Genomic DNA, 186635 nt, shown 5'->3' on the forward strand with positions numbered 1-186635 from the left:
ATGCGCCGCAGGTCCATCTACAAGTGGCAGATTGCTCCGCCTTTCCCAATTCCCTCATGCGAGGAAATTGCGTATCCGGTATTAGCATTCGTTTCCGAATGTTATCCCAGTCTTGTAGGCAGGTTACCTACGTGTTACTCACCCGTCCGCCGCTAACTCCATTGAAAGCAAGCTTTCAATGAAATTCGCTCGACTTGCATGTATTAGGCACGCCGCCAGCGTTCGTCCTGAGCCAGGATCAAACTCTCCATAAAAGTGCGATCCGAAGACCGACTATATTGATAAGCTTGTTAGCTCATTACTTGTTAAATCTTTGCTTGACAGGTCGCTCATTGTTCAGTTTTCAAAGAACAAATACTCGTGAATTTCTTTCGTCATTCGCTGCGTTTTCTCTCAGCGGCGACTTTTATAATATATCATATCCACCCGTTTGAATGCAAGCACTTTTTTTAATTCTTTTTTGTTTCTTTCTTTGTGCAGCTTCATTTCCTTCGAGGCGGTAAGGACTAATCTAACACATCCCACTTGAATGCGTCAAGCGAAACATGAGAAAAACTTAGGCGAGGAGCACATTCGATAACGTATACCGCCTTAACATGCTTGCACTGTACCTAAACAACAAGAAACGCAGCCGCAGCTGCGTACTCCATCATACCCGAATCATAAAGCATCCCATGCTTGTTTATCGATGAACTATACCGTTTCGCAGCGGTAACGAAGCTCTAATGAATCCGTATCACCTGAGAACGGGATAACTGCTACTTCCTTCACGTAACCCCGCATGACCAGCTTCCTGATCAGAAGGGATAGATCAATCTGTAAATCAGCAAGAAGCGGATGAGACTGGAGATCCGCAATACTCCAAGGCTCTTCACGGCTAGTTAATATAGAGAAGAGAAATTCGCAGCATGATTTCATTTTGCTCATGAAGGAAAATTCGCATGCCAGCATGACAAGCTGCACGCGCTGTTCAAGCGTCTCGGTACTGATGGTTAGCTCCTCGTACAATTTATATATACCAGGATCAAACCGTCTCATTTGGCGCCATAATGCCAGTTCAGGATATACGCCCGCTTCAACGAGAACGATATTCGCCCAATGGTGAAGCGCATTAATCGTATTGCTGTATGCATCAAGCAGGTTGCCGTCTTGCAAATCTTGCTTGGCTTGCAAATAGGTCTGAACGAAGCAGCCAAATTCCTTGAGCTGTTTGCGCCCGCGTAATTCTTCCGGTAATGTTTCCATCCGCTGACGGAAATGGAGTAAATAATTGTCTCTGTCCAACAGGATTTCCCCCTGAACGAGCCATTGTACGCTGCTGCGGGTTTCGCCGCCAGATACCCAATGCTCCAGATTGGCCGGGGTTACCCGACGGATTTGTACTTGAACGCTTCCCATTCGCACATGCTCTAATGCTAGAGAATGCTCGAAATTTGACGAAACAACGATTAAAAGCAGGTCCATCCCATTAATTAATGGACTATACGGATGAGGATCGTTTACTGCCATCAAGCTGATGAGATCCTCGTCTTGCTTGAAAATTTCTAGAAAATGCGCCTTTATATGCTCCACATTGATCCCCCGTATGGCTTCGTCGTACAGTTTGAGCTATAATGATTTCGCAGTTTAATTCTTGTTCGACAAGCTCCGCCCGGTTTCCTGCCCATTCTTAAGAAATCGATGCAGATCTGTCAGAAAGGAACGACATCATGTTTTTTAGATCAAGCAAAATCAACGAATTCCGGCTCTGGGGACTTCTTTTTACACTTCTTGGCATGGGACTAATGATCCTCGGAACGTCTGGTATCGTCTTTTGGGGACAATCGGGAAAAATATTCGCTGGAATCTTCATGGTAATCGGGATGATCGCGATGCTCGTCAGCGTGGGGGTTTATTTCTGGGCTGGCATGATGTCTACTAGTGCCACCATATTAACTTGTCCCGAATGTGCCAGACCAACGAAGATGCTCGGCAAAACGGACCGCTGCATGTACTGCAAAACGATATTGACGCTTGACCCCAATCAAGCGACGCAAAAGCCGGTCGATTCGACTCAGGATGCTTAGACACTCTCTATACGATATGAAAGGCGCCTCCTCGATGGACATACCATCAAAGAGGCGCCTTTCATTACTGCAATTAAGGTCGTTTATTTAAAGAATTATCAATAATAGCCCAAATACTATCGGATTGGAACGTCCGCTGCCAGGTGGCAAGGCCCGCCAAATCGTATTTCATCACAAGCGCTACCCGGGCTTTCATCGAAACGGCATCTTCGATCCATATTCGCTGTAAAGCTCCGTTCTCCGTATATTCTACGTAATTCTGACCAGCCTTTGCGTCAAAGACAGGTTTCAGCTTTCGATCCTTAACAATTCCTGTTACTGTGTCCATCCCAAGCGCCTTCGAGCTTACCTTAATGGAACCCGTCTCATCCTTCTTCTCCGTCCATAGACGCGCATATAGCGGCGCCGCAAGCACCAGCTTCCCGGCAGGTACGTTATCTTCCTCCATAATCTTCACGAGTGCTTGCTCCACCCAAGGGAGCGAAGCGACTGATCCCGACTTGGGACTGGATGCCCAATGCTCGTCATAAGCCATGATCATCATATAGTCAACGATCTTGCCGAGGGCAGCCCGGTCTAGAAACTTAGACCACATTTCGCTGTTCGATTTCGGAGTCACATCGATGGAGACTACCAGCCCCTGCTCATGTAGAAGCGGAGTCAGCTCTTTGACGAATTGAACTAAATTGGCTTTATCGGATGTCACGACATTTTCGAAATCCACATTAATGCCCTGCAGCTTATACATCTGGGCATAAGCCAGAAGCTGCTGGATCATATAGAACCGCTTGTCCGCATCCGCGAGCACGCTCGTTGTCCGCTCCGGCTCAAATCCGTTACTGAACAGCGCCCATACCTGCATGCCTTTCTTATGTGCCCAATCGATATACGCTTTGTCCGCCTTACTGCGAATTTTGCCTGTGCCATCGATCAATTCAAACCAGGTCGGACTTACCACATTCACGCCGGTCAGCGGACCGATGTCCGCTATGTTGGGGTTCTTCGCATACACGGCTTCCCATGTCATATTGATTTTGCGTCCCATCACCTTCCAGGCCACGAACGGCTCTTCCTTCTCAGGTGCCGCGATCCGTTCCACTTGCGATAACTGAAGCTTGTCCTTTGCCGCGTATCCTACGTAGCCTTGCGGGCTTTGAACCCGATACCAGCCATCGTCCTCCCCCCAGATTCTCACTTCTTTCCCTGGAACGATTCGCTCTGCAATAGGAGACCGGATCGTAGGCTCGTGGCGGATTATGACTTCGTCGGTGTCTGCCTTCCCCCGCTGCACGGCATCACCGGCCGGTATAACGGTGACGATATGAGTCACTTCATCCAATTCGACCTTTAGGCCATATAGCTCTTCCAGCGGCGTAACCGGAATATAAACATTGTCTGCTTTCACTTCTGCGGCTACAGTCAAGTCATATTGCTTGCTGTTCATCGTCGCCGTTAATAAATTCGTCTTCAACCGCAGTACTTTATCTACATTCGTCAATATGATGTGTCCGCTCTTCTGCTCGTAATGGATCCAATCCTTTAGCCCCAGAGATGGCTGCTGCAGTACAGAAAGCGGCAGCTTCACCGTTGAATTCTCGGTTATCGCCCCTTCCTTCATTACTTTCCCCTGGACAATAATAGGGTACTCCAAACCATATTGAGGTTTTTCCTCCGTATTGTTTGGAACGTACCGGTTCCAGCCAATCCATATAACGACGAGCATTGAAATGAGTCCGCTTATCAGAACAAGCCACTTTAACCAGCCGCCTTGCCGGCGGTGGCGCGGACGAACACGAACCGTCTGCACGTTTATGTTAGCCTCCTATCAGTCGAGTCAATTACTTGTCCGCTGGACAAAAAAGCGTGCAGAAAGTCGGGTTGACCCCCTCTCCTGCACGCTGGTATTGCGCCATAATGTTACATACGGGCAAATAAAACGCCATGTTATCGTTAGGAATGAACCTTGGAGCAATCCCCGCAGTGCCCGTAAATTTCCATCCGGTGACCTTCCACTTTAAATCCCGTTTCGCGCGATGCCGCGTCCTCCACATCTGTGAGTGGCGGATAATCGAAATCGACGATTTTGCCGCAGGATTTGCAGATGGCATGATAATGCTCGGACAAGTCAGCATCGAACCGGCTAGAATCGTCGCCGTAGGTAAGTTCGCGAACGAGTCTGGCATCGACGAACAGCCGCAAATTATTATATATGGTCGCTACGCTCATGCTAGGAAATACAGGTGATAGCGCTTTGTATATTTCATCAGCCGTCGGATGGGTCATTGAATTCATCAAAAAACTCAGGATGGCATGACGCTGCGGGGTCATACGGACGCCGGTACTTTTCAATTGTTCTAAAGCTTGTTCAACGGTCGCACCCATGCCCTTCACGCCTTTCTGTTTCGTTAGCACCATTGTACGTGCTTACTTTTCATTTTGTCAATGAAAGCTGGTGCCCATTTCAATTGTTGTAACGATTTACCGATATGCTGCTGTTCGCATCGATATTAATTCGATAATCGCCTGAACCGATGTCGCCGCGGATCGTTTTCTTGCTTGCGGTTAAGGGAAGGTCTGTCGCGACATTGCCGAATGTGACAGAGCCGTTGACGGTGTAGCTCCCGTTCTCCGGGATAAACAGACGAATTTCGCCAATCGAGCTGTCGATATCCCAGTCTCCCCCGACAACGCTGCTGCTGATTTCAATATTTCCATTCAACGTATCCGCTTTGATGCTGGAGGAAGCTTCCCGAATCAAAATTTCACCGTTCTTCGTTTCGACCTCCGCAGCGCCTGCAAGCTGCTCAACCTCGATGCCGCCGCTTAACGTCGAGCCTGCTAAATCACCTTGAATCCGCGCTGCTTTCACAATGCCGTTGTAGGTCTCCAGCCGTGCGTTTCCATCGATGTCGGCAACCGTGATACTTCCGTTCTTCGTCTCCACACCGACAGAACCTCTGATTTCCCGAATCGCAATCTCGCCATTCGTGACTTTCACCTGAAGTCCACCCGGCACATTCAGACCCGATACGTCAACCGAGCCGTTCGTCACCTGAATGGTCAATACTACGGAACGTTCCTCATGGTCCATGGGGGATTCATTGTCCGCATTCCCTTCCCCTGACGATGCAGGTGGCTGCGTCATATCGGTACCTTGTGTGTTAGAGGCGGATTGGCCATCATCAAGTAAAACCCCGTCAGCATCTATCGCTCCACTTGAACCCGTATTCGCCGTATTTGCGGGTGCGCCGTTGTCTATAGATTCAGAAGACCCAGCATCTCCTAAAGTTTCACCGTTAATGCCCTCAGTCTGCTGAGATTCATCAGCCGGAAGCTGCACGAGATGAGAATCCGCCGGTACCGTTATCATCATATTCATACGCGGTTTACGGTTGCCATTAGTACCGTATGACTCTCCTTTTGCCTTGATGGTGAGTTTTTTTCCGCTGTCGACTTCTACCATTGAATTAGCGGCAACATCGTCCGCCTCTTGCTGATCTCCCGAATCCACCCACAAGACGGTCACGATTTCAATTTCACTGACATCGCCCTTCTTAAGGGTCACTTTCCCATTCGGATTATCGATCGCAATGGCCGCCAGCTCCTGTTCAACCGGCACCTTGATCAGCTCTTTATCATACCTGAATCCCTTTTCCTCACCGTATCCAGCCATCCCGGCCAAATTAACCTTCCATTCATCCAGCCAACGGAACGGCATCGCTGAATACTGCGTGACCCCGTATGCGGTAACTGCAATGACGACCGCCAGTAAACTCCCGACTAGATCAAACGATAGGCGCTTACTGCTGGTGCGGTAGACGAGACCGAAAATCACAACCTCCAGTCCCAGCAGCACGAATGCAGCCGGCCACCATTGCCCCAGCAGATTGATGTCGTTACGTCCCTTTATTTGATCCCACAGCAGCAAGCCGCCGACGGTCATAATGATGACAGCCGCGGTTAACCGCCCCATTTTGAACATCGTACTCCCCCTCTGTATTCCTATAAAAATAGCGACCGCTGCCAGCCCAATTCCGGGAGCATAGACTCCTGCGGTATCCAACCACGGTGTCAGTACCGTTGGCGCCCGCACAAGTACGAGCAGCACTAAACCCAGGGAGATGATGAGCGCGCCTTGGAGCGCTATAACGGCTGCCTTCGGTTGATCCCCAGCGAGGCGGCTATCTTGGACACCTCGAAGCCGGGCCGCCTCCTGCAGCGTATCGAATACACTGTAGAACCAAAAGAACGGGAGAGCAAGGCCTAAGTAAACGATCAGAAGAGCAAATTCCCCTCCGCCTTCATCCGCGAAGCGGATCATCGCCACAAGGTCCGTAAGCGTCACCGCGACCAGCAGCAGCCCTTTCATATGAAGGCCCAGCACCAAATGCCCTGCGCCAGGAACGAGAAAAGATAGCAATCGCGCCCAAATCCGGGTTGCCCGTTTATTCTCTCTCATGGCGCAAGCTGCCTCCCTTCGCTGTCTGTAATTGCCGACTTGCTGCGCTTCCGAGCTCCGGTAACTTTATATTTATTACTATATATTGTAGCACAACAAGCCGTCAGTCATCATTAACCAGGAGTCATTCCTCCAAAAACGAGCAAGCAGGCGAAGAACAAAAAGAGGCATGTCGACGAATGGAACAGTCGGACATGCCTCTTTCAACGAATTATTGATTCAATCGCTCCAACAGCAGCTTGTTTACAAGTGCCGGATTCGCTTTACCCTTCGTTTCTTTCATCACTTGCCCGACGAGGAAGCCAATTGCCTTCTCCTTGCCGGCTTTGAAATCCTCCACCGATTGCGGATTCTTACTTACGATCTGATCGACTACAGCCGCAATTGCGCCTTCATCGCTAATCTGAACGAGCCCCTGCTCCTCCACGATCTGCTGCGGACGCTTGCCGCTCTCCAGCATCGCTTTGAATACAGTCTTGGCGATCTTGCTGCTGATCGTCCCTTTCTCCATCAGACCAATCATCTCGCCGAGTCCTTGACCGGTAATCTTCACGTCGCCTAGCTCCTGGCCGTTCGCATTCAGATAGCCGAGCAAATCCCCCATGATCCAATTCGCAACCGACTTGGCATCCTTGGTGTACTGTAGGCTCTCCTCGAAAAAGTCAGCGAGCTTCATGGACGACGTAATGACGCCGGCATCATACGATGGCAAGCCAAATTCACTGGCATAACGCGCCTGACGGGCATCCGGCAGCTCTGGAATGCTGGCACGAACGCGTTCCTTCCATTCCTCGCTGATGTTCACCTTCACGAGATCCGGATCTGGGAAGTAACGATAGTCATGCGCTTCTTCCTTACTGCGCATTGAGAATGTCTTACCTTGCGCTTCATCCCAGCGGCGAGTCTCCTGGACAACCTTACCCCCGTTGTCCAGGACGTCCGCTTGACGAATCTGCTCATACTCCAGTCCGCGCTGCACGCCGCGGAACGAGTTCATGTTCTTCAGCTCTGCACGCGTCCCGAACTGCTCCTGATCGTAAGGACGAATGCTCACGTTGGCATCACAGCGCATAGAGCCTTCTTCCATCTTCACATCGGACACGTCACAGTAGAGCATGATTGCCCGAAGCTTCTCCAAATAAGCCCTTGCTTCCTCAGGTGAACGGAGATCCGGCTCCGACACGATCTCGACGAGCGGCGTTCCGACACGGTTGAAATCGACAAGCGATGCAAAACCGCCGTCCACGTGAGTCAACTTACCCGCATCCTCCTCAAGATGAAGACGGGTAATACCGATCCGTTTTGTCTTGCCATCCACTTCGATATCAATCCAGCCATTCTCGCCGATCGGCTGGTCGAACTGGGAGATTTGATATGCTTTAGGGGAATCGGGATAAAAATAATTTTTGCGATCGAATTTGCTTACATCCGCGATTTGGCAGTTGAGTGCCAGCGCTGCCTTCATCGCATATTCCACTGCCTGGCGGTTCAAGACCGGCAGCACGCCGGGATGCCCCAGACAGATTGGGCATGTATGGGTATTCGGCGGGGCACCGAAAGAGGTGGAGCAGCCGCAGAAGATTTTACTCTTCGTATGGAGCTCGACATGCACTTCCAGCCCTATTACCGTTTCGTATTGGGTTGCTTCAAACATCGTCTATTAGCCCTCCGCTTCCTTCACATCCGCCTTTAGCTCAGAGCTGCGGACGCTGTTTGTGATGCTCCGTATGCTGTTCGTACGCATGCGCCGCACGCAGCACCGTCGTCTCGTCGAACGCTTTGCCGATAATTTGCAGGCCGATCGGTAACCCGTCCGCAAAACCGCACGGAACACTGATCGCGGGTACTCCCGCCAAGCTGACAGGAATCGTACAAATATCATTCAGGTACATCGTCAGCGGATCACCCACTTGCTCGCCAATTCGGAAAGCCGGTGTTGGTGCCGTTGGGCCGATAATTAAATCGTAGTTTGCAAATACATTGTCGAAATCCTGCTTAATGAGCGTCCGGACTTTCTGTGCCTTCAAATAATACGCATCATAGTAGCCGGAGCTTAGTGCATAGGTGCCGAGCATGATCCGGCGCTTCACTTCAGGACCGAATCCTTGGCTGCGTGACTTCCTGTAAAGCTCGATCAAATTATCCGGGTTATCGGCACGTACGCCATAACGTACCCCGTCAAAGCGAGCGAGATTAGATGAAGCTTCAGACGAGGCGAGCAGGTAGTAGGTTGCCACCGCATATTCCGTATGCGGCATGGACACTTCCTCCCACGTAGCGCCAAGACTCTCGTATACTTTCAGTGCTTGGAGCACGGCTTCTTTCACTTTCGGATCGATACCTTGTCCAAGGTATTCCTTCGGCACACCGATGCGAAGGCCCTTGACGTCTCCGTTCAGCGCATTCACATAATCAGGAATATCTACCTTCGCCGAGGTTGAGTCCATCTCGTCATAACCGGCAAGTGCCTGCAGGACGTAAGCGGAATCCTCCACGTTCTTGGTCAGCGGTCCGATCTGATCGAGCGACGAGGCGAACGCGACGAGGCCAAACCGCGAGACAAGGCCATAAGTCGGCTTCAGACCGACGACGCCGCAGTAAGCAGCCGGCTGCCGGATCGATCCCCCCGTATCGGAGCCGAGCGAGAAATATACTTGGCCTGCTGCCACTGCTGCTGCAGAGCCGCCGCTGGAGCCGCCTGGCACGTAATCTGTATTCCAAGGGTTTCGCGTTGGATAAAAACTGGAATTTTCATTAGAGCCGCCCATCGCAAATTCATCCATATTCAGCTTGCCGATCGTGATCGATTGCGCGGCCATCAGTTTCTTAACCGTCGTCGCGTTATAGATCGGATCATGGTTACGCAGGAACTGACTTCCACAAGTCGTGAGCAGCCCTTCCGTAACGATATTATCCTTGATGCCTGCGGGCAGGCCGAACAGCAGGCCGCGTTCCCCGCCCTCTTGAAGCTGCTTGTCCAATTCAGAGGCAGCGGCGCGAGCGCCATCCTCATTTAATGTAAGAAACGCTTGAATGGAAGCGTCCGTCTCCGCAATCCGTTGATATGACTCATTGACCAGATCGGTGACGGAAAGCTCTTTGCTCGTCAGCTTGTTATGTACTTCCTGAAGGCGCAAATCAAATGGTGCCAACAATCCTTCCTCCCTTCAACTTCGCCGCGCACTGCAAGGTGCGGGCGCTTAACGGCCACAGAACCTCCTACTGGACAGGTTCCTTCGTTCTATTCTAATACAGCTGGTACTTTAAACTGGCCGTCTTCCTCATCCGGTGCGTTCTTCATGGCCGTTTCGACTGAAACGGATTCACGAACACGGTCGTCCCGCATGACATTCGTAACCGGCAGCACATGGCTTGTCGGCTCTACATGATCGGTATCCAGCTCGCCGAGCTTCTCCGCATATTTTAGAATCGCATTAAGCTGTCCGGTAAGCTGCTCTTTCTCCTGCTCCGAAAGCTCCAGCCGCGCTAAATTGGCGACATGTTCAACGTCCTTGACCGTAATGCTCATGGGCGCGTGGCCTCCCTTTCTATCCTTGTGTGCTCACATTCCTCCTATTATAGCGCAAGAAACGGGTTGAACTCAATGGATAATGGAGCTTCACTTCCAAGCCGGCATAAAGCTGATTTTCAGCAAACTTTCAACTGGCGCTTATCTTCCTTTCATTCCCTCTTAAGGTAGCATGGCCATAATGAAAGAGGTAAAGACCACATTCGCTACAAGAGGAGGATATCTATCATGAACAAGTACCTGAAAACCATGAGCATTACAGCCGCCTTGGCGGTCATGATTCCACTTAGTGCATATGCTGCCACTAGCGCAACAACATCTAATATCCCGGGCGACAGCAGTATAAAGACAAAAACCGCATCGGAGATGGGACATCGCGGAGGCGGACATGGTAAAACGGGCGGCATCGTAAGCCAAGAGGTGCTGGATCTACTCAAGCTGGATCAGGATGGATTGAATGAGAAGCTAGCCGCAGGGAAGACATTGGCTCAAGTAGCCGAGGCACAAAGCGTGACGCGCGAACAATTGAAGCAAGCCCTTACGACTGCCTTCGATAATCGTCAAAAAGAGAAAAAATCGCAATTCACATCGCGCTTGGACACAATGATCGACTCCACGAAGCCGCTTGAAGGAAAAGGCTCCAGAGGAAGGTTCGACTTCAATAAAGTAAATCTTGACGAAGTTGCCGGACTTCTGGGCCTGAGCGATTCCGAGTTGGAGACAGCGCTCACTTCCGGCAAGTCGCTGGCCGATCTGGCAAAAGATAAGGGCGTAGAGGTACAAAACGTGATCGACGCTTTGAAAGCTGCGATCGTGAATGAGATCAATCAAGCCGTGGAAGATGGGCAGTTGACGCAAGAGCAAGCCGGCAAGCAGACAGCAGGCGCCGCTGAGCGCGCAGAGAACATTGTTAACGGACAAGATCACGTACGCGGCGGCGGACATAGGGGCGGCTTCGAGGGAAAAGCGCCTTCGAAATCATCCACATCCTCAACCACCGAAGAGGATAGCGGATCAGAGACATAAGAAGCGGCAGTCGCCGCTTGCTGTACGTTCGCTAAATACAGAACAAGAAGCCTCCACTAATTCGGAGGCTTCTTGTTGTGTATCCGGGGTTTGGACGGGTTCGCTCTAACTGATAGGCAAGCGCCTAACCCCATGCTAACCAAGACAGCCGGTACCCTGCCCATAACTGGTCGCTTTGTCCAACTTAGCTATGTCCTCATAGGGGATGACGGAACGAAATATTCCGCTTTTTACTAAGAGCCCCTTGTCTTTCGATACGATAACTCGTACTAAAGAATAACCACCACACGAATGCTGTGAACGCTGCAATGGATAGCACAGTGACAGCTATGCCAACAGGACCGGTCTCTGAAGCCTTCACCAGCAGTCCTGTGATCATTAACCCGTCGAATTGGAGCACGATTCCAAGAAGAAGAACAACGTATTTGACGTCGACCTTTGATTTAAATACCTAGGGGGAAGTCTCCTTCAAGGAGGAGGTTAATCGTGGACACACGCTCAATAACTCGCCTGTCTTCTACCGTTACTCTGTGTCAGAACGGATATTGCACTCACGAGGAAATGTATGCACTAAATCCAAGCCTTCAGGTTCACCTGCCGGATGAAATCCTCGCGGCTCTGCACTTCGTTACTGTTTTCCTCCACCACTTCCTCCTCATCGCCGTTCATCACGCGCCGGAACAATTCCTCGTTATGCGTCGCAAGCGCAAAATCGATCAACGCTTCACGTTCGACACGCTCGGCTTCCAGCTGCAAGAGCACTTCCTCGAGCTCAATGTCCTCGGCCGGCACATAAAAGTTACGGCCCGCCTTAGGCACGCGAACGACGTAATCGAATGCGTTATCGGCATTGCGGTCGTATGCAATAATATATCCGTACTCCCCAACGGGGAGGTTCTGTTCGAAAAGGTCTGAAACCATTATCACTTTCTGCCCTAGCTTGAGCATGTTTACATCCCTGCCTCTGCTAACTTATCAATTATTCTATCCTACTAAAATATAATAACGAAGTCCAATTGATAGAGCAAGCGGATTAGGCGTAATTTATTCCAATGAATCCTTCCGTCTAGGCAGCATCCAGAGACGGGCGTTTCCTCAGCACTGCCGCACTGGCCGTCAGGGCAGCAGCCATTGCGCAAAACGTTACCAATACGACGAGCCATAACCCTTCCGCCGTATGATTCATTACGAAAGATGCAGCGAGTTTCGATAGATTGCCAGGACTCCAGGCAAAGGCATTCGGCAGCATAGAAGCGGATAACGATAGCAGCACGGATACGGCCAGAGCAGAGAACGCCGCAGCCGCCGCGCTTCTCAGCAGCGAGCTGAACAGGATGGTCAGCGTGCCTACAAAGCCAAGCCACAGGGCAAAGAGGAGCAAGCTTCCGCCGACTTCCCTCCAGCCAACGGCTTCGAACAAGGCCATGGTGTAATACCATGCTGCTCCGTAGCCCATGGCAAAAGAGATGGTGGAGAGGGTTAGCATCGCAGCCCATTTGGAAGTCACGAATGCCCCATATGAAACGGGCTTGACCAGTATCATTGAAGCTGTCCCGCTAACCCGTTCGCCGGATATTGCGCCCATGCTGGACAACGCAACCACTAGCACTCCAAGGGTGCCGAACTGCCCCAGCGTTTGCGCAAGAACCTCCACTGCTGTCGGGACAGGAAATTCAAACGTGGTTCCTTCAGGCAAATTACCCGCGCTTGCGAGTATTTCCGGTAAGAAATAGGTGGTAATCGGCTGCGAAGCACCAAGCAGAATGAAGACGATCGGTACCCAAATCAGCTTATAGCTTCGAACAAGCTCCAGCCATTCTCTACAATAGAGCACAAACCATTGCGTCATCTTGCCACCGCCTTTATAAATAAATCTTCGAGCGACGTGTGACCGAACTCAAGCTTCGTCACACGCACATCGGCTTCCGCAAGCTGGGCGAGCAACATGCGCCGTGCTGCCCCGACATCGTTCACGACCAGGCGTAAGCCGCTGCCTGTCACCTCCGCCGTCTGGACAAATGCAGGTTGATGCCGCATCCATTCCTCCACCCATCCTTGCGAACGTTCATCGCCTTCCGTCTCAAGGAGCAGAACCGGCTGCCTGTTAGAGGCGCGGATCTCATCGATCGCCCCATGAATCGCAATCCGTCCTTCACGCATGATTAGAACGTCGTCGCATAGCTCTTCGGCATCATGCAGCACATGCGTAGAGAAGAGAACGGTCGTCTCCCGCTTGAGCTCGGAGAGCAGGGCCATCACTTCGCGTCGGCCGATTGGATCAAGTGCGGATACCGGCTCGTCCAACACCAGCAGCTTTGGTTTATGGATAAGCGCCTGTGCCAGTCCAAGCCGCTGCTTCATCCCTCCGGAGTAACCGCCGATGCGCCGCTTGCCGGCGTCTGCGATCCCGACGCGTTCCAGAAGCTCCTTGCTGCTGGCTTCTGCTGCCCTGGCACTCATACCGCACAGCCTTCCTGCATAGACAAGAAACTCCTTGCCGCTCATCCAGCCATAGAAGGCAGGAATTTGCGGCAAATAACCGATTAGCTTGCGCCGATCCATGCCAGGCTCTTGATACCGGAAGGATATGCTTCCGGAAGTGGGCTCGAGAAGTCCGGTGATCATTCGGATCGTCGTTGTTTTGCCCGCTCCGTTCGGACCAAGCAGCGCCATACAGCGGCCCTCGCCGATTGTAAAATGAATGCCGTCTACCGCCTTGGAGCCTGCAAATGATTTGGCGAGCCCTTCAACCTTTAAAAGATGATTCATGACGCCAACTTCCTTCCAAAGATAAAGAATAGAATAGAGCCGATCAGATTGCCGAACAATATGATGAGCACCCACATCCAGCGGGGACCACGCGTCTCTTCGGTACGGATGCAAACAACCAGCGCAATGATCATAAGCAGCAGCTGGAGGGCGAGTACAGGGCCGAGAATGGTCCACAATTGTGTATTTGTTAATTGATCCATCATATAAACCCCCTTATATTTACTCCTATGACAACCTTGCAGATCTTTATCGTCCCTTGCTTCATAAGCATGAGGCGATATCCACTTTTACAAGCTTACGGCTTCCAGAGGTTACGCAATTTCTCGTATTGGGCTCGATCAACCCGGACCACAAGCCAATATAAGATGAGGGGCATGGGCACCTGTATAAGTCCCCACAGACCCCAAAACCAAGGGAACCGGCTGTGCTTTCTCGCATCGATAAACAACCAGGTGGACTGGCTGATGAGCGCAATCAGGAGCAGAACAAGAAGCCATACCGGAATTTGCTTTAGTTCGTCCATTTGCCCCGTCCCTCCCTGCGTACCACCGGACTGACAACGAATAGACAAGCGGCCATGAGGACAACGACCTGCACAATGATAAACAGCTTCAGGTCCCGCTGCACGAGCAGGACGAGCCCGGACAGGATCATTCCGCTAACGACCCAGAACAGCAGCAGGTCGCGCCACAGACGGCCGCGCAATCGATCACGCTGATCGCCCGCGAGCTGCTCCAGTGATTGGATGGACGGAATTTCCGGTGTCACCGAATCATCCCATTGCTTCAAATGGCGTCCGACCAGCTGTTCGAATTGCTCGGCTTCCCATTCCTCCGAACTGCTGCCTTCGATAGGGGATTCCGTCTCCATATCGCGTTTATTCTTCGGGCCGTCATGGTGATTCTTCCTTCTCATTGGCTCAACTCCTTTCGCAGATGCTTTAGGCCGTTATGCAGCCTTGACTTAACCGTGCCTATCGGGATGTCGAGCCACTTGGCAATCTCCTCGTAGGCGTAGCCGTAGTAATATTTCAGCAAAATAGGGACTCGGATCTCGTAAGGCATCTCGCCAAGCGCATCTAATGCTTCCGGCCATTCGTCCTGTCTCATGGCTGCATCGAAGCGAATGGACTGCATCGCCTGCTCCGCGTTACGCCATCTGCGTTCCCGCTCCTTCTTGCGCATCTCATCCATATAAAGTCTGGTTCCGATCGATATAAGCCATGTAGAAAATTTCGACCGAAGCTGGAACGTACCGATCCGCTCAATCGCCTTGAGCATGGTCTCCTGGACGAGATCCTCGGCCATCGCCTTGTTCATCGTCACCTTCAGCATGTACCGGTATAATAGGGAGTAATTATCCCGCAGCAGGATAGCCAGTGCTCGATCATCGCCGCGAACGGCCTGTTTCATCGTTGTTTCATCGTCCATTCGCCGTTCGGTGGTGACCATAGGCAGCCCCTTTCTTTACGATTCCTTAGCTTCTTTACTTTGTTGTCGGCAATATGACGCTTAGCCATACAGATTTGTTCACGGGCTCACAAAAAAAAGTTTAAAACTAGTGAACATGAGAAAAAAGCGTCCCCCGAGCCCGCGTATGAACGCAGGCTGGGAACGCCTTAAGATAAATCGGCCGGCGAAGTAACGAGCCGTCTGCGGTAAGCCTCCGGACTGCAGCCTACTGTCGCCTTGAACATCCGGCTGAAATGCGCCAGATGATGAAAGCCCACCGCGCGGCCCACATCCGAGACGGACCGGGCAGGCTCGAGCCGAAACAACATTTTCGCTTGATTGATCCGCCGGTTGTATAAGTATTTGAAGACCGTCGTGCCCGTCACCTCTTTGAACAGGTTAGATAAATAGGGCTTGGTCAGATGCAGCGCGCCTGCTATGGCGTCAAGCGTAACATCCTCTGCGTAATGCTCCTCCAAATACGAAACAACGCTCTGCACATGCCGCTCTTTGAGCGAACCATGCTGGTATTCATCGACTGGCTTCGTACACCATTCCCGAAGCAGCTCAAGCAAGTCCAGGAACCGGAACAGGAACCTGCCGCCAGCTGCCGAGGATAATGATTTCCGGCTATCGTACAACTCGTTCATTGTGTGCAGCAGCCTCTCTAGCTCCTGCTGCTCGTCAGCGCTGAGCGATAAGCGGATATTGCGAAGCTCCTCGAACGGCTTAAGCAGAGCGGAGGCAGGCTCCGGCTGCAGTACCTTATGGATATAAGCCGGGTCGAAATGAATAATGGTCCGGACATAAGGCTCATGAAGCGACGGATTGGGGCAGTGAAGTGTCATCCCATGCATGAGAATCAGGTCGCCTGGGCGAAGCGTCATCAGCTTGTCGCCGATTAAATAATTACATTCGCCCGATTGAAAGTAATAAATTTCATAAAAGGCATGCGAGTGAAACTGCGCGCCCGGCATGGGAGCCTGGTTGCGGTAGGTTAACTCGATCGGTGTCTGCCATTGCATTCGGAGCGGCAAGGAAGGTTCCTCCAACCTGAGCGCCTCAACCGGCGCATCTTGTTCATGAACCGATTGTACCACGCTTACCGGCGTTGGAACATCCGCCCGCTCCTTCTCCTGCGAATCGACAAAACCATTCTTCGCCGCTTCGATTGTTTATTCCACCCGAGCCGAGACATTCTGCGCAGTGACGCACAACTCGCCCGCCTTGAAGGCGTGCTCCTGAGTCATAGCATCCTCCGTCCGGTTCAAGCAATCCATAATAAGCTCTCCGAAGAAAGGAAACCCGACCTGGCCGCCTACTGCATAATGGTACTCACCCTCATGATTCGTGAAGTAGACGTGATCCCCCCGTTTATCGCGGGCAACATCGATATATTTGCGCAGCTCGATAAAACCATCGGTACCGAGAATGATGGTCCGCCCGTCGCCCCAGGTGCCAAGACCGTCCGGCGTGAGCCAGTCCACGCGGAAGTAGTTCGTCGCCCCATTGTCCCCAATGAGTGTCGCATCTCCGAAATCCTCAAGCTCCGGATAATCCGGATTATTGTAGTTCGCAACCTTGCTGTGCGCAACCTTGGCGTCCTTACAGCCGGCATAGAACAGAAACTGCTCGATCTGATGGCTTCCAATATCACACAGAATGCCGCCATATTGCGCTTTGCGGAAAAACCAATCCGGCCGCGAAGCTTTGTTCAAGCGGTGAGGCCCCGTGCCAATCACCTGAACGACCCGGCCAATCGCACCTTCGCGCACGAGGCGTCCGGCGTAGACCGCACTCTCGTTATGCAGCCGCTCACTGTAATAAACCATGTATTTGCGGCCGGTTTCGGCAGCCTTTCGTCGCGCGGCCGACACCTGTTCCAAGGTCGTGAAGGGCGTTTTGTCCGTAAAATAGTCTTTACCATGGTCCATAACCGTCAGGCCAAGCGCCGCACGCTCCGAGGGTACTGCGGCAGCAGCAACGAGCCTCACTTCCGCGTCCTGAAGAATAACCTCGGGCGAAGAAGCTGCCTGAACGCCCGGGTAAGCTTTTAAGAAGCTGGCCAGTTTCGCCGGATCCGGATCGTATACCCATTTGAGCGTGCCGCCCGCTTCAATTAGACCATTGCATTGTCCATAGATATGTCCGTGGTCAAGTGCCATGGCTGCAAAGGTAAACTCGCCAGGGCCGCATACCGGCGATGGCTTAACGACGGAAACCGGCGCATAGTTCATACCGTCGGTACGATTAAAGGAAGATGCCATATCTTTGAAACCCCACTTTCTTTTGGCCCAATGGCCGGTTGACGTTCAAGGTGTCTTTCATGCGGGAGGTATTCAATACTAGAACGTCCCCGTTAAATCCGCAGGCTTCGCATCTGTCTGTACCTGCGCTTTACGCGAAGACGATTCAGCAATACGCTTATTCAACTCGGCTTCGTGAAGCGCTTCGTCCAATGGCAGGTCTACCCAGCCGTCGATCCAGGTCGACAGATGGATCGCATTGGATATCGTCAGCCCATGAATGCCTTCTTCGCCGGGAGCGATTAGTGGCGTGCCGTTCAATACGGCGTCGGTAAAATTCTGGATAATGCCGACATGCTCCGTACTCCCGCCATGAATCGGCACCTCAACCTTCCAGCACTCCGGCGCGCCGAATGCTTCTTTGTTGCGTGCATTGAACGCCCGCTCCGACTCGCGCAATCGCCAGAATGTCAGCTTATCGTCTTCGATCACGATTTTGCCGCGGTCGCCTGTTACCTCAAAGCGGTTCGTACCAGGGGCTTCGCCGGTCGTCGTAATAAATACGCCCGTTGCGCCATTGGCATATTCCACGTAAGCCGTCACGTCATCCTCGACCTCAATGTTGCGATGCTTGCCGAACGCGCAGAACGCGCGGACTCTTACCGGCATCATGCCCGTCGTCCACTGCCACAAGTCCAAATTGTGGGGACATTGATTAATAAGAACGCCGCCGCCTTCTCCCGCCCATGTGGCCCTCCATGAGCCAGAGTCATAATAGGCTTGCGAACGATACCAATTCGTGATCAGCCAATTTGTCCGGCGGATTTCTCCCAGCTCCCCGGAAGCGATCAGCTCGCGCAACTTCCGGTACAGCGGATTCATCCGCTGGTTATATACGATGCCGAACGTCCTGCCGCTAGACGCAGCAGCCTCGTTCATCTCCCTCACCTGCTTCACGTAGACGCCCGCCGGCTTCTCAATCAATACATGCATCCCTTTATCGAAGGCTTGGATCGCTTCCGTAGGATGATCATAATGCGGTGTCGCAACGATAACCGCATCCACGAGGCCCGAGTCAATCATGGATGACGAATCCTCAAAGACGGCTGCGCCGTTTAGGTGGGTGCGCGCCCATTCGCGCTTTGACTCGAAGCCGTCGCATACGGCCGTCAATTCCGCCCCTCTCACCTTGCCCGAGAGTAGGCTGTATGCATGGCCTGAGCCCATATTTCCAATACCAATTACACCGAATCGCAACTTGCTCATGATTCCAATTCCTCCATCCAAGCTCGCATTTGTCTGCCATACGTTTGAAGCATCGTTACCGTATCGTAAGCGCCGCTGAAATCCTCTAGACCAAACCATCCTTCATAGCCGACTGCTTGCAAATCCGCCAGCACTTGTTTCCAAGGCACAATACCGCTTGCAATCGGCCGCCAGCCGCAAGAGAAAGCTACCGGATTGAGCGGATCCCCTTCGATGCCGCCAAGCCCAGCGGCTTGATCCGTATTGGGATGACCTGCAGCCGGTAACCAGCCAGCGTTCTTCACATGCACATGAGCTAAATAAGGCCCTAACAGCTCCATGCCCATCCGATAGTTTTCGAAGCCTTCATGCACCATGTTCCCAGGATCTAACAAGGCGCCGATCAGATCGGGATCGAAACGCGAGATAAGCCGGTGAGTAAGGGATGCGCTTGGGGCGATGGTTTGGTGATGAACCTCCACCAGTGCCTTCAAGCCATAGGTTCTGGCGAGCGCCTCCACCTCGGTCAAATAGCCGACCGCCTGTTCAAACAGCTCGTTGTAATGACGCGAGCGGTTATATGGAGGTACTCCGACGCGAACCATGGCCACACCCAGCTTCTTGGCCAAGCGGAATACTTGCTCCGTCCCTTCCATATCTCCGCATGCAAGGTATGGCGCAAGCGCAATCGGTTTACGACCATGACTTTTGGCCGCTTCGTCGAAGATTGCAATCTCAGCATCCGAAGCGTTTGGTGCGATCGTGCACCAATTATTTCCCCAGGGAGAAGGCTTCTCGGCGCGGAGGGCTTCTGGTGTTTCCTTGCAGCGCCACTCGATGCCCTCAATACCGGCAGCAGCAGCCTCCCTGCATAATTGATCCGGTGTCAGGTCAGGCGTTGCGACGGTAAATACAGATAATTTAACCACAACTACTGCTCCCTTCAGCCTTTCGTTTTGGAGATCGCTTCCCATATCCCATTCAAATAGGTAGCGCCAAGAGCCCGGTCATACAAGCCATAGCCCGGTCTGCCTTGCTCTCCCCATATCATCCGGCCGTGGTCTGGGCGAAGCGGTCCATCGAAATCAGTCTCCCAAAGTGCCTCCAGCACCCGCACCATGTCGATCGAGCCATCTGACGAAAGATGTGATGATTCTTGAAACGAACGTTCGCCCGTTCGCAAAATATTGCGCGTATGAGCAAAATGAAGCTTTTTTTGCGACCCGAAATGTCGGATAATGGCGATGAGATCATTGTCCGGATCGGCACCAAGCGAGCCCGAACAGAATGTGATACCATTAGCAGGGCTATCTACATGCTCGGTAATCCGGCGCAGCTGGGCCATGTCCCCGACGATGCGCGGCAATCCAAAGATCGGCCAAGGCGGATCGTCCGGATGGATCGACATTCGGATGCCAACCTCCTCGGCTACGGGAATAACCCGCTCAAGGAAATAGGCCAGATTGCTCCAGAGTGTTTCTTCGGTAATATCCTTATAGCTATCAATCAGCTGCTGCATGTTCTCTTTGGTGTAGCTTTCGTCCCACCCCGGCAGCGAAAGATCGCCTTTAACCGGGTCCATGCGGGAAATTGTCTCGTCCTCGAATGTCAGCGTCGTCGAACCATCCTTGAGACGGTACGCGAGCTGAGAGCGGGTCCAATCAAACACCGGCATGAAATTGTAGCATACGACCGGAATACCGGCTTCGCCCAGATGACGAATGGTTTGATTGTAGTTTTCAATAAAATGGTCACGCGTAGGACAGCCGAGCTTGATGTCTTCGTGAATGGGAACACTCTCGATTACCGCCAGCTCAAAGCCATGCGATTCCACCGTCCGCTTAAGCTCAGCGATGGATTCCTTCGGCCATATCTCGCCGACAGGAATATCGTATAAGGCGGTAACAATGCCGGAAACGCCGGGAATTTGACGAATGCTGCCGAGGCTGACGGGATCGTTTGAACCGAACCAACGGAAAGTCATTTTCATAGACTGCACCTCATTTGGATGTTTGGTTGGATAGTGCTGCTGGTATGCCTTACATTCGCTTCAGCATCATTGTAGCACAGGGCGATTAAGGGCGAGCCTGGTTTACAAAGGAGCTTAACCACAGTCAAATGAATCCATGAAAAGGCGCTTTAGAATCAAGTTGTTGCTCGATTGAGTATCCACGGTATGGTTTTTCCGTTACAAGCAAATCAATAGAAGCATAATGAGGAGGAATTAAGGTATGCGTCGCATGTCAGGAAACACGGTCGTGCTCGGCTTGTTCGCCATCGTTCTGGTCATCGGAGCAGCGATTGGATTTTATGTCTATAATCAAGCGGATTATTGGCACGAGTCGAAGGCCGATATCGGCCCATTGGAGAAGCGGTTGCACATCGTCATCGAAGAGGCCAAAAAGGGGAATCAATTCGATATTGTCCATTATGAGGATGTTGAAGGCGGCATGATGGTTTTCACCAAAAAGAATGATGAGGCTGACGCAGTCAATCTTAGCGTTAATTACATAAGAGTGAATGATGAAGACAAGCTGGAGTGGGCATGGGGCGGTGAATATGGCATAAGCTCCAATACGGACGATGCGGACCTGCTCTTTCAATATGTAGGCAAGAACGAGCAGGATGCAGACCAGCCATCGCCCTTTCCTATTCTATATGGGGACCTCTTCAATCCAGCCATTGCGAGTATTGTGATCTCCGATCCAAACGGACTTCGGCAATCTGCCAGAATTATAAATGTAGGAAAGAATAAGCGTATTTGGGCGGCGTATTTGCCGGATTCAGCATCCGGGCCTCTATTTACGATAGAGGGAATGAACCGTGACGGCAAGACAATCGCAATCGGTGAATTGAAGGATGGAACAATGGGGATGTCTAAGGCGATGCCTTAATGGGCAGTGCTGATACCGGAAAGGAACGATGCTATGCAATAAAAACTCCCTGCCGGTAAAGCCCGGAGGGAGTTATGTTCATGTTCTTGGAAGAACTAATAATCGCTTGATAGCTTCCTCACACCGCGGAACGGGGCAAGCGGCTGAATACGGTTCATCCATGTTCGGCTTGCGGAGCGTTCCTGCTCCATTCGTTCGTCCTGGGCAGGCAGCTGTTCGGTCGTCAGCAGGGAAGCAATACCCGCATAGGCGGATGCCAACTGGTGCTGCTGCTCACGGATCACGTCGTCAATCGTGAGATTCACCTGAGCATGCTTCGCTTGATCTCCCATATACTCTCCTCCTGCTGCTACAAAATAAAACGAACTAGATTCAGGATATCACCGTTGGCGCGAATTTTCAACAACCCCGCATACAGCTCGTCCATTCTTTCGTTGAATATTGCGTTGTCCACCGACTGTTCCTCGATTGGAAAATGAACCGTAAGAACGTAGTTCCCGAACACATGGCATAAATAGATGAGCCTGTCCGTATAAAACACCGAGGATGACGAAAGCTTCCCGTCTCCTGGCTGTGCAGATGCCAGCGCCTCCCCGTAAGCAAGCGTTACATATGAGTCCGAATCCTCCTGCGGAATTTGAATCTGCCGCGGATTCGCCAAACCCGACCTTGCAACGAGGTCAAAGAAGCCGCTGCCGTCATATAGATATAAAGAAGTGCCCTCGCTATTCCCTACTTTGACAAGCTCAGATATAATTCCCGCCCCTTCGTCGAAGTAAATCGTTCCGCCCTTCAAGCTCCCTTGAGCTTTACGGAGCAGATCGTCATACCGAACCATCTTGATCTCTTCAATTAAAGGAAAGAAATCATCCAGAAAGCGATTGTATAGCTGAAATCTCTCCGATGCCGAAATAACGCTGTCCAGCGACTGCAGCTGGCGATTATTGCGAAGCGTGATATGATCCTCGAGCGTCGCGCTCAGCTCCTTCTTCAAGACGTGGATGATATCGTCGGAGCTGTGGAATCCGAATATCCAAGGCACGACTTGATAGGCATCGTTCAGGATGGCGAGCACTTCCCTCTTCACTGATAAATTACCCATCTTGGCAATGATTTCATCAAATGTTGGCGCCTCTGTGCTTCCATCTTCCGATTCGCGCGTACGCAGCTGCCGGAAGATGCGCAAATATTCCTTGAAGTAAATATTTTTAATGTAGTCCTCTACAAAGACGTACAGCGTCTTGTTCGCCGCGATGGCTTTTTTCAATTCGAGATGCGTAACGCTTTTATTTTGCTCGGGAACGACATAACCTACTTCATAGCCGATAATAAGGATGTAGATGTGCGACTGCTCCACCGCCCTCAGGCAGGTGGTAAGCATTGATGCCGATTGATTCTTCGCGAAGGCATCGGCTTCGAACAGCACCGGCTGATGCCCCGCCTTCTCGATGAAGGTACCCACCTGCTGGCGAATCTCCTCGAGCCCGCTGGATACCGAGCTGACAAACAATTTAGTCGCCAATCACTCTCGCCTCCGATTTCATATAGGAAAGATGGGATTCCTGTTGAAAAAAGAAATCAAGCCCTCCCGTTCGCTCGACGATGTGCGCCGGGAACAGAGCCTCGCGCTCGAATCTGCTTATTACGCGCTAGTTCAGCTAAAGCGCAGTACTGCACACCGCCGTCCGTAGCTGCTGCTTTTCCTTAGCATGCATCTCGTACTTGGTATTCTGGATCGGCTAGTCTCCGCTGATGACTAAGTTACAATAATTAATTCCTCTGACGACTTGGTAAGCTGACGGGCTCCTTGAGCCGTGACCACATAGCTGTTCTCAATGCCGACGACGCCACGCCCGGGAAATGTAAACTTCGGCTCGACGGCAATGACCATGCCGGGCTCAAGCGGATCGGTGAAGCCGCGTGCTAGTACCGGCCATTCATCGACTTCCAGCCCGATACCGTGACCAAGAAACTTCACCTGATTCACGCCATATCCCATAAAGTGCTGGGATAATCCCGCATCCGCCGCTTGTGTAAGCGCTGCGGCATAGAGCGATTCGCTTGGCGTTCCGGGTAACATAAGCCGCTCGGTCTCGCGCATAATCGCTACTGACTGCTTGTAGGCGGCAGCCAGATCGTCCGGTAAGCTGCCAATTACAGCCATGCGGGTTTGGTCGATCACGTAGCCGTCGATGCAGCAGCCGATATCGATCAGAATCGGCTCGCCGCGGCCGATCACACGCCTGCTGACGCTCTGTGGTGCAGCCGGACCGAGTCCCCGGCCCCCGGCTGGACCGTCGAATGCGCTTGGTTCTGCAGCGGCGTCTCCCGCTCCCAGCATGCCGGTCATAATCTCCATGTTGTAGCTGCGCGTCCGCATCAGTCCGATGTGGCCGCGAATGCGAAGTCCATATTCGATACGGGCCATGAACGCGAGCTCGGTCATCCCTTCCTTCAGCTCGGCCACAGCTTCCGCCAGCGCTTCTGCAGCGGCAGCTGCGGCTGCTTCGATTCGGCCGATTTCAAAGGCCGACTTGACCATGCGCAGCCGTCTGAGCATAGCGGAACCATCCGTCAAGACGCTTCTGCTTCCGCTTTCGCCGGCTATCACTTGGGCGAGCTTCGTATACGTCTGAGCTGGAAGCACATCCATCTCGGTCAAGATGGTTATCTCCTGACCGGAAGCGAACAGCTGCGGATAATCCTGCTTAAGCAGCAGCCTGAATGCGCGCAGGGAGGGAAGCGGTTCCACACGAACGGCCGATTCGGCTTGCGCCCGGTCAATGCTTCTCCTCACATAGAATACGGCGTTCCCCTCCGCGGGGACGAACACGTACCCTGCTTGCATAGATCCGGTCAAATAATAAAGCGCAATATGCTGCGTCGCCAGAAATCCGTCCGATCCTTGTGCGCGCAAGGCTTGCTGGAGCCGGTTGATCCGCGAGAGAAATTCTTGCTTGTCAGGTGCCTGTAAGCTCACATGAGAATGGTCACCCACCTTCATCATTCACCCCCACAATTTACGTATTCTTCCTAATTAGAACAAAAGAGCAGCCCGCTCGTCAACTTTCAACGAGCTTTCGCCGTTCTTATTATTAGCCTAATTCTTCATCCGGGCAGGATAGATAGTTGCACGCTCAGAAATCCTTGGTGTATTTCAGAGATAAAGGATGCAAGGATCCTCAATGTAGTTTATGATCACCCTAGCGATTTCTTATTCTCCTGAATGATCATCACCTGACATCCGGACAAGGAGCTATCGTGATCCAAATGAACAAAAATAGAAGGTGACAAATGAAAAAACTCACTATTACATCATTCACGATCATTTTCGGGACGATTATTTCGTTTGTGCTATTTAGCTTTATTAGCAGTATGACCCCAACAGTAGATAATGTGGGTGGAAATGGAAATCTCGCTTTACTCTTCTGGGTCCCAGCTTTTTCTATTTGTCTTGCTGTATGCTTTAATATGTATCAACTTACTCTGTCGTTCGCTAGATCTCTAGACCGTCATATCATCGTTATTGCCGCTTATATTATGTCACTAGTATTCATTGTTGTTTTATATTGGGATGTACGATCGAATTGGATCTTAATCCATCATTTATCCCTCTATCCGCATATGTCGTCGCAGCTGTTTAATAATATCATTTTTAATTTGTGGAACCTGATTACGTTATTAATCTTTAGCTTGTACATTGCCATCATCAACGTTTGCTATACAGGTAGAACATAATCCCCCCTTAACCAACAAGAAAGCATATACACTTCTATATGTTTCAGTAAGAATAGAACACGGAGCAGCCAGCTCGTCAACTTGCAACGATCTCGGCCGCTCCTTTTATTTGCCATTCGATCGGTTCCAGGACGGTAAAGATCCGCGGATACGTCAGCTTGAGAATCAGGATGACTCCGGGACGCTGCAGGGTCACCTCATAATCATACCGGTCATTCCGGTATGTGAACGGAAATGATCTGTCATCGTTGACGACCTCGAAGACGGCCACCTCCGCACGATCCCGCCAATAAGTGCCTGGCAGAGGCTGTCCGGTCTCATCCAGCTGCAGGTTCGCTTGCAGGTAGAGAGAAGCTGCGCTTGCAGCCGCTGCTTCGTCAATGCGCAGCCTCCCGTCTGCAATCGCCTCCTTCTCCAGCTGCTGCGCCGCAGCATGTGCCGCCCGGTTAAGCGCGTGCTTGCCTTGAAATAACGCCGCCATCGCCATCTCCTCATCGGTCTGCAGCGCATGCAGGAGCATCCAGACCATCATCATCAATACCGCCAGCACAAGCTTGTACATCTTCCCATCGCCCTCTTTGCCGCATTCATGGATCGAAGTCATCCCATTCAAGCAATCTCTCATTGCATTTGCATTTGGTCTTTCGTTCAAACACACAATTCAATATTTTGCACTCTACTTGTCACGGCACGTACTCGCTCATCTTAAGCCCGGTCGCCCGCATCCGGCTATCGGCCGGAACGGGATCCACGCCGATCAGCCGGTCGATCTCGAACAGTCCTTCCACCGGATAACTGAGCGTCAATGAAAGCCCGACGCCTCGGGGCAGCGGCATTGCCGCATTCGTTGCGTCGGAGCCATTCGTCGACACCACTTCATACCCGACCTGCTCCGGCTTCATGCCCAGCCGGGCAAGCCGCTGCTTCGATTCCTCCAGCATATGCGTGTCTATATAACCATGATCGCCGTTCGCCGCAATTTCGAGCATGTAATCCACCTCCTGCTGAAGTACGGCTTGCCGGACGATCAGCACATGCTTGTAGATCGGCGAGAACATAAACCAGCACATCATCGCGGCGAACAAAATAAACACAAGCAGGCCTTTCACGGACTCATCCTCCGTATCGATTCACTCATATGTTTGCCCGATGTCTTCAACTGCTCCTTCGTTCCCTGCTCGCCACCCGTCACGTTGGAGTAAATGACGATGACGACCACAATCATTAATAACGACATTAATATGGCCCTCATACGCACCGCCTCATCTATTATGCAGCTCCTAGTTCAACGTCAATGTGCCGATCTTCGTGTTGGCTGAATTGCCTTGCGTCTCGATTTGAGCCTTCGTGCCTGTTGTATCCTTGGAAATAATCGCGTTAAACAACAGAACGACAACCACCAGCATCATAACTGTCATGAGAATGTTCCGCATCCTCTCACCTCCTTAGCCGGAAAATGTCGATCAACGAACGCAACCGTCTCATTAATTAAGCGATTCGAACAGCTTCTGCCCTTCCCTTACCCAGGGGTAGATAAAGATTTGAAACGTATATAAGATCGGTATCCCGGCCAGTACGAACAGGATATAGGAGGTCGATTCCTTCCGGCTTTCTTTGGCCAGCTCCAGCTTCTCCTTATAATCTTGGATTCGCTCGCGAAGCAGCTCGTAATAATGCTCACTCTCGTGAAGCCGAAGGGAATCAATCGTCTCCGCAAAGCTGAGCCCCTCCTCCGTTCCGAGCCGCAGCTTGAACCGGCGAAGCGCGCCCTCTGCATCGTGATACCACTCGCCGAGCAGCAGCTGCAAATCCGTACGCATCGCCTTGGTGAAGGACAAGCTTCTCATCAATTTCGTGTGGATATGCAGCGAGGAGCCCGCCAGATACAAGAGCTGATTGCTGACCATATATATTTCCTTCGTCATCCGTTCTGTCCGAACCCGTCGATACGCATCCAGCCATGGCCGATCCCACAGCAGCAGCATGACTAACACAGCCAAAGTCAGCGGAGCAGTCATGGGCGGAATCGGTCCGATGGTTACCTGTGTCAACCCGTAAGCCGCAACAGCCAGCATCGGCGAAGCGATGAAGATAAGCCGGCGGATCACTGCATACCATGCCGCATCCCAAGTAAATCCGCAGCCCGCGAGCAGACGCTCCCGCTCCTTGAACGAAGGATCGTTTCTCGTGAGCCTTACCAAACGAAGCCATGTATCCGGAGCCTCTCTGAAGCGCCATCTTCCTGCAATCAGGTGTGCAAAGCGCGGCCTTCGCTCAAGCACGGCACGCAGCAAATACACGGCAATAATAAAGCCCAACACATATTGGCCGGCCATTGCCGCCCATATGACGATACGTGCTGCGGAATTATCCATCCCGGCACACCTCCTGCTTTACATTTTTTTGCGCGATAGCCAGAGCCCCATAACAAAAGAAACGAAAATGAGCACGACCGCATTCAACAGCAAATCCCGTCCCTTAGGGTCTACCACGTAATACAGGTAAGCATTATCCGGGTTGTAGCGAAAATTAATGCCGATGAACAAGGCCAGGAATAAGACCGGGGAGAAGTTCGCCAGCCGGATTTCCAGCAGCTTGTTGCGCTCCTGCTGATTGGCCCTCCGCGCTTTCCGCATATCGGTAATGAGCTCCTTCAGGTTATCGTTAATCGGATGACCCTCGGAAAGCCCGGCGCGGACAATATTGACAAAATAATCAGCCCACACATGCCCAAGTGACGCTGCGAAGATCCGTAAGCTGGCATCATCGTCTCCGCGTACCGACAAGTTGCGATACAGCTGCTCGAAGACCGATTGCATCGGACCTAGCAGCCTCTTCTCCTCCGCGGTCCGCTGCAGCGCAGTACGAATTTGACGCCCGCCGCTGACAAGGCAGCACTGATAGAACAGCTCTACAGCAGGCAAAAAGTCAATACGCGTCTGCAGCTGCCGATGAAGCAGCAGCATGCGCAGCAGAGCATAGGGCAAGGAAGAGAATATGCCGCCGAGCAGCAGGGTCCCCTTGAAGCTCTGAAACAGCAGCGCCCCGATCGACATGCCTGACAGCAGCAGAATGGCCGTCGATACCACTACAGCTCCTGGACGAAATGGAATCTCCAGCGACTCCAACAGTTCAGACAGGTGGCGGTAAGGCCGTTCGTATCGCACAAGCAGCCGGGCGAGCCGGTTCGGCAGCCGATTATCCTGCCGGTAATCGAGCCGGCTGGCGAATTTCCGCCGTGACGACCATAGCTGCAGCAGCTGCCGGAAGGCAACGAACAGCGTTATAAACAGAGCCGCTGCGCATAGGAATATCGCGAGCTTCAGCATGAGCGGCGATTGCTCCCTTCTATAAAGAAGGGGATCACTGCATTCGCCGCTGACAATTTAGCCATGGCTTGTGCTGATGGAGGGTTCGGGTACGTCCAATCCGCTGCTTGCTCATTAAAGGAAGCCCAGTCACGGACCGTCACTCCCCCGCCCTGCCAGCCGATCTCGGCAATACGAAACAACCGCCTGCGGCCGGCGATATAACGCATCTCAATACCGATCTGTGTCACATACTCGGCAATCCGCTTCGTTAAACGTTCCGGATTCATGCCGCGGCCGTCCAGCATGCACATATCCGTAATCGCCTCCGGCACGTCCTCGAGCGCATTGGCATGCACGGTCGTCATACTTCCGGAATGTCCGCGCGTGCAAGCCCGCACGTAAACATTCGCATCCTCGTCACGAATTTCGGCATGCACGATTCGCTGCGGCGACTGCCTGAGCGCCAGCTTAAAGGCCTGAGTCGAGCGATGCAGTGCATCCTCTTCGTCCGTTTCGTATTCGATCGCATTCTTATGGGGAAAGTCGCGCGCCAGCATAAGCTCGTGCCGGCCTTCGATCGTGACAATCCGCTCCTCGTCCGGCAGTTCCCCGATGAGCGCCTTCATCAGATGCGTCTTGCCCGAGTTCGTCGGGCCGATCACGACCAGATTGAATCTGGCCGCAAGAACGGCCAGAAGCATGTCGCGGATTGTCTCGCTTATCGTCCTGTACTCCACGCTGCTCAGCGCATGGAGCTCGAAGCGCCTTACCGTATAGAACCGCAGCGTCAGCGTCGGCTGGGCCGTAAACCCGAAGCCCGTCATCGTCACGCGCGTCCCGTCGCTCAGCATGACCTCCGCCCACCGTTTACGAGGATTAATCCGGTCATTATTATAGAGCACCAGATTCTGCTGGATGCGCTCTACTTCACGCTCTGTTTCGAAGGCATAGGAGGAAGGCTTACAGCAGCCGTCCCGGACCTCGAATATGCGCGTTCCGACCACTTGTATTTCTTCGAGTCCTTCGCGCTCTTGGAGGACAAGCTCCAGGACACTCATCCCGATTACCTCTGCGAACAAGGCTTCGGCAAGAGAACCATAAGGATGCTTATATCCCGCAAGGTCGTGAATCCGCTGCCGCAGCAGCCGGTCCGAGATCACTGCGAGCAGATGCTCGCGGTCTTCTGTATATCCGAGAACCGCCCGGTTCAGGCGTTCATTATACGATCGCCGTTCCTCCTCTGTCGCTCCCCGCGGCATGGCCAGATACGTGCGGACATCCTCTGCGAGCCTACCGAAATCCCGCTGAGCTTCTTCCTCTATGCCTTCATCAGCTGCATGGCCATCCAGCGTGTCCATGACTCGCAGCTGAGCAGAGAAAGCGGCTGGCGAGAATTTACCCCCTGGCATTATGAAATCCTCCCGCCCCGGTGCGTCAGCAGCTTCTTATACCAAGGTTGAACCGCCATCACCGGTCGCTGCTTCAATCCGTAACGATTCATGATTTGCCGGGCTGGCACTGCCATCGCGTTCATCCCTTGCTCGTCATAAGCAAGCCATTCGTCGATCGTTCCGCTGTCCAGCTGGGACAACAGCGTTTCACTTAATCTCAACTCACCCATTAACGTCACATCCATTTCTTTGCATATGTCTTTCATCTGATAAACCCCTGTTCTCCTCGAAGGGTGGATGATGATCAGCTCGTAGGCATCGCTTGGAATTCCGAATAAGGGCGATAGTTGCTTCATCCAACGCCTTCCGTCTTCTTGAAAATGGGACAAGGCCGGCGTCGTGACGAGCATTCGCGTATCGGCTCTCCTCAATGCGCAAACCGTTGCAGCATTATCCCAATAAGCACCAACATCTGCGATGACGACATCGAATGCCCGCTGTGCCGTATCGAGCAGATGGTCCATCTCCTGAGGAGAAAAGTATTCCGCTTGATCGCGCATCACATTGCCGAAAAGCACCTTCAACGAGTCATTCCCTTCAACGGCTTGCATAGAGTGCAGCAGCTTGTCCGTGTTTAACGAACCGGTAGCAAGCTCCGGTCTAAGCGAATCCAGCATAGTCTCCGGGCTATCGTTGCCTAAGTAACGGTGCGTCTTTGCGCTTTTCAGGTTGAGACATAAGTATCCAACTGATCCGGTACCCAGCTTGGCAAGCCGATAGGCCAGCGCAAAGGCGGCTACGGTGGTGCCGATATTCGGCGTGGTGCCGACAAAAGCTAGCAATGGCGCAGGCGCACTCACGGCGCAGCCCCCGCTTCAGCGGCCGCTTCGATGATATCAAGCGATTCCGGTGAAAAGGCGATAACCAGCCGGCGCTGGCCGTCTTTGCAAAGCGTATCCAGCCTCAGCCATTGTTCCTCGGTCAAATTCAAATTAATATAGTCGATCATGCCGTTGGCATCCCTTCTCGAAGCGTACATTCTCTCTTTATCGCCGCTGGCCAGCGACAGGAGGTTCGGATTTTCCTTATCATCGATCTCGATATTGGCCGATGTCTTCACCGAAGCGACCGTAACCGGTTTCACGAACAACCGCTCGGAAGCTGCGCTCTTGCCCGAGATATACAGAATGACCTTATCGCCTGCCCGGATCCCGTTCGATACTGACAATACATAGTCCCGCGGAACTTGAAAGGTGGATTGCTGACGGTCCGGCAGCAATCTATAACGGTCAACCTTCCAGTCCAGAAGCGGCTCCTCAGAGCCGAGCGGCACAACCGTCTCCATCCCGATTGCTTCCTTCGGATCCAGCAGCATCTCCGGGATATACGCTGCACGGGAAATTTGCTTCACCTCGAGCATATCCGATGTCAGCTGTTCTCCCGCGGGAATGAATCGTTTCGGAACGACCACCTCAACCGTTTCTTGAAATCGAACATGCCGCAGCTGCAGAACGTATACCCCGTAAACAAGCAGGGCGGATAGCAGTGCCGCCGCGAGGCTGATGTACAAATTGCGCTTTCGGTTCATCGCCACTCCCTTCCGCAGCATCAAGCGTCATGAGAATAAAAAAAGAACGCAGCTGGGGCATATTGCCCAAGCATGCGTTCTTCGCATAGCCGACGCTATTCAACTGCTCTATAATAATGACCTTATATTAGCAGACACCCTAAAGATTGTCTATATATAAAAAGAATTTTGTCGTTTAATGACCATTTTTGTCCACATCATAACATAATCCCCGCATGACAAATTCGAACATTTCCTGAATGAAGGCTTCCAAATCATAAGGCTCATCATCAAACAGCGGAGCAAAGTAGTACGTCTGCTTGTGGAACAGAATAACGCCAAGAACAGTCATGAATGTGTTATTCAATGAACGGAATCGAAATAAGCCTTGCTCGCGACCCACCCGCAGTAAGTCTCGCAGCTGCTCCCACACTGGAAAGGCAAACTTTTGAATAATTTCCATTCGGGGAGACTGGAGCGCGATTTCCTGTTGAAGCACGGAGATCATCTCAGGCTCCTTCATCCGGAATAGCGTCACTTGCCGAATGATTAATTTGATCCCTTCTACCGGTTCATAATGCTCCTGCAAGTACAGCTCCATCTCCCGGTTCGGGAAGAAGGCTTCGAATAGAGCTTGAAACATATTCTCTTTCCCGCCAAAATGATAGGAAACCAGTGCAATGTTCGCACCTGCTGCTTCGCAAATTTGTCTCACGCTGGTACCTTCATAGCCCTGCGTGGCAAAGAGCCGCTTGGCCGCCTGCAGTAGCCTGATCTTAACATCCGGGTCATTCGGTTCTTTATGCATAGCCGCCTCCTTATGACTATAAGTATGGCCGTGCTGAGGACTTGAAGCAATCCCTGGCGTTCAATTCATTGCGACCTTGCCGCAGACATCATAGGCTGAGGAACGCGGTTCTTCCGCAGTCCGACAATTGCTGCACCCAGTGCCAAGGAAACAGCCATAATGATGAGTAATCCCATGATGGCTCCTCCATTGCCAGCCCCGCCGAAGAGCAGGTTCATGTTTCCTTCAACGGCATAGGTGGCCGGCAGCAGCTTGCTTAGTCCCAGATAGAAATCGGAGAGCAGCTCCCGCGGCACCATAGCACCTGACGATACGAGCTGGGCAGACAGCATGATAATATTCAGCAGCATTCCCCCCATGCCAAACAAAAGCAGGAACAGCTGGGATAGAAACATGAACGTCAGAACGAACAGCGCCTGAAAGCCCCACATCGCCATAAAGCCATGCTCCGCTTGCCCTCCAAGTGCAAGAACGAGTGAAGATCCAACCAGCGATACGATAACGGCAGCCACGATATTAATCACATTGCGTGCTGCGAATCGGTGCCACTTGCCTACGCCTGATGCAGCTGCAGCCATGGCCGACTGCTCCAGATTCATCCCCATAATCATAGCACCGACATACGAGGCAAGCACCATCATCATCGGAACCATCTGATTATTCATGCCTTTAACCGGGTTCGTGTACGTAAAATCGGAGGTTACGCGTTCGGAGAGTACGGCCCCCGCTCCTGCCGCCTGCTCTGCGGGAAGCTTCGCTTGCGTCAATACGGCTTGAACGCCTTGGCCGACCGCCTCCTTGTTCACCGTAGCGGTCACTTGTCCCGCAATGGAACTCATCATGCTTTTAATTAACGCCGGATTCGATTCATTAATGCTGTATTGAATCGATGCGGCGCTACCCTGAGACTTCAGGGATTCCGTGAAATTCTCAGGGATGGTAATGACCATCTGAAGCTCACGCTCATTCAACAGCTGCTGTGCTTCTCCACCGTCAAGCGTACGCGTCTGAACAGGCAGCGATTGTGCCAGCTTCTCGGCAATGGCCGGCCCTGACTGCGTATCCAGGGTCACGATGCCGACATGCAGCTGCTTAAGCCGCTCCGCATCTGTAATCCCCTCATAACCGGTCATCCAGATGACCGAGAAAATCACTTGAAACATGAGTGCCGTTAAGACACCAACAATCGTTGTCGGCCGTTTCAAAAAGGTCCGTAATGCATTTCCCAACTCTCTCCACTCCTTGAACATTTCTATTTTAAACAATTGTTTTAAACAACTGTTTTAATCGGTTGTTTAAATATACGCTCCGCCCTCTTCTCTGTCAAGACTCCGGATACATTAATTCACAAGCGCCCGTCGATACCCTCTGCACAAAATAAAAAAGATCATGCCGCTGCGGCATGATCTTCGTCTAGCGTTTATAAGTCGAATTTGACCCGGCCTAACGGATATCCGCCGCCTTATTCGGTCTGCGCTCCGGTCTTCACCTTCGTGCCTTTCGCTTCCTTGCCGGGAACCAACAACCGCGCATCTCCCATGAAAAATACCGTTACGAGCGCCAGAACGGCAGGGATGAGCGCCCACATAAACATGGTTGAAATCGAGGATGACAGGGCGTCTACGATTTTGTCCATAACCTCTTGTGGAATGCCTGCCCTTCCTTCCGGTGTCAGTACCTCTCGGATATTGCCAAGCGATTCGCCTGCAGGCAGACCCGAAGGTCCCGACTCGCCGGCGAAGGACTCCTTCATATTATCCGTTAATAGATTCCGCTGAAGTATACCGAACACGGTCAGCCCTACCGTCATGCCAAGCGAGCGGACGAACGCCAAGGTTGAATTGGCCGAGCCCCTCTGCCGCATATCGAAGTGGTGAATTCCCGCCATGCCGAGCACTGAGAACGAGAACCCGACACCGAAGCCGGCGACCGCCATATAAACCGACAGCATCAGCTTCGTAGTTTCAGGAGTTATCGTGCTTAGCAAGAATGTTCCGAGCACGAACACGAACGCGGAGAAAATCATAATGTTGCGATAAGACGTTCTCGTTGACAATATACCGCCGACCTGTGCGGCTAATACGGAGCCAAGTGTCATCGGCAGCAGAATAAGGCCGGAATTCGTTGCGGTCCCTCCCGTAACGCCCTGTACATACATCGGTATGTACATCGCGAATGTGATGAAGGCCGCTCCATAGAATAAGCCCGTCAACGTGCTTGCCGCAAACAATCTCTGGCGGAACATATCATAAGAAATAATCGGCTCTGCGGCTTTCGTTTCCACGAATAAGAATACCGCGAGCAGTACCGCAGCCGCCGCAAACAAACCGATTATGACGCCTGAATCCCACGCGTACTCCTGTCCTCCGAGCTCTAACGCAAACATAAGGCTGACGACAGCCCCGACAAGTGTCGCGGCCCCCCACCAGTCAATCCGCTGCTTGGAGTGCTCCATCGATTCCTTGTAGAACAGGAATACAAGGGCAAAGGCGATGAGCCCGATCGGCAGATTGATATAGAAAATCCACCGCCAATCGATATGGTCCGTAATATAAGCGCCTAATAACGGCCCGAATAAGCTCGACGTGCCGAAGACAGCGCCGAACAATCCGCCCATCTTCCCCCGCTTCTCCGGCGGGAAGATATCGAACACAATCGTGAAGGCGATCGGCACGAGCGCTCCGCCGCCGATTCCTTGAATGGCCCGGTAGATACTTAGCTCCACAATCGTTGTCGCCGTTCCGCATAGAACCGAACCGAGCAGAAACAAGAATATACCAAGCACAAAAAAACGTTTGCGGCCGTACATATCGGACAGCTTACCGAATATCGGCATGGCTGCCATCTCCGTAACCAGATAAGCCGACGTCACCCATACAAACTTCTCGACGCCGCCAAGGTCGGCCACAATCGTTCCCATCGCCGTTGCGACGATCGTATTGTCAATGGCCGCTACGAAGATACCGAGCAGCAGGCCGACGACTACAAACCCCAATCTACTTTTCTGTTGAACCATCATTCGTATGAACTCCTTCTTCAGCTAATTGAACATTTATATTTTAACCTCATGGCGCACGATTGCGCTCTTGTTTTTTTGAAGCGTCTGCCTGTATTCCACGTGTCCGATTCGGCAGCCAGGTCCGATGATTATATGATTTCCCCTAACATGCTCCGCATGGGTATGCTCAATATATATGTCGTCGCCTTCAATCGATTCCGCCGTAAGCTCCAATGGCCCTTCTTTACCGGAGAACCAATTCTTGATTCCCATGACACGGCTTCGGCGTACATCAATCCGGCCGCCTCCGATCTCTTGGGCCGCGCAAGGTCCGTATAGACTCACTTCGACTCGATCGGCGCTTAACAGTCCTTGGATCGTGAAGCCGCCTTTGGCCTGAAAGGAATCCGCCCCGCAGCTGCCGCCGACTTCCAGCTGGCCCCGGATATGGAGCCTGCTGCCGCGCACGCTTCCTTGCACGTTTATTTGGCCGAGCGCGGTCAGCTTATTCGCCAGCATATCGCCCTCGATGCTCGCTTCCCCCTGCAGGCGGTAATTCCGCGCTTTCAGATTGCCCTTCACGACACAATTCCCCATGCATTCGAACGTGTCCGCTTCGGTTTCCCCAAACAGCTGACCTTCGCCCATGATATGGACGCTGTCATATACCCCACCTGATGACTGGCCCGAACCCGTAATCCTCACCTTCCGTTTCGTCGCTTGAACCATCCGTCCATCCCTCCGTTATCTTCAGCGCGCTTATCTGAGATTCGTTTTATATCTTGACCCGTTTTGCCACATTGGCATCCGGATGAACAATCAGCTCGGTACGGTATTCCACGAGGCGAATCTCGCAGCCTTCGCCAATATGAACATGGCTCCCGCGGACGATACCAGCGGTTGTCGCCTCCAGATGCACATCGTCACCCTCGATCGTCCCTGTCGTTAATCGGGGGTTAAACGCCGGGATGAGGCGCCTCAGCAGTCCGCCCCAGGATTGGCGCTCCGGCTTTCGAACGCGAATCGTCTCCCCGCCAATCTCTGCCGCTTCTCCGCGGCCGTGCAAATGAATATCGATTGTTCCCGCATTAAGCAGGCCTTGGATTGCAAATCCGCCATGTGCAGCAAAGCGTTCCGCCTCGCAATCCCCTTGAAGCTTAAGAATGCCCGTCAGCGAAATGTCGTCGCCCTGCAGCCTTCCGCGTAGATTGACATGACCTTCAATATCTACCGTATTCGCCTTGAGGCTGCCCACACCGGTCAATTTCCCCTGCAGCTCGAACCTGCCTGCCGTCATATTGCCGCCCATGGCCGCCATCCCGCTGACTTGGATGGATTCGCACGATAAATCACCGTCCACCTTGCCTGTGCCCTCGATCCTCACCTTCCCGTAATCCCCGCCGGATGCGCTCCCCATACCGCTAATGACCAGATCCGGACGAACCTGCTCCGTCATGCCGCATTCCTCCTACGTAAGCTTCGTTTTCAATTCTTCCAGACATACGGTCATGGAAAGCCTGGCAACCAATTTGACTTTCCCTTCGAAGTAAAGCTCCCCGGAAGCAGAGATAAGGGCGAATGCGGAAACACCCATTTTACGAATGAAAACAAGATCGCAGCCCTTCCCTTCGAATTTAGAAAAATGCTCCTGGAGCGTCTGCAGCAGCTGCCCGCCTTCCTCAAGATTCATCTCCCCCGTCTGCAGCAGCTTATCCGCCGTAAACAAGAACAGCATTCGCTCGAAGGAATAGGTACCGTCCCCGTCCGCACGATTCCCCAGCCGATCCATGACCAGACTCGAAACAATGTTACGTTCGATTATTTCTTCTCTTCTCAAGCGAAGGTCGTACAGCAGCGGCGATAACTTGCCGGCGACTTCATCCAATGACAAGTCATCCTTCATGGCGATGATTTTTCCGATACGGGACAATATTTGCGCTTTCGGAAAAAACGTTTCCTGGCCGGTAAAGGTAGACTTCCGGATGAACCATTCTTCAGGAATAAGCTGCTTCCGTTTCCAGCGATACAGCTGTCCATATGAAATATTCATCAATTCGAGCAGGTCTTTCTTCGATATCAATTCCGTATCCATCTCAATCTCCTCCGTCATGAACGTAACATAACATTGTTACGTTGTAAAGCCGGACTATTACTCACCCTCTTATAGATCGCTCCTTATTATAGACGACATGCAGCTGCCTCTGACAGCGCCGCCAGATGTACATTTTTCTCCGTCTGCAGACGGAGATCGCGGGATCCAGCGAAACGGTGAAACGGTTGAAAGTCCAAATAACCGTCATCGGGCGCGTTCCCCGGGACGGTTATTTGCCAGTATAACAACAAGGCCCGCCCTCTGCCTAAGGAGCAGGTTGACGGGCGAGCGGATCGCATGCTGCATACTATGTTTAGAAATCGATTAGCCCAACACTGATTTGAAGAGCTTCGTCCACCTTACGCATTGTTTCGTCGTCCAGATGCGTAATTTTATCGGTAAGCCGCTGCTTATCGATCGTTCGGATCTGCTCCAGAAGAAGCACCGAGTCGCGGTCAAAACCGTGCAAAGCTGCATCGATCTCGACGTGAGTCGGCAATTTCGCCTTCTGGATCTGTGCCGTTATGGCAGCTACAATCACCGTCGGACTGAACCTGTTACCGATATCATTCTGAATGACCAGTACCGGGCGAACGCCCCCCTGCTCCGAACCGACGACCGGGGATAAGTCCGCAAAAAACACATCGCCGCGTTTTACGATCAAGCTTTACACCCCGCTTACGAGTCGGCCGAGCGTGTCGCCCGCGTCTTCCTCCGCTTGAAAAGCTTCCGATGCCATACCTAGGTTAATCATCGCCATTTCTAAATACCCGCGCTGCATCGATTCGCGGATCTGACGTTTCTTGCGCTCTACCAAATACAGCTTCATGGCTTGTCGAATAAATTCACTCCGGTTCGAGTTTTCCCTGGCGACGATTCCGTCAACTTCCTCCAGCAAATGATCCGGTAAACTGATCATAATCCTCTTGGTGTTCTGCATATTGGCCACCGAACTCGCACCCCCAAAACATTTCACAGGCGTGAACGAATTTTGCGCCGCTCAAAGACAGCAACCGTTCATCACCTTGATTCAGCCGTGTGCACCCGCAAATCTTGGCCACACTGAATCCTATGAAACACGCACTAACAGTATTTCATCGTTTACATTGAATTATACTCCATCATTTGTATGCAGAACGTATGTCATCTATGCTGCTTGCTTCGATAGACGTACCGTATGCTGCAAAAGCCTAATTCTACTTATTCGCGACAAAACGTCAAATTCCTCTTTAAAATGATCATCCATCCACAACAAAATATTCCATGCCGTTCAAGCAAAATCTACTGTTATACGAGCGGATTCGTCACGGCTGTGACGCGGCCGCCGCGCACATAAATCCGCGGCACGCGGGGCGAGATCATACAGACGACCTCATAGTTGAGCGTACCGAGTTTATCCGCGACCTCTTCAGCCGTAATGACGGAGCCATCCTGAGAACCGATGATGACGACTTCTTCACCGGTGTCGACAGGACGTCCGTCTACCTGTGCCGGATCCAGTGCAATCATGCATTGATCCATGCAGATCGTACCGAGCACGGGAACACGCTTGCCTCGTACAAGCACCTCCGCTTTGCCAGTCAGCATACGGCTAAACCCATCCGCATATCCAATCGGAAGCGTCCCGATCCGTTCTTCGCCTTGGGTGACATAACGCGTTCCGTAGCTGATTCCCCAATCCGGAGGCGTCTGCTTCGCCATCACGACTTCCGTCTTCAATGAAAGCACCGGCTCCAGTTCAATCCGCTTGCGATTGACTTCCGCCGACGGGTAAAGGCCGTACATGCTAATGCCAAGCCGCAGCATGCCCCCTCCCCATTCCGGTGTATCGATCCCGGCTGCGCTGTTCGCAGCATGAACAATCGGGATCTCGAACCCTTTGCGGCGAATTTCCTCGCCAAGGGCAGCAAACCGTTCATGTTGATTGGAGGTATACTGCTTATCGGCCTCATCCGCACGGGCGTAATGAGTAAACATGCCCTCAACGTATAGCTTCGGCTCCTGCAGAGCCCTTTCTATAAAGGCAATGGCCCCGGGTCCCGGCATGAGCCCCAAGCGCCCCATCCCCGTATCGATTTTGATATGAATATGCAGCTTCTTGCTGCTGCTTGGCAGCGCGGCGGCTGCCGCCAGCGTATCCTCGCGAAATAAAGCGATTGCGATTTGCATCTCCCGCGCAATTGCCAAGCCCTCCGGCGGTACATAGCCCAGTACAAGAATAGGAGTGAGAATACCAGCCTCGCGCAGCTGGATGGCTTCATCCAGAAATGCGACTCCCAGAAAATCAACTCCGCTTGCTTCAGCTTCGCGCGCTATTTCCACAGCTCCATGGCCGTAAGCATTGGCCTTCACAGACGCCATCAAACGCATGCCCTGAGGTATGACGGATCGAAAGGCTTCAATGTTGCGGCGCAGTGCGTCCAAAGAGATTTCCGCCCTAGTGGGGCGATAGTATGCCTTTACCAACCGTTCCACCTTCTCCTCTATCCCTACATAACACAGGCAGATCCAGCACACGAATGACCGGCGCAGGTGATCGTTCCCGCGCCAGTCTTCGATCGTTGCTAAGGATGACCTCGCCAGACGTTATGTCTCTATGAATCAGAGGTATCTTAAGCTCTGACTCGTTAACAACACATAACCTTTATGTTATACGTTCGGGCTTTCTGCTGTCAATGAAATGAAGGGTAGGAGAAGGCTTTTATAGACTGGAAAATATTCCGCTTGTCTAACCTATTTGCCCATTTCAGTTTGAACGGACTGAGCGACCTTCAACATCTCCGTTTCTGGCAGCGTTCCGCTCGTTAGGCGATATTCAATACCATTGTAGGTCCAGGTCAGCGTTTTTTGTATGCCTTCCTCATCTCCGCTTATCGAACCCAGCGTGTGACCGAGGTCCACCATAATACCCGGCACCATGGAGACGGCAACGTCGCTTGGCTGCGTTTCGATCAAGGTGTATTCGTACGCGCCGGCATATCGAAGCATAATCCCTTTATTACCTCCGAACTTAATATCCTGAACGTCCAGCTGCGCTACGCCTTCAGGCAGATACGACGGCTCCATCGCCGTGAACCCTGCCGGTACCGCATTTTCTTCCTCATCTGCCGGAGCCAATGTGCCTTCGGAGGGCTCCTCTTCCCCTGACGAAGATCCGTTAGCGCTGCCATCCGCCGCCTTGTCAGCGTCGTTGCCGGTTGGCTTCTCCTCATTTGTATCCGCACCCGCATCGTTATCTTGCATATCAGCATTGCTTCCGCTCGGCGGTGTTGCGGTTTCTTCGTTCATCGGATCTAATAGGCCCTCATCGGAACCGCCCATTGTCGGCTGCTCGGCGTTACCGTTGCCCATATTGAGCTGTGTATCAAATACACTCTTATCGAGCTTCGAATCGAATTGGAACTGATCGAACTTCACTTCGACCATGACAGCTGCATTCGCGTCGGTCACTTCTACGTGAAGCGGACGATAGTTGGATTTATCAAGCCATATTTTTTGCCGGGCCAGCGAACCATTCTGGTAATTGGCCATCACGTCAAACACGTAAGAGTCCTTATCGACGGCAAATTGGCGCGAGCTGTCGTTGAGAATACTTTGAATGAGCGTTTGGTACAAATAGACTTGCCCCTGATTGGCGGGCCAATCACTTTGGAAACGGAATACCTTGTTGAGGCGCGGTGTCAGCACGAACACGCCTTCATCATTGCGCAGGACGATTTGCGTAATGTCCTTCTTGGCGTTCGTCAGCTTAATCCGGTAATATTGCGGCTGTTGGTACGATACCTCTACCTGGTACTCAAGCGGCTGCTGTCCGGTATGCAGCGTCATCGTACCTTTTCCTTGATAGCTCTCCATTCCGCTCACGACTTTATCCAGTTCCTTGACAACCGATTCCGCATCCTTCGTGCCGCAAGCGGCGAGCACCGCCGTGACACATAACAGAATGGCCGCAATTAGACTGATTCGACGACGCATGAAATCCACCCCTCATCCCATGTTATTTTGATGTAGCCGTGTACACTCGACTGCTAACATGTCTATGAGGGGACTTGGACATATATGCGGACAAAGTTGACGAGCAGTAAAGAGTTTTTGGACAGGAATTATAGGACATTATATTGAAAGCTGTTCCGCTCGCTTGCTGCTTATATTAGATTTATTGCACAAATATAAAAAAGGAAAGCTGCATCGTCGCTAACGATAACGTCATAATACATGACATAAATAAACAACACCCACATGAATATCAAAAAGTTTCCCTCACACAAAATAAATGCACAAACCTTTGAAATGATAACGAAATCAGATGTAAAGGCATTATTGAAGCGCTTTATTGTTGTATTGTCAGGTTTGTAAATAAACCTAACATTACTTTATAATTCTAACAAATCGACGTTATTGAGTCACATTACCTAACATCGATAAACTATCACACCTAGGAGCCTGATAAATGATGACGAACACGAAGCAGCCTATTTTGAAGATCACTTTGCTTACCTCTATTCTCGCGGCATCCCTGCTTCCCAGCCTGTCTGCACCTTATGCTTCTGCAATCGCTCTTGAGCAGGATCTGACCGGCATCGCCAGCGTCGTCCAACCGATTATCGACAATGCCAAGCAGAATGGCATTCGCGTATCGGTAGGCCTCGAGGATGTTAGCGGCGCATACGGGGATGACAGCCTTCTGCTCGGCTCCAGTGAATCCTACATGCCGGCCAGTACGATCAAGGTTGCGTTAATCTCCGCCTTATTGCAGCAGGTCGACAAAGGGGTGCTTACACTGGATAAGCTCGTTACCGTCGAGAAATCCGACGTCGTCGGCGGGACAGGTTCCCTGCAGAAAGAAACCTTCCCCCAAGAGGTTTCCATCGCGCGTCTGGCGCGTTTGACGATCACGCAATCCGATAATACCGCCACCAACGTGCTGATCGACGAAGTCGGACTCGATAACGTCCAAGCTCTCATGGATCAGCTCGGCCTGGAGGTCATGCATCTCGGACGCAAAATGTTCGCTTCCGCACCAACTCCAGAGCAGGATAACTACATCAACGCCGCCGACCTTGCGGCACTGCTGGACCAGATTTACAGCGGCCAATTTCTATCCAATACGTCCCGCAATCAGCTTATCACCTGGATGTCCGCTCAAGAGGTCAACACCAAATTCGGTGCGGCCTTGCCGGATGCCCCGATCGCCCACAAGACCGGTGAGAACGCGAACGTTACCCACGACGCCGGCTTCTTCCTGGTACCGGGCCATGAAATCGCCATCTCCGTCATGACGGAAGTAACGACAACCAAGGACTTTGACGAAGCACAGAAAATCGGAAATCCGATCGTTCAGGATATCGCCAAAGCCGTCTATCATGCCTTGGTCGAGGATCGTGAAGCAAGCGAAGCTTCTTCCATCACGAGAGCAGAATTCGTATCGCTTCTTGCGCGCCAGCTGGGATTAACGTCTACTGCGGCTAAACCATCATTCGCTGATGTGCTGCCAGGCTCGGCTTATTATGACGATATCGCCGCAGCCCGCGAAGCTGAAATTATCAATGGCTTGCCAGGCAACACATTCGGACCAGCCGCATCAATCACCCGGGCCGAAATGGCTGCCATGTTCGTCCGTGCTTACGAGTACGCTCATGGCGAGCTGCAAGCAAGCACAGATGGGCTTCCATATGAAGATCAAGCCAAGACCCCTGCATGGGCGAAAGAAGCCATCTTGAAAGTAAGCCAGCTGAACGCTGTTTCGGCCTATGAGGACGGAACCTTCCGACCTGCTGCACCATCCACGCGCAGCGATGGCATTCAAATGCTTGCAAGCTTATGGGAGCTCGCCAAATAATAAACCATACCATCCAGTCTGCCGCTTAGCCACAAAGTCGCACAAAGCATATGCCTTGTGCGACTTTGTTATGTATGCCGTTGAATTCAACCGGCACTATTATGTACGGGAACGTCCTGCTTGAGCTCTTCCTGTTTCATAGGCATGACTTCTTGGCTGGCAGTGGTAGGAAAGCTGCCAAGAAAAGCCTGGTTAATCCGGCTATCGATGCCCGCAGCCGGCTTGCCGCAGCGCGTTAACTCTTCTTCCCCAAACATCGGTTCAACAAATTACGAGTGATCCGCTGCACACGAGGATCGGGTCCTTGCGCCCGGCCGATCGTCCCCGTCGCCGGAATGGCGCGCCATGATACTCCCAGCCAATCAATCCGGGAATGCTGCCGCCCGCCTTCATGCCTGTAATGCTCAGGATTCGTTACCGTCCAATCGCCATATCCCGGGCCGAATGTACTCGTACCCATGAGTTCATGCTCATCCAGAAACGGACGCTTTCGCGCGAAGGCGCGGAAGGGAGCCCCTGTGACCGAATTGTCGTAAAGGAACTATTTCGTGATGAATCCTGCATCGTATCCGGCTGATCGAATGAAAATCTAGTCATCTGCCAGTCTAACGTACCTGGTCTAGCATTCTCTTGAACGGTTGCGTTCTCCATCCGCTTGGCATGCTCATGCTCATGCATACGTATCCTCCTTTGGATATGCAGTATCATCGTTCAACTGATTTCTACCTGATGTATTCATTGGGAAAGCCAATCCTTACTGTTGTCCAAATCCTCGCCTGAACAACAACCCTGTTGACAGCTTCGCGCACCATAACGAGAAAGCTGTGAAGAGAAGACCCCAGATGAAGGCCGGCACGCGAGTAACTTGACTCAGGTTCGCTGCATCGCTGGCAGACCCCGGTTCTACAACCGCTATCGACAAGATTACGATGGAGCTGATCACGGATTCAACTAAGCAGATGAACGAGATGAGCAAATAATAACCAGTTCGCAGCCAAGGAGGCGCAGCCGCGTAGATCAGCGCTGTCAGGGCGGCGAAACCTGCACACCAGACCATGCCGTAACCGTTGCGTACGAAGAGCGCTAATCCAACTACCGCAAGAACGGTAACGACAATCAAACCAGCACGTTCCCGCTTGTAGGCATGCAGCAGAAACAGCAGCAGCGCGAACAGTGCCGAACCGACATACCCGGCAAGCGAGATCGGAATCACCATCCAGGCTTCAGTATAGGAGGATAAAGTGACACCGCTTTGATTGCCGAATAGATGAATATACATCACGCTGCCCGACAGCAGCAGGGTGACAAGAGCATGCGCCAGCTCATGAACCAATGTATCCACATTGCGGACAAACTCGGAGAACGGAATGAATCGGGTCAGAATGGCCGTAACGATAACGATTCCCGCCATCTTTAGCCACGCGCGCATGGCAATCCCCTCCTTTTGTTTGGATTTACAATTTCTTATGCCGCTTGGCTTCCATTGATCCGGCGTGTAATCTATCTTTCTTAGATTTGCAGCAGCCGCACATCGCGCGCCACATTCGCTGCAGAGACGCGATCGTTCACACCCCGCTTGGCGTAGAGGCTAGAGACATAAGCCCCATCAATGCCCAATCCATCCAATGCCAGCTTCGTTCCTGCATTCATACGCCTCTCTCATCACTATTTATGACAATCATATGATCCAACATACGATGAATGTCACTAGGTTTCTCGTGGTTCGCTTAACTATACTATGAATACAAAACAATGAAAATATGGAGGAATTAAGATGTTTACTGCGTTATCCGACCGATCACAAGCCTATCTATATGCAGCTGTCGTGCTTACTCTTGGGATTGGCTTCAGCCCGCTGCCCCTGATGAATTCGTTCATGGCGTATGGCATCTTCCTATGATTGTAATTGCGGGACTTTACCACACCGAGCAAAATCCGCTGCTTGCCGGCTTGCTCATTGTGGTTAGCTGCCTATTCCTCGTCCCCTTCATCGGGTACATCCGTCTGCAGACTGGCAGTGTCTGGACCTGCGTTTATTCTTCATACGATGCATAATCTGGCTTGGGCGGTCTTGGCAGCCATCACGGTTTCTGAATCGAAGCTTTCTTATGCCGTCAGCGGGGACACCAGCCTAATCGTCATCATCTGCTATGCGCTGCTCACGGTTTGGGTGCTGCACCGGCTGCGCAAAGAACGTACATAGGGGACTTCGGCAAAAAAACAAGAAGAGAGCGGGGTTTCCCCTGCTCTCTTCTTGTTTGCCAACGTATGCTCCAGTGTCTACTCAGGCTTCGCAGCCCCGTCTTTGCCCTTGCTCTTATTAGCACGTGCTTCATGGATTTCGTGGCAGAGCTGCTTATGAGACTTGCCCTCCGTCGAGATCCCGAGACTCTTCGCAGTCTCCTGAAGCTTCGCCATATGCTTCGCCTTATGCTCCGCCTTGAACCTCTCCCACTTGGCCTGGTCCTTCGTGCGGGCAGCTTTCAGCTCTTCATGAAGCTGCTCGGCGGTCTTCCCTTCAGTGGAAATGCCGAAATACGCAGCAGCTTCCTTCAAATGCTCCAGCTTGCGTGCCTTATGCTTCTCACTTCCAGCCTTCCACTGATGGCGATCCATATGATGCTGCTCAACTTGCGGCGAAGAGCCGGAAGGCGGATTGGTCTCATTCTGGGCAAATGCCGGTACAGCTGCCAGCACCAAAGCTCCTGCAGCCGTTAATACGATTGATCTGATCCATGTCTTATTCATCCAACTGTCACTCCTTCATTCTTTCGTAACAGTTGGATAGTTTCTCCAGACATCCTGCATTCTATTCCAAATATTTTCCTGCTTATTCTAGCTCATGGCCTTCCGTTGCTCGCTCGCCCTGCTGTTGAAGTCTCTCCAGCTCCTGCAGAAGCTCTGCCTTGGCGAAATGCTCGCCAATAAAGACCGCCACATCGTTGACGCGAGACTGAGGCGTAACACGCATGAAATCCAGCTCGCGATAGGCGTATTGGAATAGAAACCGGCTGTTGGTATCGGCAAAGGTCAGAATCCCTTTCGCCCGGTAGACTTCCTTCGGCAGCCTCGCCATGAAATCCTCGAAATCATGACTGTTGACGGGACGGGTCAAATAGTGTGTCAGCGCCATCACATGCTCGTGTGAAGCATGGGCATGTGACCCGGAGTGATGCTCCTCCGTACCCTGCTCATCGTGTCCGTGTTCACCGTGTGTGCAGTTCGCTCCACAGACATGCCCCGTATGCGCGGCTGGAGCGATCCTCCCATTCGCGGAAGACGCTCGATCCGGATCGAAGATCCCCATCTCCGTCACGCAGCGAACGGTCACAGTCAGCGGCGCATACTCATTGAGCTCCCGGACAAGCTGCTGCACTTCGATAATTTCTTCCGGTGCAAGCTTATCCGCTTTATTCACGATCAGATCGGTTGCACAGCGAATTTGCTCCTGCATGAGCTTGAAGGTCCGGCCCCCCTTCCTGCTGCGGCTGAGCAGCTCGGGTCCATCAACGACCGTAACGACGGTGCGCAGATCCACGCGCGCATACATGGCCGTCTCGGTTACCGCGTCCATAATTTCCATGGGATTCGCAGCTCCCGTGGATTCGATCAAGACCACGTCAGGCCCATACTCATCCAGCAGCGTCTTCAGCTCCAGGCTCAAGTCTCCCCGGATCGTGCAGCAGAGACAGCCGCCCAGCATCTCCGCCATCGGGACGTCCTCGCCAATAATCTGTCCGTCCAAATTCACGTCGCCCAGCTCATTCATAATGACGGCAGCCTTCACGTCAGCCGCTTTATAGTAATCGATCACCCGATTGAGCAGTGTCGTCTTGCCGCTTCCCAGAAAGCCGGAAAGCAGGTGAACCGGTACCGTTCGGGTGTGTTCATAATGGTCGCTTGTTGTCATCAATCTTGTCCTCCTGGAATGTTAAAACCGATTTCCAATGCTACTCCCGATTATATCGTAATTATTACACATTTAACAGATCGACCCGGCTGCCCGAAGCGCCGCTTGCAGGTTCTACTACGCCAATTCCCGCTGGTCTGAGGAATAATGGCCCCCTGTTAAGGGAAACTTAAGGTCTGCTGCCCACATCCTTCCAAGGAGGCGAACATCATGACTACGACGACGCCGGATCATAAGCCCGCTCAGCCGCCGTCGGTCGAAGCGGCATTAGCCGAGTTCAGTACCTGTATCGATATTGAACAAAGGACTTTTCCGAAAAATGCGATTCAAGCCGTTTATTTGCTGCATTTAGTGAGTCAAGACCAGCTTTACCGAGAGATCATTCGCCCTTTTATGAACGCGACGGATGATGAGACAGCCCATTTGCTCACGCAATCCGTATTTAGTGAAGTCTGCAGCCATTGCGAGTGCGTCGACGCCATTCTTAACGGGAAAGCCGCTCTGTACCAAGGAAACCAAGCCTGGATTATTGACCTTGCGAGGCCGATTGGACGAACGATCGAGCAATCAGAGACAGAGTCCGTCATTGCGGGTCCCCATGACGGCTTTGTCGAGAATATGATGGAGAACCTGGCGGTTATCCGCCAGCGGATTCGAAGCTCCCATTTAAAAACCGTCGAGCTGTCCGTCGGAGAAGTAACCAAGACTCCTGTCATTGTGGCCTATATCGAAGGCATTGCCAATCCCGATCTATTACAAGCCTTGATTGACCGTATTAAGGGCATCGAAACTGACGCCGTCTATGAGGCCAACATGCTCGTGCAAATGATCGACGACAATCCGAATTCCGTCTTCCCGCAATTTATGACGACCGAACGGCCGGACGTGATTTGCTCCAAGCTTACTGCAGGCCGAATCGTCTGTTTGGTCGACGGCTCTCCGTCTGTATTCAGCTGCCCGACTTCATTCTTCGAATTTTTCACTTCGCCGGACGATTACTATCAGCGGTGGCAGCTTGGGACGGCTCTTCGTCTATTACGGATTATCGGCTTTCTGATCACGATTGGGTTCACCGCCTTCTATGTGGCCGTCACGACGTACCATTACGAGATGATTCCCCACACGATGCTGCTCAATTTGGTAGAGTCCCGCAGCCGGGTACCCTTTCCGCCGTTATTCGAAGCGCTGCTGATGGAGACGACCATTGAGCTGCTTCGGGAAGCCGGAGCCCGGCTGCCGACCAAGATCGGCCAAACAATCGGCATCGTCGGAGGTATCGTCATCGGTCAAGCGGCCGTCCAAGCGGGCTTTACGAGCAATGTGCTTATTATTGCGGTTGCCTCCTCCGCGATCGCATCATTCGTCATTCCCAGCTACATCATGAGCGCTTCGATCCGTCTCATTCGGTTTGGCCTCATTATTTTGGCGGGAATTTTGGGAAATTTAGGCCTGATCGTCGGGATTGGATTCATCGTGATCCATCTGGCGGGCATTACGAATCTCGGGACATCCTATTTGACCCCCGTCGCTCCTATGAACAAGATGGATTGGCTGGATTCCTTCATTCGCGGACCGTTCTATTTGCTTCGCAACCGGCCCTCTCAAACGAGAACGACCAACACCGTCAAAACAAAAATGAGAAAGTAGGGGTGAGACCATGAGCGAGAAAATTTCCCCGTTTCACATCGCCCTGCTTGTTTATATGATTGAGCTGGATGTGACCTTCTTCAGCCTTCCCCGGCTTATTGCGGAAAACATCGGCACCAACGGCTGGATCGGGTTAATCGGCCTGTCGCTTATCGCCGGGTTGAACATCGTTCTTATCCAGCTCGTATACCGGTTTGCCAAAGGCCGTACCGTTTATGAAATCATGGAGAGAGCCATTCCCAAATGGATCATGTATCCGGTGTATGTGCTGCTTGCTGTGTTCTGGGTTATGCTAGGCAGCTTCGTGGCCAAAAAATTCGTGCTTATCTTCCAGATTATTTCCTTCCAAACGGCCCCTTCGATGTTTCTATACAGCCTCATTGCGGTCATGGCCTTGTATTTGTTGACCAAAGGTATCTATAACATCAGCAAGGCAGTGACGATATTTTTCTTTTTTTTGATTCCAGTTGCGTTCTTGGCTGTCTATTTTATTCCGGAATGGGAGCCCATCCGGTTCACGACTTTTCTATTTCGGGAGGCGGCAGAAGGACACAGCTTTAGAAACTGGCTGGAGGTGTATACCATCTTTACCGGCTATGAACTTGTGCTCCTGCTGTTTCCATATGCGGACCGGAGTAAAAAAATATTCAAGGGCGTATACATCGGCCACTTCCTGCTGACGTCCATGTATCTGCTGCTGACGGCGGTATGCTTCGGCTTCTACAGTCTGGGCCAGCTGCAATCGCTCATGTATCCGGTTATCGATTTACTCTCATACATCGAGCTGCCGTTCATCAATCGTATTGAAAATCTGATCTTAACCCTCTTTCTTTTCGCCAACCTCGTATCGCTAACGATGTTTCTCTGGGCAGCGCTTACGGCACTTAAGCGGTTGTTCCCAAAACCGAAGAAGAATGCGCTGGAGATTGGGCTGGTCGTCCTATCGGCCCTCATCGCCATCTACCCCAAAATCACGAGAGATTCCGAGGCGCTTCTTCGGGCGGCGCTTTACGCAGAAACCGGCCTTGCATTCGCGGTGCCCATTCTGCTGCTGCTGCTGCTTGCTTGGCAAAACCGGCCGAAGGGAGGCCGATCAGCGTGAGAAAAGGGATCAGTCTACTTATCGCCATCGTTCTATTAACAGGCTGCCGGGATGAAAAGGTAATCGACCGTCTGGGCTTTATCAGCACGATCGCCTATGATTTAGCCGGTTCCGAACAAGGGAACAACATGCTCCATATTTCGATCAGTATCCCGAAGGCGCAGCCCTTTAATGAACGCGTCCTGCTCTCCACTTATGCCAAGACGTCCAAGGAGGCGCGTTTCACCTTCTCGCGCCAGAACAACCGCCAAATCGTAAACGGCCAGCTGCGCTCCGTCTTGTTCGGCAAGACGTTGGCCGAGCAAGGATTGTGGAGCCGTATCGATACTTTAGTCCGCGATCCTGGCATCGACAGCGAAGTAAGCGTCGTTGTTGTCAGCGGCGATGCGAACGCGCTGCTTAAAAGCAAATATCCGCAATACTCGGAGAGCCGTTATATCGATGAGCTCATCCAGACCGAGACGAAGTCCAGGGATATTCCGAACACGAATCTCCACTCGTTTACCAGGGATTACTTCGATGACGGCATCGATCCTACCGCTCCTTTGCTGAAAAAGGGAGACATGGGACTCGAGATCGACGGTATCGCACTGTTTCACGAGGATCGTTACGTAGCCCGGATTGCTCCAGAAGATGCGCTGCTGTTTTCATTTCTTACCGGTAATTTTCACACGGGAGACATCACGGTCAGCTCCTCAGGCGGTGACGGGATCGATACCGGCGACATCATGATGGGCTCCCTCTCCAGCAAGCGTTCAATCACGATCCGTCATCTCGATGCCCTTCGGGACGGGAATCATCTCGACGTCACCATTAAATTGAAAATAAGAGGTTCACTCATGGAGTATATCGGGCCGTTAAAGCTGCAGCAGAGCGCCGATCAGATCAAGCTGGAGAGCGACTTGAACAAATATGTGGAGAAGAAAACCGAGGCGTTCATCCGCAGGATGCAGGCCGTCAAGGCCGATCCAATAGGGATCGGATTGTATGCGCGCAGCAGCATGAGATACAAGCAATGGAAAGCTGCCGATTGGCATGACCGGTTCCCCCATGTCAAGGTTCATGTGAAAGCCGATGTGAAAATTAAAGATATCGGCAAGCTGCAGCAGTCGTAGTTTATATCGTTCCATATCTCATACACCCTGGAGTAATTCGTCCTATCGCTGTGATATACCCACCCGCATATCCTTAAAGGTGCAAGGCTACGGTTCAGTTTTGAGAATCGGTGCATACACTTACTAGGATGAAAGGAGCGTTGGCGATTATGGAGAATTCATCAATTCCGGTCATTGTGATCAGCGGTTTTCTCGGCAGCGGCAAGACGACGCTGCTGCTGCGGCTGCTGAACGGCGCCAGAACAAACGGGTTACGGGCCTCCGTGCTCATGAACGAAATCGGTGCCATCGATGTGGATGGAAGACTGGTAAGCGGAGAAACGGCTAGTCAAATGCTGGAGCGCGTAACGGAAGGATGCCTCTGCTGCACGAAGAAGAGTGAGCTCGCCCACTGCTTGGAACGGCTTGTGCTGCGGCAGCCTGACGTCATTCTAATGGAGCTGACGGGCGTGGCGAATCCCGAGGAAATCGTCGAAGCAATGAGCGAGCCTGCCATCCTAGGCAAGGTAGCGCTCCACCGGATCGTTACCGTTCTGGATGCCGAGCATGCCACGGATTACAATAGTATTTTCTCGACCGACCGGGAGCTCGTACATACGTTGAGACGTCAAATCGAAGCAGCCGATATCGTACTCGGGAATAAAGCCGATTTAATTTCGGCCAAAACAGCGGCAAAGGTGGAGGGTATGGTCCGCGGCCGCAATCCCCATTGTCAGCTCATCCCAACGGAGCGCTGCGCAATTGATCCTATGCTTATACTAAGCGGCATTGTATCCCGAACGGTCCAAACCGTTCCGGTGAGCCGGGTTCGTGCGTCAGTCCCGGTGCAACTGAACCGGAAGGCTCCAGCAGCCGGAGTGAAGCACAGCTCCGGCACGGCTGTGCAGACTTCCGAATGGAATCGCGACAGCCCTTCATCCGCATTGGCGGATCATCCCGGCGGGGAACCGGCAGCCGGCAGCCCTTCCCGCTCTTACACCCGCATACAGACGGTTGCGATCTATCCGGACACCGCACCGCATGTTTCGCGCCGCAGCTTCGAAGCGTTCTTCAGCGGACGCGGTCAAGCATGCCTTCGGGCCAAAGGCTACATGCCATATGGTGATAATGGCGCTATGCTCCTCTTTCAATATGCCGGCAAGCGCTTCGAATGGCAGCCGGCCGATTATACGGGCACGCCTTACTTTGTCATGATTGGCATCGACCTCGCTGAAGATCAAATTATACGCGAGTGGCAGAAGCTCATGCGGCGTTAGCCGCACGTCCAATATTTATGGGCAAGTATCGCAGCAGTTCATAGACGGGGCATAGGCTGCTAACTTCTACTCCAAGCATTGGAGGCGTCGTTAGATGGCCTTTGCTCCATTTACTCCCTATCCATATCCCCCGTACCATATCCCTACGACTATGAATGGTTCTTTATTATTCGTATTTATAGTAGAATGGGGAAGCTACTTTATCTGATTATGAGGTGTTCGAATGTCTATTAATCTTACACAAGCTTTCATACAGCGGTTGAACCGGGAAATCGCCGCGCTTCAACAGGAAAGCATGAGCGTGCAGAAGAAGAAGGAACAAGCACTGTCTAAGCTCAAACAACTGCAGCGTCACACGAAAATAAGCGCATCTCCCAGCGATTTGAACAATACCCTGAGCCGCATCAACAAGCTAAGTAAAGAAATCGCAGAACTCAACAGCACCCATCCGGTTCTACTTAAACAATTAGCAGCGAAAAAAGCCGCCCTTCAAGAGCAGCTATCTAAAAACAGAACAACAGAATCACCGGACAATTAGACTCCCAGCTTTATTTCCCCGTCCCCTCCTCGAACCCCTATTCCATCTATGAAACGCGTGAATGAACCCCGCAGGGGGTAGAAATCATCCTGTTTCCGTAGTGCTTGTTTGCTCATGCTGATGACGGACTCTCCTTCTAAATGGCAACCAGCTGCGGAACGCGGTTCTTGAACTGGACAATCTCCCGGATATGATAGGACTTCAATAGCTCGATTGCCTCGCTGAAGCCCCTCTCATAATGGCTTAAACGATGCGCGTCCGATCCGAGCGAGAACAGCCTGCCGCCCAAATCGACATACATCTTGAGCAAATAAGAATGAGGGTGGATCCAGCCTTGGCGGAACAATCCGGCCGTGTTCAGCTCGAGCGCCTTATCCTTCCTTATGATGACCTTCATGATGTCATAGAGGATCGCATGTGCTTGCTCATAATGCTCCAGGCCGATCGCACGCTTGGAATAACGGGCGAAATAATCAAGATGCGCCACGACATCGTAATGGTCCATTTCATTCACCGCATGGAACACATGCGTAAAGTAATCGGCGAACACCCGCTCAAGCGGCTGTTCGTGGTAAGCATCCTCCGCGAAATCCAGCACGCCGTTATTGTGGACGGAGAGCAGGACAAGGTCGAAGGAGTGCTGCCGTAAATACGCATTGATTTCGTTGATATATTCCTGTCGGTACCCGACCTCGATGCCTTGACGGATATCGATCTCGTATTTGCTGCGCAGCTTAGCGGCTTCACGCTCGTATGCCGGCATATCAATCAGAACGTCTTTCTTGAAAAATTTGCAATCATAATCAAAATGATCGGTCGTGACGACAAACTTCTTCCCCAGCATCTGGGCATGACGGACGATCGCCTCCAGTTCCTCGGTTGAATCGGGCGAGTACCGGGTATGAACATGCTGGTCTACGATATTCGGCGATACTTGCATCATGTAATCCTTCCTGCGTCCATAATCGAGCATGCGTTATTAGGCTTTGATCCATTGAACCCCTTCGCTTTCCAGCTGATTAATCCAGTCGCTGGGAGGCTCGCTATCGCATATGACATGATTCACGTCATTGAATTCAGTATATTTGTACATGGATTTCGCTTCGATCTTCGTATGATCGACGACAAGAAACACTTCGCTTGAGCGCAGAATCATGCGCTTCAGAAAATTGCCCTCGTCGATATGATAGGTGGTGATCCCATTGATGATGGAATAGCCGTTCGCACCGATGAAGGCTTTGTCGATATTCAATTTATCCAGCATGTCCATCATCGCGGTTCCTGTTGCAAACATCTGATCCGTGTCGATCTCGCCGCCCAAGAAGATGATTCTTCCGGTAAAGAAGCCGGATTTCTTCCGTTCGATCAATTGGTTCAAAATCGAGACGCATCCGACGATAATGGTCAGATTATGCTTGTTGTGCAAATGCTTCGCGATTTGGAGCGTTGTCGTGCCTACGCCGAACGCGATGACATCGTAATCCTGAATATATTCCGCCGCTTTCTTGCCGACCTGCTTCTTCTCATCGATATTGATGTCATGTCTTTGATTGAAAGGCGCTTCATACAATCTGAAGTTCGGCTTGATGGCTCCGCCATGGACGATAAGCAGCTTATTCTCCTGATTGAGAAGCTCCAGGTCTCTGCGGATTGTGACCTTCGATACCATCAGCCTCTCCGCCAAACCGTTCACCGTCACTCTGCCATTCGCGTTCAATTCGGCCAAAATCAAACTCATCCGCTCCACTTGCAGCATTGTTACTCCACGCCCTCTCCATTTCATTTCGTGAGGCCGGAAAACCTCGCGCGAACGCTCCGTATCCCGGCCTGTTGGAACCGTTAATCCAAATAAATCGGATTCGTATAAGCACTCTTACCATATTTGTCGATACATTCGATCCGGATATATTTCTCCGTTCCCTGCAGCTTCTTTCTAAGCTGCGTTACATTCTCGCCGATCTCGATTTGATATTGGTGGCGGTCCCCGTTCATATAGATCCGCTGAACAGGCGAGCATTCGAAGATAACCTCATCATCGACGATCCGGAAATCATAAATTTCAGGACCGGTCGAGGAATAGAAGCTGCCTTGGAGCAGCGCTTCGATAATCGCATTGCGGGACAGCTCCTTCGCCTTGACGACGACCCAGCCGCCGAAGGAATCATTGTATGGCGAATCGAGCGGAATCCGGTTATGATTATCGTCCGTGGCCGTACCGTACAACCGCTTGCCTCTGCGGAGCAGGCTGTCCCACAGAATCTTCGCATTACCCATATTCTCCTGCCATTCGGAGCAGTGGTTATAGATCTCGATGGCGAACAGATTGTCAAGCTCGATCAAGTCCTGCCACTCGACGATGGACCAATGCGGATGGTTAAACATGACGATGTTGCCTCTGGCGACCATGTCGTCGATAAACGCTTGTGCGGTGGAGAAATCCTTGAAGTCCTCCCACTTGATCGGCTCCATATGCTTCAGCGGCTCACGCGTCGCATTCCGGATATGATCATCGGTTCCCAGAATAACATGAAGATGGAAGATGCGATAGTCGCCGGCCGGCATGCGGATGCCAACTTCACTGGAAGGAAGCGTAATAAAATCCGCTTCGTTCTGATCCTCGAAATTGGAGAAGAAATCATGCTCGGAGTGAGCCAGAAAATGATAGCCTTTCTCTTTATACGCGGCCCGAAGCTGATCGGTCGTAAGATCCCCATCGGAGAGTGTGGAGTGACAATGCAAATTCCCTTTGTACCAGCTGCCTTCGTTCATAAATCCGTCTGCTGTTCTCATGCCGCTTTGCCTCCTAATTGTCTGTTTGCTTATTTGTTTTCGTCCATAATTTGCTGGGATTTCTCCGCTGCCTTTTGAATCAGCTGCTTAGGATCTTGGTTCGTATCGATCAAAGCTAGCCGCAGATCCTCGACGATCGTCGTATACATTGCCCGCCAGTTTTTCTGCCATGGACGCTTGTGGGCGTACTGCAGCTGATCGATGCCTACCTTGTACTGCGGGAATTCTTTATACAAGGCTTGTATCGCTTCGGTTTCGAGCGATGACTTCGTAATAGGGAAGTAGCCGGAGTTCTTGAAGAACGATACGACGAAATCATCGCTGGCCAAGAATTCGAAAAATTTGCCTGCCGCTTTCTTCTGCTCTTCCGTCGCGCTGTCCAGAATGATCATGTTGGCTCCGCCGGTAACCATTGAATTCTTCTCGCCCGCGGGCTGGAATGCGACCTGCAGGTCGAATGGCTGCGATTCCTTTAACAGCGGCCCCAACGAACCGGTGGAATCCAGCATCATTGCCGCTTTTCCTTCCATAAACTTCTGCTTCACCAGATCGGACTGGCTGTCCTGCGAACCATAAGGGCTGAACATCGCCTTCTCCTTGACCATGTTTTGCCACAGCTCGACGATTTTCCAGCCCTTCTCATTGCCGAACTCGACCTTCGAGCCATCCTCGCTTACAATCTCACCGCCGTACGAATAGACCGCCGACTCCCAGAACCAGGCATCGCTGTCCCAATGGGAGGCGAATCCGTAAATCTCTTTATTCGGCTGGGCGGCTTTCTTCGCAAATTCATAGAGCTCGTCCCATGTCTTCGGGCCTTCCGCCGGCAAGCCCGCCGCTTTGAGCAAATCCGCGTTCAAGTATAGAATCGGCGTGCTCCGGTTCATCGGCGCCGCTTTGAATATGCCATCCACATAGCTGGAGCGGGTCAAGCCTTCAATATAGTTATCAATGGCTTCTTTGGACATATATTGACTCAAATCGGCTGCGACCGGATGGTAGCGGGTCAGGAATGATTCTTCGATTTGCGCGATGACAGGCGTCTTCTTCGCGACCAAAGCCGCTTCCAGCTTCTCGGCTACGCCATCGTAGCCGCCTTGGCCGGAAACGACGACCTCGATCCCCGGGTTCGCTTCATTAAATTGCTTCGCGGCGTCGAAGAGATATTTGCCGTTCGAATTGCTGGAATCCCAAATCGACCACATATCGACGACGACCTTCTCTTGCTTGCCGCCATCTCCGCTTCCGACCTGCCCCGCATTGTTTGCCTTCGAATCGGAAGTGCCGCATCCCGCAAATAAACCTGCTATTATCGTGCCTACTAAAGCGATTGAAGACATTTTCTTTACAGTTGGTCTCATCGGTTAAATCTCCTCCATTATTTGATGCCGTACATGTCTTCTCTCTTTGCCGCAGTGACCGCTAGCAAACACCCCCTTAAAAGACTATTTAATTCCGCCATAGACGAACGCATTCTTGATAAAGCGGTTCGCAAACAAGTAAAGGACGAGAATGGGCGCCATCAATAACACATTGCCCGCCATTGATATATTCCATTGATTGACCCCGTCGCCGACGTCCAGCAAGCCTTTCACCGCAATCGGCAGTGTCCGCACCGACTCGGAATTGGTCAGAATGAGCGTCCAGAAATAATCGTTCCACTTTCCGATGGCGGTGAACAGCATGACGGTGATTATATACGGCTTGGCGATCGGCAGCATGATCCGGATCATGATTTTCAGCTCGGTCGCTTTATCCAGCTTGGCCGCATCCAACAGCTCGTTATTGATTTGCTTGAACGCCTGCGTCATGAAGAAGATCGCGAAGGACGAATACGTGAACGGAATGATCAGTCCCTGATACGTATCGATCCATCCGAAATCGCTGAGCAGCACATAGATCGGAACGAACGTGACTTGAGCCGGGAGCATTAAATCAACCAGGACCAGCGCGAAAAAGAATCCCGACAGTGCGAATTTCTTTCTGGCGAATGCATACGCCGCAGGCACGCAGACGAATAGCTGGCCGGCCATCGTCAGCACCGTTACTATGATGGAATTTAGGCCGAAGTGAAAAAACTTCACTCTCACCCATGCCTCGACATAATTGCTGAACTGCAGCGATTTCGGCAGCATCGCCGGCGGAAATTGAATGGACTCGATATAGGTTTTGAGCGATGTACTGATCATCCAAAAGAACGGAAAGATAAAAATAAGCATCAAAGCTATCATAAGCATGGAACGAAGTATTCGGATCGCCAGTTTCATCGTGTGCTTCTCTTCCTCCGCTGATTAGTAATGAACTTTCTTGGAGAAAAACATAAAGTTCAACAAAGAGATGAAGCCAATTAAAATGAGAAATAGTACAGATGCCGCCATGGCCTTGCCGAGCTGAAATTTCAAAAATCCGATTTGATAAATCCAATGTACGATCAAATTGGAGGAGCCCTGCGGACCCCCGCCCGTCATCAGGTTCACGACGTCGAACGAGCTGAACGCGCCGATCGTGGACGTGATCAGAAGAAAGAACAGCGTCGGCGATAATAACGGAATCGTAATCCGGAACAGCGTACTCCATCTGCCCGACCGATCCAGCTTCGCAGCCTCATAAATATAGCTCGGAATGCTCTGCAGACCCGCAATGACGATCATTGCGCTGAAGCCGAGCCCCTTCCAGATCGAGACGATCATGATCGACAACAGCGATGTCTTCGGACTCATCATCCACAGCTGGGGCTCGAAGCCGAACATCTTCAGTACGTAATTCACAATGCCCATTTGCGGATCCAGCAGCCACATCCACATGATGGTGACCGACACGAACGAAACGATATGAGGCGTAAAGATGACGCTCTGCACGAGATTGGTCAAGAAGGTGCTCTTCTGCAGCAGAATGCCTATCATCAACGCAAATATCAAGCCGAAGCATACGGTAAAGAAGGCGTAGATCAACGTATTCTTCAATACCTGCATGGAATCGGGATCGGCGAATATGGACCGGTAATTATTAAATCCGGCAAAGCTCTGCTCGCCTGTGACTACATCCCAATTCATAAAGCTGACTTTGACCGCGAACAGGATCGGATACAAGGAGAAGATCGAGACCAAGATGACCGCCGGCGCGATGAGCACATACGGATTTTGCAGCACCTTGTTCAAGGCGCGGGGCAGCATTCTTCCGGGCTTCATCAACGTGGGGCCGCCCTTCTTATCGTGCAGCTGCTTCGCCGGAATGTTCTCTTGCAACGTACACGCCCTCTTTCAATAAAATGGATTGCGTCAGCTGCAGGATTCGCCCAGCATCCCGAATACGCTGTTCGTGCATATCGAAGAAAAACATGTCTTGCTCCGCCACATATACGCTCACGTTATCCCCAAACTCGCGCTCTTCCTCGGACTTCACGAGAATGGTGCCCATAGTGGTTCTCACATGGTATAAGCTGTCCATCCCCAGCGTTTCGCACGTCATAATTTCGCCCGGCAAGACGACCCCTTGGAATCGTTCCGGCATCGTAAACCTTGCCCGCTGCGGCCGGAAACCCAATTGACAAGTCATTCGCAATGAAACGATGTTCATACCCGGATCTCCGATGAAGGTCGCAACGAATACGTTGTCCGGGTTGTTATAGACTTCCTTCGGCGTACCCGTCTGCATCACTCTGCCCTCGTTGAAGATGACAATATCCGTGCCCATCGTCATGGCTTCCACCTGGTCATGCGTGACAAACACGAACGTGGACTGCAGATTCTTATGGAGCTGGATCAATTCACTTCTCATCTGATTACGCAGCTTCGCGTCGAGATTGGACAATGGCTCATCCATTAGGAAGACGCTCGTCTGCTTGGAAATCGCTCTGGCCAGCGCGATGCGCTGCCTTTGTCCTCCGGACAGCATGGACGGCATCGCATTGGCGTACTGCTCCAACCCCACCTGACTGATGACATGATCCAGGCGCCGTACGATATCTGCCTTCGACAGCCCTTGATTCTTCAGGCCGAACTCGATGTTTCGCTTTACGGTCATATGCGGATAGATCGCATAGTTCTGAAAAACCATGGCGACATCACGGTCTCCCGGCTCCAGCTTCGTGACGTTGGCAGCTCCAATGCGGATCATGCCTTCGGACACATCCTCGAGCCCGGCGATCATGCGCAGCGCGGTCGTTTTCCCGCAGCCCGACGGGCCGACAAGCACCGTAAACGAGCTGTCGCGTATTTCCAGATTCAACTGATCGATGACCGTTTTGCCATTCGGATACGTTTTTCGCACGTTTTCGAATTGAATCGCAGACATGTATAATCCCTCCTGCTTCTGTAAAGTGAGCCGTGTCTTTGTTTCCCTCACACTGGAAATCTTACGGGAGAAACGTAAAGGGAAGATTAACTATGAATGTTTATATTGTTAAGTTAACTTTTTTGTTGCTTTTTGTTCTTTTCAACCCATGAATCGGATTGAGATAAAAGAAAACAGCACCCCGGCCGGTAAGCAGAGGCGCTGTTTCTATAACGGAAGATCACGATTATCCTTATTCGATCGCCATTCCATCGAAGGCCACGATGACGGAGACCGGTGATGTGCGGTCGAAAGCATCCTGCAGCTGATCGTGATGCAAGGGATGCTTGTGATTAATATGGGTCGCGTACACCTTCGTGCCCTGGTCTATGGTGCCATTAGCCAGCAGCCTGTCCAGGACGAGATTGAAGTTTTTCAGATCCAGATGCCCTTTCACGTAATCCCCCCGGGACTCGTCTCCGCCGAAGGTGCATTCCATGACCAGAATATCGAGCTTGACCTTCTCCAGATACGTGAAGGTTTCCTCAAAGAAATAGCCGGTATCCGAAGCATAATAGAAGATGCGGCGATCCGGCAGGGTTATCAAATAATTCGCGGCAATCTCACCCTCGCCATATCCGCCGTGCGTGCCTTTGAGCGGAGTGACCGTGTAGCCTCCAATCGATGCCGGTTCGTAATATGGAAGCGCAGTTATCGGAAACCTCTGCTGCCACTGCTTGTACCCCTGCTCGTCATTGGCATAGTCGCCCAGCACGCATTGCCGGAACATTCCGGTCGCCCACGAGTAGGCGGTTTCCGATACGTAGATCCGGACCGGCTTGTTGCCGTTCGTGACAACGGCGCAATCCTTCAGCAGCATCTCGAAGAAATTCAAATGATCCGAATGCGTATGCGTGATCAAGACATCCGTCAAATCATGCACATCTAGGCCAGTTTTCACTAATTGATGAAACAAATCCGGCCCCAGATCGATATGCACGTTCTCATTCAGCCGGAATGCGGAACGGGAACGGACATCCTTCCCTCCATGCTTCCTGGCATGTTCGCAATACCCGCATCGACAGAAGAATGCAGGTATCGCCTCCGCGGCGCCCGTTCCCAGAAAAATAAGGCTGTTGTTTATGGTGTTCATAATCCCACTCCCGACGTATGATCCATTCTCACAGCTTCAGCCATGGACATGTTAAGTATATCGGCCTATGGTCAACCGTCAATGAAGCGGTTATAAACATTGTGTAAACCTGCAGTTATCTTAAGGATCAATAAGCCCATACTTGGTTTTGATGCGGTCCAATTTCTCAAGCATCGGTCTGGATAGGATAAAGAGAAAGACTACCGTAGCAGCCGCATGCACCAGATCGAACCAGAAGCCTAGGTGGCCAGCAGCGCCTTCCATGAGAACGAAGATGTGAACATCAACAACGAGCCCACATTAATAATGCCGCCGTAAATGAAAAAAGTCGCCAAGCCTCCAAAGATGCACAGGGAAAGCTTCGTCTTCGGAAGCAGCCCCTCCTGCGACAGGATCCCCGCCAGAGAACCAATAATTCCGAAACAGAACATTTGCCACGGCGTCCACGGTCCTTGGCCAAAGAAGATGTTAGACACGAACCCCGTCACAGCCCCGACAAGAAAGCCAGCCTCAGCGCCGAAGCTCACACCCGCTATAATTACGATCGCCACAACGGGCTTTGAGCTTAAGCAGCCCATTTACGGCTGTAAGGCCGAAAAACGGCGTTACAGCAGCACTGCCGGGGGCTGCGGACGCTGTAAGTCCATTTTCTGGTCTTACAGCGACTGAGGCCTGAGCTTAGCCAGCCCATTGTCAGCTGTAAGGCCGAAAAACGGCGTTACAGCAGCACTTCCGGGGGCTGCGGACGCTGTAAGTCCATTTTCTGGTCTTACAGCGACTGAGGCTTGAGCTTAGGCAGCCCATTGTCAGCTGTAAGGCCGAAAAACGGCGTTACAGCAGCACTGCCGGGGGGCGGTGGAGGCTGTAACGCCGTTTTCTGGTCTTACAGCGACTGAGGCCTGAGCTTAGCCAGCCCATTGTCAGCTGTAAGGCCGAAAAACGGCGTTACAGCAGCACTGCCGGGGGGCTGCGGAGGCTGTAAGTCCGTTTTCTGGTCTTACAGCGACTGAGGCTTGAGCTTAGCCAGCCCATTGTCAGCTGTAAGGCCGAAAAACGGCGTTACAGCAGCACTGCCGGGGGGCTGCGGAGGCTGTAAGTCCATTTTCTGGTCTTACAGCGACTGAGGCTTGAGCAACGGCACAGGCACCCACCATACTTTTGTGTATGTGAACAATTCCCCTCGAGTACCTCCCACCCAAGTTAGATGTTACGCCTCCACACCAAATCAGATGATACGAGTGTAGAGGCCGTGACTTCTCCTTGAGTCTATAATCCACATAGACATTGTAGGCGACTCGAAACAGCCACGGCTTGTCTTGTCCGCCTTGCAATCTTCCAAATATAAATAAGCGCGGTAAAAGGTTTCCTGAACCAAATCTTCGGCCGCGTGATGATCGTCACAGAGGGAGCGGAGGTAACGGTAAATGTCGTTCATATAAGATTGATAGATTCCATCCAGATTGTTTGGCTTCATTCCCTCCCCCTACACCTATCCACGTATGAGATTCATAAAAGTTACAGCTCCTTGGATGAAACAAAAGAAATGGCAGCCATCTAGGCCACCATCAGACTTCCGAAAAAAGGATATAAAACATAAACTAGGCCAGCCAGAAAGCACTGGCTGACCTAATTATTTGAAAGTTGTCCGAGGCTTTCTACATTGTCCGAAAACTCGGTTAAGGAGTGTTTGCAACCTCAAATTGCCCTTCCAGTCCTTCATTACTATTCGGACCTACCCATACACGGAATGAGCCCGGTTCTACAACAAATTGATGCTGACCGTTTATAAAGCCTAGATGCTCCGCAGACAACTTAAACTCGACGACCTGCCGTTCGCCGGCTTGCAGCGCGATCTTCCGGAAGCCCTTCAGCTCCTTCACCGGTCTGGTTACCGATGCCGCTTCGTCGCGGATATAGAGCTGCACGATTTCCTCGCCGTCCACACTTCCCACATTGCGTATGCATGCCTGTACCGTCAGTCCCTCTTGCGGGCTAATCGAAGACTTGCTCAAGGTAAGGTCCGTATATTCGAATTGTGTATAGCTCAGCCCGTAGCCGAACGGATACAACGGCGTTTCCTTGTCATCGACATAACGTTTCATAAGCGGCCTTCCAGTATTCTTGGCATTATAGTAAATCGGAATTTGCCCCGCACTGCGCGGAAACGTCACAGGGAGCTTCCCGCTTGGATTGTAATGGCCAAACAGAACATCGGCCGTCGCCATGCCGGCTTGAATGCCCAGATGCCAGGTTTCTACAATCGCCGGAATGTGAAGCTGCGCCCATTCGATGGAGAGCGGCCTGCCGCTCTCCAGTACCAGAACGACCGGAACGCCTGTCTCATGAATGACTTTCAGCAGAGCCAACTGGCTGCCCGGGAGCTCCAACGACACGCGGCTGTTGTTCTCGCCGCTCATATTCGCCGTTTCCCCCAGCACGACGATCGCAACCTCGCACTGGCGGGCAACAGTTGCTGCGTCCATCCGCTCCTGCTCCGTGCCTTCCGTTACATCGCAGCCCTTCGCATACATGATCTCCATGCCAGGCCCTGATAGCGACCGGATGCCTTCGAGAATCGTAACGACATCGGCACTTCTGCCTTGGCCGCCCCAGCAGCCGAGAAGCGCATCGCGGTCATCCGCCAGCGGACCGATCACGGCCAGCTTGCGAACAGATGGCTTAATCGGAAGCAGAGCCTCCTCATTCTTCAAGAGTACGATGGACTGGCGCGCTATCTCACGAGCTGTCTGAATATGATCCGGGGCGAGCATCATCGCGGAGGCAAGCTTGGTGTCCAAATAAGGGCGGTCAAATAGCCCCAATTGAAACTTGATCCGCAGAATGCGGGAAACTGCATCGTCGATGACCGATTCGGCTACCGTTCCCTTCTGAACCAATTCCAGCAAATGCTCGTGATAGACAAGAGCATGCATGTCCATATGCACGCCGGATTCGATAGCGATCCGAGCGGCCTCTTCCCGGGATCCGGCGAAGCCATGCTGCTTCAGCTCATCGATGGATTCCCAATCGCTCACCACCATGCCCTCGAATCCCCATTCCTGCTGCAGCACATTGTGCAGCAGCCAACGGTTGCCCGAACACGGAACGCCGTTCAGCTCATTGAAGGCGACCATAATCGTACCCGCTCCGGCTTCGAGCGCCGCTTGAAACGGCGGAAAACAAATTTCCCTCAGCCGTCTCTCGGACATATCGACCGTATTATAGTCTCTGCCCGCTTCGGCAAACCCGTATCCGGCAAAATGCTTCGGACAGGCCATCATATGCGGGCGGTCGTTCCAATCATTCCGTTGAATGCCCTTCACCCGCGCACGCGCGATCTCGGCGCCCAGGAACGGATCTTCCCCTGCACCCTCGGCAATTCTGCCCCATCTGGGATCGCGCGTGATATCGACCATCGGCGCGAGAATCCATTGAATCCCTTCTGTCGAGGCTTCCCGTGCGGCGATTGCGGAGGTCTCTTCGATTAATACCGAATTCCAGCTGCAGGCCTCAGCTAGCGGGATCGGAAAGGTGGAACGGTAGCCATGAATGACATCATCGGCGATGAGCAGCGGGATTCCCAGGCGGGATTGCTCCACAGCCAGGCGTTGAATTTCATTCACTCTATCCGCCCCTCGTACGCCGAGCAAAGAACCGATCTTCCCTTCGCGGATCAACGGTCTATCGGACTTATCGAACGTTCCGAGCTGCGTCATCTGCCCGATCTTTTCCTGGAGGGTCATCTTGGACAGCAGGGCGCTTATTTTTCGCTCCGTTTCCGGATTGCCGCGAAATGGGGTTACTTCCTGCAATGAACCCATTTACGGGCTCCCTTCGATGCGGAAGAACGGCTTTAAATAATCGACCGATCTTCTCACATCTTCAATCATGGTCCGGACGGGCCGATTCTCTTCGTTATGAAGCAGCTCAAAAGCCAGCCAACCGCTATATCCGATATCGGTCAGCGCTCGAGCCAGCTTGGCCATATCGATCTCCCCTTCCAGAAGATCCTCCGTCGGAATCCGGCCCATTTGATTTCTCAAATGGAAGGCATAGATTCGCTCTGGATAGGTCCGAATCCACTCGATAGGGTCGGCTCCCGCCACATGCGCCCAACCCGTGTCCACGCACAGCCCAACGTCAGCACTCGCGTATTCAATTACGCTGCGCAGATCGCCTTCCGCATTATGCTTCTCGTCCGCGTGATTATGAAGGCTTACCTTCAGTCCCCATTCTCCAGCCGCCGCCGCTATGCGGGACATATGCTCCCCTTGACGCTTAAATTCATCCTCTGTCTTCGGGAGGGCGACGCCCCAACCCCCTTTGGGATCCGCATTCACGACCAGATCCGATCCTCCGGCCTCCGCCAAGCCCTTGATCAGCGGAATGACGCTCTCCTCGAAAGGAATAACCGGTTCATGCAGGTTAAGCCCGATATAACCGCCGGATACAGATAATCCGTACCCTTTGGCAAGGCGAACAAGCTCCGGCGTCGGATCGATTTCAACGGCATTCATCCCGGCTTCCGCACACTCTCTGAAGATGTCGTCCCACGAATCTTCTCTTTGATCAAGGCGATATCTTTCGTGCCAGCCGTACATCCCTGTCGAAAATCCTTTAATCATCATTCCTCAAAACTCCTTATGCATTCCCAGATAACGGCCAATAATGGAATCTTCCCATGTCTCCAGATCTGAATCGGGAATCCTCCCGTCTTGTTCCATGACATGGAAGACCTGCCTCATGCCCTCCTCCAAGGTTACGGTTGGTACGAATTCCGACACGTCACGGGTTAATTTCGAAGCGCTGTAATACGTGTTATGAGCAAAAATCTCCCTGCAAATATCAAACCTCTGCGGATCGATCGCAAGCAGCGTCTGCAAGGGAACGCCGATCAGCTCCACTTCCCGGCCCAACACCTTCATTGCGGTACGATGATAATCTTCCCATGTTATGAACGACTGGGGGACCAGATGATACACTTGTCCGATGCAGTTGGCCTTTCCGAGAACGCCGGCGAATCCCTTGGCCGCGTCGGATACATGCAGAAACGAATGAAGAGCCTTGCCGTCCCCGCATATAAGAATCGGCTTCCCTTTGCGGATCCGGTCGATCCAAGAGAAGTCCCACGCCACTTGACGAAGCATCCCCGACCGTGGTCCATAGGTCGTCGACGGCTTGATGATCGTGACCGGAAACCCTTCCTTATGATAGGCCGCAAGCAGAGCATGATCAGCTGCTGCCTTATCTCTTCCGTAACCCGAGATCGGCCGCTGCGGGTGATCCTCGGTCACGGGAAGCCAATTATAATCGACGCCATAGGTGCAAACGGTCGAGCATTGAACGAAGTGACCGATGCCGCGGAAGGCCTCGATGCTGGTCAGCGCATCTTCTTCCGTAAAGCTGATCATATCGATCGCGGCGTCAAACCGCCCCCGCTGCATCGTCTGAATGAACGTATCCTTATCATGGCGGTCGCCAATGATAACGTTGACGGCGGCGGGAACCTCGCCGCTCTTACCGCGATTAAAGCACGTCACCTCATGCCCCAGCTCCAGTAACCGGTCAACAATGCTCCCGCTAATATTACCGGTGCCGCCTAATACGATCACCTTCATGGCCCTACCACGCTTCCCTGTTCATTAATGATAACGCCTCAGTCGCGCAGCTTGGATACCGTCTTCGATGTTCCTGATTCCGCGCAATCATAGATCGCCTGCAGGCAATGGAAATTGAACACGGCCTGCTCGTTAATAACCGCTCGCGATTCCAAGCCCTTGACCTTCAAGTAGAAATAATAAATCGGATGGTCCATCACACCATACGGTCCTGCATGTGCCATCTGACTTTCCTTCGCTTCCACTTGCCCTTCTTTATCCTGTTTAAACACAACCTGGTCGGTTTCAAAGTACGGCGACCATTTCACGGCGCCGAGCGTGCCTTCCACCTCAACATGATGGTAGGCTTCCCCGTGTGTGCATGTTGCCCGCTCATATTGAAGCCATACGGATTTGCCATCCGCCAAGTTATATTTTAACGTCGCGCCGACATGGCCTTCGACATCGTACTTCGTATCCGTCGGGTCGATCTGCGTCTTTGGCTGGCTCATCCAAGCCGCGACGACATCGACCGACTCCGGCTGCAAGAGGTCATTCAACACCGTGAAGTCATAAGGACCCCAATCGATCAGTATCCCGCCGCCGCTCTTGGCACGGTCCAGAAACCACTTGCTCTCCGGCTGATATTCCACACCTGCACGGCCGCGTTGAACCCGGTAGACGAAGGAGATTTTGTATACGTCGCCCAAAGCTTGCGACTGAAGCAGCGATTTGACTTCTTCTGTCTTCGGCAGGCCAAGGAAGCGGTCGCTGCAGCATCCCAGCAAGCGGTTCTGCCGTTTTGCGATTTCAAACAGCGTCTCTGCTTCTTCGCCGTTCATGACGAGCGGCTTCTCACACAGCACGTGGCGGCCTGTCTCCAATACCATGCGAGCCAGTTCAAAATGTGTGAACGGAGGCGTGCCCACGATGACGATATCGTCCTCGTTTGCGTGCTCGGCAAGCATCGCCTGTGCATCGGAATAAGCGGCCGCCTCCGGATAAGCTTCCATGAAAGCTGCGAGCGCCTTCGGGTTCGGATCCGCAACCTTGAGCTCGATCGATTCTTCGCTAGGAAGCTTCCGAATCGCTTCCGCATGAGATCTGCCAATTACGCCGGCGCCAATCAAATATATTCTCATCTTCTTCACTCCTATTCCCACGGCATCTTAGCAGGGAAGCCGATTTTTTCCATACGGAAAGCATCCTTGGCCTTCTGCGGCATCTGGTCATATGTGTCCTGCGGAATCTGGATGTAAGAGCCTCCGCCATACCAGCTCTTGCTGAAGATCATCGCAAGGTTCGTGCGGCGGTCATTGGACTTGTTCGGCGTACCCCGGTGCCACATGCGGATATCGCGGATCACGATCGAACCGGCCGACATGAGCACCTTCTCGGACAGCATATGCTCCGCCGCACGCACAATATGGAGATGCGGATTCACACTGCCGTCGAGCGTGTCGTGATTGGCCATGTCCGGGTTAAGATGCGTACCGCCAGGCCATACCTCAAGCGGTCCGTTCTCTTCCGTCACATCAACCAACGGGATATTGACGACGAGGCTGAAAATTGGCAGCGGAATGGACAGCTCCGGGAAGAGCGGCATGGTGTCGCTATGCACGTTCTGATAGTCCGCGCCCGGCATCGGCGTATCTGATGCAAAATAAGTGCAGCGGTTGTCCGCGCCCAAAATTTTATCGAGCACCGCTGTCGCGATCGGGTTGCAAATGACGTCCTCGTCGATGAAAGGCTGCATGACAGGCAGGAACATTTGCGCCCGGTTCGTTCCGGTGTTGTATCCTTTGCGCTCGATGAATTCGTCGAACAACGGGTCGAAGGATTTCCGGATATTTTTGATTTTCTCTTCGCTCAGCACTTTATCGAACAGGATGTATCCGTTGGTTTTCACTTGCTCAACCGCGATAGCCAACGTTTCAGGATCGAGCTGCTTCGTTATCAATTCCTGCTCTGTCAGTTGAATTTTCATCTTGAATTCCTCCTATTATTTTTTCTTATATAGATAGAACGAGAGGAGGTACAAATAGCGAAGCAGGATGAATGATTCTGGAGAAGCGTTAGCGGTCGCCTTTGTTCCCGGATTCCAACCTATAATTCTAATTCAAAGAAATCCAATAGCGATCGTAAGAACATTCTGCCTGCATAACGGGTTGTGTGCCAACCATTCGTTCCATCTATATGAATCTACTTCGCGCGAAATGCGCTGCGCTATTCTTTAACCGAGCCGAGCATGATGCCATGAATGAAATAACGCTGCAGGAATGGATAGATGACCAGAATCGGCAGCATGCCGATCACGATTTTCGACGCGTTCAAGGTTTGGTTGGAAAGCTTCTTGAACATTTCGATTCGTTCCACGGACGATATGTTTTGCAGGTTCGTCTGCACGACGAACTGCTGAATATACGTTTGAAGCGGATAGTTCTCCATGCTTCGCATGAAGATCAGACCGTCGAAGAAGGAATTCCAATGATTGACGATACTGAACAGCGTTACGGTCGCCAGTGCCGGAGCAGATAGCGGAATGAACACCTTCATCAGCATGTACCAAGGCCCTGCGCCGTCGATGTGGCCGGCTTCCGACAGTTCCTTCGGAATGCTCCGGAAGAAGTTCATCAGCAGGATGACATTGAATACAGGTACTGCGGTCGGGAGGACCAGCGCCCAGATCGTATCGAACATACCGAGATATTTCATCAATATATAGAGAGGAATGATTCCTCCGCTGAACAGCATGGTGACGATAATGAACCACATATACGAGTCGCGGAAACGGAACTCCGAAGCTTGACGGGAGAGCGGATACGCCATTAAGACCGTAATGAGAAAGTTGATTATACCGCCCACGAACACCCGTTTAACCGATACGAAGAATGAACCGAGAAAATTGTTGTCGTTTAAGATCGTGCTGTATGCCGCCGTGTTGAACCCAACAGGCCATAGTGTGACCTTACCGGCTGCCGCCGCTGCCTTATCGCTGAAGGATACCGCGACCGTATATAAGATCGGAGCCAACGAAAGGAACGTAATGAGCGCCATGAGTACATATAAGCTGCCCTTCGTCATACGCGTCGTCCAAGATTTATTCTGAACCATGTGAGTACTCCCCCTTTCCGGTTAAAAAATGCGATAGTTGGCAAATCTGCTGGCCAATCGGTACGAGATCACAATCAAGATCAACCCGATAACCGATTTCATCAATCCGACCGCAGTTGCCAAACCGAATTGGGCTTGTACGATACCGACACGGTACACATACGTATCAATAATATCGCCGGACTCATACACAAGCGGATTGTACAAGTTGAAGATTTGATCGAAGCCGGCATTCAAGATGTTGCCGATGCTGAGCGTTCCAAGAAGCACGATCGTCGGCGCGATACCTGGAAGCGTCACGTATTTCAGTTTTTGCAGCCATGATGCACCATCGATTTCGGCCGCTTCATACAAGGTCATGTTGATGCCGGTCAGCGCTGCCAAATATATAATTGCGTTAAACCCGAACTCTTTCCATACATCACTGGATACGACGATCACCGGGAATAAGCTATTGCTGCCAAGAAACATAATCGGCTCCATACCGAAGGCTTGAAGCGCATTGTTCACCACGCCGTCAAGCGAGAGCAGGTCGATAATAATGCCGGATAGAATAACCCAAGACAAGAAGTGAGGCAAATAGACGATCGTCTGCACCCAGCGTTTGAAGGCGACCTTCCTTACTTCATTCAATAAGATGGCGAAAATTAAGGGCACCACGCTGTTGGCAATGATTTTCCAAAAAGCAATATTGATCGTGTTGAAGAAAATGCTTCTGCTGTCTTTCATTTCGAACATATACTTGAAGTTTTCCAGACCGATCCAAGGGGATTTCGTAATGCCCAGTCCCATCTTAAAGTCCTGGAAGGCGAGCACAATGCCAACCATCGGAATGACGCTGAAAACGATGAGCAGGATCATTCCCGGCAATAACATCATGTGATAGTGCTTTTGAAAAATGCTATGCTTCATTAAATCGGCGCCTCATTTCTGAAAGAAACAGCCATGGACATAAAGCGCCACAGCGAGCCCATGGCGCTTTATGCATTCCAATGCCTTATTTCTTAATTTCTTCCTCAATCTCTGAAATAATCGTGCTTCCGCCTTCGGCTTTCCAGTCTTCTACGAATGTATCGAACGCATCCAGCTCCAAGCTGCCGAGAACGATCTTGAAGAACGTTTCATTCTCCAGCTTCTGCAGGTTCGCCCAGCGCCGCTCCATCGTTTTGGTTGAAGCGCTGAATACCGGATCGGTCGCGTTCATCTCCTGCTTCAGCACACCCGCTCCGACCAAGTATGCGTGCGGCGCCGCCCAATCGTCCGCATTCACTCTCGGATTCGCCTTATCCTTGAGTGCCTGCTCATATACCAGCTGCATCTCCCCGTCCAGCTCTTCCGGCTTCACCTTGCCTGCCAACGCGTCGACGAGAAGCTTATGCTTGTTTGTTGCCGCATCCGGATAATCCGTAATCATCGTCAATGGCCACAAGGAATGGCCCACGATCAGTTTCTTTCCTTCCGCATCCGGCGTATGCGACACTTCATCATACATGTTGGCGTAGACGACAGCCGCCTCCGGATGCTCGAAGCCTTTCTTCACGACAAGGTAGGACTGCGCCGCTGGCAGCGATGCTATGTTGACCTTGCCTTTTTTGTCCTTAATCATATAAGCCTGCCAATTCGCCTTTGGATCGTTCTTAACTGACCCGGTCAATGCCCATGGCGTCCACCAAGGACCGAAGAATGCCCCTGCTTTGCCGCTGGCGACAAGCTCGTCCGGGCTCTTGCGAAGTGCAAACTCTTTGTCGATGAGTCCTTCCTTATACATATCCCGGATCACACCGAGCGCTTCCTTGGCTCCAGGCACCGTCGATCCGTATACGACCTTGCCGGACTCATCCTTCACCCAGGTTTGCGGATAGGCGTTGAAGGCGTTGAATATGCCCTTGAAATCATGCAGCCCGCCGCCGACGGCGGAGAGGTTCACGTTGTTGCCGGTTAAGCCGATCGTGTTGGCAGTGCCATCGCCGTCTGGATCCTTCTCCACGAACGCTTTCAGCATCGCCTTTAATTCTTCGATGTTCGTAGGCGGCTTCAAGCCCAACTTGTCCAGCCAATCCTGACGTACCCAGAGCATCGAAGGAGCATCGGCTTGGATGCCTACGCTAGGCAGCGCCAACAATTTCCCGTCATAGGTTGCGGCATCAATAACCTTGTTGTCGGTAGCCGCATAAAACTTCTTGATTTCAGGTGACACGTATTTTTCGTAGACGTCTGTCAAATCTTCCAGCTGATCCGATGCCGCCATCGCCCGGAACATCGTTTCATTGACGACCATCATGTCAGGCGTGTCGTTGCTGGCAACAGCCAGCTGCATTTTTTGATCATAATCCGTCGAGGACGCATACCACATCACTTTGGTTTTAAAATTCGTCTTATCGAATACATACTGGGTATACTCATTGTCTTCGATCGTCTCGCCATCCTTCAGATCCAAGTCAGGAAGGACGGATTTCGTGACCTTGACTTCTACCGGTTCAGGCAGGCGAAATGGATCCACCGGCGCATTGTCTACTGCCGCCTGTCCCTCTGTATTCTCTGGGGTACTATTGCTGCTGCATCCGGTAAAGATAAGAGAAGCTGCTAACACAAGGCCGAGCATTTTCTTGACGTTCATTTCCCCACCCTTTTCTATCTTCATTGTTGTTGGCGTTTTCATTATAAAATAAAAAAACTCCCCTCCGGGAGTATCCAGCGTCTTGAGAACCGTATACGATCGTACTTTTCTATACGGAGTTTGAGCGAGGTCACAGATGACGATGTGTGGTTTTTGGATGATCGTATGCTATCTATCGGATGTTTGTATACTAGCCTGTCGCTGCTGACGGTATTCGCTGGGTGTCAGTCCGATCTGCTCGCGAAATAACCGGCTGAAATACTTCTCGTTCGGGTACCCGATCTTCTCCGCGATCCGGATGATGGGGATGCTCGTTTGCGACAGCAGCTCCTCCGCCTTGGCGATCCGCTGGTCACGCACATATTCGTTGAACGGCTTTCCGACAATATCCTTGAAGCAGGAGCTGAAATAGCTGCGGCTCATGTTTACCATGCCGGCCATCTCGACCAGACCGGTTTGCTGCGAAATATCTTGCGCGATCAAATCGACCGCTTTGAGTATACTGTCCACGATCGGCTTCGAATATAAGGATTTATTCGTACATTCGATCAAATGCCTTCTCGTCTGGTGAATCCATTCCACCCACTCATACCAGTACGTCAGGCTTCCCATTCTGCTGCTCTCCGTCATCTCGCCCGTGGACAAGGTCCGCTCCCACTCGCGTATGGCAGAATAGAAGATACTCTCCAGCTTCTCCTTCGGCAGCCTCATTTGCTTCAGCTCCGATAACCTCTGGTTGAACATATCGTCGTGGTTTACCCAGCGAAGCGACGACCACCACTTATGCATATCCAGCACATCATCCTCGAAGACAATCGGCCATGATTGCTGCTCGGTAACAATCGATATGTCATACAGCCGCTTCCCCTCTTCGAGCTCGTACATCAACCCCCGGCATCGGAATTCGCGGAGCCACTTGATGACCTCGGTCTTCTTATACCCGCTAATATCAGGCAATCGCAGGATCACGATGGCGGGATCGGCTTTCAACCGTTCACGAAGCTCCTCCCCCTGCTGCCAGCCGGAATCATCGCCATCCGGTGCCCAGAGCCAAATATCCTGCTCGACCTCCATCAGACTTTCCACGAACTTCGCCGGCAGACGTTCCATCCATAAGCTGTCTTGCTCCGGGTGCAAGGATAAGAAGGCGAGACCGCAGCCGCACTGGAACTGCTCGTTCTCCACGGTTCCCGGAAGGATCCGGCTTGCTCTTGGATGCTTCCCGTTCTCTTCGGTGATCCGCCCCATAATGCGGGAGAGAACATCCTCCATCTTTTCTTTTTCCAGCTGCGTCTTTACGATGTAGTCGATTGCACCGAGCCGCAGCGCCTCTTGGATATATTCAAAGTCCTGGTGGAAGGTTAAGACAACCAGCCAAATATTAGGGTAGCGAATACGGACCGTACGCATTAATTCAATTCCCGACATAACCGGCATAGCCAAATCGGTAATAAGCAGATCCACTTCATTAACCTGCAGAAATTGAAGAGCCGCCTCGCCGTTGGCCGCCTCACCTGCGACCTTCAGTCCGAATTGCTGCCAAGGCATGAGAACCATTAATCCTTTGCGGACTAATTTGTCGTCATCCACGATTAATACGTTCAACCGATTCACCCTCTTTCTTTAATGGAAGCCGAAGCAGTACGGTCGTTCCTCCGCCCTCGCTGCTTTTAATTTGCAGCTCCGCTCCCGGCCCGTACCGTGACAATAGAATGCGTTTGACATAGTTAATACCGATGCCAAACCCCATCTTCTTGTTCTCCCCGCGTTCGTTGTGCAGCAGCTTATGGATGGCTTCCTCGGAAAGGCCGATACCGTTATCGGATACGGAAACAACCACGTAAGACGCATCCTCAACGCTAACCTGCACCTGAATGACGCCATCGTCGCCAAGCCCGTGATACAAGGCATTCTCGACAAGCGGCTGCAGAATAAACCTCGGAATGCTCTGATTCTCCACGAATTCGTCGGCCTCGATCTTCACGCCAAAACGGAAGTCATAACGGATTTGCTGCAGATTCAAATATTCCTTCAATGCGCCGATCTCTTGTTTGATCGTCGTCTCTTGCCCCTGCTTGTCCAGATTATAGTGAAGAAGCTTGTTAAGCGACGTAACGAGACGATCGATCTTGTCCTGGCCGTTCAGGCGCGCAAGCCAGCATACCGTATCGAGCGTGTTATAGAGAAAGTGCGGGTTAATCTGGTACATCAGCTTTTCAACCTCAAGATCCGCTCTCCGCTTCTCCTTCTGCTCGACTTCGGCAAGCAGGTCCCAGATTTGTTTGCGCATATGCCAGAACTGGTGCAGCAGATGATCGAACTCCGGTATTTGCATCATCTTGATTTCGGAATGGAAGTTCTTGTTCGCAAGCTGCATGATTTCTTTATTGAACCGCGTAAGAGGCACATACACCATCCGCCAGAGCAGCCACCCCAGCAGCAGGCTGACAGCAATCGACAGCAGCGAGAAGCCGGCAAACTGCTTGATCCACTCCGATATTTCTTTGTTATACTCGGACTGGGCGATGACGGAAACGACACTCCAGCCCTGATTACTCACATTCTGGAATAAATAATAGCCTTCATGCTTAACTAATTGACCGGGCTCATTGCCTGCAGGATATACGGTTCCAATCGGAAAACCAGACGCATTCTCGCTGTAGCTGACCACGCCCTTGTCATTGACGATCAAATGGTCGACATGCATGCCCTTCTGATTGCTTTGTAATATTTTCTGCGTAAATTCAAATCCCGTTTCCACATAGACATACACATCATCCCGCTCCGGAATGTTGGCCTGCCGGTAGACGGAAATCACATTGCTGTCGTCAAACCGGTTGCTCGCTTTATGCGGTCCAAAGTAAGTCAAGCTCTCATACTGCTGCAGTATCGGCAGCTTGTCCAGATCGAAGTCCTTTTTGATGGGAAAGTTTTCGAATAGAAAGCGATGGTCGTTCTGAAAGTAATAGAACGTTAGCCCGATCGACGGATTGGCAAAATTAATAATGTTCAGCTCGTTTATGAGCTCCTTCTCCAGGCGCGACTTCTCGTACACATTGGACGTATCCAGATAATGCTGCAAATCGCGACCGATGCTTCCGTTGAATGCCAGCTGCTGGGTGACATGATTTAAGTTCGATAACGTATTTTCAAGCGATAGCGCAACCTGCTGCAAATTATTTTGAACGCTCGACTCAATCTTGTTGTTCAGCATGGCGTACATTTTATAATAGGATAGTGTTCCTATTAAGCCCAACGGCAGAAGCGAGCTGGTCAGAATGATAATAAGAAGCCGCTTCTTGAGCGATAGCTTCGTGAATATGCTGGGGTTCAACGTCATGGCCTCCTAGCTCCTATCGATAGACGGACGAACACATCGTGCAAGAAAATAGACTCCCCTGCTTAGCTGTGACACTGATCCTGCAGTCCCAGAAGAGACAGTATTCGACAAATCAAGGTCAGTATAGCAGACCTCCGGCACATTCCACAATCATTTCGCTTCATACGTTGAGCTATTGATTGGAATACAACCCGCTAGCGATTCTCCAGAAGCATGCTTCCTGATCCCACGTTGTTCCTAACATCGTTCAACGTAACCTTCGCATCTCATAGACCGATCACAACAAAAGAAAGCCCCAAAATCACGGGCTTTCTCAGCTGGGCTTGGTGATCAGACGCAGGATAAGTCGCCCTTCCCCAATGCCGCTCGTGCAATCAAACGCTGTTCATTCCGGTGCCGCTCCGTTATTCTCAGCATGGCTTCCCCGGTAATCTGCCACGTCATATCCGGGTTGACCGCGCGGTAATCATTCGATTCGGAACCGCGGTAGCCCCATACCAGAATCGTCCTCGCCCCGGCGTCATAGGCCGCATCGGCAGCCAGGATGATCTCTTCTTCTCTGCCCCCGGGATTGCCATAGCCTTGGATCCATATATTGTGATCCTTCTTATACTGCTGGCATATGGACAGGTTCTCCTCGGTTGCCTGATAAACAAATCCATAAGGATCTACATTCTGATGGCCAAGCCAGTAGGGATCCGATCCGATATTGTCCAGTGTATCCAGCTTCGCAATCTCAGCGATTGTGGACAAATTAATGCCGAAATGGCCGCCGAGCATGACACAGATGATATTCTCGAACTGTTTGTCCTTGCTGTATCTCGTAACTTCGGCGAAATAATCAACGACCGTCCATATACGGAATTGCTCGACCTCCGGCGTAAACTCGGCCGGCATCTCTTTTCCATGCTGCTCAAGAAACAGCTTCTTACATCTGAGGCAGCTGCAGGTCCAGACACTGGGCTTGCCGTTTATGATGTTCTTCCCTTCCAGATGCGGCTCATCCCAGAAGATGCTCTTGCCTCCGATATCCTTCACGACATCGATCCATTCCCGCGTAAACTTGCGGAAATCGGGGCTGTTCAGACATACCCGTACCGGATCGACGGTCCCGTCCGAGTATACCTGATGGCTGTCCGGATAATAGGAAAGAAAATGAGACTTATCCCCCGGAGGCCCGCCGATCCCCCAATTGTCAATCCATACCTCCAGGCCGTATCCCTCGGAAATTTGAATAATCTCTCTCATAATATTGCGGTGACGATCCCAGTCATTATGCGAGAACATATGGACGACCAGATTGAAATGATGCTCGATAATATCTCTCATATCAGATTCAACATGTCTCAATATGCGATTACCATGATAAGCAACGCCCTTTTTCAATTGACTTCTGCCTGATGTGTTCATATCCGAAGCCCTCCTCAATAAGTCCTTAATTAGAACGTTCACCCTTCCTTACACATGGACGCCGCTTGATCGATGTGATGCGCGATTTTACGCGCTATACATTGTTCTTGCTTGTATTTACTCGGGTTCAGTATATAGTCAGAATAGTTTCTAATCAATACTATTTATTATAATATTTTACTATTCCAACAACATCTGCACCTAATGGGTCTGTAGGTGACTTTTACTGATTTTGCAGTCGCATCCGCCCCACAAAACGTCAAAAAAACTGCACACAATCTCCGCTATGCGCAGTTTTGTTCAAATGAGCCTCTATCCTCTGGATTATTAACGAAAATAAAGCGGATTACTGATTGCGGCCAACAGCACCGTATTGGTTTCTTCGAAATGCCGCCGTTTATTAATCCCGGCCAGAAGACTAAACTCGTGCGGATTGAGCCGGATGTCCGGTATCACGTTCATATAACAGCAAAAAGACCGTGAGCTTCTACGGATGCAGAAATTCACGGCCTTCTTATGTTCCCTGTTGTCGTCGGTATCCGACTCACTCTTATGCATGCCTACTGAGCGTAGTCGCCTGTATAGTTGACCAAGGATGCGTCATGCACGCCCTCGATATTCGAAATCGTATGCACGAACGACGTATTATCGTCACGGAGCATTACTTCAACCGTAACCTCTGTAAAATCTTTACGAACCGTCTTGGACTTCAGCCTGCTGTCCAGCTTGCGTAATTGGATGCGAATCTCATCGGTTGCAGCCTCCGAATGGCGGATAATCAACAGATAAGCCTGCTCCTTAATCTTGCGTTTGGATAACCACATGACGATTAATCCAATGACCAGCGAACCGAATAATGCAAGGGGGTACATCTTCGCCCCGCTTGCGATTCCCGCAGAAATGGCCCAGAACATGTAAACGATGTCCAGCGGATCCTTGACCGCCGTACGGAAACGAACAATGCTGAGCGCGCCTACCATACCAAGTGATAAGACGATGTTTGTACTAATCGTCATAATAATAAGTGAAGTAATGACGGCCATTAATACGAATGAAACATTGTAGTTGTAGCTGTATACGACACCACGGAACGACTTGCGGTAGATCCAATAGATAAACATGCCGATGACGAATGAGCACAATAACCCCAGCACCATGTCTACATAGGAAATACTACGAAATGCCTCCAAATGGAGCATGCTTTTCTTGATAATATCTTGGAAATTAACCGTCTCTCCCACAATAGCACCTCTAACTCTCTATTCTTTAAAATGTTTAATGCCAACTTCCCGGCAGATCACATATTTGGAGATGGAAGAGCGCTGATGATTGTCAGGCTGTACCAGCTTACGGATATGATCCGGGAGAAAAGAATCGTATTTCACCTCAAGAATAGTCTGAGGAAGGAGTAACGACTCCTCAAGTACCAAGTCAGGATGAAACAAATCATGGGTGTTGATCCCCGCGCTTAACCGCTTATCGAATGTAATTCGAACGTTGCCGGGCTCGTACACATAGGCCTCACGAACATAATTCACGATCGTAATGGGCCTGAAGCCACGATTAAGCGCCGCATAGAATTCTTGCAGCAGCGTATGACCCTTCTCTTTCATGAAGCTATATTCGCCATCGAGAATAGAATCATACTCTAACCGGCTAATCGCAGCAGATTCTTTACATACATACTCACCAAACTTGCTCTTACGCTCGACCGAAATTTTGGCATCGGAGCCGTTATAAATCCGGATACGATACTTTTCCCGCTTAAAAATGCCATCATTCTTATCATGCAGCGAATGCCTGTGCGGACCGTCAAAATATAAGCTTCGAATTTCATAACCGTCTGAAGCTAGCGAGTTTCGATCCATGGTGAGAACCTGGGATACTTTATGTCTTAAGGCCATGTAGTCATGAGCATGAAGATAATACTTATACTCATGCCTCAGTTTCTTTCCCTGGAACTCCATGCTAATCCACCTCAAACTCTCTCATCCCGTAGAAGTAATCGCCATCTTCGTTTAGGTAATAGTCGAATGCATTTTGTTCATGTCCTTTGGAGTCCCGAGCGACGACCTTCCAGTAATAAGTGCCCGGTTTCAATGAACCGATGGTTACACTATTCAGCGAAAGCCCTGTCTTCTGGGCCACGATCTGCGTAAATAAAGGATCTTTGGCGACTGCTAGATCATAGGTGAGGTTATCTCCTTGAAAGTCATAGGAAATATCCCATCCTAATTCCACCTTAGCATCATCTAACTCAACATCATGAAGGAAGAAGGGTCTAGGCTTCTCGAGGTCTTCGAGGTAACGCTGTTTGCCCCTTTCCGGTGTATCCATCAGCTGCTGAAGTTCTTTATCGAAATCTTTATTGAATCCCGGCAAAAACTGGATGTCCGGATTTCTGAACAAAAACGGTTTGACCGTATCCCGGTATTTGTCGATTTGCTTACCGATTGTATCCTTATTGATATATTTCAGCGAGAGCTCTTCGATCTTATCGGTTAGCTGTTGAATATGCTCCTGTGTACGGAAATAGCGATTATGCAGCGTGTTCGCCCAGTAGTTGCTAAGTCCGTTCTGATGCAAATGAATGTCTTTCTTCTCTCTTTGAAGCTCCCATCCCCCGTCATAGTCCCATGGTATAAAGTACCACTTCTCAGAGTTCAGGGGTGAGTAGAGGTAGAAGTTGTTTGCATCAGTATCCATGTTGTCCATCAGAATATTCATAGCTGTCCATGTCAGAATATTCTCCAGATCAAAATGCTTCTCAATCACATCATTGATCGGTATCTGCAAATTATTCAAATCGTCCAGCATGCTTATTAATTTATCGTGCTCTTCCCGTCCTTTGATCTCCAGAATGGTCTCGAACGATTTCTTATCGTAGGTAGGATCATTGTGCGATTTGATCAAATCGGGATACCGCTGGAACTCAAAGAACGTAACCTTGTACAAATTCCCGTTTGGATCGAGCCAGTGTGATTTCAGAAACAACTCGTTCGGCTGCTCAATCTGCGTATACAAGCCATAATCCTGATAGGACGCCTTTGCAGCGCCTTCCGACAAGTCCTTGACATAGAGCTGGACAAACTGCGTTCTCAAACTCGTCATACTCGGGATCGTCTCCATTAAATCGAAGCTTAGTTTATTTCTCATTCTGGACAGATCCATAATATGCTTATTTAAATTGAGCGTCCGTTGATTATGCCAAAGTCCGGCTTCGTCATACAACTTAATCTTGTATGATTTTTGCGAGGCATTTCGCGCCGTGTTACCCCTCAAGCTTATTTTGGCATTCGCGCTTGTTTGACCGTAACCGAACTCCCCTTGAGCCGGTCCGCTGCCATCGCTTTTGCCTTCTTGGACGATGATCTCCAGATTCTCCTCGCTGTAACGATCCGTCATGCGATTTAGCGCATACCAATTCACCGGAAGAGCACTGTCTTCTTTATCAGGCAGTATTGTGACGTATAAGGCCTTTAAAGAAGCGTCCTCATCTCTATCATAAATGCGTTTATCTTCCGTCAACCCACTCCTCGGTTCAGACACCGTAACGGGAGCTTTCACCTCGCCGGACTTCTCTTCAGAATTATCCGAGGCTTCGCTTGAGCAAGCGGATAGCAGCAAAGCCATTACAACAACGGAGGATAACACCGTGGATGATTTGACGAGCGGCGTTTTTCCCGCCGGCTGCTTTCCCTTCGTCATAAGCGGCTGTGAACAGAACGTATAGTAATCAATGTTGCGCAGTACATACAGCAACCGGAGGATAACGGCTGCCAGACCAATGAATGCCGCAATAAACATACCAAGACCGTCATCCCCGCGTATCATCATCCAATACGTCATCCCTGCGCTCAGAAGTACAAATAAACCGCTAATGCCCAGCACACCTTTCCGATCATCGAAGTACATGAGAATATGCAAGAATACAAACATCATGATAAAGAGGAAATAGCCCAATACCAGAACAATGAATACATCCAGCTGCGCCATCGTAAATCCGATTTTCGGCAGAAGCTTCATACCGATCGCGATCGAGAGAACCGTGAATAATAGCTGTACTTCCATCAGAAATCCGATCTCACGAATTAAGGTCCGCTGCATCGCTTTCTTCGCTTTGTTAATCTCCTGAAGCGTCCCTCCATCAAGCACTTGGAGATAGTACACACGAAACTTCTCATAGAAAGAAGTCTCAATCGATACCACAAACATAACCAGCGACGGCACTACCGACAGGAACGCATAGAACACCGGCAAATCGTACATCGGCATAACCAGATATTGATTTGCAATTTCTCTCCCGTCCGGACCGAGCCAATAAACGAAATTATGTATATAGACGCCTGCATACATGAAGCAGCCTGTAAAAAAGAGCGCCGGATATTTTTTGAAATAAGAAAGAAACGAAAAATATAACTGAAACCTGGATCTAGGAAAGATTTGTTTGAAGTGATGCATCGACATGATACAGATCATAAAGAAACCGACGTCAATAGAGAACAAAGCCGCAGTAGTAGAATCTAGCGCGGTAAACGTAAACAAGAGCCAACCCGCGGCCAGCGCCGCAACTACGCCAATAGCAAAGCTGCGGACAATACGTATATAGTCCTTCAAAGCGGATAAATAGACACTTTGAATCCATATCATAATAAGCTCCATGAAGAACAGATATGCCCCGACCTTATACTCCGCGCTTGCCGCAACATCTCTCAAGAAGATCCATGCAGCAAGGCCGCCAAGCGGCAAACAAACAATAAGCGCGCCATAGAAGGAAGACAGGATATGATCAAACTTCTTCTGGTACAGCATATCAGCCAAGAACCGGGTCAACACCATGGAAATCCCACTCGTTACAACTATGGAGAAGATGAAGCAGTACGTTACCGTTGCTATATATAGCTCCCATTCCAAGTAGCTGGCATCATGAGAGGACATCATCCTTTGGAGCGCAATGATTAAGAACATGCATAAGATCATGGGTCCAATTGTCGTTAAGGAAGAGTAGGCATAGGCTCTGACATGATTGATTAAACCTTGCCCTTGGAACAGTTTTCTTAGTTCAAATCCGATTCCAGCCATTTACGCTCTCCTCCCTAATGATTGATAAAGCTCGCGGTAACCCGTAATGACTGCCTCATTCTTGTAATATATCTTCACACGTTCACAGGCATTGCGCCCCATCGACTCGCGAAGCTGCTCGTCCTTACATAACTTGATCACCGAATTGGCAATCTGCTCGTAATGCATAACAGGCGCAACGAATCCCGCAGGTCCGATTCCATCATCCACGCCTTCCAGAAGCTCCCTGCAGCTGCCCACATTAGTAGCCACGAAAGGCTTGGAGCATGCCATACCCTCTAATATAGCAAGCGGCTGCCCTTCACTTATACTGGTCAGCATGAGTACATCCATCTGTCCCAGATAATCCAACACTCGGACCGAGCCGGTAAACTGAACATCCTTGACCTCCAAGGCCTCTATCATTTGCAGGCATTCTTCATAGTACTCTTGATCCTCTTCAATAGGTCCCATAATGGTCAGCTCTGCTTGAGGGATTTCTCTTTTAATTAATGCGAAGCTTTGAAGCATGGTCTTAATGTCCTTGATCGGCACAACGCGGACAATCGCTCCGATCCGAATCTTGCCATCCTTCGGAGCCCGAATCAGATCGGCATAGTTCTCGCTGTTCACGCCGTTGGGAATGACACTTATTTTGTCAGGATTACAACCAAGCTCGATCTGAATTTCTTTATTTCGGCCGAACAAGGTGATGACTTGATCCGCTGCCTCATATGCGCATCCGGAAAGTCTATAGAAGTATTCAATCCATAAGTCCTTGAAATACCCCTTCACCCAGTCCGCCTTGATGATCTCTTCTTCCCGTTCACGTGAATAAATGCCATGCTCGGTAAGAAGGAACGGACTTCCATGCACATGCTTCGCCAGTGCCCCGATAACGCCCGCATATCCCGTAGATACACTGTGATAAACATCAGCCTTCGGAATATCATGCCGGAGCGTTAACAATAGAGGCAAGATCATCGAACGCACCGTCCAGAACATCTCCGTAAACGGCACCAAGTTATATTTGGTTTGACACAGCTCCTCAAGAATATCGAAGTAATCCTTGCTTAAGAGGAAGTCTGATGCCTCACGGAATTGATTGCTGCGCAGCAAATCAAATATATTAGCCCAATCAATCTCATCTTCTCCCCCAAGAAGGGAACGCACGTCGCGCTTCTTGGCGGCGGAGAGACGAAACCGGCTTCCCCACTCGCTCTGTTCGAAGAGATAGGCATCCAAAAATATTTCCTTTACCTCGACAACATTCGGGGGGAGATCATACTTGAACTGTCCTTGCTGCGAGCTTTGGGCACCTATGGCAAATATAATAAATTCATGCTCCGGCATTAGTGTAATGATCGAGTGTATCCAGCTGGAAACGCCGCCCGTTATATAAGGATATGACCCCTCTGCGATTAAACATATTCTCATGCCGCTACCCGCCTAACCCAATCGCAAATTTTGATTCATGTGCTGTAACAAGGAATGTATCGATATCTATTTTTTTGACCGAGCAGTTCACTTGCTTCTTAATCTTGCGTTCCGTTCTTAAAATGTAATACAGATCATGACCTTGGAAGTTATGAATCTCGCCAGTGATGCTATCCTTATCCTTCTTCCAGCTTACGCTTGAAATCAATGTCCTGCCCATATCAAGCGCCGCTTCCGTTGAGGTCATTTCTCTTAGCCAAGGGTATGTTTGTTGTAGACGTTCAAGCTTCTGTGAAAATTGTTTATACAGCTCATCCCACGTCATAAAATTGCTGCGCTCTTCATCTAGTACATCATCGGGATGAATAAAATGAGAGAAAACGCCGAGCGATGTGATGGTATTGGCTTCCGACCAGTGATCATAAGCTCTTTCAAAATAGCCCGATGTGACGCGAGGCATCTCCAACACGCCGTCTTCAGCAATTTCATATTCCTGAACATAAGCCAAACCTTCTCCATCCTCGCCATATAACGAAGATATGACCGTTAAATCAGGCCAGGCTGCTTTTAACGCTTGCCTTCCTTCCTTACTAATCACATTCGACGGAGGAATGTAGGACATCAATTTATAACTCGGGAAGGAACGACCCGTAAAAATAACCGCTTCCTTGATGGACTTCTCCATATTCGTCAGATTCGCCCATGCATTGTATCCGAAAGAATCCGCAACTTTCTTGCTCATTTGTAGGGATTGATGATTGTAGCCGTGTAAACCGATTTCCCCCCCGCTCTTGATCACCTCTCGACCGAACGTAATCAATCCGTATCGATCCTCATCAATCGGATATTGAAAAGGTGGCTCGACATCGTCGTGATAGGTTTGAATGAGGCCTGTTGTGTATTTGATACCATGGTTTTTGGAGGCTTTGAGCATATCCGGCCACCAGATATCCTTGAAGAACGAGGGTACATCTCTCTGATAGACCTCGTAGATGGATGGCTCGATCCCCTTTTTAATTGGGGAAGGAAAATCGTCAATATAGAACAGCTTTGAATTGAATATCGGGTAGATGAAATCCGGCTCTAATAAGCTTACCGCTCCCGCGAAGATGCCTCTATTGATTTTCTCTTGAAGCATCGTACCGTTAAACACCATGAAGGCTCCTTGACCATAGCTGTGTCTCCAAATTAGCGGTGTACCTTCATTCGTTTCCGCGAGCAGCTGCGCTGAGCTGTCAAGCTCCACCGGATTGGACGAATTGGTTATAAAGTCATCTTTCATTACCAAATTACCTTCGCCAATCAGCAGGTTAGAGGTCAGTTTAATGCCCGTTGTTAAAAACGTGCTTCCAAATGAGGTTATCCCCAGCTTACGGTACAAGAGGTTATATTGATCATTCACTTCAACGGAGCTCATGAAGAGCACATACCCGCCATTATCGACATAATCCACCAGTCGGTCCATATCGAGCTTGGCAGGCAGAACGTCTAGTGCAACCACGACGGTTGAGCATCCTTGTGGGTTGAATGCCTCGTCCGCTATATTTACTTCATGGACAGGCTTCTGCATGTACTGAAGCATGTGCTGAGCGTTGCTCTTCAAGAGTCGGCTGTATTCATTCTCGGAAGAATAGATAAGACAGTATGAAGCATCGGTTATGAAGCTTTTGTCCACCTGCTCGGCAGCCGTCAGCAACAGATCCCGTTGTTCAAGAAGGTCACTATTCTGCTTGAACTTCAGCACATATTGAGAACGCGCAACCTGTATAACAATCGCTAGCAGCAGTATGGCAATTAGAATCACATAAACATTTCTAGTGAATCTTATATCCTTGTTCATTCTAGGCTCCTTCCGACCAGAACCTGACCATTGTCAATGCATGGTTAGAAAGTTTCAGCGGTGACTTCTTGATCATCAATAAAGTATGCTGCAGCTTCTCGGCGGATTTTATTGTGAAATATACCTTGAGGTAGCATAGGTAGACGTTCTCAACATGTGGATATTTCTGTTCGAACACGCGACAGGTTTCTTCCGCTTCCGCGTATCGTTCCAATTCAAGCTCCATGTCGACCTTATCTACGAAAGCTTCCCTGGCATTCTGTGAGATCTCGGTGTACTGCTCGAGTACACCGAGGTAGATAAATTTATATTTCCGAAGCGTACGCTCATCCAGGAAGCCGCTTCGCAAGTAGCCCTTCAACACTTCCGTATATGCTCTAAGAACGTGCTCGTCACTCTTGTTGTTCTCATATTGAACAGAGAGCTCCTGAAGCGATAGCGTCAGCTTGCGCTTCACTTCCATAATTGCACTGACAGCGTAGTGAGACGTCTCGGTATCCTCGTTGCTAACCGCCGTTTGCAGGATCTCCAAATAATTGATCGCATCCTGCTTAAGCACATCGATCATCACCTTACGCCGCGTATTATGCTCGCTTACGAGGAGCGCCTCCTCGATCGACAATACGTCAAGTTCCTTCTGCGTCTCCATCTTCGAATAAATACCTAAATGCTGAACCGACATTTCCTTCTGTTGGGATGCAATATAGGCATCGAGCTTGCCGCCTGCATCCTTATACAATCTGCCTGGCCAGAACACGGGGAATAGCCATCCAATAACGGGAAATACGGTAACGACAACCATCCTCAGCAGCCACTCTCTGGGTGAATGCCGATAATATACGCCTAATAAAGCAGCCGATAATAGAATATAGATGCCTAATAAGAGGTTAATCATGCTGCAGCACTCCATCAACGATCTGTAGGGATAAACCTCGGCTCGCAAACCGGTTCAATACATAACTGGCATCCTCTTCACTTGTATTGGATAGTAGAATAACGACCTTCTCGTCCTCATTCAAGCCAATATAATCCGTCTCCCGCAGCATACCGGCAACTTTGTCGGCATACTCTTCAAACCTGCCCTCCGTCTGCCCCACTACCAGATAAGGAGTGTTATGGTTCATTCTCGCCAGACGTTTACTTTCTAGAATAGAAGCAAATGCCTCCTTGCGCAGTATCGATGTTCCTGGTACATATCGCTGGCTCTCGGTAGCTTCAATGTATGCAAAAGCCCGTGTTAGCGCGGATGAAACGAGTTCTGACGTAACCTTGAACAAATTCTGATAATAGAGTGAGAATTTATTAAATGCTATTCCGTCAATGGTAATGACGGCCTTGATTGCACCGTTATAGATGATCGGAGCACACATGAGCGGAGCGCTGCTGTCCAGTTCCTTGTTGACGAATACTTTCCCCTCTTGCAGCACCCACTGCATGCTGGAATGCTCCTCAACTCGCAGCGACTTTGCTGCTTGTGCGTCATAATCATTGGAATGCGCAATCAAGCGCATATATGTTCCATGTGGGTTAACCGAATAGATCGCTACCGATTCAACGGACATAATCGATTTCACGACGTTAACCGTTGAGTTGAACACCGTTTCCGGCTCTAGGCTTTCTAGCTCCTTGGTAATGGAATAAATCTTCCCGAAGCTGTCTCCGCTGTTCAGAATACGAAGCTGCAGCTCATCTTTTACCTCTCGAACCTCCCGGTACATGCCGTTCAGAAACTCATAACGCTCTTCCAATTCATCTTTCGTTTTCACTGCGGATTGGATGACAGCATTCTTCCTTTCGATGGCATAGCCCACCACAAGCCCGATAAACAAATAAATCGCGATTTGGAAGAACACATCCGTATCATAGAGCAAAGATACAAGCTCCCGGCCATCGAGCAGCTTCTGATAGACAAATAACCCGATCGACAAGGCAACAGCCAAGATCGATTGTCTGCTCCCATACATAATCCCAATAATCGTAATGTAGAAGAGCTTGATATCGATTGCGCTATAATCATTCGTTATTTGAGAAAGAGACAACCACGCCGTCAGAACGAAAGCCAGCAGGTTTTCCCCATATGGCATATATTTTTTCAACCATTGCCGTACCGCAGACGGCTTGGACTCCACCATCGTAGAAGCCGTGCTTTCAAGCTCGGCTTGCTTCTGTTCAAACCAGCCGTATGTCCGCTGCAGCCCTTCCTCAATGCCATACATAGGTGACCAATCGAGTTCATGCTTCACTTTGGCGTTGTTCAGAATGGAGTGGGTAATATCACCTGGACGCATATCTGTATGGATTACGCTTTCGATGGCACGCATGCCGCCAATCGACTCTATAATTGCATTGACGCTGCATTTCATATTCGTGGAGAGATTATACACGCCTGATAATTTAGAATAGGACGACCTGAATATCGCATCCGCGACATCCTCCACGTATATAAAGTCTCTTGTTTGTTCCCCATCTCCGTACACATACAGGGTTTGACCCGACAGTACCCGGTTCATGAAAATAGAAATAACGCCTCCCTCACCGGATGAGCCTTGACGCGGGCCATACACATTAGAGAAACGGAAGCAGGTCGTATCCAGCCCGTACAGCTCCTGCCACTTCAAGCAATACGATTCGCCTACCCATTTGCTGATTCCATACGGGGAGATCGGATCGCAATCCGCTTCTTCAGTCAGCGGCATTTGATCATTCGTTCCGTATACAGCCGCCGATGAGGCGAAAATAAACTTTTTCACCTTGAACTTCTGGGCCAAATTCAAGATATTAACCAAACCCAATACATTGGACTCCGAATCTAATTGGGGATTCGTAATGGAGGTATTTACATTGGCTTGTGCCGCGAGGTGGACAACCGTGTCAAACTGATTAGCTTGAAAAACCTCCTCGCATTTGGAATCCTCAACCGCTAATTGATATCCCTTGTGCTTGAATGTCACATGGTCCAGCTTCCCGGTTGACATGTTATCGATAATATAGACCTCATATCCCTCTTTATGAAACCGTTCCGCAACATGAGAGCCAATAAAACCGTAACCACCCGTAATAAGAACCTTCATTACGATCACCCCATCATATCTATAGACATATAAAAAATTCAACAATTTACAACAAAATCTAATTATAACAAGCCGTTCTGAACAAATTCTGAACAAAAACTGACAAATTTCATTATTCCATCTACATCCATTCTATGAAAATAGTCCCATGACTTAAATCCCGTGTAATAGATAAACATTTTAGCCAGCGAACATACAACAAAAATCTCGATACCTATTCGAATCGGCCACCGGAGTGGCTCCATGACGAATAAGTATCGAGATTAGGGCGAATTTGAATGATGCAGTCTAATTATTAACCGTTAACGTATACGAGGCCATCTTCCCGCTTGCCGGTAACTGGGTCGCTTTGGAATCGTTGAGTACAACACAGATTCCAATTGAAGCGCCCTTCATGATACTCAAGTCCTTAAGCGGCACTAGCGCTTCGACTAACTCTTCATTCACAATATAGCCAGCAATAGATTTGAGCGAGGTCAATTTCTTCCACGACCAGTTCGTACCTTTACCCGTATATTGATACAGTGTACCATCCTCAACTAAATAATCCGCACCACCGGAGCTCCAATAGGAACTCTTATAGCCGCTTGTGCTATTATTATCTGTATCCATGTAGATTTGCGTTTTGCTGGACAGCTTGCTGCCATCAACAAGTAAGTACAAATATTCTTTGTCATTTCCTGCCTTTAATGCCTTCGGATTCGAGCTGCCCGAGCTGAGTGCAGTGATCCCGTTCCAATCCGACTTCAGACCGTCGATTGTGAATATAGGCGAGGCTGGTTGTGGTGGCAGCGGCATCTCGTATTTCAGAAGCTCTCTGCCGCTTGGAAGCTTATGCTCGGATGAGTCCTTCCAAACATATCCGATGCTGAAAACGCCTCCTTGCTGAATCCCCATATCCGATAACGCAAGTGATGTCTCCAGAACAGTATTGGTAAGCACGAAGCTTGGGGTTCCCTTGTACGATTTAACCTCCACCCATGACCAATTCGTTCCTCCTGATCCATTGTACCTGTATAGAATTCCATTCTCTAATAAATAATCAGCGCCGCTTTCACTCCAATGAGGCGCCTTAAAGCCCGTATCCGTGCTGGCATCGGAATTGATAAATAACTGCCCCTTCTCTTCCAGCAAGGTTCCCGTAACCAACACATTCAGGTTATCACCCGCAGCAATAGCCTTTATAGTGTGGACATTTGAACGGCCTTCGCCTAGAGCAGGAACTTCACTCCAATCTGAGATGTCCCCGTCGATCTTGATGCCCGTCCCGTTGCCTGTCGATGGACCCGGTTCTGGCTTTGGATCCGGTGTTGGGTCTGGCGTTGGGTCCGGCGTTGGAATTGGTGAAGTGTTCTGGATGAACTCATAGGCGCCGATATCTACTTTTTCACCCGCTATTCTTATATTGCCATCCAGATCAAGAGCACCAGCCCCTCCTGCCAAAGCGTTGGAGCCGCTGCCTATCGCCGGTGATCCGCTTCGCAGATGAACATCCTGATTGGATTTATGAACAAACATCGGATCAGCAAACAGGGAGTTTGCATCAAACCCAGTGGCTTTCTTATAGTCACTCCAAGAACGATACGAGGAACCGCTCCATGACCACGGACTCCCGTTCTCTCCATCAGGCTTATAATATAAGTTATAATCGCTGATGTTGCCCGAGCCGCTTCCGTTCCGTTTCTGTACAAAAGTTTTCTTCGCGCTGCTATATAGAATGTTATTAGAAATAATATTGTTGTATGTGTTATATTGCAAAGTGATTTCACCAAAGCCCTGCTTTAGGGTATCATTTTCCACAATCGTATTGTTAATAATCTTATTATCTACCGATCCGCCGTTCGATGGCCCTGAGCCGCCCATTATGATGCCTGCGCCTTCGTTGTGATAGATATAATTATTACGTACCGTAATTCCGCTAGCGCTCTTCCCTTGCTTCTCGCTTGCAATACTGATGCCGAAATCATTGGCAAAAACATGATTGCGCTCAATAATGATATTGGCCGAACCGTCTGCGTAAATCCCTGCTGCAATATGTTCCTGGTCATATGCTGGATTCGTCGATGTATCAATGTTATACACTTTATTGTCCGCAATCGTACCATTGCGTGCTTGATCCGTACAAGAGCTTGAGCATGCTCCATAAAAACCTGCAAGATCTATTCCAATATTGTTATTGTCGTGTATGACATTATTATCAACAGAGAAACCATCCACATTGCCACTTACAGTGACTGATTCACTTGATCCTGTTGTTAAATGGTGAACCTCATTACCGCTAATGCGGATGTTCGTCAGCGGTGTAGTCGAGTTTCCATATATTATAATGCCATGAGCATTACCTTCACTAGAACTATTCACGATATGGTGAACATCGTTATTAAGAATATGAATATTACTTCCGCTTTGCTGCACTTTGATAGCGGCAGGGAATTGAGAGCTGCTTGAAGTTGATAAACTCCGAAGCTCAAAGCCATCTACGATGATATAGCTGACATCCGACATACTAATCAATGCGCTCTTTCCGCTCGCTATCGTTAGCCCCGAGCCGTCAATGACTGGTTTCTCGCCTGGATAAGCCTGAAACGTTATGTACCCTCCGCTTTGGGACCCGGATGTTCTTATCGCAACGAATTCTTGGTATATGCCGCTTCTAACGAATATAGTGTCTCCCGCTGCAACGGTATCGGCTGCCTTCTGGATGGTTTGCCAAGGAGAGGAAATCGTGCCTGGATTATTATCATTGCCATCGGCAGACACATAATAGACTTGCCCGCTAGCCGCCGAAACAATACGTGTTGGAGGGAAGATTTGGACCGTAATAATCATCATGGTCATAAGAATGAGGTAGAACCACCTTACATATTTAAAGCCAGGAGTATGATGATCGACCTTCTTCATATTGTGAATCAACGTCCCCTCTTCCAATTTTTATTTATTATAGCAGACAAGCGGTCAATGTACATTACAGAAATTTTACAGTACACCCAAATGAAGAGTATAAAGAGGTTCTTGATGAATAGTAAAAAAAGTCCTGCAACGGGACCTGAGACGCGCAAAAAAGGGGTATCGGACTGAGATCCGATACCCCTTTGTAAGACCCATTTAATGTGCTTTTGCCGGCTGGAGATTGGGTTCAGATGTATCGGGTGCCGTGTCATTCGTAGTACGCAGCGGAATTTCCTTCAAGAAGAAGGTAAGAACGAGCCCAAGGCCTACCAATACCGCGCCAAGCAGAAAGACGGTGGACAAGGTATCCCTCAATACGGTACGCAGCATGTCGACCATTTGAGCGAATAGAGGCTGCGCCTCCTCCGGCAGCTTCGATTGCAGCTCCATGAGCAAAGGCTGGTCCATCAGCGATCTGGGATCCATTAGCTTTGATAATTGTGCTGCTGTTTCGGGATCGGCACGGGATAGGTCTACACCTGATCCACCCGTCATCGCTTGTTCCAAATTACGCATCATAGCCGAGTTCATGACGGAACCGAATATCGCGATCCCTATCGTGCCTCCCAAGTTTCGGAATAGCGTTGAGGTAGCTGTAGCCACGCCAAGCTGAGTAGGGGGCAGCACGTTTTGTACGGTCAAGGTAAATACTGACATACTGAGCCCTAATCCGATCCCAAAAACAGTCATGCTGACGACAGCCATTGCCACACTGTGCATGTTGGCCATTAAGAGCATGCTGACGATCATAACGGCGATGCCGATAAGTCCAAATCGCTTATATTTCCCGGAGTTGGAAATCCAGCGTCCGACCAAGGTGCTAAGGACAATCATCGTGATGGACATCGGTATATTCACAAATCCCGATTGGGTTGGCGTCAGCCCTTCTACCCCTTGCACGAAGAAGGGCATATAGATCATGGCGCCCATCATGCCAGCATTCATCAGAAAGCCCACCGAGAGTGAGATGGTTACAATGCTATTCTTAAATAACGACAGCGGCAGTACAGGACTATCCGCTTTCCGTTCGATAAGCACCAGAGTAATAATGCCGATTACGGTTGCTCCGAAGAGACCGATTATTTGTGCCGAATCCCAGGCGTACTTATTGCCCGCCCACGAGAAGCCCAGCAATAGGGCGACGATCGATGCGGAAAGCACAAGTGATCCCCAGTAGTCGATCAACTCCACGGAAGACCGTGTCGCTTTGGGAAACATCATCCAGATCATGATGAAGGCAATAATACCAAGGGGGAGGAAGATCCAGAACAGCCACTTCCATGCCATATGATCAATCATGACTCCTCCAAGAGTAGGACCCAGTATGCTGGAGAAGCCGAATATGGCCATCATGATTCCGGTCCATTTGGCCCTTTCGCGCGGAGCGAACAAATCACCTACGGCCGTAACCGTCGTAGACATCAGAATACCGGCACCCACGCCTTGAACCGCACGAAAAATGATCATCTGATAAATGTCTGCCGACAGCCCTGTTAGGAACGAACCAATCATAAAAACGATGATACCAACGAGTAAAAAAGGCTTTCGTCCGTAAATATCGGATAATTTCCCTACGAGTACAGTCGAAATCGTTGACATCAGCATGAAAGCCGTAATGACCCACGAATAATAATCCATCCCGCCCAGGGATGCAATGATCCGAGGCATTGCCGTGCTTACGAGCGTCTGGTTAATAGAAGCAAAAAACATTGCCGCCATAAGCGCGATCATTATCGTTACTTTTTGTTGCTGGGAAAGATGGTTCATTACACTCACCCGCCTTATTCTTCTAAAAAGTAAATTCTCCATCCATTTATCAAAATATTCATTCATCATAATCGGGGAGCAGCGACCTTAAGAGCAGGAAATTAGGGAACAATAATCGTGAAAATAGCTTAATCATTGTTACCCTTTCCCTTAAAGCTAACTATTCGTAAGTTACTTGACATTATCAATCTGATTCGTTATTATTATCTCATGTTCAGAATACTTGAATTTAAGACAGTTTACCCGTGGTCGTGAATACAACCACTCTGGAAGTACTCATAAAAGAGGAGGAATAAGAAATGTCGAAATTAAATATCGGAATTATTCTAGGAAGTACTCGTCAAGGACGTCTAAGTCCACAAGTAGGGGAATGGGTCAAACGTGTTGCCGATGAACGTGGAGATGCGAATTATGAAATCGTAGATATCGCTGACTTCAAGCTTCCGCTATTAGGAGAGGCCGATGCTACGGAACAAGCGACTGCTTGGAATGTTAAGCTGGCCAGCTTGGACGGCTTCGTATTTATCGTTCAGGAATACAACCACAGCATCTCGGCTTCATTGAAGAATGCCCTTGATTATGCGCGTGATGCTTGGAACAATAAAGCAGCGGGTATCGTAAGCTATGGTTCCGTAGGCGGCGCTCGTGCAGCTGAGCATCTGCGCGGAATCTTGGGAGAATTGTCCGTAGCGGACGTTCGTGTACACCCAGCGTTGTCGCTGTTCACCGATTTTGAGAACGGATCTGTATTCAAGCCGGCTGATCTTCATCTCGTGAACGTGAATGGCATGCTTGACCAAGTTCTCGCTTGGAGCGGTGCATTGAAAACATTGCGCTAATACCAGCCTAACCTCTTTAACCGGGAGGACACTTTTCTCAAAGTGTCCTCTCGGTTTTTTGCATGCATAGCCGCTTATACCCGCGTCAACTGCATGTCTGCTCCAAAAACAAATAAAAAAACGGCATTTCTGCCGTTTTCTGCTGCATGTATGGATGGACAAATTAAGAATAAAGCTTGCCCTTATGATTTCAATTGTGGAAGGACGCGGTCGATAGCTGCGAGCGTTCCATCAATATCGGATTCACTATGGGCGGCAGACAAATACCACAGCCCATTCGGGCGGAGAAGCACGCCTTCGTGCAATACAAGCTCTGCGAATCGTGCATATTTGGCCGAGTCGCGCTTGTTGTAGGTTTCGAAATCGATCACCTCTGGCTCATCCGTGAACATGACATTAAACACGGGACCGATTTGATTGACAACAGCAGGAACTTCATGCTTGGCAAACAGCGTCCGTATCCCTTCCGTCAACTTATCGGTCAGCCTTTCCATCTGAACGTATGCCGCGCCGTTATCCTTAGAAAGCTCGCGAATCGTCGCAATGGCTGCCGCCGTCGACACACTGTTTCCGTTTAATGTACCGAGATGGCTCACCGTGCCTCCGTCGATCAGCTTCATTATATCTTCCTGTCCGCCTACCGCGCTGATGGCAATTCCACCGCCGAGAGCCTTGCCTACAGTCACTAGATCTGGCGTAATACCTAGCCGCTCCTGGGCGCCGCCAATCGCAAGCCTGAACCCGGTAATGACCTCGTCCATAATCATCACGATACCCAGCTCTTTCGTTAGCGAGCGCATCAATTCTAAATAGCCTGGTGCAGGGTGAATACATCCGGAATTGCACATAACCGGCTCCGTAATGACCGCTGCGATCTCCGCATGACGTTCCCGAAGAGTTGATTCCAGTACCTCAGGATCATTCCAGGGAAGAAGAATAATATCGGACAAGCTGCTTTCACTCTGACCATTCGTGCCTGGCAGCACAGAGCCACTGCCGCTGGAAGCATGGCCTTTCATATCTGCGCTCGGGAACGAGGTAAAGATGCTGTCGGACCAGCCGTGGTAATGACCGTGAAACCGGATTACCTTGCTTTTTCCAGTATAGGCGCGAGCCAATCTTAACGCCAGCATAACCGCTTCAGTGCCTGAACCGCTTAGTGAAACCTTATCCGCGCAGGGCAGTACCTCGCATAAGAGACGCGCCAGCTCGATTTCCCCTTGATGCTGTATGCCGTAAGTGTACCCCTTTTGCATAGCCTCCACGATACTTGCCGTTAATCCCTCATGCGCATGACCAAGAATTAGCGGACCATACGCCAGCATGTAGTCTATATATTCGTTTCCGTCCGCATCTTTGATACGCGATCCTTTTCCGGACTCTGCGTACAAAGGGACCGGTTTCATAGATGCTCGTAAGGAGCTGGCAACCCCTCCTGCGAGATAGCTGCCTGCTTCTGCATAATTCGCTGTCGACACTTGAAATGTAGTCAAAACAAACGCCTCCTTGTATGTATCTCTATTTAATTGACAACCCGCGTTCGCATGCAGCTCATGCAAATACGATGAACAGCCTGATTCGAACCGACATACCCCTTGACGATCGCCACAATGTTCGGAAGTCTGATAGGACTATAGTTTTTCGTTGTTTTTTTATACTAACAAAACATGTGTTTTATATCAAGAAATATTTTTTCTATACATGTAGATTAGATTTAGACAGCATATAGAAGCCTCACGATACGTGAGTCTCCTTAAGAGATGCTAATCCTGTCGGTGTGGAGGGAGTAATTGTGCTCCGCCGCTTGTCGTGATTTTCATACAAAAACGGGGCCTCGAAAGGCAATGTCATTAAGTTAAGGCACAGGGCCAAAAAATCAAGAAAAAAGAGCAGGTTATCGAAAAGATAGCCCGCTCTTTTTTTGCATGGAAACGAAAAAAGAACTTGACAAGCGGATGGGAATGTGTGGCGAAGCCCCTTGAAAAAACGAGGAGGTTTCGCCAATGAATGAGTACGCCAATAAGCTAAAAGAAACGCTGACATCCCTCATACGAGAAATGGCAGCCGCACCAGCACCTTATGTCAAAAACCCTGAAAAAGATTTTACCCGAAAGAAAAAGCTGCCCATTGAAACGGTTATGCAACTCCTGATCTCCATGGGGCAACAGCCTCTATAAGGAACTCCTGGAATCGCAGGGTTATGACGTAAACACCGCAACCACTTCTGCTTTTGTACAGCAGCGCAATAAAATCCTGCCGTCTGCTGTGGAATTCTTGTTTCACAAATTTACACAATCGTATACGAATATCAAGGACTACCGAGGGTATCGATTGCTTGCCGTTGATGGTTCGGATTTGCATATCGCAACGGATTCTACCGACACGGACTCCTATTTTCAAAGTCAGCCGGACACGAAAGGCTATAATCTTCTGCATTTGAACGCAGCCTATGACCTCTGCAACAGAATTTACGTCGATGCCATTGTACAGCCGCGAAGGCTATGCAACGAGGGAAGGGCGCTGGCGGCTATGGTTGATCGTTCCCGATGAAGGGCAAAGCCATTGTTACTGCCGATAGAGGCTATGAAAGTTACAACAATTTCGCGCATATTGAACGCAAAGGGTGGAACTACGTCATACGGGTAAAGGATCTGGATTCCAATGGCATTCTTTCGGGCTTGCGTTTACCTGTTAGCGGAGAGTTTGATATTAACGTTCATCTGACACTCACCAAAAAACAAACCAAAGAGGTCAAGGCTCATCCCGGGATTTACAAGTTTGTCCCTTCTACTTCTACCTTTGATTTTTTGGATTTGCAGGATAACTAGTTTTACCCGATTTCTTTTCGGGTTGTTCGTTTCGTCCTGCCAAAAGGCGCTTATGAAACCGTCATTACGAATCTTTCTGCCGCTGAATTCCTACCCGATGAAATCAAGTCCATTTATAACATGCGATGGGGCATTGAAACCTCTTTCAGGGCATTAAAATACACCGTAGGTCTGACGAGTTTTCATGCAAAGAGACGGGAGTCCATCACCCAAGAGATTTTCGCAAGAATGATCATGTACAATTTCGCTGAAAGGATGACCTCGCACGTCGTCATTTCCCAAATGGATAAACGGCACACCTACCAAGTCAACTTCACGGTTGCCGTTCACGTATGTAGACATTTCCTGCGCTCACGAGGCAATGTGCCCCCGCCCGACGTTGAAGCGCTGATTCGCAAAAACATTTTGCCGATTCGACCCATTCACCCAGGGCAAAAGAATACGCGCAAAATCCGCTCGAAATCATCTGTTAGCTTCGTCTACAGAGTAGCATAATTCGGTTCCCGTGAACATTTTTTAAGCGGATATTCCATCCGCTTTGTTTGCTGTACGCTTTTTCCTTGCTTGCACAAAAAAACAAACGGCACAGGGCTTTTTCCCATGCCGTTTCGGATTCCATTTTAACTTAATGACATTGCTTTTCGAGGGGGTCATTTTTTTTAGGAGGGATTATATGCGAACCATTAAAACCTGGCAGGACGTCTTCGACCTATTTAGTGCCAAAACCATCCTCGAATCATTAGTTGAACACGTTGAAGGGTTAACTATATGTGCTTCCTGGCCATTTTGGATACGACTATGCCTAAAGGCTAAAGCTTGCGACAACATAACATCAATCTTTTTCATAGCATGCGCGATCACTCACTGGGCGTATGTTCGTGTGTTTGATCAAAGGTTCCTTCGTAGGTAGTCAAGGTGAGCTGCCTTTCGGCGTGCTGTGTTAACAGACGGTCCATTGCACTTTATCAACTGGGTAGCTGTTTGTGTTAACAGTAATGATCTGCCCGGTTGAGCTAAGCTTTAGCGGGTCTGTAGGTTACCAAGAGGGAACCAACCTTAAGTGTTTTGACGTCCACGAGATGGAATTCCTTCTGCTCTTTAAGATTGTCAAACAAATGCTCACCTACGTTGACCACAACCGGGTGCATGACTATCTGATATTCGTCAATAAGATTTGCGTTTGCAAGTGATCGCACGAGCGTTGGACTACCGAAAATAACAATGTCGCCACCGTCACCATTTTTTAGGTCCTTAATTTGCTCTTCTATATTACTGCCAGTCAATTGTTTTGGAGCTTCAAATTCTCCCCATTTTAGATTGTCGAGCGGGCGGGCGCTTGTTACAACTAGTTTGTGGGCGTTGTTTATCTTATCACCCAGGCTTGAACCTCCATCGTCCCGTTTGGACCCTCGAATAGTCGGCCACTTTCTAGAGAGGTCTTCGTAGGTTCCACGGCCAAGCAAAATGGTATCAGCTGTCTCGAAAATATTTAATAGATACTGAGAACCTTCCTCAATGCCGGCGCTATTTCTCCAGACCGCCCAGTTAGTTTTGTCCTCGCTTGGGTCGCCAGTGACAACTCCATTAAAAGTACTGTGAATGAATAGAATGATTTTACGCATGAACTATCATCCTTTCTATCTTTGATAATCGTAATTTTGTTTCTCATTTATTTAGACGAAATTAGATTACGATATTCATCGGTGTATTTGTGCAGGAAGCCCAAATCGGGAAAATAATTTTGTATTAATGAAATTTTGGACGTGGTATATTTGCTTGTCCTTTATTTCAATAATGTGAATACCCCAGGGTACCAAGTAGGAGTCTTCACCGCTTGGCACATACTGTGCGAAAGCAGGATAACCCCCATTCGCCGTAATCGGCAAAAACCGGGATCCCTCACAATGCCAGCGTGTAAGCGCAAAAAACTTGAACAAATCGTCTTTGCCGCGTACCCACCTTGCGAAAGGCGGCATTGACAGACGGCCCTCCTCATGAAACAACGCTACCAGCGCATTGATATCAAATTGTTCGAAGGCTTCCACATACCGTGATAGCAGCTCACGATCAGGTTCGACATCCATCATGCTAAACTCGTTAGAATGAAGTTTCGCTCGGTCCATCGTTTCTCTGGCTCTTTGCAGGGCGCTGTTAACCGCAGCCGGCGATATTCCTAAAGTTTCTGCGATCTGTTTGGAGGACCATTCGAATACATCCTTCAAAATAAGAACCGCACGTTGACGGGGGGGTAAGATCTGTAAGAGTGTAATAAAACAGAGTTTAAGGGTATCTTTGCGAATGAAAATATCTTCCGGACTCCCCGAGAAATCAGGGGCAGGCCAAATCCAAGCTGAGTCAGGAAACTTTTCGCGGAGTTCGACGATGAGTACCGCTGGGTCGGATAGGTCAACGGGACGCGTGCGGCGTTTGGCTTGTCTTAGCTTGTCCAGGCATAAGTTTGATGCAATACGATAAACCCATGTTTTGAATGAGGAATCCTGCCTGAATGAATGCCAACTTTGCCAAACACGAATAAAGGTTTCCTGAACAGCATCGTCTGCGTCATCGATGGATCCTAGCATTCTGTAACAGAACGATGTTAACTCAGGCTTTAAGTTCTCAAATAACTGAAGCTCTAATGCTGTTTCGTTCATCTTGGCCTCCTTTTGACGGGCGAAACACCCTTTTCACACATGCCACAGAACCGATCGTCTCCATTTTATAAGCCACTTATTCGTCTTTAATAAAATGAGAAAGCACTACCTGAATAATGGGGGGCTCAAAACATATACTTTGGGATACTCTCACTATTGAGCTGACTGTGTTGAAACCTGCCATGTAACACCAAATTTATCTATTACTTGTCCGTATAACGGTAGCTTCGTCTACAGAGTAGCATAATTCGGTTCCCATGAACATTTTTTAAGCGGATATTCCATCCGCTTTGTTTGCTGTACACTTTTTCCTTGCTTGCACAAAAAAACAAACGGCACAGGGCTTTTTCCCATGCCGTTTCGGATTCCATTTTATTACCGGTGTTGTCTCTGGGCTTAACTTAATGACATTGCCTCGAAAGGTCCCGTTTTCCTTGATATTTAGGGGTTATGATGTATGGATTACATCATACCGCCCATTCCGAACATGAAGAAAATCCCTCTGAAGAGACTGCTCTTGGTTCGAAATTGATCTCATGAGAAGCCTCTCTCCATTCAATCTAGTCCTATCGGCTTTTCCCAGAAGTTTCTACTGGAAAAACCGAAAAAATATCTCCCCGGCTCCGCTTCATTGCACGACATACCAATTCTCGCCGCTCTTGCGCACCGTAACGCGAGCTGCTTCGATGTCGGCCCACTCGATCTTCTTGCTCATCGTATCCGAGGTCCGGTAATCGAATCGCACCTCGAACACATACGACCCGTCATTCTGTTTGACGCCCTTGCCGATTTTGTAGCGCTCCAGCCAGGGACTGGACACGCCCGTCATCCAATCGCCGTTCTCAAACATTTTCAGTTGGCCGGCGCGGCTGTCGGGATGGAGTATAGCGTATTCCCAAGCGCCATTACGGGCGTCAATTGCGGCCGCCCACGTCTCGACCGCTTTCTGCGGCGTATCTGCCGACAAGGCTTTTTCTAGCATGCGGACACGCTGCTCCAGCCTGTGCACGCGCTGATCCAACCGTTTCAATCTGTCTGCTTCGTCCTTCGTTAAGCTCGGCGATTGTTCCGTAGGATTCGCGCCGGCCGCCCCTTCCTTTTCCATCGTTGCCGGTTCACCCTGCCGCGCCCCACAAGCCGCCAGTCCAACCACGCAAGTGAGCAATACGACGGATTTCAACAATTGCTTCAAACCCTTCACCCCTTCTTCTTCCACTACTGGAAACTGACGACATAAAGTTCTGAATTGTTGCACCTCGTAACGGCAAGCGTAATCGAAAAGTGATACCAAGCTGTTCGCATAGTATGATTTACATCATGCCTAATAAAAAGAGGCTTCTCTTGGAGTTCACGGTGAACTTAAGAGAAGCCTCCTCTAATTATATGCGGCCAAAGTATGACCACGCTGGGTTTTCCTCACGGAAGGTCCCCGATGCATAAGGGCTTGTGGCCCTTCTTACATTATGCCGCCCATGAGGTTAGAGGCTGTTTTCAACTGAATGGTTTCTGGGATCTATGGAACAAAGAGTATCGGCATACTCGTTCAGATCGATCACCTTCCCCCCGTTCAGACGCGACTCTTCCGCAGCAAACGCCATCAAGTGGCTGCGGACCGAAGCGGATGCGGATGTCAAGCTCTCCTGGCCGTTGTAGTTCCTCACTTCATTTAGGAAGCTGCTGACGATGCCGGTATCGCCTCCGCCGTGGCCGCTGGATTGGACGGCAATGGTCGTTTCCGTTTTCTTATGAGTAAGGAAATCGAACAAAGTGATTTTATCCCCTTCTCCGCGCAGTTCCCCTCGTGTCCCCATAATTTGGATGCGCCGTTCCTGCTCGAAGGTAAAGCCGCACATGCTGAAGATAGCCGTTGCTCCGTTCGCGAACTCCATGTTGACGACTTGATGGTCAACCACGTTGTTATCGCTCGTGTAGACACAACGACCGTAGTTCGTCTCTCGCAATCCCTGCACGATCTTTTCTTGCGAAAGATCCTGCGTAAAATGTCTCGCCCAGCCCTTGAACTGGTCACTCAAATAAAAGCGCGGCGCAGAATAAGGACAGTCTGATTGAACCCAGCAATCGAGGCACCGTTCTGCAGCCCCTTCCGGCGTGTTTCCCTTGTGGAAATGTTTCAGCGAACCAAACGAACTTATCTTCGTGCACGGCTGATCCATCAGCCATGATAGGACATCCATGTCATGGCAAGACTTGGCGAGAATCATCGGACTCGAATGTTCGGAGTTATTCCAGTTCCCTCGGACGAAGCTATGGGCGATATGCCAGTAGCCGACATTCTCGTTCAACTGAATCGAAACGACCTCGCCGATTTGCCCCCCTTGAATCAGCTCCTTGATCGTGCTCCAGAACGGAGTGTAACGTAGCACATGGCAGATTGTAAGCAATCTGTCGTTCTCTTTGGCGACCCTCTCCATCTCAAGACATTCCTTCGGATCGGGAGACATCGGCTTCTCCAAAAGCACATGATACTTTTTGTTCAGCGCGTAGATTGTAGGGTGGAAATGCATTCGATCCTGCGTACAAATGACCGCGATATCCGCAAGTTTCGGCTCCGCCAGCAGCGGCTCCCACGATTCGTACACTCGTTCCGCCGGAAGGGCATGGGCTTCAGCGAACTTTGCCCTCCGTTCGGGGTCAGCTTCCGCTACGGCGACAAATTTGAGTTCGTGCGGATTATAGAGCGAATACGGAGCATAACTTTCTGCCCCGCGCGCACCCGCTCCGATCAGAATGGCTGTCAGTTGCTTCATGTTGATCCTCTCCTTGTCATCTCTACTTGAAACTTATGTACCAGTCAGTTTTCATTTGGTGTATCGGTCAGAACGCATTCATTTTTTGTCCAACTTCCCTTTAATAAGGCTATCATATTTGGAGCAAATACCACGTTTCAATGGTTTTTTTGGATCCGAATTTTCATAATGCGACTGGAATATACTTTGTTTTCTCATAAAAATACCTCTAACGCGGTCCACCCAACTGGGTTGAACTGCGTTTAGAGGTCGTCGCTGTCACCAAGGGCAATGTAGATTGTCGTTCAGCATTCCATCTTTATGAAAGACGATGATTCCCGCAGCACGAGCTCAAACGGCAGCAGCACTTTGAGCGGTAGCGAATAGTGACCTTCAAGGTAATCAACCAGCGTTTTGGCAGCTACTTCGCCGATTTGCGTTTTCGGCACTTGTACGCTCGTCAGGGGAGGCGACGTATACTGCGCGAAATCGATATTATCCATGCCGACGAACGCGATGTCCTGAGGAATGCGACAGCCTTTCTCTGAGGCGGCGCGAAGTGCGGGAATCGCCAGTGCGTCGCTTGCGCAAAACATTGCCGTCGGCCTCTCATCCTCCTTCAACCGTACGAGCATGTCCGACATTAAACTGTAGCTCATATCAACGTTCCAATTGGCATTTATTATCCAACCTCCATTCAACCCGAATCCCGCTTCGAGCATGCCAAACTTGTAGCCTAAAAATCGCTCATCTCCTTCCAATTCTTTAGAGAACGTTGGTCCCCCAATGTAACCGATTTTCGTATGTCCCTGCGCAACCAGATGCCTGACGGCAGCACGGGCGGCAGACATGCGGTCGCAGTCGACAACGGGTACGGACAAGCTGTCGTAGTTCAGGCTGACGCCGAGCACACGTACGCCTTCTTCCTGCAAGACCTCGAACTGCTCCTTATTGTACCAGGCGAATGCAAGTATGCCTTTCACCCCCGTTTCCCGGATCAAAGAGCGCAGGTATTCGGGGCTTCCGACCTCCTCCATCGACATGAAGAACGCGGGAGTGCGCCCGAGCTCGTGCATCTTCTTGCGGAAGCCGGACAAAACGGCCGTAAAATACGGATGAAAATCAAATAACGACTGCGGCATAATGCATCCTATCGATTTCTCGGGCGGATGTTGCAGGTTCTTCGCCTGCGGTGTCAGCTCTTCCTCTATTTCGTAGCCAATCAAATTCGCTGCTTCTAACACCTTGCGCTTCGTCTCTTTGCTTACAGGGCGAGCCGCATCATTGCTGATTGCGCGCGATACAGTGGAAATCGATACCCCGACCCGATCAGCGATATCCTTCAATGTCGGCAATTTGACACCTCCTCGTTTCATACACATGATAAACTTTGGCGGAATTTGGTGTCAATATTAGGTAGGCGATTTTCGCTAAACGTAACGCCGACCTCTTGTTTAATATCGACCCCATTGTCCGTCCACGTGGATAAACGCATTTTCATGAGTCAGACTTTTTCAGTGGCCTCCCTGTGGTGGGAGTTATCTGACGTTCACGTTTTTAGTTTCATTTCATAAAAGCCATCAATCTGAATTGTTATTTCTTGTTTGTCTTTTGTCAGCACCTCTATGGACGCAGTTCCATACCCTTGCAGGCGAATGGCAGCCTCACCCATGGATTCTTGGATGGAAACCACCTCTGTATCAAAATCCCGTGATAGGATGCCAACTGATTCGGATAACGTTATGATATTGATTTTTTCACGCTCAACATTGATTTCAAATGTTTTGTTGTTCCATTTCAATGTAGCCTTGGCAATTTCTTTGTCACTCCACCAATCGATGTTTAGTAAGTAGATTACTCTTAGCCCATCTTCACGGTCAAACACGGTAAAGTTAACGGTATCATCACCAACAATATACCCTTTCTCATACTCATCTTTGCAAGCTTCTTCTGCGGTTTGTTCTAATACAGATTGGTATTCTTCTCGAATGGCTGGGTTGGCAGGATAGTGCAGGGAATTGATAAAGATAACTTTCCCTTTGCCTACAGTGTTTTGAATGATTAATGGTTTGCCTTGGTGTAATTTGACTACCGTTACTGTATCTTGCAATGTAAGATCCATGATTTTTTCAGGATTCTCAACATTTTCAGGATAAGCATAATCTTTTATCCCCAACACCTTTTCCATTAAGCCCTTCTCGATTAAGCCACTTGTTCCATTCAAAGCTTCTTCTCGATCTGTTGTGGTGAAAAGATGAGCCCAAGTCAGAATTGCCGTGCCACCATTGTTGCAAAATTCAAGGAGCTTATGAAACTGTTGATCTGTAGCCGTATTAAAACCTAAGAATGCAAGCACTTTATAGTTTTGAAAAGTTTCTGGCTGAGCCTCTATGGGTAAAATATCAACCGTGCCATAGGGGGTTCTGGAATAAAATCCTTGTGGTTTGTTTTCGCATGGGTATCGATAAATAGCACCCAATATAGAGTCCGGAAAGAAGATTTTTAGCAAATCCCAGCTTTCCTCCATATGGTTATATTTCCATTTATCATCTAATTGTCCCCATGCATTGGGTCTTGTAAAACATACCCAAGCATCATTATTTCCATGTAGAAAACCAAATGGAACAACCATTTTCGTGGGTCTTGTATGGGTGTTTACAAAATGGGCAAAGTTTTTTTGCACTTGTAAATGCCCAAGGCAAGCCTGGGAAAATCGATCGAAAAATGCCAACTCACTTTCGATATGCCAAAGTCCTTCTTCTGTGTTGATGTGATTGATGTTATGTGTATAGCAAACAAATAAAGAAAGTTGATACCTTCTAAAACGTTCTTTTGTGTCATGAGGCAGTGTTGACCATTGAACTGCCAAATGCGCCAACAAATCTTTTTTGTTGTATGCAATTGCCGCTCCCCTCTGGGCAGCGATTATGATTTCATGAGGGCCATACATCAATTCACTGCCTGCACTTTCTAAGCCACCCTCGTAGAAATACTTAAACAGCGTGCTTGGACCCGAATGTCTTTTCACGCCGTTTAACGCATAGCGAATGTTTTCAACGAGTTGATTAGCCGCCTCTTCCATGTCCGTTGACTTCAGAGGATTATAATTTGAAAAAACTCTATTTTGTGCATAAACAGGAGGTGTTACATATTTTCCATCTTCAATTTTATCTACAAACCGCTCAAAGAGCTCGTCAAAAAAAGCGAATTTTGCGCCCCGCCCAATATTCCAATAATAGAAGGCACCGTCTCTTTCGTGTCCTTGATTTCCAATAAAATAGGGTCCTTTTAGCATTTCTTTAGTTGGGTTTGCATTCATACCTGGAAGCTCACGCCCATCAATAATGTGGCAATAATGATAGCGATACTCCGTAAAGAGTTTGACAAGGTACGCCCAAAAATCTTTGTTTAATTCCCTAGTTCCAGTCCATCGATAAACGGGCCGTAAGGTTATAAAATTCCCCAAACGGTTGTTGATGTACCAACAAAAAAACTCATCAAAATCTTCTATATTTTGATTAAGATAAACGGCGTCAGAGGTTCCTGTTAATACATTGTCGTCTTTTTTTTCTAATGTTCGTGTGAATGAAACGGTTTCTTCTTCCAATCCACAAGTTAATTTGATCTTGAAATTAGTTTGGTGGGCTGTAGCCATAAAATTGATTACGTTAAAACCCTTTTTACAAGAATGTTCCTTTTCAAAAATCAGGTTTTCATCGGCGCTTACGGTAACGGTAGATTGGTTTTTTAGGTAAACCATAATGGGTATTTGTGTATGCAGCGGAATGCAATCATTGCAACCAACTATAGTTAAGTTTTTTGCCTCTTGATATAGCAAATATAAAGATTTAACACTGTAAGGGTGGGGCATAAAATAATCGGCTTGATTGGTGATGCTGATCGTGTTTTTACCTATTTTCAATAAATCCTTATCTATTTTAAATTCTTTTTCGGAAAATCGTAAACACCTTTGAAAAAATTCGCCGTCAAAGCAAATCTCATTGTTGATTTTAATTTTTAGGTTTGCCCATTCTTTTTTGGATAGATTCTCCCCAAACCAGTTCATTTCTTCATGATAAGGATTAGACATGGTAAACGAAGGCAAATAATTATAGTTAGGCTCAGAGTAGAAATTACCATTAAAGCATGGGTCTTCTAGGTAAAGATCCCCAAGGCATCCTTTTACTTGAATATAAACCAAAATGGAGGCCACATTATCCTCTAAAACAAAATCTCTCTCAATCTTTTGCCAAGGGTAAGTTCCTTCTTCTATAGGAATGATAATCACTTCATCGGGGTCTAAACTGATGGAAGCCTTGTCTACCCCTTCTTTTATCAACCGCTTTTCAAAAACAATTTCCAAATCAGCCGTGTTATTCTTTTCTAAATGATCTGCCTTTGCATAGATAGAGAAGGTAAATTGATTTCCAGCGTGTTCAGGTTTTACGAATTTATAGTAGGCACGCTTTCGATAGGGTTCACCTTTTCCTTCTAAATGCAAACAAAACTGACTATGATGGGTATCATTTGGAGATAGACAGTCATCAACCATTCGATATAAATAGGGGTACCCTCCCTCTGTCATCCAAGAGGGGTGCATGGCATATTCGCCTTTTAACATGATTTTGAAATCGTTCTTGGCGATAAAATCCAAATCATCTAGTACAAAATCACAATGCAAGGAATCTCCAGGTTTAATATGGGGTGGTTCCGGATAGTCTTGAATGGTCAGTTTGCTAAACATACTTTCCTCCTAATCAACATAAGGAGCGTGAAAGCATCACGCTCCTATGTTCACCTTAAGTTATGTCCATTATTTCTTAAAAGTCTCGTCGTAGGCTTTATTGATTAGCTCCAGAGCTCGGTCAGAGCCAAGTTTTTTAACCTGTGGTATAACTTTTGAATCCCAGGTATCAATGCTTTGCTTACCGATAATCACATTTACCGAAGCTTCCTCTACATAGGTATCAATAGCAGTTTTGAGGTCGGTATATTCTTTTTTCTCATTCGTATCGCTAAATTTTGCATTAAAGGTTGCCTTGCCAAAGGCTTGGTTTTCTTCCATAAATGCTACCGATTTTTTCATGGCAGCACCAGTTAACTCATAATTATTAATAGCGTCTTGATGTACAACACTGAAAAGGCCTTGGTCATTTAACCCCGAATTCTTGATGGTACCATTTGGTGTAGCAGCAGTTTGAAAATTCTTCAAAAATTTCACAACACCATCGGAACTCTTTTCATAAGATTCGCCTTCGATACCAAATTGCATTGCATCGATACCTTCTGGGCTGTACGTCCAGTTCAGAAAATTAACCAATTCATCTTTGTATTTAGATTGGTTTGAAATCACTCGATAACTTTGGTAATAGCCACTTAAAACAACGGTACCAACTCTATTATTGTTGTAAGCTGGTTGAAGCATAGACGTAAATTCAAAGCCCTGTTGAATTTTGCTTCCCATTTGTTGAATGATCTCGTCGCCAGCTTGTGGGTAGTCAACGGTCACAAAACCTTTGTTTGTAGCTAAGAGTTCATTCCATTCAGCATCTGTAATCGTAGCAAAGTTTGGATTTAATAAGCCTTCGGAATACAATTTATTCAAGTAAACCAACGTATCCTTGTAGGCTTGACTTTCTGGACCGTACGTATATTTTTGCTCGGCTGGGTCAATAAAGAAAGAGTTGCTAGTTCCTCTAAAGTAAGCTTGGTTACCAACTAAGTGAGACGTGCCCCATCTTACAAAATAGGGGTAAGAATCTGGGTAAAGTTTCTTCAGTTCAACTAGGGTCGTGTATAAATCGTCAAAAGTTTCGGGCTTCATGGATAGGTTGTGTTTTGCAAAAATATCACTTCTGGCCAAAAAACCTTCGTCGACACGATATGGCACATCATAGATTCTTGGGGCCCCATAATATTTGCCGTTAGGCGAACGAGTTAGATCCATAGCAGGTGGATATTTTTCCAACATTGCTTTGTAAGAATCAAGCTTCCCTGCTTCCATATAAGGTGTCAAATCTACGAATGCTCCTTGTGGACCATAAAGGTCCCCATATTTTTGTCCGTCATATAACGTTATCAAATCCGGTAGTTCTCCAGATGCTATCATGGTATTCAATTTCTCTGTATAGTCTGCACGGGCTACGGTAATGGGTTTGATTTTAATATTTGTGTACTTTTGAATTGTCTTAAAAATTTCTTCGTCGCCAGTGTATGCGGTATTTGCCGTTGTAAACCAAGTAACTTCAATTGGTTTTGCGCTAATTTTTTCTGCTCCGCTGGCATTTGGGTCTGATGCCTGTTCATTAGTAGAAGCCGAAGAGTTTCCTGATGGTTCTGCGTTGTTGGACTTGCTGCTGCACCCTGAAACAAACAACATAATGATAGCTACAAATAAGACCAAAAATCTTTTCATGACCAATCTCTCCTTTTTAGTATATAATATTGGATCATCCTTTTATTGAGCCAACCATAAGTCCCTTGACAAAGTACTTTTGGATAAAAGGATAAATACACATAATAGGAAGGGTAGTGATGGCAATGGATGCCATTTTTAAAGATTCCGTTGCAGAGTGAGTTAATTCAGCATAAGCGCCTTTATCGCTTAGATCTACGGTTGCAGCTACCAAAATACTTCTTAAAATCATCTGCAAAGGATATTTTTCGACATCATTTAAGTAAATCAACGCAGAGAAATAATCATTCCAAATGCCAACAGCTGTAAATAAGCCGATGGTTGCCAGGATTGGCTTGGAAAGTGGCAAAATGATTTTCACTAAAATTTGAGACTCAGTGGCCCCATCGATGTAAGCGGATTCACTTAGGGTTTCCGGTATATTCCGAAAGAAGGATCTCATGAGAATAATGTTCCATGCGGTCAACGCCCCCGGAAGAACCATAACCCAAATGCTGTCTAGCAAATGTAGGGACTTATAAGCCAGAAAGGTTGGAATCATACCGCCACCCATAAACATGGTTATAATGTACACCTTGGAGATAAATGCACGCATTTGAAACTTATCTTTGGAAAGTGGATATGCTGTTATGGATGTGAAAAACAAGGTAAAAAACGTTCCAAGCGCAGTATACAAAATCGTGTTTCTATATGCCGAGAAAAAAACAGGTTGGTCAATCATGGTCTTGTATGCACCTAGGTCAAAACCTTTTGGATAAAAAGTAACTCTCCCCGCAATTACTTCTGCGGGATCGCTTATAGACACAGACATAACGTAAGCAAAGGGATAGAGCATAACCAGTACAACAATAGCCAAAATGATGTACACAACGGAAAGCATGACCCGATCTTCTATTGGATCTTTAATTCTGTTAGGATTTTTTTTCATGACATCACCATAAACTTTCCTTTAGGAGTTTTCTGGAAAAATAGTTTGCTCCTAATAATAAAACAATGGAAACCACACTGTTAAATAACCCAATAGCACTTGAAAATCCATAATCTTGGTCGATTATACCCTTACGGTAAACATAAGTAGAGATAACATCGGCAACGTCATAGGTGGCAGGGCTATACATTAACAGAATTTTATCGAATCCAACGCTGACAATATTGCCAACTGCTAAAATTAACAAGGTAATGATGGTTGGGCGGAGGCCGGGCAGCGTAATATGAAAAATCTGTTTGAACCTAGAACAGCCATCCATCTTAGCCGCATCATACATTTCTGTGTCAATCCCTGTAATGGCCGCCAAGTAGAGTATGCTGGAATAACCAACTCCCTGCCAAATACTTGAGCCAATATACAAGCTTCTAAAGTAATCGGATTCGTTAAAAAATTGGATAGGGGCAACATCGACTATTGCTAACAATTCATTTACAATACCACTACCACTAAACACGGATTTCATAATGCCCACAATGACAACAACCGAAATAAAATAAGGTAAATACGTAACGGTTTGAACAAATCTCTTAATTTTTGGATGTGCCATTTCGTTAATCAACAAAGCCAGAACAATGGGTGCGGGAAAAGTCCACAGCAAGTTAAAAAGACCAAGAACAAACGTATTTTTTATAATTCTAATAAAGTTGGGATCATTAAAAAACCGTATGAAGTTATCAAAGCCAATCCATTCAGAGCCTCTAATCCCTAAAAACAAACTGTAATTTTGAAAAGCAGTTACGATACCGACCATGGGATAATAAGCAAACAAGGCAATCATGATTAACCCTGGAAGCGACATAAGCATAATAAAGCGGTTACATTTCCAATCATATTTAAATTTTGAAATAAATGACATTTTAGTTATTTTTTCGGTAGTCGCCGACAAAAGCTCACCTCATTTCATCATTTTGTTGTTTATCGCTATATGCCCATCTTTCTGTAGGAAGACCATGGGCTTCAGTGAACTTTGCCCTCCGTTCGGGGTCAGCTTCCGATGCAGTGACAAATTTGAGTTCGTGCGGATTATAGAGCGAATACGGTGTATAACTTTTGCCCCGCGCGCACCCGATCCAATCAAAATGGCTGTCAGTTACTTTATGTTCGATCCTCTCCTTGTCATCCTTACTTGAAAATTGTGTACCAGCCAAACACCGCTTGGTTTCATTTGGCGTATCACTTAGACCCCATTCATTTTTTGCGCCAAATTCCTTTCAATACGGTTATATTAATTGGAATAACCACCATTGTCAACGGATCTTTTGGATCCAAATTTAGTATGATCAAGATAAACGAACCGATAGTGCCAGGCAAAATAACGGTTTTTCACACCTCAAGTTCAACAGCTTTGGAAAAAATCATCTTCCCGGTCGAATGAATACCGGCAATTGAAGCCCGGGCATTCTGTTGCTTTTTTCCATATTTCAGTAGTCAAAAACATGCATTTGCTGAATACGATCTGGCTATGTTGAAGCTCAAACAGAGCGTATTAAGAGTTTATCGGGCGGTATAACTACAAACGATTATAAATACAGCCCTAAAGTAACCATCTATAAAGACAGGGCATCATATTACATGATCGTCGACGGCGTTGATAAAAAAGTCAAAGTCCAACGGATAAAGTAACGCGATGAACAGAATTCCGTGGCTGTGGATAATCGTTTTTGCAGTTTTATCAGGTTTATTTGGATAATATGCCAAACCCGAATGTACGTTTATTACGCACTCTGTTATGTTCTAGGTTTGATTGTGGCAATAATCGCAGGTTCAAAACTGAACAAAAGAACCACCTACCTAAGCGTGGTACTTTACCATCTCTCTCGGTCGAGATCCGCTAACCGACAAGCAAAAGCAGCTGCGAAAAGTGGGCGGTAAGCAAAGAAAGAAGCTCACCGCGGCGGCTGCACTTGAGCATGAATTAGCCAAAGGAACGTTTGTGAGAGAGACTGAAATGACTTTCGGTACATTTTCTCAGGACTAGCTAGAGAAGCATAACAAGGGCGTTAAGCTAGGAACAAAACGAGTACGCGAGAAGGAAATTAATTTACTGAACATCTACTTTGAGAATGCTAGGCTCGAGGACATAACCAAAAAGGCGTATCAAGAAGCACTTGATAATCTAATCGTACGGCCTCGGAAAATGAGAAAGGGTACTGAGTACGGTTATGCCTACACCACCGTCACAGGAGCCCACGGGACCGACCGGATGATTTTTTCAAAGGCAAAAGAGTTCGACATGATTATTATAGATCCTACGGAGTTTGCGAAGGTTACACGGCCACAGAAGACCGTTGAGGAACTGGAGAACGAAGATGATATTCCGAAGTACCTAGAAAAAGAAGAGCTCTCCTTATTCTTAAGGACAGCTCAAGATCATGGTTATGATTTAGATTATACAATGTTACAACCCAACGAACAATGCCGTGAAATTCGAACTCGTACCACCAAAGACTAAAAGTTCAAAAAGAGAAATAGACTTAGAGCCAATTGTAATCGTTGAACTAATAAAGCATCGTGTGCAGCAAAGGATATTTAGAAGGGCGATTCGTGACCGTTACTTCGATGAGGATTATGTGTTTGCGATGCCCGGCAAACATCCGGGATATCCCATCTTCATTAAAACCATCGGTAATCGAATGACACGCCTTTTAAAGCTCGCTGAGCTGAACACAGCCCTTAACCCCTCACTCACTCCGGCACACGCATACATCACTTCTTGCGGAAGCTGGTGCTAGCCTGGAGGAGATCATGGAGCGATTAGGGCATAAAGATGATGATGTAACTAAAAGCGTCTACCTACACGTAACTAAAGATCGCAAGAAAGAGGCTTCGAGAAAGTTTGGTCAGCTGATGAAGAACATCACATCCTAATGACCAAAATGACCAATTTTATGAGCACGATGACCAAATTATGACCAAATGACCATAAGACAAAGAAAAAACCCCTTATAATCAAGGGGTTTTCGTCTTTTTTACATCATGCCGCCCATACCGCCCATGCCGCCCATGTCAGGCATGCCAGCACCTGCTGCGCCCTTCGGCTCTGGCTTGTCGGCAACAACCGATTCGGTTGTCAGGAACATCGCTGCTACGGAAGCTGCATTCTGAAGTGCGGAACGCGTAACTTTCGCAGGGTCAACGATACCCGCTTCAAACATGTTAACCCACTCGCCGGAAGCAGCATTGTAGCCGATGCCGATTTCTTCTTTCTTGAGACGCTCAACGATTACAGAGCCTTCTTGGCCTGCATTCGCTGCGATCGTACGAACAGGCTCTTCCAACGCGCGAAGCACGATGTTTACGCCTGTTTGCTCGTCGCCGTTCGCTTGAACAGCCGACACCGCTTTGAATACGTTAACCAGTGCAGTACCACCACCGGAAACGATACCTTCTTCAACCGCTGCGCGGGTGGAGTTCAAGGCATCTTCGATGCGCAGTTTGCGCTCTTTCAATTCGGTTTCCGTCGCTGCGCCAACTTTGATAACCGCTACGCCGCCAGCAAGCTTCGCCAGACGCTCTTGCAGCTTCTCGCGATCGAAATCGGACGTCGTGTCTTCCAGCTGCGTGCGGATTTGGTTAACGCGTGCTGTGATATCCGCTTTGTCGCCGCTGCCATCAACGATGATTGTGTTTTCTTTCGTAATGCGAACTTGGCGAGCGGAACCAAGCTGCTCAACCGTCGTCGATTTCAGCTCAAGACCGAGCTCTTCCGTGATCACTTGGCCGCCAGTCAATGCTGCGATATCTTGCAGCATCGCTTTACGACGATCGCCAAAGCCTGGAGCTTTAACAGCAACGCATGTGAACGTGCCGCGCAGCTTGTTGACGATAATCGTCGCTTGCGCTTCGCCTTCGATGTCTTCAGCGATGATCAGAAGCTGTTTGCCGGATTGAACGACTTTCTCAAGTACAGGCAGAATCTCTTGAATGTTCGAGATCTTCTTGTCTGTAATCAGAATGTACGGGTTGTCCAGAACGGCTTCCATTTTGTCCGTATCCGTAATCATGTATGGGGAAACATAGCCGCGGTCAAACTGCATGCCTTCAACCACTTCAAGCTCTGTAGCAAAGCCTTTCGACTCTTCTACGGTAATAACGCCGTCGTTGCCGACTTTTTCCATAGCTTCTGCGATCAATTGGCCGACTTCGTCGTCCGATGACGAGATGGAAGCAACTTGTGCGATCGATTGTTTGCCTTCGATCGGCTTCGCGATTGCTTTCAGCTCTTCTACTGCTGCGCGTACCGCTTTCTCGATGCCTTTGCGGATAACCATTGGGTTAGCGCCTGCAGTTACGTTCTTCAGACCTTCACGGATCATCGCTTGCGCAAGAACCGTAGCTGTCGTTGTGCCGTCACCAGCAACATCGTTCGTTTTGGTCGCAACTTCTTTAACAAGCTGTGCACCCATATTTTCGAATGCGTCTTCCAGCTCGATTTCTTTCGCGATGGAAACGCCGTCGTTCGTGATCAGCGGGCTGCCGAATTTCTTCTCGAGCACCACGTTGCGGCCCTTTGGACCAAGTGTAACTTTAACAGCATTAGCAAGTGCATCAACACCGCGAAGCATTGCGCGGCGGGCGTCTTCGCCAAACTTGATTTCTTTAGCCATGTTCAATAACCTCCTAAGATTTTGTAATGATAGGCACGAAACCTTACTTTTAAAGCTTAAGTACGAGCGTACCGTGTATGTCGAATCGCCGGAATAACGGAATAACTTATCCCAGGATCGCGTGAATGTCGCTTTCTTTCATAATCAAAAGCTCTTTGCCTTCGTATTTGACTTCGGTTCCGGCATATTTAGAGAACAATACGCGGTCGCCTTCCTTCACTTCAAGAGCAATGCGTACGCCGTCCTTGAGCGTGCCGCTGCCTACTGCAACAACTTTGCCTTCTTGTGGCTTTTCTTTCGCCGAATCTGGCAGCACGATGCCGCTGGCTGTTGTTTCTTCCTTCGCAATCGGTTCAATCAATACGCGTTCACCCAAAGGTCTGATCATGAAAATAGCCTCCTTTTGATTTAAGTTGCTAAATTGTTTTTATTAGCACTCGCAACTGTTAAGTGCTAATAACCATTTCTAATAATACCGATTTTGGATTCTAATTTCAAGTGGTTCGTATTTATTTAACATGATTTTTACGGTTTATCCATCGTAGCTAGATTCCTCAGGCAGCCTCCAAAGGCGAATAGGACGGCAAATATAAAGAGGAGATGACTTGTCCGTCTCCTCCCCTCTGGCTCTAGCCCCTGTCTCCTTCTTTTGTGGATCATCTTGCCTCTATCACGGGTAATCGAAGAATCGTCATTAACGCCTAAGGCTCCGTCTTGCGTGGATCAGACAAATAGATTTCATGATGCAGCCCATTTTTAATTAGTCCATGCTCTCTCATGACAGCAGTCTGTCACGATTTTGCGGGTCAAAGCCTCAACGAAAAAGAAAAAACCTGCTGATCGTCATCAACAGGTTTCGAATCCATATTCGCCTTCTACCAACTGCTAGTTGTGGATCAATCGCGGTGATTCTCGTACTTTGTTCCTTGTTGTCGGGCCCCTATATACTACCCTTCGCGTACTCTTCCTCCCAAGCCGCATCGGCCTTCAGCTGTTTGCGGTACACGATTCCGGACATCAGGACGCTTACTTCATACAGTAGAATCAGCGGTACGGCGACGAGTATGTCGGATATGAAATCCGGCGGGGTGATCATAGTCCCGACTATAATTAGAATTAAATAGGCAATTCGTCGCATCTTGCGAAGCCGCATCGGCGTCAATATCCGCAGCTTCGTCAGAAACATAATAACGATCGGCAGCTCGAAGAGCAGAGAAATCGGAATAAGGATGTTGAACATGAAAGCAAAATACTGCGTAATCCCATAAGTCTCTTCCAAATCCAGATGTTTGGCCACATCCGTCGTGAAGTTAAACGCCATTGGAAACACGACAAAATAGGAAAATGCCAATCCCAATAAAAAGAGCACCAGCGCAAGCGGTACGAAACCGAGCGCAGCACGCTGCTCCTTCACTCGCAGAGCCGGCTTAACGAATGCCCACATCTGATAAAAAGCTACCGGTATGACCAGTACAAGCGCGATGACAAGCGCAAACTTCATATACATACTAATACCGTCCCATAGTGAGAACGCGTGAAGAGGAAGACCGGCTACCGGCTCTTGCTTCATTAAGTACTCGTATGCCGGATCCGCCAGCACCAGTCCGACAATCATGCCGAGTACGAGAACGACAAGAATCCAAATCAATCTGCGGCGAAACTCGCCGACATGTTCGAATAACGTCATCGCGAGCTCTTCGCGTGAGGACGACTTCTCTTCGGATTCGCTCATTGTACCTCTTCCTCTCTTCCTGCCCGCCATCTTGCAGCAGCTCATTGATTCGGTTCCCGCCTAAGAGCGATTTCAGCCGCCCTGTGGAACAAGTCCATCATCCATATTGATCAACATCTTATGTATCGTCGCTTGCCACAAAAAAAGCGATCCCCAATTACTCCGGGAGCCGCTTATTGTCCACTTGATCGTCCGTCTTCCGATTCACTTCAACCCGGCTCGCATCTCTGCGATCGTCATCGTCCATCAGGTCTTTAGCGCCAGCCTTGAATTCCTTCAGCGTCCGGCCGAAAGCGCGGCCAAGCTCGGGAAGCTTATTCGGACCAAATAACAGCAAGGCAACCAATACAATGAGAATAAAACCTGTAACACCAATGCCACCTAGCATATCCACACCTCCATCTAATTAAATTTTGCAAAAAATCTAGTACGTCTACCGTTAGCAGCTTAACTCGCTCTCCAAACGGTCTGTTGTCGTACACTAATGTCTATTAACAACCGTTCAGCCCACCATAGCCCATGCGGACAATATCCTCTCTTCTTATCGTGTCGCCCGCCAGCACACGCGGCAGCAGCACGTTGAAAGAAGTATACGGATCATGCATGACGCAGCCGGGAAGTCCCATAATAGGCACGTCCTGTATGTAGCCCATCAGAAGCATCGAACCAGGAAGCATCGGCGTACCGTAGCTGACAATTTGTGCCCCCGCCTCTGTGATGGCAGCCGGCGTGCGGTCATCCGGATCGACGGACATACCGCCTGTCACTAGTATCATATCATAACCCTGCGCAAGCAAGTAATGTATTTCTTTGACAATAGTTTGACGATCGTCAGGCGTGAAGCGCTGCTCTGCTACCTCAGAGCCATAGGACTCCACAATTCGGCGCACGGCCGGTCCGAACTTATCCTCGATGCGGCCTGAGTACACTTCTCCGCCTGTGGTCAACAGCCCGATGCGAATCTGGCGCAGCGGTCGCACGCGAAGCGGGCTGCGTCCTTCATGCTGCATACGATAGTTCGCAATCATGGCTTCCACCCGATTAACCTTGTCCTCGGATACAAAGAGAGGAATGACGCGCGTAGCCGCAAGCTGACCCCCTGGCATGACGACAGAATGGGCCTTTAAAGTAGCGAGAGCGATCTCGCCGATCTCATTAATGCTGTGAACAAGCTCCGCATCAATCTCGGCCAAGCCCGGAACTGCCAAGTCTGATTTAATCGCGACCTTACCTTCATGCGGTTCCGTCAGCTTCGTTCCTTCTCCCTGCAGAGCAGCCGCCATCCGCTGGGCCGCATCATCCTCATGGAGCTCGCCTTCGCCCAGCTCCATGATGTAGATGTGTTCCTTGCCGATATCAAGCAGCCTGGGGATATCTGTTTTCGTAATAACATGGCCTTTCTTGAAGAGCCGTCCTTTGAATTGGCCGGGCACGATTTGCGTCAAATCATGAGCCAAGCGAAGACCAATCGCTTCCCCTACCGGCACTTCCTTCAGTACGGTGCCATTCTTAAGCTCACTCATGCGTTATGGTCTCCCATCCGTCCGGATAAAATCGCCAAGGCATGCGGAAGCTGATCCATAATCGCCATTAGATTCTCGTGGACGCCCTTCGGGCTTCCCGGCAGATTCACAATGAGCGTCCGCCCTCGAATGCCGCAAACACCGCGGGAGAGCATCGCTTGACGCGTCTTCTGCATGGCGCCAAGGCGCATCGCTTCAGCCAAGCCTGGAACAATGCGGTCAATCACCTTCAATGTCGCTTCCGGGGTCAGATCACGCATCGCCAGCCCTGTGCCGCCTGTCGTTACGACAAGATCAGCTTTGTAATAATCCGTCATTTCAATAAGTGCCGCCATAATTTCGTCCTGCTCGTCAGGCACGATGCGGTAGTCGACGATCTCGCCGCCCAGCTCTTCCTCCACCAATTCCCGGATAACCTGTGCGCTCGTATCTTCACGTTCGCCTCGTGAGCCTTTGTCGCTTGCCGTCAGCACGGCCACTTTCCACCGCATGAACTCTCCCCCAATCGCCTACGATAATTTCCGCTATTCCTAAAGCGAATAATCGCCGCTCTTGCCGCCCGTTTTCGACACCAGCTGTGTCGGTCCGATGACAATATCCTTCTGCAGCGCCTTGCACATATCGTAAACGGTAAGCGCAGCCGCTGTCACTGCGGTCAGAGCTTCCATCTCGACTCCGGTTTTACCTGTGGTTTTTACCGTTCCTTCTATATAAAGCTCATCTGAATGATTATCACTGAATACGAGATTCACACCGGTCAGCGGAAGCGGATGGCACATCGGGATCCAGTCCGATGTCTTCTTCGCCGCCATAATGCCGGCAACCTGAGCGACTGCCAGTACATCTCCTTTACTGATCGTTCCTTCTTTAATGCGGGCTAGTGTCTCGGGAGCCATCTTAACCGTTGTAGAGGCAGTAGCCTTCCTTGCCGTCACCTCTTTATCCGAGACATCCACCATACGCGCTCTGCCCTGTTCGTTAAAATGAGTCAGCTCCATAATCGGCTCCTTTGGAGTAATAATGAGATACTTCGTTCACTTAGGCAAGGTTTTCTTGAAACCCCGCTCGGTTATGACGGCATCAATTCGCGCATCATGAAGCTCCATCGTAACGGCTTTCACCCATTGCGCCTCATAACCAAGTCCTATCCAGGGAGGAAAGTCTGCCTTCCCGTCCGAGAAGATCAAAGCCAAGCGATCGTGGAAACGGTCATAGTACCCGCCGCCGTAGCCTAGTCTGCCTCCCTTGCGATCAAATGCAAGCCCCGGTACGAATACGACCTCAGGCACTTCTTTATCTATATCAAGCATTCTTGCCTGAGTTGGATCAGGCTCTAAGATGCCATACGCACCTGGTTTCAGTTCTTGCCAATCGTCAATCGCAAACAATTCCATGGATCGTTCCTGGAATAGGCACCGCGGTACGATAACCTTCAGTCCGTTATGCCAGCCCCACTCGATCAGCCGCTGCGTGTCCAGCTCCGAGCGGAATGACGTATAGATCATAAAGCTTCTCGTATTCCGGGACTCCAGCCAGTCTGCTGCTGCTGTGCATGCGGCCTCAGACCATACCTTGCGCTGCTGATCCGGAAGCGAATCACGCCGCATCGCAGCAGCCGTTCTCTCCGCTTTCTTTCGTTCCATGATGGTATACCGGTTTTCGAATTGTTCCATACTCGCCGACATGCCTTTCTAATGCGCTTCATTTTTTAATTAGTTTACCACTGTTGCCCAGATTTCGCCAATGGTTAACCATACCTGTAAAGCCCGGCATGGCGGCATTGTCGTTTCACGCATCTTTCTGTAAACTAATAGTAGATGCTCAACCCATCGACAGACTTGTTAGCCGGAGGTTTGATGTTGTTATGCTATTGCAAGTATCGGATTTATCCAAAAGCTACGGCGCTCAGCCGATTCTCTCTTCCATTACCTTTCAAATCCAGCCGCGCGAGCGGGTTGGCCTCGTAGGCGTTAACGGGGCAGGCAAATCGACGCTGCTGCGAATCATCGCAGGCGAAATGTCGTCCGACTCAGGTACGATCTATAAAGCGAAAGAAACCACGATCGGGTATCTGGCCCAGACGAGCGGACTCCAGTCGGACCGAACGATTGAAGAGGAGATGCGCGCGGTTTTCGCGCATTTGATCGATGCGGAAGCTGAGCTTCGGTCGTTGGAACGCAAGATTGCCGACCCTGTGCTTCAAGACGATGCGAAGGCATACGCGGATACGTTAGAGCGCTATGCCCGGTTGTCCGACTGGTTCCGGGAGGAAGGCGGCTTCGAGATGGAAACGCGCATCCGCAGCGTCCTTCATGGCATGAATTTCGGCAGCTTTCCGCTGGACACGATCGTATCGACGCTTAGCGGCGGCCAGAAAACACGGTTAGCCCTTGCCCGCATTCTGCTTCAAGCGCCTGATTTGCTTATGTTAGACGAGCCGACCAACTACTTGGATATCGCGACGCTCACTTGGCTAGAGGATTACCTGCGCAGTTATTCCGGCGGTATTCTCGTCGTCTCTCATGACCGCTATTTTCTGGATGCGGTCGTTCAGACCATCGTCGAAATCGAGCGGCATACGGCCAAGAGATACACCGGTAATTACAGCCGGTACATTGATTTGAAGGCGGCGGAATACGAATCTCAGCTCAAAATGTTCGAGAAGCAACAGGATGAGATCGGCCGGATGGAGGAATTCATTCAGCGTAATCTCGTTCGTGCTTCAACGACCAAACGGGCACAGAGCCGGCGCAAAGCACTCGACAAATTAGAGCGCGTGGATAAACCGCTGGGCGATCTAAAGAAAGCCCATTTTTCGTTCGAGATTGACCGTCAAAGCGGTAATGACGTGCTGGATGTAAGGGAGCTTTCAATCCGATTTGACGAAAAGAAAGAACCCCTCTTCCGTAATGTGACATTCCGGCTCGAACGAAGCGAGAATGTCGCGCTCATCGGACCGAACGGAATCGGCAAATCGACGCTGCTTAAAGCCCTTGTCGGCGATCAGCCTGTTCAGAGCGGCACAATCCGCTGGGGAACCAATGTGAAGATCGGCTACTACGACCAGGAGCATACCGGACTAAATCCATCCAATACCGTATTGGGCGAAGTATGGGATGCCTATCCGAATTTAGAGGAAGCGCGTATTCGGACCGTGCTCGGCAATTTTCTATTTAGCGGCGATGACGTACAGAAGCGTATCTCATCGCTCAGCGGCGGCGAAAAGGCTCGCGTTTCCTTATCCAAGCTGATGCTCGCACGCGCGAATATGCTTATATTGGACGAGCCTACCAACCATTTGGATTTATACAGCAAAGAAGTGCTCGAATCCGCACTGCTCGAATATGACGGCACCTTATTGTTTATTTCTCACGACCGTTACTTTCTAAATAAGATGGCGGAACGCATTGTCGAACTGACACCGGATGGGACGCATCATTTCCTGGGAAATTATGACGAAATGATCGAGAAAAAACGTGAAAACGAAGAATTGAAGATGGAAGCCTTGTCCCAGGTACAAGGAAAGCCGGGGAAACCTGCCGTCATTGTTGAATCCTCTGCTTCTTCGACGTATGAAGCCGACAAACAGGCCAAGCGTGACGAGCGGAACCGCCAGCGCAAGCTAGAACAGCTTGAGCAGGATATCTCCCAGCTGGAAGGCGAGATCGCCACGTTGGAAGAGCAGCTGACTGATCCGGATGTGTACAATGACTATGTCCGAATCCAATCCATTCAAGCTGAGATCGATACGTTAAAAAAAGAGCTTCAATCCTCGTATTCAACATGGGAGGAAATGCTCGCTTAGATGGATGAAAGAATACGCATGAATTAACAAATCCGAACCGCTTTTAAAGCCGGTTCGGATTTTGTTGTATTCACAGCATGTTGATGCCGCAGTCCTTACATTACCGCAGCTTATTATTACGCCAACGTGCTTTTTTGTACCTCTTTCTTATACCCGAAGCGCGGCCTTTAAAATCCAGGATACCGCGATTGGCACAGCTAAAGTAAAAGTGATACGTGGCGGTGGCGGTTCGAATGCCAGCTTGAATTATGGATGTGTATAGATTACAAGAACATCGATGTGTACCCGCATGATCGTCTGTCGAATTCGACACGGATCTTATGAAGCCCGTTGTCGAAGGAGCAGCAGGGCATTTTCAACCTATCCACGTTTTCCACAATGTTATCCACAGCAATCCGTGAATTGTTACGCAATTCTGGCACTAAAGACAGGGGGCTAGTCCAGATTCCCCAACTATTTTCACCCGCTAAGCGCTTATGTGGATAGGCATGGCGCATAATTACACCCATTATCCACATTATCCACAGCCTGCCTGTTAAAAACTTATCCCGTTTTTATACACATTGTAAACGCCCGAATTTATTGACATTCACAATGTTATGCACATTTTCCTCTGGAGTTGTGCATAACATTGTGGATAACTATGCTTTTAAAGTCGCTTCCTTCTTCCTGCCGATGTACATCACATGCGAGGAAGCACCCAGAATATAAGGATTCTCCGCGGCTTCAATCATCCTCTCGATTACTTTCCGATATACGTCCGGTCCCTGCTTACGCCAATAATCCCACTGATCCACAGTCATGCCGCCCGCTATGCTCCCGGAGCCAATAAGCTTCACGCATTCGAATCCTGAAGACTGCATGAACGGCGATATCCTCTCAATGTCAAAAAAGTAGGCGCCGGTGAACCGGCCTTCATCCGTATGATTAAATATCCCCGACGCTAGAAATGAATCTATTCCTTCTATAGTATGATTGGGCTTCCAGGCCTCCGGATACAAGAGAGATGTCGTGAAATGCCTGATTCGTGTCATGAACGCGGCAAATATGAACCCCTCCTTCTTCGTGATCCGATTCACCTCGCTCACCGCTCTGATCCGGTCTTCTTCATTCTGAAGATGATATAACGGTCCCAGCAATAAGCAGGCATCAAAATGATCATCCGGCCATTCATGCAGGTCTCTGGCGTCCGCGACATGAAAGCCGGCAAACTGTCGTTCCAGCTGAAGCTCTGCCGCCTTGCTTCGGGCTTGCTCAACTAATCTTGGCACCAGATCGATCAGCGTGACTTCATGACCCGCCCTAGCCAAAGCCAGCGCATACTTGCCGGGACCCGCTCCGATATCGGCTATTCGTCCCCTCGACGGAAGATAGCGTTGGATATGCGCCATGTTAACGATAAATTCGACGGGCTCCCGGTCCAGCCTTCCCCATTCGTCAAACGATTGATAGTATTTCATGACGTTATCCATCCGCACAGCCCCCTCCTAAAAAAGTCGACCGGCTGACCCATTCTACAGATCAACCTTCCCAAGCAGGTCTTATACAATATCCTTATCAAGAGCCGCCTGATTGGTTTTCTTGGCCTGAGTGCTCATGATTTGCTGGTTGCATGCCGCCACATAGGCTTGAGCCGCTGCCAGAATAATGTCGTTGTGAATGGCCGTTCCGCGATACCGTTGGTTGTTCTTCACAATGCTGACCACGGCTTCACCCCGTGCGTCCTCGCCTGTGGATAATGAATGCAGCTCCAGATCCTCGAACTCCGCCGAACTCGGAATCGCCTGCTGAATACAGTGGATCACCGCTTCCAGCGGTCCTGTCCCCGACCCGGTATAGGTTTTCTCCTGCTGAGAATCCCGCTCGCGAATCGTTACGGAAGCAATCCGGGGGCGCTGCGACCCTGCCAGCACCTGCAGATCCACCAGTGAATAAGGATCCTGCTGCTGCTCCGTCGTCTCGCTAGCCAAGGAGATCAGTACATTGTCCGGCACAAGCTTCAGCTCCTCGGCCTTCGCAATGAATTGATCATAAACCTCATTCAATTGCGCATCATCCAGCTTAACGCCGTACTCGTTCAGACGATGCTTAATGGCATGACGGCCTGAGTGCTTACCCAGCACAATCATGTCGCGCGGAATGCCCATCGCATCGGGATCCATGATCTCGTAGGTGCTGCGGTTTTTCAGCAGGCCATCCTGGTGAATACCCGATTCATGCTGAAAGGCGTTGCGGCCGACGATCGGCTTGTTAAAGGCGATTGGAAAATGCATCGCGCGGCTAACCATCCGGGAAGTCTCATAAATTTCGCCCGTTACGATGCCTGTCTCCGCACCGATCGCGGATTTCCGCGTTTCAATGGCCATCACCAGCTCCTCCAGCGAGCAGTTCCCCGCACGTTCGCCAATGCCGTTAACCGTTACTTCAATTTGCGTGGCACCGGCCCGGATGGCTGCCAGACTATTCGCCACCGCAAGCCCCAGATCGTTATGACAGTGGGCGCTGTAGCTTACTTTATCGCCGCCGCGGGCCTGCTGCCTAACGACTCGGAACATCTCCCCGTACTCCTCCGGCATCGCATAACCTAGAGTATCCGGCAGATTGATAATCGTCGCTCCTTCGGCGATGACGGCTTCCACCATCTCAATGACGAACTCGCGGCCCGAGCGGCTGGCGTCCATGGCCGAGAATTCAATTTCGTCAACGAATTGCTTGCCGTATGCCACCATCTCGCGGGCGATCTGCACGACTTGTTCACGCGATTTGCGCAGCTGGAAGTCCAGATGAATATCAGAAGAGGAGATAAACAGATGAAGCCTTCTCTTTGCCGCTTCCTGTGTTGCCTTCACGGCTGCATCGATGTCAACCTTCACCGCCCGGGCGAAGCCTGCAATTTCAACATGGTGGAGCTCGCGCGAAATCTGCTGCACTGCCGCAAAGTCTCCGGGGCTGGAGATGGGGAAGCCGGGCTCGATGACATCGATGCCAAGCTTGGCAAGCTGGCGGGCGATAACAATCTTCTGCTGCGGCTCCAGCGATGCGCCGGGCGATTGCTCTCCGTCGCGAAGCGTGGTATCGAAAATTCGAATGCGCGTTGGGTTAGTGCTATCAGCTTGATTGTTGGCGTTAATATTAACCGTCATAATGGTCAACCTCCTAAAGGGTATGGGTATAGTTCGTTCGAACATAATATCTTCACGCCAAAAAGCCTGCCGTCTCTTATAGGTTTCAAGAGACGACAGGCTTTTCAGGCATGCCGCGGTACCACTCCAGTTGCCCGAACCTTGCGAAAGGTCCGAACCCGCTTAAGCAACCGGACGCGCGCTAAGCGCCTCCATACGAATCCGCCGTGCGGCAGCAATCAGCAGAAGGATCTGCGCACATCCGGTTGCACCTTATGACGGAGGTCAGCCGTTCCGGGTTACGTTGGCTGCATGCGCTGCATAGCTGCAGCCGCACGAGCCCTGTTCCCCCGGTCCGCTTCCAGGCGAGTTCGGAATTCCCTTCGACTGCGTCGCACCGACCCGCAGCTCTCTGCAGCTTATGCACCTCGGCAGCCTCTATTGAAGAGAGACTGCGTTCAAGCTGCATTCGCCGGTTATCCAGGTTTGTTGTTCCTACTGCTCCTGTTCATCGCGTTTATTCTATGTTCAGTTCAGTTTAGTTCGTATCGTTTATGTCGGATCTTTACGGGTTAGAGTTCAATTCGCCATTGCTCCGCAACAGCCGCGCTTGCCGTCCCTAGGCAACAAAAAAAGCCTGCCGTCTCTAATTCAAGAGACGACAGACTAAGTTGAGTCCGCGCGGTACCACCCTTGTTGACACCTCTCATTCACGACAAACGAGAAACGCCCACCTTATGCACGGCCGCCGACTCTAGAAATCGCCGGTCGTACACCCGATTACGGGGGTTAGCCGTTATGACGTACGTGCCATGATGACGACCTTGGCTTCGGCCACTCATCATGCGCATTCCGCCATTCCGCTCCCAGGCGAGATTCAGGCTGCCATCGACTGCGTTGCACCTACCCGCAGCTCTCTCATCGACATGCCGCAATCGCTGCAGCTGTCCGTTCCCGGCGATCCGCCTTACTGTTCCTGTTCTTCGCGTTTGAGAAGTATAACTGGCGTCTGCACTCCCTTATCCGAAACATGCGCCAGCAGGATGTGTTGTGTTGCTGCTTATTATATGCTGCAGCAAATCGTCTGTCAATTCAAAAAATTATGGTGGGGATCATGGATGGATACGTCTGATGCCATAAAAAAAGATGCGCGGCTTCAGCCGCGCACCGACCATTGCTCCAGTGAAAGCCCGGGTTCCGCCTTCATGTCAAGTGGGGTGAACTCACCGTGCTTCCACTTCAAGTGAGCAGCGGCCCCAATCATCGCTGCATTATCCGTGCACAAGGAGAGCGGTGGTATGAGAAGCGGCACGCCTTCAGCTTCACAGCGCGCAGTCAACGCCGTGCGAAGCCCGCGATTGGCTGCAACTCCGCCGCATAGCAGCAGCTGGTTGGCGCCAAGCGTCTGTACCGCGCGCAGCGCTTTTGTCACCAGCACGTCGATGACCGAGTTTTGAAATCCGCGTGCTAATGCCGCGGTCATCAATGGCTCGCCCTTCATATTGGACTGGTTGATAGAGGCCAGCACGGCCGACTTCAGCCCGCTGAAGCTGAAATCGAAGGAATCCGGCTCCAGCCATGCCCGGGGCAGCACGATCTCCTCCTCCGCATCCAAGGCAAGCTTATCGACATGCGGACCTCCCGGATACGGAAATTTCAACGACCGAGCGACCTTATCATAGGCTTCGCCGACCGCATCATCCCGGGTTCGCCCTATAATGCGGAACACCCCTTCACTCTCCAGCACAACAAGCTCCGTATGCCCGCCCGAGACGACCAGTGCAATACTAGGGTAAACAATGTCGTGCACGAGTTGGTTCGCATAGATATGGCCCGCGATATGATGCGTGCCGATAAGCGGCAGATCAAGCGCCATCGCCAGGCTTTTAGCCGCCATGATCCCGACAAGCAGCGCTCCAACAAGTCCCGGTCCTTGTGTTACGGCTATGGCGGACAGATCCCGGAATGAAACGCCCGCCTCGGCTATTGCCTGTTCCATGATGAGTGTTATCGATTCGACATGCTTACGCGAGGCGATCTCGGGAACGACGCCGCCAAACCGCTCATGTGTCTCGATTTGACTGGAAATAAGGCTGCTCAATATGTCACGGCCGCCGCGTATGACTGCAACCGCAGTTTCGTCACAGCTCGTTTCGACGGCCAGTATCAGTTCATTCGTTGTCATCATTGCTCTCCGTCCTTGCAGGATGCAGCTCTGCCCACATGATTAAGGCATCCTCCTGATTATCCGTATAATACCCCGGCCGAACACCGGCTGGTTCGAAACCCAGCTTACGGTACAATCGCTGCGCGATCTCGTTGGTGATACGTACTTCCAGTGTCATACGGGCCGCGCCAAAAAAAACCGCCGTCTGCTGCAGCTCGGTCAACAACCGTTTGCCAAGCCCTTGCCCTCGATAATCCTTGCGAATGGCAATGTTCGTTACATGCGCTTCGTCCATAATCGTCCACATCCCGCCATAACCGATGACCTCTTCGCCCAGAGCCATGACCATGTACCGGGCAAAATGGTTATTCGTCAGCTCGTTGATGAAAGCCTCTGTCGACCAAGGGCTCGTGAACGCTTCCTGCTCAATAGCGACTATATGAGGCACGTCCGAGAGCGTCATCGCACGAAAAACGAGTCGTTCCTTATCGATCGCCACCACCAGCGCTCACCCCTCCCGTTCCCGCGATTTGGCCTGCAGCTTCACTTCCGCTTCAGTCAACTGCGTGTAGTTCGGTACAAACGTATGTACCTCGTCGCTCTCCCCGTTAGCCAGGCGCCGTGCACCAAGAACAGCCACCGCGCGCCCTTCCATCGCTGAAGGCAGCAAGCGGACATCGCAGAATAAGCCGGCTTCACTTTCAGTTCCCTGCGCCATACCTGCTCCCGGCGCAAACATGTCTTGCAGCCGCAGAGCCTCCTCTTCATGAAGCGATAAATCACCGACGAACCATATACGTGCCGGAGCCTTATTCTGCTCAGCAGCTGAACGGATTTGGCCGGCAAGACGGTTCACCCAATCCTGCATAAGCCGAATGCCATCCTCTTCCAGTCTAGTCCAGGTGCCATTCTCTGAAGCGGCAAACAAAGCCGTGTAAACCTGACCACGACGCGCATCCATTAGCGGAACGTACCAATCCATAGACTCCGCATTCATCTGTAAAGCTCCAAAAGCAAGTGCTTCCAAGCTGGAAACGCCGAGGAGCGGCTTTTCCCAGACCCAAGCGAGCGTCTTGCCGACCGTCACCGCAATTCGCATTCCTGTGTAAGAGCCAGGTCCACGACCGACAGCGATTCCTCCGAGCTCTTCGGGGCTGATCCCGCATTCGTCGAGAAGCGCCTTCAGCTTCGTCACCGTTAATACCGAATGGTTGCGCTCTGCCAGCGATTGCAGGCTGCCTAGCGTTTCTTCGCCTCGTACGAGCGCCACTGCCATTAACGCCGTCGAAGTGTCGACCGCCAATACAACCGGCTCCTGAGCAGCCGCTTCTCCGAAATTTCCCGTCGAAGAGTTCGTCTTGCTAGGGATGGTGGGATCGTTCACGTGCGTGTTCTCCTGTTGATCGTTCATTTACTGTCGACTCCCATTCTTCCGAGTTGTTCACACCACGCAGCATAAGGGGCTCCAATGCCCGTCAAAGTAATGCGGCGCGCTTCGCCCCCAAGGTGCTCGATATACAGTTCCAGCCGCTGTGGTGGCAGCAGATCCCGGATCAGGCTCGCCCACTCCACAATCGTAACGCCGTCACCGAAAAAATAATCATCAAGCCCAAGCTCGTCCGCTTCATCCTGCGAAAGCCGGTACACATCCATATGAAAGAGGGGCAGCCGCTCGCCCTCATATTCTTTAATAATCGTAAACGTGGGGCTATTCACGATGCCGCTCACGCCAATCCCTTGAGCAAAAGCTTGTGAGAACCTCGTCTTGCCGGCACCCAAATCGCCATCTAGCGAAAGTACCGTCCCAGGCTCTGCCCAAGAAGCAAGCAGCTCCGCCAAACGAACGGTATCCTGTTCGGCCGCCGCCATCCAGACAGCCTGTCCCCTTTGTATCATTGTCACTCCACCCTATGCAAAATGATTGTAGCCCCGCGGCCGGATCGGCTCCCGGCGCTCGGCATACCGGCCGGTTCCGCCACCTAGCCTGCTATCTATCCGGATTAACTCCACCCCAGGAGCGCCCGCTTCCACGGTACCGATAAGATACATCGGCATTCCTGCAGCGGTCATCGCCGATTTGGCCACGGCTGCGTCTTCCGCGTTCATCGTGCCCAGAAGCACATAATCCTCACCGCCGTACAACAGCCAATCAAGCGGATCGAGCCCGCATCGATGGGCATAGGCAGCGAGGCTGCCGCTGATGGGTAGTTGAGTTTCCCGTAAGGCCAGCTTCGCCTCCGAGGCGTTCGCGATTTCCCAAGCCTCGCTCGCGAGGCCGTCGCTGACGTCGTTCAGTGACGTGACCGTGCCGCGCGCGGCAAGCAGCTGCGCGGCGCGCACCGATGGCGCCGGGCGGCGGTGCGCCTGCACGAGCGCCGCCGTCCCGCCGGCTTGTGCCGCGGTGAGCGGCACCGCTTCTTCGCCGCCATGTACCGCGGCGAGCAGCCAATGCAGACCGGCCGCGGACAAGCCCAGCGGCCCGGTCACAAACACAACGTCGCCGGGCTTCGCGCCCGCCCGGCTAATCGCCTTGCCGGCGGCGACGGTGCCCACCACCGTCACGGACACCACAAGCTGCGCCGGCGATGAGGTTGTGTCGCCGCCAACCACCGCGACGCCGTAATGCTCGGCGCACGCGTACAGACCATCATAGAGCCGGCGCATACGTGCCGGCTCCCAAGCCCGCGGCACGCTCACAGACACGAGCGCATGCCGGGGCACGCCGCCCATCGCCGCGATATCGCTCACGTTCGCAGCGAGGGCCTTCCAGCCGACGTCGGCTTCGCCCATCGTCGCCGTGTTGAAATGGACGGTCTCCACCATCGTGTCGACCGCCAGCACCCACTGCAGCGCGCCGCCCTCGCCCGGCCCCGGCGGCGCTTCTACAACGGCAGCGTCATCGCCGATCCCGATGACGACGCCCTGCTCCCGCAGCCGCTCGGCGGCCTGCCTTCCATCCGTCCAATGCCGGATGCTAGCAAATTCGTCCATTCTTTTGCCTCCTAAAAGTTTTACTCCACTAACCACTAGGTTGGAGTAAAACTAGCTTCGAAAGCCTATAACGTGTTTTACTCGTAAGAGCAGTACACGAATGCATGCAGATTCCGTCGAATCGAGCTCAATGAACTTATTATATCGATCAGCCTTCAAAGCCGCAACAAACCGAAGCTCGGTTACCGGAGACCATCATGCGGTCATTCACATGAACGGGGGCGCCTCAATGCCGGTCACTTTGTGTCATACATCTACCTGCTTTCTCTTTCCCGCTTGCTCTTATACTTGCAATTTACTTCAATTTTCTCTTGCTCTGGTACATCTTTTATTTATCTCCACCGCACGCACTCACGGCAGCATGAACCATTGTCATCTTCGTTTCCCAGGCCTTCTGCTCATGTACAAAAGGCGGGCAAGGGCTGCTCTTGCGCAGTCCTGCCCGCCTGTATAATCGGTTGAATCAATGGATATCTCGCTTCTTGAAGCGTCCGCCTTTTACATCGTGTATGTTGCCGACGGCTAGGAAGGCTGCCGGATCGAGCTCCTGAACGATCGACTTCAGCTTCGCTTCTTCCAGACGCGTGATGACACAGAAGATGACGCGCTTCGTTCCACCGGTAAAGCCGCCTTCCCCATGCAGGTAAGTCACGCCGCGACCAAGCCGGCTCATAATGGCATCGCCGACTTCTCTCGCATCCTCGCTGATGATCCACACGGCTTTGGACTCGTCGAAGCCTTCGATCGTCACGTCGATCATTTTGAAGGCAATGTAATAAGCGATCAGGGAGTACATCGCGCTGTCCCACGAGAAGACGAAGCCCGCGCTTCCGAGAATGAACAGGTTCATGAACATAACCACTTCGCCGACGGAGAACGGCATTTTCTTACTGAACAGAATCGCTACAATTTCCGTTCCATCCAGCGAACCGCCGAACCGGATGACCAGTCCGACGCCAATACCAAGAAGTACGCCTCCGACGACCGGGGCAAGAAAAGTGCTATATGTAAGCGGATCCACAGGATGCAGCAGTGTTGTTCCAATTGACATCACCGTAACCCCGTATAGGGTGGATATGGCGAAGGTTTTACCGATTTGCTTATACCCGATAATTAAGAATGGCACGTTAAGCAGGAATAGAAAGATACCAAGAGGCAGACCGGTCAAATGCGAGACGATGATGGAAATACCAACGATCCCGCCATCAATGATTTTGTTCGGAACGAGAAAAATTTCCAGCGCGACAGATACGAGTACCGCACCCAGCGTTATAAAAATGATGCGGCGGAGCAGCTCTAGCTTCGTCAACTTATGATGATGTTGTTGTTTACCCATACGTTCCCCCCTGATTTATCGCTAATAATTTCATTATATCGGTTTTTCCGTCATTTTTAAAGTAAAATACCATGTTGTCTATGATTATCCCTCATCTAACTTACTATTTCACATCTTTTCATGATTACATTTTAGCAGTGTAATACGATAAAGAAACTATAAAAAAAATAGCTAAGAACCAAATGTCCGGCTCTCAGCTTCTTAATTCCTTATTCGTCCTTCCTCGCGATACGGGCTTTACGCCAATTTTTAAAGACCAGTAAGCTTAACCCGAAGCCGACAACCAACCCGCTAAGTACGACAAAGAGGGCGAGATATTCGAATACCGAGTAATCCAGCATGCTTGACCAGCCCACATCACCCTTCAAGTCTTCGATCACCTGATTCATGCCATAGATGCCGCCGACAACGCTGTACAGCGTCAAAATCATCAGAAGGTCGTTCTGGCCTTTGGACTGAAAGCTGTCCTGGTATTTGAATAAATCCTCGAGCGTTTTCTTCACATCGTCATACAGGGCAGGTATGCCAAGAACCTGGCGCAGCTGGATGAAGATCTCTTTACCCTGTGACTGGGAGGCCAGCTCCGGGAAGTAATATTTGGATGAAAATTTCGTAATGAGCCGGATTAATCGCCTCAAAGCCACTACGTCCCGCTCCACATCTACGGCAGAGTAGCGGTTAGCCAGCTTTAGCAATGCGATTTTTTGGAAGAGGCTCAACAGAAGGCCATAATAATATTCGCCATACATTTGATTGGCGAACATGATCCCCTTCGACTCGCCCGCCCGCGTCAAACAACAGAAGGTGTTCTCATTCGATACATAATACGTGTCCGGGCCCCACCGCTTGTAGGCATGGTCCTGCACATATTGCTCGATATACTCCATATTGTTCGCACTCACGCTCGGCTTGCCCTCGACGTCTACTCCATCCATCTGCAAGCCCCGGTACAGCTCGACGTTCGATATATCGTCTTCCTCGTGGAATTGATAGAAGGCCTGCACATACATCCTCTCATCCACAAAGAAAGGAAGCGTCTCGAAATAAGCGCCCTCTGTCCCCGATTTGTCCAAGTAAGGAAGAAGGCCTCCGGCGATTACTTTGAACACGAAATCCTCCACTTCCTCATAAACCTTCCCATCTGCTTCCACGCTTGTAATATCATCTTTGAGGGAGACGTCTTCCAGTACGCGAAACCGTGCAGCAAACTCCAGAGCAGTGCTGTAATCGATCTCCGGCTCCGTAAGCTCGGTACGGATCGTAATGAACCCGAGATCGAACGGACAGAGCACCACATCGGCGGACAGAATGCGAAACGGGATATGATGCTGTGCGGTTTTCAAGATGCAGCTCTGGTCCAGCTTGCGGGAGAAACGGCGGAATGCATCACGGCTATCTGTTCGCGGGAACAATACACAGCCTGTATGCGGCAAATAATAGCGCTCCATCCGCTGATGGGATACAGAGCAGCTTTCGCCATAATAAGCATTCTGCTGACTCACGTCATCTAAGTGGAACGGGATGTAGCCGTCATCGATTAGAATCGGAATCAAGGCCTCGTCGCATTGCTGCTTGAGTGAGAACGGAAATATAAATTGGCATAACGCACTGGTCAAATTTCTAGGAATCGCACTAGGTCGGCTCATCCACGCAAGCACCTCTTATCTTTGTTGAGCAATTATTTCGTCATAAAAAAACCCGCCAGATTCTCATCAGCGGGCATTTCTGTTAGCCGTGCAGCAATCCAGCCGCCTATTAAGCTGTCGCTCTGGGAATTTTAAAACTTCGGAAAGACATACTGAACCAAGAAGTAGAGGGCTCCAAAAAAGATAATAATGTATGCTGCATACTTGATAAACGTAGCTGCGACTAAGCTGGAGTCCGATTTTTTCTCCACATGGCGCTCTTCGATATCGACGTTGCGGTCTACCATTGTAATCATCTCCTTTGGGTTGCAATACCTGCGGAGCAATTGCATCCGGTCAGGTTTGCGGAATATTCATCTCTTAGGGAATTCATACCCGGTCTACCCCATCGCCAAACAAAAGAGCTTGCTGCGTAAGCAAGTAAAGAGACCGCCCCGGCTAATCAAGCCAGCGGGGGCAGCTTCAGGCGTTGCATCGGATCCATGTTAAGGAAGGGCATTAATTCAGGTTTTCTCGATCTTCCTTCTCCATCGTATCGGTTGTCGATTCTGAGATCATGCCGTTATGCAGCGTTACTTGACCGCCGCCCAGACCTTCGTTAATCATTCGGTCGATATCCATGAAACAGTCATCTCGGCCTTCACTTTTAGGATCTTCTGTCGAACCTGTAGGGGAATTGCCCGCTTCGGTCATGAATGTCTCTCCTCCTGCTGTGAAAAAATGATGTTTCGTAACGAAAATATGCCCGACTTGGTTGAGTTTCATGCATTCGGGGAACCCTTGTAACATAACCTGTTATTGATACGCCTTTTCGTGTTTACGCTATGTATCGTTAAGGCAGCGACCTATGGGAAAGTATGCTTTCGGTGCAAGTTTTCCTGCGTTGTGGTTCAGGGGGTAACGCTCCGTAAAACTTTAAGCTTATGCTTCCGATGCAAGTTTTCCTGCGTTGTGGTTCAGGGGGTAGCGCTCCGTAAAACTTTTAAGGAGGAATATTACCATGCATACCGTTTGGAAAGGGGCTATTAGCTTCGGGCTTGTACATGTCCCCGTTAAGATGTTTTCGGCTACGGAGGATAAAGATATCTCAATGCGGCTCATTCACCGCGAATGCGGGAGCCCGGTCTCATATATCCGCAAATGCCAGACATGTGAGACAGAGGTCGATTGGGATGCCATCATTAAAGGCTATGAGTATGAAAAGGGCCATTTCGTGCTGTTTGAGAAGGATGAGCTCGAGCAGCTGACCGACGATGCCACGAAGACCATCCGGATTCTGGATTTCGTCGATCTGAATGAAATCGATCCCATTTACTTTCAGAAAACCTACTATCTCTCGCCCGATCAGGCGGGCGGCAATGCCTATAACTTACTGCTGGAGGCCATGCGGCAATCCGGCCGAATCGGAATCGCTAAGATATCGATCCGCTCCAAGAGCTCGCTGGCTGCGATTCGTGTTATCGACGAATGTCTTGCAATGGAGACGATTTTCTACCCCGATGAGATCCGGTCTGTCGAGCAGGTGCCCGGCCTGCCGGACACCGTCACGGTCAACGATAAAGAGCTGACCATGGCCCGGATGCTCATTGAACAGCTTTCCACGCCATTCGAGCCAGATAAATATACAGATGACTACCGCGGGCGGCTCCTTGATCTCATTCAGCATAAAATTGCCGGTGAAGAGGTACGCGTTGCCCCTGAGCAGCAGCGGACGAATGTGCTTGACCTGATGGCAGCTCTCCAAGCAAGCCTAGAGGCGGTTCGCGTTTCGCCTGAATCCCCAGGCAGCCTGGATACAGGTGCAGCCGGTGGTCAACCGGCTGGTTCGGCCGCTCAGGATCCGGGAAGCGACGCCTCCACTGCCGGCGCTGCCGATGCGGACGGAACAGCGCCGAAGACCCCTCGATCTCGCAAAGCGAAGAGCGGAGGCAAGAAGGAGTCGGTCTCGTAACATGAAACCAAGCATGTCTCGTGAAGAACAACAATCTGCTTCGAATAACATCGGCGGCGAGGGCGAAGCTCTCGCCTTTGTCGATTGGAACGGGCGCAACCCGCCCTCAGCCCCTCATTCGGATATGCCTCTGCCTGCGGCGCCTATGGCTCCCATATCCGAGAAGAGCCTGCCCAAGGGCGAGGACTGGGGTTTTCAGCTCAAGTGGGATGGCGTCCGCATTCTCGCGCGGATCGGACAGGACGGGAAGGTCGAGCTCTATTCCCGTAATTTGCTGCTGAAGAATGCTATTTATCCGGAAATTACTGAGCATCTTCAAGCAAGGGCCGCCGGGCTTGGGCCTTGTCTGCTTGACGGCGAAGTCGTATGGTGGAACGGCGTCCGCCCAAACTTCCAGCAGGTGCTCAAACGTGAACGCTCCCGGGGGGCCGCTTCACAAGCTCCTGACATAGCAGCCGGCACCTCTGGAGCGCCTCCCGTGAACGGTGGACTCGTCTATGTCTTATTCGATCTGCTCATGGACGGAGGCACGGATCTCCGTTCGCTCTCCTATATCGAGCGTCACCGTAAACTGACTGCCAAATTTCCGATAAAGGATCCCCGACTTTTCGTGACGGAGCTGTTCCATGACGGAGAAGCATTGTGGCGATGGGTGGAGGCGAATCAATGGGAGGGCGTTGTCAGCAAACGGTTGTCCAGCCCCTATAGGGAGGGCAAGAAGCATCAGGATTGGTATAAGAAGAAGACAGCCCTTCTGCTCGATGTGGACATTGTCGGGTTGAAATGGCGAAACCATGTCATTGCGAGCCTGATCATGGCCTACGAGGGAGCTTATCTGGGATCCGTGTCGCTGGGGCTAACCGATGCGCTGCGCGGTGTATTGGCTTCGACCTTCCAGCCCTCCACCGCTGACGCCTGCCCTTTTCCGGCTGTACCGACTGATCTGAAGAAGGAGAAGGTGCAGTGGCTGCCGCTCTCTTTTCGCTGCAGGGTAACCGGCCTGGAACTGACCTCCGCAGGGCAATTGCGTCATCCGAAGCTTGTCACGTTTCTGCCGAAGGAGGATCTGCCATGAGCCGGTCCGTTAAGGGTACTATCGTTGTCGAAGGCCAAGAGCTAGTGATCAGCAACCCGGATAAGCTTCTCTGGCCCGAAATGGGCATCACGAAGGCTATCTTCTTGCAAAAGCTGACAGCGCTGTCCCCTTGGCTGTTGAAGCATTGCCAGGACCGGTATTTAACCACGATCCGGTTCCCGGACGGCGTGCATGGAAAATCGTTCTATCAGAAAAACTGTCCGCAGCCGGCTCCGGACTTTATCCGAATCTCGGAGCATGAGAGCATTCGTTATGTGAAACCGGATTCGCTGCCCACTCTATTGTGGCTGGGCAATCTCGCATCCTTGGAGTTTCATGCCTCCTTCGACCGGATCAGCGATCCCGCCCATCCAAGCGAATGGGTGCTTGACCTGGACCCTTCGCTCGAGGAAGAGCCCCGTATCATGGAAGCGGCGTCGCTGGTAGGTGAACTGCTGCAATCGCTTGGCATTCAATCTGTACCCAAAACGTCCGGTGCCACAGGCGTACAGGTAATCATCCCGCTCATTCCCGACCTGACATTCGATGAATTGCGGCGAATCGGCGAGTTCGTGGGCAAATACCTCTCCGACAAGCATCCGAGCCTATTTACAATCGAGAGACTGAAGAAAAATCGCGGGGATCTGATCTATATCGACTATCTCCAGCATTATCAAGGAAAAACGATCGTAGCTCCCTATTCCCCAAGAGCCCGGGTCGGCGCCACAGTCTCGACGCCTCTATTCTGGGAGGAGGTAAGGCGGAATGCAGCCATCACCGATTATAACCTGCTCAATATTACCGACCGGCTTCTTCGCGAAGGAGACCTGCTGGATCGGGTCGCCGCCCAATCGCTGCGGTCGATCCTCTCGTTCATCGGCGCCAAGGGGCATTGAATAAAACATGCGTGCCGGACTGCTGCACGTACGAAGAGGGCAGCCGTTTAAGTGCCGGCTGCCCTCTTTATGAGTGTGTGCGTTGCGAATCCAATGTCCTACTCCAATATACGTTCCGCTCCGGTGCGGCGGAACACAGCCTCAGCCGTACCGGCAAGACCCAGATCCTGTCCGCCGTCCGAGCGTTCATTGCCATCGCCCGTATGGGCGGTCACCACAAGCCATCCCTCTGCAATGGCATCCCGGCACTGCTTCGCGGCATCGTCGTCAAGTCCCAGGGTACGCAGCGATTCCTCGATTGCACTGTCATCTCCCCACACGCCGCCTACAATCGCGCCAGCGCCATTCCCTCCGAAGGCCGTTCCTCCATAACCCGCTACCGGACTGCCCCCGCTCATAACGCCAGCTGGCACGACCGCAATATCTCCTTCTTCTATATAATCGCGTGTATCTGTCAACTCGTTTAATTCATCCGCATGCACATCCGTCTCCGCCTCAACGCGCCGTGAATGCTCCCGATCCTTGGCGAACACCTGCAGCTCATGCTTCGTGAACCCTTCCTTCTCGAGCTCCTGGACCGCATTGATCACCTGCTGCTCCTGCCTGAATATCCCCAGCTTGTAAGCCATCTTCGATCGCCTCCTGTTTCATAGTCGAACCACCTAGAGCGCTTGCTGTGTCTGCCTAAGCCAACCTTCCGCGCCCCGTTCCGGCACCGGGCCTGGCCTCGCGATCCATTCGTTATCCGGATAGCGCCAGCCATTCCATCTCCCGATTTGCAAGAGACGCGAAAGTGTTATGTACGGTTGGTATACCCTGTTAATGGAAATTTAAATCGGGTACAATATATACCAAATTCAATGGAGCAATTCCCTTGTTTCAATCCGAAATACCCGGGGTAAATAACGTTATCAGTCAACAATCAGCCATTTTTATAGACATTGCAATTACTTTGGAAACAGGAGAGGACGTCATGAAGCAAACCGATAAATTATTTTTACGCACTGAAAATAAAGAAGGAAAATGCACCGTATATGTAGGTGGCGAGCTCGATTTGGAATCAGCCGCACAGATGCGGGCCGCAATGACTCCGCTTGTAGAATTATCCGACCGCGAGCTGATTATCAACCTCCGCGATCTAAGGTATGTGGACAGCACCGGTATCGGTATCCTTGTTTCCGTTCTGAAGGCAAGGCATGCAAACAATGCACCCTTTGCCGTTGAAGCCATTCCGCCGAATATTCGCAAGCTGTTCGATATGACGGGCATTACTAACTATTTGCTGAAACAGCAAGCTTGATTTTCACGAAGAAAGGAACGAGACTAAGCCATGAAGGAAAATGAAGAGGTCGTATTGCTGCAGGTTCCAGCATCCGCAGAATATATCGATTTGGTTCGGCTCACGCTCTATGGACTGGCCGTCAAAATCGGTTTTTCATACGAAGAGATAGAAGATATGAAGGTTGCCGTCTCCGAAGCCTGCAATAATGCGGTCCTATACGCTTACGGTGATCTGCCTCACGGTTCGACTACATCCGCCCTGGATGTCGTGCCGCGAATCGAAGTTCGTTTTGTCAAACAAGCCGACGCTCTTTCGATTATCGTCAAGGATGACGGCCGCAGCTTCGACGCGGCTGCTGCAGCCCGCAAAGCTGAACCGCTTCACGGCAAATCGGTTGAAGAGCTGCAAGCGGGAGGCCTTGGCCTTTACCTGATGCAGGCGCTTATGGATCAAGTTCAAGTCAACAGTGACATGGGGACTGAAGTGGTCTTAACCAAACGTCTGGTCCGAAGTGGTGAAATGGCATGAATGTACAACCGGCCAAGCAGTCCCCGGCATCGAATGCGGAACTCATCCTGATCTATCAGAATGATCCTAACAACGATACGGCCACGCTGCTAATCGAGCAATATGAGCCGATGGTCCGAATGGCGGCCGGTAAAATTTCGCGTAATCGCCCCGATTTGTATGAAGATTTAATGCAAGTAGGACAGATTGCGCTCATCCGCCTATTCCGGCAATTCGATATGAATCTTGGCGTCCAGTTTGAACCGTATGCCATGAAGAGTATCATCGGTCATATGAAAAATTATTTGCGTGATAAATCGTGGTACGTTCAGGTTCCGCGCCGCATTAAAGAAAAAGGCATCGCCGTCCAGCAGGCGGTTGACGATTTGACGGTCAAGCTGGAGCGCTCTCCCCGCGTCGAAGAAATCGCCTCCTATATGGAGCTCTCCGTCGAAGAAACGACTGAAATTTTGGCTGGGCGGGAGCTGTATCATTATGTTTCACTCGATACCCCGATCTCCGAGGAAGAGAATACGACGACCCTAGGCGATCTGATCGGCTCGCAGGCCGATGACTTTGAAACGGTAGATAAGAAGCTGGATCTTCAAGCAGCTATGTCGCAGCTGAAGCCGCAAGAACAGCAGGTCCTTCTTCTTGTGTACCAAGAAGGCTTGCCCCAGCGGACAATCGCCGATAATTTGGGTGTATCGCAGATGAGCATCTCCCGTATTCAAAGACGCGCCATCGAGAAGCTGAAGCAGCTGCTAAGCGAGAGTCACGAGGGAGAAGAGGATGGTTATTGACCATACGCCTTCTCCTGATTCTATTAGACGAGCACGCCCAGTTCGGATCTATCCGGGCATGGCGTGCTTTTCCTATGCCGCTTAGGTTGTGAAAGAACCGTGTTCGCGTTATGATGGTTACATTGAACAACCCCCAAGTGCAAGTCAGATCAGGAGGACCGACGATATGATGCATCGGATGCTGCGGTTTCCTTCCCAATGGGAGTGGCACGTACTCCATAACCAACGCCCGGAACCGATAAGTTTAAGCCGCCGCCGAAAGCCAGCTGCTGTTCCACAGCCTTCCGCCGCACATTCGAATGCCGGCATTCGAATGAACGAAATCGTAACGCCTCTCCGGAATTCCAACTACGAATCAACCAGCAGCGAGAACTACGATGTTCTAACAGATACGACCGACGTAAGTGACGCCTTCAAGAGGGACCATCCTGAGCTGGTCCAATGGCTCCAAGAGTCCGAAGGCTGCAATCATAATCATATTACAGTATCGGAGCTTACCGGCGGAGAGCCGGTCATGCGCGGGACTCTGCTCTTCCAGGTATCGGATGATCAGCAGGATATCACACCTCTGCACTTCTGGATGACCCGCAAGAAGCTCGTCTCGCTTCAAAGCGATCTTCGTCTATCGATCCGTCTCCAAGCAGAACCCTGGAAGGATAAACTAGACCGCTGTCAATCGGCGCCCGAAGCATTCTTCGTCATGATCAGCTGTATACTGGACACGTTTCATTCCGGGTTAGACGGCTTTGAGAGGCGTCTTGGCGAACTTGAGGAAACGATGCGCTATCGCAACCGGACCGGACTGATGAACACGATCTTCGAGCGGCGCTACGATCTGCTGCATTGGAATCATCTCTTTATTCCGATACGGGAAATTCAAGGAGCCGCCAAGGAAGCTTTCCTCGAAACCCTTATCGATCAAGAAGATTTCAAACGGATGGAATATAAACTGAACCGGATCGAGTCGCTCCTGATGCATTATGCGATGGAGATCGATACGCTGCTTACGATGGACGACGCGATCTCTACCTTCCGGGGCAACGACATCATGAAGACGCTCACGATATTCACCGCTCTATTCACGCCAGCTACGGTCGTAGGGGCATTATGGGGCATGAACTTCAATTTGCTCCCGTGGACCGCGGAGCCACTCGGGTTCACAGCGATGTGTCTCGTTGTTATCATAACCACGCTCATCATCTATTGGTGGCTGTGGCGTAAAGGCTGGACAGGCGATCTGCTCAAGGGGAAGCAAGCACACTCCTTGCCTCCGTCTTCGAAGAAGAAGCAGCGTCGTGGAGGCCGCAGCGGTCCCGATAATAGAAATTCTTCTCCATCTTCACGCAAAAAGGGAAATGCACCTTTTGGATGATATCGAAGCGCAGTGCTTCATCCAAGATTGCATTTCCCTTTTTCATTGCTTGAAAGTAACCGGAGCGATGGCACGCGAGAAGGATGCAGCTAGCGGAGCAGGAAGAATAATTCTGGAGAAGCGTTAGCGGTCGCCTTTGTTCCCGGATATTAACCTATAGATACAATTCAAAGAAATCCGGGAACAACAGCGATCGGAAGAACATTCTGCCTGCGCAGCGGCCTGTACCAAAGCTTGCGTTCCTTCAACTATCGGATGTCAATCATGACAAGGCAACGATCATCCTGGCGGTTCGAATTATCCTCCTGAAACAGCGCAGCCTCCAGCTGCTCCTGCGGCAGGCTGCTGCCAAACGGCTGCAGCGATTCTTGCAGGAGCTTCATCTGATCATCGTCCTCGGTACCGACCAGATCCAGAATGCCATCTGTGATCAGCACGATCCGATCGCCGGGACGTATGCTCAGCGTATGCTTCTCTACGGTAATCTCATCGAACAGGCCAATCGCTACGCCACCCCGCTCGAATGCCTCCACAACGCCTTCATCTCCGCGAATAAGCATGCCGGGCGGGTGCCCTGCATTGACGTAATCAATCGTGCCTTTCTCCAAATCGATGACCATATACAACCCTGTAAAGTAATACTGGATAAGCTGATCGGCAAACTGCAGCTGCTGGGCCCGGCGATTCAATTCGCGGATGACACGCTTCGGATCCACCATCTTGGTCATCGCTTCCTTCAAGACGGATGCGATAAACATGCAGACCAACGATGAAGATATGCCATGTCCCATTGCGTCAATGACCGCAACGCCATAGCGATGATCGTCAATGCGATGCCAGGCGTACAAATCGCCCGACAGCTCCTCCGACGGCCGGAATACCGCACTAATACGAATGCCGTCTTCCTCGATAGACTGCGGCAGAACGGCGCTCTGCACCTCACGGGCAAGCTGCAGCTCCTCCCGTACACGACGGTCCCGTTCCTTATGCCAATCCTTCTGCTCCTTCAGCCGCAGCGCAACACGAATGCGCGCAAGCAGCTCGATTCGATTGATCGGCTTCGTGACATAGTCGATTGCGCCTGCATCGAGCGCTTCAGCCAGTTTCTTCGAATCGCCAATGGCCGTTACCATGATGATCGGGATGTCCCGCAATCGCGATGATTGCGAAATGGCCCGGCATGCGGAAATTCCGTCAACCCCTGGCATCATCATATCCATAAGGATAAGATCGACATCGTAATCTGGAGCAGGAGACCCTTCGGGCTCTGTACCTTGACTCGTCAACCCGAGCTGTCCGAACAGCTCGACTCCAGACGATGCGGCAACAATATCGGTATAGCCGGCACGTTTCAATATTTCCTGCACGACGGTAACATTCATGGGATTATCATCCACGACAGCAATACGCATCTTCCATCTCCTAGCCATACGTTCTTCTTTTGTCCTATTCATTGCATGAACTCTTCTCCTAATATTACCTTGTCGTGCCCGCCTTCCGCTAGCGCTGTTTCGCGATAACGCGTGCCACTCTTACGCCAGTCTCCATCCAATCGAGCCAAGACGGGGAGAAGCTCGCTTTCACGGCGGGTTCCGCTTCTACGGTAATGTGATGCGGCCCATTCAAGCCATCATGCCCCGCACCCATATTGATTTCCGGCACATCGTCGGCTGCATAAGAATCCATTCTTGCTGCAGCCGATTGTTCTTGCGCTGCCTTCGCTTGCTGCTTCGCGGCAGCCGCTTCTGCGCGGCGTTTTAGCCGATCGGTCCAAATCGACGAGAAGTCATGTGCGACACTAGCAACCTCATGCAGCACCTCGCCTGTCTCTCTTACGGTCTCTACGAGCGGATCAATGGCTGTAAGTTTCCCTTCCGCCTGATCCGCAATACGCTTGGCGCTGTTCACGATTTCGCCGACATCACCTTTAACCGTCTGCACAACCTGCTGTACCTCTGTCATTGTAGTTGTTGCCGCGTCAAGCGAGGTTTGCACCTTCTTGAGCGTCTGGATCAGGAAGACGACTAATACAGCTACGGACAATCCAATAATAAGCATCGCTATTTCAAATAACATCGGCAGCCCTCCGTTTCGTTTCTTCATTACCGTGTAGGTTCTGTATTCGTTACCCGCCACAAGGAGCTTTGAATCGTTGTTTCAAGGCCCCCATGGAACGGTTAAAGTCCGAACAAGCAGGGACGGAGCCACACACAAACGGAAGAAATGATTGACCTCTGCCGCTTGCGAATCGTTCCATCCATAATCGAAAGGATCGTGATTGCTATGTTACGTTGGGCAGCTATTTTCTTCATTATTGCTATTATTGCAGCTGTATTCGGATTCGGCGGCATTGTCGGTGCGGCCGCAGGCATCGCCAAGGTTCTGTTCTTCGTGTTCTTGATCTTGTTCGTTGTCTCTCTTATTACAGGACGCCGAAACTCATCCTTATAACGGGTGATTCGGTCATAAGAATGTGTGAATGAGCAAACGGCAGCTCTCCGGTCCTTCGGAGTGCTGCCGTTTCTTTATGCGCGGTGGATCATGTATGGATGAACGTATTCCGCTATGAAGGACCAGCCTGCAGATGAACAATAGACGAAATGGCCAATCTCAAGTAATACGCCTAAAGCACAGCGGCCTATTCCCGCATACAATGGGAGCAGACCGCTCTTTAGGAGGCGACTCTTATGGATCAAAATACGATGGACATTCGAACGGCTATTTTCCTCGCAGCTGTCTGCGGGCAAACGTATACGCAATACGACACCGCTGAGCAATGGTTTCTCGTACCGCAAACCTACCGTACCGTCGGCTCTTTCGCCGCGATGGCCTACGACGGATCCGAAGCGCCCTTCGGCTTCGTGCTGGAGTCTGACCGGGCAGCTATTCTGGCATTCCGGGGAACGGGCTCGGCCGTCGACTGGGTATCCGATTTGATTGCGCATCAAACGCCCTTCAAGCCGGTACGCAACGGTGGCCTGGCACATCGCGGCTTTACCGATATATACTTATCCGCACGTGATCGAATCTTCAGCTTGCTCGATACGCTGCCCGGCGACAAGCCTCTGTTCGTAACAGGCCACAGTCTGGGGGGCGCTCTTGCAACCTTAGCGGCTTACGATATTGCATCCAACCGCTCGCATAACCAGCTAATCGTTTATACGTATGCATCACCGCGGGTCGGGGATCCGAAATTCGTGCGCAATTATAATGCCATTGTGCCGATCCATGTCCGCATTCAGAATGATTATGATATTGTGCCTCATCTGCCTCCGCTCGTGTATCAGTCGCCCCAGACGGATAAGACGTACTACTACTTGCATGTCAAAGGTGACGTGCAGCGCAGCTTCCGAATGGGCTCCGTCGGTGGAAATCACGTGCTCAGCAGCTATTTTGCCGATCTGGCCCGGGATAGTCCCACCTTCACCGCGACGGTTTGTAACATGCCACCAGGGTGGTGCCCGTAATCCAGATCCTGCATGCCTGCTCTAACGATCAGGAACCCTGTTCGATCCGATTGCGTTCCGCCCTGGAGAGGCTGCTGCGCACAAGCTCGTAAGAATGATCGATCATATCCGTAATCTCATCCACCGGCAACGCCCCATCAACATGCACGGTGTTCCAATGTTTCTTGTTCAGATGATAGCCTGGCGTGATCGCTGCATGCTGCTCACGCAGATTCTCAGCTATGACCGGGTCGCATTTCAAGGAAATACGATCCCCCGATAGAAGCGCGAACATTTTACCTCCGACCTTCATTACGATTGGTTCCGGCCCGAATGGATACGTCTGCTCCGCTCCCGGCTTGTTCAAGCAATAGTCCAATAACGTCTGCATCACAATATGACCCCTCTCTATATAATCACTCGTACAACCGGTCCCGTTGGTCCTTCGGCCACTCGTTGCAAGCAAGCTCGTAGGCATGGTCGATCATGCGCCTCAGCTCCGCTTCAGGGATGGAGCCGTCGCAGCGAACCGTGTTCCAATGCTTGGAATCGAGATGGTAACCGGGAGTAACCGATTCATAACGCTGCCTTAACTGCTGGGCCCAGTCCGGATCGCACTTCAGAAGCAGACTGTTACAGCCGATGAAGGCAAATATTTTGCCGCCCACATGAACGGTTAACGGCTCGTTTCCGAACCGGTAATCTTTATGAACGCCCTCTTTGCTTAGACAGTAGGCTGCCATCGATATGGAAGCCCTATCTTCGAGATCCGGCAGCAAATCTTCAGCCTCTTCAAGCCGAAGCTGCGCTTCTTCAAGCCAATGCCGAACGTTGCGAACCCTAGCGCGCCATCTCAAGTGCAAGGCGATCAGCGCAATTATAGCAAGCGGACCCGCAATGAGTATCACTTGCGGATCGATGGTTGTTGCAATCACAATTGCCTCCCCTTCTTCAATAAGATTGTAAAGTTCATGTTTCATGAATTTATTGTAACGTTTGCACCCCCATTTTTCAACACATAATAACATGTATCATGAACTCGATGGCTCGGCGGCACCTTCGATTCCTGAAGCCGTGTACAATCAAGAAGAAGCTAGAACCATTACTTGACCAGAAGAGATGATAGCATGATCGGTAAACAGCTGCGCCAGCTGCGCAAAAGCCATGAGATGACCCAAGAGCAGCTTGCTGACTTTTTGAAGATGGCCAAGTCGACCATTTCGCAGTATGAGAATGATATTAACGAACCGGACTTGAATACCCTCGTCCGCATAGCCGATCTCTTCGGCGTGAGCCTGGATGAACTAATCGGCCGAAGCGATCCATACAAGCCGGCTCGCGACCGCCCCGGCCAAGAACTTCTGCGGGAGCGTCTGACCGATGAGGAATCGCAATACTTACGAGACAGTCTGCAGATCTACCGAAAGTGGATCGGGAAGAAGCCGGATTAGACCTATGATGATTGCCCGGCTTCTTTGGCGTGGCGCTCCCGTTCCAGCCTCAGCTCGTAGTTCGCTTTACACAGCTTCAGCAATTCGTATTTGAGCCCTCGCCTCGGCAGCGAGATCTTCAACGGCGGCTTTCGCAGCTGGCGAAGTGCTGTCATAACCCTCTTAAGATCACCGATTTCATTCACGATGATTTCGTCCGGTCTGCTGTGACCGTAACGATCGATCAAGAACCGGTCGCATGCCGCACCGCCCTCCGTCCGTTCAAAGTCCAATAGCTCGACATGGCGAAGCATCCCCTGATGAAAGCTCCCTACTAGCACGTTAGATTCCCCAAAGTACACCACGTCTTGGTTCACATTGGATTCCCGGTCCACGATCTGCTTATCCGGCGTCCGTTCCAGTATACGGATATGCCGAAGCATGCTCCCCGCCTTCTCGAATTCCATCATCTGCGAATAATTCTCCATCTGGGCATACATCGCTGCGATCAGCTTGTCCCCCCGATGGTCCAGCAGGGCGGCCGCTTGGCGCGCCGTCTCCCGATATTCCTCCTCGGAGATCAATCCCTCGCATATGCCGCTGCATCGTTTCAAATGATAGAGCAAGCAGACTTTCTTAGGCATTGTTGTACAAGTCCGCAGCTTGTAGTGATCCGTAATAAAAGCGAGCAGCGCGTCGCGAAACCTGGCACTGGCAAACGGACCGAATCGCTTCTCCCGGGAATTCGCAGCAGCGGAACCGGAGGCCGTGCGCGGCCGGTCTGACGCAGCAGCTGTTTGCGCCGCGGATTGCGTCAACTCGGCTGCTGCTGCAAATTTCACGCTGTCCTCCGCAGCAACGTCCCCCTCCTTCGCTTCATGCGGAATCAGGAAGCCTGAAGCGGCGGCTTGCCCGATCCCTTTCCGGTCGCGGTAGTACACATCCAGACGGGGGAATGGCTCATCCGTCATTTTTAAATAAGCGTAGCCGCTGTTATCTTTCTTCAAGGCCCGGTTATAGGGCGGCTTATGCATTTTGATCAAATTATTCTCCAGCAGCAGACTCTCGTGTTCATTGTTCACCACGATGACTTCGATGGCAGCCACTTCCTCAACGAGACGCGCAATCCGTTTATGCGTTACACGCCCGTTAAAATAAGAACGGAGGCGGGTTCGCAATGCTTTGGATTTGCCTACATAGAGAATGCGGCCCGCCTCGTTCTTCATCAAGTAGCAGCCGGGTTTATTCGGGAATTCCGAGGGCTTAAAGGAGTATGCCGGCATTTACGGTTCTCCTCCTGGCATGAAATATAATCCATTGCTTCGTGCAAACATACATTCTATTTTCTAGTTTACCAATATGGGGTTCTGCGGGCAAGGCTCGTCATTAGGTCTGCCTTCGGGCGCCCTGATCCGTCATGCGTTCGGAATGCAGAGCGCGCCAGTGCTAGACTTACCCGTTCATAAGTCCCGCATACCGCAGCAGACGTCCAAGAATAACCGCCGCCTGAGCCCGCGAGGCATTCGCCTCCGGCATGAAGGCCGTCTGCGAGCTGCCGGACATGATTCCGGCTTTAACATCCGCGATTATCGCATTGCGTTCTTCCGGAGAGACCGCCCGCAGGTCGGTAAACTTATCGATTATTGACCGGTCGATGTTGGTGATCGGGATCTTCTGTCCGGCTGCCTGCACCGCCCGATAAGCCATGACCGCCATCTGCGCCCGGGTGATGGGCCGATTCGGCTTGAACCGATCCGCTGGATCGATGATCCCGCTCTCGTATGCGATCAGAACGGAGGTATGGAACCAGCTCTTCGCAGATACGTCAAGATAAGGCAGCTCCTTGGCGGATCCGGAGTCGGTCAATCCGAGTGCACGCGTAAGCATCGTCACGAACTCTGCTTTCGTAATCGGTTTATTCGGCTCGAATGCCGTTGCCGAAACGCCGCTTACAATAAGCTTGGACGCAAGCTTCTGCACATCGGCTGCGGCCCAGTGCGACGCCATATCGGTAAATACCCTGTTGGTCTTTACGGCCATGTAAGTGCCATTCGTCATATGCATAATGGAAGCTGACGTCTGATTGCCCTCTGTCTGCAGTAAAGCCGGAACATAGGCCAGCCGCTTCGACGACGGATCGTACCAGACGACCGTGGTGTCTTTCACGGTAACCTGCTTTCCAATATAGAGCTGACGGTGAATGTATTGATTGAAGGATTGAAGAGGGAACGTCCTCCCCGAAGCTTCAACCATAGCTTTATAGGAAACCGGGGCACCGAGAACCTCCAGCCCGCCGGACTGCGCCGCGGTGGTCATCTCCTGTGCAAGTGCGGCTCCAGCTTGACGGATCACAATACCTACGTAGATGTCAGCAGACGGAACCTTCAATTGATCGGCCAATGCTGCTGCATCCACAACATCTGCAGGGAATGTATACGCACCTAGCGGCGTTGCGACCATGAATTGGACAGCACCCGCGATCTCTGCAGCAGATTGGAAAGAAACCGCCGGTATACGCACTTTATATGCCGCGGATCCATTCCCGCTAACTGCAGCGGCCGAGAAGCCCACCGTCAGCTTCTCCTTCCCGTTTCCTTCCTGCAGCGCGTTCGCTATTCGGCTGTTGTCCAAGGTGTACACGACAAGGGACTCCCCTTGCGGTGTGGTCTCCGTTGTTTGTAGAGCATCGCCGGCAGCAAGCATAATGTCAGGCGCATCCCAAACATCCAAGTTTCGTTCTGCCTGCCCGTTCGCAGCATTCGTTCCGGATTCAGAAGAAGAATCTTGAGCCATGGCTACGGAGCGGCTTGAGAAAGCAGCTGCTGTATAGCCTTCCTCGTCCTGCAGCTTATCCGTGCCCGGCGTGTAAGACACCCTTACGTTAGGTGAAGAACCTAGACTCTTGTCAAGCGTTAGCTCGACCGTATAGCCATCCACATTCACCTCGGTTACGTTACGGGTGCTTCCGTTAGCCGTCACCGCGAAGTCCCCCGTTTCCGGCACTACAGACTCATCCAGCGTCTTGGAGAACGTAAGGGTGATGATCCGGTCATGGCCTTGCGCACTGGTTACCGTAATCGGTGTAACCGACCATTTGACCGTATAGTTGCTTACTGCGGCAGCTTGGTTGCCAGCCTTATCCTTAATCGAATTGGTGTAGCCTGGTGAATACGATAAAGTCACACTCTGCCCGTTCTTAATGGAGCTTTGGAGGGTTAGTGTGACGGTCGTGCCGCTTATCGTCACTCTACTCACCGGAATTGTTGTCTCTCCGGACTTCACCGTAAACTGAGAGGCATAAGGAATGGATCCACTATTCAATGTTTCGTTATACGTTAATATAATCGTCGGATTGCTGCTGCTGACCGATCCGGCACTAGCTGAGGTCATGATGGGCGCCATAATGTCCGATCCGTTTCTGACCTGTTGGCTGTACAGGCTTGCAGCCAAATTGCCGCTCATATCCTGCAGCCCCTTGCCATCGTAAGGCGGTGAGTAACTGATGGATATGGATTCACTATCGCCTAACGGGTTATTGACGATCAGCATGACCATGGTCCCGCTGACGGAAACGTTCGTCACTGAACGGTACCCGCTGCCGTAGATTGAGAAGCTGCTGGCGGGAGGAACATAGGCTGAGTCGAGCGCTTTGCTGTACACCAGCGTAATGACCGTTCCTGTCATTGAAACTGATACCAGCGTCGGAACGGTTGCATCCGATTGATTCGTCACGGCCTGCAAGGATAATGCCGCGGCCTTGTTGCCGCTTAGGTCTTGAATCGGGTTAACGGCAGCAGGCGTATAACTAACCTTGACTACATCGTAAAGCGTGACAGCTGACGCCAGCGACAACGTAACAACCGTACCGCTTTGCGATACGCTCGAGACGGTGCGCGGATAGCCTCCGACCGTGACAACGAACTGCGAAGCCGTTGGCAGCGTATTGGAGCGCAGCGCTTCGCTGTAGGTTAGCTTTACGATCGTCTTGTTTACAATTGCCGAAGTAAGAACAGGAGGTGTCTGGTCAGTTTTACTGCCGACGAGCCAGTTCAGGACGGAAGCAGCTGAATTGCCGCTTATATCTTTGATCGGCTTCGTACTCGGCTGAGTATAGGATAACGTGATGGAGCTGTTCCAATTGCCGCTTAATGTTAACCGCACCTCATTCGCAGCAACTGCCACATTGGAAACCGCGATCGAGCTGCTCCCTCCTGATACACGAAAGCTGCCTGCCGATGGAACCGAAGCCGTATTGAGCGGCTCATCATACGTTAGAATCAACGTCTTGCCTTCCAACAGCACACTGATCAGATGGGGAGCCGTCAGGTCATTCCCGCTGTACACAGGCTGCAGCACCAATCCTGAGGCCAGATTGCCGCTGCTGTCTTGAATCCCGTTTATTGCAGGTACGGTATAAGAGATTTCGATGGAACTGCTGCCGATCGGGGGACCGCTTTCCAGTTGGACGGAGACCGTCTGACCGGCTATTGTGACCGCCGACACCGCTTTGGACTGCCCTTCTACAAACACAGAGAAGCTGTTTACGCCTGGAACGGATGAAGCCAGAAGAGGTTCGTTGTAAACGAGCTGTACATAAGCTCCGTTCATACGCGCCTCCGTTAACTGAGGCGGGCCGCTATCCGTCCGGTTCATCACGTTTATACCCGTGATCGCCGCAATCGGGACGCCGGTTACACCAAGCAGTGCATTAACAGCCGGTGCCGTATAACCAAGCTTAACCGATTGGTTGTTCGAAACCGGACTGTATAGCGACAAGGTTAGCACGGGACCGTTAAGCGCCACGCTTGATAGCGCAATGGGAGACGAATCAGCCGTGACGGTAAAGCTCCCGGCAGGCGGAACAGATGCGGTGTTCAAATTTTGATTAAAGGTTACCTGAAGCTGCGTTCCGTTCACGCTTGCGGATACGACCTCAGGCGCAGCGGCTTGTACGGGGTTCGAAACCAGCGATTCATAAATATTAGCAGCATCATTCCCGGCAAGATCACGAATGGGCGGCGTGCCATGCAAATAAGTCAGCTGCACGGTTTGACCTGCGCCTATCTGCTCGGCTACAGTCAGCCTTAGTCCTGCTCCGTTAATGGAAGTGGATACGATGGCTCTCGCAATCCCGTTCACCTTCAAGACGAAGCTCTCGGGGGATGGAACGGAGGCTGCGTCCAGCAGCTCGTTATATTGCAGCGTGACATTCATGCCATCGGATACGGCGTTCATTAATAAGGGCGGGGTGTTATCGGGTCGTAAAATCGTATAATCGACTAAGCTTGAGGCCGTATTCCCGGACGTATCGCGAATGGAAGGCTGGCCCGGCAGATAGGTAAGCACGACCGGCTGCGCTGGCAGCGGTGGCGTTAGCAGCGTAATGAATACGCTGCTGCCTGATAGCTGGATTCCCGTGATCGGAACAGCCTCTTGATTCACCTTCACATACATCGTATTCACATCGGGAACACTGCTTACATCTAATGGTTCGTCATACGTCAGCCGAATGACAGCCCCTGTAATCTCTGAGCTTTGAAGTGAGGGCTTCTGGTCATCGAGCGCATAAACCGTGCTCTGAAGGATCAAGCTTAGCGCGAACAGCATGATTGTCGCCCGTATTGAAAACGCTGTCAATATACGTCGCAGCGGCAAGGTACAAGCCTCCTTTTTAGTGGTGTTTTTCATCAAACCAGTTGGAGAAGCAGTGCGGCATCCGGATTTCAGCCATTCCCTCCTTGCGGATCAATTGTCAATGATTACCTTCAGTATAATCGATCGGACGTCCGCGAACCATATGACATTTTCGCACAAAAAAGAGCCTTGCATTATACGTACGCATAGTACGCAAATGCAGCGGCTTGTCCATAATAGTGACCTGTATCATCGGTTAAATTAAAAACGACGGCTTCATGAATTCGAAACCGGGTGCCCGCGCTGGATATCCGAATTCCTTGATAAGTATCTATGTAGCCCTTCTCCGCTACCGCCTCCAGAAATTGCTGCCGCTCGGCTCGAATCATTGGCTCGGCCGTCAGTCGTGATGGCGTTCGGGTGAACGTATTCCAGTCCATCTCCCAGAGCTCAAGCGCAGCCCGGTTTCCATAATTCAGCACCGGATCGTTCTCCAAACCGTGTGACAGCACGACGATTGGCGATTCGAACAACGCGTCTGCCGACTTCTCTCCAGGTGCCACCGTTAGAAGCGGTTCGCCAAGCAGCCTCGCATAGCTATCCAGAATAAATTGGGCATGACGTTCGCTGGCACCGGCTCCTTGCAAGGATTGAAGCTTCATGATGTCCATTCTCCTCTCTGCGATGCTCGAAACAGCACCCTGAAATTAACAATAGCATATAAGAGCACTTGAAGTGTTCTATTCCCCGCATAAATTCTGCTCAGATTGACTGACCTGTACAATGAAAATCGGAGGCAGCATGCTGCCTCCGATTCTGGGATTGGCTCTAGAACTAAACGCCCATTTTCTTGCGCTGGTTGTTTACTTTCTTCGTGTTCTGGCTCTTCATCGTTTGCTGATTGCCGCCAGGTCCGAATTTTTGTTTGCTGCCGTTTGCCTGCTCCTGCTTCTTCTGAGCCAGCTTCTGTTTCACCGCATCGGCCAGTGAAATCTTCTTCTGCTCTTGCTTTTCTTCCCCTTCCGGGGTCACTTGTTCTTCTGTCATGAGATCACCTCATTTGCATATTCTCTTCATATTGTATCGCTTTTTCGCAAGGCTTACCAGATGACATATGGACGGGTCACGCACGAGCCATGCGAAGGGGCGTCACTTGGCCGCAGCGTTCGAAATCCGCTGCGGATTAGGCAGCCGTAAGCAAATGACATGCATCACGACTACCTTTATTAATACCACCAGCCATGAGATGGAAAACAAAAAAACCACGGGCGCATCCGCCCGTGGTTGTAAGATTTGAGTCCGCTTATGCTGATCTGCTCGAAAAAAGCATCTCAGCAAGTTTACGAAAACAAAATCAATTCACCATCATGAGGCCGTCGATGCCGATCTACGAGCATGTGCGACAAAACAACTCGGGTCGTCATAGCATTGTATTTCACGGTCATCAGCCTCCTAGCCAGTATATTAATGCCATAATCATAGTGGAGACGCCATCATTTGTCAACCTAAACAATCCCGCTTATCTATTCTTTGGATCCGGCTATTTCGTCATGAGGGGCTCAAGAAACGCCTCGCTAACGGGCTTATGCTCTCTCCGAAGCATAAAGGTAAAGGGAATGGCCACGATGACGAGCACAATGCCGATAATGAACACTTCCTGGATCGATTTGGAGAGCGCCAAGTCCGCTGCTTGAGGAGCTTGCGCATTCCCATCTTTCATATGCGTAAGCGTCCGGGCTGTCAGGATGCTGCTGAAAATACTAACCGACAGCGCCGCCGTCCCCTGCCGGATCCAGTTGGTTACGGATGAAGCATGACCCGAGAACGAGCTTGGGATCGCGGTCATCCCCGCATTCGTAACCGGCATATTGCAAAATGCGATCCCAATATAACGGATAGCCAGCCACATGGTGATGAAGAACATTCCGGTGAGCAAGCCCATGCGGCTTAGCTCCCAAGTGGCAAAGCCCATAATGACGATGCCGATCAGAATAAACCGGAACGGCCCAACCTTATCGTAATATTTGCCCACTATGAATGAGAACAAAGCCAATAGCAGCGACCCCGGGAGCATGATGAGCCCCGTATGCAGAGTGGAGGAATGTTGAATTTTTTGCATGTAGATCGGCACTAGAAACGTACCTGCATACAACGATATCGTAATCACGCAATTGATGATCAAGCTATAGGTAAATCGGGGTACCTTCAACACATGTAGATTCAACAACGGATTGCTGACGTGTAAGGTGCGTTTAATGAAGTACGTCAATATGATGATTCCTACGAGCAAGAGGCAGATCGTTTTCCAAGAGAACCAGCCCCAATTATGACCCTCGCTGAAGGTGAACAATAGCGAGCTTGTGCCTAAGATGACAGCAATGAACCCTAGCACATCAAGCTTGATTCCGCGGCTCAACCGATAGTAAGGAATGAAACGCTGTGCCATCGTAACGGCAATAATCCCGACCGGCAAATTCATGATGAACAACGATTTCCAACCGAAATATTCGGTCAGCCAGCCGCCAAGCGTTGGGCCGAATGCGGGTGCCAGCATAGCCGAAACGCTCCACAGGCCAATGGCTAGCGCTTGCTTCTCTTTACGGATGACTTGATAAATAATGGTCATTGTCGTAGGCATAATAATGCCGCTGAATAAGCCCTGCAAGATCCGGAACACAATCAGAGATTGCATATTCCAAGCCAAGGTGCACAGCGCCGATGTCGCAGTAAACCCTAATAAGGCATATACATATAACCTTTTGTAACTGAGCTTATCGCCCATGAATCCGATTATCGGCGCAATGATACCCGTGGCCAGCATGAAACCCGACATCATCCACTGCACGGTGTTCAGCTCTGCATGAAAGTCCGCCATAAATACCGGCAGCGCCACATTGATCGTCGTCGTGCTTAGAACAGCCATAAAATTGCCGAAGAATACGGCTATAATGATGGTCCAGAACAACTTAGACCCTATAAGCGCCTCAGCCTGATCTTTCGTATCCAATCCAATTCCCTCCAACCTTACACCGATGTTTATGAGCTGGGTTCATTCCGTCTTAAGCTTGTGAATGGCTTCTTGAACGCGTCCAGATAAGGAGAGGAGCTCTTCCTTAAAGGTTTCCATTCTCTTCATTTTCGATTCGATCATCTCGATCTCTTTGCTGAACACCTCACCGATCTCGGTGAGGTTCTGCAGCCGCTCAGCCTGATCTTCCGAGGATCTCACCGAATGACGGTAGTGGTCGATGGTTTCATTCATCTGGACAAACTGCTGAAGCTCGACCAGCGAGAACCCAAGCACCTCTTTGGCCAATACGATCTTATTCAATCTTTCGATGTCTTCCTCCGTGTATATGCGCATGCCGCCCTCTGTCCGGTCCAGTGTCTCGATTAAACCTAACTCTTCGTAATACCGGATTGTGCGTTTGGTTAGCCCTGTTTTCGCAGCTGCTTCTTCGATCTTGTAGGTTGCCATCGCAATACCCCATCTCCCAATTTCTTGTAGGTACTAGCATAATCCTCTTTTACGTTAACGTCAACGTTAACTTTTGCTTACCCCTATGGTGTTCTGATTCCGTCCTCTCCATTCCAAGCCTCCCGAGCGCGTAATGAATAATAAAAAAGGCGGTCCCTGCGCTTATGCGCAGATCCGCCTCCAGCCATAAAACTTCTTACATCGTTCACGTTCACGTTCAAGCCCAAGCCTCATGCAGTACCGATCGGAACAACTCGTCGAGACGTCCGTCCATATCGCCTTCGCTGCGTGGCAATGCACCTGCAATTTGTTCATACTCGGCGAGCTTACTCTCCACAAACTCGTTGATGACGCCAATGCGTTGCCCCAGGTCGAGCTCGACTCCGGCACGCTTGCGGACCAGCAAATCGTCGATCGCCAAGACCAGCTCATTGCGCTCAGGGAGCATCTCCACGACCAGCGTCTCGAATGCGATCGGAGGCATCGTGCCTCTCTCCAAGATCCAGGCACAGGCCAGGATCGGCCTCAGCACGTAGAAATACTTCTTGAGCTTCACGAGGTCGCCCTGCAGATACTCCCGGTAATTGCCTCTAGCCATATGCAAATAATGATGCATGCATGATTGGGGTGAGAAGGTTGCCGTAGTCAACGCCCTAATCCGATCAGCTGCAGAATAGGTCTCCGAGTAACAAATCGGCGATTGCAGCCACTCCAGCAGTGGCGGGTTTGACTTGCGGAACAGGTTCAACGCCTTCTTCAAATCCCAGCCGTTCATGTCCAGCATGTCGTTGATCGGCCGTTCAATGACATCACGACGTTCGAAGATCGATAAGTACCATTCAGCCGGCCGAATGTAGAGAAACCGGACATCGTAATCGCTATCCTGGGAAGGGAAGCCCCAGGCCCGACTGCCGGACTCGCACGCATATAGAATACGAACATTCTCCTGCGCTTCGATCAGAGCCAGCTCCTGCCTTATTTTTGTCTGGATATCTGCCATTTAGCATTCCCCCCTCCCTAAAAAAATCCGCAGCCCGGTATGCCCCTTACGCATGATGACACCCGCTTGCCTATCTATTCCCGAAGCGCATCCTTCAGCTTCGTCGCCATCCGATCCTGCGACTGGCCGCGAAGAACGCCTCGAAGCTTGATGACATCCTGCTTAAGCCGCTCATTCTCCGCTCTCAAGCCTGCGATCTCCAGCTTAGCCAGCCGTAGCTCCTCCATGAGCTCTTCGCCTACTTCCATTGCAAGCAACCGCCTTTCTCCTCTATCCGTCCTTCTTGTTGTAAGCTTCATTGTAGCTTGAATGGAGCAAGACGACAACTGTGAGCGTTAGGCCTGCATACGTGCTTCCTTTATTCAAAGGTTTACAAGCGGGAAGCTGCTTAACCTTTTACCGTGACGTAAACACTCCGAGTCGTCACCAGTTTGTTTGTATTATCGTAGGCTTTGACGATCACCTCGATCTTCTTCCCCTTGTAGGGGGTGAAATCGATATGTACCGTCCATGGCAGTGATACCGCTGTCCCCACATTGCGACCGCCAATCTCATAGGTGACCTTGGCAAGCCTCGGGGACCACGTCTTCACGTATGCGGACATCTTGTGTTTGCCCGCTGCCACCGCCCCTCCACTGATCTGCTTATAGGCAACCGGTGACTCTGCACCGACGGCGCTAAGATAGAACGGATTGGCAATGGATGTTTTATAAGCGTCCAGCAGCTTCCGGTTCGCGGACAGCATATAATATTTGATCCGGTTCGAAGAGTCGTGATTGCTGTCGAACCAGAATACGCCCTTCACCTTCGGATACAGCATGGGAAGCGAAGCATAGAACTCTTTGGTTTTGTAGACCGCCCAATCGGTCTTATCCAGCTTCTTCTCCGGATACATGTAGGAGATGCCGCCCTCTGAAATAAAGATCGGCTTCCGCGCCGCATACATCTTATAAATGTTGTCAAACTTCTCGACATGGCTCGATCGGTCCTCGCCCAGCTTCAGCGGATCAAAGGCCGGGTTGAAGATGGTGTATAAGCTGACCCCCACCCAATCGACATAGGCATCGCCGGGATAATAATCGCTTATGTTATGCTCTGGAAGCCGGTCCGGGGACCACACCATGACAACATTATCCGGCGCCTCCTCTTTGAACACCTTCGCCACTAGCCGGAATTTCTCGATATATGCCTTCGGGTCACCGTGCCACGGTACCCAATCGCCATTCATTTCGTTGGCAAATCTCAGAAACACCGGAATTCCGGATTCTCCGACCTCACGGGCAAGCCCGCGCAAATACGCATCGTCCTTCACCTCCGCGAGCCCTTTCATCGGTTGCAGGCCGAGCTGGAGCGCAGTCCCGTTCGCAGCAGCTTGGCTAATATGATTCTTCAGATTCGAGAATGGCTTGCCGTATGTAAAATAAAGCAAATAAGCCGCATGCTTCTTGCCGGTCAGCTCCGGAAACCCAGTTGTATAGAACGGCTTCCCGTTTGCCGGGTTGTGAACAACCGGATCCAATTCGGCATAGGCACCCAGGAGTGCGCCGTTCTTCGGCTCGAATTTCGCCCCATGATAATTTGCTCCGCCAACAGAAGCTGCATCGGTCTCGATGAACAGCTGCGCTGTACTGCGCAGCATGTCGGCTTTTCGTTTAGCCGCGAGGCTGACCTGCGTCTGTGATGCTTTATCCGCGTAGGAGGATTCCAAATCCCAGTTCGATACGGCATCGTCGTAACGCTTCAACAGCACATAGTTATCGCCGATCCGGCGGTACATATTCGCGGTATTGCCGTACTCTTTCTTGGCGACGAAATCAGCGACTGCCTGTTTATACTTGGCGATAGCACCCGCATAATCTTTCTTCTGCTCCAGCTTCTGCGCCTCTTTAACAAGTCCCCAAACATTGAGCGCCTTAACTTCATTGTCGTTTACGACGGTTAGCAGCATAACTATCGCTATCGCCAAAATCGCCATACGCCCAAAGGCTCTCATCTTTTTCCCGGAATTCATCATCCACGCCCCCGATTTAGTAGGTATAAAGTCTATAATAGTTTTATTTTACTATATACCGATAAGAAAGGAAGACATATTCCTCCAAATAATGTGAGCGATGTGAGGTTTATGCAAGAGAGTGATTGGTCCCTATAGGGCAAAGGAGCGAATTTAGGATGTACAAGCGGGACGAATTTTGATATGTATGTGGTATTGCTGTTAACGATATCCTTGCCGAAGGAGATATATAATGAAAGATTGGAAGACTCGCTATGATGAGGATTTACAAGACGTATTTACCGAAGCCATTCGCATCATTCATACGTATCCGGAGCCCCTTAAAGAACGCGGCCAACGTTATCTCCATGCGTTCAATCCCTTGGTGAAGGAAAGCACGAAGAATTATATCTGCTATTTGCTTCCTTGCTGGATGCGGCCCATGACTGGCGTGGATGCGGAAACGGCCAGAAGCCTCTCGCTTGCCAACGTGTTCGGCATGCTCTATTTTTTTGTCCAAGACGACTTAATGGATACGGCCCCTTCGGAATGGAAGGAAGAGCTTGCGCTTGGCAATCTGTACCACAGTACGTTCCTGCGTCTCTATCGCGAGCAATTCGACTCTTCTTCCCCCTTCTGGGACTATTACGGAACGTATATTGCGGAATGGTCCGTAAGCGTTGCAACGGAAGGCATGCCATATGATTTTGAAGCGAATCCTTCCAGACTTGCCAAGAAATCCGGTCCGGTCAAATTGGCGAGTACGGGTTCCTTTCTTCTCAGCGGCCGCGCGGAGCTAATCGAGGCGGGATCCAATTATGTCGAGAATGTGCTCATAACACTCCAAATGGTCGATGATTGGATGGATTGGGAGGCCGATCTGGCAGATGGAAGCGACAACAGCCTGCTTTCTTTCATCTGCGCTGCTTTAAGCCTCGAGAACCGGGAGTCATTAACGCGAGAGTTGGTGAATGAATGCCTGTATTCCAATGACATATTCCATGCGTTCGCCCGCATGGCAAGGGTACGCCACGAGCAGTTATCAACCTTGCGACACGATTCTCCAGACCTATATGATTTTCACGAATCCTTGACCCTGGACCTAGTAAATGCCGCAAATTCATTGCACACAAAGAAAAAGTCATTGATTCGTGGCGGTTTATCGCAGTGGCTGTCAGAAAATATCAAATTTTAGTAGATTTTATGTATAACGAATGGTAAAATAGTCTCATGTTTCTATTACATATATAGAGGGATGGGCGATGCAAATGGATCAAAAACAAGAATTATACAATCAAATTATTGAAAAAGCGTGGAGCGATGCTGCTTTTAAAGCAAAACTGCTTGCTGACCCGCATGCAGCCATTCTAGAATCCTTCAACGTAGAGATTCCCGCAGACATTCAATTAACCGCTCTGGAAGAAACGCCGACTAAATTCTACATCGTCATACCGCCGAATCCTGAAGTGTCCGCTCCAAACGGTCAATGGTAGTTCCTCATACATAAATAAAAACGGTGCCCATTTCAATTATGAAATGGACGCCGTTTTTATTTGCGGGCTTACCAATGGAAATCGCAGCGTTGCCACGGTACCGACTCCCTTTTCACTCTGGAACTGCAATTTGCCGTGCATTAATTCAATAATCCGGAACGTAACCATAAGTCCAAGCCCCGTACCCTTCGTCTTGTTGGAGAAGTAGGGCTCCCCCAGCTTGGCAAGAATCTCCTTATCCATCCCTTCTCCATTATCTCTGATCTGGATGATAACCTCTCCATGCTCTTCATAGGCCGATAGCTGGATAAGTCCATTCCCCTTCAAGGACTCGATGCTATTCTTAATAATATTGATTAGCGCCTGTTTGAATTTCGAGGAATTTCCCTCTACAAACAAATCTGTCGGAATGGAGGATTGAATTTTACCTCCTTGCAAATTAGCAAGCGGGACGATGATTCCTTCAACCTGAGTGAGCTCATCATGCAGATTCAGTGTGGTCATCTCTTCCAATTGAGGCTTGGCGAACGTCAAGTAATTCGTGATGATGCTTGCCGCTCGATCGAGCTCGTCAATGGCCAGCTTCAAGTAATTGCGCTCCCGGTCCACTCGCGTATTTTCACCTAATAGCTGCAGAAATCCGCGGGTAACCTGCATCGGGTTTCGCACCTCGTGAGCGACGGAAGCGGCCAGCTGGCTGATGATCTCCATCTTCTCAGACCGCTGCAGCTGGTGATTGAAGACTTCCAGCTCTTGCGAGTACTTCACGATCTGCCTATGATTATAAGCCAATCTTCGACCCAGCAGCACAAGTAAAGATAAGACGAATCCGACGATTCCCCATTTCCACATATAGAACTTATAATGACCATCGTTCATGAAATACAAGATGAGCTCGCCTACACCCGCTGCGGTGAATATCCCGAATCCGGACGATACAATGATAGCTTCCTTACTCCCCTTAATCGCGAACATGATCGACCTGCTAATAATGAGAGCAAATTGTAAGAGTCCGATCAATCCTACAATCGTCACCGTGAAGAGGTCATACAAGCCGAAATAGCTGTAGGATGTGAAATCGTTAACGATCGTAGCCACTAAACAAAAGCAGGAATAATAGATTTGAAATTTACGAAACTTGCGTATGATCCCCTTAGGTCCTGCACCAAAAATAACTTCAAAAAAATAGGTCAGTGAAGGGATGAACAAATAAAGCGCGATATCGAACAGGTCTAGAAAAACGACTCCGTATTCGCCGTAATACATGAACAGAAAGGGTGCATAGGTTGCGATGAGAATACCGATTGCCAGAATGACCAGGCTTAAGGATATCCAGCTTTTCCGCTGCTCCTTACTAAGAAACATCGAACATATGAGCATCACGACCGCCATAAACAAGAATGCGAAACCAAGCACGATATCCAGCAAATCCGCCTTCGTATACTTGTTGAGCAGCTGTTGGTAATCCCCAATAAGCAGCTGTTGATATAATCCAAGCGAGGCTGAATGCGTCTTGCCGAAGATCAAGACCGTCTTCAATGAATCCTCTGGGCTTAGCGGCAATAGAAACCGGTTATTCTCATGCAGATTCGCTCGACTATAGGAATGGATGCTTGTTCCGTCCACGAAGATTTCAAAGTGTTGTCCGTACAGTTTTTCGATAAGGATGCCGCTGTTCGCATTAATTTGAGGCAGCTGGAATTTGATCCACATCGAGGCGAGATTTGAGGGCTTGTCTGGAATCACATCATTCGAATTGACCGGAATCCAATCATGGGCATTATTCACTTGAGGCAAGTGGGTGGAATCGGGATCCTCCGTCCACTGTATCTCCCAATTGGTTATGGAATGGGTGGACAAATTCGATTCAGCATAAGCATAGAATGGAACCACCAGATTGAAAAATAAAACGGATCCTATAATTACAAGCCACATTCTAATGCGCACGGCATTCATTCAAGCACCTCTGGTCGTCATTTTAATACTTATTTCGACAAACTTCGATAAATGCCTTTCTGAAGTCTTAGTTATTTTTTCTATTTTTATTGATATAAATACATAATAGACTTATTCTACCTTCGAATGTTACAAGATCGAAACAAGATTCATATGTTGTTGATATATTCGCCTTCTATAATTGAGGAACAGAAGCCAATTAGGAGGCAGCATGAAAGTGAAAAACACAAAACGCAAGTCTATTCTACCTTATATTGCCATTTCAACAATAGGCGCTACTCTACTATTTTCAGCAGTGAATCATTCATATTCCGGCGCTGCTAGTCATACTAGTAAATCCGGCATTACTACCGGTACTGGTAGCACGATCAAAACAGCGGCGGCAGCAAAATCAACAGGATCAACTTTCTTACGTGACAATGCGCCCAGCCGAACGGCAAAGAAGAACGCCTCCGGCACGCTCGTCGTAACGAATGTATCAAGCACGGTCGTGCTTGTTAATAAGAAGCGCACCTTGTCCCCGAGCTATACGCCGAGTGATCTCGTCGTACCGAACGTACCTTTCTCATTCTCCGGCAGCAGTCCGAAGAAGCAGCTGCGCAAGCCGGCTGCGACCGCCCTTGAGAAGCTGTTCGCTGGCGCCAAGAAGGATGGAATTTCTTTAAAGGCCGTATCGGGTTATCGCTCCTACGCGACGCAGAAGTCCATTTTCGCACGTAACGCGAAGCTTAAGGGCGAAGCGGTCGCCAACAAGACGAGCGCGCGTGCCGGGCAGAGCGAGCATCAGACTGGGCTCGCGATGGACGTCTCCAGCGCTTCCGTGGATTACACCTTGGAGCAGAGCTTCGGGAAGACGAAGGAAGGCAAGTGGTTGAAAGCTAACGCAGCCAAGTACGGCTTCATTATCCGCTTCGGGGAAGGGCAAGAGAAGCTGACCGGGTATTCCTACGAGCCTTGGCATATCCGTTACGTAGGGGTATGGATTGCCGGAGAGATTACACGCCAAGGAAAGACTTTAGAACAATATTTGGAGCAATTCGAGTAAACAAGAAGAACGCACTGGCCTGCTCGGGCGCAGTGCGTTCTTCTTGTCTTTCCTATCCATATATAAGTTCTGGCTACGATTTGTACCGCTGAATAAGATCCAGCTTCTGCTGCCAAGCGGTCAAGCTGAGATCGATGGGATAATTCTCCGGGTTCAGCTTACGCAGATGCTCCGGCCAGAACAGCTCCAGCTGCTCACGGTGATACGCGCGGATTTGATCCAGATCCGGCATCTTAGCAACTTGTTCACCCTCTATGAATACGGGCTGCAGAAGTGGAATTGCATCGTATTTGCTTATAACCTTGCTTAAATAAGGATGAACCGGGTCAAAGAGCGTGAGCGGGTCCCCGTTCTTAACCTCCTGCTCCTCTGTCAAGGCGATATAATCGGCTTCGGCCTTGCCCGTATCGCGGTTAATAATCCGGTAGACATCCTTGATTCCCGGAGTCGACACCTTCTCGGGATTGCCCGAAATCTTAATGACCGGCACCATTGCGCCGTCCTTCTCCCGAGCTACCAGCTTATAGACACCACCAAGCGCGGGCTGATCAGCCGCAGTTATAAGCTTCGTGCCCACTCCCCAGCTGTCGATCTTCGCTCCTTGAGCCTTTAAGTTGAAGATCAAATTCTCATCCAGGTCATTCGATGCCACAATCTTCACATCGGGCAATCCGGCCTCATCCAGCATAATCCTTGCCTGTTTGGACAGATACGCCAGGTCGCCGCTATCGAGCCGGATGGCGTTCAGCCGTTTTCCTCGAGCCTCCAGCTCCTTAGCAACCTTAATGGCGTTCACGACTCCGCTTTTGAGCGTATCGTAGGTATCGACGAGCAGAGTCACCTGATCCGGCAATGCCTCGGCATACCGCTCGAACGATTCCAGCTCGGTTTCATGGCTCTGCACCCAGGCATGCGCATGGGTTCCTTTGGTCGGAATACCAAACATCATCCCCGCCCGCATGTTCGAGGTGGCATCGAATCCAGCTATATAGCTCGAGCGGGCTCCCCATACGGCAGCATCCGCTTCCTGCGCGCGTCGCGTGCCAAATTCAAGAAGAACATCATCCGGCGCGATCTGCTTGATTCGCGATGCCTTCGTAGCAATGAGCGTTTGAAAATTTACGAAATTCAGGATGGCCGTCTCTACGAGCTGTGCTTCGAAGACCCGCGCCGTAACGCGCAGCAGCGGTTCATTCGGAAAGACGAGTGTCCCTTCGGGCGCTGCATAGATATCGCCGGTAAACCGCAGCGTACGAAGCTCTTCCAGGAACCCTTCCGCATACTGTTCCTCCTGCTCCCGCAAATAAGCGATTTCTTCGTCGCTGAAGCGGATTCCATGAATATAATCAACGACCCGCTGCAGACCTGCAAAGACGGCGTAGCCGTTGCCGAACGGCAGCTTGCGGAAGTTCATCTCGAAGGCAACCCTCTGATTCAGTGTACCTTGCACCCAATGGGCATACATCATGTTGATTTGATATTTATCCGTGTGAAGCGTCATATTAATGGTCATCATGCGAACCCCCGATTGCTTGAAGTTTGAAACCACAGCTGTTTGAATGACGTGTATCCCTACGAACTCAAAACCCTCGCACAACCTCCGCGCCAAGTACATTCTCAAAGTGGCTCAAGGCCCATTCATGCCCGGCCTCATTGAAGGAAGCGACGGCATCTGCATGGATGACGATTCGATATCCTTTGTTATAGGCATCGACAGCCGTGTGCAGAACGCAGATATCGGTACATACACCTGCCAGATGCACCTCGTTAATTCCCCTTTGCCGCAGCCTGAGCTCCAAATCCGTACCACAAAAAGCGCTGTACCGCGTTTTGTCCATCCAATAGATCGTTTGCTGGTTCGCTTTATATACCTTATCAAGCTTGCCGTACAGACTTCTGCCTTCTGTCCCCCTGATGTTGTGCGCCGGGAACAGCTTGTGCTCCGGATGAAGCACATCGCCCTCATCATGCAGATCGACAGCCATGACGACAAACTCATTCTCCTGAATGAAGCGCTCCGTCAGCTCGGCAATCCGGTCCTGGACTTGAACAGCCGGTTCTCCGCAAGGCAGCTTGCCGGTAACAAAATCAACGGTATAATCGATCGCAATAAATGCTTTCATCGTATGCACCCTCTTCTATTAGAATCGTAAGCTCCATATTGTCTTACGCAGGTTTCCTCAGCTATAGATGGACAGCCGCGGCACATAATCGGTAAAGCGGTACAGCTGAGCGGCCCGCTGGGAGTGGCGGTTCGACAGCATGGGTTCGCCAGCTCTATTTCTTACTTCCTCTATAATACCTCTCCGGCTTTGCGTGGATGTAATTTTACGAATAAAATTACGTTCCTCGAAGTCCGGGACGACTGTCTGGAGAACCTGATACAGCTCGCTGATCGTAAATTCGACCGGCAGAAACGATTTGGCGATGGTCGTCGTCACCATCATCTCGCGAATTCTCGCAAGCGCATCCTGCAAGATGAGATTATGGTCGAATGCCAGCTCCATTGCGGCTGCCTCATCCATGGAGAACAAGCCGACCTCCGCCGCATCGCTCGCCGCTTCCCGGGACGACAGCTCCACTTCATTCACCAATGCGAAGAAAGCGTGCGAGATCATCCAGCCTCGCGGATCCCGATTCGGGGCGCTGTATGCATTGAAATATTCAATGTGGACGTTCTTCACACCGGTCTCCTCACACAGCTCGCGCTTCGCGCACTCGTGCACGGTTTCGGTTTCATTCGTAAACCCGCCTGGGAGTGCCCACCTGCCTTCAAACGGCCACCGCTTCCGCTTAATGAGCAGAACCTGCAGCTCCCGATGCGGCAGCGTTTTCTTCGCCTTGGCTCGGTCTGTCGAAGTAATGGTAAAGATGACAATATCGGTAGGCGCGCCATCCGGTGTCCGGTATTTACGTGCATTGTAATTCACTGATACATCGTCTTCTTGGTCTATATTTTCATTCATGCTTTCACCTGAATTCTAATATTGTCGTTTTGATATTTTCATTATGACAAAATTGAAATCATATGTCAACCTATTCCGTGCCATTATTTAATATCATACCCATTTGGCAGGAACAAAGTATGCGCTTGAAGCCGGCAGCGTCGGGTTACCAACACATGTCCTCCTCTTGGTGCAGCACCAAAAAGACTGTCGTGCCTGCAGCAACCAGTTGGTGTACAACTGATCCACAGGCCCGACAGCCTGTTGGGCTGCGCTTATTCACCGCAGGGTCGTCCATTGACATAGTACCCGTTCTCGCGGTATACCTTGAACGCCACCTCAACATCCTCCACACCTGCTGCTCGAATATGGCGGGTTATAGCCTCAGCCAACCGGTCGCGTACCGCTTGCCCGCGCTCGAACCAAGCTACTTCGATAAACGGATACGTATCTACTTGCCGGCCATCGAATACAGATACTGTCTGCAGCAGATCTATTGTAAAATTGTCCGTCCCGCATTCGCAAATCCCGGCAAGCTCATGTATAAGGGCACTGCTAATGCCTGCCATTTCATCAAATGCAATTCCTCTAACGTTTAATTGGGGCATCTCGTGCCATCCTCCTCTTAGATCGATCTTCTTTATCCAGATTCCTGCATAGAAAAATTTCGCTGCGTTCATGATAAGAATAGTCAGCTTTGTCCCTTTCTTGGACATGCTTTCAGTGAAGCATATACACGTGGATTAGCCCCTTGATGATCCACCTACTATACCGCATTACCCCAGAAATATGGAATACCTTCGTTCCAGGCATTCCATAAGCCGTTGTGCTCTCTTCAGAACATCCGCCTGCTGCAATCCCTAGACAAAAGAACGAGCCCCCGATTAGGAGACCCGCTCTTTTAGGACAAACCGGCTGGCCGAAACATCCCACTTGATAGCGCACGGGCACCGGAATAGACATATCCACGGCCCACAGCTCTGCGAGGGTGATGTTCAGCCTTCCAGAATCGCAACCGAAGCTTCCCGGCACGCCTCCAGCAGCTCCGAATCAGGAAGCCGATCGGTGATGATCCGATCGGCCTTAGCTAGCTCTGCGAAGGAGACGAGTACATTGGCACCGAATTTCGAATGGTCAATGACAATGTTAACCTCGGAGGCCTGACGAATCGCCAGCTTCTTGATTTCGGCCTCGTAGACATTCGAGTTGCTGAAGCCATGCAGTCCCGAGACGCCGGTTGCTCCAAGGAAGACGCGGTTGAACGCCATGGAAGCAATCGTCTCCGACGTGATCGGCCCAACCAGCGTAGAGGTCGATTCCAGAATCATGCCGCCTGCGACAATCGTCGGTATACGTTTATCCAGGAGCTCGCCCGCCACGTTCAGCGCATTGGTCACAACCGTGATACCAAGTCCGGGCTTCAAGGCCCGGGCTATCTGAAGCGTCGTTGTTCCCCCGTCGATAAACACGGACTCACCCGGCTCGATCAGCTCTGCCGCTTTACGGCCAATGCGGATTTTCTCATCGGTCATATAGTCGGCCCGGTCCTGCAGCGCCACATCCTTGCCTACCAGTATCGCACCGCCGAAGGTACGCCGGACAGCACCGGTTTGCTCCAGCTTCTCCAAATCGCGCCGGATCGTCATTTCAGTGACACTGAACAGCTCCTTCATCTCGATGACTTTAATCTCACCGTCCATCTTCAGCCGCTCCATCATCTGCTGCTGTCTGGCATTCAACGCGATCGACATGCTAGGCACTCCGTTTCCGTTCGTTAATATAAACTTCTTCTATTATCGCTTTCCGTTATCCGATGTTCAACTCCAAATCATAGCGGACCTGCTCCCCCGGCTGGAGCATGACCCGCAGACGGTCAGCCTCCTCCGGCGGAGCGCCGTCCATGCCGCAGTTCGCCGGCTCAATGCCGAGCACGTGAGCACCCTCCGCCGGCAGCTTCCACTGCACCAGCTGCGGAAGGGTATCCGTCCCCCAGCTGAGCGTCACATTCAACGGAATATACCGCCCCCCGGCTTGCGGGAATTGAGGCTGCCGGATATTCGCAGAGACACGTTGTCTCAGTGCGTCCGGTTTATGATAATAGCAGCGCTCCAGATAGCCGGCTGTCGGCTCCTGCCAGCGATCATAATCTTTGAGCGGGGTCTCCGCCTCGCGAGGCTGAACTGTTCCCGGAGGAAAGGTTAGCTCCGCGCTTTCGCTAAGCAGCGGGAATCCAAAGTTAAAGTGATACAGGATCATATGCGGACATGGCTCGAACCCGGCATTCTCCACCGTATCGGTTATCGTAATCCGATTCTCCCCCAGCCGGCTGCGAATTTCACGGCGCATACGGAGATGTCCTCCGAACAAGGCCGTTTCTTCCATTGTGCCGCTTATCCGCATGTCGTAATCGTCACCGCTCCATTGCCCTTCTGCAGCTACCTGCCGCGCCGGTGTATGGTGAACGCGGCCATGAAGCCCGAATTGCCTTCCATCATGCTCTGCTGTCCAGCCGGCATGCATCAGGCCGCAGGTCATCAGCAGACCGCCCGAGGCCGTCCTGAGCCAACCCGCTCCTTCCGGTTCATAGTACATCGGATGGATGTCGCCCCCTGCCGCCTGCCAGCTGATCGGCGTCCCGCCGAATTCAGCCAGCGAGAGATCGAGTCCCTTCGTCGGCGAGACCGTGTAGGAAAGTCCCGCACCCGTGCGGACTTGAATGATCTCCGTCCCCTTCTCCGGTCCTTCGGCACATTCAAACCGGCGGATGCCGCCGATTTGCTCCAGCTTGCCTATGTGCGCTTCCAGCTCACGCCGTGTCCATGATCGTCCATATAGCTCCATCGCTTCACCTTACCTCCTTCGCGCTAATCCTCGATAATAACAGGCATGCGTTCCACATTCGGATCGGTGAAGATATCGAATTCATCCCGGCTTGTGCTGGAAAATTCCGATACGATCGCACCCTCTTCGCCAGCTTGAAACCAATGAAGTGTTCCTGGCTCAATCGTATACTGCTGACCCGGGTTAAGCTCGATCTCATGCATGGCGGTATAATAAGCTTCACTGCCGGCCGGAATACGCGCCTTAATTTGCGGCGCAGCTTCTCCCTCGACGTACAGGTACACCTTACCCCAACGGCAGCGGAACGTCTCCGTCTTGCCTGGATCGCTGCCAACCGGCGGGTGAAGATGCTCCGGACACGTTTGTCCTGGAAAGAGGACGAGCTCCTTAGCGCAATAACGATCGATGTTAATGTAGGTTATGAGTTCGAGTCCCTGCGTCTCCAAATCATTCAAACCGAATGATGCGACTTCAATCTGGGTTTGTTCCTCTGGCGTAAGTACGATTCCTGCTTGCTGGAACAGCTTGGCGGTACGCGCCTGTGCCTCCCGAACCTGACTACGTTTTAGCATGGTCTTCAGCCTCCCATTAGACTATGATCGCTTCATAACTATCGGCTTTACGCCGATGCTTAGGCGTATTGCGCGTCTCCCTGCCCGAGCCACACATGGACCCCGCCAGCCTGCTTGCTGTCGGTGCCTGCAGCCGCAAGCTCGCGGAATTGCTCAAGCCCCTGCTTCGGCGGATGCTGCTTCCATCCCGCTTCAATTCGTGCCTGGACAGCGTCCCAGGGCAGCACGCCGCTTGTTGCATCCTGCTGCTCGACGTTGCAGGCCCCTACGCCTACCGCACTCACAAGCGCAGCCTCCGGCCGAAGCTGCTGCATCATACCGGACAGGAAGCCTGCGATCGTGCAATCTCCGGCTCCTGTCGTCCCGGCAACCTCCACCTTGAAGCATGGCGTATACATCTCCCGGTCCGTCCATGCCGCCGCATCGGCCGGCTGGTATCTACCCATGCTTTGGATCCGCTGCCGGTCCGCCGTCGTTCTCATATAAAGTCCGAATTCCCCCAGCTTGAGTACAACTACAGCAGCTCCCATATCCAGCAGCTCATCAGCAAGCTCACGAAGCAGCTCTCCATCCGCGTATGGAAGAAGATCGGCTGAGCCGTGCTCCGCTTGAAGACGATCCGACAGCTCCCGCTTCAGCATGAAGAGGACCTCCTCGAAGCTGGGGAGAAACACATCCACCTGAGGCAGCGTCCGCGCCAGAATGGCCCGCCAATCCGCCTGTCCTGCTGCTGAATCCGGATCCGGCTTCGCCAGGTCGAGCGAGGTGGTTGCGCCTGCCTTTTTCGCTTGCGACATCATGCGCTCGAGCTCGCGGCCTTCATCCGTATACATCCGCCGCATGAGGGGCGGATAGCCGAAGTGGAACAACCCCGCTTCGCGCAGGAGCTCCTCCTTCAAGTCGTCAGCACCGAAGGTATCGTTTGCGCCTGTGCAGTGGAGAAATATTCGGTCAATGCCTGGCGGACTGATGACGATCGTATACGAGCTCGCTTCGCCTGGCGCAACGATCATCCCTTCCGCAAGCGCAGCGTCCTGCTGGCGGACGATATCGATGATGGCGCTGCCAAACCAGTCATCCCCAACCTTCCCCATCAATTGGGTAGGGATCCCCAGCCGGTTCAAGGCCAGCCCCGTGTTCGAGACCGCACCTCCGGTCGATAATACGGCCGGACCGATATCCACCAGCTTGCCTGGAACCAATATCGCTTCCACACCGGATTGCCGCTCATATAGAGTAGGGATCACATCCAAACAAATATGACCCCCGACGACGACCGGATACGGAAGCTGCTTGTGCTCTACAGCCACCTTACTCCCCCCAATGAATGTTCACCGTTTGTCCTGTCCGTTTCGACTCAAGGGCCGCCGTGAATACGCGATGGCTCCCTTTGGCTTCCTCAGGCGTAGCGCAGCGGAAAGACTGCAGCATCTGTTCCCCATTGGCAAGCTCGTCGCAGAATGCCGCCCACATCTGCAGAATCGAATCCGAGAAGCCGAATTCGAAAATGCCTCCCGTTATCGTGCCGTAAGCCGACTTGTATGGAACATCCGTTACATGCCATGCCTGTACACCGCCCGGCGTATAAGGCAGCGAAGCAATTTGCTTCGGATTTTTTGTTGTAAACTCAGCCGACATCTCTGTCCCTTGAATGCGGATAAACCATGTGTTCGCATGGCCGGGAGCGATACGTTTCATCGACAGGACCATCGGGAATGCCTGGTCACCCGTATCGACATCGCATGCGAGGATCGCATTGTCCCATGTCTCGCAGGGGACCATCTCCCCTTTGCCGTCCGGACGTTCTTCGACGATCTTCGATAGCAGCGACCGTACGCTTTGCGGCTTCCAGCCGAAACGGAGCGGAAGATGCAGCACATGCATGCCCAGATCGCCCATGCAGCCGTATTCGCCGTTCGTGGCGATGCGGCGTTTCCAATTGATCGGTTTGTCCGGATCCAGATCGCTCGAGTGCCAGAAGCCCGCTTCCACCTCGATGATTTTACCGAAGCGCCCCTCGCTCACCCACTTGGAGATTTGAAACGCGCCAGGGAAGAACGGAAACTCCGAGGAGCAGCGTACGATAACTTCCGGATGCTCAGCCATCGCTTGAATAATGGCTTCATTCGCTTCCTTGTCGATACCGAACGGCTTCTCGCCAAGCAGATGCTTGCCGGACCGGATAATATCAACGTAAATTTGCGCATGCAGGTTATGGGGTACCGCACAGTATACCGCATCGACATTCGAATCTGCCAGCAGTAGTTGATAATCGGTATAAACCTTCTCCACACTTGGCACCGCTTGCTCGAACCAGGCAGTAGCGGCGGGATTCGCATCGCATACAGCCGTGATGCGAGGGATGAAGCCGACATCGGTAAGATGGCACCAGCGCGCAGCCGCGCTGGCGAATTCCTTGCCCATCAGACCGCAGCCGATCACGCCGAAGCGGATCACTTTCGTATTCGTCGCGGTTGCTGTCATTGCCCTTCACCATCCCCGCTCAATATCGCAAGCGCCTCATCTGCCGTGGCACCCTTATGGACGATCGCCATTAATGCGCTCGTCATGCGTGCCGGCTGTGGGTGCTGGATGACATTCCGTCCGTATACGATCCCTGCGGCACCCTGCTCCATCAGCTTCACCGTGCGGGTCATAATTTCTTCGTCAGATGCGCGGCCGCCGCCGCGTACCAGCACCGGCACGCCGGAGGCAATCTCGATGACGCGATGGTACTCATCCACATTGTCGCATGGATCGGCTTTAATCACGTCAGCGCCAAGCTCGGCAGCCTGACGGACGAGCGGCATGATTTTTTGAATATCGCCATCGACCATGTAGCCGCCCTTTGCTTCGTTCGGCAGCATGACCAGCGGCTCCACCATCAATACCATCCCATAGCGTTCGCAAGCTGACTTGAGCTTCATCACATTCTTCACACATTGAAAATGCAGCTCAGGCTGGTTCGGCAGCAGAAGGAGATTGACACAGACGGCAACCGCATCCATACGAACCGCGTGTTCAATTGCCTCGTCGATGATTTCACTGAACAAGTAATTAGGAAGCTGGGATCCGTAGATATTGGCAGCGTCCGTACGCAGCACAAGCCCTGGCTTCTTACCAGGCAGCGCCTGCAGATGCTTCGCCTGTCCCAGACTAAGCTGAATACAGTCAGGGCTAGCATCCACAATCGTTTCAATAGCACGGTTCATATTCTCAATGCCGGATAAGAAGGAATATTCATTAAAAAAGCCATGATCAATCGCGACGTCGAAGCACTTGCCTTCCTTGCTAAACATTCGGTTCATTCTCGCATTTACTGCCACATGAGACACTCCTTTGTATTTGTTTCACACAAACAATTAATGTTTGTTTATAACATCATACTACTGGAGTCCGATGATTTTGTCTATAAAAATGTTTGTTTCAATCATGATTGAGACCTTATATCGAAAACTGAAGGATTCTTCTGTATCGGTTGATCGTGGCAACTATAGAATGACTCTTGTATAACAGAGAAATTGCTATTCGAAATCACTCATCATGGATACCATGTTCGAACCGAACATTACGGCCTATAATGCAGCATCAGCAAACGGCTGCAGTAGCAACCAAAAACGCCCTTCCGATTGGAAGGGCGTTTAGTTAGCGTTCTCATCATTTATAAGCTGTCCCCGGCTGTTTCCAGGCCCAATACGCCGTCAATCGAGGAAAGAGCCATTAACGCCTCTTCGAAGCGCTTGGTCTTCTTCAGCTTCACGTGCATGCGGATCAGGAGAGGACTCGTATTATTGGATGAATCCGCACCGTCTTCACTTTCAATAACCAGCTTGTCAATTTGAATGCCGAAGCTTTTCATCTTCACCACAATTTGGTTCAGACCCGCCGAACTGCGATGAATTTTAAATAAAATTTCATGATGCTTCTTCGCGCGCGAGAATACTTTCTCCACCTTATTCAATAAGAACAAACTGATCACCACCAGTAAGGTTCCAATCGCGGCACCGTAATAAAAGCCGGCACCGACCGCAAGTCCAATCGAGGCAACGACCCATAATGAGGCCGCTGTCGTCAAACCGGATATGGTCAGTCCCGTTCTTAATATCGTCCCTGCGCCGAGAAAGCCAATGCCGCTTATCACTTGTGCTGCCAGCCTTGCCGGGTCCATTCTTACATTCGGCTCTGCCGCAAACTCGGAGAAACCGTACATCGACAACAGCACGATAATCGATGAACCCAGGCACACTAGGATATGCGTGCGGAAGCCTGCGGAGTGACCGCCAAGCTCCCGTTCAAGTCCGATCAATCCGCCCAGCACAAGTGCGAGCACAAGACGGATCGTCATCTCGGTGTAGCTGATTTGCCATACCTCTGGGTTAAACGTTAGCTCCATGCGTGGTCATCCCTTTAAGTTTACTGTTTTACGTTCATGCTTCTCGAAATAAACCACTTCCTCGTAGCCTACCTCTGCTGCAAGATCCGCTGCTTGGTCCAGCAGCGTTCCGATATCGTCCGGGAAGTGTGAATCGGAGCTAAGCGTGATCGGAACGCCATGACTGTGGATGACACGGAGGAATGCAGGACTGGGGCACATCTCTTTGACGGGATACCGGTAAGCAAGCCCCGTATTGATTTCAGTTGCCACATCGGCTTCTTTCATGGCAGCAGCAACTTCCTCATACATCGGAAGCAGCGCCTCCTCGTTCGGCCGGTAATTGAATACCTTTAAATTATCCGGGTGCGCGATGATATCGAACAGCCCACAACGTATAGCCCCAAGCAGATGATCGAACAGATTGCGATACAGAGTAACCAAGTCTTCACCCGCAAATTTATATTCCGTCTGAGGGTTATCGAATCCCCAGCCATCGATGAAATGGACGGAACCGATGACGAAGTCCAGCTCATATTGGCTTAGCAGCGCCCCCAGCTCTTCCTCCCCGCCTGGGAAGTAATCCGCTTCGACACCCAGCGCTATTGGATAGCCTTCCTCCTGCAAGGCTCGGATCGCTGCCAAATATGGCTCTATCGAGCCCGTGCATACGCAGTCAAGCCAATAGCGCTGCAGTTGACCCAATTCGGAGTCATCGATGATCATATGACGCTCATAATAGGAACGGAATTCATCGAATCGATAGAGGTGGTCGACAATTCCGAAGCGTTTAATGCCGAGCCGCATTCCCCGCTCCAGATAAGACGTAATCCACTCCTTCGAGAAGCAGCCGCGCTCGATGCGCCTCGATAGTTTCTCGTTTAATTCCTCCACCCATTCGAGCGAGTGGGACCGGCTTGCAAATCCTCCGGCCTCCTTCTCCAACGTCTCGATAGCCTTGGCCGTTCTGCGAAGCCATTCAACGGAATAGGGCCCTTCTTCCAAATGAAAATGATGATCGACAATCACACTTGTTCCTCCTCGTCGGCGATTAATAGTTCGATTTCTTGGCTGCCTAAAACTTGGATCCACTCATCCGGACAACCTCTATCGGAGATCAGAACGCTAATATCCTTGAGCGGACATATATGAGCGAATGTTGTCTTGCCGAACTTGGTGTGATCGGCTAACACAATCGTTTCGACGGCCCGCTCCATCATCTTCCGGAATATATTAGCTTCGTTCAGATTGTAATCCGATATGCCGTCTCTCAAGGAGATACCGCCGGCTGCAAAGAATGCTTTGTCTGCTTTTAATTGATTGAGCATCCATTCGGCCAGAGGGCCGTTAACGGATTGCTGGCTAACATTCACTTCGCCGCCAATAAAGATAATCCGGCCTGGAAACTGCTCCATGGCCAGGCGCATGACCGCAGCGGAATGTGTGATGATCGTCACGCGCTTCTTGTTGCTCAGGTAGGGAATCATCCCGATTGTCGTCGAGCCGCTGCCAATCATGATGATGTCGCCGTCCTTCACGAGCGAGGCGGCTAATCGGCCGATCTCCTGTTTCTCTACGACATTAAGGAGCGATTTCTGTTCGAAGGGCGGCTCCAGCGAATCATGCTTCACAGCTCCGCCATACACTTTCTTTAGCTTGCCCTCTTTATCAAGCCGATCCAAATCGCGCCGAATCGTTTCCGCCGAGACATTTAATTCTTCTGCCATCGCAGGCACTTGAACCTTCTCTTCCTTGGCGAGCTGGTCCAGAATCTTCTTCTTGCGTCCTTCATAAGACAATGACATCTTTCACAACCACCTATGCTTTTGTTCGCTTGAGAAAGACATCCTCTCACGAAAGATCATGTACCATTCTATTAAAGAATGTCCGGTACGATTACACCCGTTTCGAATCAACAAACTTTCACGACCGTGTCTTGGGATTCTTGTGACTTTATGTGGTTTTAGTAAATATTAGCTTAGTAATGACACTGTAGTCAACAACAATCTTTGCATATGTTAAGTTTGTTTACATTTTACCCTCATAATGCATTTATCCTTTGTTCTAGTTACCCCACTCTATGAAGCCGCAAACAAAAAGAACGCTATATAAGCGTTCTCCGGTAACACCGTTAAAAGGAGCTGGATGATATGAACACACGATTATTCCTGCATGAATGCGTGCGCCGAGACATAGACAAACCGTTCCCCGCGCGCCATCACATGACACTTCTGCTCCGGGAAGAATTTGTACGAATAATCCACGAAGTAACCGGGATTTTCCGCATTCCCTGCAAAGATATCGTAATGAAGGGGAATAACCGTCTCCGTACCGATCTCATGGGCCAGCTCAGCCGCTTCGCGATAATCCATATTGCCGATAATGCCGCGGCTCGTGCGGAAATAATCGCGCCCGTTAATCGGCAGCATCGCCACATCCGGTTTATGGCCGCGAAGAAGCTCCGCCAGACCGGGGTAGACGATTGTGTCCCCTGCGTGGTACAGCGTAACCCCGTTAAGCTTTATGATATAACCCACATACCGGTGGTTTCCCTGTTCGTCTTGCTCCAATGCTTCATGAGCCGCTGGAATCGCTTGAATCCTCAGTTTGCCGCTCGCTAGGGGAGAGAGCCAGTTATTCGTATCGGCATCCGTAACACGGGTACGGTCGATGCCAAGGCTCAGAAGCTTATCCCGGCAGGCTGCCGGAGCCATGATGAAGGCATCGGGATTCTGTGCACCCAGCACAGGAACAGTGCCTTGATCCAGGTGATCTTCATGCTCATGGGTGATTAGGCAGGCATCGGCGTTCGTGATGTCCTCCGGTGCAATCGGCGCTGGATAGGTACGTACCGCGCCGGCTGTTTTCTCGAGATAATCGGATACGTAGGGATCAATATATATGGTCACGCCATCCCCTTTAACAATTACGCTTTCTTGACCTAAGAACCAGATGGCGAGACATCCGTATGGAACCTCCGTCGCATTCACTTCCTTGATCAATACTTGCCCGCTGCGATTTGTCTTTATGCCCATCGAAGTGACTCCTCCCATTCAAGGATACCTGTATATTCCATCCCCATTATAGTATCTTTACTTTAGCCGCAGCAAACGGTCGTCCGTATTCCCCGGATCGCCGCGCCCGTCCGTGTTGTTCGTAATGACATATACCATGCCCTTGTGAATTTTAACGTCCCGCAGCCTCCCTTCGCTTGTCACCATGACTTGACTTGAGCTTGCATCCGGCGAGAAGCGGACGAGTGATTGCCCGCGCAGACCGGTAACGAGTATTTCATCATGCTCATTAATTGTGATACCGGAAGGAGCCAGCGTATCGTTACCCGTATGAAAAACAGGCGTGATCATGCCTTTCTTCTTCTCGTCACCGATAATTTCAGGCCAACCATAATTTCCGCCTGCTTCAATTCGATTCAGCTCATCATGGCCCCCGGGTATGGAAGATGGGCCGTGCTCGGCGCTGATCAACTCCCCCTTCGAATTCCATGCCAGCCCTTGCGGATTCCGATGTCCATACGAGTAGACGAGAGAATCCGGGAATGGATTGTCTGACGGAGCCGTACCATCCATCGACATACGAAGAATTTTCCCCGCAAGACTATTCAGATCCTGTGCAAGCTTCTCACGTGACGCATCTCCGGTTGTCGCATACAGGTGATTGTCCGGTCCGATCGCAAGACGGCCGCCATTATGCACGGAAGCCCCGGGAATGCGCTCGAGCAGCGCCTGCTTCTCTGTCCAGCTGCTTCCGTCCGCTGCCTCCTCCAGCAGAACGATGCGGTTATATTCATCGCCTTTATCTTCATAGGTATGGTAAGCGTAGGCCTGCTTCGTCTTGGCAAAGTCCGGAGCAAGCACAAATCCCAGGAATCCACCCTCGCCAATTTGCTTAACTGGCTTATCTAGACTTACCGTTTGCCGCTCCAGCTTCCCATCCGCTATCTTCGCAATGGTTCCTTCCCGTTCACTTACATAAATCGTATCTCCGGCAAAATCAATCGCCCACGGCGACTGCAGCCGCTCGGCAAGTGTATCGTAACCGGACTTCCCCTTTCCCTCGGAGGTAACGGCGCTGCCGCTTCCCACTTCCACCGGGATGGCCTCTTTCTTCTGCGCGGGCGTACAGGCTGCGCCAACGAGCAGCAGTACAGCAAGCATCGAGATAAATAGGATTCGGTTCACTGTGAATGCCTCCTCTTCCTTCTCCGAGCAAAATATAGAAACAGACTAACCGCTGAGGGCTAGTCTGTCTGTTCGGACGTTGGTGTTTGTCTATCAGTATATCACAGGATGCTTACCGGTTATCAACCTTCTCGGGATACAAATCATGATTCATTAAACGGTGCTCCGCCATCTGTTCGAATTTGGTCCCCGGCCGTCCCCAATTGCAGTAGGGATCAATCGAAATCCCGCCTCTCGGCGTGAACTTCCCCCACACCTCGATATATCTCGGCTCCATGAGCTCGATCAGATCATTCATAATGATATTCATGCAGTCCTCATGAAAATCGCCATGGTTGCGGAAGCTGAACAAATACAGCTTCAGCGACTTGCTCTCGACCATCTTGATATCCGGAATATAGGAGATATAGATCGTTGCAAAGTCCGGCTGCCCCGTTATCGGGCATAAGCTCGTAAATTCCGGACAATTAAACTTTACGAAATAATCGCGGCCTTGATGCTTATTATCGAATGATTCCAGTATGGCCGGGTTATATTGAAAGGAATAGGTCGTGCCCTGGTTGCCCAGCAGCGTCACACCCTCCAGCTCTTCTTTGATTCTGCCTGTCATGATTGTTCGCTCCCTTCCTTAGCTGCCAGATAGGCATCCAGCCCTCTGCGCCGAAGCTGACAAGCCGGGCATTCACCACAGCCATCGGCAGGAATGCCATTATAGCAGGTGAGCGTCTTCGTCCGAACGAACTCGAGCGCACCCAATTGATCGGCCAGCTCCCACGTCTCTTCTTTGTTCAGCCACATGAGCGGGGTTTCGATGACAAACGGGTAATCCATCGATAAATTTAACGTGACGTTCAGGGACTTCACGAACACATCTCTGCAGTCGGGATAGCCGCTGAAGTCCGTTTCGCATACGCCGGTTATGATATGCCGTGCCCCGATTTGCTTCGCCAACACGGCTGCAAAGGATAGAAACAGTAAATTCCGCCCGTCCACGAATGTGGATGGCGGCCCGTCAGGCTTGACCTCAATGGCGATTTCATCGCGCGTCAATGCGTTCGGAGTCAATTGGCCCAGCAGCGACATATCCAGCACATGGTGCTTGATGCTAAGCTCACGCGCGATATCTGCTGCGCAATCCAGCTCCTGCTTATGCCGTTGTCCATATTGGAACGTCACCGCTTCCACCGTGTGAAACCGTTCCATTGCCCAGAACAAACAGGTTGTGCTGTCCTGGCCGCCGCTAAACACGACGATTGCTTTCTCTTGCTTCATCTGTCTCAGGTCTCCTTACGCACAAAAAAACGATAGCCAAGGAAGGGTACCGTTTTCCTTAGTATTTTTATAGAGGGGGGATCGCGAACCTCTCCCGGACCCGCGCTGCAGCGGCTTCCGGTCTTTATTCGATTGAACGTCTCGTAGTATACCATATCAGGTGCGAAAACAAAAGTGGAGCCTCCTGGGCTCCACTCCACTCGCCTTATCGATCCTCGAACGCTCTATTGCTGCCCCTGCAGCCGCTGCTTCAAGACATCTTCCGCCTTCTGCAGCTGCGTATCTTGGGTAGAAGGAGCTCCGGGTAAACTTACCTCGTAATTGGGAATAATTCCCTTCTTATGAATCCAATCACCATTAGGAGTGAGCCACTTCGATTCTGTGTATTTCACCGAAGAACCGTCTGCGTAGCCCTGCGTCGTCTGCACGACACCTTTGCCATAAGTAGCAGCTCCCACAAGGACGGCATCCGCTGACTCAGAGAGCGCTGCCGCCAATATTTCCGCGGCGCTTGCCGTTCCATTGTCGGTTAATACGACGATTGGCAGCGGCTTCTCCACATCGTTCTGTGTGACATATACCACTCGCTGTCCATTACGGTATTCCAATTGAAACAGCGGTTTCTGGTTCGGCACTAATTCATTGGCAATTAGCAGAGCCGAGCTCATCAGCCCGCCCGGATTTTGCCGGAGGTCTAGAATAAGACCCTTCATCCCCTGCAACTGTAATGCCGTATACAGCTGATGAAATTCATCGGTAGTCGGTTCAGACATACGGGATATGCTGATTGTGCCTATTGAATCCGATAGCATCTGACCGGCTACCGTCTTCTGGATGATGGTATCGCGCGTGACAGATACCGTTAGTTTGCCATCCGTACCGGGACGCTGGACGACGAATTCAGCAACCGTCCCTTTGGGTCCGCGGATAAGCGCGGCCAGCTCATCACTGCTCATCCCCGCCACATCCTTGCCATTCACCTGAAGGATGATATCGCCGGTTCTGAGCCCCGCTTTCTCGGCAGGAGAGCCCGGCAAGATCCCGCTAATAACAAGTGCGCCGTTCTGTTCCTTAAGCGTCGTTCCGACACCTTCGAAGGAGGAAGTAATTCCGCTGTTGAAGCTCGCGGCCGCCACCGGATTCATGTAGACGGTATATGGATCGCCCAGCGATTTCAGCATGCCGTCAATCGCCCCATTCACGAGCGTCTCCTCATCGACGACGGTATAGTAGTCATATTTCAAGGCTTGATACACGCTCCAGAGCTTGCTCCATTGTCCCGTACGATTCAAGCTGTCCTGCTTGTCCGAAACTACGTAAACGAAGGTAGCTAGCCCACTTTCATTCGTCACGTACCAGATCCCGCTTCCCGCAACAGGGTCGCCGTATACGGCCGCATTCGCTGCAAGCGGAATGATCTGACCATTGAGCAGCGTCAAGGAATCCAATTGTTTCGCTTCGGATGAAGATGCCTGCTTGAAGCTGCCCACAATATCCTCGTATAGCCGGATCGCAAATGCCGTATTGTTCGTCGCCTGTTTCGTATCGAAGCGTCCCGTAGAAGGATTCAAGGGAACATCTGCAAGCAGCTTGACGATTAATTCGGCAACGTAGGATCTCGTGGCATTGGTGTTGGGCTTGCTGGCAGCGGAGACAAGTCCCAGATGATGATTCTGGTCCGCCAAATAGTAATTCACATACCACGGCTTGCCGGCTTCAGTGCTTTGGCTTTGCCGCATACCGATCGAATTCATGAGAATGGCGACTGCCTGCGCGTTCGTGATCAGCTTGTCCGGCTCGAATTTCCCCTCCCCGGTGCCTTGAATCCACCCCTGATTGACGGCGAAATTAATGTAACCCGTCACCCAGCCGGATACGTCATTGAACGCGGTCTTCTCGGCGGCCTGCTTAACTGCCTCGCTCTCATAGCCCTTCCCTGCCACCAGCATCGCAACAAACTCGGCTCTAGAGATTGTCTGCTCCGGCTTGAAGGATTGATCTGCATAGCCTTTAACGAAGCCCATATGCTGCAGCAGTAAGATCTGGCCAAGCGCGGGCGAGCTGCTGATGTCCTTGAAGGGAAGGGGGGCTTCTGCGGCTGCGCCATGCGTGGTTAAGGGGTTCATGAATAACGCGGCCGCTAGAGCCAACGTCCCAAGTGTTCGTGAAATCTTTCGCAATGCGTCATCTCCTGTCGAATGGTACCATACATCGTTTCATTGTATCGAATAATCTCTTATTCTACCATACTGCTTTCATATGAAAGAAGAGTTGGTCGAGCTGTTGCTGCGGAACGCTCTATTCCAATATAGGAAGGCATATAAGCTCACGAAAAAAGCAATGCCAAAAGGTCTGCTAAGCCCTTCTGGCATTGCCCATGCATCTCTTCATTTCATGGAAAAGTCTCTTTAATGCGTGACTTCCGTGAACACATAATTGAACCGCCCATTAGGAGCTGCGTCGCCATTGGTCGTAAATTCATACACATCGCCTTGCGTCTGCATGTTGTCATGCCATTTGAACTCCAAGCGCATGGGCTTGTTCAGGTCACTTAACCCCAGACTAGTACGTGGGATCGCGATCTCCATCTCCTGCCCATTTGCAGAATAATAAATAGAGCTCGATACCGTCGTCCAGTCCCAGCCGCCTGCACTCGACACTTTCTCTAGCAACGTCGTCGAAGCGCCTGCTCCCGTTCGGTTCACGACATAATTATAACCCTGCCAATTGGCTTCGGCGTCGCTAGTTTTAATAAATAGCCGCATCCAGTTCGCATCCGTATAGCTTGTCATGTTGTTCTTCGTCTTGACGTAGAAGTAAATGTTGTTGGCATCCCGCGCAACTTTCATTGTCTGTAGATCGTTGCGGCCGGTCGTATTCGTGTATGTGCCCGCCGTCCCCCAACCCGTTTCATTGCGCGACGCCGGATCGCCAACATCGTCCCGGAACTCCTGCTTGATATCCTTCCAGTCCGCGAAGCTGCCATCAATGGCAATCGTCTTCGGATTATCGGCATTCTGCGGCTTGCTCACGCCTTTGTAACGCCGGATGTAGTCAACCAGCTGATAATAATAGCTATCGCCGTATCCGCCTTTCATCGGCTCGATATCGCGGCTGTTCTCCTCATTGAAGGCATCCACGAACACATTGGTTGCCGAATAATCAGCGAACGAGGTAAACCGCATCGCCACCCATTCATTCCATCCCGTCACAAAAACAAATTTCGGATCAATTTCGAGCGCCCTGCCCCATTGCTCCATAAAATTATACCCATACTCCGTAGCCGGAGCGGCTGGCACGACACCATCGCTGAAGCTGCGCCCCTGTACACCAGGCTGGCTCATCGACCCGATCTTCCATCCGCCGCTTCCATTCGGAACCGCATTCTGGGCAATGCCGACCGTTACCTGCTCTTTCGCTACGCTGCTGCTGTAGAACGTGTGCTGCGGATAGACCTCCAGCCAGCCCCATTGATTGGCTGCCGTCGGACCGGTGAAGTAATTTGGCTGCGGCTTGCGGAACGTAAAGAAGTTATTGATAGCCGGATTACCGCTGAAATAAGCAGGATCCGCCATAATGAGCGGTTTACCGTTATCCCACCGGAACCACAGGTCAGAGTACAGCCCCGCACCATACAAATCATTATAGAGCGACGTTACAACCGAGGTGGGATCGCCGAACGGGCACAAGAAAACAATTTGCGGCGTCTTTCCTCCTTTGCTTCGTATATCCGCATATTCCTGGAGCAGCTCCATATATTGATCCTTATACGTGAAGCCGTTCGTCACATCGAAGACGATGGTGTCCACCCCTGCATCTGACAGCATTTGGGCGTGCTTGCGAATAACGTAATTATCCTGTGACAAATAATAACCGAATAAAGATTCACCCCAGTGGTGGAACGCGTTATAAGGGCCCCACGGGGGATTGCCGGCATTGCTCATCGCACCTGGATTGCTAGCCAGAATGTCCGTCACATCATGCGGACCGGTCGTTCCGTGCTGGCCCAGCCACAAGAAATAGAACATGCCCACGAATTTATCGGAACGCGTCTCATTGAAATTTGAGTAAGCCGGAAGAGTTCTTCCGAGGTTATCCACCGCCGCCCAGGTATCGCTGTGCGTATCCCACTTATAGGCGGTGGCATTGCCCATTTGAAAATAATAAAAACCGAAGTCATCCGTACCCAGCTTCGTCGCCTCAACCCGAATCGCTTTGGCCTGGACTGGCTCGAACTCGAAGGTTTGCTGCGTAGAGCCCGGATTCGCATAGTTCGTATAAGATTGTCCGGGTATCGTGGTGAAGGTTGTGCCGTTCTCGCTATATTTGATCGTGAAATCGACCGGGAAGGCTAATCCGCCAGGACGAGGAGTCAACACGAGTTTGTTAATCGGTGTCTTAACGCTGTATGTCAACGTAAAGCTCTGCGTACTGGATGCCGCAGGCTGCCGGTCGCTGGACCATACCGTGTTCGCGTCATAGTCGCTAAGACGCTCTGGGCCCCAGCCGCTAATCGAGCTCGTCGCCGTGTTGGACGCAGGGGTCAAGGCATCGCCCATACCCGATTCCACCGACATCTCTACAATTTGCAAATAGTACGATCCAGCACCATCCGAGCCTAGCTTCGTTGCATACAATCGAACATACCGGGCATTGACAGGAGAGCTGAAGGGGATGACAACCTGCTGCCCGCTGGAAGCGTTAAACCCGGAGAAGCTCGTCCCAGGCGCATCCGTCCATGGTCCGCCGGGACTGTTGCTGTACTGGATTTTGAAATCCGCCGGAAATCCCATTCCGGATTGACGAGGATGAAGACGAACGAGATTAATGCCATTCGTCGTCTGTCCCAGATCGAGCTGCAGCCATTCCGTGACGGCTGCAGTCGATGAGCCGTTGCTGGAATAGAACGCCGTTGTCCCCGCATTTACATCCGTATTGCCATCTACCGCATTCCCCGCTACGAATGTACCGATTTGGGACGATGCCGTCGCAACATACTTCTGTTCGACTTTCATTTCTTCCATCTGCAGATAATACGTATTAAAGTCATCATGTCCCAGCTTGGTTGCATACAGGCGAATGTATCTGGCATTAACCCGTTTCGTGAAAGGCAATACCACCTCTTTATTTCCCGGATTAGAAAAGTTAGTGAAATTGGCGCCAGGGATATCGTTCCAAGTCGTGCCGTTATCACTGTACTGCAATTTGAAATCCACCGGAAACCCATAGCCCTTCGGCCGAGGGTCCAATCGCACAGCATCAAGTGAATACTGCTTAGATCCGAGATCAACCTGAAGCCATTCGGTGAAGAGAGGTCCTGCATGTCCTTCGCTGGAATAGATGGTTGCATTATTCCCGTCGATCGCCTTGTCCGCCGTTAACGTTCCGGTTACCGATGAAGCCGAAGCGCTGGTAATTGGCGTGCCCGATGCAAAGAAAGGTACCACCGTTACAAGCATTAATAAAGCTACGCCGAGTGCAACTGCCTTTTTCATTCTCACAATCTCAGCCTCCTCCTCAGATTGTATGCCATTCTGCAGCCTTGCCATTATGCAGTGGTTTTTGCAGTGATACCTTTCGATTGCATGACAATCACCAACCAAATAGATGTTCAAATATCTCCTTAAATAAAGCGCTTACATTTCTAATATTAGCAAAATCTCACATAATCTCAATAGTCCTCAAGTATTCTTCTCTAACCCGCCTCCGTCATTTTCTGTCGAGACGTGTATTCAACCGTCCATGCCCGTTCATGTGTCTTTGCTCTAATAAAGAGGCTGTCCTTCAAGAGTACTTGAAAGACAGCCTGAGTGGAGGTTCTACCGGATCGCGATGGGATGCACGATGGACGCCGTAGCCCCCTTCAGCTTGAGCGGGGTTACGATAAACACAAACTCATAGATTTTTTCCTTGGCTAACGTCTCCAAATCCAAGCACTCTAGAATGGGAACACCTTGTTCAACCAATAGATAAATATGAACGAGATGCTCCGGGGATGGAATGACTTCAAATGTACTTGTATCGGCTCCGACAGCTACAGCACCTTGCTCCACCATATAGCGGGCAGCGCTCAAATCTGCTCCAGCATGCTTGGTCAGAAACCGGTCATTGTCAGTCCGCCAATATTGGCTGAAGCCGGTTCGCAAGAGAACGCTGTCTCCCGGACGTATAGCAACACCTTGCTTGCGTTCACATGCAAGGATGTCCTCTTTTGTGATCGGCTCACTGTCTCCCAGCACATCCGTCCCCTTGAGTTCTGCAATATCCAGCAGAACACCTCTTGTTACAAGGGGAGGCATCTGCTCCATGCTCCATTCAGAGATACCGTCATGATTTTGCGAGCCCTCTACAGGTCTGTCTCCGTAATAGAAACGTTTGCCTTCCTTGTTCACACTGAAATGACAGAGTGCATCGATGTGAGTGCCTGTATGCTGGCCCATAATCGTCATCTCTGTGGCAAAGCCTGCGTCTCCCTCCAGCATTCCATCAGTTTCCCCATGCCGTAGATAGGGGCGCATCGCGAACGGTGCATGCCCTCCAAATACTGGAATACCGGGCTCCAGTACATGCTGAAGACTAAATACACGTCCTTCTCGAATCAAAGCGGCCAGCTCGGGTGTAAACCTTGGTTCAGGCAGCTTTCCATAGTTCCGCTTCAGCTCGCTCATCTCTTAACCCCCGCTCTCTCCATGCCTGATCATTGGGATACTTGAATGATGACTTAGCCATATGGCTGTCTCAATCATAGGCATTCAAGCTTTCTTCATCGGCCACGCTCTGAACATCCTCGGAGCTTATGCTTATGTACCGATAACCGTCCAGTTCCTGCTTTCTTAATGCCTTTTCTTTAAAATACTTAGGACTTCCTTCTCCGGCATCCTCATCATAAAACAATAAAATCCCGTCTGTTTTTCTGAACAGCAGCTCATCTCTGGCTGTGAACTGCCATATACCGCTATAGGCTTGTTTACTAACAGCCCCGTAATAATCGACGCCTTTTAGAATTTGTCCGTAATATTCCTTCTTGGAATCATTCCACTTCTCTTCCGGATGGATAAACGCCGTCATAATGGATAACTTCAGATGTGGGTATTGCGCTTTCAAGGCAATCACCACCTCGCAAGCCCATAGATCGACACCATATTGACCCGGTGTCAGCACCCATTCTAAACCTTCTTCAACAAGTGGAATCAACTTTCCTGCGATCGCCTTTTGGATATAGGCAATTCCTTTATGCTTCTGATCGTATATACTCAATTCGTGAGCACGGTAGCCCGTCACTAACAGATTCTTCATCCTTCATTCCTCGTTCCCATGCAGATAGAAGAAACAAAAAAAGCCTGCACACGTATATGATATACGTTATTGCAGGCTTTGAATAGATAAGAATGGTCGGGATGACACGATTTGAACATGCGACCCCCTGGTCCCAAACCAGGTGCTCTACCAAGCTGAGCTACATCCCGATAAGTATAAAATGGCGTGCCCTGAGAGATTCGAACTCCCGACCTTTTGATTCGTAGTCAAATGCTCTATCCAGCTGAGCTAAGGGCACATATGGAGCGGAAGACGGGAATCGAACCCGCGACCCTCGCCTTGGCAAGGCGATGCTCTACCGCTGAGCCACTTCCGCATTTGGTGCGGTCGAGAGGACTTGAACCTCCACGGCTGTTACACCACTAGAACCTGAATCTAGCGCGTCTGCCAATTCCGCCACGACCGCAAAAAATAAAAGATGGTGCCGTCGAGAGGACTTGAACCCCCAACCTACTGATTACAAGTCAGTTGCTCTACCAATTGAGCTACAACGGCAAATGAAAGGTATAATGGCGGAGCCGACGGGATTCGAACCCGCGGTCTCCTGCGTGACAGGCAGGCATGTTAGGCCTCTACACCACGGCTCCACATTATAGGTTTATTCGTTCTAAGAAACGAATTGGTTGCGGGGGCAGGATTTGAACCTGCGGCCTTCGGGTTATGAGCCCGACGAGCTACCGGGCTGCTCCACCCCGCGTCATTAATGGTGACCCGTAGGGGATTCGAACCCCTGTTACCTCCGTGAAAGGGAGGTGTCTTAACCCCTTGACCAACGGGCCTTATGTACGATGCCTTATTCAGGCAGTGCACAATTCTCAGAAGCATTACACCCTGAAAACTGGATACGAGTTTGCGCAACTCTAAAGCTGGATGTTTCGTTAGGATAAGCCCTCGACCGATTAGTATTCGTCAGCTGCATGCATTGCTGCACTTCCACCTCG

172 protein-coding genes, 8 tRNA genes, 1 rRNA gene, 3 pseudogenes and 1 riboswitch are annotated in these 186635 nt (G+C 50.6%); of the genes and pseudogenes, 32 read left to right on the forward strand and 152 right to left on the reverse strand.

Annotation, left to right across the window (positions count from 1 at the left end):
- Both NNL21_RS28010 and NNL21_RS28015 read right to left on the reverse strand, forming a co-directional pair.
- Window positions 1-254 (reverse strand): 16S ribosomal RNA (locus NNL21_RS28010); the annotation flags it as partial.
- 439 nt (window positions 255-693) lie between these two features.
- Window positions 694-1572 (reverse strand): nucleotidyltransferase-like protein, encoded by an 879-nt coding sequence (locus tag NNL21_RS28015; RefSeq protein WP_204821607.1) that lies wholly within the window; start codon window positions 1570-1572, stop codon window positions 694-696.
- A 137-nt stretch (window positions 1573-1709) separates the two neighbouring features.
- On the opposite strand from NNL21_RS28015, the gene NNL21_RS28020 reads away from it, so the two are divergent.
- Complete coding sequence (locus NNL21_RS28020) at window positions 1710-2066, forward strand: YgzB family protein (protein WP_204821606.1); 357 nt, start codon at window positions 1710-1712, stop codon at window positions 2064-2066.
- 73 nt (window positions 2067-2139) lie between these two features.
- Here the strand turns inward: NNL21_RS28020 and NNL21_RS28025 are convergent, their stop codons facing one another.
- The 6 genes from NNL21_RS28025 to gatC form a co-directional block, all read right to left on the reverse strand.
- Complete coding sequence (locus tag NNL21_RS28025) at window positions 2140-3873, reverse strand: glycosyl hydrolase family 18 protein (protein ID WP_204821605.1); 1734 nt, start codon at window positions 3871-3873, stop codon at window positions 2140-2142.
- 143 nt (window positions 3874-4016) lie between these two features.
- A complete protein-coding gene (perR, locus tag NNL21_RS28030) occupies window positions 4017-4448 on the reverse strand; it encodes a peroxide-responsive transcriptional repressor PerR (protein WP_204821630.1) in 432 nt (143 codons plus the stop codon).
- Window positions 4449-4527: 79 nt separating this feature from the next.
- A complete protein-coding gene (locus NNL21_RS28035; protein ID WP_204821604.1) occupies window positions 4528-6525 on the reverse strand; it encodes a DUF4097 family beta strand repeat-containing protein in 1998 nt (665 codons plus the stop codon).
- Window positions 6526-6736: 211 nt separating this feature from the next.
- Entirely contained in the window at window positions 6737-8179 is a 1443-nt protein-coding gene (gatB, locus tag NNL21_RS28040; protein ID WP_204821603.1) for an Asp-tRNA(Asn)/Glu-tRNA(Gln) amidotransferase subunit GatB, read from the reverse strand.
- Between the two features lie 40 nt (window positions 8180-8219).
- The gene (gatA, locus tag NNL21_RS28045) at window positions 8220-9677 is read right to left on the reverse strand and encodes an Asp-tRNA(Asn)/Glu-tRNA(Gln) amidotransferase subunit GatA (protein ID WP_204821602.1); all 1458 of its coding nucleotides are present in this window, start codon (window positions 9675-9677) and stop codon (window positions 8220-8222) included.
- An 89-nt stretch (window positions 9678-9766) separates the two neighbouring features.
- Window positions 9767-10054 carry an Asp-tRNA(Asn)/Glu-tRNA(Gln) amidotransferase subunit GatC gene (gatC, locus tag NNL21_RS28050; protein ID WP_204821601.1) on the reverse strand — a complete coding sequence of 96 codons (288 nt, stop codon included), beginning with the start codon at window positions 10052-10054 and terminating at the stop codon, window positions 9767-9769.
- A 228-nt stretch (window positions 10055-10282) separates the two neighbouring features.
- Between gatC and NNL21_RS28055 the strand changes: the two genes are divergently transcribed.
- Window positions 10283-11080, forward strand: a complete 798-nt coding sequence (locus tag NNL21_RS28055; protein ID WP_204821600.1) for a hypothetical protein — start codon at window positions 10283-10285, stop codon at window positions 11078-11080.
- A 570-nt stretch (window positions 11081-11650) separates the two neighbouring features.
- Here NNL21_RS28055 and NNL21_RS28060 read toward each other — a convergent pair.
- From NNL21_RS28060 to uxuA, 12 genes are all read right to left on the reverse strand, one after another.
- Window positions 11651-12028, reverse strand: a complete 378-nt coding sequence (locus NNL21_RS28060) for an ATPase (protein WP_204821599.1) — start codon at window positions 12026-12028, stop codon at window positions 11651-11653.
- 118 nt (window positions 12029-12146) lie between these two features.
- Window positions 12147-12929: an ABC transporter permease gene (locus tag NNL21_RS28065; protein ID WP_204821598.1), complete on the reverse strand. Its 783-nt coding sequence runs from the start codon at window positions 12927-12929 to the stop codon at window positions 12147-12149.
- A complete protein-coding gene (locus NNL21_RS28070) occupies window positions 12926-13849 on the reverse strand; it encodes an ABC transporter ATP-binding protein (protein ID WP_204821597.1) in 924 nt (307 codons plus the stop codon). The genes NNL21_RS28065 and NNL21_RS28070 overlap by 4 nt, the downstream gene beginning before the upstream one ends.
- Window positions 13846-14055, reverse strand: a complete 210-nt coding sequence (locus NNL21_RS28075) for a PLD nuclease N-terminal domain-containing protein (RefSeq protein WP_309145361.1) — start codon at window positions 14053-14055, stop codon at window positions 13846-13848. The genes NNL21_RS28070 and NNL21_RS28075 overlap by 4 nt, the downstream gene beginning before the upstream one ends.
- 92 nt (window positions 14056-14147) lie before the next feature.
- Complete coding sequence (locus NNL21_RS28080) at window positions 14148-14375, reverse strand: transcriptional regulator (protein WP_204821596.1); 228 nt, start codon at window positions 14373-14375, stop codon at window positions 14148-14150.
- A complete protein-coding gene (locus NNL21_RS28085; RefSeq protein ID WP_204821595.1) occupies window positions 14363-14767 on the reverse strand; it encodes a YxlC family protein in 405 nt (134 codons plus the stop codon). Before NNL21_RS28085 ends, NNL21_RS28080 begins: the two co-directional genes overlap by 13 nt.
- The gene (sigY, locus tag NNL21_RS28090) at window positions 14764-15303 is read right to left on the reverse strand and encodes an RNA polymerase sigma factor SigY (protein WP_256555539.1); all 540 of its coding nucleotides are present in this window, start codon (window positions 15301-15303) and stop codon (window positions 14764-14766) included. Before sigY ends, NNL21_RS28085 begins: the two co-directional genes overlap by 4 nt.
- A gap of 167 nt (window positions 15304-15470) precedes the next feature.
- Window positions 15471-16340, reverse strand: a complete 870-nt coding sequence (locus NNL21_RS28095) for an AraC family transcriptional regulator (protein WP_256555540.1) — start codon at window positions 16338-16340, stop codon at window positions 15471-15473.
- Between the two features lie 138 nt (window positions 16341-16478).
- Complete coding sequence (locus NNL21_RS28100; RefSeq protein ID WP_204821594.1) at window positions 16479-17570, reverse strand: Gfo/Idh/MocA family protein; 1092 nt, start codon at window positions 17568-17570, stop codon at window positions 16479-16481.
- Between the two features lie 78 nt (window positions 17571-17648).
- Window positions 17649-18815, reverse strand: a complete 1167-nt coding sequence (locus NNL21_RS28105; RefSeq protein WP_204821593.1) for a Gfo/Idh/MocA family protein — start codon at window positions 18813-18815, stop codon at window positions 17649-17651.
- The gene (locus NNL21_RS28110) at window positions 18812-19723 is read right to left on the reverse strand and encodes a sugar phosphate isomerase/epimerase family protein (RefSeq protein WP_256555541.1); all 912 of its coding nucleotides are present in this window, start codon (window positions 19721-19723) and stop codon (window positions 18812-18814) included. Before NNL21_RS28110 ends, NNL21_RS28105 begins: the two co-directional genes overlap by 4 nt.
- Before the next feature lie 14 nt (window positions 19724-19737).
- Entirely contained in the window at window positions 19738-20784 is a 1047-nt protein-coding gene (gene uxuA, locus NNL21_RS28115; protein WP_204821591.1) for a mannonate dehydratase, read from the reverse strand.
- A gap of 241 nt (window positions 20785-21025) precedes the next feature.
- Here uxuA and NNL21_RS28120 point away from each other — a divergent pair, with 241 nt between their 5' ends.
- Window positions 21026-21688, forward strand: coding sequence for a hypothetical protein (locus tag NNL21_RS28120; protein WP_204821590.1), 663 nt, complete (start codon window positions 21026-21028; stop codon window positions 21686-21688).
- 95 nt (window positions 21689-21783) lie between these two features.
- On the opposite strand, the gene NNL21_RS28125 is transcribed toward NNL21_RS28120, so the two are convergent.
- The 22 genes from NNL21_RS28125 to NNL21_RS28230 form a co-directional block, all read right to left on the reverse strand.
- Window positions 21784-22020, reverse strand: a complete 237-nt coding sequence (locus tag NNL21_RS28125; protein ID WP_204821589.1) for a hypothetical protein — start codon at window positions 22018-22020, stop codon at window positions 21784-21786.
- Window positions 22021-22037: 17 nt separating this feature from the next.
- Window positions 22038-23210 (reverse strand): DUF4062 domain-containing protein, encoded by a 1173-nt coding sequence (locus NNL21_RS28130; protein WP_204821588.1) that lies wholly within the window; start codon window positions 23208-23210, stop codon window positions 22038-22040.
- 234 nt (window positions 23211-23444) lie between these two features.
- Window positions 23445-24668, reverse strand: a complete 1224-nt coding sequence (locus NNL21_RS28135) for a M24 family metallopeptidase (protein WP_256555543.1) — start codon at window positions 24666-24668, stop codon at window positions 23445-23447.
- 834 nt (window positions 24669-25502) lie between these two features.
- Window positions 25503-26030, reverse strand: a complete 528-nt coding sequence (locus NNL21_RS28140) for a hypothetical protein (protein WP_256555559.1) — start codon at window positions 26028-26030, stop codon at window positions 25503-25505.
- A gap of 79 nt (window positions 26031-26109) precedes the next feature.
- Entirely contained in the window at window positions 26110-26535 is a 426-nt protein-coding gene (locus NNL21_RS28145) for a hypothetical protein (RefSeq protein ID WP_204821587.1), read from the reverse strand.
- Window positions 26532-26678 carry a hypothetical protein gene (locus NNL21_RS28150; RefSeq protein WP_204821586.1) on the reverse strand — a complete coding sequence of 49 codons (147 nt, stop codon included), beginning with the start codon at window positions 26676-26678 and terminating at the stop codon, window positions 26532-26534. Before NNL21_RS28150 ends, NNL21_RS28145 begins: the two co-directional genes overlap by 4 nt.
- Window positions 26679-26706: 28 nt before the next feature.
- Window positions 26707-26859, reverse strand: a complete 153-nt coding sequence (locus NNL21_RS28155; protein ID WP_204821585.1) for a hypothetical protein — start codon at window positions 26857-26859, stop codon at window positions 26707-26709.
- A 51-nt stretch (window positions 26860-26910) separates the two neighbouring features.
- Window positions 26911-27801: a hypothetical protein gene (locus NNL21_RS28160; RefSeq protein ID WP_204821584.1), complete on the reverse strand. Its 891-nt coding sequence runs from the start codon at window positions 27799-27801 to the stop codon at window positions 26911-26913.
- Window positions 27802-27819: 18 nt separating this feature from the next.
- Entirely contained in the window at window positions 27820-28755 is a 936-nt protein-coding gene (locus NNL21_RS28165) for a type II secretion system F family protein (protein WP_204821583.1), read from the reverse strand.
- The gene (locus tag NNL21_RS28170; protein WP_204821582.1) at window positions 28749-30146 is read right to left on the reverse strand and encodes an ATPase, T2SS/T4P/T4SS family; all 1398 of its coding nucleotides are present in this window, start codon (window positions 30144-30146) and stop codon (window positions 28749-28751) included. The genes NNL21_RS28165 and NNL21_RS28170 overlap by 7 nt, the downstream gene beginning before the upstream one ends.
- Complete coding sequence (locus tag NNL21_RS28175) at window positions 30146-30988, reverse strand: CpaE/TadZ family protein (protein ID WP_204821581.1); 843 nt, start codon at window positions 30986-30988, stop codon at window positions 30146-30148. The genes NNL21_RS28170 and NNL21_RS28175 overlap by 1 nt, the downstream gene beginning before the upstream one ends.
- Window positions 30985-31716: an SAF domain-containing protein gene (locus NNL21_RS28180; protein WP_204821580.1), complete on the reverse strand. Its 732-nt coding sequence runs from the start codon at window positions 31714-31716 to the stop codon at window positions 30985-30987. The genes NNL21_RS28175 and NNL21_RS28180 overlap by 4 nt, the downstream gene beginning before the upstream one ends.
- Window positions 31717-31891: 175 nt before the next feature.
- Window positions 31892-32503: a TetR/AcrR family transcriptional regulator gene (locus NNL21_RS28185; protein ID WP_204821579.1), complete on the reverse strand. Its 612-nt coding sequence runs from the start codon at window positions 32501-32503 to the stop codon at window positions 31892-31894.
- 65 nt (window positions 32504-32568) lie between these two features.
- Window positions 32569-33732, reverse strand: coding sequence for a YhgE/Pip domain-containing protein (locus NNL21_RS28190; protein WP_204821578.1), 1164 nt, complete (start codon window positions 33730-33732; stop codon window positions 32569-32571).
- A gap of 233 nt (window positions 33733-33965) precedes the next feature.
- Entirely contained in the window at window positions 33966-35519 is a 1554-nt protein-coding gene (locus NNL21_RS28195) for an MDR family MFS transporter (RefSeq protein ID WP_204821624.1), read from the reverse strand.
- Between the two features lie 36 nt (window positions 35520-35555).
- Window positions 35556-36230 (reverse strand): polymer-forming cytoskeletal protein, encoded by a 675-nt coding sequence (locus tag NNL21_RS28200; RefSeq protein WP_204821577.1) that lies wholly within the window; start codon window positions 36228-36230, stop codon window positions 35556-35558.
- A gap of 46 nt (window positions 36231-36276) precedes the next feature.
- The gene (locus NNL21_RS28205) at window positions 36277-36957 is read right to left on the reverse strand and encodes a polymer-forming cytoskeletal protein (RefSeq protein WP_204821576.1); all 681 of its coding nucleotides are present in this window, start codon (window positions 36955-36957) and stop codon (window positions 36277-36279) included.
- Window positions 36958-36969: 12 nt separating this feature from the next.
- Window positions 36970-37593: a YhbD family protein gene (locus NNL21_RS28210; RefSeq protein WP_204821575.1), complete on the reverse strand. Its 624-nt coding sequence runs from the start codon at window positions 37591-37593 to the stop codon at window positions 36970-36972.
- Between the two features lie 313 nt (window positions 37594-37906).
- Window positions 37907-38257 (reverse strand): type II toxin-antitoxin system PemK/MazF family toxin, encoded by a 351-nt coding sequence (locus NNL21_RS28215; protein WP_090581240.1) that lies wholly within the window; start codon window positions 38255-38257, stop codon window positions 37907-37909.
- Window positions 38258-38260: 3 nt separating this feature from the next.
- The gene (locus NNL21_RS28220; RefSeq protein ID WP_204821574.1) at window positions 38261-38542 is read right to left on the reverse strand and encodes a CopG family ribbon-helix-helix protein; all 282 of its coding nucleotides are present in this window, start codon (window positions 38540-38542) and stop codon (window positions 38261-38263) included.
- A gap of 338 nt (window positions 38543-38880) precedes the next feature.
- Window positions 38881-40068, reverse strand: coding sequence for an alanine racemase (gene alr, locus NNL21_RS28225; RefSeq protein WP_256555544.1), 1188 nt, complete (start codon window positions 40066-40068; stop codon window positions 38881-38883).
- Between the two features lie 258 nt (window positions 40069-40326).
- Entirely contained in the window at window positions 40327-41568 is a 1242-nt protein-coding gene (locus NNL21_RS28230) for an outer membrane lipoprotein-sorting protein (protein WP_204821573.1), read from the reverse strand.
- A 475-nt stretch (window positions 41569-42043) separates the two neighbouring features.
- Between NNL21_RS28230 and NNL21_RS28235 the strand changes: the two genes are divergently transcribed.
- Window positions 42044-43432 (forward strand): serine hydrolase, encoded by a 1389-nt coding sequence (locus NNL21_RS28235; protein WP_204821572.1) that lies wholly within the window; start codon window positions 42044-42046, stop codon window positions 43430-43432.
- Between the two features lie 235 nt (window positions 43433-43667).
- On the opposite strand, the gene NNL21_RS28240 is transcribed toward NNL21_RS28235, so the two are convergent.
- From NNL21_RS28240 to NNL21_RS28250, 3 genes are all read right to left on the reverse strand, one after another.
- On the reverse strand, window positions 43668-43892 hold the full coding sequence (locus NNL21_RS28240) for a hypothetical protein (protein WP_204821571.1): 225 nt from the start codon (window positions 43890-43892) through the stop codon (window positions 43668-43670).
- Between the two features lie 294 nt (window positions 43893-44186).
- A complete protein-coding gene (locus tag NNL21_RS28245) occupies window positions 44187-44861 on the reverse strand; it encodes a M50 family metallopeptidase (protein ID WP_204821570.1) in 675 nt (224 codons plus the stop codon).
- An 80-nt stretch (window positions 44862-44941) separates the two neighbouring features.
- Complete coding sequence (locus NNL21_RS28250) at window positions 44942-45082, reverse strand: hypothetical protein (protein WP_204821569.1); 141 nt, start codon at window positions 45080-45082, stop codon at window positions 44942-44944.
- Window positions 45083-45206: 124 nt separating this feature from the next.
- Between NNL21_RS28250 and NNL21_RS28255 the strand changes: the two genes are divergently transcribed.
- Together NNL21_RS28255 and NNL21_RS28260 are read left to right on the forward strand one after the other, a co-directional pair.
- On the forward strand, window positions 45207-45332 hold the full coding sequence (locus NNL21_RS28255; RefSeq protein WP_256555545.1) for a hypothetical protein: 126 nt from the start codon (window positions 45207-45209) through the stop codon (window positions 45330-45332).
- A gap of 117 nt (window positions 45333-45449) precedes the next feature.
- Window positions 45450-45635, forward strand: coding sequence for a hypothetical protein (locus NNL21_RS28260; RefSeq protein WP_204821568.1), 186 nt, complete (start codon window positions 45450-45452; stop codon window positions 45633-45635).
- 77 nt (window positions 45636-45712) lie between these two features.
- Here NNL21_RS28260 and NNL21_RS28265 read toward each other — a convergent pair whose 3' ends face one another.
- Together NNL21_RS28265 and NNL21_RS28270 are read right to left on the reverse strand one after the other, a co-directional pair.
- The gene (locus NNL21_RS28265) at window positions 45713-46180 is read right to left on the reverse strand and encodes a hypothetical protein (RefSeq protein WP_204821567.1); all 468 of its coding nucleotides are present in this window, start codon (window positions 46178-46180) and stop codon (window positions 45713-45715) included.
- Window positions 46181-46262: 82 nt separating this feature from the next.
- Window positions 46263-47342: a CobW family GTP-binding protein gene (locus tag NNL21_RS28270; RefSeq protein WP_204821566.1), complete on the reverse strand. Its 1080-nt coding sequence runs from the start codon at window positions 47340-47342 to the stop codon at window positions 46263-46265.
- Window positions 47343-47552: 210 nt separating this feature from the next.
- On the opposite strand from NNL21_RS28270, the gene NNL21_RS28275 reads away from it, so the two are divergent.
- The 5 genes from NNL21_RS28275 to NNL21_RS28295 all read left to right on the forward strand — a co-directional run bounded on the left by NNL21_RS28275 (window position 47553) and on the right by NNL21_RS28295 (window position 53000).
- Complete coding sequence (locus tag NNL21_RS28275) at window positions 47553-48989, forward strand: spore germination protein (RefSeq protein WP_204821565.1); 1437 nt, start codon at window positions 47553-47555, stop codon at window positions 48987-48989.
- Window positions 48990-48999: 10 nt separating this feature from the next.
- Window positions 49000-50091, forward strand: a complete 1092-nt coding sequence (locus tag NNL21_RS28280) for a GerAB/ArcD/ProY family transporter (protein ID WP_204821564.1) — start codon at window positions 49000-49002, stop codon at window positions 50089-50091.
- On the forward strand, window positions 50088-51206 hold the full coding sequence (locus tag NNL21_RS28285) for a Ger(x)C family spore germination protein (RefSeq protein ID WP_204821563.1): 1119 nt from the start codon (window positions 50088-50090) through the stop codon (window positions 51204-51206). Before NNL21_RS28280 ends, NNL21_RS28285 begins: the two co-directional genes overlap by 4 nt.
- Window positions 51207-51355: 149 nt before the next feature.
- The gene (locus NNL21_RS28290) at window positions 51356-52462 is read left to right on the forward strand and encodes a CobW family GTP-binding protein (RefSeq protein WP_204821562.1); all 1107 of its coding nucleotides are present in this window, start codon (window positions 51356-51358) and stop codon (window positions 52460-52462) included.
- 223 nt (window positions 52463-52685) lie between these two features.
- Window positions 52686-53000: a hypothetical protein gene (locus tag NNL21_RS28295; RefSeq protein ID WP_204821561.1), complete on the forward strand. Its 315-nt coding sequence runs from the start codon at window positions 52686-52688 to the stop codon at window positions 52998-53000.
- 136 nt (window positions 53001-53136) lie between these two features.
- On the opposite strand, the gene NNL21_RS28300 is transcribed toward NNL21_RS28295, so the two are convergent.
- The 30 genes and pseudogenes from NNL21_RS28300 to NNL21_RS28445 form a co-directional block, all read right to left on the reverse strand.
- Window positions 53137-53943 (reverse strand): histidinol-phosphatase HisJ family protein, encoded by an 807-nt coding sequence (locus tag NNL21_RS28300; protein ID WP_204821560.1) that lies wholly within the window; start codon window positions 53941-53943, stop codon window positions 53137-53139.
- 36 nt (window positions 53944-53979) lie between these two features.
- Window positions 53980-54738, reverse strand: coding sequence for a DeoR/GlpR family DNA-binding transcription regulator (locus NNL21_RS28305; protein ID WP_204821559.1), 759 nt, complete (start codon window positions 54736-54738; stop codon window positions 53980-53982).
- 101 nt (window positions 54739-54839) lie between these two features.
- Window positions 54840-55790 (reverse strand): CehA/McbA family metallohydrolase, encoded by a 951-nt coding sequence (locus tag NNL21_RS28310; RefSeq protein ID WP_204821558.1) that lies wholly within the window; start codon window positions 55788-55790, stop codon window positions 54840-54842.
- A 29-nt stretch (window positions 55791-55819) separates the two neighbouring features.
- Window positions 55820-57151 carry an ABC transporter substrate-binding protein gene (locus tag NNL21_RS28315; protein ID WP_204821557.1) on the reverse strand — a complete coding sequence of 444 codons (1332 nt, stop codon included), beginning with the start codon at window positions 57149-57151 and terminating at the stop codon, window positions 55820-55822.
- A gap of 84 nt (window positions 57152-57235) precedes the next feature.
- The gene (locus tag NNL21_RS28320) at window positions 57236-58057 is read right to left on the reverse strand and encodes a carbohydrate ABC transporter permease (RefSeq protein ID WP_204821556.1); all 822 of its coding nucleotides are present in this window, start codon (window positions 58055-58057) and stop codon (window positions 57236-57238) included.
- Between the two features lie 24 nt (window positions 58058-58081).
- Complete coding sequence (locus tag NNL21_RS28325; RefSeq protein WP_204821555.1) at window positions 58082-59035, reverse strand: carbohydrate ABC transporter permease; 954 nt, start codon at window positions 59033-59035, stop codon at window positions 58082-58084.
- Complete coding sequence (locus NNL21_RS28330) at window positions 58998-60083, reverse strand: ABC transporter ATP-binding protein (RefSeq protein WP_204821554.1); 1086 nt, start codon at window positions 60081-60083, stop codon at window positions 58998-59000. The genes NNL21_RS28325 and NNL21_RS28330 overlap by 38 nt, the downstream gene beginning before the upstream one ends.
- A 232-nt stretch (window positions 60084-60315) precedes the next feature.
- Complete coding sequence (locus NNL21_RS28335; RefSeq protein WP_204821553.1) at window positions 60316-61215, reverse strand: MBL fold metallo-hydrolase; 900 nt, start codon at window positions 61213-61215, stop codon at window positions 60316-60318.
- 239 nt (window positions 61216-61454) lie between these two features.
- Window positions 61455-61766: an ECF transporter S component gene (locus tag NNL21_RS28340; RefSeq protein ID WP_256555547.1), complete on the reverse strand. Its 312-nt coding sequence runs from the start codon at window positions 61764-61766 to the stop codon at window positions 61455-61457.
- Window positions 61767-62468: 702 nt separating this feature from the next.
- Window positions 62469-62689, reverse strand: a pseudogene (locus NNL21_RS28345) (sigma factor); the annotation flags it as partial.
- A gap of 202 nt (window positions 62690-62891) precedes the next feature.
- On the reverse strand, window positions 62892-65036 hold the full coding sequence (locus tag NNL21_RS28350; RefSeq protein WP_204821552.1) for a glycoside hydrolase family 3 N-terminal domain-containing protein: 2145 nt from the start codon (window positions 65034-65036) through the stop codon (window positions 62892-62894).
- On the reverse strand, window positions 65037-65843 hold the full coding sequence (locus NNL21_RS28355) for a sugar phosphate isomerase/epimerase family protein (protein WP_204821551.1): 807 nt from the start codon (window positions 65841-65843) through the stop codon (window positions 65037-65039).
- A 3-nt stretch (window positions 65844-65846) separates the two neighbouring features.
- Window positions 65847-66833: an NAD-dependent epimerase/dehydratase family protein gene (locus NNL21_RS28360; protein ID WP_204821550.1), complete on the reverse strand. Its 987-nt coding sequence runs from the start codon at window positions 66831-66833 to the stop codon at window positions 65847-65849.
- A gap of 38 nt (window positions 66834-66871) precedes the next feature.
- Window positions 66872-67954, reverse strand: coding sequence for a Gfo/Idh/MocA family protein (locus NNL21_RS28365; protein WP_204821549.1), 1083 nt, complete (start codon window positions 67952-67954; stop codon window positions 66872-66874).
- 11 nt (window positions 67955-67965) lie between these two features.
- On the reverse strand, window positions 67966-68799 hold the full coding sequence (locus NNL21_RS28370) for a phytanoyl-CoA dioxygenase family protein (RefSeq protein ID WP_204821548.1): 834 nt from the start codon (window positions 68797-68799) through the stop codon (window positions 67966-67968).
- A 239-nt stretch (window positions 68800-69038) separates the two neighbouring features.
- Window positions 69039-69926 carry a carbohydrate ABC transporter permease gene (locus NNL21_RS28375; protein ID WP_204821547.1) on the reverse strand — a complete coding sequence of 296 codons (888 nt, stop codon included), beginning with the start codon at window positions 69924-69926 and terminating at the stop codon, window positions 69039-69041.
- A gap of 21 nt (window positions 69927-69947) precedes the next feature.
- Window positions 69948-70838 carry an ABC transporter permease gene (locus NNL21_RS28380; RefSeq protein ID WP_204821546.1) on the reverse strand — a complete coding sequence of 297 codons (891 nt, stop codon included), beginning with the start codon at window positions 70836-70838 and terminating at the stop codon, window positions 69948-69950.
- An 85-nt stretch (window positions 70839-70923) separates the two neighbouring features.
- A complete protein-coding gene (locus tag NNL21_RS28385; protein ID WP_204821545.1) occupies window positions 70924-72543 on the reverse strand; it encodes a type 2 periplasmic-binding domain-containing protein in 1620 nt (539 codons plus the stop codon).
- Window positions 72544-72711: 168 nt separating this feature from the next.
- The gene (locus tag NNL21_RS28390; RefSeq protein WP_204821544.1) at window positions 72712-74148 is read right to left on the reverse strand and encodes a response regulator transcription factor; all 1437 of its coding nucleotides are present in this window, start codon (window positions 74146-74148) and stop codon (window positions 72712-72714) included.
- Window positions 74126-75877, reverse strand: a complete 1752-nt coding sequence (locus NNL21_RS28395; RefSeq protein ID WP_256555548.1) for a sensor histidine kinase — start codon at window positions 75875-75877, stop codon at window positions 74126-74128. Before NNL21_RS28395 ends, NNL21_RS28390 begins: the two co-directional genes overlap by 23 nt.
- Window positions 75878-76213: 336 nt before the next feature.
- On the reverse strand, window positions 76214-77293 hold the full coding sequence (locus tag NNL21_RS28400) for a hypothetical protein (protein WP_204821542.1): 1080 nt from the start codon (window positions 77291-77293) through the stop codon (window positions 76214-76216).
- Window positions 77294-77853: 560 nt separating this feature from the next.
- Window positions 77854-78534, reverse strand: coding sequence for a DUF4956 domain-containing protein (locus tag NNL21_RS28405; RefSeq protein WP_256555549.1), 681 nt, complete (start codon window positions 78532-78534; stop codon window positions 77854-77856).
- 18 nt (window positions 78535-78552) lie between these two features.
- A complete protein-coding gene (locus NNL21_RS28410) occupies window positions 78553-79260 on the reverse strand; it encodes a polyphosphate polymerase domain-containing protein (RefSeq protein ID WP_204821541.1) in 708 nt (235 codons plus the stop codon).
- Between the two features lies 1 nt (window position 79261).
- The gene (gene pelG, locus NNL21_RS28415) at window positions 79262-82375 is read right to left on the reverse strand and encodes an exopolysaccharide Pel transporter PelG (RefSeq protein WP_204821540.1); all 3114 of its coding nucleotides are present in this window, start codon (window positions 82373-82375) and stop codon (window positions 79262-79264) included.
- A complete protein-coding gene (gene pelF / locus NNL21_RS28420; protein WP_204821539.1) occupies window positions 82376-83791 on the reverse strand; it encodes a GT4 family glycosyltransferase PelF in 1416 nt (471 codons plus the stop codon).
- 4 nt (window positions 83792-83795) lie between these two features.
- Window positions 83796-85631, reverse strand: coding sequence for a DUF2194 domain-containing protein (locus tag NNL21_RS28425; protein ID WP_204821538.1), 1836 nt, complete (start codon window positions 85629-85631; stop codon window positions 83796-83798).
- Between the two features lies 1 nt (window position 85632).
- Window positions 85633-86526: a hypothetical protein gene (locus NNL21_RS28430; RefSeq protein WP_204821537.1), complete on the reverse strand. Its 894-nt coding sequence runs from the start codon at window positions 86524-86526 to the stop codon at window positions 85633-85635.
- Window positions 86519-88702, reverse strand: a complete 2184-nt coding sequence (locus tag NNL21_RS28435) for an NAD-dependent epimerase/dehydratase family protein (RefSeq protein ID WP_204821536.1) — start codon at window positions 88700-88702, stop codon at window positions 86519-86521. Before NNL21_RS28435 ends, NNL21_RS28430 begins: the two co-directional genes overlap by 8 nt.
- Window positions 88703-88990: 288 nt before the next feature.
- Window positions 88991-91615 (reverse strand): right-handed parallel beta-helix repeat-containing protein, encoded by a 2625-nt coding sequence (locus NNL21_RS28440; protein ID WP_204821535.1) that lies wholly within the window; start codon window positions 91613-91615, stop codon window positions 88991-88993.
- 192 nt (window positions 91616-91807) lie between these two features.
- On the reverse strand, window positions 91808-93418 hold the full coding sequence (locus tag NNL21_RS28445) for an MDR family MFS transporter (protein WP_204821534.1): 1611 nt from the start codon (window positions 93416-93418) through the stop codon (window positions 91808-91810).
- A gap of 299 nt (window positions 93419-93717) precedes the next feature.
- Between NNL21_RS28445 and NNL21_RS28450 the strand changes: the two genes are divergently transcribed.
- A complete protein-coding gene (locus tag NNL21_RS28450; RefSeq protein ID WP_204821533.1) occupies window positions 93718-94257 on the forward strand; it encodes an NADPH-dependent FMN reductase in 540 nt (179 codons plus the stop codon).
- Window positions 94258-94439: 182 nt separating this feature from the next.
- Here NNL21_RS28450 and NNL21_RS28455 read toward each other — a convergent pair whose 3' ends face one another.
- The gene (locus tag NNL21_RS28455; RefSeq protein WP_204821532.1) at window positions 94440-95750 is read right to left on the reverse strand and encodes an aspartate aminotransferase family protein; all 1311 of its coding nucleotides are present in this window, start codon (window positions 95748-95750) and stop codon (window positions 94440-94442) included.
- A 510-nt stretch (window positions 95751-96260) separates the two neighbouring features.
- Between NNL21_RS28455 and NNL21_RS28460 the strand changes: the two genes are divergently transcribed.
- The 4 genes from NNL21_RS28460 (at window position 96261) to NNL21_RS36890 (ending at window position 97580) form a co-directional block, all read left to right on the forward strand.
- On the forward strand, window positions 96261-96434 hold the full coding sequence (locus NNL21_RS28460; RefSeq protein WP_204821531.1) for a hypothetical protein: 174 nt from the start codon (window positions 96261-96263) through the stop codon (window positions 96432-96434).
- A gap of 97 nt (window positions 96435-96531) precedes the next feature.
- Window positions 96532-96807 (forward strand): hypothetical protein, encoded by a 276-nt coding sequence (locus tag NNL21_RS28465; RefSeq protein ID WP_204821530.1) that lies wholly within the window; start codon window positions 96532-96534, stop codon window positions 96805-96807.
- Window positions 96804-97085: a transposase gene (locus tag NNL21_RS28470; protein ID WP_204821529.1), complete on the forward strand. Its 282-nt coding sequence runs from the start codon at window positions 96804-96806 to the stop codon at window positions 97083-97085. Before NNL21_RS28465 ends, NNL21_RS28470 begins: the two co-directional genes overlap by 4 nt.
- 63 nt (window positions 97086-97148) lie before the next feature.
- Window positions 97149-97580 (forward strand): transposase, encoded by a 432-nt coding sequence (locus tag NNL21_RS36890; protein WP_373567607.1) that lies wholly within the window; start codon window positions 97149-97151, stop codon window positions 97578-97580.
- Between the two features lie 518 nt (window positions 97581-98098).
- Here NNL21_RS36890 and NNL21_RS28475 read toward each other — a convergent pair.
- From NNL21_RS28475 to NNL21_RS28515, 9 genes and pseudogenes are all read right to left on the reverse strand, one after another.
- The gene (locus NNL21_RS28475) at window positions 98099-98707 is read right to left on the reverse strand and encodes a dihydrofolate reductase family protein (RefSeq protein WP_204821528.1); all 609 of its coding nucleotides are present in this window, start codon (window positions 98705-98707) and stop codon (window positions 98099-98101) included.
- A gap of 75 nt (window positions 98708-98782) precedes the next feature.
- Window positions 98783-99742: pseudogene (locus tag NNL21_RS28480) on the reverse strand (sigma-70 family RNA polymerase sigma factor); the annotation flags it as partial.
- Between the two features lie 625 nt (window positions 99743-100367).
- Window positions 100368-100931 carry a hypothetical protein gene (locus tag NNL21_RS28485; RefSeq protein ID WP_204821526.1) on the reverse strand — a complete coding sequence of 188 codons (564 nt, stop codon included), beginning with the start codon at window positions 100929-100931 and terminating at the stop codon, window positions 100368-100370.
- Between the two features lie 286 nt (window positions 100932-101217).
- Window positions 101218-102507 carry a Gfo/Idh/MocA family protein gene (locus tag NNL21_RS28490; protein WP_204821525.1) on the reverse strand — a complete coding sequence of 430 codons (1290 nt, stop codon included), beginning with the start codon at window positions 102505-102507 and terminating at the stop codon, window positions 101218-101220.
- Window positions 102508-102791: 284 nt separating this feature from the next.
- Window positions 102792-103841 (reverse strand): LacI family DNA-binding transcriptional regulator, encoded by a 1050-nt coding sequence (locus tag NNL21_RS28495; protein ID WP_204821524.1) that lies wholly within the window; start codon window positions 103839-103841, stop codon window positions 102792-102794.
- A 194-nt stretch (window positions 103842-104035) separates the two neighbouring features.
- Window positions 104036-107230, reverse strand: a complete 3195-nt coding sequence (locus NNL21_RS28500; RefSeq protein WP_204821523.1) for a hypothetical protein — start codon at window positions 107228-107230, stop codon at window positions 104036-104038.
- Window positions 107231-107299: 69 nt separating this feature from the next.
- Window positions 107300-108901, reverse strand: a complete 1602-nt coding sequence (locus NNL21_RS28505) for an extracellular solute-binding protein (protein WP_204821522.1) — start codon at window positions 108899-108901, stop codon at window positions 107300-107302.
- 34 nt (window positions 108902-108935) lie between these two features.
- Window positions 108936-109829 carry a carbohydrate ABC transporter permease gene (locus NNL21_RS28510; RefSeq protein ID WP_204821521.1) on the reverse strand — a complete coding sequence of 298 codons (894 nt, stop codon included), beginning with the start codon at window positions 109827-109829 and terminating at the stop codon, window positions 108936-108938.
- Window positions 109830-109833: 4 nt separating this feature from the next.
- Window positions 109834-110775, reverse strand: a complete 942-nt coding sequence (locus NNL21_RS28515) for an ABC transporter permease (RefSeq protein WP_204821520.1) — start codon at window positions 110773-110775, stop codon at window positions 109834-109836.
- 1251 nt (window positions 110776-112026) lie between these two features.
- Between NNL21_RS28515 and NNL21_RS28520 the strand changes: the two genes are divergently transcribed.
- The gene (locus NNL21_RS28520) at window positions 112027-112341 is read left to right on the forward strand and encodes a hypothetical protein (RefSeq protein ID WP_204821519.1); all 315 of its coding nucleotides are present in this window, start codon (window positions 112027-112029) and stop codon (window positions 112339-112341) included.
- A gap of 278 nt (window positions 112342-112619) precedes the next feature.
- A pseudogene (locus NNL21_RS28525) lies at window positions 112620-112757 on the forward strand (tyrosine-type recombinase/integrase); the annotation flags it as partial.
- Between the two features lie 101 nt (window positions 112758-112858).
- On the opposite strand, the gene groL reads toward NNL21_RS28525, so the two are convergent.
- From groL to NNL21_RS28565, 8 genes are all read right to left on the reverse strand, one after another.
- A complete protein-coding gene (gene groL, locus NNL21_RS28530; RefSeq protein WP_204821518.1) occupies window positions 112859-114496 on the reverse strand; it encodes a chaperonin GroEL in 1638 nt (545 codons plus the stop codon).
- A gap of 106 nt (window positions 114497-114602) precedes the next feature.
- Window positions 114603-114884 carry a co-chaperone GroES gene (gene groES / locus NNL21_RS28535; protein WP_204821517.1) on the reverse strand — a complete coding sequence of 94 codons (282 nt, stop codon included), beginning with the start codon at window positions 114882-114884 and terminating at the stop codon, window positions 114603-114605.
- Window positions 114885-115436: 552 nt separating this feature from the next.
- Entirely contained in the window at window positions 115437-116228 is a 792-nt protein-coding gene (gene tatC, locus NNL21_RS28540) for a twin-arginine translocase subunit TatC (RefSeq protein ID WP_204821516.1), read from the reverse strand.
- Window positions 116229-116385: 157 nt separating this feature from the next.
- Entirely contained in the window at window positions 116386-116616 is a 231-nt protein-coding gene (tatA, locus tag NNL21_RS28545) for a twin-arginine translocase TatA/TatE family subunit (protein WP_204821515.1), read from the reverse strand.
- Between the two features lie 103 nt (window positions 116617-116719).
- The gene (locus tag NNL21_RS28550) at window positions 116720-117751 is read right to left on the reverse strand and encodes a molybdopterin-binding protein (RefSeq protein WP_204821514.1); all 1032 of its coding nucleotides are present in this window, start codon (window positions 117749-117751) and stop codon (window positions 116720-116722) included.
- Window positions 117748-118242: a MogA/MoaB family molybdenum cofactor biosynthesis protein gene (locus tag NNL21_RS28555; RefSeq protein ID WP_204821513.1), complete on the reverse strand. Its 495-nt coding sequence runs from the start codon at window positions 118240-118242 to the stop codon at window positions 117748-117750. Before NNL21_RS28555 ends, NNL21_RS28550 begins: the two co-directional genes overlap by 4 nt.
- A gap of 39 nt (window positions 118243-118281) precedes the next feature.
- Window positions 118282-118749 (reverse strand): cyclic pyranopterin monophosphate synthase MoaC, encoded by a 468-nt coding sequence (gene moaC, locus NNL21_RS28560; protein ID WP_305880999.1) that lies wholly within the window; start codon window positions 118747-118749, stop codon window positions 118282-118284.
- Between the two features lie 36 nt (window positions 118750-118785).
- The gene (locus NNL21_RS28565; RefSeq protein ID WP_256555550.1) at window positions 118786-119424 is read right to left on the reverse strand and encodes a 5-formyltetrahydrofolate cyclo-ligase; all 639 of its coding nucleotides are present in this window, start codon (window positions 119422-119424) and stop codon (window positions 118786-118788) included.
- A gap of 191 nt (window positions 119425-119615) precedes the next feature.
- Here NNL21_RS28565 and NNL21_RS28570 point away from each other — a divergent pair, with 191 nt between their 5' ends.
- Window positions 119616-121556: an ABC-F family ATP-binding cassette domain-containing protein gene (locus tag NNL21_RS28570; RefSeq protein WP_204821512.1), complete on the forward strand. Its 1941-nt coding sequence runs from the start codon at window positions 119616-119618 to the stop codon at window positions 121554-121556.
- Window positions 121557-122197: 641 nt separating this feature from the next.
- On the opposite strand, the gene NNL21_RS28575 is transcribed toward NNL21_RS28570, so the two are convergent.
- The 13 genes from NNL21_RS28575 to NNL21_RS28635 all read right to left on the reverse strand — a co-directional run bounded on the left by NNL21_RS28575 (window position 122198) and on the right by NNL21_RS28635 (window position 133511).
- Entirely contained in the window at window positions 122198-123028 is an 831-nt protein-coding gene (locus NNL21_RS28575; RefSeq protein WP_204821511.1) for a class I SAM-dependent methyltransferase, read from the reverse strand.
- Between the two features lie 69 nt (window positions 123029-123097).
- A complete protein-coding gene (locus NNL21_RS28580) occupies window positions 123098-124699 on the reverse strand; it encodes a 2-isopropylmalate synthase (protein WP_204821510.1) in 1602 nt (533 codons plus the stop codon).
- A gap of 181 nt (window positions 124700-124880) precedes the next feature.
- Window positions 124881-125147 (reverse strand): hypothetical protein, encoded by a 267-nt coding sequence (locus NNL21_RS28585; RefSeq protein ID WP_204821509.1) that lies wholly within the window; start codon window positions 125145-125147, stop codon window positions 124881-124883.
- 241 nt (window positions 125148-125388) lie between these two features.
- Entirely contained in the window at window positions 125389-125529 is a 141-nt protein-coding gene (locus NNL21_RS28590; RefSeq protein WP_204821508.1) for a hypothetical protein, read from the reverse strand.
- Between the two features lie 305 nt (window positions 125530-125834).
- Window positions 125835-126866, reverse strand: a complete 1032-nt coding sequence (gene tsaD / locus NNL21_RS28595; RefSeq protein ID WP_204821507.1) for a tRNA (adenosine(37)-N6)-threonylcarbamoyltransferase complex transferase subunit TsaD — start codon at window positions 126864-126866, stop codon at window positions 125835-125837.
- Window positions 126850-127347, reverse strand: a complete 498-nt coding sequence (gene rimI, locus NNL21_RS28600) for a ribosomal protein S18-alanine N-acetyltransferase (protein WP_373567606.1) — start codon at window positions 127345-127347, stop codon at window positions 126850-126852. The genes tsaD and rimI overlap by 17 nt, the downstream gene beginning before the upstream one ends.
- Window positions 127348-127353: 6 nt before the next feature.
- Entirely contained in the window at window positions 127354-128256 is a 903-nt protein-coding gene (tsaB, locus tag NNL21_RS28605) for a tRNA (adenosine(37)-N6)-threonylcarbamoyltransferase complex dimerization subunit type 1 TsaB (RefSeq protein ID WP_204821506.1), read from the reverse strand.
- Window positions 128253-128741: a tRNA (adenosine(37)-N6)-threonylcarbamoyltransferase complex ATPase subunit type 1 TsaE gene (gene tsaE / locus NNL21_RS28610; protein ID WP_204821505.1), complete on the reverse strand. Its 489-nt coding sequence runs from the start codon at window positions 128739-128741 to the stop codon at window positions 128253-128255. Before tsaE ends, tsaB begins: the two co-directional genes overlap by 4 nt.
- A gap of 12 nt (window positions 128742-128753) precedes the next feature.
- Complete coding sequence (gene thiL, locus NNL21_RS28615; protein ID WP_204821504.1) at window positions 128754-129836, reverse strand: thiamine-phosphate kinase; 1083 nt, start codon at window positions 129834-129836, stop codon at window positions 128754-128756.
- 463 nt (window positions 129837-130299) lie between these two features.
- Entirely contained in the window at window positions 130300-131172 is an 873-nt protein-coding gene (locus tag NNL21_RS28620; protein ID WP_204821503.1) for a YitT family protein, read from the reverse strand.
- A gap of 209 nt (window positions 131173-131381) precedes the next feature.
- Window positions 131382-132818 carry a magnesium transporter CorA family protein gene (locus NNL21_RS28625; protein ID WP_204821502.1) on the reverse strand — a complete coding sequence of 479 codons (1437 nt, stop codon included), beginning with the start codon at window positions 132816-132818 and terminating at the stop codon, window positions 131382-131384.
- Between the two features lie 131 nt (window positions 132819-132949).
- On the reverse strand, window positions 132950-133105 hold the full coding sequence (locus NNL21_RS28630; protein ID WP_204821501.1) for a hypothetical protein: 156 nt from the start codon (window positions 133103-133105) through the stop codon (window positions 132950-132952).
- Window positions 133106-133316: 211 nt separating this feature from the next.
- Window positions 133317-133511, reverse strand: a complete 195-nt coding sequence (locus tag NNL21_RS28635) for a hypothetical protein (RefSeq protein ID WP_204821500.1) — start codon at window positions 133509-133511, stop codon at window positions 133317-133319.
- Window positions 133512-133818: 307 nt separating this feature from the next.
- Here NNL21_RS28635 and ku point away from each other — a divergent pair, with 307 nt between their 5' ends.
- Genes ku through ligD form a run of 3 tightly spaced genes read left to right on the forward strand, consistent with a single transcriptional unit; the run spans window position 133819 to window position 136740 of the window.
- On the forward strand, window positions 133819-134769 hold the full coding sequence (ku, locus tag NNL21_RS28640) for a non-homologous end joining protein Ku (protein WP_204821499.1): 951 nt from the start codon (window positions 133819-133821) through the stop codon (window positions 134767-134769).
- Window position 134770: 1 nt separating this feature from the next.
- Entirely contained in the window at window positions 134771-135844 is a 1074-nt protein-coding gene (locus tag NNL21_RS28645; protein ID WP_256555551.1) for an ATP-dependent DNA ligase, read from the forward strand.
- Window positions 135841-136740: a non-homologous end-joining DNA ligase gene (gene ligD, locus NNL21_RS28650; RefSeq protein WP_204821498.1), complete on the forward strand. Its 900-nt coding sequence runs from the start codon at window positions 135841-135843 to the stop codon at window positions 136738-136740. Before NNL21_RS28645 ends, ligD begins: the two co-directional genes overlap by 4 nt.
- A gap of 98 nt (window positions 136741-136838) precedes the next feature.
- Here ligD and NNL21_RS28655 read toward each other — a convergent pair whose 3' ends face one another.
- A complete protein-coding gene (locus NNL21_RS28655; RefSeq protein WP_204821497.1) occupies window positions 136839-137369 on the reverse strand; it encodes a general stress protein in 531 nt (176 codons plus the stop codon).
- A 344-nt stretch (window positions 137370-137713) separates the two neighbouring features.
- Between NNL21_RS28655 and NNL21_RS28660 the strand changes: the two genes are divergently transcribed.
- The 4 genes from NNL21_RS28660 to NNL21_RS28675 all read left to right on the forward strand — a co-directional run bounded on the left by NNL21_RS28660 (window position 137714) and on the right by NNL21_RS28675 (window position 140704).
- Window positions 137714-138040, forward strand: coding sequence for an STAS domain-containing protein (locus NNL21_RS28660; RefSeq protein ID WP_204821616.1), 327 nt, complete (start codon window positions 137714-137716; stop codon window positions 138038-138040).
- Between the two features lie 30 nt (window positions 138041-138070).
- Window positions 138071-138550 (forward strand): anti-sigma B factor RsbW, encoded by a 480-nt coding sequence (rsbW, locus tag NNL21_RS28665; protein ID WP_204821496.1) that lies wholly within the window; start codon window positions 138071-138073, stop codon window positions 138548-138550.
- Window positions 138547-139332, forward strand: a complete 786-nt coding sequence (locus NNL21_RS28670; RefSeq protein WP_204821495.1) for a sigma-70 family RNA polymerase sigma factor — start codon at window positions 138547-138549, stop codon at window positions 139330-139332. Before rsbW ends, NNL21_RS28670 begins: the two co-directional genes overlap by 4 nt.
- Before the next feature lie 166 nt (window positions 139333-139498).
- Window positions 139499-140704 carry a magnesium transporter CorA family protein gene (locus tag NNL21_RS28675; RefSeq protein WP_204821494.1) on the forward strand — a complete coding sequence of 402 codons (1206 nt, stop codon included), beginning with the start codon at window positions 139499-139501 and terminating at the stop codon, window positions 140702-140704.
- A gap of 248 nt (window positions 140705-140952) precedes the next feature.
- On the opposite strand, the gene NNL21_RS28680 is transcribed toward NNL21_RS28675, so the two are convergent.
- Complete coding sequence (locus NNL21_RS28680; protein WP_204821615.1) at window positions 140953-142116, reverse strand: PP2C family protein-serine/threonine phosphatase; 1164 nt, start codon at window positions 142114-142116, stop codon at window positions 140953-140955.
- A gap of 88 nt (window positions 142117-142204) precedes the next feature.
- Window positions 142205-142780, reverse strand: coding sequence for a DUF948 domain-containing protein (locus NNL21_RS28685; protein ID WP_204821493.1), 576 nt, complete (start codon window positions 142778-142780; stop codon window positions 142205-142207).
- Window positions 142781-142987: 207 nt separating this feature from the next.
- Between NNL21_RS28685 and NNL21_RS28690 the strand changes: the two genes are divergently transcribed.
- Together NNL21_RS28690 and NNL21_RS28695 are read left to right on the forward strand one after the other, a co-directional pair.
- A complete protein-coding gene (locus NNL21_RS28690; protein ID WP_204821492.1) occupies window positions 142988-143155 on the forward strand; it encodes a DUF1328 domain-containing protein in 168 nt (55 codons plus the stop codon).
- A 236-nt stretch (window positions 143156-143391) separates the two neighbouring features.
- On the forward strand, window positions 143392-144171 hold the full coding sequence (locus NNL21_RS28695) for a lipase family protein (protein ID WP_256555553.1): 780 nt from the start codon (window positions 143392-143394) through the stop codon (window positions 144169-144171).
- 28 nt (window positions 144172-144199) lie between these two features.
- Here NNL21_RS28695 and NNL21_RS28700 read toward each other — a convergent pair whose 3' ends face one another.
- The gene (locus NNL21_RS28700; RefSeq protein WP_204821491.1) at window positions 144200-144544 is read right to left on the reverse strand and encodes an MmcQ/YjbR family DNA-binding protein; all 345 of its coding nucleotides are present in this window, start codon (window positions 144542-144544) and stop codon (window positions 144200-144202) included.
- A 22-nt stretch (window positions 144545-144566) separates the two neighbouring features.
- A complete protein-coding gene (locus NNL21_RS36640) occupies window positions 144567-145085 on the reverse strand; it encodes an MmcQ/YjbR family DNA-binding protein (RefSeq protein ID WP_256555554.1) in 519 nt (172 codons plus the stop codon).
- A gap of 192 nt (window positions 145086-145277) precedes the next feature.
- Here NNL21_RS36640 and NNL21_RS28710 point away from each other — a divergent pair, with 192 nt between their 5' ends.
- Entirely contained in the window at window positions 145278-145601 is a 324-nt protein-coding gene (locus NNL21_RS28710) for a helix-turn-helix domain-containing protein (protein ID WP_204821490.1), read from the forward strand.
- 2 nt (window positions 145602-145603) lie between these two features.
- Here the strand turns inward: NNL21_RS28710 and NNL21_RS28715 are convergent, their stop codons facing one another.
- The 9 genes from NNL21_RS28715 to NNL21_RS28755 form a co-directional block, all read right to left on the reverse strand.
- Window positions 145604-146863 (reverse strand): GIY-YIG nuclease family protein, encoded by a 1260-nt coding sequence (locus tag NNL21_RS28715; RefSeq protein WP_204821489.1) that lies wholly within the window; start codon window positions 146861-146863, stop codon window positions 145604-145606.
- A gap of 169 nt (window positions 146864-147032) precedes the next feature.
- On the reverse strand, window positions 147033-151235 hold the full coding sequence (locus tag NNL21_RS28720) for a SwmB domain-containing protein (RefSeq protein WP_204821488.1): 4203 nt from the start codon (window positions 151233-151235) through the stop codon (window positions 147033-147035).
- A gap of 173 nt (window positions 151236-151408) precedes the next feature.
- Complete coding sequence (locus tag NNL21_RS28725) at window positions 151409-151876, reverse strand: MEKHLA domain-containing protein (RefSeq protein ID WP_204821487.1); 468 nt, start codon at window positions 151874-151876, stop codon at window positions 151409-151411.
- A gap of 172 nt (window positions 151877-152048) precedes the next feature.
- On the reverse strand, window positions 152049-152261 hold the full coding sequence (locus NNL21_RS28730; protein WP_204821486.1) for a hypothetical protein: 213 nt from the start codon (window positions 152259-152261) through the stop codon (window positions 152049-152051).
- A 493-nt stretch (window positions 152262-152754) separates the two neighbouring features.
- Window positions 152755-154221, reverse strand: coding sequence for an MDR family MFS transporter (locus NNL21_RS28735; RefSeq protein ID WP_256555555.1), 1467 nt, complete (start codon window positions 154219-154221; stop codon window positions 152755-152757).
- A 42-nt stretch (window positions 154222-154263) separates the two neighbouring features.
- The gene (locus tag NNL21_RS28740) at window positions 154264-154692 is read right to left on the reverse strand and encodes a MerR family transcriptional regulator (RefSeq protein WP_204821485.1); all 429 of its coding nucleotides are present in this window, start codon (window positions 154690-154692) and stop codon (window positions 154264-154266) included.
- 217 nt (window positions 154693-154909) lie between these two features.
- Complete coding sequence (locus NNL21_RS28745) at window positions 154910-155692, reverse strand: nucleotidyltransferase domain-containing protein (RefSeq protein WP_204821484.1); 783 nt, start codon at window positions 155690-155692, stop codon at window positions 154910-154912.
- 74 nt (window positions 155693-155766) lie between these two features.
- On the reverse strand, window positions 155767-155949 hold the full coding sequence (locus tag NNL21_RS28750; protein ID WP_204821483.1) for a hypothetical protein: 183 nt from the start codon (window positions 155947-155949) through the stop codon (window positions 155767-155769).
- Between the two features lie 131 nt (window positions 155950-156080).
- Window positions 156081-157706, reverse strand: a complete 1626-nt coding sequence (locus tag NNL21_RS28755; protein ID WP_256555556.1) for a glycosyl hydrolase — start codon at window positions 157704-157706, stop codon at window positions 156081-156083.
- Between the two features lie 229 nt (window positions 157707-157935).
- Between NNL21_RS28755 and NNL21_RS28760 the strand changes: the two genes are divergently transcribed.
- Both NNL21_RS28760 and NNL21_RS28765 read left to right on the forward strand, forming a co-directional pair.
- Window positions 157936-158877 (forward strand): hypothetical protein, encoded by a 942-nt coding sequence (locus NNL21_RS28760; RefSeq protein ID WP_204821482.1) that lies wholly within the window; start codon window positions 157936-157938, stop codon window positions 158875-158877.
- 73 nt (window positions 158878-158950) lie between these two features.
- Complete coding sequence (locus NNL21_RS28765; RefSeq protein ID WP_204821481.1) at window positions 158951-159175, forward strand: NHLP leader peptide family RiPP precursor; 225 nt, start codon at window positions 158951-158953, stop codon at window positions 159173-159175.
- A 36-nt stretch (window positions 159176-159211) separates the two neighbouring features.
- Here the strand turns inward: NNL21_RS28765 and NNL21_RS28770 are convergent, their stop codons facing one another.
- Window positions 159212-161131, reverse strand: a complete 1920-nt coding sequence (locus NNL21_RS28770) for an ATP-binding protein (RefSeq protein WP_204821480.1) — start codon at window positions 161129-161131, stop codon at window positions 159212-159214.
- Between the two features lie 211 nt (window positions 161132-161342).
- On the opposite strand from NNL21_RS28770, the gene NNL21_RS28775 reads away from it, so the two are divergent.
- The gene (locus NNL21_RS28775) at window positions 161343-162176 is read left to right on the forward strand and encodes a M15 family metallopeptidase (protein WP_204821479.1); all 834 of its coding nucleotides are present in this window, start codon (window positions 161343-161345) and stop codon (window positions 162174-162176) included.
- Between the two features lie 73 nt (window positions 162177-162249).
- Here NNL21_RS28775 and NNL21_RS28780 read toward each other — a convergent pair whose 3' ends face one another.
- From NNL21_RS28780 to NNL21_RS28920, 29 genes are all read right to left on the reverse strand, one after another.
- Window positions 162250-163692: a nicotinate phosphoribosyltransferase gene (locus NNL21_RS28780; protein WP_204821478.1), complete on the reverse strand. Its 1443-nt coding sequence runs from the start codon at window positions 163690-163692 to the stop codon at window positions 162250-162252.
- Window positions 163693-163756: 64 nt separating this feature from the next.
- Window positions 163757-164299 carry a cysteine hydrolase family protein gene (locus tag NNL21_RS28785; RefSeq protein WP_204821477.1) on the reverse strand — a complete coding sequence of 181 codons (543 nt, stop codon included), beginning with the start codon at window positions 164297-164299 and terminating at the stop codon, window positions 163757-163759.
- A gap of 57 nt (window positions 164300-164356) precedes the next feature.
- A complete protein-coding gene (locus tag NNL21_RS28790) occupies window positions 164357-165142 on the reverse strand; it encodes an NUDIX domain-containing protein (RefSeq protein WP_204821476.1) in 786 nt (261 codons plus the stop codon).
- Between the two features lie 254 nt (window positions 165143-165396).
- On the reverse strand, window positions 165397-165729 hold the full coding sequence (locus tag NNL21_RS28795) for a DUF1904 family protein (RefSeq protein ID WP_204821475.1): 333 nt from the start codon (window positions 165727-165729) through the stop codon (window positions 165397-165399).
- Between the two features lie 387 nt (window positions 165730-166116).
- Complete coding sequence (locus NNL21_RS28800) at window positions 166117-166872, reverse strand: DeoR/GlpR family DNA-binding transcription regulator (RefSeq protein ID WP_204821474.1); 756 nt, start codon at window positions 166870-166872, stop codon at window positions 166117-166119.
- A gap of 55 nt (window positions 166873-166927) precedes the next feature.
- On the reverse strand, window positions 166928-167962 hold the full coding sequence (locus NNL21_RS28805) for a DUF4432 family protein (RefSeq protein WP_204821473.1): 1035 nt from the start codon (window positions 167960-167962) through the stop codon (window positions 166928-166930).
- A gap of 23 nt (window positions 167963-167985) precedes the next feature.
- Window positions 167986-168534, reverse strand: a complete 549-nt coding sequence (locus tag NNL21_RS28810; protein WP_204821472.1) for a D-lyxose/D-mannose family sugar isomerase — start codon at window positions 168532-168534, stop codon at window positions 167986-167988.
- A 59-nt stretch (window positions 168535-168593) separates the two neighbouring features.
- Window positions 168594-169844 (reverse strand): carbohydrate kinase family protein, encoded by a 1251-nt coding sequence (locus tag NNL21_RS28815; RefSeq protein WP_204821471.1) that lies wholly within the window; start codon window positions 169842-169844, stop codon window positions 168594-168596.
- Window position 169845: 1 nt separating this feature from the next.
- Window positions 169846-171018, reverse strand: coding sequence for a Gfo/Idh/MocA family protein (locus NNL21_RS28820; protein WP_204821470.1), 1173 nt, complete (start codon window positions 171016-171018; stop codon window positions 169846-169848).
- On the reverse strand, window positions 171015-171860 hold the full coding sequence (locus tag NNL21_RS28825; protein ID WP_256555557.1) for a class I fructose-bisphosphate aldolase: 846 nt from the start codon (window positions 171858-171860) through the stop codon (window positions 171015-171017). The genes NNL21_RS28820 and NNL21_RS28825 overlap by 4 nt, the downstream gene beginning before the upstream one ends.
- 335 nt (window positions 171861-172195) lie before the next feature.
- Window positions 172196-172927, reverse strand: coding sequence for an MgtC/SapB family protein (locus NNL21_RS28830; RefSeq protein ID WP_204821469.1), 732 nt, complete (start codon window positions 172925-172927; stop codon window positions 172196-172198).
- A gap of 6 nt (window positions 172928-172933) precedes the next feature.
- Window positions 172934-173935 (reverse strand): PHP domain-containing protein, encoded by a 1002-nt coding sequence (locus tag NNL21_RS28835; protein WP_204821468.1) that lies wholly within the window; start codon window positions 173933-173935, stop codon window positions 172934-172936.
- Window positions 173932-174711, reverse strand: a complete 780-nt coding sequence (locus NNL21_RS28840; RefSeq protein WP_204821467.1) for a DeoR/GlpR family DNA-binding transcription regulator — start codon at window positions 174709-174711, stop codon at window positions 173932-173934. The genes NNL21_RS28835 and NNL21_RS28840 overlap by 4 nt, the downstream gene beginning before the upstream one ends.
- Before the next feature lie 357 nt (window positions 174712-175068).
- Window positions 175069-175941, reverse strand: a complete 873-nt coding sequence (locus NNL21_RS28845) for an MBL fold metallo-hydrolase (protein WP_204821466.1) — start codon at window positions 175939-175941, stop codon at window positions 175069-175071.
- 57 nt (window positions 175942-175998) lie between these two features.
- The gene (locus NNL21_RS28850; protein ID WP_256555558.1) at window positions 175999-177105 is read right to left on the reverse strand and encodes a PQQ-dependent sugar dehydrogenase; all 1107 of its coding nucleotides are present in this window, start codon (window positions 177103-177105) and stop codon (window positions 175999-176001) included.
- 112 nt (window positions 177106-177217) lie between these two features.
- Window positions 177218-177715: a preQ(1) synthase gene (gene queF, locus NNL21_RS28855; RefSeq protein ID WP_305881001.1), complete on the reverse strand. Its 498-nt coding sequence runs from the start codon at window positions 177713-177715 to the stop codon at window positions 177218-177220.
- A complete protein-coding gene (queC, locus tag NNL21_RS28860) occupies window positions 177712-178377 on the reverse strand; it encodes a 7-cyano-7-deazaguanine synthase QueC (RefSeq protein WP_204821465.1) in 666 nt (221 codons plus the stop codon). Before queC ends, queF begins: the two co-directional genes overlap by 4 nt.
- 52 nt (window positions 178378-178429) lie before the next feature.
- Window positions 178430-178475: riboswitch (PreQ1 riboswitch) on the reverse strand.
- A gap of 126 nt (window positions 178476-178601) precedes the next feature.
- Window positions 178602-180557: a S41 family peptidase gene (locus NNL21_RS28865; protein WP_204821464.1), complete on the reverse strand. Its 1956-nt coding sequence runs from the start codon at window positions 180555-180557 to the stop codon at window positions 178602-178604.
- Window positions 180558-180785: 228 nt separating this feature from the next.
- A complete protein-coding gene (locus tag NNL21_RS28870; protein ID WP_256555560.1) occupies window positions 180786-183872 on the reverse strand; it encodes a discoidin domain-containing protein in 3087 nt (1028 codons plus the stop codon).
- Window positions 183873-184196: 324 nt separating this feature from the next.
- Window positions 184197-185045 (reverse strand): cyclase family protein, encoded by an 849-nt coding sequence (locus NNL21_RS28875; protein ID WP_204821462.1) that lies wholly within the window; start codon window positions 185043-185045, stop codon window positions 184197-184199.
- A gap of 70 nt (window positions 185046-185115) precedes the next feature.
- Entirely contained in the window at window positions 185116-185673 is a 558-nt protein-coding gene (locus tag NNL21_RS28880; RefSeq protein WP_204821461.1) for an SLOG family protein, read from the reverse strand.
- Between the two features lie 93 nt (window positions 185674-185766).
- A tRNA-Pro gene (locus NNL21_RS28885) sits at window positions 185767-185843 on the reverse strand.
- A gap of 12 nt (window positions 185844-185855) precedes the next feature.
- Window positions 185856-185932, reverse strand: a tRNA-Arg gene (locus tag NNL21_RS28890).
- Window positions 185933-185935: 3 nt separating this feature from the next.
- A tRNA-Gly gene (locus NNL21_RS28895) sits at window positions 185936-186010 on the reverse strand.
- A 3-nt stretch (window positions 186011-186013) separates the two neighbouring features.
- Window positions 186014-186100: transfer RNA gene (locus tag NNL21_RS28900), tRNA-Leu, on the reverse strand.
- Window positions 186101-186113: 13 nt separating this feature from the next.
- Window positions 186114-186189: transfer RNA gene (locus tag NNL21_RS28905), tRNA-Thr, on the reverse strand.
- A 15-nt stretch (window positions 186190-186204) separates the two neighbouring features.
- Window positions 186205-186281, reverse strand: a tRNA-Asp gene (locus NNL21_RS28910).
- A gap of 33 nt (window positions 186282-186314) precedes the next feature.
- A tRNA-Met gene (locus NNL21_RS28915) sits at window positions 186315-186391 on the reverse strand.
- A 7-nt stretch (window positions 186392-186398) separates the two neighbouring features.
- Window positions 186399-186473 (reverse strand) — tRNA-Glu (locus tag NNL21_RS28920).
- Between the last annotated feature and the right edge of the window lie 162 nt (window positions 186474-186635).

Source organism: Paenibacillus mendelii (genome assembly GCF_024498075.1).
Taxonomy (GTDB): domain Bacteria; phylum Bacillota; class Bacilli; order Paenibacillales; family Paenibacillaceae; genus Paenibacillus_Z; species Paenibacillus_Z mendelii.

What these genes read in the sequence shown, in the direction of transcription:
- NNL21_RS28020 (WP_204821606.1), top strand. Translation starts at nt 1,710, where the DNA reads ATGTTTTTTAGATCAAGCAAAATCAACGAATTCCGGCTCTGGGGACTT.
- perR (WP_204821630.1), bottom strand. Translation starts at nt 4,448, where the DNA reads ATGGGTGCGACCGTTGAACAAGCTTTAGAACAATTGAAAAGTACCGGC.
- NNL21_RS28035 (WP_204821604.1), bottom strand. Translation starts at nt 6,525, where the DNA reads ATGAGAGAGAATAAACGGGCAACCCGGATTTGGGCGCGATTGCTATCT.
- gatB (WP_204821603.1), bottom strand. Translation starts at nt 8,179, where the DNA reads ATGTTTGAAGCAACCCAATACGAAACGGTAATAGGGCTGGAAGTGCAT.
- gatC (WP_204821601.1), bottom strand. Translation starts at nt 10,054, where the DNA reads ATGAGCATTACGGTCAAGGACGTTGAACATGTCGCCAATTTAGCGCGG.
- NNL21_RS28055 (WP_204821600.1), top strand. Translation starts at nt 10,283, where the DNA reads ATGAACAAGTACCTGAAAACCATGAGCATTACAGCCGCCTTGGCGGTC.
- NNL21_RS28060 (WP_204821599.1), bottom strand. Translation starts at nt 12,028, where the DNA reads ATGCTCAAGCTAGGGCAGAAAGTGATAATGGTTTCAGACCTTTTCGAA.
- NNL21_RS28065 (WP_204821598.1), bottom strand. Translation starts at nt 12,929, where the DNA reads ATGACGCAATGGTTTGTGCTCTATTGTAGAGAATGGCTGGAGCTTGTT.
- NNL21_RS28070 (WP_204821597.1), bottom strand. Translation starts at nt 13,849, where the DNA reads ATGAATCATCTTTTAAAGGTTGAAGGGCTCGCCAAATCATTTGCAGGC.
- NNL21_RS28075 (WP_309145361.1), bottom strand. Translation starts at nt 14,055, where the DNA reads ATGATGGATCAATTAACAAATACACAATTGTGGACCATTCTCGGCCCT.
- NNL21_RS28080 (WP_204821596.1), bottom strand. Translation starts at nt 14,375, where the DNA reads ATGGACGAACTAAAGCAAATTCCGGTATGGCTTCTTGTTCTGCTCCTG.
- NNL21_RS28085 (WP_204821595.1), bottom strand. Translation starts at nt 14,767, where the DNA reads ATGAGAAGGAAGAATCACCATGACGGCCCGAAGAATAAACGCGATATG.
- sigY (WP_256555539.1), bottom strand. Translation starts at nt 15,303, where the DNA reads ATGGTCACCACCGAACGGCGAATGGACGATGAAACAACGATGAAACAG.
- NNL21_RS28100 (WP_204821594.1), bottom strand. Translation starts at nt 17,570, where the DNA reads ATGGCATCTTCCTTTAATCGTACCGACGGTATGAACTATGCGCCGGTT.
- NNL21_RS28105 (WP_204821593.1), bottom strand. Translation starts at nt 18,815, where the DNA reads ATGAGCAAGTTGCGATTCGGTGTAATTGGTATTGGAAATATGGGCTCA.
- uxuA (WP_204821591.1), bottom strand. Translation starts at nt 20,784, where the DNA reads ATGAAAATGACTTTCCGTTGGTTCGGTTCAAACGATCCCGTCAGCCTC.
- NNL21_RS28120 (WP_204821590.1), top strand. Translation starts at nt 21,026, where the DNA reads ATGCGTCGCATGTCAGGAAACACGGTCGTGCTCGGCTTGTTCGCCATC.
- NNL21_RS28125 (WP_204821589.1), bottom strand. Translation starts at nt 22,020, where the DNA reads ATGGGAGATCAAGCGAAGCATGCTCAGGTGAATCTCACGATTGACGAC.
- NNL21_RS28140 (WP_256555559.1), bottom strand. Translation starts at nt 26,030, where the DNA reads ATGACTTCGATCCATGAATGCGGCAAAGAGGGCGATGGGAAGATGTAC.
- NNL21_RS28150 (WP_204821586.1), bottom strand. Translation starts at nt 26,678, where the DNA reads ATGAGGGCCATATTAATGTCGTTATTAATGATTGTGGTCGTCATCGTC.
- NNL21_RS28155 (WP_204821585.1), bottom strand. Translation starts at nt 26,859, where the DNA reads ATGCGGAACATTCTCATGACAGTTATGATGCTGGTGGTTGTCGTTCTG.
- NNL21_RS28160 (WP_204821584.1), bottom strand. Translation starts at nt 27,801, where the DNA reads ATGGATAATTCCGCAGCACGTATCGTCATATGGGCGGCAATGGCCGGC.
- NNL21_RS28165 (WP_204821583.1), bottom strand. Translation starts at nt 28,755, where the DNA reads ATGCTGAAGCTCGCGATATTCCTATGCGCAGCGGCTCTGTTTATAACG.
- NNL21_RS28170 (WP_204821582.1), bottom strand. Translation starts at nt 30,146, where the DNA reads ATGCCAGGGGGTAAATTCTCGCCAGCCGCTTTCTCTGCTCAGCTGCGA.
- NNL21_RS28180 (WP_204821580.1), bottom strand. Translation starts at nt 31,716, where the DNA reads ATGAACCGAAAGCGCAATTTGTACATCAGCCTCGCGGCGGCACTGCTA.
- NNL21_RS28185 (WP_204821579.1), bottom strand. Translation starts at nt 32,503, where the DNA reads ATGCATAAAGAACCGAATGACCCGGATGTTAAGATCAGGCTACTGCAG.
- NNL21_RS28195 (WP_204821624.1), bottom strand. Translation starts at nt 35,519, where the DNA reads ATGGTTCAACAGAAAAGTAGATTGGGGTTTGTAGTCGTCGGCCTGCTG.
- NNL21_RS28200 (WP_204821577.1), bottom strand. Translation starts at nt 36,230, where the DNA reads ATGGTTCAAGCGACGAAACGGAAGGTGAGGATTACGGGTTCGGGCCAG.
- NNL21_RS28205 (WP_204821576.1), bottom strand. Translation starts at nt 36,957, where the DNA reads ATGACGGAGCAGGTTCGTCCGGATCTGGTCATTAGCGGTATGGGGAGC.
- NNL21_RS28210 (WP_204821575.1), bottom strand. Translation starts at nt 37,593, where the DNA reads ATGGATACGGAATTGATATCGAAGAAAGACCTGCTCGAATTGATGAAT.
- NNL21_RS28230 (WP_204821573.1), bottom strand. Translation starts at nt 41,568, where the DNA reads ATGCGTCGTCGAATCAGTCTAATTGCGGCCATTCTGTTATGTGTCACG.
- NNL21_RS28235 (WP_204821572.1), top strand. Translation starts at nt 42,044, where the DNA reads ATGATGACGAACACGAAGCAGCCTATTTTGAAGATCACTTTGCTTACC.
- NNL21_RS28240 (WP_204821571.1), bottom strand. Translation starts at nt 43,892, where the DNA reads ATGGGTACGAGTACATTCGGCCCGGGATATGGCGATTGGACGGTAACG.
- NNL21_RS28245 (WP_204821570.1), bottom strand. Translation starts at nt 44,861, where the DNA reads ATGCGCGCGTGGCTAAAGATGGCGGGAATCGTTATCGTTACGGCCATT.
- NNL21_RS28250 (WP_204821569.1), bottom strand. Translation starts at nt 45,082, where the DNA reads ATGAATGCAGGAACGAAGCTGGCATTGGATGGATTGGGCATTGATGGG.
- NNL21_RS28255 (WP_256555545.1), top strand. Translation starts at nt 45,207, where the DNA reads ATGTTTACTGCGTTATCCGACCGATCACAAGCCTATCTATATGCAGCT.
- NNL21_RS28265 (WP_204821567.1), bottom strand. Translation starts at nt 46,180, where the DNA reads ATGAATAAGACATGGATCAGATCAATCGTATTAACGGCTGCAGGAGCT.
- NNL21_RS28270 (WP_204821566.1), bottom strand. Translation starts at nt 47,342, where the DNA reads ATGACAACAAGCGACCATTATGAACACACCCGAACGGTACCGGTTCAC.
- NNL21_RS28275 (WP_204821565.1), top strand. Translation starts at nt 47,553, where the DNA reads ATGACTACGACGACGCCGGATCATAAGCCCGCTCAGCCGCCGTCGGTC.
- NNL21_RS28280 (WP_204821564.1), top strand. Translation starts at nt 49,000, where the DNA reads ATGAGCGAGAAAATTTCCCCGTTTCACATCGCCCTGCTTGTTTATATG.
- NNL21_RS28290 (WP_204821562.1), top strand. Translation starts at nt 51,356, where the DNA reads ATGGAGAATTCATCAATTCCGGTCATTGTGATCAGCGGTTTTCTCGGC.
- NNL21_RS28295 (WP_204821561.1), top strand. Translation starts at nt 52,686, where the DNA reads ATGTCTATTAATCTTACACAAGCTTTCATACAGCGGTTGAACCGGGAA.
- NNL21_RS28300 (WP_204821560.1), bottom strand. Translation starts at nt 53,943, where the DNA reads ATGATGCAAGTATCGCCGAATATCGTAGACCAGCATGTTCATACCCGG.
- NNL21_RS28305 (WP_204821559.1), bottom strand. Translation starts at nt 54,738, where the DNA reads ATGAGTTTGATTTTGGCCGAATTGAACGCGAATGGCAGAGTGACGGTG.
- NNL21_RS28310 (WP_204821558.1), bottom strand. Translation starts at nt 55,790, where the DNA reads ATGAGAACAGCAGACGGATTTATGAACGAAGGCAGCTGGTACAAAGGG.
- NNL21_RS28315 (WP_204821557.1), bottom strand. Translation starts at nt 57,151, where the DNA reads ATGAGACCAACTGTAAAGAAAATGTCTTCAATCGCTTTAGTAGGCACG.
- NNL21_RS28320 (WP_204821556.1), bottom strand. Translation starts at nt 58,057, where the DNA reads ATGAAACTGGCGATCCGAATACTTCGTTCCATGCTTATGATAGCTTTG.
- NNL21_RS28330 (WP_204821554.1), bottom strand. Translation starts at nt 60,083, where the DNA reads ATGTCTGCGATTCAATTCGAAAACGTGCGAAAAACGTATCCGAATGGC.
- NNL21_RS28335 (WP_204821553.1), bottom strand. Translation starts at nt 61,215, where the DNA reads ATGAACACCATAAACAACAGCCTTATTTTTCTGGGAACGGGCGCCGCG.
- NNL21_RS28350 (WP_204821552.1), bottom strand. Translation starts at nt 65,036, where the DNA reads ATGGGTTCATTGCAGGAAGTAACCCCATTTCGCGGCAATCCGGAAACG.
- NNL21_RS28355 (WP_204821551.1), bottom strand. Translation starts at nt 65,843, where the DNA reads ATGATGATTAAAGGATTTTCGACAGGGATGTACGGCTGGCACGAAAGA.
- NNL21_RS28360 (WP_204821550.1), bottom strand. Translation starts at nt 66,833, where the DNA reads ATGAAGGTGATCGTATTAGGCGGCACCGGTAATATTAGCGGGAGCATT.
- NNL21_RS28365 (WP_204821549.1), bottom strand. Translation starts at nt 67,954, where the DNA reads ATGAGAATATATTTGATTGGCGCCGGCGTAATTGGCAGATCTCATGCG.
- NNL21_RS28370 (WP_204821548.1), bottom strand. Translation starts at nt 68,799, where the DNA reads ATGAAAATTCAACTGACAGAGCAGGAATTGATAACGAAGCAGCTCGAT.
- NNL21_RS28375 (WP_204821547.1), bottom strand. Translation starts at nt 69,926, where the DNA reads ATGGTTCAGAATAAATCTTGGACGACGCGTATGACGAAGGGCAGCTTA.
- NNL21_RS28380 (WP_204821546.1), bottom strand. Translation starts at nt 70,838, where the DNA reads ATGAAGCATAGCATTTTTCAAAAGCACTATCACATGATGTTATTGCCG.
- NNL21_RS28385 (WP_204821545.1), bottom strand. Translation starts at nt 72,543, where the DNA reads ATGAACGTCAAGAAAATGCTCGGCCTTGTGTTAGCAGCTTCTCTTATC.
- NNL21_RS28400 (WP_204821542.1), bottom strand. Translation starts at nt 77,293, where the DNA reads ATGAACACATCAGGCAGAAGTCAATTGAAAAAGGGCGTTGCTTATCAT.
- NNL21_RS28410 (WP_204821541.1), bottom strand. Translation starts at nt 79,260, where the DNA reads ATGGAGTTCCAGGGAAAGAAACTGAGGCATGAGTATAAGTATTATCTT.
- pelG (WP_204821540.1), bottom strand. Translation starts at nt 82,375, where the DNA reads ATGGCTGGAATCGGATTTGAACTAAGAAAACTGTTCCAAGGGCAAGGT.
- pelF (WP_204821539.1), bottom strand. Translation starts at nt 83,791, where the DNA reads ATGAGAATATGTTTAATCGCAGAGGGGTCATATCCTTATATAACGGGC.
- NNL21_RS28425 (WP_204821538.1), bottom strand. Translation starts at nt 85,631, where the DNA reads ATGAACAAGGATATAAGATTCACTAGAAATGTTTATGTGATTCTAATT.
- NNL21_RS28430 (WP_204821537.1), bottom strand. Translation starts at nt 86,526, where the DNA reads ATGATTAACCTCTTATTAGGCATCTATATTCTATTATCGGCTGCTTTA.
- NNL21_RS28435 (WP_204821536.1), bottom strand. Translation starts at nt 88,702, where the DNA reads ATGAAGGTTCTTATTACGGGTGGTTACGGTTTTATTGGCTCTCATGTT.
- NNL21_RS28445 (WP_204821534.1), bottom strand. Translation starts at nt 93,418, where the DNA reads ATGAACCATCTTTCCCAGCAACAAAAAGTAACGATAATGATCGCGCTT.
- NNL21_RS28450 (WP_204821533.1), top strand. Translation starts at nt 93,718, where the DNA reads ATGTCGAAATTAAATATCGGAATTATTCTAGGAAGTACTCGTCAAGGA.
- NNL21_RS28460 (WP_204821531.1), top strand. Translation starts at nt 96,261, where the DNA reads ATGAATGAGTACGCCAATAAGCTAAAAGAAACGCTGACATCCCTCATA.
- NNL21_RS28470 (WP_204821529.1), top strand. Translation starts at nt 96,804, where the DNA reads ATGAAGGGCAAAGCCATTGTTACTGCCGATAGAGGCTATGAAAGTTAC.
- NNL21_RS28475 (WP_204821528.1), bottom strand. Translation starts at nt 98,707, where the DNA reads ATGCGTAAAATCATTCTATTCATTCACAGTACTTTTAATGGAGTTGTC.
- NNL21_RS28490 (WP_204821525.1), bottom strand. Translation starts at nt 102,507, where the DNA reads ATGAAGCAACTGACAGCCATTCTGATCGGAGCGGGTGCGCGCGGGGCA.
- NNL21_RS28500 (WP_204821523.1), bottom strand. Translation starts at nt 107,230, where the DNA reads ATGTTTAGCAAACTGACCATTCAAGACTATCCGGAACCACCCCATATT.
- NNL21_RS28505 (WP_204821522.1), bottom strand. Translation starts at nt 108,901, where the DNA reads ATGAAAAGATTTTTGGTCTTATTTGTAGCTATCATTATGTTGTTTGTT.
- NNL21_RS28510 (WP_204821521.1), bottom strand. Translation starts at nt 109,829, where the DNA reads ATGAAAAAAAATCCTAACAGAATTAAAGATCCAATAGAAGATCGGGTC.
- NNL21_RS28520 (WP_204821519.1), top strand. Translation starts at nt 112,027, where the DNA reads ATGAGAAAGGGTACTGAGTACGGTTATGCCTACACCACCGTCACAGGA.
- groL (WP_204821518.1), bottom strand. Translation starts at nt 114,496, where the DNA reads ATGGCTAAAGAAATCAAGTTTGGCGAAGACGCCCGCCGCGCAATGCTT.
- groES (WP_204821517.1), bottom strand. Translation starts at nt 114,884, where the DNA reads ATGATCAGACCTTTGGGTGAACGCGTATTGATTGAACCGATTGCGAAG.
- tatC (WP_204821516.1), bottom strand. Translation starts at nt 116,228, where the DNA reads ATGAGCGAATCCGAAGAGAAGTCGTCCTCACGCGAAGAGCTCGCGATG.
- tatA (WP_204821515.1), bottom strand. Translation starts at nt 116,616, where the DNA reads ATGCTAGGTGGCATTGGTGTTACAGGTTTTATTCTCATTGTATTGGTT.
- NNL21_RS28550 (WP_204821514.1), bottom strand. Translation starts at nt 117,751, where the DNA reads ATGAGTGAGCTTAAGAATGGCACCGTACTGAAGGAAGTGCCGGTAGGG.
- NNL21_RS28555 (WP_204821513.1), bottom strand. Translation starts at nt 118,242, where the DNA reads ATGCGGTGGAAAGTGGCCGTGCTGACGGCAAGCGACAAAGGCTCACGA.
- moaC (WP_305880999.1), bottom strand. Translation starts at nt 118,749, where the DNA reads ATGGAGCTGACTCATTTTAACGAACAGGGCAGAGCGCGTATGGTGGAT.
- NNL21_RS28565 (WP_256555550.1), bottom strand. Translation starts at nt 119,424, where the DNA reads ATGGAACAATTCGAAAACCGGTATACCATCATGGAACGAAAGAAAGCG.
- NNL21_RS28570 (WP_204821512.1), top strand. Translation starts at nt 119,616, where the DNA reads ATGCTATTGCAAGTATCGGATTTATCCAAAAGCTACGGCGCTCAGCCG.
- NNL21_RS28575 (WP_204821511.1), bottom strand. Translation starts at nt 123,028, where the DNA reads ATGGATAACGTCATGAAATACTATCAATCGTTTGACGAATGGGGAAGG.
- NNL21_RS28580 (WP_204821510.1), bottom strand. Translation starts at nt 124,699, where the DNA reads ATGACGGTTAATATTAACGCCAACAATCAAGCTGATAGCACTAACCCA.
- NNL21_RS28585 (WP_204821509.1), bottom strand. Translation starts at nt 125,147, where the DNA reads ATGCAGCTTGAACGCAGTCTCTCTTCAATAGAGGCTGCCGAGGTGCAT.
- NNL21_RS28590 (WP_204821508.1), bottom strand. Translation starts at nt 125,529, where the DNA reads ATGCGCATGATGAGTGGCCGAAGCCAAGGTCGTCATCATGGCACGTAC.
- tsaD (WP_204821507.1), bottom strand. Translation starts at nt 126,866, where the DNA reads ATGATGACAACGAATGAACTGATACTGGCCGTCGAAACGAGCTGTGAC.
- tsaB (WP_204821506.1), bottom strand. Translation starts at nt 128,256, where the DNA reads ATGAACGATCAACAGGAGAACACGCACGTGAACGATCCCACCATCCCT.
- tsaE (WP_204821505.1), bottom strand. Translation starts at nt 128,741, where the DNA reads ATGATACAAAGGGGACAGGCTGTCTGGATGGCGGCGGCCGAACAGGAT.
- thiL (WP_204821504.1), bottom strand. Translation starts at nt 129,836, where the DNA reads ATGGACGAATTTGCTAGCATCCGGCATTGGACGGATGGAAGGCAGGCC.
- NNL21_RS28620 (WP_204821503.1), bottom strand. Translation starts at nt 131,172, where the DNA reads ATGGGTAAACAACAACATCATCATAAGTTGACGAAGCTAGAGCTGCTC.
- NNL21_RS28625 (WP_204821502.1), bottom strand. Translation starts at nt 132,818, where the DNA reads ATGAGCCGACCTAGTGCGATTCCTAGAAATTTGACCAGTGCGTTATGC.
- NNL21_RS28630 (WP_204821501.1), bottom strand. Translation starts at nt 133,105, where the DNA reads ATGGTAGACCGCAACGTCGATATCGAAGAGCGCCATGTGGAGAAAAAA.
- NNL21_RS28635 (WP_204821500.1), bottom strand. Translation starts at nt 133,511, where the DNA reads ATGACCGAAGCGGGCAATTCCCCTACAGGTTCGACAGAAGATCCTAAA.
- ku (WP_204821499.1), top strand. Translation starts at nt 133,819, where the DNA reads ATGCATACCGTTTGGAAAGGGGCTATTAGCTTCGGGCTTGTACATGTC.
- NNL21_RS28645 (WP_256555551.1), top strand. Translation starts at nt 134,771, where the DNA reads ATGAAACCAAGCATGTCTCGTGAAGAACAACAATCTGCTTCGAATAAC.
- ligD (WP_204821498.1), top strand. Translation starts at nt 135,841, where the DNA reads ATGAGCCGGTCCGTTAAGGGTACTATCGTTGTCGAAGGCCAAGAGCTA.
- NNL21_RS28655 (WP_204821497.1), bottom strand. Translation starts at nt 137,369, where the DNA reads ATGGCTTACAAGCTGGGGATATTCAGGCAGGAGCAGCAGGTGATCAAT.
- NNL21_RS28660 (WP_204821616.1), top strand. Translation starts at nt 137,714, where the DNA reads ATGAAGCAAACCGATAAATTATTTTTACGCACTGAAAATAAAGAAGGA.
- rsbW (WP_204821496.1), top strand. Translation starts at nt 138,071, where the DNA reads ATGAAGGAAAATGAAGAGGTCGTATTGCTGCAGGTTCCAGCATCCGCA.
- NNL21_RS28670 (WP_204821495.1), top strand. Translation starts at nt 138,547, where the DNA reads ATGAATGTACAACCGGCCAAGCAGTCCCCGGCATCGAATGCGGAACTC.
- NNL21_RS28675 (WP_204821494.1), top strand. Translation starts at nt 139,499, where the DNA reads ATGATGCATCGGATGCTGCGGTTTCCTTCCCAATGGGAGTGGCACGTA.
- NNL21_RS28680 (WP_204821615.1), bottom strand. Translation starts at nt 142,116, where the DNA reads ATGCGTATTGCTGTCGTGGATGATAATCCCATGAATGTTACCGTCGTG.
- NNL21_RS28685 (WP_204821493.1), bottom strand. Translation starts at nt 142,780, where the DNA reads ATGTTATTTGAAATAGCGATGCTTATTATTGGATTGTCCGTAGCTGTA.
- NNL21_RS28690 (WP_204821492.1), top strand. Translation starts at nt 142,988, where the DNA reads ATGTTACGTTGGGCAGCTATTTTCTTCATTATTGCTATTATTGCAGCT.
- NNL21_RS28695 (WP_256555553.1), top strand. Translation starts at nt 143,392, where the DNA reads ATGGATCAAAATACGATGGACATTCGAACGGCTATTTTCCTCGCAGCT.
- NNL21_RS28710 (WP_204821490.1), top strand. Translation starts at nt 145,278, where the DNA reads ATGATCGGTAAACAGCTGCGCCAGCTGCGCAAAAGCCATGAGATGACC.
- NNL21_RS28715 (WP_204821489.1), bottom strand. Translation starts at nt 146,863, where the DNA reads ATGCCGGCATACTCCTTTAAGCCCTCGGAATTCCCGAATAAACCCGGC.
- NNL21_RS28725 (WP_204821487.1), bottom strand. Translation starts at nt 151,876, where the DNA reads ATGAAGCTTCAATCCTTGCAAGGAGCCGGTGCCAGCGAACGTCATGCC.
- NNL21_RS28730 (WP_204821486.1), bottom strand. Translation starts at nt 152,261, where the DNA reads ATGACAGAAGAACAAGTGACCCCGGAAGGGGAAGAAAAGCAAGAGCAG.
- NNL21_RS28740 (WP_204821485.1), bottom strand. Translation starts at nt 154,692, where the DNA reads ATGGCAACCTACAAGATCGAAGAAGCAGCTGCGAAAACAGGGCTAACC.
- NNL21_RS28745 (WP_204821484.1), bottom strand. Translation starts at nt 155,692, where the DNA reads ATGGCAGATATCCAGACAAAAATAAGGCAGGAGCTGGCTCTGATCGAA.
- NNL21_RS28755 (WP_256555556.1), bottom strand. Translation starts at nt 157,706, where the DNA reads ATGATGAATTCCGGGAAAAAGATGAGAGCCTTTGGGCGTATGGCGATT.
- NNL21_RS28760 (WP_204821482.1), top strand. Translation starts at nt 157,936, where the DNA reads ATGAAAGATTGGAAGACTCGCTATGATGAGGATTTACAAGACGTATTT.
- NNL21_RS28765 (WP_204821481.1), top strand. Translation starts at nt 158,951, where the DNA reads ATGGATCAAAAACAAGAATTATACAATCAAATTATTGAAAAAGCGTGG.
- NNL21_RS28770 (WP_204821480.1), bottom strand. Translation starts at nt 161,131, where the DNA reads ATGAATGCCGTGCGCATTAGAATGTGGCTTGTAATTATAGGATCCGTT.
- NNL21_RS28775 (WP_204821479.1), top strand. Translation starts at nt 161,343, where the DNA reads ATGAAAGTGAAAAACACAAAACGCAAGTCTATTCTACCTTATATTGCC.
- NNL21_RS28780 (WP_204821478.1), bottom strand. Translation starts at nt 163,692, where the DNA reads ATGATGACCATTAATATGACGCTTCACACGGATAAATATCAAATCAAC.
- NNL21_RS28785 (WP_204821477.1), bottom strand. Translation starts at nt 164,299, where the DNA reads ATGAAAGCATTTATTGCGATCGATTATACCGTTGATTTTGTTACCGGC.
- NNL21_RS28790 (WP_204821476.1), bottom strand. Translation starts at nt 165,142, where the DNA reads ATGAATGAAAATATAGACCAAGAAGACGATGTATCAGTGAATTACAAT.
- NNL21_RS28795 (WP_204821475.1), bottom strand. Translation starts at nt 165,729, where the DNA reads ATGCCCCAATTAAACGTTAGAGGAATTGCATTTGATGAAATGGCAGGC.
- NNL21_RS28800 (WP_204821474.1), bottom strand. Translation starts at nt 166,872, where the DNA reads ATGTCGATCGCGTTGAATGCCAGACAGCAGCAGATGATGGAGCGGCTG.
- NNL21_RS28805 (WP_204821473.1), bottom strand. Translation starts at nt 167,962, where the DNA reads ATGGAGCTATATGGACGATCATGGACACGGCGTGAGCTGGAAGCGCAC.
- NNL21_RS28810 (WP_204821472.1), bottom strand. Translation starts at nt 168,534, where the DNA reads ATGCTAAAACGTAGTCAGGTTCGGGAGGCACAGGCGCGTACCGCCAAG.
- NNL21_RS28820 (WP_204821470.1), bottom strand. Translation starts at nt 171,018, where the DNA reads ATGACAGCAACCGCGACGAATACGAAAGTGATCCGCTTCGGCGTGATC.
- NNL21_RS28830 (WP_204821469.1), bottom strand. Translation starts at nt 172,927, where the DNA reads ATGGAGCTAACGTTTAACCCAGAGGTATGGCAAATCAGCTACACCGAG.
- NNL21_RS28840 (WP_204821467.1), bottom strand. Translation starts at nt 174,711, where the DNA reads ATGTCATTGTCTTATGAAGGACGCAAGAAGAAGATTCTGGACCAGCTC.
- NNL21_RS28845 (WP_204821466.1), bottom strand. Translation starts at nt 175,941, where the DNA reads ATGGGCATAAAGACAAATCGCAGCGGGCAAGTATTGATCAAGGAAGTG.
- queF (WP_305881001.1), bottom strand. Translation starts at nt 177,715, where the DNA reads ATGACAGGCAGAATCAAAGAAGAGCTGGAGGGTGTGACGCTGCTGGGC.
- queC (WP_204821465.1), bottom strand. Translation starts at nt 178,377, where the DNA reads ATGAAGCAAGAGAAAGCAATCGTCGTGTTTAGCGGCGGCCAGGACAGC.
- NNL21_RS28870 (WP_256555560.1), bottom strand. Translation starts at nt 183,872, where the DNA reads ATGAAAAAGGCAGTTGCACTCGGCGTAGCTTTATTAATGCTTGTAACG.
- NNL21_RS28875 (WP_204821462.1), bottom strand. Translation starts at nt 185,045, where the DNA reads ATGAGCGAGCTGAAGCGGAACTATGGAAAGCTGCCTGAACCAAGGTTT.
- NNL21_RS28880 (WP_204821461.1), bottom strand. Translation starts at nt 185,673, where the DNA reads ATGAAGAATCTGTTAGTGACGGGCTACCGTGCTCACGAATTGAGTATA.